This window comes from Methylobacterium sp. Leaf89 (assembly GCF_001422215.1).
In the GTDB taxonomy this organism is placed as follows: domain Bacteria; phylum Pseudomonadota; class Alphaproteobacteria; order Rhizobiales; family Beijerinckiaceae; genus Methylobacterium.
Map to the genome: position 1 here is coordinate 501,076 of NZ_LMML01000029.1, position 222,813 is coordinate 723,888.

Genomic DNA, 222,813 nt, shown 5'->3' on the forward strand with positions numbered 1-222,813 from the left:
ACGCGCCGCCCTCGACCTCTGGTACATCGAGCACCAGAGCTTGCGCCTCGACCTCCAGATCCTCCTGCGCACCGTCCTGGCCGAAATCACCCGCCGCACCAATGCCTTCTGAGGCTCACTTCCTCTGTCCGTAGTCTAGCAAGATAAATCCTCGTGCTCGCCCAATACCGATCCCTCGCATCATCCAACGAGCGTGCCGGCCCGTCCCGGGGGTAGGACAAAGCGAAGATCCACGGATTCGATCTGGCGACCTACGAGGTGAGCGGATTGAAGTGATGAAAGATGCGATGTCGGTGCATCTCTAGGATTCCATGATCCCGCCGGATCGACCAGACGATCAACCCTTGATTCAAGAATTCGCTCGCGACGCGTAAGGCCTCCTCTTCGCCTCGTATGGCGAGATAGACATGCGGCATAATATCCTCCTCGGATAAGCCTGCTTCGACCGGTTCGCTCCAATGGACGGTCCAGGACATCGCCTACTCCTAAAACAAGCCCAATTTTCCAGCTGAACGTTCAAGCGGGGGGATCGGCGAAATGTCGACGGTGGCGTTGCTTCAACAGCCATTCGGCATCACGCAGCACCGGCACGCGCGCAATGAAGGCACCAATCGCCGGTGGGTCCCGGACAGCGTTCTTTTCCATGAACCCGTCCGGATCTGCCGTCGAAGAGCAATGCATTGGAAGACTGCTCGCTGAGCTGCCCCGCACGCGGGCTTCCATCGTCTCTTTCATCCCAACAAATCTTCGGAAAGAATGGCATCTTCGAAGCCCACGAATGGGAACGGATTCACTTGGAAGGACTTGTTCGCTGGATGCGCAACGGGCGCGTCGACGGAAGATGGAACTCATGACGAAACTTGCGATCGCTCTGGCCGCCAGCACTCTGCTCGGCGCCATCGGACTGACGTCTGCGTCGGCCGCTCCCGTGATGCCAGCGCCTGCCCTTGCCGTCGCCGGTGATCAAGCGGTCGATCAGGTCGCTTATCGCCGTCACCACCGCGGCATGCGCCATCACCGTCATCACCGCCGCATGCACCGCATGCCGCGCTCTCGGATGATGAGCGATCCGAATTCCCGCAATCCGTCGCAGCCCGGCTATCAGCAGCAGAAGGGCAACACCTCAGGCGGCCCGCGCTACTGATCATCGGCGTCGGTCATAGCAGTCCGGTTGATCGTAGGGCCGACGTGCAGAGCACGTCGGCCTTTTTCAGATTCCCCAGCCCTGGCGCTTTTCTGCTTCTCCCCAGGCGAGACGCATCCTCGCGCTGATTCTACGACGGCCGCTCTGCTATGCTGAGCCCATGTCACAGCGCATCGCCCGCTCCGTTGCCAAGTCCGGTTCCGCTCCCTCGGATTACGCGACCAGTGCGGCCGTCCTCGAGACGGCTGGCGCCACCCCGATGATGGCGCAGTATATCGAGATCAAGGCCGCTAACACCGATTGCCTTCTGTTTTATCGGATGGGCGATTTCTACGAACTGTTCTTCGAGGATGCGGAGATCGCATCCCGCGCCTTGGGGATCGTGCTCACCAAACGGGGGAAGCACGGCGGGACCGACATCCCCATGTGCGGCGTGCCGGTGGATCGCGCCGACGACTACCTCAGCCGCCTCATCGCGCTCGGCCATCGTGTTGCGGTTTGTGCGCAGACGGAAGATCCCGCCGAAGCGAAGAAGCGGGGTCCAAAATCCGTCGTACGGCGCGAAGTGGTCCGACTTGTCACGCCCGGGACCATCACCGAGGATCGCCTCCTCGATCCGGCTCGTGCGAATATCCTGCTCGCGATCGCCCGTCGTAAGGCGGGGGAAACGGCCTCCGTCTATGGTCTTGCAGCCTTGGACATCTCGACGGGGCGCTTCTCCCTGAGCGAGGTGGCGTCCGGCGAACTCGATTCCGCGATCGCCCGGCACGATCCGCGCGAGATCGTGCTGTCGGAAACCATTCACGCCGATCCGGCGCTCGCCCGGTTGTGGCGCGAATGCTCGGCCCCCGTAACGCCGTTGGCCCAGGCTGAACTCGAACTCTCCGCGGCCGAGCGGCGGCTCAAGGCGCAATTCGGGGTTTCGACTCTGGAGGGTTTCGGCCAGTTCGGGCGGGCCGAGATCGCCGCCGCAGGGGCGGCACTGCTTTACATCGAGCGCACACAGGTCGGTGCGCGTCCGACCCTGTCACCGCCGACTCGAGAGAGCTCCGCCGCGACCCTCTCCATCGATGCATCCACCCGTGCCAATCTCGAACTGACCCGAACCCTATCCGGTGAGCGTAAGGGAAGCCTGCTGGACGCCATCGACCGGACTGTCTCCGCGGGTGGGGCCCGCCTCCTTGCGGAGCACCTCGCCGGCCCCCTGACTGATCTCGAGGCGATCCGGCACCGCCACGCAGCTGTGGAGTTCCTGGTCGATGATGCGCCTACCCGCGCCGCCTTCCGCGACGGCCTCGCAAGAGCGCCGGATCTCGCCCGAGCCCTCTCGCGTCTTGCCTTAGGACGGGGCGGCCCACGTGACCTCGCGGCTCTCCGTGATGGTCTCGACGCGGCGCAGGATCTCGCCGATCGATGTGGGAGCCTGGTGCGTCTGCCGGAGGATCTCTTGGCGGTCGCGACCTGCCTTGCTGCCGTGGACCGCGCCCTGGTGTCGGAACTTCGTGCGGCGCTGGCCGACGACCTCCCCCTGAAGCGTCAAGATGGGGGGTTCGTACGCCCCGGCTACGATTCGGAGATCGACGAAAGCCGACTGCTCGGCCAGGATTCACGAAAGGTCATCGCTGCCCTGCAGGCGCGTTACGCCGAGGAGACTGGCTGTCGTACCCTTCGGATCAAACACAACAACATGCTCGGCTACTACATCGAGGTGCCGCAGGGGGTGGGCGAGGCCTGCCTCAAAGGTGTGATGCGCGAGACCTTCATCCATCGCCAGACCATGGTCGATGCGATGCGCTTCACAAGTGTCGAACTCGGCCAGCTCGAAAGCCGTATCTCGGGTGCATCCGACCGGGCCCTGGCCTTGGAGAACGCCGTGTTCGATGCCCTCGCCGGACGAGTCCTGACGCAGGCAACCGCTATTGCTGAAGTGGCCGAGGCCCTCGCGCGGCTCGATGTGGCCGCGTCGCACGCCGAACTCGCGGTCGAGCGCGACTGGCGCCGCCCTCTGGTCGATGAAAGCTACGCCTTCGTGGTGGAAGGAGGACGCCATCCCGTGGTGGAGGCGGCGCTCCACCGCTCCGGCGCTCCCTTCATCGCCAACGACTGCGATCTGTCGGGGGAGGGGCGCGGGCGCATCCGCCTGGTGACGGGTCCCAATATGGGCGGCAAGTCGACTTTCCTGCGTCAGAACGCGCTGATTGCCGTCCTGGCGCAGATCGGCGCGTTCGTGCCGGCGGCGCGCGTTCGCCTCGGCGTCGTCGATCGGCTGTTCTCCCGCGTTGGTGCCGCTGACGACCTCGCCCGAGGGCAATCGACCTTCATGGTCGAGATGGTCGAGACCGCTGCGATCCTGAATCAGGCGACCCGTCGCTCCCTCGTGATCTTGGACGAGATCGGTCGCGGCACCGCGACCTTCGATGGCCTCTCCATCGCCTGGGCCTGCCTTGAGCACCTGCACGAGCAGAATGGCGGCCGCGCCCTGTTCGCGACCCACTTCCACGAGCTTACCGCCCTTGGACAGCGCCTTTCCCACCTCGACAACGCGACTCTCCGGGTGGCCGAGCACAAGGGCGAAGTCGTCTTCCTGCATGAAGTGGTGCCGGGCGTGGCCGAGCGCTCCTACGGGTTGCAGGTGGCACGGCTGGCAGGCCTTCCGGCCGGCGTGATCGCTCGTGCGGGTTCGATCCTGAAGCATCTCGAGAAAGCCGAGCGCGACCGACCCTCAAGGCCCCGCATCGACGACTTGCCGCTCTTTGCCAATCTGGCGCCGCCGCCGATGCCGGAGCCGGTCTCCGAAGCGCCCGACGACACCCTGCGCCTCGCCCTCGAAGCCATCGATCCGGACGCGCTAACGCCACGCGAGGCCCTGGAGGCCCTGTACAGGCTCAAAGCTGTGGTCAGCCAGGGCCATTGAGGACGTCTCGGATGGTCTCAGGTGCCGACGACTGGGCCCACGGGCGGGGCCTGATCGTTGACACCTTGGACCCGATGGGACGTCGACAGGGTCACCCCCGCAGGGTGAGGCGGCCTCCATTCATACTGAACTCGTTCAAGCGCTTCAGAAAGGACATGCCGAGGAGGCTGGTGGACAGGCGCCCGCGAGGCATGACCATGCCGTTGACCCCTTGAACGGTGATGGTGCCGATCCGTATTTCGGGAATACGCACCGGCGCCGCCAGGATGGTACCGTTGGCAGTCTGGACCGGTACGCGGAAATCGTGTTCGCCGACCCGCAAGCCCGCGCGCTCTGCATCCTCGTAAGTGAAGGCGCAGGCTGTTGCACCGGTATCGACCAACATGCGCAGACGCTTCCCGTCGATCACCGCATCGGTTGAGAAGTGTCCTTGCGCATCGGAGAAGAGCGTCAGGGTGCTCGGGCCGCCTCGCACCGATGCGCCCATGGCGCGCTCGCCCAGCGGCGTGGCAATGATGGCAGTCTCCGGGGTCGGCGGACGTTGAAATCGCTCTGCTAGCCCGACGGCCCAGATTGCGGCGGCTGCCGTCACTCCGAACGCCCATACGATCGGTCGCGTCATAGCACCCATTCCTTCCTCGATGCGGAAGAATAGATCCGCCAGGGTGAACGAGCCGTCGGTTTGGGGTGGGAATCTTCTCGTGATTCGCTGTGACCAAGGCTTATGGTTTCAGAGTCGCTGACGGGATCGATTGATGAGATCGCGCTGCGGCACCCCAATTGCTGACCCTGGAGGTCGGCGACCTCGGATAAAAAGGTGTCCTACCCAACGTTGGCAAGTTGCTCGGCGCAGGCCGCCTGCTGGGCCGCGAAGTTCAAACACGCCTACTCTACTGTCGCTGCGATGGCGGGGCTCAATTGGGGTGAACGCGTCGCTTGGGCTGATGCTGCCGAACTGCGCACCGATGAAGCCTGGAGCCACACCTTCGAAACGTGGAATCGGGGCGCGGCCGAGACCTTCCCCGCGACGGAGCGCGTCGCTGCCCGCACGACGGGTGCCCGGGTACTATCGTTCTCCCCGGGCGGGATTGTCACCGTGAGCAAGCCTGCTGGCTCCGTCTGCGGTCAAGCGAACCACACCTCTCAAAGGCTCGGGTGCACGGCTTGACGCCGGTGGCGCCGACTGAAGGGGACGCGGCCAGCCATACGCATTACCCTCCCATTGATTTCATCGATATCAATTATTGAAATCATCTGTTTGAATGATGGTGCGGTGCAAATACATTGCGATCACCGGACGAGGCATGGACCTCCGGTGAAAAGAAGGACACCTGTCATGACCAGCCGTATCTTGATTCTTGCGACCCTCGCAACGGCCAGCCTTGCCAATACTGCGATGGCGGACGATCGTACATTCCTTATGCCGCCGCTGTATCGGGAGCAGGCCCGCGCAACGGCCACCGTGCGTCCCGCTTCCGAATTGACGACGACGCCTTCCCTGACCCCACGCGTGCCTGCCACCCGGCGGGTCATTGCCGAGACCGTTGACGTGTCCGTTCGTTAAGACGACCGCCCCGTGCGTCAGGGCAGTATCTCTCCGATCCGCGCTCCAGTGGGACGTTTCCCATTGGAGCGTTTTCGTCAATGCCTCGTGGCCGAAAGCGAAATATCTCTCAAATTATCCGATCTAAATTATCCGATCTTTAGATTCGATCAGTAAGATAGCGCGCTCGTGTCTCGGGCCGGGCTCGCCTAGCTGCACGCCGAGATATCGTCAGCCTAGCTTCGGTCCACGATGCGGATCCGGGTCGGATGGATCGCCTTGGGGCGATCGGCTCGCGCCGAAATGACCGCGTCCAGACGACGCCTCGGTTGCGCCGCGCGCTACTTGCGGGTATAGGCCGCGCCAGCGCCCGCCAGACACCCTTGGAGGCACGGGCGCTTCGGGGATCGGGGCATGGCCGTCCGTTTCGGGCGGCCTTTCGCGTTTTCCCGAGATTTTCATTTTCAAAAGGATCACACCATGAGCGCAGTCAAGACGCTTGAGGCCGTGGCACGCGACCGGGTCGGCAAGGGGGCCGCCCGGGCCGTTCGTCGCCAGGGTCAAGTTCCCGCCGTCATCTATGGTGGCCGTCAGGCTCCGCAGTCCATCGCCGTCGACCTAGTCCGCGTCCGCACGCTGATCTACGCTGGTGGCTTCAAGACCACCCTGTTCGAGATCAATGCGGGCGGCAAGAAGACTCGCGCAATCCCGCGCGATTTCCACCTGGATCCGGTGTCCGGCGTGCCGATCCACGTCGATTTTTTGCGCGTCGTTGCCGGCCAGTCGATCACGGTTGAGGTCCCGGTCCACTTCCTGAACGAGGACGCGGCCCCCGGCATCAAGCAGAAGGGCGGCACGCTCAACGTCGTGCTTCACACGCTTGCGCTCGACGTTGCACCCGACGCGATCCCGGATGCCATCGAGATCGATCTAACCGGCCGTGATATCGGTGATGCCATCCACATCACCGACGTGAAGCTGCCGTCCGGCGCCACCTTCACCGGTGAGCCCGACGCCACCGTCGCCAACATCGTGCCGCCGACCGTGCTTGGCGCCGAGGTCGAGGCCGAAGAGGCCGCGATCGCTGAGGCGCAGTCCGCCGAGGCCGCCGAGGAGAAGGCCGAAGAAGAGGCCACCGAGGAGGCCGGCGAGGACGAGAAGAAGGAGGATTGAGCCTGGGGCGCAAGCCCTGTCTCACCCCATCTCTGCGGGTGCCCCGGCCATCAGGCCGGGGCATCTCCGTTTCCGGGGACGCCCGCGGCGTTCCGATGCGAAAACCTGTCTGGATCGATTCGCGCAATGCGCCTGATCGTCGGCCTCGGCAATCCCGGCCCACGCTACGCTAGGAACCGCCACAATATCGGCTTCCTCGCCGTGGACGAGATCGCGCGCGTGCACCGCGCCGGACCGTGGCGCCACAAGTTCCAGGGGGAGATCGCCGAAGTGGCCCTTGGGTCCGAGCGGGCGATCCTGCTGAAGCCGCAGACCTTCATGAACGAATCCGGGCGTGCCGTGCAGGAAGCGCAGCGCTTCTACAAGATCGCCCTCTCCGACGTCATCGTCTTGCACGACGAACTGGATCTCGCCCCGGCCAAGCTGCGGGTGAAGACGGGGGGGGGCAATGCCGGCCACAATGGGCTGCGCTCGATCACGGCGCAATGCGGCAACGATTACCGCCGGGTCCGCCTCGGTATCGGACATCCAGGGGACAAGGCCCTGGTGCACGCCTACGTGCTGAACAACTTCGGCAAGGCGGAGGAGGCTTGGGTCGACGACCTCTGCCGGGCCATCGCCGACCATGCGCCCCTGCTGGCCGGTGGCGAGGATGCGAGCTTTCAGAACAAGGTCCACCTCGCCATGGCGGGGCGCGGCTGGGACGACGTCAAACAGGTCAACGCGCGCGATTGACCGCAGCGGTGACATCGGATTTCACGCGGGCAGCTTTTCAGCGGACCCGCGAACGGACAGGTGACCCATGGGCTTCAAATGCGGCATCGTCGGCCTGCCGAACGTTGGCAAGTCGACCCTTTTCAATGCGCTGACGCAGACGGCGGCGGCGCAGGCGGCGAACTATCCCTTCTGCACCATCGAGCCGAATGTCGGCGAGGTGGCGGTGCCGGATCCGCGTCTCGACGATCTCGCCAGGATCGCAGCCTCGAAGGAAATCATTCCGACCCGGCTCACGTTCGTGGATATCGCCGGCCTCGTGCGCGGCGCCTCGAAGGGCGAAGGCCTGGGGAACCAGTTCCTCGCCAACATCCGCGAGGTCGATGCCATCGCGCATGTGGTCCGCTGCTTCACCGACGGTGACGTGACGCATGTCGAGGGCAAGGTCGACCCAGCGGCCGACATCGAGACGATCGAGACCGAGCTGATGCTCGCCGACCTCGACAGCCTCGAGAAGCGCATCATCGCCCTCGAGAAGAAGGCCAAGGGCGCCGACAAGGAGGCCAAGGAGACCCTCGATCTCGTCCAGCGTGCCCTGCCGCTGCTGCGCGAAGGCAAGCCCGCGCGCCTCGTGCAGCGTAAGCCCGAGGAGGAGCACCTGTTCCAGAGCCTCGGCTTAATGACGGCGAAACCGGTCCTCTACGTCTGCAACGTCGATGAAGGCGATGCCGACAAGGGCAACGCCTACTCGGATGCCGTGATGGCCCGCGCCAAGGCGGAAGACGCCAAGGCGGTCGTTGTCTCCGCCAAGATCGAGAGCGAGATCGCCGTGATGCCGCTCGGCGACCAGGGCGATTTCCTGGAGGCTGTCGGTCTCGCCGAGCCCGGCCTGAACCGTGTCATCCGCGCCGGCTACGAGCTTCTCGGCCTCATCACCTACTTCACGGTGGGGCCCAAGGAAGCGCGCGCCTGGACCATCGAAAAAGGCACCCGGGCTCCCGCCGCCGCCGGCGTGATCCATACGGACTTCGAGAAGGGGTTCATCCGCGCCGAGACCATCGCCTTCCACGATTATACGAGCCTGAAGGGTGAGGCCGGCGCCAAGGAGGCCGGCAAGTTCCGCCTCGAAGGCAAGGAATACGTGGTGCAGGACGGCGACGTGCTGCATTTCCGCTTCGCCAACTGATCTGACACGGGCGAGGGCGGCCTCGCTCCCGCATCGGCGGGCCGTCCCTCGGCCCGTCGAGTTCCAGCGCCTGAAAGGATCCGCATGACCGGCATCACCTTCGAGGACTTCACGCCCGGTACGGTGATCGAGGGTGGTCCGCTGACGGTGACGCAAGCCGAGATCATTGCCTTCGCTCAGGAATTCGACCCGCAACCGTTCCACCTCGACCCGGAGGCCGCCAAGGAAACCTTCGTCGGTCAGCTGATCGGCTCCGGCTGGCAGACCGCCGGCTTCGGGATGCGTCTCCTGCAGAAGCATGTCTTCCGCGGCGCTACCTCGATGGGCTCGCCCGGGATCAACGAGCTGCGCTGGCTCCGGCCGGTGCTGCCGGGCGATCGCCTAAGCATCTCGGTCCGGGTCGACACCTGCCGGGCCTCGAACTCGAAGCCGGACCGCGGCTTCGTCGGTTTCGCGATGACCGTCCTGAACGGGGATGGCGAGCGCGTGATGACACAGATCTTCACGGTGATGTTTCCGCGGCGCGGCGTGGCCTCCTTGCCGCCGCGGGCCGTATCGCCTGCGGACGCCGTGCCGTCCGCAGAGCCCGACGATGCCGAACAGCTCCACTTCCTCGAAGCGACACCCATCGGTGCCGTGCGGGATCTCGGCGGCCACCACTTCACGCCGGAGGCGGTCATGGCCTTCGCGCAAGCCTACGACCCGCAGGCGTTCCACCTCGACCCGGAGGCCGCCCAGCACACCCATTTCGGCGCGCTCTGCGCCTCCGGTTGGCATACCGCTGCCGCTTGGATGAAACGGCTCCACATCACCCGCGGCCGCGACATCATCCATACGGCGAAGACCGGTCCGGTCCCGCAACTCGGTCCCTCACCGGGCTTTCGCGACATGCGCTGGCTGGCGCCGGTCTATGCCGGTGACACGATCCGATACAGCTCTACCCTAATCGACAAGCGCGAGACCGCGTCGCGCCCCGGCTGGGGCCTCGCCTCCCACCAGAACACTGGCGTGAACCAGCGCGGCGAGAAAGTCTTCGCCTTCACTGGCTCTGTGTTCTGGCAATGGGCATCCGACGCCTGAGGCGTCAGGCGGCCTTGCGCCGTTCCGGGTAAAGGCCGAGAAGCCCCTCGGCATCGGCCGCGGCGACGCCGCGCTCCGTGATGAGACCGGTGACGAGGCGTGCCGGCGTCACGTCGAAGGCGGGGTTCGCCACAGGGCTTCCCGGCGAGACGACTTCGACGGTGGCGAAGCCGCCATCGGCCAGACGCCCGGTGAGATGCGTGACCTCGCGTCCGTCGCGCTCCTCGATGGGGATCTCGCGCACGCCGTCGTCCAGGGTCCAATCGATCGTCGAGAAGGGCAGGGCGGCGTAGAACGGCACCCGGTTGTCGCTGGCGGCCAGCGCCTTCAGGTAGGTGCCGATCTTGTTGCAGACGTCACCCGAGGCCGTGGTACGATCCGAGCCGACGATGCAGACGTCGACGGCACCGTGCTGCATGAGGTGACCGCCGGCATTGTCGGCGATGACGGTGTGCGGGACGCCGTGGGCGTTGAGTTCGAACGCCGTCAGGGCCGCGCCCTGGTTCCGAGGGCGAGTCTCGTCCACGAAAACGTGGATCGGCACGCCGGCATCGTGCGCCACGTAGATGGGTGCCAGGGCCGTTCCCCAATCCACCGTCGCGAGCCAGCCGGCGTTGCAGTGGGTCAGCACGTTGATGGTGCGATTCTTTTGACGGTGCAGGTCGCTCAGGATCTGTGCACCATGGACGCCGATGGCGTGGCAGCTCTCCACGTCCTCGTCGGCGATGCGGCCGGCCTCCGCGTAGGCGAAGGCTGCGCGCTCGGCCGCCGGCACCGTGCGAAGCTTGGCGGCGACACGGTCGAGGGCCCAGCGCAGGTTGATCGCGGTCGGCCGCGTGGCGGCGAGGATCGCCGCGGCCCGGTCGAGCCCGGCTTCGGAGGCATCCGCGCGCAGGCCGAGGGCGAGCCCATAGGCGGCCGTGACACCGATGAGCGGGGCGCCGCGCACGACCATGGTGCGGATCGCCACCGCGGCCTCGTCCAGGGTGGACAGCGTCTTCAGCTCGAAGGCGAAGGGCAGGCGGGTCTGGTCGATCACTGCCACGGAGGCGCCGTCCTCTGCGGGGAAGATGGTGCGGTAGGGCTTGCCGTCGATCTTCATGGGGGGATCCGGATGCTGGCGGTTTCGAGGCCGAGAAGCCTCGTCGTTGGACGGCGTTTACGTCAGAATGCGGTCGGGAGGCCAGCTTGCGGCCCGATCTGTCGAGACCGCAAAATTCTCAGAACCGCAGCGGCCGCACCCGCTTCACCTGTGGGATCGCGGCGATGCTAGCCAGAACGTCCTTCGAGACCGGCGCATCGACGGCGCAGAAACAGATGGCATTGCCGCCCATCCCATCGCGTCCGAGGGCGAACGTCGCCACGTTGACGCCGGCTGCGCCGAGCGCGCTGCCGAAGCGTCCGATGAAGCCCGGCTGGTCGTGATTGCGCACGTACAGCATGTGCTCCGCGAAGGCGGAATCGATCGGAATGGAGCGGATCTCGATCATGCGCGGCTTGCCGTCGTGGAAGACCGTGCCGGCGGCATCGCGGGGCATGTCCTCGGCCTCGACGGTGATGCGGATCACCGATCCGAAATCGGGTGCCCCGCCGGCGCGGGTGACCTCCTCGACCCGGATGCCGCGCTCGCGCGCCACCGCCGGGGCGGAGATCATGTTGATGCCCGACAGGACGGGGCGGAGCACGCCGGTGACGGCAGCCGCCGTGAGTGCGCGCGTGTTCATCGCCGCCACCGCGCCTTCATACGTCACCCGGATGCCGTGGATCGGCGCGTCGGTGAGCTGGCCCAGGAACGAGCCGAGGTTCTCGGCCAGCTCCACGAAGGGTCTCAGGCGCGGCGCCTCGTCGGCCGAGATCGACGGCGTGTTGACGGCGTTCACGACGGCGCCCTGCAGGAGGTAGTCCGCCATCTGCTCCGCGATCTGCAGGGCGACGTTCTCCTGCGCCTCCTTCGTCGCGGCGCCGAGATGGGGCGTGCAGACCACGTTCGGATGCCCGAAGAGCGGGTTCTCGTAAGCCGGCTCGGTCGCGAACACGTCGAAGGCGGCGCCCCCGACCCGGCCGGACTCGAGGGCAGCGCGCAGTGCGACTTCGTCGACCAGGCCACCGCGGGCACAGTTGATGATGCGGACGCCCGGCTTCGTCCGCGCCAGGGCGTCGGCCGAGAGGATGTTCCGGGTCCGCTCGGTCAGGGGGACGTGCAGGCTGATCAGGTCGGCCCGCGCGAGAAGCGCGTCGAGTTCGCGCTTCTCGACGCCGATCTCGGCGGCGCGCTCCGGCGTGAGGTAGGGATCGTAGGCGATCACCTTGAGCTTGAGACCGATCGCCCGGTCGGCGACGACGGCGCCGATGTTGCCGCAGCCGATGATCCCCAGGGTCTTGCCCGTCAGCTCCGTGCCCATGAAGCGGGCCTTCTCCCAGCGGCCGGCCTGGGTCGAGGCGTCGGCCTGCGGGATCTGCCGGGCGAGGGCGAACATCATCGCGATGGCGTGCTCGGCGGTGGTGATCGCGTTGCCGAAGGGGGTGTTCATCACGATGACGCCGCGGGCGGTGGCCGCCGCCACGTCGACGTTGTCGACCCCGATTCCGGCGCGCCCGACCACCTTCAGACGGTCAGCCCGCGCCAGCAGCTTGGCCGTGACCCTGGTGGTGGAGCGGATCGCGAGACCGTCATAGGCCCCGATCAGGGCGGCGCAGGCGTCGCGATCCCGGCCGAGCTCGGGCCGGAAGTCGACGTCGAGGCCGCGGTCGCGCAGGCGCTGCACGGCGGCTTCGGAGAGGGCGTCGGAGATGAGCACCTTGGGCGCGGGCATGGCGGTGTCCGGCTCGGGCGGGGGAGGACCGACGCGCAACGGGGCCGGACAGCGGCTCCGTCGCGCGCACGGTATACGACGCGGGTGACATCGAGGTCGCGCGGGCGTCAGGCGGCCCGGGCGAGCTTCGCCTTCTCGGACGCGAAGGCCCAGTCGAGCCACGGGGTCAGGGCCTCGAGGTCCGCGGACTCGACCGTGCCGCCGCACCAGATCCTGAGGCCGGCCGGAGCATCCCGGTAGGCGCCGATGTCGAAGGCGATGCCCTCGCGGTCCAGTGTGTCGGCGATGCCCTTGGCGACCGCACCGACGACGGCGTCGCCCATGGCGAGGATGTCCGGGTCGGTGAGGACGAGGCAGATCCCGGTGTTGCTGTAGGTGCCGGGATCGGCCGCGAGGTGGCCGATCCAGGGCGTCCGCGCCACCCAGTCGTGGATGACCCGGGCGTTGGCGTCGGCCCGGGCGTGCAGCGCCGGCAGGCCGCCGATGCGCGCGGCCCATTTCAGGGTGTCGAGGTAATCCTCGACCGCCAGCATCGAGGGCGTGTTGATGGTGTCGCCCTTGAAGATGCCCTCGATTAGCTTGCCGTCCTTGGCCAGGCGGAAGACCTTCGGGACCGGCCAGGCCGGGACGTTCGATTCGATGCGGGCGACGGCGCGGGGCGAGAGCACGATCATGCCGTGCGCGGCCTCGCCGCCCATGACCTTCTGCCAGGAGAAGGTGACGACATCGAGCTTGGCCCAGTCCAGCGGCATCGCGAAGGCCGCCGAGGTGGCGTCGCAGATGGTGACGCCCTCGCGGTCGGCGGCGATCCAGTCGCCGTTGGGCACGCGGACGCCGGCGGCGGTGCCGTTCCAGGTGAAGATGACGTCGTTGCGTCGGGTGTCGACGGCCGACAGGTCGGGCAGGACGCCGTAATCGCCGACATGCACCCGCGGCGCGATCTTCAGTTCCTTCAGGGCGTCGGTGACCCATTCGAGGCCGAAGGCCTCCCACGCGACGACCTCGACGGTCTTCGGGCCCAGCATCGACCACATCGCCATCTCGACGGCGCCGGTGTCGGAGGCCGGCACGATGCCGATCCGGTAATCGGCCGGCACCTGCAGGACGCTGCGGGTGAGGTCGATGGCCTCCTTGAGCTTGGCCTTGCCGATGGCCGAGCGGTGCGAGCGGCCCAGCGGCGCGTCGGCAAGGGCCTCGAGGCTCCAGCCCGGACGCTTGGTGCAAGGGCCGGAGGAGAAATTCGGCACGCGGGGGCGCGTGGCGGGTCGGTTGGTCACGTGCGTCATCCTTCCAGATGAGAGCTCCTCGTTGGGGAGGAGTGGCCCGCCGACGCCAATGGACCCGCGCCGCACGGGACGCAAGCGGTCGTCCGCCCGGCCGGGATCGGACCGCACACGAGCCGGGGCGAAACGGGTCTCCCGATGACGGCGCGGGTCACGTGTCGCGGAGATAGGCCCAGAGCGCGTCGGCGGCGTGGTTGCGGCACTCCGGCGATCGGAACAGCCGGATCTCGATGGGCACGTCGAAGGGGTCGGGCCCGGCGCGCCGGAGGCAGCCGCGGGCCTGGTCCTCGGCCGCCACCGTCTGCGGCAGCCAGGCGACGCCGTGGCCTTCGCGCGCCATGGTCGTCAGCGTCGCGGCGAGGTGCGAGGTGAAGCGGGTCGCGAGGTGGAGCGACGCGTCCGTCCGGCAGCTCGCGAGGATGCGCCCGAGGCCCGAGGCCTGACTGTAGGCCAGGTAGGGGATCGGGTCGTCGGGCGATCCGGGCAGCGACCAGGTGCCCGCGCCGCCCGGGGCCGGCGCGCAGAGCGGAACGAGGAGGTCGTGCCCGACCCGCACGCTCTCGAACCGGTCCGGATCGAAGCGCGTCGGCGCATCCGCGTGGAAGTGGCAGAGCAGGAAGTGCACCTCGCCCGACAGCATGATCTGCTCGCAGGCTTCCATGCTGTCCGAGACGAGGTTCAGGGTCCCGAGCATCCGGGACTGCATGACCTGCCGGACCCAGCCCGGGAAGAACGTGAAGGACAGGGCGTGCGTCGCCGCGATCGACAGCGTCGCGGTGTCCTGGGCGCCGACCCCCTGCGCCTCCCGCCGCGCCCGCTCGAGGCTCCGCAGCAGGTCCTGGGCCGCCGGCTGGAAGTGGAGTCCGGCCGGCGTCAGCGTCGCCCCCTGCGCCCCGCGCAGGAACAGGGACGTACCGACCCAGTCCTCCAGGGCCCGGATGCGGCGGCTGAAGGCCGGCTGCGTCACGCTCCGCGCCTCGGCCGCGCGCGAGAACGTCTTCTGCTCGGCCAGCGCGAGGAAGTCCTTCAGCCAGTCCAGGTCCATCCGCCCGTCCGATGCCGTCCCTGCATAGCGCGAACCGAACATGGCATTGGCCGAGCGCAGCTGTCCAGGCGTAAGCACAACGCCAAGCCCCACAAGAGGGATCACCGAGGAAACTGCCCAGAACGTGGCAGATGGGAGGAAACAGAGCATGAAGTCATGGCTCGGCAGGCTCTATGTTCAGGTCTTCATTGCGATTGTCTTGGGTGGTGTTGTCGGCGTCTTGCTGCCGGAGGTCGCCGTGACGCTCCAGCCCCTGGCCGACGGCTTCATCAAGCTGATCAAGATGCTGCTCGCGCCGGTCATCTTCGGCACCATCGTCGTCGGCATCGCCAAGATGGGCAACATGAAGGAGGTCGGGCGCATCGGCGTGCGGGCGCTCGTCTACTTCGAGGTCGTCTCGACGCTCGCCCTCGTCATCGGTCTCGTCGTGGTCAACCTGATGCAGCCGGGCGTGGGCATGAACATCGACGCCAGCCACATCGACGGCAGCGCCATCGCCGCCTACGCCAAGCGGGCCGAGGCGCAGCCGGGCTTCGTCGGCTTCCTGATGGACATCATCCCCACCACCATCGTGGATGCCTTCGCCAAGGGCGCCATGCTGCAGATCATCCTGATCTCGCTGCTGCTCGGCCTCGCCCTGGTCCAGGCCGGCGAGCGCGGCAAGCCGGTGGTCGCCGTCATCGACAGCCTGCTCGACGCGCTGTTCCGCGTCGTCGCCATGGTGATGCGGCTGGCCCCCATCGGGGCCGGGGCGGGAGTCGCCTTCACCATCGGCAAGTACGGGTTCGGCACCGTCTGGTCGCTCGCCTACCTGATGCTCGGCGTCTACGCCACGTCGATCCTGTTCGTCGTGCTGGTGCTCGGCTCGGTCTGCGCCTGGACCGGGTTCTCCCTCGCCAAGGTGCTGAGCTACTTCAAGGACGAGATCCTCATCACCTTCGGGACCTGCTCCACCGAGGCCGTCATGCCGCGCATGATGGCCAAGCTGGAACGGCTGGGCTGCGAGAAATCCGTCGTCGGCCTGGTGCTGCCCACGGGCTACACCTTCAACGCGGACGGCACCTGCATCTACCTGACCATGGCGGCGATCTTCGTGGCGCAGGCCACCAACACGCCGCTGGGCCTCGGCGACCAGCTCGTCGTCCTCGGGGTGCTGCTCCTGACCTCGAAAGGCTCCGCGGGCGTGGCCGGGGCCGGGTTCGTCACCCTCGCCGCCACCCTGTCGAGCCTCCACACCGTCCCGGTCGCCGGCCTCGTGCTCCTGCTCGGCGTCGACCGCTTCATGAACGAGGCGCGGGCGGTCACCAACCTCATCGGCAACGCGGTGGCCACCATCGCGATCGCCCAGTGGGAGGGCGCCTTCGATCGCGGCAGGGCCGAGGAGGCCTACCGCAACCGGGCCGCCATCGCCGCCGCCGACGTCGTTCCGGCCGAGACCCGGCCGGGAGCCGATCGGGCATTGCCCGCCGCGCTCGCCTCCTGAGGCCGCGCCCCCGTCACCCCACCCATTTCCCTCCGCCCAGTGAACCCAGGAGAGTTCCCATGCGCATCGTCGACGTCTGCGAGGTCACCAAGCCGATCGCCTCGCCCATCCGCAACGCCTACATCGACTTCTCGAAGATGACCGCCAGTCTCGTCGCCGTCGTCACCGACATCGAGCGCGACGGCCGCCGGGTGGTGGGCTACGGCTTTAACTCGAACGGCCGCTACGGCCAGGGCGGCCTCATCCGCGAGCGCTTCCGCAATCGCCTCCTGGAAGCCGACCCCAAGAGCGTGCTGAACGCGGCCGGCGACAACCTCGACCCGCACAAGCTCTGGGCGGCGATGATGACCAACGAGAAGCCCGGCGGCCACGGCGAGCGCTCGGTGGCGGTGGGCACCCTCGACATGGCGATCTGGGACGCGACCGCCAAGATCGCCGGCAAGCCGCTGTTCCGGATGCTCGCCGAGCAGAAGGGCATCGAGGCCGACCCGCGCGTCTTCGTCTACGCGGCGGGCGGCTACTACTATCCGGGCAAGGACGACACCCAGCTGCGCGCCGAGATGCGCAGCTACCTCGACCGCGGCTACACCGTGGTGAAGATGAAGATCGGCGGCGTTCCGATCGCGGAGGACCAGCGCCGCATCGAGGCGGTGCTCACGGAGATCGGCTCGGCCGCGCAGCTCGCCGTCGACGTGAACGGGCGCTTCGACCTCGAGACCGCCATCGCCTACGCCAAGATGCTCCGCGAGTACCCGCTGTTCTGGTACGAGGAGATCGGCGATCCCCTCGACTACGCCCTGCAGGCGGCGATGTCGGAGTTCTATCCGGGCCCGATGGCCACGGGCGAGAACCTGTTCTCGCATCAGGACGCCCGCAACCTTCTGCGCTACGGCGGCATGCGCCCGGACCGCGACTGGCTGCAGTTCGACTGCGCCCTGTCCTACGGCTTGGTGGAGTACCTGCGCACCCTCGACGTGCTGGAGCAGTTCGGCTGGTCGCCGAAGCGCTGCATCCCGCATGGTGGGCACCAGATGTCGCTCAACATCGCGGCGGGCCTCGGCCTCGGCGGAAACGAGAGCTATCCGGACCTGTTCCAGCCCTATGGCGGCTTCCCGGACGGGGTGCGGGTCGAGGCCGGGCACATCGTCATGCCCGAGCTTCCCGGCATCGGCTTCGAGGGCAAGTCGGACCTCATCGCGGTGATGCGCGACCTCGCCGCCTGAAACGGTCGCGTGGGCCGTGCGGGACGGCGGCATCCCGCGCGGTCCGCGCAGGCCTCATGCGCTCGCGCGGGGGCCGCCCGGCAGGGTTCGGCGGAACAGGGCAAGCAGCGCGTCCCATCCCTGCGCGGCGGCCTCGGCGTCGTAGACGGGGAAGTCCGGCATCATCCAGCCGTGGGCGGCCGGGTAGATCCGGGCAGTGTACCGGACGCCCGCCTGCGTCAGGGCCTCCTCCAGGCGCTCGGCCATCGCGGGCGGGTAGCTGCCATCGTTCTCGGCCGCCGCGATGGTGACCTCCGCCCGCAGCTTCGCGACGAACCGGTGCGGGCTCGTCGGTGCGTCGGTGGCGAGGTTGCCGCCGTGGAAGCTGGCCACCGCCGCGAAGCGATCCGGGTTCCGCCCCGCCGCGGCCAGCGCCATGCCGCCACCCATGCAGAAGCCCACGGCACCGACGGTCGCGCCCGCGACGTCGGCGCGCGTATCGAGATAGGCCAGGATCGCGTCCGTATCCCCCGCCGCCTTCTGGGGATCGGTCGTGGCCATCAGCGGGCCGAGGGTTGCGCGGAAGTCGCCGGCGAAGACCTCCCGCGGCACGAAGGGGCCGTAGGGCCCGTAGCGGTAGAAGAGATCCGGCAGGGCGACGACGTAGCCGGCCTCGGACAGGTGCCGGGCCATGTCTCGCATCGCCGGCCGGATTCCCCCGGCATCCATGTAGAGGATCACCGCCGGCCACGGCCCGTGGCCGGGGGGCACCAGGACGTCCATCGGGCAATCCCCGTCGGGCGTCCGGATCGTTACGCGCTCGTTCGGCATCGGCCTCTCCCGGTTCGAATCCCGGCGACTATGGCCGGTGCGGGTGGCGGGGCAACCCGGCCGGAGGCGACGCGTCAGTCCTCGCGGGAGCGCAGCAGGTCCGGCCGGCGCTCCCGGGTGAGGCGCAGGGCCTCGGCCCGGCGCCATCGCGCGATGGCGCCGTGGTTGCCGCCGGTGAGTACGTCAGGGATCGCCCGGCCCTCCCAGTCCCGGGGGCGGGTGTAGTGCGGGTATTCGAGATGGCCCGTCTCGAAGCTCTCCTCCTCGCCGGAGGCGAGCTTGCCCATCACGCCGGGCAGGAGGCGCACGCAGGCGTCGAGCACCACAAGGGCGGCGATCTCGCCGCCGGAGAGGATGTAGTCGCCGATGGAGACCTCCTCGAGGCCGCGCCCGGCGATCACGCGCTCGTCCACGCCCTCGAAGCGGCCGCAGACGACGAGTACGCCGGGCCCCGCGCTCAAGGACCGGACGCGCGCCTGCGTCAGGGGGCGGCCCCGTGGGCTCATCAGGAGCCGGGGCCGGGGATCGTCGGGCGCGCCCGCCGCATCGATGGCGGCGGCGAGGACGTCGCAGCGCAGCACCATGCCGGCGCCGCCCCCGGCGGGGGTGTCGTCCACCGCCCGGTGCCGGCCTAGGCCGTGCTCGCGGATGTCGCGGGCCTCCAGGCTCCAGGTGCCCCGCGCCAGCGCATCCCCAGACAGGGACACCCCGAGCGGCCCCGGAAACATCTCCGGATAGAGGGTGAGGACGGTGGCGTTCCAGGGACTGGCGGTCATGGTGCTTACTGGCGCGCGCAGGCGCGCCGGGTCAACGTGGCACCGATCCGGCGGCGGCGGGTTAAGCCTGCATGGCCGCTTCCCCCTCGCTCCGTCCCCGGCTCCTCGTTGCCCTCGTCCGGACCGTCACCCTGGCGCTGGCCCTGACGGGGTTCGGCCTGTTGCGGCCCGTCCGGGCGGCCGAGCCTCTGGCCCCGGCGAGTACGCCCGCCGCGGCCTTCCCGAAGCCCGACCGGCCGGTGGCCGAGATCGTCGCCCCGCTCTGGGCCTCGGAGGCGCAGCGCGATTCGGTCGACGAGGTCGGGCAGGTGATGCGGCTCATGGGCATCGCGGCCGGCCAGAGCATCGCCGATATCGGCGCGGGCAGCGGCTACTACACGGTGCGGATGGCCGAGCGGGTCGGTCCCCAGGGACACGTCTATGCCGAGGACGTGACGCCGCGCTACCTGGCAGGCCTGGAGGGGCGCATCGCCAAGAGCGCGCTCACCAACGTCACGGTGGTGCGTGGCGAGCCGCACGATCCACGCCTGCCCCCGGCCTCCCTCGACGCCGCCGTGCTGGTCCACATGTACCACGAGATCGCCCAGCCCTTCGGCCTGCTTCACAACCTCGCGCCGATGATGAAGCCGGGCGGCCGGATCGGGATCGTCGACGCCGACGACGTGCCCTCGCGGCACGGCACGCCGCCGGCGCTGCTCGCCTGCGAGCTGACGGCCGCCGGATACCGTCAGACCGGCTTCTCGGTGCTGGAGGGCGGCGTCGGCTACCTCGCGATCTTCGCGGCGCCCGCCGCCGCCGACCGGCCGAATCCGGATTCCATCCGCCCCTGCCGGGACGAGACCACCCGGGGCGCCAAGGATGGGGCGTCCAAGCGCGCGCGGTGAGCGGGTGAGCGACTCCGCCGTCAGGCGCTGGTGTCGAGGACCAGGGCCGAGGACGCGCTGCTGGTGCGGTTCGTTCCATTGGCGCCGTAGGCGGACCCGGTGACCTGAACGCTCTGCAGTTGCTTGATGAAGCTGCTCAGGAGGTCGCTGACCGATGCGCGCGTGGCGGAGCCGTTCGTCGTGCCGTCATCGGAACCGGACGCCGCGCCGTCCGGGGGCGGACCGGGGGGCGGGCCGCCCGCCTCGCGCGCACCGTCGGCTTGCGACGCGCGCGTGCTCTGCCCGCCGCTGGCGAACAGGGATAACGGGGCGGGAGCGTCACGCGGCTGCCCTCACTCGCGGCTTCACCTCGGTGCCCAGCAGGGCGATGGAGCGCTGCATGGCCTCCGGCTCCTGCATCGCCGAGCTCATCTGGAAGGTGAGGCGGGACAGGCCGCCGAGGGCGGCGTCGGCGGCCCGCACCTTCGCGGCGACCGTCTCCGGGGCGCCGATGAGGTAGGACCCGCCGGGCGCGCACATGGCGGCGAACTGCTCCTCGAGGCCGGAACTCGGCCAGCCGCGTTCGGCCCCGATCTTGCCGAACATCGCGGCCCAGCCCGGATAGAACGCCTCCCGGGCCGCGCGGTCGGTGTCGGCGACGAAGCCGATGGCGTGGACGCCGACCTTCAGGGTCTCGGGGGCGTGCCCGGCTCGGCGGCCGGCCTCGCGGTAGAGCTCCACCAGGGGCCGGAAGCGCTCGAAGCGGCCGCCGATGATCGCCACCATCAGGGGCAGGCCGAGGGTGCCGGCGCGGGCGAAGGAGGCCGGCGTCCCGCCTACGCCGACCCAGATCGGGAGGCGCTCCTGGTACGGGCGCGGGTAGACGCCCTGGCCGGTGAGCGGGGGGCGGAAGCGGCCCCGCCAGGTAACGTGGGTCTGAGCGCGCAGGGCGAGCAGCAACTCGAGCTTCTCCGCGAACAGGGCGTCGTAGTCCTCGGCCGCGAAGCCGAAGAGCGGGTAGGCCTCGCCGAAGGAGCCCCGTCCGACCACCATCTCGGCGCGGCCCCGGGCGATCAGGTCGAGGGTGGCGAAGTCCTGGAAGACCCGCACCGGATCGGCCGCGCTCAGCACGGTCACGGCGCTGGTCAGGCGGATGCGGCGGGTGCGGGCGGCCGCGGCCGCCAGGATGACGGCGGGGGCGGCGTCGAGGAACTCCGCCCGGTGATGCTCGCCGATGCCGAACACGTCGAGGCCGGAGCGGTCGGCGGCTTCGACCTCGTCGAGCAGGCGTTCCATGCGCTCGGCCGCCGAGAGGGTCCGGCCCGTCTTCGGATCGGGGAGGGTGACGGCGAAGCTGTCGATGCCGATGTCCATGGTGGGGTCTCTCGCGGGCGGGGGCGACGTGACGCGGGGGCGACGGGCAGCGAAGGGTTTCCGCCGATCAGCGCCGCAGGCCCAGGACCGAGCGGGTCTGGTCCCGGCGCAGCCAGGCCAGGGTCGCGGTCAGGACGAGGAGCACGGTGGCCGGGGCGGCGGGCGTGGGCAGGACGACCAGGTGGGCGATCACGGCGCCCACCATGGTGGCGGCGAGCCAGAGGGCGGCGAGGCCCGCGAAGCCGGGGATCAGCAGGGCGACGGCGCCGGCGACCTCCACGAGGCCGGTGACGATCCGGAACCACTGGCCGACGCCGATGAGGTCGTAGACCTGCACCATCATCGGCGCGCCGGCGAGCTTGGCGCCGCCCGCCGCGAGGAAGACGAGGGCGAGGAGACCCTGCAGCGCCCAGGCCGAGACGGTGCGGGCGCGCGTGGGAGCGGGAGAGGCGGTGAGGGCGAGGGACATGGGGGATCATCCGGGTCTGCGATCGCCGGGGCCGGAGCGGCTCGGCTGTGAGTCCCGATCTAGGTGGTGGCCCTCTCTCAGCGAAGCCTCTATCATTCGATGCGTCCCATCACCCAGGCAGATGGATGCTCGACCCGCTCACCCTCGATCAGCTCCGCACCTTCGTGGCCGCCGTGGACACCGGCAGCTTCTCGGCCGCCGGACGCAAGCTCGGACGCGCGCAGTCCCTGGTGAGCCAGTCCCTGGCCAACCTGGAAGCCCAGTCGGGGGTGAAGCTGTTCGACCGCACCAGCCGGTACCCGGTGCTGACGGAGGCCGGGCGCGTGCTCCTGGCCCATGCGCGCGCCACGGTGGCGGCTGCCGAGACCTTCAAGGCGCAGGCCCGCGACCTCGCCGGCGGCCTGGAGCCGGAGGTGAGCATCGTCCTCGACGTGCTGTTTCCGATCCAGGTGGTGACGCAGGCGGTCGCGGCCTTCCAGCCGGCCTTCCCCGAGACGCCCCTGCGCATTCAGGTCGAGACCCTGGGGGCGGTGATCGCGCCAGTCCTCGACGGACGCTGCGCCTTCGCGGTGGCGGGGGCGACGCCCCTGTTGCCTCCCGAACTTGCCCGCGAGCCCCTGCGGCAGATCGAACTCGTGATGGTCGCGGCGCCCGCTCATCCGCTCGCCCGCCGGACCGGCCCGATCGCCACCGCCGACCTCGCCGAACAGGTCCAGCTCGTTCTGACCGACCGCAGCGACCTGACCAAGGGGCGGGAATTCGGCGTGTTCTCGCCGCGCACTTGGCGGCTCGCCGACCTCGGATCGAAGCACGCCTTCCTGCGCTCCGGCCTCGGCTGGGGCGGCATGCCCCTGGACGTGGTGGCCGAGGATCTCGCCAATGGTCAGCTCGTGCGCCTCGACGTCGCCGCCCTGCCGAAGGGCGGTCTGTTCCTGCCGATGTGGGCCGTCTACCCGATGGAGCGTCCGCCGGGCCCGGCCGGCCGCTGGCTCATCGGCCAGCTCCGCGACGTCTCCCCGGGCGCCTGATCCGGGGCAGGCGAGTGGGCCTCGGCCGCGCTCGCACCGAGCTGGATCGGGGATGATCCGCGGCTTCGAGCGATCTCGGATCGATCCGTACCACCGGGCTTCTCGAAATGACGGGTTTCAGTTCATCTATAAGAAGAAATCCTCCGCAATCTCCATTAAACTTTAATCGGCGTGCTGGATCTTGGCCGGCAAATTCGGGGTGCTCCCATGTCGTTTTTATCCAGGGTCAAGATTTTACCGAAGCTGGGAGCCATCGTAGCGCTCATCGCAATAATGGTCGGCGTCTGTGTCTGGTTCGCTCAGGGGCGTATGACGGAGATCGACAATGCCTATAGTCTGTTCATCTCACGGGATGCCAAGGGTGCGGCGACCGCCCGCCGGGTGAACCGGCTCGTTTTCGAGATGAATTACTGGGTCTACCGGGTCATCGCGGAAACCGAGGACGCCCAGATGAAGGCGGCCAATGACGGATTCGAGGCCACGCTCGCGCCGATGCGCCAGGCCCTCGCCGACCTGCGTCTGCAGGCCCCGTCCTTTGACACCCGCGTCGAGGCGCAGACCGCGCGCGTCGAGCGGTTCGTGCAAGACGTGTCCGAGGTCCGCCGGCTAGGGACGGCGAACCGGAACGCGGAGGCCATCGTTCTGGTGCACCGCGCCATCGACCCGACCTTCGCTCTCATGGTCCAGGAAGGCAGCCAGCTCGGCGAGGACATCACCGCGTCGATGGAGAAGGGGTCGGCCGATTTGACCGCCCAGACCAATGCCACCCGCCACAGCCTGATCCTGTTCAGCACCCTCGGCATGCTCGCCGGCCTCCTGACCGCCGCCTTCGTGGGCATCCTGGGGATCACCCGGCCGCTGGCCAGCCTGGTCGGCGTTCTCGAGCGCATGGCGCAGGGCTCCTTCGAGGCGACGATCCCGGAGGCGCGCCGCGGTGACGAGGTCGGCGCGGTCGCCCGCGCGGTTGAGGGCATCAAGACGATGGTGGCGCAGAAGGCGGCCGAGCAGGCCGAGATCCGCCGCATCGCCGACGCGGCCGCGGTGACGGAACGCAGGCGCACGATGATCGAGCTTGCGGACGGCTTCGAGCGCGCCGTGGGCGGGATCGTCGGTCTCGTCTCGTCCTCGGCGACGGAGTTGCAGGCGACGGCCCAGCAGATGACTGCGACGGCCCAGGAGACGGCGGCCCAGTCCAGCCAGGTCGCGGCGGCGGCCGAGGAGGCCGCGTCGAACGTCGGCACCGTGGCGACCGCCGCCGAGGAACTCGGCTCCTCGGTCCAGGAGATCGGCCGACAGGTTCAGGGCTCGGCGGGGCTCGCGCAGGCGGCCGTCGGCGAGGCGGATCAGACGGGCCAGCTCGTCCAGGCCCTGCGGACCACCTCGGCCCGGATCGGCGACATGGTCGGGCTGATCTCGAACATCGCCGGGCAGACCAACCTGCTGGCGCTGAACGCCACCATCGAGGCGGCGCGGGCCGGCGAAGCGGGGCGGGGTTTCGCGGTGGTGGCCACGGAGGTCAAGGAGCTGGCCGGGCAGACCGCCCGGGCGACGGAGGAGATCGCGCGCCAGATCGGCGAGATCCAGGGCGTCACCGACCAGGCGGTCTCCGCGATCGGGGGCATCACCGGCCGGATCCGCGAGATCGACGGAATGGCGAGCGGCATCGCCGCGGCGGTCGAGCAGCAGGGGGCCGCCACCCAGGAGATCGTGCGCAACGTCGCCCAGGCGGCCCAGGGCACGAGCGAGGTCACAGGCAACATCTCGGGCGTGGCCAGGGCCTCGGAGGAGACCGGTGCGGCGGCCACGCAGGTGCTCGCCTCGGCCTCCGAGCTGTCGCGCCAGTCCGAGCACCTCAGCGCCGAGGTGAGCCGGTTCCTCTCGGGCGTCCGCGCCGCCTGAGACCCCGTCCGATGGATGGCCTCGGGTGGCTCGGTCGGATCAGGACCCCTCTTCCGTGCGGGCGAGGTCCGGGGTGAGGGGCATGCCCCATCCGACGCGGTTCCACACTCCACCCCGTCCCTCTCCGTCCTGGAGAGGGGACCCGCGCGTGACAGGTGCCGTCGGACTCGACCGGAGCGGGCATGCGGCAGCCCAGGCGGGGCCTGATTCGGCCGGGGCCATGCCCTTCCTCCGGGTCGGATTGCCGCGCCATGTGACCCGAAAAGGTGCCCCACCGGGCCCCCCAGGCCGCGGAACCGCCCAAGGGCTCCCGTCCTCGGCGTCCCGAAGTGGTTTGCTGAGACAAATGGGCTCCGGCGTCACCGCGTCGGTTTCCGGCTTCGGGACCGACAAGCTCCGCTTAGGACTTTCCATGGCATCTGAGTCCGGACTGCACAACCGGAGGTTTCAGAGTCGCCGATGCGGATGCTGCCGGATCTCACGGGCCGCCTGCGCGCGGCACGAGCCTGGATCGGACTCGGCGTCCTGGCGCCTCTCGGCCTCCTCGTGGTGTCCGGCCTGATGCTGGTCGACCTTCGCAACGATGCCTGGGACAAGGCCGCGCAGACCTCCCGCAACCTGCTCCAGGTCATCGAGCGCGACATCGCGCGCAACGTCGAGATCATCGACCTCTCCCTGCGCGGCGCCGTCGACAGCCTCTCGGCGCCGGGCTTCTCGGCCGTGAGCCCGGCCCTGCGCCAGCTCATCCTCTTCGACCGGGCCGTGACGGCGCGGGACATGGGGGTCTTCCTCGTGGTCGACGAGAACGGCGACACCGTCTACGACGCGAACGCGCTTCCCGCCCGGCCCCTGAACAACGCCGACCGGAGCTATTTCCGCGCCCATCGCGACCGGCCCGACCTCGGCCTGTTCATCAGCGAGCCCATGACCTCGCGGATGCTCGGCGTCTCCATCATCGTGCTCAGCCGCCGGATCAACAAGCCGGACGGCAGCTTCGGGGGCGTGGTCCAGGCCTCCCTGAAGCTCACCTATTTCAGCCGCCTGTTCGCCAATCTCGCCCTCGGCGCCAAGGGCGCGATCAACCTCTACGCCCGCGACGGGCGGCGCATCATGCGGCACCCCTTCTTCGAAGGCGCGATCGGGGATAGCGTCGCGGCCTCGCCGTCCTTCCAGCGCTTCGTGCGGGAGGGCAGCGGCAGCTTCCTCGGCAGCGCCGTCCGCAGCAGCGAGCCGCGCCACCACACCTTCACGCGGATCGGCGACCTCCCCCTGATCCTCGCCGTGACCCTGGCGCCCGACGAGATCGATGCCGAGTGGCGCGCCAAGGCGCTGGTGATCGGCAGCATCGTGTCGATCCTGTGCGGGCTCTGCGCCGGCCTTTCGCTGCTCTTCGGGCGCGAGCTCCGGCACAGGGGACGGATGCAGGTGGAACTGGCGCGCCTCTCCCTCACCGATCCGCTGACCGGCCTGCCGAACCGGCGCCGCTTCGAGGAGGCCCTGGCGGATGTCGAACGGTCGGGTCGCTCCGGCGGCGCGCCGTTCTCCCTGCTGGTCATCGACGCCGATCACTTCAAGGCCGTGAACGACCGCCACGGACACGCCGTCGGGGACGAGGTCCTGGAGGGATTGGCGCGCTGCCTCCTGGCGAGTGCGCGCCACCCGGGCGATCTCGTCTGCCGGGTGGGCGGCGAGGAGTTCGTGATGCTGCTCGCCGGAACGGACGGGGCGGGCGCCCAGCGGGTGGCCGACGCCGTCCATGCCGAAGTCCGCCGCCTCGGGCTTCCCGCCGCCGGCATCCCGGCGGGCGCCCTGACGGTGAGCATCGGCCTGGCCAGCACCGCGTCGGTCCGCGCGGGGGCGAGAGGGGCCAGAGAGCTCTACCGCGTCGCCGACGCGGCGCTCTACGCCGCGAAGGGGAGTGGTCGCAACCGGACCTGCATCGGTCCGCCGCGGAGCGCGCGCGCACCGGGCGAGGAGGCACCGGGCGCGCAGGCCGACGCCGCCTGAGGGCCGGGTGCGTCGCGCGGCCGGGTGCGGAGATCGCAGGCGGAGGACTCTTTCCCGTCCGGGGAAGAGGGATTTCGGGAATCGGCGGCGTCGGCGCGATCGCGCGGCCGCCTTCCCCTCAGGCGGGCTCGTCCGGGGGGCGCGGCTGGGCCGGGGCGAACAGGTCCTCCGGCGGATCGACCACGACGCGGCCGCCGGCGATGTCGAGCTCGGGCACGAAGATTTTGGTGAAGGGCAGGAGGGCGGTGGCGCCGCCCAGGGCCGGCTTGATCTCCAGGAGATCGCCGCCGCCGTAGTTCGGCACGTCCGCGACGGTGCCCAGGACCGTGCCCTGCGTGTCGACCACCGCGAGGCCGACGAGGTCGGCGGTGAAGAATTCGTCCGCGTCCGACACGGTGCCGAGACGCTCGCGCGGAAGGTACAGGGCGAGGCGGTTGAGGCCTTCCGCGCCGGTGCGGTCGCCGACGCCCTTCACCCGCACGATCAGCAGGTCGGGGGAGGCGCCGCCGGCCTGCCGGACGTCCGTGAGTTCGACGCGGCGGCCGTCGGCGCCGATCAGCGGCCCGTAGGACGCGATCGCCTGCGGGTCGCCGGTGTAGGATTTCAGCCGGACCTCGCCGTTGAGCCCGTGCGCCCGCCCGAACTCGCCCATCTGGACGAGGCTCGGGTCGGTGGGCGGCAGGGGCGCGTCGGCCTCGGGCCGCGGCCGGTGGGCCGAGGTGGCCGCCGCGCTGCCGATGCGGCCGGGCCGCGCACGGCGCCCGCCGTCACCGTGGGTCGATGTGCCTCCGGGACGACGGGCCATGCGGGGGACCTCAGGCCGCGGCGTCTTCGGCCGGGGCGGCGGCCTTCTCGGCACGCTTGGCGGCGCGCTCCTTGGCCTTCTCGCCCGGCTCGGCCTTCTGCGGGTTGTTGCGCGCGGGGCGCTTGGCGAGGCCGGCGGCGTCGAGGAAGCGCAGGACGCGGTCGGTGGGCTGGGCGCCCTTGGCGAGCCAGGCCTGGATCTTGTCGGCCTCGAGCACGATGCGGGCCGGATCGTCCTTGGCCTTCATCGGGTCGTAGACGCCGACCTTGTCGATGAAGCGGCCGTCGCGGGGGGCGCGGGCGTCGGCGACGACGATGCGGTAGTACGGGCGCTTCTTGGCGCCGCCACGGGTGAGACGGATCTTGAGGGACATGGTTCTACTCCAAAGGTCAGTGTGTCGTGTGAGGGCGAGGCGCGCGTAGCGAATGGCGAGTCCGTGGGCGCGAACCCGACTCGCTATGCGCTACGCCCCCGTCGCTACTTCTTCTTCCCGAAGGGGAATCCGCCGAGACCCGGCAGGCCGCCGGGGCCCTTGGGACCCCCGAGCCCGGGCAGGCCCGGCATCTTGCCCCCGAGGCCCGGAGGCATCGGGGGGAGCTTGCCGCCGAGCTGCTTCTGCATGTCGGCGATCATTTCCGGCGTCGGCTCCGGCATGCCGGGGGGCAGGCCGGGCATGCCGCCCGGCATTCCACCACCCCCCATGCCGAACATCGAGCCGAGGGCCTGGCCGATGCCGCGCTTGCCCGAGCCCATCGCCTTCATCATGTCGGCCATGGTCCGGTGCATCTTGAGGAGCTTGTTCAGCTCCTCCACCTTCGTCCCCGAGCCCGCCGCGATGCGCTTCTTGCGGGAATTCTTGAGGATGTCGGGATTCTTCCGCTCCTGGGCGGTCATCGACGAGATGATGGCCCGCTGGCGCTTGAACATCTTCTCGTCGAGGTTGGCGTTCTCGACCTGCTTCTTCATCTGGCCCATGCCGGGAAGCATGCCCATCAGGCCGCCGATGCCGCCCATCTTCTCCATCTGGGCGAGCTGCATCGACAGGTCGTCGAGGTCGAACTTGCCCTTGCGCATCTTCTCCGCGGTGCGGAGCGCCTGCTCGTGGTCGATGGTCTCGGCCGCCTTCTCGACGAGGGAGACGATGTCGCCCATGCCGAGGATGCGGTTGGCGACGCGGGAGGGGTGGAACTCCTCCAGGGCATCGACCTTCTCACCGGTGCCGACGAGCTTGATCGGCTTGCCGGTGACGGCGCGCATCGACAGGGCCGCGCCGCCGCGGGAATCGCCGTCCATGCGGGTCAGCACGATGCCGGTGACGCCGAGGCGCTCGTCGAAGGCGCGGGCGGTGTTGACCGCGTCCTGGCCGGTGAGGGCGTCGGCGACGAGGAGCACCTCGTGCGGGTTGGTGGCGGCCTTGACCTCGGCCGCCTCCGCCATCAGCGCCTCGTCGAGGGTGATGCGGCCGGCGGTGTCGAGCATGACCACGTCGAAGCCGCCGAGGCGGGCCGCGTCCATGGCGCGCCGGGCGATCTGAACCGCCGACTGGCCGGCGACGATCGGCAGGCTCTCGACTTCGACCTGCTTGGCCAGGATCGCGAGCTGCTCCATGGCGGCCGGGCGGCGGGTGTCGAGGGAGGCCAGCAGCACCCGGCGCTTGTCGCGGGCGACCAGCCGGCGGGCGATCTTGGCGGTGGTGGTGGTCTTGCCCGAGCCCTGCAGGCCGACCATCAGGATGGCGACGGGGGCGGGGGCGTTGAGATCGATGATGCCGGCTTCCGAGCCCAGCATCGCCACGAGTTCGTCGTTGACGATCTTGACGACCATCTGGCCGGGGGTGACCGACTTGAGGACGACGGCGCCGACGGCCTTCTCGCGCACCTTCTCGGTGAAGCCGCGCACCACCTCGAGGGCGACGTCGGCCTCCAGCAGGGCGCGCCGGACCTCGCGCAGGGCGGCGGTGACGTCGGCCTCGGTGAGGGCGCCGCGGCGCGTGAGGCCGGAGAGGATTGCGGAGAGGCGATCGGACAGGCCTTCGAACATGCGTCAGGCTCCCTGGACCGGCATCGTCGTCGGACCGGTCACTGGTTGACGCCCGCGCTCTCGGCCCGGCGCGCCTGGAGCGCGTCCTCGAAGCCGCGGATCGCCTGGGCGAACTTGTCCCGGCAGCCCGGGTCGCAGAAGCCCACCACCGCGCCGTTGTAGAGGGTGAGCGAATCGGCCGCGATCGGCTTGCCCGACCACGGGCAGGTGTCGTTCACCGCATCCTCGATGCGCAGGGTCGTGTTCGCGGCAGCGTTGGGCATCGGGACTCGCGACGACGGTGTGGCCGGGGCCGACGCCCTGTCCCCAACGCGAAACCCGCCCGAGGGCGCATCGCGCTGTCGGGCGTTGACCTCCGGCCTCGCAGGGCCGGTCGGCGTTCGTGGTGACGATCAGACCGTCGAATGAATAGGGAGGCGGTTAGTCCGACGGCGGGCCCAAGTCAAGTTTTGCGGGTGCCGCGCCATTCCTTCGTTGATCTCGGTCGGATCGAAGGAAGGGATCGCTTCCTTTCAGTCGCGTGCGAAAATGCGGCGAAGCGTTGATTCGCCAGGAGGCCTCGTGCGTTCCGTTCAGATCCGTGACGCCGCCCCGGACGACGCGTCGGCCATGGGGCATCTGCATGTCGCATCCTGGCACGAATCCTATGCCGGGCTGTTGCCCGAGACCCTGCTGGCGGACCTCTCCGTCGCGGCGCGGGTCGCACGATGGCAAACGATCCTCGACGCTCCTGCGGCGCGGGGGGGTGGTCGCCGTCCTTGTAGCCGAGGAGGGCGGCGGTCTCGTCGGCCTCGCGTCCTGTGGCAGCCAGCGGGACGCCACGCTGCGGACGGCCGGATTTGATGGCGAGATCAGCGCGCTCTATCTACGGCAGGATCATCAGCGCCGGGGATTGGGCCGTCGCCTGATGCGGTGGATGGGGACGACCCTGATGGATCGCGGCTTGTCCACCGCGAGCGTCTGGGTGCTGCGCGAGAACGTCGGCGCGCGCGCGTTCTACGAGCGGCTGGGTGGGGAGATCGTGGGGGAAGCGATCGACCCGAGCGGCGACGTGGCCCTGGCAGAGGTGGCGTATGGCTGGCGCGATCTGTCCAGGCTGGCAAAAGCCACGAGCTCGGTGTCGGCGGATCACTCCCTCACGACGCATGTCGCCAACCCGCGTATCGCGACGCCAACCTGAACTAACCTTGCTGAGACGCCATGGGCGAGCCGCACGATTCCAGGACGCAATTGATCGCAAATGAACGCGCGAAGCTGACGGCCACCTACGTGAATGGCGTGGCCATCGCCGTTCTCGCGGTTGGTGGTTTGGCACCACTCTTTTCCCAGCGCGGCGCAGGGGCGGCGGCACCGGACAGGCCCTGGCTGACGCCCGTGCTGTCGCTGCTTTGCATCTGCGTCAGCGGAGCCCTACATTGGGCGGCAAGAGGTTTTCTGCGGGAACTCCGGTAATGGACGCCCATACCCTGACGCTGCTGCTGTTCCCACTCGGCGCCCTGGCGCTGGGCCTCGGGACCCTGTGGTTCGCCCGCCGCGCCCACTGAGCCGACCTGTCCGATCAGCGCCCCGCCGGCGGAAGCCCCGGCAGCGCCGCGAGCGTCGCGTCCGAGAACGCCATCGCCTTGAACAGGCTGCCCATGCCGCGCCGGGACGGGTCGGTCAGGCGGTTCGCCGCCGCCGTGATGGCCTCGCGCTGCGCCTCGCTCGCGGTCCGGCCCAGCCCCTCGGCGCGCTCGCGCAGGCCCAGCGCCAGAAGGAAGTCGCGCTGGTCCACGGGGCCGTGCAGGATCGCCCCTTCGCCGGTGGCGGCCCGGCTGAGGGCGGTGAAATCCACGTGGGTGGTGAGGTCGGCCTCGCCGGGGGCGGCCAGGGGCGGAACGAAGGCGTGGCCGCGCACGGCCTGGAGCGAATCGCCGAAGCCCGGCCGGACATGACCGTAATCCACCAGGAGGACGGCGCCCCGGTGGGCGACCACGCGGCGGGCGAGGCCGCGCACGGCTTCCAGGGCGGCGCTTGGCAGGGTCATCAGGACGCCGGTGGGGCCGCTCGCGGCGATGCGCGTGTCGGGCTCCGCCGCCAGGCCGAAGGCGAGGGCGCTGCCGTCCGGCGAGAGGCCGACGAGGCGCTCGAACCAGCCGCGTTCGGCCCGCTGGAACTGGCGGATGGGGAGGGCGTCGAAGAACTCGTTGGCGACCACGAGGCTCGGGCCGTGCGGCAGGGTGTCGAGGGATTCGTGCCAGGTCGGGGCCGCCCTCGACAGGCGGGATTTCTGCTCGCCCCGGAGCACCGGGCTCGTCTCCACGAGGTGCAGGGCCGGGCGCAGGGCCGGCGCGGCGCGGGACAGCGCCCGCAGGGCGTCCTGCATCAGGGTGCCGCGACCGGGGCCGAGCTCCACCAGGGCGAGGTCGGGGGGAGCGCCCATCGCCTCCCAGGTCGCCGCGATCCAGATCCCGATCAGCTCGCCGAACATCTGGCTGATCTCGGGGGCAGTGACGAAATCGCCCCGCGCCCCGAGGGGGTCGCGGGTGCGGTAGTAGCCATGCACCGGATGTCCGAGGCAGAGGGTCATGTAGCGGTCGAGTCCGATCGGACCCGAGGCCAGGATCTCGTCGCGGATCGCGGCGAAGAGCGGGCTCGTCACGCCGGATCGACCTTTGCGGGCGACGCCGCCCCGTCCTCGATCGCCACGCGCGGGCGGGTGGTGCCGCGCAGGGCCAGGACGATGGCGGCGAGGCCGACGAGCGCCATCGGCACGCAGAGCACCATGCCCATGGTGATGCCGCCGGTGGACCAGGTCTCGGTGCCGAACAGGTAGCCGAGCTGGCGGTCGGGCTCGCGGAAGAACTCGCAGAACGTGCGCGCGACGGCGTAGCCGAGGACGAAGATGCCGCCCATGAGGCCGGGCCTGCGGAAGCCGCGGGCCCGCACCGCGATCATCATCACCACGAACAGGAGAGCACCCTCGGTGGCCGCCTCGTAGAGCTGGCTCGGGTGTCGGGGCAGGGGGCCGCCGGTGGGAAACACGATGGCGTAGGGAAAGTCCGGGGCGATGCGGCCCCAGAGCTCGCCGTTCACGAAGTTGGCGATCCGCCCGAAGAACAGCCCGATCGGCACCACGACGGCGGCGAGGTCGAGGAGGGTGAGGGCCTGGAGCTTCCGGGAGCGGGCGAACAGCACCATGGCCAGCACGGCGCCGAGGAAGCCGCCGTGGAACGACATGCCGCCGTTGCGGATGGCCAGGATCTCGATGGGGTCGGCGATGTAGAGCGGCAGGTTGTAGAACAGTACGTAGCCGATGCGGCCGCCCAGCACGACGCCCAGCGCCACCCAGACGATGAGGTCGTCGATGTCGTTCAGGCTCGGGCGCCGCACCACGCCCCAGTAGCGGTCCGCCGCCACCAGCCGGCGGGCATAGTACCAGCCGCCCAGCAGGCCGACGATGTAGGCGAGGGCGTACCACTTGATGGTGATCGGCCCGATCGCCACCGCCACCGGATCGATGGCGGGGAAGGGCAGGGCGAAGAGCGGCGGCATCGAGGCGGTGTCCCGGTTGAGCCGGGGCATTGGGCCCGAGCCCGCCCGGGGGTCAACCCCGCCACGGACATGGCCGGCCCCGCCGCCCGCCCTGTAACCAAGCCTCCCCGATCACCTCCCGGCGGTCCACCGCCGGCCGCCGCGATCAGGCGGCCCGGACGGTGGCGAGGAAGCTCGCCACTTCCGTGCGCAGCTGCTCGGACTGCCGCGAGAGGTCTGCGGAGGCGCGCTGAACCTGGTCCGCCGTCGCGCCGGCCTCGGCGGCCGAGCGGGCCACCGCCTCGATGTCCTGGCTCATGGCACCGGTGCCCGAGGAGGCCTGGCCCATGTTGCGCACGATCTCCTGGGTCGTCACGCCCTGCTCCTCCACCGCGGCGGCGATGCTGCTGGTGACGAAGCTCATGCCCTCGATCCGCGTGACGATGCTGCGGATCGCCCCGGTGGCGCCGGTGGTGGCCGAACGGATGGCATCGACCTGCTCGGCGATCTCCGTGGTGGCGCGGCTGGTCTGCTCGGCGAGGTTCTTCACCTCCGCGGCGACGACCGCGAAGCCGCGGCCCGCCTCGCCGGCCCGCGCCGCCTCGATGGTGGCGTTCAGGGCCAGCAGGTTGGTCTGGCTGGCGATCTGCGAGACGAGGCCGACCACGTCGCCGATCCGGGTCGCGGCTTCGGACAGGGTCTGCATGGTGGCGGCGGTGCGGCCAGCCTCGTCCACGGCCTGGGCCGACATGGTCGCGGCCTGTTCGACCTGGCGGCCGATCTCGCCGACCGTGGCGCCGAGCTCCTCGGCCGCCACCGCCACGGCGTTGACGTTGCCCGCGGTCTCCTGCGCGGTGGCCGCCACGGAAGTCGAGCGCCGGGCCGTGCCGGCCACCGCCTCGGTCATGCCGGTGGCGGCGCCCTGCAGGTCGCCGGAGGCCTGCGAAACCGTGCCGACGATGCCGCCCACGGAGCGCTCGAAGCGGTCCGCGAGGTCGCGGAGCAGGGTCCGCCGCTCCGTCTCCTCCCGCAGGCGCGCCGCCTCGGTGGTCTTCAGCTGCTGCGCGGCCTCCTCCAAAGAGATGTCGCGGATGGTGACGACGGCCCGGGCGATGTCGCCGATCTCGTCGGCACGCCGGCTGCCCGGCACCTCGGCCAGGGATTCGCGCCGGGCCAGCGCCTGCAGGGCCCGGGTCAGCGCGCCGAGGGGACCCACGATGGTGCGGGCGAAGAGGAGGCCGAGGATCGCCGTGGCGGCGAGGACGGCGAGGGCCGTGACCGCCAGGGCCCGGGTGAGGGTGCCCACCGCCGTGAGGGTCTCGTCCTCGGCCTGCTCGGCCAGGATCGTCCAGGGGGCGCCGAGCACCGAGACCTTGGCGGTCGCCACCATCCGACGGTCGCTCCCGTTGGCGTAGGTGAAGGGGTGCTCGCTGGCGAGCTCCGCTTTGTCGAGGCCGAGGTCGGTCGCGGGCTTGCCGGCCGTGACGGCCGGGGACAGGGGCGGGTTGGACCGCAGGGCGCCGTCGGCGCCCACCGCCAGGATCTGGCCGGTCTCGCCGAGGCCGGCGCGGTCCGCGAGGGTGCGATCGAACAGGGCGGGAGTCAGGCGCAGGAGGACGAACCCGATGCGCGCGGCCTCCTGGCCGGTGCCCATGGCGACGTTGGCGCGGCGGGCGATGGCCCGGCCGATGAAGGCCGACGGGACGGCCTCCGCCGGATAGGCGGCGTAGTCCTCGTACAGCGTCGCGTCGGAATCGGCGCTCTTCAGGCGCGCCACCAGGCGGGCGAGGCCGGTCGAGGCCAGCGCGGGCTCGGACAGGGCCTGGCCGAAATCGGCGCCCTTGGTGGTGGTGTAGACGACGCGCCCGTCCTCGGACACGAAGACGAGATCGGCGTAGCCCGGGCGCTCGAGAAGCTTGCGGGCGACCTCCTGCACCTTGGCGTGGCGGCGCCCGTACATCGTGCCCGAAGCCTCCGCCCCGAGGCGCGCCTCGAGGTTCGCGCCACCCGTATAGGTCCGGACGAGCCCGGCGAAGTCGGGCTTGGCGGGGTCGAGAGCTTCGGCCAGATCACCGAAGTTGCCGCCGACCTGCGGATTGCCCGCCACCGTGACGAGGTCGCCGCCGATCCGTTCGGCGATCAGCTCGATCCCCGCCTTCCGGGCCGAGGCGGCGAACTGGAGGCGTTCCCGGGCCGCGTCGACCAGGCCGGAGCGGGCGCTGTACCAGCTCAGCCCGCCCATCACCGTGGCGCTGACGAGGGCCAGACCGACGGTGATCGCGGGCAGACGAAAGTTGAGGCTGGTCAAACGTGCCATGGGATACGCCCGAAGAGGATGTGCGGACGTCGTTGCTACGGAGAAATGTTGAATTAAAACTTTCGTTCGGGACAATCTGGCAGCGTATCCAGAATTCCAGTCCGTGCGCGACAACCGCCCAGCGCTTGTCAAGTCTTGTGGCTGCGCGGACGAAGGGACGTGCGGGCGATCGACACCTCGTTCACCACTGCCCCTGATCCGGCGATGCCGCCGGCCTGCTTCAGGCCGCGACGCCGGCCATGCCCTGGCCGTCGTCCAGGAACATCCGGTAGGCCGGGTTGTCGGTCTCGTCGACGCACGGGTAGTGCAGGGCCTCGATCGCCGCATCGAAGCGGGCGCGCTCGGCCGGCGGTACGTCGATGCCGGCGAGGACCCGGCCGTAATCGGCGCCATGGTTGCGGTAGTGGAACAGCGTGATGGCGAAGCCGTCGCCCAGGGCGTCGAGGAACTTCATCAGCGCCCCCGGCCGCTCGGGAAACTGGAAGCGGTAGAGCCGCTCGTCGGCGAGGCCCGTGGCGCGTCCGCCCACCATGTAGCGGATGTGGACCTTGGCCATCTCGTTGTCGCTCATGTCGACGGTGCGGTAGCCGGCGGCCTTCAGCGAATCGATGAGGGCATGCTTCTCCCGCAGGCCGCCGGCGAGGTTGATGCCCACGAAGATCTGCGCGTCGGCGCCGGCGGCGTAGCGGTAGTTGAATTCGGTGATCGCCCGGGGGCCGAGGGTCTGGATGAAGGCGCGATAGGCGCCCGGCCGCTCGGGGATGGTGACGCCGAGCAGGACCTCGCGCTGCTCGCCGAGCTCGGCGCGCTCGGCGATGTGGCGCAGGCGGTCGAAGTTAAGGTTCGCCCCGCTGGAGATCGCCACCAGGGTGCCGGTGCCGCCCTCCTGCCGGGCGGCGTAGGCCTTGGCGCCGGCCAGGGCCAGGGCGCCGGAGGGCTCCGAGATGGCGCGGGTGTCGTCGAAGATGTCCTTCACCGCCGCGCACATGGCGTCGGTGTCGACGGTGATGACCTCGTCGAGGTACTCGCGGCAGAGCCGGAAGGTCTCGGCGCCGGCCTCGCGCACGGCGACGCCGTCCGCGAACAGGCCGACCGTGGGCAGCACCACGCGTTTCCCTGCCGCGAGCGCCGCGGCCATGCAGGCGGCATCGTCCGGCTCGACGCCGATGACCTTGGTTTCGGGCCGCAGGTATTTCACGAAGGTGGCGACGCCCGCCGCGAGGCCGCCGCCCCCGACGGGCACGAAGATCGCCTCGATCGGCCCGGAATGCTGGGTCAGGATCTCCATCCCGATGGTGCCCTGGCCGGCGATCACGTCGGGATCGTCGAAGGGATGCAGGAAGGTCAGGCCGTCGCGCGCCTCGAGCTCCCGCGCATGGCCCAGAGCCTCGTCGAAGGCATCGCCGAACAGGATGACCTCGGCCCCGCGCGCCCGGCAGGCGTCGACCTTGATCGCCGGGGTGGTGCGCGGCATCACGATCACGGCGCGGACATTCAGGCGGGCGGCCGCCAGGGCCACGCCCTGCGCATGGTTGCCGGCCGAGGCGCAGACGACGCCCTTGGCCAGCAGCTCGGGAGCCAGGCCCGACATCTTGTTGTAGGCGCCGCGCAGCTTGAACGAGAAGACCGGCTGCAGGTCCTCGCGCTTCAGGAGCACCGGGCGGGCGAGGCGCGCCGACATGCGCGGCATCGGGTCCAGCGGGCTCTCGATGGCGACGTCGTAGACGCGGGCGGTGAGGATCTTGCGGATGTAGTCGGTCAAGGAGACACGGGCTCCGGCAATGGTGCGGCGCGAGGGGACTCGCCCCGCACATAGGCGCTCGGCGCATGAGAAGCGAGCGAGGCGCTGTCGCGGGTGGCTGAGCGGGAACGCTCGCCGTCAGGCGAGCCGCTCGATCAGGGCCGCGATCCAGACCAGGGCGGCGATTCCCTGGGCGGAGAAGGTCCCGGCCGAGGCGAGATCCTTGACGATGCCGATCTTCGGGTGCCGGGCCGGGTGGAGGTGGTCGCAGAGCTTCTCCACCGCGGTGTTCAGGAACTCGGCGGCGAGCATCAGGAGCAGGCTCGCCACCAGGGCGACCCGGACCCAGAGCCCCGACCCGAGGAGGAGGGCCAGGGGAACCCCGAGGGCGAGGAGCGCGAGTTCGAGGCGCACCGCGCGCTCGGTCCGGGCGCCGTGCACGAGGCCGCGCCAGGAATTCAGGAAGGCACGGTAGAGGGCGTGCATCTCAGGGCGCCGCCGGGGCGCCGCGGGCGATCCACTTCGCCACGATGGGGCCGGTCACCAGCACCACGAACAGGCGCAGGGTCTGCACCGCCAGGACGAAGGAGACGTCGACCTTGGAGCCCACCGCGATGATCGCCACCGAATCGAGCCCGCCCGGGCTGGTGGCGAGATAGGCGGTCAGGAAGTCGATGGGCAGCAGGAAGGTCAGGCCGTAGGCCCAGCCGCCGCAGAGGGCGATGACCCCGAGGGTGGCGACGACGATGCCCGGCATGGCGCTCACCGTCTCGCGCAGGGTCTCGCGCCGGAACCGCAGGCCGACATACCAGCCGATGGTGGCATAGGCTAGGTCGAGGACCGGCATCGGCAGCGCCATCGAGACCAGGCCGGAGGCGTGCAGGGCGGCGCCGAGCAGCATCGGCCCGGTCAGGGCGAAGGCGGGCAGGCGCAGGAGCTTGGCGAGGCCGGCGCCGCAGGCGGCGACCGCCAGGGTCGCCAGGAGGGCGAGCGGGGCCACCGTGACGGGATCGGAGGCCGGGACCACGTCGGAGACGTTGGTGAGCAGGCGCGCCATGACGGAGGCCGAGAGCACCACGGCGACCACGCGCACGTACTGCATGAAGGCGACGAGGCGCGGATCGGCGCCGTATTCCTCCGACATCGCCACCATGGCGGCGGCGCCGCCGGGCGACGAGCCCCAGGCGGCGGTCGACCCCGGCAGGATGCGCAGGCGGGTCAGGGCCCAGCCGACCGCCCCGCCGACCAGGACGGTGACGAGCACCACCGCGAGGATGAGGAAGCCGTCATCCACCACGGTGCCGACGATCTCGCCCGTCACCGTGTGGGCGACGAGGCAGCCGATCATCGCCTGGGCGGCCTGGAAGCCGAACTTCGGCACCGACAGGTTCGCGCCCCCGACCCCGAAGGCGATCGCCGCCACCATCGGCCCGAGCAGGAGGGCCGCCGGGAAATGCGCGCGGTCGAGGCCGTAGGCCAGCAGGCCGGAGGCGCCGAGGAGGGCCGCCCAACGGCCGATGAAGCGCAGTGAGAGCACGGTGATGCCGGGAATGGGCCGGGCAGGGAACGCCCGTCGCGCCGGGCGCTACACCGGATCGCTGACGCTGTCACGGCGCCCGGCGCGCGGACGGGGCATGCCGTCGTCCCGGCAGGCCGTGGTGCCCGCCGGCGCGTGGGCCCGGAAGAACGCCGCCAGGTGCGCGAGGCCGTCGGCCCGCGGATCGCTGGTGCGCCAGGCCAGGGCGACGGTGCGCCCCGGCCCGTCCACGTCGAAGCTGCGCGTCACCGTGAGGCCGCTGGGATCGGGACCGGAAGGCACCGCCAGGGCCGGGAGCAGGGTGTAGCCGGCGCCCGCCGCCACCATCGAGCGCAGGGTCTCCAGGCTGGTGGCGTGGCGCCCGGCGGCCGAGCCGGCGCCGCAGGCGGCCACGGTCTGGTCGCGCAGGCAATTGCCCTCGTCGAGGAGGAGCAGGTCGGGGCCGGCGATGTCGGTGGCCCGCAGCGCCCCGCCCCGGGCGAGGGGGTGCTCGGCCGGGCAGGCGAGCTGGAACGGCTCGACGAAGAGCGGCGACACGGTCAGCCCCGAGGCCGGGACCGGCAGCGAGACCAGGGCCGCGTCGATCCGGCCGTTGCGCAGGCCCTCGAGGATCTCGGCCGTGCGCGCCTCGCTCAGCGCCAGGGCGAGGAGCGGGAAGTCCTGGCGCAGGGTGCGCAGGATCAGGGGGAACAGGTAGGGCCCAAGGGTCTGGATCGCCGCCAGGACGAGGCGGCCGGTGAGCGGCGCGCCGCGCCCCTCGCTCGCCAGCACGAGGAGGCGCTGGGCCTCCGCCATGACGATGCGGGCCTGCCGCACGATGGTCTGCCCGGCCGGCGTCAGCATCACCCGGCGGTTGCCGCGCTCGAACAGGGCGAGGCCGAGGAGGTCCTCCAGCTTGCGGACCTGGACGCTGAGGGTCGGCTGGCTGACGTTGCAGCGCTCGGCAGCCCGGCCGAAATGCATCTCCTCCGCCACGGCGACGACGTATTCGAGATCCCGCAGGGACAGGCCGGACATATTCATAGGCTGTGACTATCATCGCGTTCGCCACGATGCATTAGCCAAATCGCTCGCGGCGGGCCATAACGCTGTCTCAGAACCATTCCAGGTTTTCAGCCAAGGTCTGGATGCGGCCACCGCCGCGTCGATCTGTTCCGAACGAGAGAGCACCGCATGAGCGATCAGCGCCCGATTCTCACCACCCGCCAAGGCCACCCGGTTCGCGACAACCAGAGCACCCGGACGGTGGGCGAGCGCGGCCCGGCGACCCTCGAGAACTACCAGTTCATCGAGAAGATCACCCATTTCGACCGAGAGCGGATTCCGGAGCGCGTGGTCCACGCCCGCGGCGCCGGCGCCCACGGCTACTTCGAGGCGTATGGCAAGATCGGCAACGAGCCCGCCTCCAAGTACACCCGCGCCCGCGTCCTGAACGAGACCGGCGTGAAGACCCCGATGTTCGTTCGCTTCTCCACCGTCGCCGGCGCCAAGGAGTCGCCCGAGACCGAGCGCGACCCGCGCGGCTTCGCGGTGAAGTTCAAGACCGTCGACGGCAATTGGGACCTGGTGGGCAACAACCTCAAGGTCTTCTTCATCCGCGACGCGATCAAGTTCCCCGACATGATCCACGCGTTCAAGCCGGACCCGGTGACCAACCGCCAGGAGGCGTGGCGCTTCTTCGACTTCGTGGCGCAGCACCCCGAAGCCATCCACATGGTGACGCACCTGAAGTCGCCCTGGGGCATCCCCGCCAACTATCGCGAGATGGAGGGCTCGGGCGTCAACACCTACAAGCTGGTCAACGACCAGGGCGAAGCGGTGCTGTGCAAGTTCCACTGGGAGCCCAAGCAGGGCATCCGCAACCTAACCTCGGCCCAGGCGTCCGAGATCCAGGCCAAGGATGTCGGCCACGCCACCCGTGACCTCTACGACAACATCAAGGCCGGCAACTTCCCCGAGTGGGAGTTCTGCGTGCAGATCATGCCCGACGGCCCGAACGACCACCTGTCGTTCGATCCCCTCGACGACACCAAGCTCTGGCCGGTGGAGGACTTCCCCCTGTTGCCGGTGGGCCGCATGGTGCTGGATCGCGTGCCGGACAACTTCTTCGCGGAAGTCGAGCAATCGGCCTTCGGCACGGGCGTCCTCGTGGACGGCATCGACTTCTCGGACGACAAGATGCTCCAGGGGCGCACGCTGTCCTACTCGGACACGCAGCGCTACCGCGTCGGCGCCAACTACCTGCAGCTGCCGATCAACGCCCCGCAGCCGGGCGTGAAAGTCTATTCGAACCAGCGCGACGGCCAGATGACCTACGGCGTCGACGGCACGGGTCCGAACCGCCACATCAACTACGAGCCTTCGACCCTGGCCGAGGGTTTGCGGGAGGCTCCCAAGCCCGCCAAGGACTACCACCAGCCGGTACAGGGCAACCTCGGCCGCTACCAGACCTCGCGCACCGAGGACGACTACACCCAGGCCGGCGTGCGCTACCGCTCATTCCAGGATTGGGAGCGCGACGACCTGATCGCCAACCTCGTCGGCGACATGAAGCAGTGCCCGGAGCCGATCCAGCTGCGGATGGTCTGGCATTTCCTCCATGCCGATGAGGATTACGGCCGCCGCGTCGCCGAGGGTGCAGGCATCGACCTGGAGAAGGCCCGTGCTCTGCCGCCGCTGCCAGGCCGCGCGGCTCCGGGCCAGCGCCTCCAGGCCGAGACCTATACCGACGGCAGCCAGGCCCACAGCATCGCCGCCGAGTAAACCGACCGTTCCAGAACGAAGGCCGATCGAGTCCCGCAGGGTCAAGCGACCCTGCGGGATTTTTTCGTTGGTCGGTCCCCGGTGCACGGCAGGTCGAGGGTGGATCGGAAGGAGCCCTCAACGGAGGGGTCGACGCGACGACATCCATCGGGACGCGAGGCGAATACATCGCGCGACGGTCGCGAACCTCGGGATTCGTCTTCTGGGAACGCCGAGCACTGACGCTTGTCGGGCAGTCTATTCGGCAGCTGTTATTGTGATGAGCGAAGGTGTTTCCAGAACTGAGCACGATATGTTTACAGATCGGGTCGCTAAATGCCAGGCATGAGGAAGTTTCAGGCTATTGCGGCGCGGGACTAGAGATCGGCATTGATCGCGAACCAGAAAAACTCCGTCGAAACGATCATCGAGCGCGATCGGGCGCGCGCGGTTCTGCGGGGCATGCCTGCGACGTTGATCGCGAACGTTCTGGTCTCGGTGTCCCTCGGCGGAATGATGTGGGACCTCGTGCCGCGTGGGCTCATCCTCGCCTTCGTCGGCCTCAACGGTCTGCTCAATCTCGCCCGCGCTCTGATCGCCGCCCGATGGCTCAAGCGGGACCACGCCACCCGGCACCCGGGCCGGATCCTGGCCTTTGCGTGGATCGGGGCCCTGTTCTCGGGCCTGTGCTGGGCCGTGGCCCTGATCGGCCTCGCCTGGAACGGACAGACCCAGTCCGTCGCGATCGCCCTGGCCTTCTGGAGCCTGAACGTCGGGGTCATCCAGAGCAAGGTGTCCCGCGCGCCCGCCATCGCCTTCATGCTTCCGAGCCTCACGATCCTGACAGTCCTGTTCCTCGTCGAGGACGCGCCGAGCTCGCCGTTCATCGCCGCGAACCTGATCGTCCTCGCGGTGCTGATGATCCGCAACGCGACCGATCAGGAGATGCATTACCTGCGGTCGAGCCGCCTGAAGCTGGAAGCCACGGAGCTGGCCGCATCGCTGAAGGCCGCCAACATCGCCGCGGAACAGGCCCTACGCCGGGTGGAATACGCGGCGACCCACGATCACCTGACCGGCCTGCTCAACCGGGCCGCCTACCAGACAGCCTTCGAGGCGTGGTTGAGGGACGGGGCGGCGCATGGGAGGGGATTTTCGGTTCTGCTGATCGATCTCGACCGCTTCAAGGTCATCAACGACACCTTCGGGCATGCCGTGGGCGACGAGGTCCTGGTGGAGGCGGGCGCACGCCTGAGGCGGATTCTCGGAGAGGATGCCGTGGTGGCCCGCCTCGGCGGCGACGAGTTCGCAGCCCTGATTTCCAACCGGTCCGGCAAGGAGGACGGGCCGAGGCTGGCGGGGGAGATCGTGGCGCAGCTCGCCGTCCTCGTCACGGGATCCGGCCGCACCCTGCAGGCCGGGGCCAGCGTCGGCATCGCCCGGTATCCGGGTGACGCCCACACCCTTACCGACCTGCAGTGCCAGGCCGATCTTGCCCTCTATGCCGCCAAGACGGCGGGACGCGGCACTTGGCGCCCCTTCCACGCGAGCATGGGCGCGCAGCTGAAGGCCCGCCACGTCATCGAGCGGGATCTCCCCGAGGCGCTGGAGAGCGGCGCGGTCCAGGCCTGGTTCCAGCCGCAGCTCGACTGCGAAACCGGGCTCGTCATGGGCGTCGAGGCGCTCCTGCGCTGGAAGCATCCGGCGCTGGGCTGGATCTCTCCCCCGGACGCGATCGCCGCCGCCGCCGCCACCCGTCGATCGCAGGCCCTGACCCGGACCATCCTGCGGCAGGCCTGCCGCATGGCGCAGGTTCTCGACGCGAACGGGCACGAGTCCGTCGTGGTCTCGGTCAACGTCTCGCCCAACGAGTTCGGGGCCTATCCGATCGCCGACATGGTGGCGGCCGAACTGACCGGGCACGGCCTGTCCGCCGCCCGGATCGCCCTCGAGATCACCGAGGAGGCGGTCTACTCGAACGAGCGCGGCGGCAAGGACGTCGACGCCCTGATCGACATGGGGGTGGGCATCATCGTGGACGATTTCGGGGTGGCCTACTCGTCGGTCGGGTCGCTGCGCGACCTGCGCTTCGACGGCCTGAAGGTCGACCGGAGCTTTATCCAGGGGATCGTCGACAGTCCCCGGGACCGCGTGCTCCTGGAGGCCATCCTGGCCTTCGCCCGCACCCTCGGGGTGACGGTCCTGGCGGAGGGGGTGGAGACGAACGCGCAGTTCCAGCTGCTGCGCCAGCTCGGATGCCCGGCCGTACAGGGCTACCACTTCGCCCGGGCCATGCCGTCGACGCAGACCCTGGCCTGGATCACCGAGAACGATCTCACCGCGCGCATCGCCCGGCAGGGCTGGGCGGCCAGCGGTTGGACGATCGCGGCGCACCCCGCGGTCGCGCAGGCCTGATCGCCGAAACCGAAAAAAGGCCCGCTCGATCGCTCGAGCGGGCCTGATGGCGGGGGGCGGGGGCGCAATGCGCCGCCCGGGTCTCACCCCAAATCTTACTCGGCGGCGGTCTTCGCGGCGCTCTTGGCGGCCTTCTCGGCCTTGCGGGCGTCCTTGTTCGCCTTCGAGGCATCGGCCTTGGCGGCCTTCTCGGCGGGGCGGTCGGCGCGCTCGACGATGCGGGCGGACTTCCCGCGACGGTCGCGCAGGTAGTACAGCTTGGCGCGACGCACCTTACCGCGACGGACGACGGCAATCGAATCGATCAGCGGCGAGTAGAGCGGAAACACGCGCTCGACGCCCTCGCCGTAGGAGATCTTGCGGACGGTGAAGCTCTCGTTGAGGCCGCCGCCGGAGCGGCCGATGCACACGCCCTCGTAGGCCTGCACGCGGGTGCGCTCGCCTTCCTTCACCTTGACGTTCACGGTGACCGTGTCGCCGGGCTGGAAATCGGGGATGGTCTTGCCGAGCGAAGCGATCTGCTCCTGCTCCAGCTGCTGGATGATGTTCATGGTCAAGTTCCTGCCGGTGCGCGCCCGAGGCCCCCGGATGGGACCGCGTACGTCAGGATTTCGGCATCCTGTTTTGAGTTGAGGCGGGCCTTACACGAGGTGCGCCCCCTTGTCCAATGGCCGGTGGACGCCCCACCGCGCGGGCGGCGTGGCGCGGACGCGGTTGAGAAAATCCCGCGCGCGGTCCACATGGAGAGAGCGGCGGGGACGTCCGCCGCCATTCCCGGCCGGCCTTGAACCGGCGCAGCGGACGAGGATCCTGTCCACCATGTTCATCCAGACCGAAGCCACCCCGAACCCCGCCACCCTGAAGTTCCTGCCCGGCCGGGTCGTCTTGCCCGAGGGCACCTTCGAGGCGCGCGATTCCGAGGCCGCCGCCCGCTCGCCCCTCGCGAGCCGGCTCTTCGACGTGCCCGGCGTCTCGGGCGTCTATCTCGGTCACGACTTCATCTCGGTCACCAAGGCCGAGGACGACAACCTCTGGCCGCAGGTGAAGCCGGCGGTTCTCGGCGCCATCATGGAGCACTTCCAGTCCGGCGCCCCGCCCCTGGCCGAGGGCCACGTCGCCGGCAGCGACGACGCCGAGGAGTTCTTCGACCCGGCCGACCTTGAGACCGTCGAGACGATCAAGGACCTGCTCGAGACCCGCGTGCGCCCCGCCGTGGCCAGCGATGGCGGCGACATCACCTTCCGGGGCTACAAGGAAGGCGTGGTCTACCTGGAGATGAAGGGCGCCTGCTCGGGCTGCCCGTCTTCCACCGCGACCCTGCGCAACGGCGTGCAGAACCTGTTCCGCCACTTCCTGCCGGAGATCCGCGAAGTCCAGGCGATCTGAGGCCCGACATTCCGGCGGGCCGACGCAAAGCCGCAACAGGTTCGCCCGAATTTCTCCACGATGGCCGCTCCGCCCTGACGGAGCGGCCGTTTTTGTCTTAAAGTCGTGGCCCCGGACGCCTTCGCGCGGTCCGGGGGTGTGGCACGATCGGGAGTGAGTTTGCGTATCCTCGCCATCGACACGGCGCTCGACGCCTGTTCCGTCTGCATCGCCTCGGATTCGACCGACGATCTCCTCGCGCACGAGTCGATGGTCCTCGGCCGCGGCCATGCGGAGGCGCTGCTGCCGATGATCGAGCGGGTCGTCGCCCGGGCCGAGGGCGGCTTCGAGGCCCTGGACCGCGTCGCCGTGACGGTCGGGCCGGGCAGCTACACGGGCCTGCGGGTGGGGCTCTCGGCCGCCCGGGCCGTGGGGCTGGCCACCGGCATCCCCGTGGTCGGCGTCACGACGCTGTCGGCCCTGCTGGCGCCCCTGCTCGCCCAGAACGGCGAGGGCCTGATCGTGGCCGCGATCGATGCCCGGCACGGATCGGTCTACCTTCAGGCGATGAGCATGACGGACGGGATCGTCGTGCCGCCGAGCCACCTCCCGGTGACCGAGGCGGCGGCGATGCTCGACGGCGTCGTCACCCTCGTCGGCTCCGGCGCGCCCCTGGTCGCCCAGGCGGCGAAGGCCCGGGGCCTCGACGTGGCGGTCGCCGGCACCGGCGCGGCCGAGATCGCCTGGGTCTCCTCGCTCGGCATGCTGGCGGACCCCGCCCAGGCGCTGGCGCGTCCCCTCTACCTCCGCGGTCCCGACGCCCAGCCGCAAGACCACGCGAGGCTCGCCCGCCGATGACCCGTTCGCTGACGCCGTTCTGGCCCTTCGAGATCTGGTCCGCCTGGTGGGAAGCCTGGGGCACGGCGCCCTACGTCACGCTGCTGCGGGATTCCGGCCAGGCGCGGGCCCTGGCGCGCATCCACGCCACCGCCTTCGCGCGGTCCTGGGACGCGCACGAGTTCGAGCGCATGCTGTGCGAGCGCTCGACCGAGGCGCATGCCCTGTGGAAGAACGGCGCGATCCAGGGCTTCGTCCTGTCGCGCCGGGCGGCCGACGAGGCCGAGATCCTCACCGTCGTGCTGGCGCCCGCCGCCCGCGGCGGCGGCCTCTCGCACAAGCTCGTCGCCGCCCATCTCGAGCACCTCGTCCAGTCCGGCGTCCGGACGGTCCACCTCGAGGTCGACGAGGGCAACGCGCCGGCCCTGAAGCTCTACGCGCGCCACGGCTTCCGGCAGGTGGGCGAGCGGACGGGGTACTACACCCGGGCCGACGGAACCCGCGCGACGGCCCTGACCATGACGGCGGTGCTGGCGTGACGCCACCCGGCGCGTGCTAGCCAGCCGATGTCCCGCCTCGGCGCGTATTGCCGCCTGGCGCTCTGCGCCGTGGTCTTCCTCGCAATCGTGGGGCCTCACCTCCTCAGCCTGCGCTTCGGACGCGGCCGGATCGCGGCCTGGATGCCGGTGCTGTTCCACCAGGTGTTCGTCACCCTGTTCGGCCTGCGGGTGACCCAGAGCGGCTCGCCGCCGGCGGCGGATGAACCGGCGCTCGTGCTGGCGAACCACGTCTCCTGGCTCGACATCATCGTCCTGGGCTCCCTGCGGCCGCTGTCCTTCGTGGCGAAGTCCGAGATCGCCGGCTGGCCCGTCATCGGCACCCTGGCGCGGCTGCAGCGCACGGTGTTCATCGACCGGGCGCGCCGGGCCGACACCGCCGCCGTCAACGCCACGGTGGCGCAGCGCCTCGGCCGCGGCGACCTCATCGTGCTCTTCGCGGAGGGCACCACCGGGGACGGCACCCGGCTGCTGCCGTTCCGCTCCTCGCTGGTCGGCGCCGCCCGCGCGGCGGTCGCCGGGGAGGGGCCAGCCCGCATCCGGCTCCAGCCGCTCGCCATCACCTATCCCCGCCGTAACGGCCTGCCGCTCGTCCGCCATCAGCGCCCGGAGGTGGCCTGGTACGGGGACATGGAGCTGGCGCCCCATCTCGCCGCCTTCTTCGACGGCGGCCCCATCGACGTCCACGTGGTCTGGGGCGCGCCGATCACCGTCGAGGCCGGCACGGATCGCAAGCGCGCCACCGCCCTGGCGGAGGCCTCGGTGCGCGCCGCACTCCAGCGCGGCGTCACCGGCCGGCCACCCCTGGGGCCGGTCTGGTCGGGTCCGCGGATACGCCCCGGCATCAAGGATGGCGCATCGCCGGGGCGAGGGATCGCGACGCCGCAGACGAACCGTGCTATGCGCGGCGCGGAAGTGCTGTCACCGGAATCGGACCGTTGAAGAAAGCCTACGTCAAATCCTACGGCTGCCAGATGAACGCCTACGACGCCGCCCGGATGGTGGACGTGCTGGGTGCCGAGGGCTATGCGGCGACCGACGCGGTGGAGGAGGCGGACGTCGTCATCCTGAACACCTGCCACATCCGCGAAAAGGCCGCTGACAAGGTCTATTCCGAGCTCGGCCGGCTGCGGGTGCTCAAGGGTGAGCGGGCCGAGGCCGGGCACGAGACCCGGATCGTCGTCGCCGGCTGCATCGCCCAGGCGGAAGGGGCCGAGATCCTGGCCCGCGCCCCCACCGTCGACGTGGTGGTCGGCCCGCAGAACTATCACCGCCTGCCGGACCTGCTGGCGCGCTCGGCCACGAAGCGCGTGGTCGACACCGAGTTTCCGGTCGAGGACAAGTTCGACCACCTGCCGGCCCGCCGCACCCACGGGGTCACGGCCTTCCTCACCGTGCAGGAGGGCTGCGACAAGTTCTGCGCCTTCTGCGTCGTGCCCTATACCCGCGGCGCCGAGGTCTCGCGCTCCGTGGACGCGATCCTGGCCGAGGCCGAGAAGCTGGTGCGCGGCGGCGTCCGCGAGATCACCCTCATCGGTCAGAACGTGAACGCCTATCATGGCCTGGGCCAGGACGGCGGGAGCGCGACCCTGCCGGCGCTGATGCGCGCCCTGGAGCGCCTCCCGGGCCTCCTGCGCCTGCGCTACACCACCAGCCATCCCAACGACATGGACGACGACCTCATCGCCGCCCACGGCACCCTGCCGGCCCTGATGCCCTACCTGCACCTGCCGGTGCAGTCGGGCTCCGACCGGGTGCTCAAGGCGATGAATCGCAAGCATACCGGCGACGCCTATCGCCGAATCATCGAGCGCGTGCGCGCGGCCCGGCCCGACATCGCCCTGTCCTCCGACTTCATCGTCGGCTTCCCCGGTGAGACGGACGCCGAATTCGAGGACACGATGCGGCTGGTGCGCGAGATCGGCTTCGCCAGCGCCTTCTCCTTCAAGTACAGCCCGCGCCCCGGTACCCCGGCGGCCGACAGCGCCGATGCCGTGCCGGAAGCCGTGAAGTCCGAGCGCCTCGCCGCGCTCCAGGCCCTCCTCGACGCGCAGCGCCACGCCTTCAATGCGGCCGCGGTGGGGCACGTGGTCGAGGTGCTGGTGGAGAAGGCCGGACGCCATCCCGGCCAGGTCGCCGGCAAGACGCCTCATCTCTTGCCGGTCCAGTTCGACGCGCCGGCCTCCACCATCGGCACCGTCGTTCCGGTGCGGGTGATCCGCGCCGGCTCGAACAGCCTGTTCGGCGAGGCCCTCGGCGGCACGGCGGCGGCCGCTTGAGGGCGCGTTCCGGCCCCGTCGGTCGATACGCCGCGCCGATCCGCCCCTGTCCGGCGCGCCCCGGGCGACCATCTCGGAATCGTCTGCGATGCGATGCGGCCTCGGACGGTCGGCGCGGACTCCCTGTAATGAATGAAGGACGACGGCGTGCCGGGATCTGAAGGGTCGAGTGGACGCGGTGGCGCATTGCGCGGGCGCGGCCCGGCGGCGCGGATCGAGGGCCTGGTCGAGACCGAGGAGGTCTCCCTGACCTTCGACGACAATCGACTCGCGAGCCTGGTCTTCGGCCAGTACGACCAGAACGTCGCGCATATCGAACGGCGCCTAGCCGTGACCGCCACCGCGCTCGGCAACCACCTCGTGGTCAAGGGCGGCGTCGAGGCGGCCGAGAAGGCCCGCAAGGTGTTCGAGCGGCTTTATGCCCGGGTGAAGGCGAGCGGCCTGCCCCTAACCCTCGGCGACGTGGACGGGGCGATCCACGAGACGACGCAGCAGGGCAACCTGTTCCCGGCGGCGGAGGTCAGCGCCGAGCCCGACCGGGCCGTGTTCGACCAGCTCGCCACCCGCAAGCGCGGCGCGGTGCGTGCCCGCAACGCGGCGCAGGACGCCTACATCAAGGCCCTGCGCAGCCACGAGCTCGTCTTCGCCGAAGGGCCGGCCGGCACCGGCAAGACCTGGCTCGCCGTTGGCTACGCCGTGTCGCTGCTGGAACAGGGGCACGTGGAGCGCCTGATCCTGTCGCGCCCCGCCGTGGAGGCCGGCGAGCGTCTCGGCTTTCTCCCCGGCGACATGCGCGAGAAGGTCGACCCCTACCTGCGGCCGATCTACGACGCCCTTTACGACTTCATGGAGGCCCGCCACGTCGACCGCGGCCTGCAGACCGGCGTCATCGAGATCGCGCCCCTCGCCTTCATGCGCGGCCGCACCCTGACCAAAGCCGTGGTGCTCCTCGACGAGGCGCAGAACACCACGTCCATGCAGATGAAGATGTTCCTCACCCGCCTCGGTGAGAATTCCCGCATGATCATCACCGGCGATCCGAGCCAGATCGACCTGCCGCCGGGCCAGAAATCCGGCCTCGTCGAGGCGGTGCGCGTCCTCGACGGCGTCGAGGGCATCGGCCGCATCACCTTCCGGGACGTCGACGTGGTGCGCCACGACCTCGTGCGCCGCATCGTCACCGCCTACGAGGCCGCGGCCCACGGGGAGGGCGACGCCGACCGCCAGACGGTCTCGCGCCGGAGGCCGCTGTCGTGAGCGCCGGCCCCGCCGGCGAGGCGGAGATCGACGTCGCGATCGAGGACCCGCGCTGGGAGAGCGTCGCGCCCGACCTCGAAGCCTTCGTGATTCGGGCCGTCGAGGCCGGCCTCGCCGTGGCCCCCGCGCCGCCCGAGGGGCCGGTCGAGATCAGCATCCTGCTGGCCACCGACGCGGTGGTTCAGGACCTGAATCGAACCTGGCGCGGCAAGGACAAGCCCACCAACGTGCTGTCCTTCCCGGCGCCGGCGCAACCCGCCCATGCGGGCATGCCGGTGCCCCTGGGCGACGTGGTTCTTGCGTATGACACGATGCTGCGCGAAAGTGCGGAGCAGTCGAAGCCGCTCAGCGATCATCTGGCCCATCTCCTCGTCCATGGCACCCTTCACCTCCTTGGTCAGGACCACGAGACCGGCGAGGCGGATGCCGACGCGATGGAAGCCCTTGAGGTCGCGGCCCTCCGTACCCTCGGCGTGCCCGATCCCTATGCGCCCGACCCCTCTTCGACAGAACCGCCTGCCGAGCGAGCGGCCCCGTGAGCGGCGATCCCGCCTGACACTCCAGATCAGAGAGACATGACAAACGATCGAAGTCGCGGCGCGGCCCAGGCCGCGCCCAGTTCCGGCGACGGTGAGAGCCAGGCCCGCGAGCCCTGGTACGACCGCCTCCTGCACGTCTTCCACCTTCGTCCACGCGATTCGCTGCGCGACGACATCGAGGACGCGCTGGCCGAGCCCGACACCGGCGAGAACGCGTTCTCGCCCCTCGAACGCGCCATGCTCAAGAACGTCCTCGGCCTGCACAAGGTGCGGGTCGACGACGTGATGATCCCCCGGGCCGACATCGTCGCGGTGTCGATGGAGACCAGCCTCGGCGATCTCCTGAAGCTGTTCCGCACGGCCGGGCATTCGCGCCTGCCGGTCTACGGCGAGACCCTCGACGACCCCCGCGGCATGGTCCACATCCGCGACTTCGTCGACCACATCGCGGCCCGGGCCGAGGCCGGCAGCCGTCGCACGCCGCCCGCGGCCCCGGCGACGGAGGGCGAGGCCGCCCCCGTGCTGCCGCCCCGGGCGCGACGGGGCGCGCGGGCCCTGCGCACCCTCAACCTCGCCAATGTCGACCTCTCGGCCACCCTGGCCGCCACCCGCATCCAGCGCCCCGTGCTGTTCGTGCCGCCCTCGATGCCGGCCATCGACCTTCTGGTGCGGATGCAGGCGACCCGCACCCACATGGCCCTCGTCATCGACGAGTACGGCGGCACCGACGGCCTGATCTCGATCGAGGATCTGATCGAGGTGGTGGTGGGCGACATCGAGGACGAGCACGACGTCGCCGAGGGACACCTCGTCCAGCGCGTCGACGGGGAGGGCGACGTCTTCGTGGCCGATGCCCGGGCCGGCCTCGCCGAGGTCTCGGCCGCGAGCGGTGTCGACCTCGTAGCGGCCGTCGGGGAGATGGCCGAGGAGATCGACACCATCGGCGGTCTGATCGTGACCCTCGCCGGGCGGGTGCCCTCCCGGGGCGAGCTCATCAGCGGGCCGGGCGATCTCGAATTCGAGGTGCTCGACGCCGATCCGCGCCGGGTGAAGCGCCTGCGCCTGCAGCGCGGCGACGCCCGCATCACCGCGGTGGTGCCCCTGGCGCTGCCCGCCCCGAAGCCCGCGCCCGAATCGCCGGCCGCGTGACGGAGTCGGCATGACCTCGATCCTCGCGGACCGCGCCGGGCGCGGTCCGGCGACGGGACCGCTCGCCGCCTTGGCCCAGTGGGTCATGCTGACCGCCGGCTGGCGCCGCCTCGCCGTTGCGATGGCCTCCGGCGCGCTGGGCGCCCTCGCCATGCCGCCCTTCGGGCTGTTCCCCGCCCTCGTGGTCTCCCTGAGCGTCGCCGTCTGGCTCGTCGACGGAGCTGCCACGGGGCGCCGGGCCACCCGCGGCGCGGTTCTCGCGAGCGCGGTGATCGGCTGGGCCTGGGGCTTCGGCTACCTCACCGCCGGCCTGTGGTGGCTCGGCTCCGCTTTCCTGGTGGAGGCCGAGGAATTCCTCTGGGCCCTGCCCCTCGGCGTCGTCGGCCTGCCGGCGGTGCTCGCCCTGTTCTACGCCTTCGGCTTCGCGCTGGCCCGCCTGCTCTGGTCGCGGGGGGCGCTGCGCCTCGTCAGCCTCGCGCTCGGCCTCTCCGCCTGCGAGTGGCTGCGCGGGCATCTCTTCACCGGCTTCCCCTGGAACACCCTGGGCATGGCGCTCGGCCAGAACCTCTGGCTGATGCAGGGCGCGGCCGTGGTCGGCCTCTACGGCCTGACCGTCCTGGCGATCCTCGTCGCGGCCGCGCCCGCGACCCTGGCGGTCGCCGAGACGTGGCGCGGCCGCTTCGTTCCCCTCGGCCTCGCCGCTCTCGCCCTCGCGGGGCTCGCGGGCTTCGGCGCCCGACGGGTGCCGGCCATCGCGGATCCGGTGGTCCAGGGCGTGCGCCTGCGCCTCGTCCAGCCGAACCTGAACCAGGACGCCAAGTTCCGGCCCGAGAACCGCCAGGACATCCTCGACCGCTACCTCGAACTCAGTGACCGCGCCGCCGCGCCCGACCGCACCGGCATCGCCGACGTCACCCACGTGATCTGGCCGGAATCCGCCTTCCCGTTCCTGATCCAGCGCGACCCCGAGGCCCTGGCCCGGATCGCCGCCGCGTTCCCGCCGGGCAAGCAGCTCATCACCGGCGCGGCCCGGGCCGAGGTGCCGGTGGGCGACGAGCGGCCGCGCTTCTTCAACAGCATCCTGACGCTCTCCGCCGGACCGAAATTCGGCGACATCTACGACAAGGTTCATCTGGTCCCCTTCGGCGAGTACCTGCCGGGCCCCCTCGACGCGACCCTGCGCGCCCTGCACATCCGGCAGTTCGTCTCGATTCCGGGCGGCTTCACGGCGGGCGACCGGGCGACCCAGCGGATCATGACCGTGCCGGGCCTGCCGCCGGTGGCGGCGACGATCTGCTACGAGGCGATCTTTCCGGGGGCGATCGTGCCCGGCGCGACGCCGAACGGTCCGCCGCCGGTGCCGGGGCTGATCCTCAACCTCACCAACGACGCCTGGTTCGGCGACACGCCGGGGCCGCGCCAGCACCTCGCCCAGGCGCGCCTGCGCGCCGTGGAGGAAGGGCTCCCCCTGGTCCGCGACGCCAATACCGGCATCTCGGCCGTGATCGACGCCCATGGCCGGATCACCGCCAGCCTGCCGCTGGCCGTCGAGGGCGTCCTCGACGCCGATCTTCCGGCGCGCCTGCCGGGCCGGACCCTCTATGCCCGCCTCGGCGACCTGCCCTTCGGTCTGGTCTGGGTCGGATGCTTCCTGACCCTCATGGCGGCACGGCGGCGAAGCGCGTGAAGACCACCCTGCGGATCACGGCCCGCCCGATCCTGCTCGGTCTCGGTATCATGTTGGTCGCCTTCAACATGCGTCCGGCCCTGACGACCGTCGGCCCGCTCCTCGAGCGCATCCGGGCCGAAACGGCCCTGAGTGCGGCCGGGGCGGCGCTGCTCACCACGCTCCCGGTGCTCTGCATCGGCCTCGCCTGCACCCTCGGCCCCTGGGTGATGCGGCGCCTCGGCTCCGATCGCGGCGTGCTCCTCGCCGTGGCGGTGGTCGCCCTCGGCTCCGGCCTGCGCGGCCTCGGGGGGCTGGGACCGCTCTTCGTTGGCGCCTGCCTCGCCGCCCTTGGGATCGGTCTCTCGGGCGTGCTGCTGCCGGGCCTGGTCAAGCGCGACTTCCCGGGCCTGACGGGCGTCGTCACCGGCCTCTACACCATGGTGCTCTGCCTCGGCGCCGCGGCGGGCGCGGGCCTGTCGGTGCCCCTCGCCGACGGGCTCGGCAGCTGGCCCGCCGCGCTCGCCCTCTGGGCCGTGCCTGCCCTGGCGGCCACCCTCGCCTGGGCCCCCTTCGCCCGGGCACCCGAGACCGCCCCCGGCGCGGCGCGGCGGATCTCCCTATGGCGCGATCGCCTCGCGTGGCAGGTCACCGGCTTCATGGGCCTGCAATCGTCGCTGGCCTACATCATGTTCGGCTGGCTGCCCCTGGTGCTGCACGATCGGGGGCTCAGCGCGGTGGAAGCGGGCTTCGTGTCCTCGCTGATGAGCATCGGGCAGGCGCCGGCCGCGCTCCTGGTGCCGTCCTTCGCGGCCCGGGTCCGCGATCAGCGGGGCTTCGCGGCGGGCCTGCTTGCCCTCTGCGTGCTGGCCCTCGTCGCCCTGGTCTACGGCCCGCTCGCCTGGGCCCTGCCGATCGGGATGCTGCTCGGAGCCGGCCTCGGCGGCCTGTTCGGCCTCGGCCTCACCATCATCGTCCTGCGCGCCCGCGACCCGTCCACGGCCGGCAGCCTCGCGGCGATGTCCCAGAGCGTCGGCTATACGGTGGCGTCCCTCGGGCCCTTGAGCTTCGGGCTGGCGCACGATCTGACGGGCACCTGGGCCGCCTCGACGGCCCTGTTCTGCACCATCGCGGCCGGCGCCTTCCTGTGCAGCCTGGGCGCGGGGCGCGACCGCTACGTGGGCAAGGCCTGACGGGCGGAAGGCCGACCGCCGTCGCCCCGCGGCGCCGGGAGCGATCACGCTCCCGTCCGGGCGCGCCCGGAGCGCGGCGCCCTCTACGTCATGCAGGAGGGCGACGCATGAGCGTGGTTCGTCAAAACACCTTTTCAGACGTATCGCCGCGCGGAGTCGCGCCCGCGATGCCGGCCTTTGCGTCGGCCTGCTCGGCGGCGCGCTTGTCGAGGGCGCGCTCCACCACCTTGGCGATGCCCACCATGATGGTGTCGAGGACGTAGTCCTTCGGGGTGTAGACCGCCGTGACGCCCATGTTCTTGAGCACCAGTTCGTCGTCGGGCGAGATGATGCCGCCGACCACGAGCGGGATATGGTCGAGGCCGGCCTCGCGCATCTTGGCCCGGACGTCCCGCACCAGCGGCACGTGGCTGCCCGAGAGGATGGACAGGCCGACCACGTGGGCGCCGGTCGACTTGGCCTTGGCGACGATTTCGGCCGGGGTCTGGCGGATGCCGTCGTAGGTCACGTCGAAGCCGACGTCGCGGGCGCGCAACGCGATCTGCTCGGCGCCGTTGGAATGGCCGTCGAGGCCGGGCTTGCCGACCACCAGCTTCGGGGTCTCGCCGAGACGCTCGCCGAGATCGGCGATCAGGAGCTTGGCGTCCTGGGCCGCCCCCGAGGAGATGGTCTCCAGGGTGACGCCGGTGGGGGCGCGGTACTCGCCGAAGACCTGGCGCAGGCGCCCGCCCCACTCGCCGGTGGTGACGCCGGCCTTCGCCGCCGCGATCGAGACCGGCATGATGTTGGCGCCCGAGCGCGCCGCAGCCTCGAGCGCGTCGAGGGCGGTCTCCACCGCCTTGCCGTCGCGCTTGGACCGCCACTCGCGGATGCGCTGCTCGGCCTCCATCTCCACCGTCTCGGAGACGGTGAAGATCGCGCCCTCGCCGGCGGTGAGGGGCGAGGGTTCGCCGGCCTGGAACTTGTTCACGCCGACCACGACCTGATCGCCGGCCTCGATGGCCGAGATGCGCCGGGCGTTGGATTCCACCAGGGCGCGCTTGAGGGCGCCGGTCTCAACCGCCGCCACGGCGCCACCGATGCCGCCGATCTCTTCGAGAGCCTGACGGGTCTCGGCCTTCAGGGCCTCGACCTTGGCGTCGATGACCTTCGAGCCGTCGAAGATGTCGTCGTATTCCAGGAGGTCGGTCTCGAAGGCGAGGATCTGCTGCATGCGCATCGACCATTGCTGGTCCCAGGGGCGCGGCAGGCCGAGGGCCTCGTTCCAGGCCGGCAGCTGCACGGCGCGGGCGCGCGCCCGCTTCGACAGGGTCACGGCGAGCATCTCGATGAGGATGCGGTGGACGTTGTTCTCGGGCTGCTGCTCGGTCAGTCCGAGCGAGTTCACCTGAACGCCGTAGCGGAAGATCCGCTTCTTCGGATCGGTGATGCCGTAGCGCTCCTGGGCGATCTCATCCCAAAGCTCGGAGAACGCCCGCATCTTGCAGATCTCGGTGACGAACCGCATGCCCGCGTTCACGAAGAACGAGATCCGGCTGAACACGTCGGCGAAGCTGGCCTCGTCGAAATCGGGGTCGTCGCGCACGGTGTCGAGCACCGCGATGGCGATGGCGAGCGCGTAGGACAGCTCCTGCACCGGCGTCGCCCCGGCCTCCTGCAGGTGGTAGGAGCAGACGTTCATCGGGTTCCACTTCGGCACTTCCTTGGTCGTGAACAGGATCACGTCCTTGGTCAGCCGGAGGGACGGCGCGGGCGGGAACACGTAGGTGCCCCGCGAGAGGTATTCCTTGATGATGTCGTTCTGGGTGGTGCCCTGAAGCCCTGCGAACGGCGCGCCCTGCTCCTCGGCCACCGCGAGATAGAGCGACAGCAGCCACGGCGCCGTGGCGTTGATCGTCATCGAGGTGTTCATCTGCTGCAGCGGAATCTGGTCGAACAGGGTCCGCATGTCGCCGAGATGCGCGATCGACACGCCGACCTTGCCGACTTCCCCCCGGGCGAGCTCGTGGTCGGGGTCGTAGCCGGTCTGGGTCGGCAGATCGAAGGCCACCGAGAGGCCGGTCTGTCCCTTGGCCAGGTTGCCGCGATAGAGCGCGTTCGACTCCTTGGCATTGGAATGACCCGCATAGGTGCGGATGATCCACGGCTTGTCGCGCTTGGTCTCGGCGACCGCTGCCTGTCCGCTCATCCCGGAACACTCCCTCAAGACTGAATTTGATGTGATCTCAAATTGCATTTGACTGCTGTCGATCACTTGCGGCGCACCCTAGCGAAGCGCGTTCGCCACGTCATCAGCACCAAAGACCATCCGCGGCAGCCAAGGTCCGCGCGGTCTCGTCGACGCCCTCGAACTCACGGAAACGTGCCGCCCATTGGGGGGACCGTGCGGTCCGACCCTGGTGCCGCAGCCCGGCCTTCCGGGGACGGTCCCAGCGACCTGTGGACAACTTCCGCAAAGCTGGGTGGGGTAGCGCCATCGCACATCCGCGAATTGGACATTGGTACAAGCCGGCGTCGGGCCGTATCGCGGCGCTGCCGCGGGCGGCAGATCGTCGGGAGGTGGGCTACGGGCAGATAAGCCTGTGTACGAAGGGCGCTAAAGGCCCGGCGCACCACGAGAATATTGAATACAGGATGCCGTCGGCTCAAGAAGTGGTCTCTTCTTGTGGGCGTGAAGGTTTCTTGGCCTCAGCCGAAAAGATTCTTGGCGGTTCGGGCTCTTGGACGGCTCTCGGTTCGCCGATATAGCGAGCAGCACAAGAAGTGACGGGGAGAGCCAAGATGGCCGCGAGCGCTGCGTCGAGCACGACGGAACTGAAGGACCTGTACGAGATGGGCGAAGTGCCGCCCCTCGGGCACGTGCCGGCGAAGATGTACGCCTGGGCGATCCGGCGCGAGCGGCACGGGCCGCCCGAGCAGTCGCACCAGCTCGAGGTTCTGCCCGTATGGGAAATCGGCGACGACGAGGTGCTGGTCTACGTCATGGCCGCCGGCGTGAACTACAACGGCGTCTGGGCGGGCCTCGGCGAGCCGATCTCGCCCTTCGACGTGCACAAGGGCGAGTACCACATCGCCGGCTCGGACGCCTCCGGCATCGTCTGGAAGGTCGGCGCCAAGGTGAAGCGCTGGAAGGTCGGCGACGAGGTCATCGTCCACTGCAACCGCGACGACGGCGACGACGAGGAGTGCAACGGCGGCGACCCGATGTTCTCCCCATCCCAGCGCATCTGGGGTTACGAGACCGGCGACGGCTCCTTCGCCCAGTTCTGCCGGGTGCAGTCGCGCCAGCTCATGGTGCGCCCCAAGCACCTGACCTGGGAGGAGGCGGCCTGCTACACGCTGACCCTCGCCACCGCCTACCGGATGCTGTTCGGTCACGCCCCGCACACCGTGCGCCCGGGACAGAACGTCCTGGTCTGGGGCGCCTCGGGCGGTCTCGGCGTGTTCGCCGTGCAGCTCTGCGCCGCCTCGGGCGCCAACGCCATCGCGGTGATCTCCGACGATTCCAAGCGCGACTACGTCATGAGCCTGGGCGCCAAGGGCGTGATCAACCGCAAGGAATTCGACTGCTGGGGCCAGCTGCCGAAGGTGAACTCGCCTGAGTACAACACCTGGCTCAAGGAAGCCCGCAAGTTCGGCAAGGCGATCTGGGACATCACCGGCAAGGGCAACGACGTCGACATCGTGTTCGAGCATCCGGGCGAGTCGACCTTCCCGGTCTCGACCCTGGTGGCCAAGCGCGGCGGCATGATCGTGTTCTGTGCCGGCACCACGGGCTTCAACATCACCTTCGACGCCCGCTACGTCTGGATGCGCCAGAAGCGCATCCAGGGCTCGCACTTCGCCCACCTGAAGCAGGCCTCGGCCGCGAACCAGTTCGTCCTCGACCAGCGCATCGACCCGTGCATGAGCGAGGTCTTCCCCTGGGAGAAGATCCCCCAGGCCCACACCAAGATGTGGAAGAACCAGCACGCCCCGGGCAACATGGCCTGCCTCGTCAACGCGCCCCGCGCCGGCCTGCGCACGGTCGAGGACGTGATCGAGGCCGGAAAGCGCTAGGCGGCGGAAGCCGTCACGGCCCGCCCGTTTCGGCGGGCGGGTTCGGAGCGACCCTCACCTGCCCTTCTCGGAGGGCAGGTGTTTTGCGTATTCCTCACGCTCTTCCTTCTGCTTGATCAGGTCCGCGTAGGCTTGGCGCATCTCGGGCGACACTGTCACCGAACGCGCTTTCTCCTTCTTGCGCTTGGGCGCTTTCTTGAACTGGTTGGTGGTCTCGGTCATCGCCGCCCCTCGTGTCGTGCCGAACAGGGAGCATACGCGCGATGCGCGACGATCGCGAGACGCGCGGACCCCGTCTTTCAGGGGCGCCCCCTGGCTGTTAGATATCGCCCAAGCGCGACGCCCCGACCGTTCCTGGGAGAGGCCGCCGCGCATCGCGAGACCACGGCTACCGGCATCATGGAAAAATTCACCACCCTGGAGGGCGTCGCGGCGCCCATGCGGATCATCAACGTCGACACCGACCGGATCATTCCGAAGCAGTATCTCAAGACCATCAAGCGCACCGGCCTCGGCAAGGGCCTGTTCTCGGAAATGCGCTACCACGACGACGGCTCCGAGAACCCGGATTTCGTCCTGAACAAGCCGGCCTACCGCAACGCCAGGATCCTCGTGGTCGGCGACAATTTCGGCTGCGGCTCGTCGCGCGAGCACGCGCCCTGGGCCCTGACCGATTTCGGCATCCGCTGCGTCATCTCCACGAGCTTCGCCGACATCTTCTTCAACAACTGCGCCAAGAACGGCATCCTGGCGATCACGGTCTCGCCGGAAGACCTGGAGAAGCTGTTCGAGGATGCGGAGCGTGGCTCCAACGCGACCCTGTCGGTGGATCTCGAGGCCCAGACCATCAAGGGGCCCGACGGCGGCACCCTGCACTTCGACATCGATCCCGGCCGCAAGGAGAGCCTCCTGAACGGCCTCGACGAGATCGGCCTGACCCTGAAGCGGGCGCCCGCCATCGACGCCTACGAAGAGAAGCTCGCCGCGCGCGGCTTCGCCTGAATTCGGGCGAACCCGGCCCTCCGCTCGATCGCAGCGCGGTCGGGCTCGGGGTGGCCGGGTCCGGAGGGCGACCGCCCCGGAGCATTCCGCTGCGGCCTCAACCGTTCGTTAACCCTGGTATCGCCTGAATCGGTGATCACAGTTTCGACGAACGCATTGGCGGAGAACACGATGGCATTCGGCCGATCGGGTAAGACGGCGACCCTCTCCTGCGGAGCGGCCGCGGCCCTCCTGGCGATCTGCGCCCCGGCCCGGGCCGACTTCCAGGATTGCCTCGGCAGCCTGCAGGCGCAGGCCGCCGCGCAGGGCATCTCGGCCCAGACCTTCCGGGCGGCGACGGCCGGGATCACCTACGACGAGAAGGTGCTGGAACTCTCTCAGGCTCAGCCCGAGTTCAAGACGCCGATCTGGGACTACATGGCCGCCCTCGTGGACGAGGAGCGCGTCGACGACGGCAAGGCCGCCATGCGCCAGCACGCGCAGGCCCTGGCCAATGCGGAGGCTCGCTACGGCGTCGACCGGCACACCATCGCGGCGGTCTGGGGCGTCGAGTCGAACTTCGGGAAGAACCTCGGCAAGATGCCGCTGGTGCAGTCCTTCGCCACCCTGATCTGCGCCAATCATCGCCGGAAGGAGTTCTTCAAGGGCGAGCTGATGGCGACCCTGAAGATCATCGAGCGCGGCGATATCGATCCCTCCCGGTTGAACGGCTCCTGGGCCGGCGCCTTCGGGCAGACCCAGTTCATGCCCACAACCTATCAGCGCCTCGCCGTCGACGGGGACGGCGACGGGCGCCGCGACCTCGTCGATTCGGTGCCGGACGCGGTCGCCTCCACGGCGAACTTCCTGCGCGTGGCCAAGTGGAACAACGGCCAGCCCTGGGGCTACGAGGTGAAGGTGCCGCGCGGCTTCAATGCCGGCGCGGCGGGGCGCAAGAACAAGAAGGCGATCGCCCACTGGGCCTCCCTCGGCGTCACCCGAATCGACGGCCGTCCGCTCTCGGGCGAGGGGCCTGCCGGAATCCTGCTTCCGGCCGGCATCGACGGACCGGCCTTCCTGGTGACGAAGAACTTCGACGCGCTCTATTCCTACAACGCCGCCGAATCCTACGGTCTCGCCATCGCGGTGCTGTCCGACCGCCTCCGCGGTCGCGGCGGCATCCAGGCCGACTGGCCCACCGACGATCCGCCGCTGTCGCGGGCCGAGCGCCGCGACCTGCAGGCCCGCCTGACCAAGCGCGGCTTCGACGTCGGCGAGCCGGACGGCAAGGTCGGGTCCAAGACCCGCGACGCCATCAAGGAGGTCGAGCGCAGCCTCGGCATGCCGCCCACCGGCCGGCCCGGGGCCAAGGTTCTGGAGGCGCTGCGACGCGGATGAGCACACGGCGCCTGATCGACTCCGGCTCGCCCTTCGAGTCGGCCTACGGCTATTCCCGCGCCGTGGTGCAAGGCGGCTTCGTCTTCGTGGCCGGCACCACCGGCTACGACTATGCCACGATGACGATGCCGGTCTCGGCGGCCGACCAGGCCGAGGCCTGCTGGCGCACCATCGGCGACGTCCTGGGGCAGGCCGGGGCCGGGCTCGCGGACATCGTGCGGGCAACCTACTACGTGACGGATCGAACGGAGGCCGAGGCGGTACTCGGGATCTGCGGCCGGATCCTGACTGTAATCCGGCCCGCCGCCACGATCGTGATCGTCGCCGGCCTTTTGCGTCCCGAGATGAAGGTCGAGATCGAGGTCACGGCGCTGCTGCCGTAGGAGGGGTTCGTCCCATGGGTGGGCCGCTGATCGCACTCACCGGCGCTACGGGCTTCATCGGGCGGCACCTGCTGCGAAGCCTGTCGCAGCGCGGCTTTCGGGTGCGCGTCCTGCTCCGTCGGCCGGTCGAGGTCGCGGAGGGCGCGAGCAGCGCCGTCGTCGGCGACCTGACCCGGCCGATGAACATGGCCGCGGCCCTCGCAGGGGTCGACGCGGTGGTGCATTCCGCCGGATTGTCGCTGACCATGTCGGGCACGCCCGAGGACGATTTCCGGTCGTCCAATACCGAAGCGACCCTGCGGCTCGCCGAGGCCGCGGTTCGCGCCCGGGTCCAACGCTTCGTCTTCCTGTCCTCGATCCGGGCGCAGACCGGGATCTCGGCGGCCGGGATCGTGACGGAGTCCGATCTCGCCGCCCCGACCGACGCCTACGGGCGCTCGAAGCTCGCGGCCGAGGCGGCCCTGGCCGAGACGGGGCTCGACTGGGTCGCCCTGCGCCCCGTGCTGGTCTATGGCGCCGGCGTGAAGGGCAACGTCGCGACCCTTCTGCAACTGGCGCGCTCCGCCATGCCGCTGCCCCTCGCCAGCCTCAGGGGCCGCCGCTCCCTGGTCTCGGTGGAATCGCTGGCGCAGGCGGTTGCCGTGGCGCTCGAAGCGCCCGGTCCCTTGCGTCGCCCGCTCATCGTGGCCGAGCCCGACCCGCTGACGCCGGGCGAGATGGTCACGGCGTTGCGGGCCGGCTTCGGACGAAGCGCCGGCCTTCTGCCGACGCCGTCCGTGTTGCTGGGGCTCGCCTGTCGGATGGCCGGACAGGAGGCGGCCTATGCCCGCCTCTCGACCAGCCTCGTCGCGCGCGCGGATGGATTGGCATCGCTGGGATGGAGGCCGGAGGGCACGGCGCGGGACGGTCTGGAACGCTTCGCCCGCAGCCAGGCATGACGAAGGCCCGGCATCGCCTGCCGGGCCTCGACCGATGCGAAGTTTTTCACGGTCTGCCGGCTCAGCGGCGGACGTCGAGCACGTCGCCGGACCGGCTGTCGAGAACGACGGAGATGTCGTCGCCCCGGCGGTCCGAACCGCGGACGATCAGGCGCGGGCCGCGGCGGTCGACGCCGTCGACATCCACCAGACCCTCGCGGCGGGCGATGCGGGCAGCCTCACCGCGCGTCAGCTCGCTGCGCGGCGGGCCGCGATCGTCGTAGCCGCGGCGGTAGCCCGGATCGACCTGGACGCCGCCGGGACCGATGGAGATGCCCTGGGCGAAAGCGGGAGCGGCAGACAGGCCGAGGCCCAGGGCCACGAGGCTGCCAACCAGGCGTGTCGAACGGATTCGCATGATGTCTTCCCCCCTCTGACAGGCGCGCCGCCTCGACCCATCGCCGTCGCTGCGCATCCTTCAGTTTGGGGCCTCAATCGACGCAGGTCTGAATTTGTTCCTGAGCAGCGTCAGCGTACCGCGCGAATCGCTGCGGCCACGGCGTCGTCGGTCTGGTCGATGTCCGGCGCGTCGATGTGGCGGAAGCGCGCCTGGATGAGGCCGAAAGCGCCGAAGGCGAAGTGGCCCGCGGCCACGATGGCGAGCAGCACCCAGCCATAGGGTTGCGCGCGCAAAGCCGCGAAGGCGCCGGCCAGACCCTTGACCTCCGAAGAAGCCTGATACCAGGCCGCCGCGATGAAGAACCCGCCGATGATCAGGAAGGCGACGCCCCGGGCAGCGTACCCGAACTGGCCCACGGGCTTGGCCCAGCGGCAATGGTCGGCATCGAGCTTCAGGCGATCGGTGACGTCGCCCTTGAACGCCTTGACCAGGAAGGCGACACCGCCCCCCATCACCCCGAGGCCGATCAGACCCACGAGCCACAGGCCGAAGGGCTTGGCCAGAAGCCAGGCCGTCCAATCCTGGGCGGCGTCGCCGCCCCCGCGCCCGAGGCCAAGGGCGAGGCTCGCGGCGGTGATGGCGAGGCCGGTATAGATCGCGGCGCTCAGGAGATGGGCGAGCCGGACGGTCAGGCCCTTCAGCGAGGTCCCGCGCCGGTCGGCATCGGTGAGGCCCTCGATGAAGCGCCAGACGGCGAATCCCAGCAGCCCGGCCGCGATCAAACCGACGAGCACCACGCCGAACGGTCCGGCGAGGACCCAGCGGAGCGCACTCTCGCTGTCGCCGGCACGGCCGCCCTGGCCGATGGCGGCCAGCACCGCCAGCCCCCCGACGATGCAGTAGACGATGCCGCGGGCGCCGTAGCCGAATCGAGCGACGCGCTCGATGGTGTTGTGTCCGAGGGTGAGCAAGGCATTTCCCGGGGTCGCGCGACGTTATCCGTCGGAGGAACGCACAGCCTTGCCGGATAGTGCCACGTAGAACCCGAGGCCATCGCCGGCCGGGAGGGTCTGCAGGCGATCGACGAGGCCCTTGCGCTTCGCGTCGAGGAGCAGGCGCCCGATCGGCTGGAACAGGGTTTCGCCCCCGCCCTCCGGCGGTGGAGCCAGGCGGATCGCCACCGTCTTGCCCTTCCCGAAGCGACTGCGTTCCAGCATGTCCGCGAGGGAGGCCTCCGCGGTCGGACGATTGGTCTCGCGCAGGTCGAGGACCGATTCCGCATCGGTCACCCCGAGCGAACCGCGCAGCTTGTTGGCGTAGAAATCTTCGAAGTGGGGCACCGGGCGGCTCAGTCCTGGCTGGAGACGAAGATGGCGCGCATCGCAGCGCAACGCCATCGTAGCCGTCCGTCAGTCCCGGGCACAACGGGCTTCGATGCATCGCTCGCGTCCCCGGCGCGGAAGCCGTGCCGGGGACGCGACGACGGGGCGGCTCAGCCGTGCACGAGTACGTTGCGGAACTGCCAGGGATCGCTGGTGTCGATGTCCTCGGGGAACAGGCCCGGGCGACCGGTCAGCGGGGTCCAGTCGGTGTAGACCCCGACGACGGGGCCGAGATACGGCGTCTGCACCTCGAGGCAGCGCCGGAAGTCCATCTCGTCGGCCTCGACGATGCCGGCCTCCGGGTTCTCCAGGGCCCAGACCATGCCGGCGAGCACCGCCGAGGTGACCTGCAGGCCCGTGGCGTTCTGGTAGGGGGCGATGCGCCGGGTCTCCTCGATGGAAAGCTGCGAGCCGTACCAGTAGGCGTTCTTGGCGTGGCCGTAGAGGAGGACGCCGAGCTCGTCGATGCCGTCCACGATCTCGGTCTCGTCGAGGATGTGGTGCTGCTCCTGCACCTTGCCGCCGTTCCCGAACATCTCGTGAAGCGACAGGACCGCGTCGTTGGCCGGGTGATAGGCGTAGTGGCAGGTCGGGCGGTAGGCGGCGCGCTCGCCCTCCAGCACCGTGTAGTAGTCGGAGATCGAGACGGCCTCGTTGTGGGTCACGAGGAAGCCGAACTGCGACTGGGCGGTCGGCGTCCAGGAGCGCACGCGGGTGTCGGCGCCGGGCTGGAGCAGGTAGATCGCGCAGCGCGACCCCCTCTCCTGCTCACGGGCGTTCTCCGGCTTCCAGGTCTCGTGGGTGCCCCAACCGAGCTCGGCCGGCTGGTTGCCCTCGGAGACGAAGCCCTCCACCGACCAGGTGTTGACGAAGACGCCCATGGGCTTGGCCGACTTGGCGCGCTGGGTGTCGCGTTCGGCGATGTGGACGCCCTTGACGCCGACCTCGCGCATGAGCGCGGCCCAACCGGCGCGGTCCTTCGGCTCGGAGATCTTCAGCCCGAGATCGCCGGCGACGTTGAGGAGGGCCTGCTTCACGAACCACGACACCATGCCGGGATTGGCGCCGCAGCACGACACGGCGGTGATGCCGCCGGGGTTCGCGGTGCGGGCGTCCAGGATCTCCTGGCGCAGAGCGTAGTTGGTGCGGTCGCCCTGGCTCTTGGTCTTGTCGAAGTAGAAGCCCGGCCAGGGCTCCGCCACGGTGTCGATGTAGAAGGCGCCGAGTTCGCGGCACAGCTCCATGATCGCCCGCGACGAGGTGTCGACCGAGAGGTTCACACAGAAGCCCTGGCCGCCGCCCTCGGTGAGCAGGGGCGTCAGGATCTCGCGGTAGTTTTCCTTGGTCAGCGCGACCTGCTCGAAGCGCAGGCCGTGCTGATCGGCCAGGGCCTTGTGCGCGTCGGACGGCTCGATGACCGTGAAGCGGGCCTTGTCGTAGGCGAAGTGTCGCTCGATCAGCGGGAGCGTGCCGCGTCCGATGGAGCCGAAGCCGATCATCACGATGGGGCCGGTGATGCGGCCGTGGACGGGCCAGGTGGTGGCGGCTTCGGTCATGGGCGTGATGTCCTTCTCAGAGACGTGTCGTTTTCAGTCGTCGCACGGCGACCGCATGCCTTAGGCGGCGCAAATGACGAACAAGCGACGGGCTCAGTGACGTTTGCGGCTCCGGCGGTCAACCGCCAGGAAGCGACCGCGTCATGCGCCATGCACCAAGTCTTACGGAAGATTGAAGGGGCGCATGCCCTGAACGCAGGGCGACATCCCATCTCGGCGCATTGCGAGCGCGGTTCCACCAACCGATATTGCACTGCAACAGAACAAGAGCGACCCTAGACGAGGAAGCGTCCACCCCTTCGACGCCACGGACATCTGCCATGCTCGCACTCATCGCCTCGCGCCTCGCCGCTCCGGTCGACGAGCCCATCGACCGCGATCCCGGCATCATCACGCTCGCCGCCTCGCTGCTTCGCGCGGTGACGCGTCGCCACGAGGCCGCCTTTCAGCGCCGCTGCGACCTCGCTGCCAAGACCGACTATCACACTGCGATCTAACCGGCGGCTGCGCCGGAACGGCCGTCAGGCGACCCGTCGTCGGGACTCCGCGCCGATCTCGGTCACCGCCGGCCCCAGGGGGATGGGCGCCGCCTGATCCCAGGCGCCCGAAGCCCGCAGGATGCCCCGTGCGCCGGCCAGCGCGCCCGGACGCAGTTCCAGGCCGAGGAAGCGCTCGCGCGCGAACGGACCGGGCATGAACAGCCCCTCTGCACGCTCCGCCGAGAATCCGAAGCGCGCATAGTAGGGCGCGTCCCCCATCAGCAGCACCGCGCCGTGCCCGAGACGCTCCGCGCGACGCAGGGCCGCCCGCATGAGGATCGATCCGAGGCCGAGCCCCTGGATCGCCGGGTCGACCGCCAACGGCCCGAGCAGCAGGGCCGGACGCCGGGAACCCGCCTCGACATGCCAGAGACGGCAGGTGCCGACGACGCGACCGTCCTGCTCGGCGGCTAGGGCGAGGCCCTCCGCAGGAAGCCGCCCCTCGCGCAGGCGCTCGGACGTCTTCAGGCGGCGTGCCTCGCCGAAGCAGGCGTCGAGGAGGTGCTCGCGGGCGACGACGTCGCCTTCCACTTCATCACGGATCTGGACCAAGGCCGCACCCCTCCCGAACGTTGGTCAGGCGACAGGACGAATCCGTTCAGGCTGCGGCCGGGTCCGCCGGCCTGAACGGGACGGGCGTGGAGAGTTTCAACGCCGGGCGTCCCCATGGGGAATGCCCGGCATTCGCGTCATGACCGTGAAGGCGTTTAGATGACGTATTGCTGGAGGGGCGGGAAACCGTTGAAGGCGACCGCCGCGTAGGTCGTGGTGTAGGCGCCGGCCCCCTCGATCAGCACCTTGTCGCCGATGGAGAGCGACACCGGCAGCGGGTAGGGCACCTTCTCGTAAAGCACGTCCGCCGAGTCGCAGGTCGGGCCGGCGAGTACGCAGGGCGCCATGCGGTCCTCGTCATGCTCGGTGCGGATCGCGTAGCGGATCGACTCGTCCATGGTCTCGGCCAGGCCACCGAACTTGCCGATGTCGAGATAGACCCAGCGCACCTCGTCCTCGGCGTCGGACTTCTTCGAGACCAGCACCACCTCGGCTTCGATCACGCCGGCATTGCCGACCATGCCGCGACCCGGCTCGATGATGGTCTCCGGCATGTGGTTGCCGAAATGCTTGGTCAGGGCGCGGAAGATCGCGTCGCCGTACGATTCCACGCCCGGGACCGCCTTGAGGTACTTGGTCGGGAAGCCGCCACCGAGATTGACCATCGACAGGCTGATGCCGCGCAGGGCACACTCCTCGAAGATCGCGGCGGCGGAGGCGAGCGCGCCGTCCCAGGCACCGGTGTTGCCCTGCTGCGAGCCGACGTGAAACGAGACGCCATAGGCCGTGAGACCCTGGCGGTGGGCGTGCTCCAGCACGTCGACGGCCATCTCCGGCACGCAGCCGAACTTGCGCGACAGCGGCCATTCGGCCCCGGCCCCGTCGCAGAGGATGCGGCAGAACACCTGCACATCGGCAGCCGCGACGCCCGCGGCCTCGGCGGCCCGGGCGATCTTCTCGACCTCGGCCTGGCAATCGACGGCGAAGAGGCGCACGCCGAGCTTGAGCGCGCGGGTGATGCAGCGCTCCTTCTTGATGGTGTTGCCGAAGGAGACGCGGTCGGCGGTGGCGCCGGCAGCGAGCGCCATCTCCACCTCGACCACCGAGGCCGTGTCGAAGCAGGAGCCCATCTCGGCGAGGAGGCGCAGGACCTCGGGGGCCGGGTTCGCCTTCACGGCGTAGAATAACCGGGTGTCCGGCAGGGCACGGGCGAACGCGGTGTAGTTGTCGCGCACGACCTCGAGGTCGAGCACCATCACCGGGCCCTCGTCCTGGCCCATGTCGCGGCGTGCGCGGAGGAAATCGCGGATACGATCGGTCATGGTCGTTCCAACCCATAGGTTCGCGGCCGCCCTCAAGGGGCGCGCTGTCGAATGTCAGGACGACGTGAGCCGTCCGGCGTCTGGGGGCGCTGCGTCGCGACGCACCGCGTGCTTTGGAGACACGCGAAGCGCAGCGGGCGCGAGAGCACCCGGAAGCTGCCTTGGATTGGAAGGGAGGACCCCCACCGCACGCCGGGCAAAGAGAAACAAGCCTCTTCGGTGCCGGCCTTTGGAGGGCCGACGAGACCAAAAAAGCCCGTTCGTCGTTGCTTTAAGCTGCGTCCCCCGTGGAGAGCGGGGTTCGCCGGTTTCGCCTCCGGCTGCCGGTTGTTGTCGGGGTCCGGTGTTGCCACCTGGATGCCGGCCGGAGGGAATCCACCCTGTCGACCATCGATCCTTTAAGACCCCTGGCGGCTGTCCGGCAGTTGGCCGGATGCCCACCAACCGACACGCGGCCACAGGCACGTGCGAAATTGGGCAAGGCGCATATACGGTCAGGGTGTTCTCCCCACAAGGGAAAACCGCGATCTTTCACCCGAAACCGGGTTGTCTTCCTGGGCTGTTGCAGAAACGCCGCGGACACCGCCGTCCGGCCGACGATGGGCCCTTCCCAAGCCCGTGCGGACGGGCCATCAAGCGCACGGTTTTCCCACAGGCGCACCGGATCGCAGGACGATGTCAAAACCCAACCGGCGCAGAATCGTGCAGGGACTCGCGGCCACGACTCTCCTGGCAGCAACCGGGGAGGCGCGGGCCCAACGCCGCGAGGGGCGCCCGGAGACCCCGTTCGGCTTCGCCGACGTGGAGCGCCGGGCGCAGGACCTGGCCAAGGTCGCCCATGATCCGCGCGTCCCGGCCCTGCCGGCACCGATCGCCAAGCTCGACTACGACGCCTGGCGCGACATCCGCTTCAAGCCCGACAAGGCCTTCCTCGGGGAGGGGAGCCCGTTCCGGCTCCAGCTCTTCCATCTCGGCTTCCTCTACACCCGTCCGGTGACGGTGAACCTCGTGCGCGGTGGCGTGGCGACGCCGATCCCCTACCAGTCGAGCCTCTACGACATGGGGCGCACCAAGCTCGACAAGGCGTTGCCGGTCGATCTCGGCTTCGCCGGTCTGCGCATCCATGCGCCGCTGAACAAGCCGAACCTGCTCGACGAGCTCGTCGTCTTCCTCGGGGCCAGCTACTATCGCTTCCTCGGACGCGATCAGCTCTACGGGCTTTCGGCCCGGGGGCTGGCGGTCAACGTCGAGGGGCAGGGCGGTCCGGAGGAGTTTCCGGTGTTCCGCGAGTTCTGGGTGGGCGCGCCAGAGAAAGCCGACGATGCCCTGACGCTCTACGCGCTCCTCGACAGCCCGTCGCTCACCGGCGCCTACCAGTTCACCGTGACGCCGGGTGACGAGACCAGCGTGGCGGTGCGCGCCACCCTGATCCCGCGGGTCGACCTCGCGACGGTGGGCCTGGCACCGCTCACCTCGATGTTCTTCATCGGCGAGAACGACCGCTGCCACGCCGACGATTACCGGCCGGAACTTCACGACTCCGACGGGCTTCAGATCGCGGCGGGCAGCGGGGAATGGCTGTGGCGCCCGCTGCACAATCCGCGCGACCGGCGCATCTCCAGCTTCATCGACCGCGACCCGAAGGGCTTCGGGCTGATGCAGCGCGATCGGACCTTCGAGACCTACCAGGACCTCGAAGCCTCCTACGACCGCCGGCCCGGCTATTTCGTGGAACCGGACGGCCCCTGGGGGGAGGGCGCGGTGATGTTGATGGAGCTTCCCACCGACACCGAGACCAACGACAACGTCGTCGCGTGCTGGCGGCCGGCGAACCCCTATCCGGCGGGCACGCCGGTCCCACTGTCCTACCGGGTTCGCGCCGTCGGCGGCGCCCCCCTCCATCCGGGGGGGCGCGTGATCAACACGTTCAGCGTCGCCCCAATGGCCAGCGGCACCGCCAAGGCCGAGGAGACCAAGGGCGGCCTGACGCGGCGCTTCCTCGTGGATTTCGCCGGCGGCGACCTCGACTACTATCGCGCCGATCCGAGCCGGGTGGAGGTGGTGGCCAGCACCTCCACCGGCCACATCACGCACAGTTCGGTGACGCCGAACCCGCATATCCGCGGCCTGCGGGCCGCTTTCGACGTGACCCTGGAGGCGCCGGGCCAGGCGACGGACCTGCGCGTCTTCCTGCGGGCCTCCGGCCGTGCCCTGTCGGAAACCTGGGTCTATCCCTGGACGGCCCGGTGAGGGCGCCCTCGATCCAGCCCGATCCGGCGCCGGTGGTGGAGATCCGCCCCGCGACCCTGGCCGACCTCGACGCCCTGGTGGCCCTCGAACACGCCGCCTTCGCCAGCGACCGTGCCGAGCGGCGGGCGATCCGCCACGCGATTCGCTCGGCCAGCATGTCGCTTCTCGTCGCGCTCACCCACGACGCGGCGGGGCAGGCGACCCTGGTGGGCTCCGCCACCCTGGAGCGCCGACGCGGCAGCCGCAGCGCTCGCCTCTCCTCCATCGCCGTGTCCCCGGCGCGGGCCGGTCTCGGGCTCGGCAGCCTCGTCCTCGATGCCGCCGAAGCGGATGCGCGCTCTCATGGCTGCGCACGCCTGCGCCTCGAGGTCCGAGCCGACAACGGTGCCGGAATCCGGCTCTACGAACGGCGGGGCTACACGCGCTTCGCCGCCATCCCGGATTACTACGAGGATGGCATGGAAGCCTGGCGCTACGAAAAGATCCTCTGAAACGCGTAAGCCCACCCCGGTTGGACCGGAGCGGGCGTTGCAGCCATCCGAACTCGGACGCTGGGTTCAGTCGCAGCTCTCCTTGGTGACCGTCTTGCGGTCGCCGAGATCGTTCTCCTTGGTCACGGTCTTCGAGGAGCACCCGTCGCTGGATTCCCGGCGCTCGACCGTGCGGCTCTCGGTGGACGGACGGTCGACAACGACGGTGTCGGGTGCATCGCGGCGGATGACCGTGGTCTCCGCCTGCACGGCCGAAGCGCCGAACAGCGTTGCCAGGGTGAGGGCGGCGATGATGGGGTTGCGCATGAACATCTCCCTTGAGGAAAATCTGCAGCCCCAACGGCGTTCATCCAGAAACCGTTCCGCTTGTTGGGTGGCGGACCAGCCGAAATCTTCTGGATCTCGTCCCCTCGGTGAACGATGCCCTGCCGACTTCGTCCTAGACCTTACGCGAGGGCCCCGGCGACGACGCTGGCGTAGGGCGTCGTCGGCCGGCCGATCAGGTCGCGCAGGGCGTGGCCGTCGTCGAACAGGGCACCTTGGGCGGCGCCGGCATCGGAATCCGCGAGGAGGCGCGCAACCCCTTCCGGTAGGCCCGCCGCGAGGAGGGCCGCCGCGTAATCCGCGGACGGCAGATCCTGGTAGCGGAGCGGCCGGCCGGAGGCCCGCGCGGCTTCCGCCGCGAAGTCGGGCAGGGTGTAGGCCTCGTCTCCCGCCAATTCGTAGATGCGCCCGGCTGCTTGGTCACCGGTGAGCACCGCGGCGGCGGCCTCGGCGTAGTCGGCACGGGCGGCGCTGGAGATCCGTCCCGTCCCGGCGCTTCCGAGCAGGACGCCGTGCGCGAGGGCCGACGGCAGGGACGCCGTATAGTTCTCGGTGTACCAGCCATTGCGCAGGATGATGGCGGGCAGGCCGGACTCCGTGAGGATCGCCTCGGTGGCGCGATGCTCCTCGGCAAGTCCGAGCGGCGAGGTGTCTGCGTGCAGCAGGCTGGTATAGGCGATCAGACCAACGCGCGCCCGGGCGGCGGCCGCGATGACGTTCCGGTGCTGGGCCACGCGCTGACCGATCTCGCTGGAGGAAATCAGCAGCAGCCGTTCGATTCCCGCGAAAGCCTCCGCGAGGGTTTCCGGGAGGGCGTAGTCGGCCACGCGCACCGCGACGCCCTGTGCGCGAAGGTCCTGCGCCGCCGGGCCTTCGCCCTGCCGGACGCCGGCGACGATCCGGGCGGCGGGGACCCGCCGCAGGAGGGCCGCGATCACGAGCCGTCCGAGTTGGCCGGTGGCTCCAGTGACGAACAGTCTCGATGACGGAATCTGGGACATGTCGGGCTGCCTCGTGGTTCTGACTCTCCACAAGGTCTATAAAAGAGACCGACAGGCCCCGTAAGGCGGCAGGTTTTCGAACCCTGGTTACCCGGAGGGAACCGCCCATGACCGATGGCCCTGATCTCGCGGAGCGGTTCGCGGCTTGGCAGGATCTCGGCTTCGACCCGCATCACTGCCCGGTTCGCGACGTGCTGAGTCACCTCGGCGACAAGTGGACGACCCTCATCATCGCGTCCCTTGCCGGCGGCACCCGCCGGTTCGGCGCCATCCACCGGGTGATCCCCGACATCTCGAAGCGGATGCTGACGCAGACCCTGCGCGACCTGGAGCGCGACGGCCTCGTCACACGGCGCGTGTTTCCCACGAGCCCTCCCAGCGTCGAATACAGCCTGACGCCCCTGGGTGGTTCGTTGCTCCGGCCCCTCGCCGGGCTGGTGGATTGGGCGGAGCGGAATCACCCCGCCATCCGCGCGGCCCGGATACAGTTCCAAGCCGAGCCGTGAGGGGCTAAATCCGGCCGCTCAACCCTCGATGCGCGAGAAGTCCGCGACCTCGCGGGTCGCCGCCCGCAGAGCGTTGAGCAGGGCGAGGCGGTTCTCGCGCAGGGCCGGCTCATCGGCATTCACCGTGACCCGCTCGAAGAACGCATCCACCGGAGCGCGCAGCGTGGAGAGAGCCTGCATGGCCCCGGCGAAATCCTCCGCCGCAACGGCCGCCGACGCAGTCTCGCGCGCCGCCACCAGGGCTTCGGCGAGGGCCCGCTCCTCCGGCTCGCCACGGGCGGCCAGGGCCGTGTCGGGGGCAGCGTCGTAGGCGCGGCCGTCCTTCTTCTCCTCGATGCGCAGGATGTTGGCGGCGCGCTTGTAGCCGGCCAGCAGATTCCGGCCGTCGTCGGTCTCGAGGAAGCTGCCCAGGGCCTCGACACGACGGACCACCATCAGCAGATCGTCCTGGCCCGGCAGGGCGAAGACGGCGTCGATGAGGTCGTGGCGGGCGCCCTTGTCGCGCAGGTAGACCTTCAGGCGATCGGCGAAGAAGGCGAGGAGGCTCGCGGCATCCGCGTCAGCGGCGCTCGCAGGCGCGTCGTCCTTCGCCGGGTTGCCGTAGTTCGCATGGCCGTCGGCGGCGGCTTGATAGCCGTCGCCAAGCAGCGACAGCTTGACGGTGTTCTCGATGAGCAGCCGGATCACTCCGAGCGCCGCGCGGCGCAGGGCGTAGGGGTCCTTGCTGCCCGTCGGCTTCTCGTCGATGGACCAGAACCCCACGAGGGTGTCGAGCTTGTCGGCGAGCGCCACGGCCACGGCGACGGCATCGGTGGGGACCCGGTCGGAAGGACCGACCGGCTTGTAGTGGTCCTCGATCGCCGCTGCGACACTCGAAGGTTCGCCCTGCAGTGCCGCATACTTGCGCCCCATCAGACCCTGAAGCTCGGGAAACTCGCCGACCATCTCGGTGACGAGGTCCGCTTTGGCGAGCGTCGCGGCACGCTCGGCCTGGTCCGGGTCGGCGCCGACCAGGGGTGCCAGCTCGCGGGCCAGGGCCGCGATGCGCTGCACGCGCGCGCCCTGCGTGCCGAGCTTCTCGTGGAACACGATGCTGTCGAGCTTCGGCAGCCGGTCCTCGAGGCGGATCGCCTTGTCGGTCTCCCAGAAGAACTTGGCGTCCGACAGGCGTGCGCGCACCACCCGCTCGTTGCCGGCAGTGATGGCGAGGCCACCGTCACTGGCGACCAGATTCGAGGTCAGGACGAAGGCCGGCGCGAGGGTGTCGGTGCCGGCTTGGCGCAGGACGAAGCACTTCTGGTTGGCCCGGATGGTGGCGCGGATGGCCTCCGACGGGATGTCGAGGAAGGCCTCGTCGAAGGAGCCCATCAGCACCACGGGCCATTCGACGAGGCCGGCGACCTCCTCCAGCAACCCCTCGTCCTCCACCAGTTCGAGGCCCCGCGCGAAGGCGAGGTCGCGGGCGTCGTGCAGGATGATGTTTTTGCGCCGCTCCACGTCGAGCACGACCTTCGCGCGCTCCAGGGCCTGCACGTAATCGTCGAAGCGCCGGACCTCGATGGCCTCCGGCGCCAGGAATCGGTGGCCGTAGGTCGTGGTTCCGGCAACGATGCCGTCCACCGCGAACGGCACCACGTCCGGCGTCTCGGTCTCCGGTCCGAAGGTGGCCACGATGGACTGGAGCGGACGCACCCAACGGAGGGCGCCCGGTTGTGCCGAGGCCTTGCCCCAGCGCATCGATTTCGGCCACGGGAAGCCGCGGATGATCTGCGGCAGGATCTCGGCGAGGACGTCGAGGGTCTCGCGCCCGGGCCGCTCGATCACCGCGACGTAGAATTCGCCCTTCTTCGGGTCGTTGACGATGGTCGCCTGATCGAGGCTCGCCAGCCCAGCACTCTTCAGGAAGCCCTGGACCGCGCCCTCCGGTGCCCCGACCCGGGGCCCTTTGCGCTCCTCGCGCACGTCCTGGCCGCGCGGCGGCAGGCCGGCCACGTGCAGCGCCAGCCGACGCGGCGTTGCGAAGGCCTTGGCGCCCTCGTAGAGGAAGCCGCGCTCCACGAGGGCGTCGGTGACGAGCTTCTTCAGGTCGTCGGCCGCCCGCCGCTGCATGCGGGCGGGAATCTCTTCGGAGCGCAGTTCGAGGAGGAGGTCGGGCATGGGATCAGGCGGCGTCCAGGTGATGGTGTTCGGGGTGACGGGCGCGGTCGGCGTTGCGGATCACGCCGCGCCACCACCCGCCGTGCGCAGGTACGCCGCCCCGCAGGCCTTCGCGAGTTCGCGCACCCGCAGGATGTAGCTCTGGCGCTCGGTCACCGAGATGACGCCCCGGGCGTCGAGCAGGTTGAAGACGTGGCTCGCCTTGATGCACTGGTCGTAGGCCGGCTGCGCCATCCGGTGCCGGCCGGTCTCGTCCTCCGGCGCACCGGCGTCGAGATAGGTCCGGCAGGCCTTTTCCGCGTCGGTGAACTGGCGAAACAGCATGGCGGTGTCCGCCGCCTCGAAGTTGTGGCGGGAATATTCCTGCTCGGACTGGAGAAAGACGTCGCCGTACGACACCCGATCCTCGCCCGTCCCACCATTGAAATTCAGGTCGTAGACGTTCTCGACGCCCTGGACGTACATTGCCAGCCGCTCAAGCCCGTAGGTGAGTTCGCCCGCCACGGGGGCGCACTCGAAGCCGGCGACCTGCTGGAAATAGGTGAACTGGCTCACCTCCATGCCGTCGCACCAGCACTCCCAGCCGAGGCCCCAGGCCCCGAGGGTCGGGCTCTCCCAGTCGTCCTCGACGAAGCGGATGTCGTGCAGCTTCAAGTCGACCCCGATGGCGTCGAGGGAAGCGAGGTAGAGCTCCTGCAGGTTGGGCGGGTTCGGCTTCAGGATCACCTGGAACTGGTAATAGTGCTGCAGCCGGTTCGGGTTCTCGCCGTAGCGGCCATCCTTCGGCCGCCGCGAAGGCTGGACATAGGCGGCCTTCCAGGACTTCGGGCCGAGCGCCCGCAGGGTCGTCGCCGGATGGAAGGTACCTGCACCGACTTCCATGTCGTAGGGCTGCAGGATCACGCAGCCCTGCGCCGCCCAGAATCGCTGCAGGGTCAGGATCAGGCCCTGGAACGAGGTTTTGGGCGCGAGATCGACGGCGCTCGACATGGGTTTTCCGGTCCGTGGAGGGGCGGCCAGCGTTTAAGAGGCGGCCCGGTTGTGTCAAGCGACGGCACCGCACCATGGGCGTGCGTCGCCACACACAATTCGGCCACGATTCGCCTTAGCGGTGGAACGGTCTCGCTTGCTGCCAAGTTTATTGGGCAATCAAGGGGTTCTCACCGTCCTCAAGGGCGGTCGACAATTTGGAACATCGCGCCATGCGCTCGTCCTTCACAGTCTTCGCCGCCCTCGTCGCAGCATCCCTGGTGGCCACCCCGCTGGTGATCACGGCGTCGAACGCGCTCGCCACGGCGGAGTATTCGGATACGGTCACGATGCCCGCCGCCGTGACGCCGATCGAGGTCGCGGCCGTGCCGGCCCCCGCCGTTGCCGAGACCTGCGCCCGGAAGGTCCGGGTGGTCTATGCCGGTTACGGCACCGAGAGCTGCAAGCGCTGAAATCCGCAAACGCTGAGATCCTACAAGCCGTAGCGGGCGAAGGCCGCGCGATCCTCGATCGCTGCCAGAACTTCGCCCGCGACGCTGCTGCCGGGCACCGAGCGCCGCAACAGTCGAGCGACGAGCGAGCCCTTCTTCTCGGCGATAAAGACGAGGTCGACCTTGTCGCCGTAGCGTGCCCGCAGGGTCGAGCGGGCATCCCCCAGGCCGTCGACGAGACCCAGCGGTAGCGCCTGCTGGCCGGTCCAGACAGCCCCCGTGAACAGGTTTTCGCCATTAGGCGCGAGCCTCGGGCGGCGGGCGCCGACGAGGGCCGTGAACAGGGCCTGCACGTCCGTCTGGATAGCCCTGAGACGCGCCACGTCGGCCGGATCCTCCGGACGGAACGGGTCGAGCATTCCCTTGGCCTCACCCTGGGTGTGCACCCGGCGATCGATGCCGATGCGCTCGATCAGCCGGTCGAATCCAAACCCGGCCGAGACGACGCCGATCGATCCGACCAGCGACATCGGATCGGCGATGATCTCGTCGGCCGCGCAGGCGATCATGTAGCCGCCTGACGCCGCGACATCCTCCACGAAGGCCAGGACCGGAAGCTTCTTCTCGGCCGCCAGGGCGCGGATGCGCTGGTGAATCAGGTGCGATTGCGCCGGAGCGCCGCCGGGTGAGTTGATGACCAGCGCGACGGCGGCGATGCCGGGCGTCGCGAAGGCGCGATCGAGGCTGCTCGCGAGACTGCCGATCGACAGTCCGGCGCGGAACGGCGACACGGCGCCGATCGCCCCGCTGAGCCGCAGGACGGCGACGCGCGGCTCCGCACGGCGCCAGCGTCGGGGAAGCAGCGCGCGCAGGGGACCAGGCAGGGAAACGGGCATGCGGCCTCGACTCGGATCGGAGGAGCGGAAGGGTGTTGCGCGTCGGCCACGGAGGGCAGGGTCGCTCGAGCGGTGAGGTGGGGCGGGGCGAACCCTTTTGCCAGCGTCGCCGTTGTCGCCTCACGCCGCCGCATCGTGGCGGCCCGCGCGCCTCCCGGGGAGGCCCGCGCAGCAGCGAAGGAGACGCAACCATGCGCATGATGCGTTGGATGGCCCTGGCACTCGGCATGCTGGCCGGTGCGATGGGATTTGGAGCGACGACGACCGCCGCGCCGATGCCCGTGGCGGGTATCGAGGCCGGTGCGCAGGCCCCCCTGGTGGCGCAGGCCCGGTGGCACGGACATCGGCGTCATTGGCATCACCGCCGGCACTGGCACCATCGCCACCACGGGTATCGCCGCCACCATTGGCGCCGGCACCACGGCTGGGGCCACCGCCATCACGGCTGGCATCGGCCTTATCGGGTCCGGACGTTCTACTGAGCGCGCCCCTCAGGGGACCTCGACGCCGGCATCGACCCACCCGCGACCCTCGTGAAGGGCCGCGGCGTGCGGGGTGAAGCGGCCCTCGTCGTCATGAAGGACGACGGGCGGCAGGAGTCGCAGCGGAGCCCGGCTTCCCTTCACGCCGCTCACGAGGATGCGGATCGCCGGCTGATTCCGCCTGGCGTGGACCGGCCGGATCGCCAGCGCGCCGAAGCGGCCGCGGGCGGCGTCGAGGCAGGCGGGGAGGTGATCCGCCCGGTGGATCAGGCCGAGCCGACCTTGTGGGCGGAGCAGATCGACGCAGCTGCGCATCCAGGCCTCGATCCCGCCGTCCGAAAAGGTATGCGCGCTGGCTTTGCCGATCACGGGGGAGGGCCGGTGTCGTCCGGGCTCGAAGTAGGGCGGGTTCGTCAGGAGGAGGTCGGCGAGGCCGGGCGTCAGGCCATCGGCCTGCCGACGCAGTCCGGGCGCCAGCACGTCCGCCTCGATGACCGTCGTGCGGTTTACCAAGCCATTCGCCTCTGCGTTGCACCGGGCGTAAGCCGCCAGGTCCGGGTCGCGTTCCACCAGCACCACGCGGCAGTCGGGGCTCCGCAGGGCCACCGCGAGGCCCACCGCACCGCTCGCCGCCCCGACGTCGCAGACGACCGCACCGGGCTCGGGTGCCAGGAGCCCCGCCAGAAGGACCGCGTCCGTGCCGGCCCGATGCGCGCCGCGCGGCGGCTGGATCAGGCGAAGCCGTCCGCCGAGCCAGAGATCGGCCCCGGGCTCAGGCATCCCGCAACTCGTGGGCGAGGCCCGCATCCGTGAGGAGGCGGCGCGCCTGCATCGCCTGATCCCGCGGCACCAGGAGACGCCGCGCGAAGGCGCCGATGGAGCCTTCGAGAAAGCTCATGTGCTGGTCGGCGACGAGGGCCGGAATGGCTGCGGCCTCCAGGATCGACTGGGCGAACCCGATCAGGACCACGTCGTTGCTGCGAATGAGTTCGGTCATACACGCTCTCCCCGGCGCCATCCCGGGCACCGCCCCTGAATGTATAGCTTGCGGCATGGTGCGTGTTGCAGCGCCTCCGGGCGCATGCGATGGGGTGTCACGGACGCGGTCGATTGGATCGCGCCGCGTTGGCGTAGGGAAGCGGGAGGCCTCAAGGTCTTGGGCGTCGTAGTTCCGATCGATGAGAGAAGTCCCGATCCCGAGGCGAGCCTGGCCGACCTCGTCGCCCTGGTGTCCGGTGGGATGGAGCGCGTCAACGCGACGATCCTGTCGCGCACCGGATCCGACGTCCAGATGATTCCCGAAGTCGCCAACCACCTGATCTCCTCGGGCGGCAAGCGCCTTCGGCCGATCCTCACGCTCGCGACCGCCGATCTCTGCCACTATGTCGGCGACGGCGCGGTGAAGCTCGCCGCCAGCGTCGAGTTCATGCACACCGCGACCCTCCTGCACGACGATGTGGTCGACGGCAGCGACATGCGTCGCGGCAAGGTAGCGGCCCGCATCAAGTGGGGGAACGAGGCCAGCGTCCTGGTGGGCGATTTCCTCCTCGGCCAAGCCTTCCGCATGATGGTGGAGGTCGGATCGCTGAAGGCCCTCGACATCCTGTCGGCGGCGGCCACCATCATCGCCGAGGGCGAGGTGATGCAGCTCACCGCGGCGAAGAACACAGAAACGAGCGAGGCCGAGTATCTCGCGGTGATCAGCGCCAAGACGGCGGAGTTGTTCGCCGCTGCCTGCGAGGTCGGTCCGGTCCTGGCTGAGCGCGACGCCGCCGAGCAGGCAGCCTGCCGCGCCTACGGCATGAACCTCGGCATCGCCTTCCAGCTCATCGACGACGTCCTCGATTACGGCGGCACCAGCGATACCCTGGGCAAGAATGTCGGCGACGATTTTCGCGAGGGCAAGATCACGCTGCCCATCGTCCTGGCGGTGCGTCGTGCCACGGGTAGCGAGCGCGGCTTCTGGAAGCGGACGCTCGAACTCGGCGAGGTCACGGACAACGATCTCGAAACAGCGCGCGCCATCCTGCGGCGTCACGGCGCCCTAGAGGAAACGATGGCGCGCGCCCGCCTGTACGGCGACCGGGCCCGGGATGCCCTGAAGACGTTCCCGCCGAGCCCGATGAAGCACGCCCTGCTGCAGGTCGTCGACTTCTGCATCGCCCGGGCGCACTGAGCGTCCCGGAGCAGCGTCGGATCGTCAGGCTGCCGCCTGGCGCATGACCGGCGGCGGAGCGAGGGCCACGCGCTCGCAATCGGTGACCTCGGACGTTTCGGCCGAGGACGGCGCGATCACGATCCGGCCCGCGTCGTCGGACCATTGCGTGAGAAGACCGTCGGTGGTGGCCTTGTCCATGGGCCGCCCGAAGAGGTAGCCCTGGCCGTAGGTGCACCCCTGGCCGGCAAGCCAATCGACGCTGGTCCCGCTCTCGATGCCCTCGGCCGTTGTGAGAAGGCCGAGGCTGGAGCCCAGGGCGATGATCGCATCCACGAGCTTGGCGCGCTCGCTGCTCAGCCGCATCGATTCCACGTAGCTGCGGTCGATCTTCAGCTTGTCGAACTGCAGTTCGCGCAGATGGTAGAGGCTGGAATATCCGGTCCCGAAATCGTCGAGGGCGATGCGGACGCCAAAGCTCTGGAGCGACTTCAGGGCGGTCCGCGCTGCTTCGAGATCGTTGACCAGGGCCGTCTCGGTGATCTCGATCTCCAGGCGTCCCGGTGCGAACCCGGTCTCCGTCAGGATGCCGAGGATCTGCTCGGGCAGGTGCGGATCGCGCAGCTGCAGCGGTGAGATGTTGATCGCCAGCTGGAGATGGGCCGGCCAGAGCCGAGCGTCCCGGCAGGCCCTGCGCATCAGCGACCAGGTGAGTTCGGCGATCAGACCGGTCTCCTCGGCCAGGCTGATGAAATCGGCCGGGGTCAGGACGCCCAGCCGGGGATGATTCCAGCGGGCCAGCACCTCGAACCCGATGAGATCGCGGCCGGGCAGCGACACCACCGGCTGGTAGAACGGCTCGATCTCGCCCTGCTCGATGCCGACCCGCAATTCCCCTTCAAGCCGGGCGCGTGCCTTCAGGGCCTGACCCATGTCGAGATGGAAGAACCGGTAGGTCCCGCGCCCATCCCGCTTGCCCTGGTACATGGCGACATCGGCGGCGTGCAGCAGCGCCTCGGCGGTGCGACTCTCTTCCGTCGCCGTCGCGATTCCGATGGTGGCGCCGATCTCGAGACGGCTCTGGGTCCAGGCGATCGGCTGAGAAAGCGAGGCGATGATGCCCTGCGCGAGCCGCGCCAGAGCTTCCGGATCGCTGTCGGTGTCGAGAAGAAGAGCGAACTCATCGCCCCCGAGGCGCGCGACGAGGCTCTGGGGCGGCGCGAGGGCCCGCAGGCGATCGGCGATGACGCAGAGGACGGCGTCACCCGCGGCATGACCATGGACGTCGTTCACCGGCTTGAAGCGGTCGAGGTCGATCAGCATTACGGCGACCCGCGGGAGACCGGTGGCCACGCGGATGCGCGCCGCCAGAGTTTCGCCGAACAGCCGGCGATTGGCGAGACCCGTCATCGCATCGTGGCGTGCGACGGCCTCGGCATGCGCCTCGGCCCCGTCCCGATCCTGCATCGCCTTGCGCAGCTTGAACGACTTGCGGACGGCCGCCACGACCACGCCCAGGCTCATGCAGAGGGACAGCATCAGCAGATCCTGAAGCTGATGCGTCCGGGTCGCGTCGATGAGAACCGTGAAGAACCCCAGCTGGGTGCCGACGATCCAGATGCAGGAGCCGATCATCATCAGGCACAGGAGTTCTCGGAGCTCGCCCTCTCCCCACGAGTTGTTTTTTTGGTTGGGCATGCACCGCTCCTTGCGCGCGCCGATCCTGCAGCCTCAAACCTTGAGCGAGCGTAAAGCTGACGTCTGAAGTCGGCGCCGTTGCACGGAAAGTTGCTATCCCACCAAGAGGGCGAATGCTTAGCGCAGCATTGCTGCCGTGACCCACCAGCCTGGATGAACTGCCGCGATGCTGCGTGCGGCGCGGGCCGCCTCGGACCGATGCCCGAAAATGCCGAACACCGTCGCGCCGGACCCCGACATCCGCGCCAAGCGGCATCCGGGGGCGGCCCGCAGGGCCCCGAGCGCCACGTCGATCACCGGGGCGAGGCTCCGCGCCGGGGTTTCGAGGTCGTTGTGGGCAGGGGTGATCGCGCGCAGGAGGGCATCCGCCCCGAGACCGGGGGCGATGACGGGATGCGCGCCGGTGCCGTGGCGATCGCCGACCGCGAGCCCGAGCGCGCGGAACACCGGCGCAGTCTCGACCGGGACGCCCGGATTGATGAGGACCGCCGGCAGCGGGGTCATATCCAGGGCGGGTCCGACGGCTTCGCCGGCGCCCGCCATCATGCGGGCGCGTGGGACAAGACAGACCGGGACATCGGCGCCGGTGGCACGGGCGGCCGCGACCAGGTCCGGATCGTCGGGGGCGATGTCGTTCAGGCGGCCCAGAAGGCGCAGGGCCGCCGCGGCGTCGGAGGAGCCGCCGCCGATGCCTGCGGCGACGGGCAGGCGCTTCACAAGATGGAAGGTGCCCTGGCGGAGATCGGGACGAAGGCGGGCGAGGTGACGCGCCGCGCGGATGACGAGGTTGTCGTCGAGGGGGCCGGCCGGGCCGGCCGTCGGCCCCGAAACGGTCAGCGCCAGGTCGGGACCCGGCTCCAGGCTGAGCGTGTCGCCGGCGCCGGTGAAGACCACGAGACTTTCGAGCTCGTGATAGCCGTCGCCGTCCCGGCGGCCGAGGACGTGAAGGGTGAGGTTGATCTTCGCCGGAGCGCGGGTGACGAGGAGGGGCACGGACACTCGGGGCTCATGGGTCGGGCAATCGCGGGGCCGGTCTGGCCCCGCGACGCGCGTTCCGTCAAGCCTTCGGGCCGATCAACCACCGCTCTTCTTGTCGGCCGCGCCCGGGGGCTCGTTCGGGGCCGGGGCGCCCTTCGGCAGCTCGGGGTTCACCTTGCTCTCGGGCGGATTCTCGGCGGTGGCAGCGGGCTTCTCGAGTTCCGGCAAGCCGTCCTTGAGCTTGGCATTGATCTTCTCGAGGTCGTCCGGCTCAGGGTTCAGGTCCTTGGCGTGCTGCCATTGGAACTTGCCCTCCAGGCGACGCCCGGCGCGCCAGTAGGCGTCGCCCAGGTGGTCGTTGATGGTCGGATCGCCGGGCTTCAGCTCGATCGCCTTTTCCAGCTCGCGCACCGCGTCGTCCCAGCGGCCGAGGCGGAAATAGGCCCAACCCAGGCTGTCGATGATCATGCCGTCGCGCGGGGCCGCATCGACGGCCTGCTTCAGCATCGTGAAGGCCTCGTCGATGTTCATGTTCTGGTCGACCCAGGAATAGGCCAGGTAGTTCAGCACCTGGGCCCGGGCGCCGGGCTGGCTCGCGGGCACCAGCTCAAGGGCCTTCTTCAGGTCGGCCTCGGCCTTCGGCCACTGCTTGGCGCGCTCGTAGGCGGTCCCCCGGAAGTAGAACGTCGTCCAATAGTTCGCGGCCGGCTTGTCGCCGATCAGCCCGATGGCACGGCTGTAGGTCTCCGCCGCCTCCTCGTACTTCTTGCGCGAACGCTGGACGTTGCCGAGCGCCGTGACGACGTCGATGTCGTCCGGATGCGCCTTCATCGCGGCATCAAGATGGGCGATGGCCTCGTCGCCCTTGCCCATCTGCTCCAGGTTCAGTCCGACCTGGACGTCGGCATTGAGGCGCAGGGGCGAGGTGGTGGGGATCTGCGAATAGGCCTCGTTGGCCCGCTCGGTCTGCTTCATCCGGTCGAGGATGTCGGCAAGGGTGAGCCGCGCGAGGGCGTGGTCGGGGGCGAGGTAGAGGGCGAGGCGCAGGTAAACCACCGCCGGCAGTTCGTCGCCCTGGGTTGAGCCGGCCGAGCCGAGACCGTACAGCACCTCGCCCGCGCCCTCCTGCGCCGAGTTGACGAGGCGGCTGAGGGGTTTGCCCTCCTTCAGCTTGGTCAGGGCATCGCGCACGATGGGGTGGCGCGGCAGCAGCTTGTCGAACTCGGTATAGGCCTGGATCGCGAGGTCGGTGCGGCCGGCCTGGGCCTCGAAGCGCGCATAGGCGTCGACGATGCGCAGGGTGTTGCGGTCGGCGTCGTAGGCGGCCTTGAGGCGGCGCTCGGCTTCCGCCTGATCGCCGACGAGGCTGGCGATCAGCCCGGCATGGAAGTCGCGGAAGGTGTTGTAGTAGCGTTCGCCCTTGAGCTTGTTGATGGTCTCCAGCGCGCGCTTGCCGTCGTTGGCCCCGGCGAAGGCCCAGGCGGTGAGCAGCGTCCCGGTCAGGTCGGCGGCGGCCCCCCGGCCGCTGCGCGCGAAGTTCTGGCGGGCCTGGGCGAACTGTCCCGCCTTGATCTGGCGCACGCCGAGGGCGAGCTGGGCGAGGCCGTTCGAGCCGTCGCGGCTGGTCAGCCGTTCGGCGGCCCGGAAGGCGTCCGGGAGGGAGCCGTCGGCGAGCAGCGACACGAAGGCGCGCTCCAGCAGCTCGGCGTTGCGGGGATCGGCCTTCACGGCCTCGCGGTAGTAGCTCGCGGCGGCTGCGGTGTCCTTGGAGGCACCGGCGATGTAGGCCGAGAGGAAGTTGCCCTCCAGCGACTCCGCGGGCTCGTATTCGGAGATCGGAGCGGATTCCCGCGGCTGAGCCGCGTAGGCCGCCGGCGAGTTCGCGAGGCAGACGGCGAGGGCCGAGAGGACCCGGCGGCCGGTCCGGCTGGTTTTGGCTGTTCCGTTCATGGGCACCGATCACGGCTCCTGCGCACCGGCCATCTCGGTGGCCGGGCTCGTTCGGGGCGGGACACTGGACTCTTACCGCCATCCTCGCAAGGCATAAGGATGGCGGCCCCTGCGCCCGCCATCCCCCCTCATTCGACCGTGATCCGGGCGGCGGACCGGCCCCCTCACATGTTCGGGTAGTTCGGCCCGCCCGGTCCTTCCGGGGTCTCCCAGTTGATGTTCTGGTTCGGATCCTTGATGTCGCAGGTCTTGCAGTGGACGCAGTTCTGGGCGTTGATCTGGTAGCGTACGCCGTCGCTGGCGCCGGCATCCTCCACCCATTCGTAGACGCCCGCCGGACAGTAGCGGGCCGACGGGCCACCGTAGACGTCGTGCTCGGAGGCCTTCTGCAGCTCCATGTTTCGCACCTTGAGGTGGGCCGGCTGGTCCTCCTCGTGGTTGGTGTTCGACAGGTAGACCGAGGAGAGTCGGTCGAAGGTCAGCTTGCCGTCGGGCTTGGGATAGACGATCGGCTTCACCTCGCTCAGCGGCTTCAGCGTCGCGTGGTCCGGCTTCCCGTGGCGCAGCGTTCCGAAGGGCGAGGCGTCCAGGATGGTGTTCGACCACATGTCGAGCCCGCCGAGGCCGACGCCGACGAGCGTGCCGTACTTCGACCAGAGCGGCTTGACGTTGCGTACGCGCTTCAGGTCCTGGCCGATGGCGCTGTCGCGCCAGCCGTTCTCGTAGGTCTCGAGCTCGTCGCCCTGCCGGCCGGATTCGAGTGCCTGCGCCAGGGCCTCGGCCGCCTGCATGCCGGAGAGGACCGCATTGTGCGAGCCCTTGATGCGGGGCACGTTCACGAAGCCGGCGGAATCGCCCACGAGGCAGCCGCCCGGGAACACGAGCTTCGGCACCGACTGCCAGCCGCCCTCCATGATGGCGCGCGCGCCGTAGCCGATGCGCTTGGCCCCGTCGAAGGTCTCGGCGATCATCGGGTGGGTCTTGAAGCGCTGGAACTCCTCGAAGGGCGAAAGGGTCGGATTCTCGTAGTTCAGGTGCGTGACGAAGCCGACCGAGAGCAGGCCGTCGTCGAAATGGTAGAGCCAGGAGCCGCCGCCGGCCTTGTTCGGCAGGGGCCAGCCCATGGTGTGCTGCACGAGGCCGGCCTGGAACTTGTCAGGGGCGAGCTGCCAGAGTTCCTTGACGCCGAGGCCGTACTTCTGGTGGTCGCTGTAAGCGTTGAGCTTAAAGCGATCGATCACCGTCTTGGTCAGCGATCCGCGCGCGCCCTCACCGAAGACCGTGTACTTGGCCCGCAACTCCATGCCGCGGGTGTAGTCGTCGCGCGGCTCACCGGACTTGCCGATGCCGAGGTCGCCCGTGGCGACGCCCACGACGACGCCGGATTCGTCGTAAAGCACCTCGGATGCCGGGAAGCCCGGGTAGATCTCGACGCCGAGCTCCTCGGCCTTGGCGCCGAGATACTTCGTCACGTTCGAGAGCGAGCCGACGAAGTTGCCGTGGTTCGACATCAGCTTGGGGAAGAACAGGTTCGGCATGGTAAGGCCGCTGTTCTTGGTCAGGAACATGAACTCGTCGCGCGCGACCGCCGTCTTGAGCGGGCGCGCCTCGTCTTGGCGCCAGCCGGGCAGCAGGCTGTCGAGGCCCGAGGGATCGATCACCGCGCCCGACAGGATGTGGGCACCGACCTCTGAGCCCTTCTCCACCACGACGATGCTGGCATCGGCGGACAACTGCTTGAGGCGGATGGCGGTCGCGAGCCCGGCCGGCCCGGCCCCCACGATGACCACGTCGAATTCCATCGCCTCGCGTTCGGGCAGCGCCATCCGTCATCCTCCTGTGAGGCCCTGCTTTGCCGCGGGGCCCTCGTCATTCGTCCCGATCGTCCGTCTACGGACCGACGATCCCGTGTCCGGCGATCACTCTCAACCCATTCCAACCTGAGAACGCAAGCGGCGCCAAGGTCTCGGGGGCAGCGGGTGACGATGTCGCGCGGTTCAAAAGGCAGTGCGCAGCGTCGCACGCCCGGTTGTCCACAACTGCGTGAGGCGCCACATCGGGATTATGAGCCAGAGCGACGACCGACAGCGGGATCTCATCGCCAGCCTCGATTTTCACGTCGAGGCCGGACTCGACCTCTTCCTCGACGAGGCGCCCCACGACCGCTTCTCGGAGGCCGAGGCGCCCGAGCCGATGACGGCGCCCCCCGCACGGCCCACGCCTTTGCGCGACGCGCCGGCCCCGCCGCGGCCACCCTTGCCCGGCGCCGGCATGGTCCTGGCCGATTTGCCCCAGCGCGGCGCGGCCCCGCCGCCGGCCCGGACCTTCGGCCAGTCGGCCGCGTCCAAGCCTGGGGAGGCGGCCGGCGATGCGCGTGCGCGGGCCCGCGACGTGCAGAGCCTCGACGAGCTGGAGGCGCTGCTCGCCGGCTTCGATGGTTGCCCGCTGAAATTCACCGCTAAGAACCTCGTCTTCGCCGACGGCAATCCGGCGGCGAAGCTGATGTTCATCGGCGAGGCCCCGGGGGCCGACGAGGACCGCGTCGGCAAACCCTTCATGGGCCGTTCGGGCAAGCTACTCGACCGCATGATGGCGGCCATCGGCCTCGACCGGACGAACGCTTACGTCACCAACATCGTGCCGTGGCGGCCGCCGGGGAACCGCAACCCGACCCCGCAGGAGGTCTCGATCTGCAGGCCGTTCATCGAACGGCAGATCGAACTCGCCGATCCGGACCTCATCGTTTGCCTCGGCAGCCCGGCGACGCAGGCGGTCACCGGCACCAAGGACGGCATCTTGAAGGCGCGCGGTCGCTTCTACCCCTACCGCGTTGGGAGCCGCGAGATCCGTGCCCTGGCGACGCTGCATCCGGCCTATCTCCTGCGCCAGCCGCTGCAGAAGCGCCTCGCCTGGCGGGACTTCCGGACCTTGCGCGCCGCCCTCGACGGGAAGGCCTGAGCCCGCTTGGACCGGCGCCCAAGCGGAACCGTATCCCGTAGCTGCGACTTACTTCACGCGGCCGTGTGTGACGCCGCGTGGCCGGACAGGGTGTAACGAGATCATGCGCTGGGAAGATTTCCGCTCGTCGGACAATGTCGAGGATCGGCGCGGCGAAGGTGGCGGCGGTGGCGGGTTCGGCTTTCCCGGCGGCGGAGCCGGTGGCCTTGGCATCGGCACCATCGTGATCCTGTGCATCATCGGATGGGTCACGGGCATCAACCCGGCGGTCCTGATCGGCGGTGCCGAGCAGATGTCCGGCGGCGGACGCCCGCGCCAGGAACAGGTCGACCCCCAGACCCAGGCCCAGCGCAAGACCAAGCCGACGGACGAGAGCGGGCGCTTCGCCGCCGCGATCCTCGGCAACACCGAGGACGTGTGGAAGGAGGTCCTGCCGAACCAGACGGGCCGCCAGTACCGCCCGACCGCGATGGTGCTCTACACCGGCGGCACCCGCAGCGGCTGCGGCTCGGCCCAGGCTGCCATGGGGCCGTTCTACTGTCCGATCGACAAGAAGGTCTATCTCGACACTTCGTTCTTCAAGGAGATGGAGCAGAAGTTCGGCGTGAAGGGCGACTTTGCCTACGCCTACGTCATCGCCCACGAGGTCGGCCATCACGTGCAGGACGAACTCGGCATTCTTGGCAAGGTCCAGGGCCGCCAGCAGAACGCGTCGAGCAAGACCGAGGCGAACCAGCTGTCCGTGCGCACCGAGCTCATGGCCGACTGCCTCGCGGGCGTCTGGGCCAAGAATTCCAACGACAAGTATAACGCCCTGGAGCAGGGCGACATCGAAGAGGCGATGCAGGCGGCGAGCGCCATCGGCGACGACAAGCTTCAGAAGCAGTCGCAGGGGTATGCCGTGCCGGATTCCTTCACGCACGGCTCATCCGAGCAGCGGATGCGCTGGTTCATGACCGGCTATCGCAGCGGACAGACGAAATCCTGCGACACGTTCCGGGCCGCGCGGAACTGAGCTGCAGCCGGCGCGCTGTCGGGGGGCGGGACTTTCGCGTAGGATCGGTCCCGTCCCGCCCGCGTTCGGTTGAAGGCATTCCAAGATGGTCGCATCCGACAAGACCCGCAGCTTCATCCCGCTGGTCATCGCGGTCCTCACGGTATCGGACACCCGCAGCGAGGAGGACGACCGCTCCGGCGACACCCTCGTCGAGCGCCTCACGGCGGCGGGGCACACCCTGGCCGCCCGCGCCATCGTCCCCGACGAGGTCGAGGCGATCCGCGGACAGGTCGAGCGCTGGAGCCGTGACCCGGCCGTCGACGTGGTCATCACCACGGGCGGCACCGGTTTCACGGGCCGCGACGTGACGCCCGAGGCCATCGAGCCCCTGTTCGAGAAGCGCATGGATGGTTTCTCGGCCGTCTTCCACCGCATTTCCTACGACAAGATCGGAACCTCGACCTTGCAGTCGCGCGCCACGGCGGGCGTCGCGAACGCGACCTACATCTTCGTTCTGCCCGGCTCGCCCGGCGCCTGCCGCGACGCTTGGGACGGCATCCTAGCCGCGCAGCTCGACTACCGCCATCGGCCCTGCAACTTCGTCGAGATCATGCCCCGCCTGGACGAGCACCTGCGTCGCGGCGCTTCGATCTCGGTGTAGGCGGGACGGTCGACCCGCGATCCGCGGCGATTACGCCCGATCAAGGCGCGCCGCGAGCGGGCGGGCCTTCAAACGGCGGTTGAATTTCGGGCCCGCCAGCAGGCGTTCGCGGCGCACCAGATCGCCTGGGCGTGGAGCGTTCACGCCGATGACGCGCTCCCCTCCGGCGGCCAGGCGTGCCGGCAGGCCGGTATGGGGGCGGCGCAAGCGGGCCAAAGACACCTCCGGGCGGGCCGTCCCGATGAAGCGGTCCAGAAGACGGATCCAACCCTCGGCGGGAACATCGCCGGCCTCGAGACACAGGACCCAGTCCCGGCGCGCGATCTTCGCACCGGCCGACCAGGGCGACGACCCACGACCACGCAGAACGACCGTTGCGCCGGTCGCCTCGGCCACGGCCTCGATCATCGCATTCGCGACCGGCACGACGATCACCGCGTCACCGACGAGTCCTGCCGCAACTCCGGCGACCAGCGCGCCTAGCGTATCGGCGAGGTGATCGACGGAATCGGGATCGGCAGGCCGCGCCACGAAGATGAGAGCCGAAAGCATGCGCGCGCATACCGTATTTTCGCGTAGCGCCAAGCCACATCGCGGCGACGCAGACGACGCAAATGGGTAGAAACGCGACACGACACGCGTTCTGCCTGAAATTTTTGCAGCGACCCGAACATTTGTTCATGATACGTTCTCGTCCGATCCCAACGGATGAACACCGCCTATGCCAGCCGACGCCACTCGCCCATCGTCCGCCGGCCCCGCGGCTGCGCGACGCCTCGGCGAGACCACATTGCAGCCGATGGGGCGGCGGGGCCGGGGTGCCACGGCCAATCCGAGCGGACGGTACGAGGCGGCCCGACGGGAAACCTTCGACGACGGCTGGTCCGGGAATGAGGAGGCGGTCCCCGTCCGGACTGAGGTGCGGCCGGAGCGTGCCCGCACGCTGATCACCCGCAACACCTCGCCCGACATCTCGTTCGATCGCTCGATCAATCCCTACCGCGGCTGCGAGCACGGCTGCGTCTACTGCTTCGCCCGTCCGAACCATGCCTATGTCGGCCTGTCACCGGGCCTCGACTTCGAGACCAAGCTGTTCCGGAAGGTGGGTGCCGGCGCTCTGCTCGAAACGGAGTTGTCGGCACCGGGCTACCGTCCCGCCACCATCGCCCTGGGCACCGCCACCGATCCCTACCAGCCGATCGAACGGGAGCATCGCGTCACCCGCGCGGTGCTGGAGGTCCTGGCGCGGTTCCGCCACCCGGTCGGCATCGTGACGAAATCGAATCTCGTCGTGCGCGATCTTGACCTCCTCACCGACCTCGCGCGCGACGGTCTCGTGAAGGTCGCGATCTCGGTGACCACCCTCGATCCCGTCCTGGCACGCCGGCTGGAGCCCCGCGCGCCGCATCCGCAAAAGCGCCTGGACGCGATCGCCCGCCTGAGCGCCGCGGGCATTCCCGTGATGGTCATCGCCGCGCCGATCATCCCTTCTTTGAACGACCACGAGCTCGAGGCGATCCTCGCCCGGGCCCGGGGGCTCGGCGCCGTGGAGGCGAGCCACGTACTCCTGCGCCTGCCGCTCGAACTCGATGATCTGGTGAACGACTGGTTCGCCGAGCATTACCCAGGTCGCCAGCGCCACGTCATGTCGCTGGTCCGCGCCGCGCGGGGCGGAAAGGCCTATGACGCCGCTTTCGGCACGCGGATGACCGGCACCGGCGCCTATGCCGACCTGATCCGCCAGCGCATGCGGCTCGCCCGGCAGCGCCTCGGCTATCCCGAAGTCCGTCGTCGCCTGCGCGTCGACCTGTTCAGGGTTCCGCGCGACCAGTTGAGCCTGTTCTGAGGTCGTGGGCGCGCGTGAAGCTGAGCCGATGATGGGGCGAGCGGCCGCGGTGTGCAAGGCCGGCGAGATGGGTGCGCGTGCCGTAGCCGACGTTGCTCGCCCAGCCGTAGTCCGGGTAGCGCCCGGCCAGCCGACGCATCAATGCGTCGCGCAGGGTCTTGGCCACGATGGAGGCGGCGGCGATCTGCGGCACCAGCCGGTCGCCGCCCACCACGGCGCGGCCGGGGAGGGCGAGTCCCGGAATCGTGTCGCGGCCGTCGACCCAGACCGGTGCGTCGAGATGCAGGCCGAGGACCGCGCGCCGCATGGCGTCGAGGGTGGCGGCGCGGACGTTGATCCGGTCCACCAGCGCGCGCGATCCGGCCGCCACCGCGACGCGGGCCCACGCCCGGATGAGTGGAGTCAACGCCTCGCGCTCGGCCGCCTTCAGGCGCTTGCTGTCGTCGAGACGCGCCAGAAGCTCGGGCGGGAATGCAGCCGGCGCGAACCACACCGCCGCGACGATCACCGGGCCGCAGAGGGCCCCCCGCCCAACCTCGTCGCAGCCGATCACGGCCGGGTAGGTCTCCGCCAGGCGCGGGTCGAAGGGCGGCATCGGCAGGGTCCGGGCAGGGGGCTGATCCCTTCCCCTAGCGTGCGCGGTCAGTCGGGTCCACGCGTCAGCCGAGTTCGACGATGCCCCGCGATGGCGTGCCCGCGGCCCGTACCCGGACGGACGTGCTGCCATGGGCTTGAGCGATGTTGTCGTAGAACTGCCGCGCGCTCTCGGCCCAGGTGTACCGCAGGGCTTCGTTGCGGCAACTCTCCCGCGGAATTGCCAAGGCGGCCAGGGCGGCCGCACGCAAGTCGTGATCGAGGACGCCGGCACCGGTCCGGCCGATGACGTCGAGGGGCCCGGTGACGGGATAGGCGGCCACTGGGACGCCACAGGCGAGGGCTTCGAGAAGCACGATTCCGAAGGTGTCGGTCAGGCTCGGAAACACGAAGACGTCGGCAGCGGCGTAGAGGGCGGCGAGGGCGGCGCCGGTGCGGATGCCGAGAAAGCGGGCCGCCGGCGCAATCCCCGCGAGGCGCGCCCGATCCGGGCCGTCGCCGACGACGACCTTCGTTCCAGGCAGATCGAGGCGCAGGAACGCCTCGAGGTTCTTCTCCACCGCGAGCCGTCCCACCGAGAGGAAGATCGGCCGCGGCAGCCCGGCAAGGTCCGGCGCATCCGGCGGGCGAGGCCGGAACAACTCGGTGTCGACGCCGCGCGTCCAGCGCATCAGGTTGGTGAAGCCGCGCGCGTGGAGGTCGCGCTCCAGGGAGGGGGTCGAGACCATGGTGCCGTTGGCCGCGCCATGGAACCGGCGCAGCCAGGCATAGCTCCAGGTTTCGGGCACGGGGGCCCGGGCGGAGAGGTATTCCGGGAAGCGGGTGTGATAGCTCGTGGTGAACGGACGGCCATGGGCGAGGCAGTATCGCCGCGTGGCATAGCCCACGGTCCCTTCCGTGGAGATGTGGACGTGGGTGGGCTGCAGATCGTCCCAGAGGCGCGCCACGTGCCGCTTGGTGGCGCAGGCGACCCGAATCTCGGAATAGCCCGGCAGGGGCAGGGAGGCGAAGTCCTGGTGGGTCAGGAACACCGGGTCGAAGCCGTAGGTAGCCCCCGCCGCGGCCATGTTCTCCAGGGAGCGGACCACGCCGTTGACTTGCGGATGCCAGGCATCCGTCGCGATGAGGAGCCTCACGCGACCGCCCGGGCTCCGTCGGGCCGCGTGCGGCCGACGAGATCGGTCCGCCCGGCGCGAGCCCTCAGCAGGCTCGGATAGTGCAACACCTCCATGGTGCCGTCGTAGTGCTCGACGATGGCGGTGCAGGATTCCACCCAGTCGCCGGTGTTCAGGTAGGTGAGACCGTTGATCTGCCGGTTGGCCGCGTGGTGGATGTGGCCGCAGATCACCCCGTCGGCCCCGACGCGCTTGGCCTCGGCGCTGAGCAATTCCTCGAACTTGCCGATGAAGTTGACGGCGTTCTTGACCTTCAGCTTGGCCCAGGCGGAGAGCGACCAGTAGGCGAGGCCGAGGCGGCGGCGCACGGTGTTGACGTAGGTGTTCACGAAGAGGGCGAAGGTGTAGGCGCCGTCGCCCAGGAACGCGAGCCACCGGGCATGGCGGACCACCATGTCGAATTGGTCGCCGTGGATGACGAGGTAGCGCTTGCCGTCGGCGGCCTCATGCACCCGCTGATCGGCGATTTCGATGCCACCGAAGGTCATGCCGATATAGTCGCGCAGGAACTCGTCGTGGTTGCCCGGGACGTAGACTAGCGTCGAGCCCTTGCGAACCTTGCGCATGAGCTTCTGCACGACGTCGTTGTGGCTCTGCGGCCAGTACCAGCCGGACTTGAGTTGCCAGCCATCCACGATGTCGCCGACGAGGTAGATCTCGTCCGCATCGTAATCACGCAGGAATTCCAGCAGCAGATCGGCTTGGCAACCCTTGGTCCCCAGATGCATGTCGGACAGGAACAGGGTCCGGACGCGGGTCGTCTCGGTGTCTTCGCCCACGTTCGCCTCCGGGACAGCCTCCGATCCCTGGAGCCAAACCGGATTCCCGTATCAGTTTGATGACGTCGGCCTCGCCAGACCGGCCGCCTTCGGCGCCGCGACGTAAGCTCTTCTTCCACAAAAAAAATTTTGATTTGAGACCAAGTATTTCGGGTTTTCCTTTCGGCGGGAAGCCGGGCATAGTCCCGCTCAAGGTGCCCAACCGGGCGGCGTTCGAGAACGCATGACCGGAGCCCATCGAGGCGAACTAAGGGTGCCGTCCCCGGGGACGACGACGCTGAAACGGCCCAGCGGTCAGCGCGTGTCGCGCGACCCGGCCCATGGAGAAGAGGCTTGTGGTATTCGGTGGCGCGCGCGGCGACGGGCGTCGAAGGGCTTCCTTCGACGCGGGCGGACCTGGGTCCTGTATCCGTCCACAGGTCGCGCACGTACGAGTTCGTCCCGCGATTCATCTAACCAGCGGCCGCTACGAGCACTCGGGATCGTCCCGGGACGCCCCGTGCGATCCGCTTCAACCCTCGGCGCATCATTGTCGCCGCACGCCAGGGCGCGTGTGGTCACTAACGTGAGAAACGGAGAAAACATCATGGCGGCAACGCGACGTCCCGGCCGGAACCACCTGTTCGTCCCGGGCCCGACGAACATCCCGGATCGCGTGATGCGCGCGATGATGGTGCAGTCCGAGGATCACCGTTCGGTGGACTTCCCCACGCTGACCAAGCCGCTCTTCCAGGACACGAAGGCCGTCTACGGTTCGACCGAGGGCACCATCTTCCTGTTCCCGGCCTCCGGCACCGGCATCTGGGAATCCGCCCTGTCCAACACCCTGTCGCGCGGCGACAAGGTCCTGGCCGCCCGCTTCGGCCAGTTCAGCCACCTCTGGATCGACATGGCCCAGCGCCTCGGCCTGGAAGTCATCGTCCAGGACGAGGAGTGGGGCACGGGTGCGAACCCGGAGCGGATCGGCGAGGCCCTGCGCGCCGACAAGAACCACGAGATCAAGGCCGTCATGGTCGTCCATAACGAGACCGCCACCGGCGTCACCAGCGATGTCGGTGCCGTGCGCAAGGCGATCGACGCCGCCGGCCACCCGGCCCTGCTGTTCGTCGACGGCGTCTCCTCGATCGGCTCGCTCCCCTTCAAGATGGACGAGTGGAAGGTCGATTGCGCCATCGCCGGCTCGCAGAAGGGCCTGATGCTCCCCGCCGGCCTCGGCGTGATCTGCGTCAGCCAGAAGGCGCTCAAGGCCGCCGACACCTCGTCGGGCCAGAACGACCGCCTCGCACACGTGTACTTCGACTGGGCCGACCACCAGAAGCAGAACCCGGCCGGCTACTTCCCCTACACCCCGTCGCTGCCGCTGCTCTACGGCCTGCGCGAGGCCCTGGCCTGCCTTAACGAGGAAGGCCTCGAGAACGTCTACCACCGCCATCACGTCCTCGGCGAGGCGACCCGCCAGGCCGTGGCCGCCTGGGGCCTGAAGACCTGTGCCAAGGAGCCCAAGTGGAACTCCGACACGGTCACGGCCATCCTGGTGCCGGAGGGCGTCGACGCCGCCGCGATCATCAAGCACGCCTACGTGCGCTACAACCTGGCGCTCGGCGCCGGTCTGAGCCAGGTGGCCGGCAAGGTGTTCCGCATCGGTCACGTCGGTGACATGAACGAACTGTCGCTGCTGGGCGCCATCGCGGGTGCCGAGATGTCGATGCTCGATCACGGCGTGAAGGTCCAGCCCGGCTCCGGCGTCGCCGCCGCCTCGAGCTACCTGCGCGAGAACCCGCTCTCGAAGTCCTGAGCCTCCCCGGGTTCCGGATCTTTCGAAGCCAGACGTTCGGCCGGGATGGGTTCGCCCATCCCGGCCACGACCTCGACCCCACCCGTGACGTGCCCTATCCGAGACTTGGCCGGATCGGCCAGAGGATTCCATGACGAAGAAGATCGTGTTCCTCGACCGCGAGTCCCTGGACGCCAACGTCCGTGAGTTCAACTTTCCCCACGAGTACGTCGAGTACGAGTCGACCTGGACGCCGGAGGGGATCGTCGAGCGCCTGAAGGGTGCCGAGATCGCGCTGATCAACAAGGTCCCGATGCGGGCCGAAACCCTGAAGCAGCTCCCCGACCTCAAGCTGATCGCGGTGGCCGCCACCGGCACCGACGTGGTCGACAAGGAGGCCGCCAAGGCCCAGGGCATCACCGTCGTCAACATCCGCGGCTACGCCTTCAACACGGTGCCCGAGCACGTGATCGGCCTGATGTTCGCCCTGCGCCGGGCCATCGTGCCCTACGCCAACTCCGTGCGCCGGGGCGATTGGGCGAAGTCGACCCAATTCTGCTACTTCGACTACCCGATCCACGACATCGCCGGCTCGACGCTGGGCATCGTCGGCTACGGCGCGCTCGGCAAGTCCATCGCCAAGCGGGCGGAAGCCCTCGGCATGACGGTCATCGCCTACGACGTGTTCCCCCAGGAGGGCCTCGTCGATTTCGAGACGATCCTGCGCGAGTCCGACGTCATCACGCTGCACGCGCCGCTGACGCCCGAAACCCGCAACATGATCGGGCGCGAACAACTCGCGAAGATGAAGAAGCACGCGCTCCTCATCAACACCGCGCGCGGCGGCCTCGTCGACGAGGAGGCTCTGGCCGAAGCCCTGAAGGCGGGCACCATCGGCGGCGCCGGCTTCGACGTGGTGATGACCGAGCCGCCCAAGAACGGCAACATCCTGTGCGAGCTCGACCTGCCCAACCTCATCGTCACGCCGCACGTGGCCTGGGCCAGCAAGGAGGCCATGCAGATTCTCGCCGACCAGCTCGTCGACAATGTTGAGGCCTTCGTCGCCGGCAAGCCGCAGAACGTAGTGTGACGCGGGCCCGCGCTCCCCACTCGCGCGGGGGCGCATCGTGATCGCCGAAGCGATCGACCAAATCGAAACCAAACGCCAGCCGTGCCGAGCGCGGAACCGACAGGGATCCTGAAGACATGAAGAAGCTGCTGTTCCAATTCGACACCGACGCCGTCCCGAGCGTGTTCGACGTGGTCGTCGGTTACGATGGCGGCGCGGATCACATCACCGGCTACGGCAACGTCACTCCGGACAATGTCGGCGCACTGGTCGACGGCACGATCTACACCCGCGGCGGCTCCGAGAAGAAGTCGACGGCGATCTTCGTCGGCGGCGGCAGCATGGCGGCCGGCGAGGCCGTGTTCGAGGCGGTGAAGAAGCGCTTCTTCGGCCCGTTCCGCGTCTCGATCATGCTCGATTCCAACGGCTCCAACACCACCGCCGCCGCCGGCGTCGCGCTGGTGCAAAAGGCGGCCGGGTCGCTGCAGGGCAAGAAGGCCGTCGTGCTCGCGGGCACCGGCCCGGTCGGCATGCGCTCGGCCGCGCTCCTCGCGCAGGAAGGCGCCGACGTCATCCTGTGCGGTCGCTCGCTCGAGAAGGCCCAGGCCGCCGCCGACCAGATCAACACCCGCTTCAAGGTGAACATTAAGGCCGCCGAGACGCCCGACGCCGCCTCGCGCGCACAGATCGTCAAGGGCCAGAACCTCGTGTTCTCGGCCGGCGCCATCGGCCTCGAGCTCCTGCCCGAGGACGCCTGGAAGGACGAGGCCAGCATCGAGTTCGTGGCCGATTACAACGCTCAGCCGCCCCTCGGCTTCGGCGGCATCGAGGCCATGGACAAAGGCAAGGATCGGCACGGCAAGAAAGTGTTCGGCGCGCTCGGCATCGGCGGCCTGAAGCTCAAGCTGCACCGCGCCTGCGTCGGCCAGCTCTTCGACAACACCGAGCAGGTGCTCGACGCCGAGGCGATCTACGCGCTCGCCAAGAAGATGGCCTGATCGCCATGGCGGAGAAAGAGAATCCCGCGCACGAGACGATCCAGACCTTCCTGGATGGTCTGGCGAGTTCAGCGCCCACGCCCGGCGGCGGCGGAGCCGCCGCCATCTCGGGCGCCATGGGTGCCGCCCTCCTCAGCATGGTGTGCAACCTCACCATCGGGAAGAAGAAGTACGTTGAGGTCGAGGGCGAGCTCAAGGAGATCCTCGGACAGTCCGAGGCCCTGCGCGCCGAACTCACCGGCATGATCGCCGACGACGTCGAGGCCTTCGACGCGGTCATGGGCGCCTACGGGCTTCCCAAGACCACCGACGAGGAGAAGGCCGCGCGGGCGGACCGGATCCAGGCCGCCCTCAAGGTCGCCACCGACGTGCCGCTCGCCTGCTGCCGCGCCTGCCGCAAGGTCATCGACCTCGCCCAGACGGTCGCCGACAAGGGCAACCTGAACGTGATCTCGGATGCCGGTGTTGCGGTGCTCTCCGCGCATGCGGGCCTGCGCAGCGCGGCCCTGAACGTCTACGTCAACGCCAAGGGCCTCGACGACCGCGCTTTCGCCGACGAGCGCCTGCGCGAACTCGAAACCCTCCTGGGCTCGGCCGGGCCGCTGAACGAGTCCATCTATGAGGTCGTCAAGGCCAAGGTGAACTAAGGCGCGATCCGACCCGGGACCCGAGGTGAATCGGCCTCGGGAACGTCCGGGCGGTTCCGCGAGGCATCGGCTCAAGACAAACCGGACGATCAGAGGTAACAAGAGCTGCTCCCGACGCCATCGGGGCAGCTCTTGTGCAAATTGAATACAGTTCACCGTCCCTCAAGGCAGAGTGAACGGTAATTTAAAAAAATATAAATGGCGAAGCACTTTCCGTGAAGTGAAATTTACGAGACAGTCGCCCCAAGAAAGAAACGCCGAGGAGAACGCTGATGGACGTGCACGAGTACCAGGCCAAGGAACTGCTTGCCGGCTTCGGTGTCGCCGTTCCCAAGGGAGCCGTGGCCTTCAGCGCCGACCAGGCGGTCTACGCCGCGACCGAGCTCGGAGGATCGTTCTGGGCCGTGAAGGCGCAGATCCACGCCGGCGCCCGCGGCAAGGCCGGCGGGATCAAGCTGTGCCGGACCTACAACGAGGTGCGCGACGCCGCCAAGGACCTCCTCGGCAAGCGCCTCGTGACCCTCCAGACGGGGCCCGAGGGCAAGCCGGTCCAGCGCGTCTACGTCGAGACCGCGGATCCGTTCGAGCGCGAACTCTACCTCGGCTACGTCCTCGACCGGAAGGCCGAGCGCGTCCGGGTCATCGCCTCCCAGCGCGGCGGCATGGACATCGAGGAGATCGCCGCCAATGAGCCGGAGGCGTTGATCCAGGTGGTCGTCGAACCCGCCGTCGGCCTGCAGCAGTTCCAGGCCCGCGAGATCGCGTTCCAGCTCGGCCTCAACATCAAGCAGGTGTCGGCCGCCGTGAAGACGATCATGAACGCCTACCGGGCGTTCCGCGATTGCGACGGCACCATGCTGGAGATCAACCCCCTGGTCGTCACCAAGGACGACCGGGTCCTGGCGCTCGACGCCAAGATGTCCTTCGACGACAACGCCATGTTCCGCCGGCGCAACATCGCCGACATGCACGACCCCTCGCAGGGCGACCCGCGCGAGGCCCAGGCCGCTGAGCACAACCTCTCGTATATCGGCCTCGAGGGTGAGATCGGCTGCATCGTGAACGGCGCCGGCCTCGCCATGGCCACCATGGACATGATCAAGCATGCCGGCGGCGAGCCCGCGAACTTCCTCGATGTCGGTGGCGGCGCCTCGCCGGACCGGGTCGCCACGGCCTTCCGCCTCGTCCTGTCGGATCGCAACGTGAAGGCGATCCTCGTCAACATCTTCGCTGGCATCAACCGCTGCGACTGGGTCGCGCAGGGCGTCATTCAGGCGGCGCGCGAGGTGAAGATCGACGTGCCGCTGATCGTGCGGCTCGCCGGCACGAACGTCGAGGCGGGCCAGAAGATCCTGGCCGAGAGCGGCCTCGACCTCATCACCGCCAACAGCCTGTCCGACGCCGCCGCCAAGGCCGTCGAGGCCTGCGCCGCGACCAAGCGCGCCAACTAAGAACGGGGAGGATACGTCATGAGCATTCTGATCGACGAGAAGACCCCGATCATCATCCAGGGCATCACGGGCGACAAGGGCACTTTCCACGCCAAGGAGATGATGGAGTACGGCTCCAACGTCGTCGGCGGCGTCACCCCCGGCAAGGGCGGCAAGACTCATCTCGGCGTGCCGGTGTTCAACACCGTCAGGGAGGCCGTGGAAGCCACCGGCGCCACCACCTCCATCACCTTCGTGGCGCCTCCCTTCGCGGCCGACGCCATCATGGAAGGCGCCGATGCCGGCCTCGCGCTGATCTGCTCGATCACCGACGGCATCCCGGCCCAGGACATGATGCGGGTGAAGCGCTATCTGCGCCGCTACCCCAAGGACAAGCGCACCATGGTGGTGGGCCCGAACTGCGCCGGCATCATCTCGCCCGGCAAGTCGATGCTCGGCATCATGCCCGGTCACATCTACCTGAAGGGCAATGTCGGCGTGATCTCGCGCTCCGGCACCCTCGGGTACGAGGCCGCCGCGCAGATGAAGGACGAGGGTATCGGCATCACCACCTCTGTGGGCATCGGCGGCGACCCGATCAACGGATCGTCGTTCCTCGATCATCTTGCTCTGTTCGAGCAGGACCCGGAGACCAAGGCCGTCCTGATGATCGGCGAGATCGGCGGTCCGCAGGAGGCCGAGGCCTCCGCCTGGATCAAGGAGAACATGACGAAGCCGGTCATCGGCTTCGTGGCCGGCCTCACCGCCCCGAAGGGCCGCCGCATGGGCCATGCCGGTGCGATCATCTCGGCGACCGGCGATTCCGCCGCCGAGAAGGCCGAGATCATGCGCTCCTACGGTCTTACGGTCGCTCCGAGCCCCGGTGAGTTCGGCACGACGGTGGCGCAGGTGATGCGCAAGCTGGCGGCGTGAGCCGACGCCGATCCGTCCTGCGGATCGGCCACGCGCCGACATTCGAACCTCGACTCACCGCTCCCCCCCGGCGGATCGCCGGCCTAGCCGAGATCGATCGCGCTTGTGGGGAGGGGCGACGCGACTGAAAACCCGACGGCTGGCGCCGATCCCATGCCGGCGGGGCGCAACAGACCAATCCATTGGCTGCCTCCGTCGCGGTCAATCGGCTGATACTTCCCTCGAGGTGGCCTTCGATGACGGATACCCTTCACGCCCCGGTCGGAGCCGTCGACCACGCCTTCGCGCCGCCCGTCATCACGGGCACCTCGTCGAAGGAAGCGCTCGACATCCTGTTCCATGCCCTCCTGGACGTTGCCCGCCGGCACGAGCCCGAGCTCGAGGACGTGCTGCACGGCCGCGCCAACATCTCGGAATTCTCGCCCGAGCTGCTGGCCCGCGCGCTGCAGGTGCAGGGCATCTGGTTCCAGCTCCTCTCGATCGCCGAGCAGAACGCCGCCATGCGCCGGCGCCGTCAGGTCGAGCGCACCAAGGGCCGCGAGGCGCTGAGCGGCAGCTTCAGCGCCGTGCTGGCCGATGCGGCGGCGAGCGGCATCAAGGCGCCGGAAATCCACGCGCTGCTCAAGGATCTCCGGATCCGCCCGACAATCACCGCGCATCCCACCGAGGGCAAGCGCGTCACCGTGCTGGAGAAGTTCCGCCGCATCTACCTCGTGCTGCGCGAGCTGGAACTGCCGCGCTGGACCGAGCGCGAGCGCAACGGCCTGATGAACGAGCTGCGCGACCAGATCGAGCTCGTCTGGATGACGGGCGAACTTCACCTGGAGAAGGCCACCGTCGAGCGCGAGGTCGCCTGGGGCCTGCACTTCTTCGACGAGACGCTGTTCGAAATGCTGCCCGAGGTGCTCTATTCCCTGGAGGAGAGCCTGGCGCAGTACTATCCGGACGAGAAGTTCGAGGTGCCGGCGTTCTTCCAGTTCGGCTCCTGGATCGGCGGCGACCGCGACGGCAACCCCTACGTCACCTCGTCCGTCACCCGCACCACCCTGCAGCGCAACGCGCTCGCCTCCCTGCGGCGCTACCGCGACGGCGTGACGTCCCTCGGGCGCACGCTCTCCCTCACCGAACGCTCGCTGCCGGTGCCGGCGACCTTCAAGGCCGAATTGGCGCAGATGCTGGCCGAGAGCGGCGACGGCCGCGCCATCGCCAACCGCAACCCGGGCGAGGCCTATCGGCAGTTCCTCACCTGCATCCTGCGCAAGCTCGAGGCGACGATCCTGCGTAACAAGGGTCAGCGCTCGACCGGACCCGACTACCCGAGTGCCGACGGCCTCATCAACGACCTGCGGACCCTGGAACAGGGGCTCGCCGACGCGAAATGCGCCTCGCTGGCGATCGACTTAGTACGCCCGGTGCGGCGCATGGTGGAGATCTTCCGCTTCTCCACTGTCCGCCTCGACCTGCGCGAGAACACCACCCGCACCACCAAGACCCTGCAGGCCCTGTGGATCCAGTCCCATGGGCAGAACCGCACCCCGCCCGACGTCGATTCACCCGAGTGGAAGAAGTGGCTGATCGAGGAACTGGCCAAACCCCGGACCGGGGAGCGCAGCTTCGACGACCTGCCGGACGACGCCCGCGAGACCCTGGAGACCTTCGCGCTGGTGGGCGAGATGCGTGAGCAGCTCGACCGCGAAGCCTTCGGCGCCTTCATCCTGTCGATGACCCGCTCGGTGCAGGACATCCTCGGCGCCTACCTGCTGGCCAAGGAGGCCGGCAACTTCCTCGACGCCACCGGCACCGAAATTTGCTGTCTGCCGATCGTGCCGCTGTTCGAGACCATCGACGATCTCCGCGCCGCGCCTGCGATCATGAAGGAGCTGTTCTCGATCCCGGTGGTGCGCCGCTCGACCCGCTGGCAGGGCGGCGTCCAGGAGGTGATGATCGGGTACTCGGACTCGAACAAGGACGGCGGCTTCGTCGCCTCGAACTGGGAACTCTACAAGGCGCAGGACAAGCTGACCCAGCTCGGCAAGGCCTCCGGCGTGCCGATCGCGTTCTTCCACGGCCGCGGCGGTTCGGTCAGCCGCGGCGGCGCTCCGACCGCCCGGGCCATCGCGGCCCAGCCACCGGGCTCGATCAACGGACGCTTCCGCACCACCGAGCAGGGCGAAGTCGTCTCGTTCAAGTATGCCAACCGGGGTACCGCCGCCTACCAGATGGAGCTTCTGGCCTCCTCGGTCTTCGAGCACGCCCTGAAGTCGGAGCGCGAGGCCGCCAAGATCCCCCGTAACGAGTTCGACGATTGCCTGGAGGCGCTGTCGGGCGCCTCGCGCGCGGCCTACGTCAACCTGATCCAGCACCCCGATCTGGTGACGTATTTCGGCGCCGCGAGCCCCCTCGACGAGATCGCGCTCCTCAACATCGGCTCCCGCCCGGCCCGTCGCTTCGGGGCCCGCTCGCTCTCCGACCTGCGCGCCATCCCGTGGGTGTTCGCCTGGTCGCAGAACCGCCACGTCATCACGGGCTGGTATGGTGTCGGTTCGGGCCTCAAGAGCTTCCTCGACGTGCGCGGTCAGCAGGGCGAGGCCCAGCTGCGGCGGCTGTTCGCTGAATCGAAGCCGTTCCGGCTCATCCTCGACGAGGTCGAGAAGACGCTGCTGATGGTCGATCTGGAGATCGCGCGCGACTACGCGAGCCTCGTCCCCGACGAGAACGCGCGCAACAGCATCTTCCCGATGATCGAGGCCGAGTACGCCCTGACCCGCGAGATGGCCCTGCGGGTCAGCGGCGGCCGCGAGCTCGCCGAGCGCTTCCCCCTGTTCCGCGACCGCCTCAACGGGCGCCTGCCGACCATCAACCAGGTCAGCCGCGAGCAGGTCGAGCTCCTGCGCCGCTTCCGCTCGGAGGAGGACGAGGATCGACGCGAGGCGGTGAAGTCCGCCCTGCTGCTCTCGATCAATTGCATCGCCGTCGGCTTCGGCGCGACGGGGTGATCCATTTGTCCCAAGACCGAAGACCGCCACCGGCCCTCGGTCTTGCGCGCAGCCGCACCCGGACGGGTATGGTGGCCCGACCGTCGGGTCTCCTGAACGACCCAATCATTCGCAACAGGAAGGAATCCCCATGAGCTTTACCCTGATCCAACAGGCCACGCCGCGCCTCCACCGCTCGGAACTCGCCGTCCCGGGCTCCAACCCGACCTTCATGGAGAAGTCGGCCACCTCGAAGGCCGACGTGATCTTCCTCGATCTCGAAGACGCAGTCGCTCCCGACGACAAGGAGCAGGCCCGCAAGAACATCATCCAGGCGCTCAACGAGATCGACTGGGGCAACAAGACCATGATGATCCGCATCAACGGTCTCGACACCCACTACATGTACCGCGACGTGGTCGACATCGTTGAAGCGTGTCCGCGCCTCGACATGATCCTGATCCCCAAAGTCGGCGTGCCGGCCGACGTCTACGCCATCGACGTGATGGTGACGCAGATCGAGCAGGCCAAAAAGCGCGAGAAGAAGATCGGCTTCGAGGTCCTGATCGAAACCGCTCTCGGCATGGCCAACGTCGAGGCGATCGCCACCTCGTCGAAGCGCCTGGAGGCCATGTCCTTCGGCGTCGCCGACTACGCCGCTTCGACCCGCGCCCGCTCCACCGTCATCGGCGGCGTGAACAAGGACTATTCGGTCCTGACCGACAAGGACGAGGCCGGCAACCGCGAGACCCATTGGCAGGACCCGTGGCTGTTCGCCCAGGCCCGCATGATGGTCGCCTGCCGCGCCTATGGCCTGCGCCCGATCGACGGTCCCTTCGGCGACTTCTCCGATCCGGACGGCTACACCTCCGCCGCCCGCCGCTGCGCCGCGCTCGGCTTCGAAGGCAAGTGGGCGATCCACCCCTCGCAGATCGACCTCGCCAACGAGGTGTTCACCCCGTCCGCTGCCGAGGTCGACAAGGCTCGCCGCATCCTGGCGGCCATGGAAGATGCCGCCAAGGCCGGCAAGGGCGCCGTGTCCCTCGACGGCCGCCTCATCGACATCGCCTCCATCCGCATGGCCGAGGCGCTGATCGAGAAGGCCAACGCGATGTCGGCGAGCTGAAGGCTCGGCCCGACGCCTGACGAAACCCGCAACTCGGCCGCCCCTCTGGGGGCGGCCCTTTTGTTTGGTGACCGGTCCGCAGCCTGGCCGGCACCAAGACCGCCCGTCATTCGTTAATCCACGCCCGCCATGGCCAAGCGTTGCGGCAAACCTGCAAGAGCGAGCCGACTGACGGGCGCATGACATAAGACCCTCACCAGGTATTCAGGGAGATCCCATCATGCACGTGACCATCGAAGACGCGCACAAGGCCATCGAGGCCGCCCGCGCGAAGGCCGTGGAGCTCGGCACACAGATGTGCATCGCCGTCGTGGATTCCGGCGGAAACCTGAAGGCCTTCTACCGGATGGACGGCGCCTGGGTCGGCTCCATCGACATTTCGCAGAAGAAGGCGAAGACCTCTGTCTTCTTCGGCATGATGACCGGGCAGATCGGTCAGCTCTCGCAACCCGGCGGACCGCTCTACGGGATCGAGCATTCGAACGACGGCCTGATCACTTTCCCGGGCGGCATCCCGATCGTCGACAAAGACGGCGAGATGTCCGGCGCCATCGGCGTCAGCGGATCAACAGTCGAGAACGACCATGCGGTGGCGCTGGCCGGCGCAAGCTGCATAGGGTCGACGGAGCTGCCCGCGCACCCCTGGCGGACCTGATCTGCGCGCGACCCCCCTTCGAACAGCGAAAAGCCCCGCTCGCGAGAGCGGGGCTTTTCCTTGCGGGCCACGAACGCGACGGCCCCGCGGGGCCGCCGGATCGAAGCTTACATTGAGCCGAACTTGTAGTTGAAGCCAGCCTTGATCAGGTTGCCCTCGGTGTTGAAGCGCGAGGTGTACGAGCCGGTCGCCGGAGCGCCGAGACCGGTGTTGTTCACCAGAACGTTGCGGCTGCCGAGGTCGTAGCGGAGATACTCGGCCTTCAGCGTGATGGCGCTGGCGCCGAGGAGGCCGCCGATGAAGTTGAAGCGGTTCAGGAAGCTGTCGGTGGGGATCGCGTACTCGATTCCGCCGCCGTAGACGTAGCCCGTCTCCATGCCCTTGTAGCGACCGAAATAGGCGAGCTGGTTGGCGGTGTTGAAGAAGTCGGCCTGGTACTTGACCTCGCCGTAGGCGAAACCACCGGTTCCGTACACGAGGAACCGATCGAAAGCGTAGCCCAGGCGACCCTGGACGGTGCCGAGATAGTTCAGACGGTTCCGGTAGCTGCTCGGATCCGGGATGAAGTTGTTTTGAGCGATGGCCGGGCCGAAATAGTCGCGGCGCTTGCCGATGTCGGTCCAGGTGACGTCGGCCTCGGCGCCGACGACGAAGCCGGAGCCCGGGGTGAACTGGTAGTTATAGCCGATGCCGCCACCGATGTTGCCGATGCCATCTTGCTCGGCCTTGAAGCTGGGAGCGCGGCGGCCGAGAGCGACGTTCGTGGCGGTGTTGGCGTTGTTGCCGACCGTGCGAATGGTCTGGCTGTCGCTGAAGGTGTAGGAGCTGTGCGTTCCCACGTAGAAACCGGTCCAGGTGAAGACCGGCACCGGCACGAAGACCGGCGGGGGCGCCTGACGGCGCGGAAGGTCGGCGGCATTTGCTGCGCCGATGGCGGCGAGCGAAGCGAGGCCAGCCAGGAAAGTCTTTGCAATCATCGGGGTGTCTGTCCCAGGGTCGGAGAGTTGCCGTCAAGCTACTCGCGGTTGTCCAAGCCGACTATGCCCCGCAAGCCACACCCCCCTCGGAAGCGTCAGACGGCGTACGAAATTCCGGCGTACGGCCCCCGTCGGCATGCGAGCCGCGATGCACTGCGGGGGCCGACAACGGCCGGTTAAGCACGTCGCGCTATCCCGGTCCGGCACCCCTCCAGCCGTGACAGGAGCGACGATGACACGGGACCAGCTCGCCGCCGAACTGAAGCGCATCGCCACCGACCAGGTCAGTGACATCGAGCGCGCGGTCAAGGACGGCCACAAGACGATCGCGCTGAATGAGATCGCTGATCTCAACCGTAACCTGAAGGCCCTCGCGGCTGCCGTGAAAGGCAAGGGCCTGGTCCGAGCCTGACGTCGGCGCCGGCACATCTGCGTGTGCCGGCTCCCGAGATGTCGGGAGGGCGAGGAAAAGCTCGACAGACCTGTTGACCATTCCTGAACTTCGGCCAAATGTTCCTGATATGTTCTTAATCAGGATCGCTTATGCAGCCCCGGTCCACCTCCACGCCTGCCTGGACCGCGCCTGCGGAGGCGATCGTGGCCGCCTACCTGGAAGAGGCCGGCGGCGATGCGGTTCTCGCGCTCCGTCGCGCGGTGGCCGATGCCCTCACGGACCTGTGCGAGGCCGAGCGCCGGACCCTGCGCCGGGATCGCCTGATCTCGCACGGCTACGTCCGGGGTCGGCCCGACCAGAACGATTAGGGAGGGCTCACACCGCACCGTCGGAGGCTCTTTGCGCCTCGACCTCCGGCGCGACCCGACCGAAGTTCAGAACCGCCACCAGGGCGGTGTCACTGAAGATGTTTCCGATCAGGGCCGGCGGGAAGAGGCGCCCGGCATCGTCGCTTATCGAGCCGAGCCAGACGAAGAGGGCGATCACGATGGGAGCGGGCCGGTTCTGGGATTCTTCAGGCGGGCGTGCCGCTGCGCAATCTCGCGAGGAGCGCGTCCACCTCGGCCCGGGCGGCGTCTAGCGCCGTGGCTTCCCGGCCGCGCACCACGATGCGATTGGCAAAACCGTTCGGCGTCATCGACGGATAGGAGCCGATCGAGACCGTGGGATGAGCCTTGGCGATGGCCGCGAGACCGCCGGCATAATTGCCTTCGGGTAGATTGCCGGCCTCGATCGTTTCCGACAGGACCTTGGCGCCGGTCACCAGCGTCGGCCCGACATTGTCGAGCATGGCCTGCATGATCCCCGGCACACCCGCCATGACGATGACGTTGTCGATGCGGAAGCCCGGCGCCTTGGAGATCGGGTTGGCGATGAGGTCGGCCCCGGCCGGGATGCGTGCCATGCGAAGGCGGGCCTCGTTGAGGTCTTCGGGCTTGTGGCGCTCCAGCAGCATCGCCTTCGCCCGCGGATCGACGTCAATCGCGACGCCGAAGGCGGCAGCCACGCAGTCGGCGGTGATGTCGTCGTGGGTCGGGCCGATGCCCCCGGTGGTGAACAGGTAGGTGTAGGAAACGCGCAGGGCATTGATGGCAGGGACGATGCGATCGGCCTCGTCGGGAACGATCCGCACTTCCTTCAGGTCGATGCCGATGGCGGTGCAATAGTCCGCGATCGTACCGATGTTCTTGTCCTTGGTGCGCCCGGACAGGATTTCGTCACCGATGACCAGGACGGCGGCGGTGACGGCGGCATTTTCTGTGGGTTCGGGCACGGCGGATCCGGGGCAAGCGGGGGAGACCCTGCCAAGTAGCGCGGCCGGACCCGCCTGACCACGCGACCTTCAGCGCGCCCCGCGCTGAAGGTCGCCGTCGATGAGCAGGGCGCTCTTGCCGTCCAGGCGATTGCGGTAGACCTGCAGGTTCTCCATCACCCGCTGGACGTAGTTGCGCGTCTCGGTGAACGGGATGCGCTCGACCCAGTCGATGGGGTCGACACCGCCCTTGCGGGGATCGCCGTAGGCGTCGATCCACTTCTTCACGTTCCCGCCGCCGGCATTGTAGGAAGCGAAGGCGAGGATGTAGGAGCCGCGCCAATCCTCCATCAGTTCGCCGAGATGGGCCTGACCGAGGCGGGCATTGTAGGCGGGGTCGCTGGTCAGGCGGTCCGGGTCGAAGCTGGCGCTGACCCGGCGCGCCGTGCGCTGGGCGGTGGCCGGCATCATCTGCATCAAGCCGCGGGCGCCCACGCTGGATTGCGCCTGCGGGTCGAATTGACTTTCCTGCCGAGCGATGGCGAAGACCATCGCCCTCTCCACCAGGGGAACGGCGGCCGAAGCCTCGTAGTTCGGGATGCCGATGGTCGGGTAGGCGTGGGCGTCGAGCGGTAGCCCGCGCTGCACCGCGATCTTGCCGATGGCGACGAGGGCGCGGGAGTTGCGCTGCTCTGCGGCGACGTTGCCGAGCGCTTCGAGTTCGGCCGCATCCGTGAGGCGGTTCGCCGTATCGATGTAGAGCGGTAGCGCGAGGTCGCGGATCGCGGCAGCCTCCAGCATCTTCAGGGCACGGACGTAGAGGCGCTGGTCGAAGGCGGCCTGCTGGGTCGCGTCGAGGCTGGGGATGCTGCGCAGGGACAGGCTGGAACGTCCGAGTTTGGTCCGCGCCAGTTGTCCGTAATACGCGATGGGCTGGAGAGCGGCGCGCTCGTAGAAGGTCTTGGCGGACCCGGCCTGGCCCATCGCCTCGGCGGCCCGGCCCTGCCAGTACGCGGTGCGGGCGAGCGAGATCGGCGTCTCGGCGATCCGGGCGGCCTCGTCGAAGTGCTGCGCCGCCTTCGCGGCATCGTCCTGGAAGCGAAGGGCGATCCAGCCGGCGTGAAACTCGGCCTCGATGCGCTTCTCCACCGTGCGGGCGCAGGGGGCGCGGGCCACCGCATAGGCGGCGGCGGGGTCGTTGGCGTCGATGAGCTTGCGGGCGACAATCCGGCGCTCGACCCACCATTCGTCGCCGTCGACCAAAACGTCCGCGTTGGTCGGCGCGGTGGCCAGGATCGCGGCCGCCTCCACGACCTTGTCGTGGCGGCGCAAGTACTGCGCTCGGGACAGGATGTAGGAGGAATCGCTTCGCAGCGACGGCGGGACCGCGTTGAGGGCGGCAGGCGCGGCCGAACTCTTGTCCTCCACGGCTCGGCGGGCACGGACCAGGGTCGCGTAGCTGCCGCCGGCCAGGGTCGCGGCGCGACCGGCCGTGTCGTAATCCTCCTTCAGAAGGGCCCGCTCCATGCGGTAGCGGTGATCGATCCGGGTCAAAACCGTCGGAAAGGCATCCAGCACCTTCGTCTCAAGATTCCGGCCGAAGGTTTCCGAGCGCCACAGGTCGCGCACCAGAGCGGCGGCGTCCCCGTCGAGGCCGTCGGCCTTGAAGGCCAGCGCCAGGGCGAATTTGCCCGGCGCACTCGCCGGCCGCGAGGCGGCGAAGAAGGCCCGCACCGTGGCAGAATTCCTGCGCTCCGTCAGCAAGGCCTCCTCGGCGCGGCGGCGCAGGAGGGGGCCGGCCGGCCAGTCGGGATTGCTGCGCGTGAAGGCGACGGTGCGTTCGAAGCCGATGCCGGCACCGGCCCGGATCGCCACCCATTCGAGGAGCGCGCGCGCGGCCGGGTCCTTGACCCCGTCGCGCAGACGGTCGCCCTCGGAGACGCGCCCCTTGCGATAGGCGTCGATGGCTTGGCGCAGGGCCGGCAGGTCCACGTCAGGCGCCACCTGTGCCGCCCGGGCCGGGTCCGGCACATCGGGAATCGGAGCTGCGGGCGAAACCGCCGCGTCGGGAAGCGGAAACGCGATGCCGGCCTCGGGGTCGGCGGAGGCATAGGCCTTGGCGGCGGCGGGAAGAACCTGGCTCGGGGCGGCCTCCGGTGCTTTCGCGTCGATCTTGAGCGCGTCCGCCGCGACCGGGTCGGGGATCTTGGCTTCGGGCAGTGCCGCGGAGGGCGCCACCGCGTCGCTCGCCGGCCGCAGGCTCGGCTCCCCGTCCGGGCCCGCCGAGGCCGCGAGAGCGCCGGCCGAAGCCAGGCTGAGGGCCAGTATCAGGGCCGCGCGTTGCGTCGAGAACACCATGGTTCTTCCAGTCCCATCACCGTGGACAGACCTTCAAGCTCACCCGAAGGGCATTAAGAAGGCATTAACCCCATGAAAGCAGCGTTTGCGCCGGTGCGGGCGAGGGCCTATGTCTCCCCGTCCGCGCGAAGCGGTGCCGCTGCCGGACAACCGGCGCATGACGAGACCGACGTCTGGGAACGCCAGGATGACCGAGACCTCTACACGACGCCTCAGGGGCGCGATGTCCGCCCTCGTGACTCCGTTCAGGGACGGCGCCTTCGACGAGGCGGCCTTTCGCAAATTCGTGAATTGGCAGATCGCCGAGGGCATCCACGGGCTCGTTCCCACCGGTACCACAGGCGAGAGCCCGACCCTGAGCCATGCCGAGCACGACCGGGTGGTGGAGATCTGCATCGAGGAGGCCGCCGGCCGCGTGCCCGTGATCGCTGGCGCCGGCTCCAATTCCACTGCCGAGGCGGTGGAGCGCGCCCGCCACGCCGAGAAGGCGGGAGCGGATGCCGTACTCGTGGTCACGCCGTACTACAACAAGCCGACCCAGGCCGGCCTCTACGCGCATTTCAAGGCCGTGAACGACGCCATCGGCATTCCGATCATCCTCTACAACATTCCCGGGCGCTCCATCGTCGATATGAGCGTCGAGACGATGGCGCGCCTGTACGAACTGAAGAACATCGCCGGCGTGAAGGACGCAACGGCCAAGCTCGACCGGGTCAGCCTGCAGCGCCAAGCCATGGGCGAAGACTTCATCCAGCTTTCGGGCGAAGATGCGACGGCGCTCGGCTTCAACGCTCATGGCGGCCACGGCTGCATCTCGGTGGTCTCGAATGTCGCGCCACGGCTCTGTGCCGATCTCCAGGAGGCGAGCCTCGGTGGCGACTATGCCAAAGCGCTGCAGATCCAGGACCGGCTGATGCCGCTGCACGCCAGCATGTTCGTGGAGCCGAACCCGTCACCGGCGAAGTACGCGCTTGCGCGGCTCGGTCTGATGACCGACGAGGTCCGGCTGCCGCTCCTCACCGTCAGTGCAGAGACGAAAACCTTGGTCGACGCAGCCCTGCGTCACGCGGGCCTGCTCGACGCCTGAGCCCGACTGGCAAAGCGGTCCGCGCAGAACCATATCCCTCGGCCCGGTCGCGATGGCGCGACCGGCCTGACCCGACGTTGTGATGGCTCCCAAACCCGAATCGAACCGCCGCGTCGTCGCTGATAACCGCGCCGCCCGCTACCACTACGAGATCACCGATACGCTGGAGGCCGGACTCGCCCTGACGGGGACCGAGGTCAAATCCCTGCGCAAGGGCAAGGCGACGATCGGGGAGGCCTATGCCGGCCCGTCCGGCACCGACCTGATGCTGTTCAACGCCTACATCCCGGAATACGTCGAGGCGAACCGCTTCAACCACGAGACCAAGCGGCCCCGCCGGCTCCTGCTCCATCGTAAGCAGATCAACAAGCTGATCGGCGCCACCCAGCGTGAGGGCTTCACCGTGGTGCCGCTGAAGATCTACTTCAACGAGCAGGGACGCGCCAAGATCGAGCTCGGCCTCGGTCGGGGCAAGAAGCTGCACGACAAGCGCGAGGCCTCGAAGGAGCGGGATTGGCAGCGCGACCGCGCCCGCATCATGCGTGACAAGGGCTGAGGCCACGAGTGGTTCGCGGGCCCGGGCAATGCCGCGGCCACCAAGATCGGGGTCAGACGACATGCGGCAGCGCGTCCGCTGTCCAGGCGCCTACGGGTCGTCAGACGTTGCGCGCTCGCCCTGTTTTCCGAAGGCGGCCGAGAACCCATAACGCCATCCGCGTCCGCCGGCGGGCCACACCGAGCATCGTCACTGGGTCCCCGCCGGCCAGCGGCAGGAACGGGTCGTGCCGGACATCGGCCCAGACGGCGCATCGGTCACGCGGGACAGGATCGTCTGCACCGCGATCGCCGCCTCCAATTTGAGCTGGAGACGTCACGGAGAAGGTTGCGCCATTCCGGCATCGCCGTCACGCGCCGCTACAAACGCTGGAACGAAGCTTATGCGACGGGATAGGCTGTCGCCCAAACGTTGCTCTTGTGCCTCGACCGAGGTGCCGATGACTTCTGCCAGGACGGCTCGATACCCGTCGGCCGGCATGACGTTCGACCGGGCGACGGGATCGCCCGGCCTCATCCTTCAGTCTCTGCGGCAAGCGCCAGTCTTCCGACGTTTCAGGGCTCGACCGCCTCATCGCTCTGGCGAATGCCGTAACGGCTTTCCAGAGCGGGGCTCGGCCGCGCCGAGCGCTCCGGCGTCTCGCCGCGGAAGCGGGTTCCCGTATCGCCGGAATTTCGGCTGTCCGGGGCGCGCGGGCTTCGCTCGCCGGGATCGCGGCCGATCCGTGCGATCAGTTGCGCGAGATCCACGAACTCGTCGGCCTGCCGGCGCAGATCGTCCGCGATCATCGCGGGCTGCGTCTGGATCGTGCTGACGACCGTGACCCGAACACCGCGGCGCTGCATCGCCTCGACCAGGGACCGAAAATCCCCATCGCCGGAGAAGAGCACCATGTGGTCGATATGGGGGGCCAGTTCGAGCGCGTCAATCGCCAGCTCGATATCCATATTGCCCTTCACCTTCCGCCGACCCATCGAATCGACGAATTCCTTCGCAGGCTTGGTGACGACACGAAAGCCATTGTAATCGAGCCAATCGATCAGCGGACGAATGGACGAATATTCTTGGTCTTCAACAATTGCCGTATAATAAAAGGCGCGAAGAAGCGAATCTCTTGACTGGAACTCTCGGAGAAGACGTCGGTAATCGATGTCGAACCCGAGTGCCTTTGTCGCTGCGTAAAGATTCGCGCCATCAATAAATATGGCGCTGCGCTGTTGTGCGCTCATGGGTTGACCCGCTTAAGAGGAAGACAAAAAACGAATATCTTTGTAAAAAATGGTGGGCGACCCCGAACCTTATGCTTGCTCCTCAGCCCTGGTTGCAGATGCTCAGAATGCACTCGAAGCAAAAAAGAACGGATTGATCACGCAACGAAGCTTTGTCGACTGAAATACCTTCTGATTGTTTAAAGCCGTATCACGTCAGAAGTCAAATTTCGTCGGATATGAATTCGGGCAGACAGCAATCTGCAGAGGTTCACGCCAGAAATACAACCGTCGCTGCGTGCCGCATCGGGTCCTTCGCGTTCTCGTCCTCACGCGATCGGATGGGCGAAAGGGGAGCGGCAGGCGGCCAAACAGACGCTTCGGGTTTTTTAAGCGCGCCTTCGCCTCAGCCGTTGACGCGTTCGACCTTGTTCACGGTCCGCTTTCCGCGAAGCTCAGAGATGATGGCGTTCAGGTGCTTCAGGTCCCAGACCGAGAGATCGATGACGATTTGGGTGAAATCCTGCGTCTTCCGCTTCATCGAAACATTGTCGATATTGCCGTCATGATCGGCGATCACCTGAGCGATCTGTGCGAGGACGCCGGGCTCGTTGATCGATTGCAGGGCGAGACGTGCCGGAAAGCGCTCGCTCGTCCCGGCCTCGACGTCCCAGCGCACGTCAAGCCAGCGATCGGGCTCGTTGTCGAAATCGGCGAGGGCAGCCGACTGGATCGGGTAGATCGTGACGCCGACGCCCGACGTCAGGATACCGACGATGCGGTCGCCCGGAACAGCACCACCGTTGGGCGCAAAGCTGACCGGCAGGTCGCTGTCGAGACCGCGGATCGGAATCCCGTCCGAGCGGCCATGCTCCGCGCTTCGCCCCTCCGGGAAGGTCAGCCGCATGGTCTGATCCTTGGACAGACTGAGGCGCCCGGCTCCGTCGGTCGAGGTCGGCTGCGGCAGGGGTGCCGGGGCACCGCGGCGCTCGTCCTTGTAGTCCGGATAGACCGCCCGCACGACATCGCCCGAGAACATCTCGCCCCGTCCGACGGCAGCAAAGACATCTTCGGTGCTCTGACGAGCGAGACGGGGCAGCGCCCCGCGGAGCTTATCCTCCGAGAAGCTCTTGGCCGCCCGCTCGAAGGCACGATCGAGGATCTGGCGCCCGAGGCCCGCATATTGGCGCCGGACGGCCGAGCGGGTCGCGCGCCGGATTGCCGAACGCGCCTTGCCGGTCACCACCAGGGATTCCCACGCAGCAGGCGGCGAGGCGCCATCCGACCGGGCGATCTCGACCTCGTCGCCGTTGACGAGTTCGTGCAGCAGCGGTGCCATGCGGCCGTTGATCTTGGCACCCACCGCCGAGTTCCCAACGTCCGTATGGACGGCGTAGGCGAAATCGATCGGGGTCGCCCCGCGGGGGAGGGCGATCAGGCGACCCTTCGGTGTGAAACAGAACACCTGGTCCTGGAAGAGTTCGAGCTTGGTGTGCTCCAGGAATTCTTCGGGGCTGTCGCCCTCAGCCAGGAGTTCGATGGTTCGACGCAGCCATTGGTAGGCGCCGCTCTCGGTTGCGAGACGCGGGTGGCCACCGCCGATCTCGTCCTTGCCGCCGCTCTCCTTATAGTGAGCGTGCGCCGCGATGCCGTACTCGGCGATCTCGTCCATGGCCGCCGTGCGGATCTGCAGCTCGACGCGCTGGCTCTTCGGGCCGATCACCGTGGTGTGAATCGAACGGTAGTCGTTCTGCTTCGGCGTCGAGATGTAGTCCTTGTACCGGCCTGGGACCATCGGCCAGCTCGTGTGCACGACACCGAGAGCGCCGTAGCAATCGGCCAGGGTCTCGACCACGACACGGAAGCCGAAAATGTCGGACAACTGCTCAAAGGCGACCGACTTGCGCTCCATCTTGGCCGAGATGGAGTAGGGCCGCTTCTGCCGCCCCGTGACGACGGCCTTTATATCCTGGGCCGCGAGCTTGGCGGTCAGGTCATGCTCGATGCTCTCGACGAGGCGTTCCGACTTGGCGGAGAGGTCGGACAGCCGCTGGGCGATGGTGGCGTAGATCTCCGGCTTGAGGTTGCGGAGCGCGAGATCCTCGAGTTCCTCGCGCAACTCCTGCATGCCCATCCGCCCGGCGAGCGGCGCATAGATGTCGAGGGTCTCCTGTGCGATCCGCTCGCGCTTGTCCGCCCGCATGTGGTGGAGTGTGCGCATGTTGTGCAAGCGGTCGGCGAGCTTGACGAGCAGCACCCGGACATCGGCCGCCACCGCCAGGAGCAGCTTGCGGAAATTCTCCCCCTGCGCCGCCCGCTTGGACACGAGGTCGAGGCGCTTCAGCTTGGTCAGGCCGTCCACCAGGGCGCCGATCTCCGGGCTGAAAAGCTCGCGGATCTCGTCCAGGGTCGCCGCCGTATCCTCCACGGTGTCGTGCAGAACGGCTGCCACGATCGTGGCATCGTCGAGCCGGAGGTCGGTGAGGATCGCGGCGACTTCGAGGGGGTGGGCGAAGAAAGGGTCCCCGGAGGCCCGTTTCTGCGTGCCGTGGGCGCGCATGGCGTAGACGTAGGCGCGGTTCAGCAGGGCCTCGTTCGCGGCGGGATTGTAGCGCTTCACCCGCTCGACAAGTTCGTATTGGCGCATCATCCGCCGGAAGACCCTTTCACGCGCGACGGCCCCGGTACCGGATCCGTTCCCACGATGTGTCCCGCATCGCACGCGGGCACGCCAGCCCCACGGCGTCGCATCGGCCGCGATTCCGGGGTCCCGAGACGAAAAAACCCGGCGCAGCGGCCGGGTCCTTCATCGGATCTGGGGGATCGACGATGGCCTACTCGGCCTCGTCGTCCGTCTCGGTGGGCGGCGCCAGGTTCTCGAGGCCGCGTAGCAAGTCTTCCTCGCTCATGCGATCGAACTGGACGGCGCTGTCGTCGCTGGAGGAGGGGGGGGCGACGGCGGCAGCGGCCGGCGAGCTCGACAGCAGCGGCACGGTCTCGGCCTCCGGCTCGTCGACCTCGACGTACTTCTGCATCGAGTGGATGAGCTGCTCCTTCAGGTCGTCCGCGGTGATCGTCTCATCGCCGATCTCGCGCAGGGCGCAGACGGGGTTCTTGTCGCGGTCGCGATCGATCGTCAGCGGCGCGCCGGCGGCGAGCAGGCGAGCACGGTGGCTGGCCAGCAGAACCAGCTCGAAGCGGTTCTCGACCTTGTCGATGCAGTCTTCAACGGTGACGCGAGCCATGGCGGACGGCTCCTTCCTCGGACGGAATTTCTGGGCTGAGCCCGCCTCATACACCCCTTGACGCCGGGCAACAAGCGCTGCGGCGGGTCTATCCCGTTGCCCACGTTCGGCGATCCTCCGGCAATCCCCTTCTGTGGTCCCGCATAACGCCTCAGCGACGCGGTGCTGCGGCACGGTTTAGAAGATCCGGGCGCGGCGGTGCATCGGCCGGGCGAGGGGGATATTCCATCATGACCACGATACTCAGTCGTCGCAGCCTGCTCGGCTGTGGATGCCGGCTCGGGGCCGGATGCTTCGCGGCGAGCGCGTTGCAGACCCGCGCCTTCGCCGCGGCGCCATCGACCAAGAAGACGACCCTGACCGCCGACCAGGCGCTGGAGGCTTTGAAGGAAGGCAACCGCCTCTACCAGACCGACAGCCCCGTCCGCGCGGTCCAGGGTCGCGAGCGCCGGATCGAGATCGCGCTGGGCCAGACCCCGTTCGTGGTGCTGGTGAGCTGCTCCGATTCGCGCGTGTCGCCGGAGATCCTGTTCGGGCGCGGCCTCGGCGAGCTGTTCATCGTGCGCAACGCCGGCAATTGCGTCGACACCGCCGCTCTGGGCTCCATCGAGTACGGCGTCTCGCAGCTCGGCGTGCCCCTGGTGCTGGTGATGGGCCACAGCCGCTGCGGCGCGGTGGAAGCGGCGATCGACGTCGTCCAGAACAACACCGTCTTTCCGGGTTCGATCGGCCGGATGATCGAGCCGATCGTGCCCGCGGTGCTGTCGCAGCGCGACAAGCCCGGCGACTTCACCGAGAACTGCGTGCGCGCCAACGTCAACCGGGTGGTGGAGCGCCTGCGCAGCGCTTCGGAGCCGTCGCTCCTCGATCCCCTGAAGGCCGGCAAGCTGCGGATCGTCGGAGCCTCCTACAGCCTCGATTCCGGCACGGTCGACTTCTTCAACGAGGGGTAGGGCGCCCGGCCTCGCTGCGGTGCCATGTTGACACAGGTGGCGGGCGGTGCGACTGCGCCGCCCTTCCTGTCCCGGGCCGAGCCTCTCGGGGCGACCCGGCACGACGAGGACTTCACCATGGCGCGCGCTTGCATCTTCCCCGGCCAGGGCAGTCAGGCCGTCGGCATGGGACGGGCGCTGGCCGAACACTTCCATCAGGCCCGCGACGTGTTCGCGGAGGTCGACGAGGCCCTGGGCCAGCCGCTCTCCCGCCTGATGTTCGAGGGCCCGGTGGAGGAGCTGACCCTCACCGCCAACGCCCAGCCCGCCCTGATGGCCGCGAGCCTCGCGACCCTGCGGGTGCTGGAGGCCGAGCGCGGCCTCGACCTGAAGCGGGACGTCGCCTGCGTGGCCGGCCATTCCCTGGGCGAGTACACGGCCTTGTGCGCCGCCGGCACCTTCTCCATCGCGGACGCCGCCCGGTTGCTGCGCATCCGCGGCACCGCCATGCAGGACGCGGTGGCCCCCGGGGCCGGCGCCATGGCGGCCCTGATCGGGGCCGATGCCGAGACCGCGCAGGCGATCGCCGCGGAGGCCGCCGAGGGCGCGGTCTGCGAGGTGGCCAACGACAACGGCGGCGGCCAGGTGGTGCTTTCCGGCGACAAGGACGCGGTCGAGCGAGCCGTGGCTCTGGCCCCGGGGCGGGGGATCAAGCGCGCGGTCCTGCTCAACGTCTCGGCCCCGTTTCACTGCTCGCTGATGGCGCCGGCCGCCGCTCGTATGCAGAGAGCACTTGTCGAGGTCGCGATGCACAGCCCCGTGGTGCCGGTCTACGCCAACGTGCTGGCCGCGCCCCTCACCGATCCCGCCGCGATTCGCGAGGCCTTGGTCGCCCAGGTCACCGGAACCGTGCGCTGGCGCGACTGCGTCGCCGCCATGGCGGCCGCCGGAATCGACCAGTTCACCGAGATCGGTACCGGCAAGGTGCTCACCGGACTCGTCAAGCGGATCGCCGCCGGCGCGTCGGCGAGCGCGGTCGGCACCCCCGACGACATCGCCGCGTTCCCAGCTTTCGGCTGAACCTCGAGGAAAGCCCATGTTCGACCTGACCGGCCGCAAGGCCCTCGTCACCGGCGCCACCGGCGGCCTCGGCGGCGCCATCGCCCGGGGGCTGCACGCGCAGGGCGCGACCCTCGCCATCTCGGGCACGCGGCAGGCGGCCCTGGAGGCCTTCGCGGCCGAGCTCGGGGGCGAGCGTATCCACGTCGTGCCGGGCGACCTCTCCGACAAGGCCTCGGTGGAGGCCCTCGTGCCGGCGGCGGAGGCGGCGCTGGGCGGCCTCGACATCCTGGTCAACAACGCCGGCATCACCCGCGACAACCTCGTGCTGCGCATGAAGGACGAGGAGTGGGACGCGGTGATCGCCGTCAACCTCTCGGCGGCGTTCCGGCTGTCGCGGGCGGCCGTGAAGGGCATGATGAAGCGCCGCCACGGCCGCATCGTGAACATCGGCTCGGTGGTGGGCGCCACCGGCAATCCGGGCCAGGTCAACTACGCCGCCGCCAAGGCGGGCCTGGTGGGCATGACCAAGGCCCTGGCGGCCGAGGTCGCCACCCGCAACCTCACGGTCAACTGCATCGCGCCGGGCTTCATCACCTCGCCGATGACCGACGCGCTGAACGAGAAGCAGCGCGAGGGCATCCTCGGCCGCGTTCCCATGGGGCGGCTGGGCACCGGCGCCGACATCGCCGCCGCCGCGATCTACCTCGCCTCCGACGAGGCCGCCTACGTCACCGGCCAGACCCTGCACGTGAACGGCGGCATGGCCATGTATTGAGGGGTTCTGAGCCCCGGTTTCGCTGCGGCGCACAGACCAAAAAACAGGCGATTGGCTCGAAAAGGCCACACCGATGAACGGGTTGTGAACAGCCTCTCGCCAGCGTCGGAACCCTGTGTTAACACCCCGGCTGCCGTGCGAGGGGGGTGCCGATTCAGCGTGTTGCGGAGGTTTGAAAAACGTGGGTCACTGACTGGACAAGTCCGGTGACTTGCCCGAAACGCGCGATCGAACACACCGGCCGCTCCATCCGAACAGGTCGTCCCGGGACGGGACGGCGGCCACGGCACCTTCACCGACCTTCCACCAGCAAGTCTCTTCACCCACAAGATCCTTGCACCATCACGACCTTGAAGAGCTAAGGACCAAGACCGATGAGCGATATCGCTGAGCGCGTGAAGAAGATCGTTGTCGAGCACCTCGGCGTGGAGCCGGAGAAGGTGGTCGAGGGCGCGAACTTCATCGATGATCTCGGCGCCGACAGCCTCGACACCGTCGAGCTCGTGATGGCGTTCGAGGAAGAGTTCAACGTCGAGATCCCCGACGACGCCGCCGAGACCATCCAGACGGTCGGCGATGCGGTGAAGTTCCTCGAGAAGAACTCCGCTTAAGGCCACGGGTCGTGCGTCCGCGGGGTCCCCTGAAACGGACCCCGCGCGCCATTCGTTGTGATGACAGGACCGGTTCGGGATAGCGCGATGCGTCGGGTAGTGGTGACGGGCTTGGGGATGGTGACGCCGCTGGCCAGCGGGGTCGAAGCCACCTGGAGCCGGTTGATCGCCGGCGAATCGGCGGCCAAGGTCGTGACGGCGTTCCCCGTCGACGATCTCGCCTGCCGCATCGCCTGTTCCGTGCCCTTCGGCGACGGCAGCGACGGCAGCTTCAATCCCGACGCCTTCATGGAGGTGAAGGAGCAGCGCAAGGTCGATCCGTTCATCGTCTACGCGATGGCGGCCGCCGGCGAGGCCCTGAACGACGCCGACTGGCACCCGACCTCCTACGAGGACCAGTGCGCCACCGGCGTCATGGTCGGCTCGGGCATCGGCGGCATCGGCGGCATCTACGACGCCTCGGTGACCCTGCACGACAAGGGCCCGCGCCGGATCTCCCCCTTCTTCATTCCCGGCCGCATCATCAATCTGGCTTCGGGCCAGATCTCGATCGCGCACGGCCTGAAGGGCCCGAACCACGCGGTGGTGACGGCCTGCTCCACCGGCGCCCACGCCATCGGCGACGCGGCCCGGCTGATCCAGTTCGGCGATGCCGACGTCATGGTGGCGGGCGGTGCCGAATCGCCGGTGAACCGCCTCGCGCTCGCCGGCTTCGCCGCCTGCCGCGCCCTCTCCACCGGCTTCAACGACGCCCCCACCAAGGCCTCGCGCCCCTACGACCGCGACCGCGACGGCTTCGTCATGGGCGAGGGCGCCGGCGTCGTCGTGCTCGAGGAGTACGAGCACGCCAAGGCCCGCGGCGCCAAGATCTATGCCGAAGTCATCGGCTACGGCCTTACGGGCGACGCCTACCACATCACCTCGCCGGCCCCGGACGGCGACGGCGCCTTCCGCTGCATGAGCGCCGCCGTGAAGCGCGCCGGCATCCAGGCCAGCGACCTCGACTACATCAACGCCCACGGTACCTCGACGCCCATGGGCGATGAGCTGGAGCTGAAGGCCGTGGAGCGCCTGCTCGGCGACCACGCGGCCCAGGCCTCGATGTCCTCCACCAAGTCCTCCATCGGCCACCTCCTCGGCGCCGCCGGCTCCGTGGAAGCGATCTTCTCGATCCTGGCCATCCGCGACGGCATCCTGCCCCCGACCCTCAACCTCGACACCCCCTCCGTCGAGACCGCGATCGACCTCGTGCCGCACGAGGCCAAGCGCAAGCGGGTGGATACGGTGCTGTCGAACTCGTTCGGGTTTGGCGGGACGAATGCGTCGCTGGTGATGCGACGGGTGGGTTCTTAAATCCTTAGAAATACTTTTGCATAGCATCCATTATATAGAAGAGTAGTTCCACCCGAGGGAGCGACTTTATGGCATTTGGCTATCAGCCCCCTAACACAATCAATATTACTGAGCAAAATCTGCAGCCGCGATTATTAGAGCGCATTTTCAGTAGATCAAGCTCACTAAAACTTGCTTACATCGGCGGGTTTTTCCTAGTATCATCTGTTCTGCTATATATACTAAGTGTCGCCTTGGATGCGAGGCGTGAGCCTGGCTTCGAGTTTCCGGCAATATACGTATCATCGATTTCGTTTTTTATAGCTTTGACGTTTCTAGCGTTGGCAATTTTTGTTTTTTCAGGAGCTTATTTAGAAGTATTTGGAGATGACGTCTGGAAACAGAAGGCTGAACTCACAACTTCTTTGAATCAGCTGAGCGAAGATCTGAACGAAATCAGGAGGAAAGTAGAATCAATTCCTCAATCGAAGACAGACGAACAAATAGATCGATTTGTATTAAAGAGTTTTGAGACCAATATTAAAGATCATATTGATGCAAAGTTTAGAGGTAGTGTGAGGGATATTGCAAAATCAGAGCTGTTGATTGAGTTCGCACCAAATATTTTTAAAGAGAAGTCCTATGCATTGATAAAAGCAGAATTTAGTTCCTACATAGATGGGCTTCACAAGCAAATTGAAAGACAGCAACGCAACTCTAATTTTAACGTTTTGTGCGGGATGGCTTTCGCTGTGGTAGGTCTCATAGCGATGGGATACTTTATTTATCAGAATTACGGAAGAAGCGTCGAAAACCAGAGCTGGCAAGATTTCCTTATGACTTTTTTGCCGAGGCTCACATTTGTAATTCTTTTCGAAAGTGTCGCGTTTTTCTTCTTCCAGGCCTATAAGGAAGATCGCGGAATGGTGAGGTTTCTTCGAAATGAAGCAACTAATACGGAGTCGAAGATCGTAGGTTTAATTTCATCTGTATTATTTGGAAAAGACAAATCGGTTGACGGTGCAATATCTGCCTTGATGGCTACAGAAAGGAATTTTACCGTTAAAAAAGGTGATAAAGTAATATTAGAGACCTTGCAAGTAAATCAAAAGCCGATGATAGAGACTCTTATTGAGAGCCTCGTTCCAAACATCTATTCGCAGATAAAGAAAGCAGAGTCTCGGAAAGAAGGTAGTTTCAATTAATTAATCTAAATTTTCAAATCTATAATCGGAGCTAAATATAGTAGCCTTAAACATCACTTGCATATGGATTGATATGAGATCGCATTCCACTTATAAGAAGGAGATATCTTATTCTTTTTTGTGGTGCCTAGAGGTTAGTCTTGATCTAAAATATGATTGGTTTAATTTAAATATTTTGTACAAGAAAATATTCGATCGATTCTGTAAAGGCATCATCACTTAACTCGATAAATTTTCTCTATATCCGCCTCCGCTTACCTGTCGGCCTCAGTGAGCCGAATCTCATTTGAAGCAGAGTGCAACCTAATCAGGTATGCCATTATATTACGGACAGGGTCTTTGTCTCGCAGCGTCCGCCCGTCAAAACATTGAATCTCTCCTTCGCCACAAAACCCACCAAGTTCGCGCGCCACACTGCGCGTCCCGTGCGCCCCTCTCGACTCGGGCGTACGGACTCCCCTAAAAAATCCGGCGGCGGCCGGGGCGGGGACCTGAGGCCCGAACAGGATGTCCATGTTCTTCCGCAAACGCCCAGATCCGGCGCAGACGCCGGTGCCCTCCGACGAGCCGGCCCTGCCCAACCGGCTCTCGCCGCGAAGCCCCAGCGAGGCGATCAAGCCCACGGCCGCACCCCCGCCGCCCGACCGTCCGGTCCGTGAGCGCGGCGGCCTGCTGGCCCGCATCTCCGGCCTGCTCACCGCCTCCGTGGTGCTGGCCATCGCGGTGATGATCGGCGTGACCCTGTTCGAGCGCCAGACCAAGGAGCCGGGTCCGCTGCCCGCCGACAAGGTCGTGGTCATCCCGCCCCGCAGCGGCACCACCGAGATCGCCGAGGCGCTCAGCCGCGAGGGCGTCATCACCCACACCGCCCTGTTCGAGTGGGCCGCCCGCTTCTCGGGCAAGGCCCTCAAGGCCGGCGAGTACACCTTCAAGGCCCATGCGAGCATCGGGGAGGCCATCGAGACCCTGTCCTCCGGCCGGCAGGTGCAGCACGCCATCACCTTCCCAGAGGGGCTGACCTCCGAGCAGATCGTGATGCGCCTCAACGACAACGACGTGCTCACCGGCGACGTCAACGAGATCCCGCCCGAGGGCTCGCTCCTGCCCGACACCTACAAGTTCGAGCGCGGCGCCACCCGGCAGCAGATCGTCAACCTGATGCGCGCCAAGCAGCGCGAGGTCCTGAACCAGATCTGGCTGCGCCGCTCGGCCGAGATCCCGGTGAAGACGCCGGCCGAGATGGTGACCCTGGCCTCCATCGTGGAGAAGGAGACCGGCCGGGCCGACGAGCGGCCCCGCGTCGCCGGGGTGTTCGTCAACCGCCTGAACAAGCGCATGAAGCTGCAGTCGGACCCCACCATCGTGTACGGGCTGGTGGGCGGGCGCGGCACCCTCGGGCGCGGCATCCAGCGCGCCGAGATCGAGCGCGCCACGCCCTACAACACCTACGTGATCGAGGGCCTGCCCCCGGGCCCCATCGCCAATCCGGGCCGCGCCGCCCTGGAGGCCGTGGCCAACCCCTCGCGCACCAAGGACCTGTTCTTCGTGGCCGACGGCACCGGGGGACACGCCTTCGCCGAGACCCTGGAAGGCCATTCCCGCAACGTCGCCCGCTGGCGCCAGGTCGAGCGCGCCCGCCAGACGCCGACGCCGGACGCGGTGGTCGACAAGGCCGATCCGCCGGGTGCGCCCACCGTCCCCGGCACCGCCTCGGCCTACGCCCCCGACGGCACCAACATGGCCGCCAGCCCCGACGGCGCCGGCAACCGCGCGAAGGCCTTCGACGCCTCCGAGGGCACGCGCCTCGACCCCCTGCGCAACAAGACCTTCGACCTGAACTCGCCCAAGACCGTGCCGGTGCTCAAGCAGCCGTAGCGTCCGCCCACGCAGCCGGATGATCCACCCCGTCATCCCGGGGCCGCGCAGCGGAGCCTGGGATGACGGGGTGTCATGCCCTGCAACCGACCCGCCTCCGCAACCGGCAGGGTCCCCCGACCACCCCCAGCCTCTCCCCACAGGGGCCGGGACGAACGCGAAGACAGCCATGATCCTCTCCAGCATGACGGGCTTCGCCCGCGCCGCCGGCTCCACCGGGCCGGTCCAATGGGCCTGGGAGGTCCGCAGCGTGAACGGGCGCGGGCTCGACGTGCGCCTGCGCGTTCCCAACGGCTACGACGCCGTGGGCGAGGTCGCCCGCACCGCCCTGCAGAAGAGCGTGGCGCGGGGCCAGTGCCAGCTCTCCCTCACCCTCACCCGGCCGGAGGCGGCGCCCCGCGTCCGGATCAACGAGGCGCTGCTCGGCCAGCTCGCCGCCGCCATCGCGCGGGTGCCCCGGCCCGAGGGCGTGGCGCCCGCCACCCTCGACGGGCTGCTCGGCATTCGGGGCGTCGTCGAGGCCGACGAGGAGCCCGGCGCCGACGCGGAGGCCCTGGCCCGCGACCTCGCCGAGGGCGTGGTCCGCCTCGTCGCCGACCTCGTGGAGGCGCGCCGGGCCGAGGGGCGGGCCCTGCGCGGGGTCATCGAGGGCCAGCTCGCCGCGATGGCCCGGCTCACCGCCGCCGCCGAGGCCTGCCCGGCCCGCAAGCCCGAGGCCGTGAGGGCGCGCCTCGCCGCCACCGTCGCGACGCTGCTGGAGGCAGGCCACCTCGATCCCGACCGCCTGCACCAGGAGGCCGTGCTGCTCGCCGCCAAGGCCGACGTCCGCGAGGAGCTCGACCGCCTCCAGGCCCACCTCGCCAGCGCGGCCGAGCTCCTGGCCGCCGGGGGCGCCATCGGGCGCAAGCTCGACTTCCTGGCCCAGGAGCTCGGGCGCGAGGCCAATACCCTGTGCGCCAAGGCGAATGACATCGCGCTGTCGCGGATCGGACTCGACTTGAAGGCCGTGGTGGAGCAATTCCGGGAGCAGGTTCAGAACGTCGAGTAGGTTTTTTCAGCGATGCGGGACGCTTTGACGATGGAGGCCGGGGTGATCGCGCGGCGCGGGTTCATCCTCATCCTGTCCTCCCCCTCGGGCGCGGGCAAGACGACCCTGACCCGGGCCGTCGCCGCCGACCCGAAATGGGGCCTCGACCTCTCGATCTCGGTGACGACCCGGCAGCGCCGCCCGTCCGAGATCGACGGCAAGCACTACACCTTCATCGACCGCGAGGCCTTCGACGCCCTGCGCAGCGCCGACAACCTGCTCGAATGGGCCGAGGTGCACGGCAATTTCTACGGCACCCCGCGCCGCCCGGTGGAGAAGGTGCTGGGCGCCGGCCGGGACATGATCTTCGACATCGACTACCAGGGCACCCGGCAGGTGCGCGCCAAGCTCGCCGACGACGTCGTCACGGTGTTCATCCTGCCGCCCTCGCTGGCCGAGCTGCGCCACCGCCTGGAGCGCCGGGCCGAGGATTCGCCCGACACCATCGAGAAGCGCCTCGCCAACGCCCGGATGGAGATCCAGCGCTGGACCGAGTACGACTACGTCATCGTCAACGACGACCTCGACGACGCCTTCCGCTCCCTGGAGGGCATCCTCATCGCCGAGCGCCTGAAGCGCGCCCGCCGCACCGGCCTGACCAGCTTCGTGGAGGGCCTGCTCGCCGAGCCCGACTGACGGGCGGGTTGCCGCAGACAGGAACGTTCGTCGGGCGACGGGGGTTGGCCCGCGATTCCGACGGTCGGGGTCGAGAGGCGCGAACCCGAGAGCCGTCGCGATGCGCGAGAGATCCTGTGACATCGCCGTGATCGGCGCCGGCACCGCCGGCCTCGCCGCTCTCCGCGCCGCCCGCGATCGCGGCGCCGATGCCGTCCTGATCGAAGCCGGGCCGGGCGGCACCACCTGCGCCCGCGTGGGCTGCATGCCCTCGAAGCTGCTGATCACCGCCGCCAACGCCGCCCATGCGGCCCGCCACGCCGACGTGTTCGGCATCGATGCCGGCTCCGTACGGGTGGATGGCCCCCGCGTGATGGCGCGCGTCCGGCGCGAGCGCGACCGCTTCGTGGCCGGCGTCCGCGCGGGCGTCGACGAACTGCCCGCCGAAATCCGCATCGCCGGCCGCGCCCGCTTCACCGGGCCCGACACCCTGGCGGTGGACGACCACACCGCCTTGCGCTTCCGCGCCGCGATCGTCGCCACCGGCTCCAGCCCGGCCATCCCCGAGCCCCTGCGCGACCTCGGCGACCGGCTCCTCACCAGCGACACGGTGTTCGAGATCCCCGACCTGCCCGAGTCCCTGGCGGTGCTCGGCGGCGGCGCCGTCGGCCTCGAGCTGGCGCAGGCCATGGCCCGCCTCGGCGTCGCCGTGACCCTGTTCGACCCCGGCACGCATCTCGCGTCGCTACGCGACGACGGCCTCGCCGAGACGGCCCGCCGGCTCTTCGGGGCCGAGATGACGCTATGCCTCGGCTGCAGGGTCACGGAGGGCGACCGCGCGCCTGAGGGCGTGCGCCTGACCTGGACCGAAGCGGCCGGGGCGACCGGGACCGGCACCTTCGCGCGGGTCCTGGCGGCGGCCGGGCGGCCCCCCAACCTCCGGCATCTCGGGTTGGAGGCCGCCGGCCTCTCCCTCGACGAACACGGGATGCCGGCGTTCGACGCCCGCAGCCTGCTCTGCGCCGGCGGCCCGGTCTTCCTCGCGGGCGACGCCAACGCCGACAGGCCGGTGCTGCACGAGGCCGCCCGCCAGGGCCGGATCGCCGGCGCCAACGCGGCCCGTCTCGTCGCCTCCGGCCGCCACGCCGTCGAAGCGCCCCGGCGCTGGACCAACCTCGCCATGGTGTTCACCGAGCCGCAGGCGGCGAGCGTCGGCGCGCCCTACGATCCCGCGGACGCGACCCTCGTCCGCGGCAGCGTCGATTTCGGCGACCAGGGCCGGGCCCGGATCATGGCCGAGAATGCCGGGGCGCTGCACCTCCACGCCGACCGCAGCGGCACCCTCCGGGGGGCCGAGATGCTTGGACCGGCCTGCGAGCACCTCGCCCAGTTTCTCGCCCTTGCCATCGCGGACGGGCTGACCGCCGAGGCTCTCCTCGACCGGCCGTTCTATCACCCAACGGTGGAGGAGGGGCTGAAGACCGCCCTGGAGGCGATCGTCGCCGCCCTGGACCGCTGAGCCGGATCCGTCGCGCGACCGTCAGACCGGCGTCAGCGCGGCCGCGGCGGCCACCCGGCCGCGATGGCTCGTCACCGTGTTGCCCAGCGAGGCCACCACGATGCAGGCGATGGCCAGCCACTCGGTGGGGGTGAGGTGCTCGCCCAGGATCGCGAGGCCGGCCAGCGAGCCCACGGCCGGCTCAAGGCTGAGCAGAACGCCGAAGCTCTGCTTCGACAAACGCTTCAGGGCGACCATCTCCAGCGTGTAGGGCAGGGCGCTCGAAAGGGCCGCCACCGCCAGGCCGATTCCGAGCATGGCCGGCTGCAGCAGCAGCGTCCCCGCCTTCGCGATGCCGAACGGCAGCACCACCAGGGCCGCCACCGACATGCCAATGGCCACCGCCCGTCCGCCGTGCAGATGACCGACGCGCTGGCCGAAGACGATGTAGAGCGCCCAGCACAGGGCGGCGCCGAGCGCGCAGGCGACGCCGACGGGATCGAGCCCGGTGGACAGGTCGCCGAGGGGCAGCAGCAGCGACAGGCCGAGGATCGCGCAGCCGATCCAGGCGAAATCGATCCCCCGGCGGGAGACCGCGAGGGCGAGCGCCAGGGGCCCGGAGAATTCGATCGCGATGGCGAGGCCGAGGGGGATCGTGCGCAGGGACAGGTAGAACAGCAGGTTCATGGCGCCCAGCACGGCCCCGTAGCGCAGCAGGGCCCGCCGGTCGGCGCGGCCGGGACGCAGGCGCCAGGGCCGCCAGATCGCGACGAGCATCAGCGCCGAGAGGCCGACCCGCAGCGCGGTCGTGCCCTCCGCGCCCAGGATCGGGAACAGCTGCTTGGCGTAGGAGGTGCCGACGCTGAGGGAGACGATGCTGCCCAGGAGGGCCGCGACGGGCAGCAGCGTGGCGGCCAGGCCGCCGGGGGCCGAAGATCCGTGCGAAGCGGGAGCCATGGCGCGGGCGTCAGGCCGCCGGCGGCAGGATCAGCGCGCGCAGGGCTTCCAGGGCCTGCCAGAGCAGCAGGGCCGGAAGGCCGAGGACGACGTCGGGCACGCGCTTGATCAGCGACAGGGCGAGGGCGGTGCCCGCATCGATGCCGAAGAGGCTGCCGAGCAGGACGAAGCCGCCCTCCTGGACGCCGAGGCCGCTCGGCACCGGGAAGGCCGCCGACTTGATGGCCTGGCTCAGGGCCTCGATCACAACGACCTCGGTAAAGCTCACCGAATCGACGCCGATGCAGGTGAGCGCGATCCAGATCTCCAGGGCGCCCAGTCCCCAGGCGGCGAGGTGCAGCAGGACGGACGCCGCGAGCCGTCCGCGCCGACCCGGTGCCCAGACGGCATCGAGGGCGTCGTAGACGCTGCCGCCCGACGGCGACGGAGCGACGGGGTCACCCCGAAAGACGCGGCGCACGCCGTCGACGGCCCTGCGCCCGATCGCGCGCGCCGCGGCGCTGCGCTGGACGGCCAGGAAAGCCCCCAGCAGCAGGGCGGTGACCGCCAGGGCGCGCAGGACCCAGGTGGCCAGCGCCTGCGCCGCCTCGCCGCCGACCTGAAGCAGGAGGCCCACCCCCGCCAGGGCGAAGACGGCCTGTGTTCCAGCCTGGAACAGCATGTCCACGAGGATCGAGGCGGCCGCCAGGGTTCCGGTGGTGCCCCAGAAGGTCAGCAGGCGACCGCCCACCACGTCGCCGCCGACGGAGGCCACCGGAAGCAGCACGTTGATGCCCTCACGGACGAGGCGCAGCAGGACAAAGGCTCCGGTGCGGGCCTGACCCAGCCCCGCGAGCCCCTGGATGACGCAGCCCCAGGCGAGGCCGCACAGAAGGATCACCGACAGCCGCACCAGCACGATGGCCGCGAGGCCGCCGGCGCCGACCCGGCCGAAGGCGTCGGTGACGGCGGCCAGATCGTTGGTGGCGATGAGCCAGACAGCGAGGCCGAGGCCCAGGAGGGTTCCGACCAGGGGAAGCCGGCGCAGGACGAGGCGCCCGAGACGACCGGACCCGGTCCGCTCGCCCGCTGGACGTTCGGCGACCCGGGTCGTCGCGAAGCGCGGCTCGTCAGGCATCGGACCCGTCCCGAATCGTCCGTTTCAAGGATTCCCCGCTCCCGCATCCGTCGCGCCGGGACGACGATCCCGGCTTCCCGTTCCGGCGCGCGGCTCCGCCCTAGCGGTGCGGCGATTCCGCAGCGTCCGGCAGGTCTAGGCGGCCTTTGGGGCCGAAATCGGGGAACAGCGCCTCCACGGATTGGGCCGGCGTGGCCTGCGGGTCAAGCAGGTGGATGCGCTGCTTGGCGAGGCTGTCCGCCGTGATCACCGCGAGGGCACGCTTGGGACAGGGGCCAAGGCACCCGACCTCGACCACGCGCGGCTTGCGCGCCGTGAGGCGCCGCTTGAGTTCGCTCTTGAGCTGCCGCCGCACCGAGCCCTTCTTCAAGCCCTGGCGCTTGACGCAATTGCTGCAGACCAGCACGAGTTCCGTGAACCCGGCCCGCGCCATGCGGATCCGCGCCGGGCGGGCCGCCTCCCTGTCCGTGTCATCCATGCCGTCCCCGATGTCCCCTGCGGCCCCATGCGCCGAAAGCCCGATGCGCCGACCCCCCCGCACCCAGGCCCCGCCACCAGGGCGACGCGCCTTAAAAAGGGCCGAAAAATGAAGGATTCGTCGGGTTCAACACGAGGACGGCGAGAGGGCTCCCCAGGCGTGACCATATGCATCGTCATCAGGCTCGGGCAGACTCGCCGCTTATGATGCTGCGTCCGCCATCAGCCCTGATCGCGCCGAGCCTCGGGAACCGGAAATCATGAAGGCCGACGAGGTCAAGCAGACCGACCGCGTGCGGGGGGTGATCGATATCGCCCTGCGTTCCCTGCCGGATCTGCGCCGCAACGCCGAAACGGTCGATCCCGTTTCGCGGAGCCGCGTCCCGGCCCTCCTGCGCCGGGCGCAGGAGCGGCTGGACTGGCGCCAGCTCCCGGGCCTGCGGCCGCCGCCGAGCAAGCCGAAGAATCTGGTCGGCAGTCTTTTGCGCCAGTTCGGCGTCTTCGTCCTGCTGCCGACGGTCCTGGCGGGGATCTATTTCTACGCCTTCGCGGCCGATCAGTACGTGGCCGTGTCGCAATTCGCCGTGCGCGGCAACGTCGAGCCGATGGAAGAAAGCTCGGGCGGGCAGTTCTCCGACCTGATCATGAAGCACAACAGCCAGGACAGCTTCATCATCCGGGACTTCGTCGAGAGCCGCGCGATCGTCGCCAAGATGGAAGAGAGCCTCCACATCTCGCAGATGTTCTCGCGGCCGGAAGCGGATTTCTGGACGCGCTACCGGGTCGATCAGTCCATGGAGGAACTGGTCAAGTACTGGAATAAGCATGTCGGGACGCGGATCGAGGTGCTCTCCGGCATCATCACGCTGAGCGTGCGCGCCTTCACGCCGGAGGATGCCCTGGCGATCAATCGCGGGGTCGTGGCGCGAAGCGAAGCGCTCATCAACGACATTTCCCGCCGAGCCCAGGCCGACATGGTCAAGCATGCGGAGGCCGAGGCGACGAAGGCGCAGGAGCGCCTGCGCAACGCCCACATGGCGCTCCAGGTCTTCCGGAATCGCTGGGGCATCATCGATCCGGCCAAGGCCGCCGAGTCCACCCTGACGACGATCGGCACGTTGCGGAAGGACCGGCTCAAGGCCGAGTCCGACCTCGCGGTCCTGCGCGGCTCCAATCTCGACGAGAAGTCCCGCAGCATCCAGAACCTGGCGTCCACCGTTGCGGCCCTCGATCAGCAGATCCAGAAGCTGACCGACCAGCTCACCAGCGACGGCCTGTCGGGCTCGAACGCCGCGAACAACATGACCCGCGCACTCCTCGAATACGAGGGCCTGCAGGTCGAGCGCGTCATCGCCACCAAGCTCAACGAATCCGCGAACCTGATGGTGGACCGGGCCCGCATCGCCGCCAACAAGCAGCAGATCTACCTGGCGACGTTCGTCGAACCGGCCCTGCCCGACGATTCGATCTTCCCGCAGCGCGGCTACAGCATCATGGTCGTCTTCTTCGGGTGCCTGGTGGTCTGGAGCTCGATCGCCCTCATCCTCGCGGGCGTCAACGACCAGCGCCTCTAGAGTTTGTCAGGGATCGGTGGAAACCTGCTATCCCGAGAAGACAAACGACAGAAGAGACATCGAGCGTCTGCCGGGTTCAGGATGAACCCGACGGACTCCAGCCCGTCCCACGCCCCGGTCGTTCCCGCCAGCACGCATGTCCGAATTCACCGATCTCATCGCCCGCGCGGTCAATCCCGCCATGTCCCGCACGGAGCGGGAAGCGGTCTACAGCGTCGTCAAGCAGGCGGTCGAGCGCTTGCAGGCCCGCGACGGCCTGGAGGCGAACGATCCGCGCAGCGCGCTGCAGCAGCATCTCGTCGAGGAGACGATCCGCGACGTCGAAGCCGACATCGCCCGGTTCCATTCGATGGAGAAGCTCGAGCGCGCCCACGAGGCCCAGATGGCCGCCGAGCGCGCCAACAACGGGCGCTAAGGTCGGCCCGTCGGGGCGACCCGGGTTTTTCAGCTCCCGCGATCAGCCATAGGCGGCCACGGCCCGGACGCTGCCGGGCTCGGCCACCGACAGGCCGGCCTCGACGTACTCGTTGAGCTTGTTGCGCAGGGTGCGGATCGAGATGCCGAGGATCCTGGCGGCATGCGTCCGGTTGCCGAGGCAATGGTCCAGGGTGTCGAGGATGAGGTCGCACTCGACCTGCGCCACCGTCTGCCCCACGAGGCCGCGCGTGGCGGCCTCCGCCACCCGGGCGGCGCGCTCGGCCGGCCCGGCCGAGACCGGTGCGATGCTGTCGCCCTCCGGGGTCAGGATCGCGTCGGGTCCGATCTCGGGGCCCGCGGCCAGGAGCACCGCGCGGTGCAGGGTGTTCTCGAGTTCGCGGACGTTGCCGCGCCAGGGATTGGCGCGCATCAGGCCCTGGGCCTCGGCGCTGAGGGGCCGCACCGGCACGCCGTTCACCTCGGCGTACTTCCGGGCGAAATGCGCCGCCAGTTCGAGGATGTCGGCGGGGCGCTCGCGCAGGGGCGGCAGGCGCAGGTGTACGACGTTCAGCCGGTAGTAGAGATCCTCGCGGAAGGTGCCCTTGCGGACCTCTTCCACCAGGTTGCGGTTGGAGGTGGCGAGCACGCGGATGTCGACCTTGACCGGCGCGGTCCCGCCGACCCGGTCGATCACCCGCTCCTGCAGGGCGCGCAGTAGCTTCGACTGCAGCCGCACGTCCATCTCGGAAATCTCGTCGAGGAGGAGCGTGCCGCCATGGGCCTCCTCGAAGCGGCCGATGCGGCGCGCCACGGCGCCCGTGAAGGCGCCCTTCTCGTGGCCGAACAGCTCGGATTCCAGCAGCGCCTCGGGAATCGCCGCACAGTTCACCGAGACGAAGGGCCGGTTGGCCCGGTTCGACTTGCCGTGGAGATGGCGGGCCAGGACCTCCTTGCCCGTGCCGCTCTCGCCGGTGATGAGCACGGACGCCTCCGAGCGGGCCACCTGCTCAGCGAGCTTGACCACCTTCTCCATGGAGGCGTCGCGCCAGACGAAGGCGCGCCCGTCCTCGGAGACCGCCTGCAGCACCGCCGCGATCAGCTCGGGATCGGGGGGCAGGGGGATGTATTCCCGCGCGCCGGCCTGGATCGCGGCCACCGCCGCCTTGGCGTCCGTGGCGACGCCGCAGGCGATGACGGGGGTGCGGATGCGCTCCTCGGCCAGGGCCGTGACCAGATCGCGGATCGCCAGGGCCACGTCGATCATGATGAGGTCGGCGCCCTTGGCCCGCAGCACCGCGAGGCCCTGGGCGAGGCTCTCGGCATTGGTGACGGCCGCCCCCCGGTTCATGGCGATCTTGGAGGCGGTGATCAGCTCGCCGTTGAGCCGTCCGATGATGAGAAGCCGCATGGCTCAGGGTCTCCGTCAGGGTCGGCTTCGCGCGGGGGGCGCGGCAGCCGGGAAGGCGAGGGGGATCAGTGGTCGCTCTTGATGATCTCGGTCATCGTGACGCCGAGGCGATCCTCGACGAGCACCACCTCGCCGCGCGCCACGAGGCGGTTGTTCACGAAGATGTCGATGGCCTCGCCGACCTTGCGGTCGAGCTCGAGCACGGCGCCGGGCTGAAGCCGGAGCAGGTCGCCGATCGGCATGCGCGAGGAGCCGAGCACCGCCGAGACCACCACCGGCACGTCGAAGACCTGCTCCAGGTCGGCGGCGCTCTTGGGCGTGGTGGGCGTCTCGCGGATCGACTCGGTGCCGAGGCCGTCGAAGGAGGCATCCAAGCCGTTGAGCTGGGGCAGGCTGAAATCGTCGGACATGCGGAGGTTTCTCGGGCTGAGTTCGGGTCGGGCGGGCGGTTCAGGCTGGAAGTCCGAGGGCGGAGAGCACCGCGGCTTCGATCTGGGCCCGGTCCCGGACGACGCCGCCATCGGCCCATTCCATGCGGGCATCGCCCGGCGCGAGATCGGGCTCGCCGAGCACCACGAGGCGGCCCTCGAAGCCGCGCTCGCGGGCGAGCCGCTTCACCAGGGCCTCGGAGTCGTCGACCAGGCTCTCGTGCACCCGGACGACGAGGTGGGGGACGCCGCGCAGGTGCTGGAGCGCGGCGCGGGCCGCGTCGCCGATCGCCGCCAGGGGCTGCGCGTCCAGGGCCTCGCCGGCGATCTTGCGGGCGAGCAGGATGGCGAAGTCGAGGGCCTCGTCCTCGCGCGCCTGGTCCCGGGCGTCCGATTGCCCGATCAGGCCCGCCGCCGCGAGGCCCACCCGGGTGAGGGCGTCGGACAGGCGCGCCTGGATCTGCTGCTCGGCCAGGGCCTGGCCCTCGCGCAGGCCGCGCGCGTAGCCCTCGGCCTCGGCGCGCGCCACGGTCTCCGCCAGGGCGGCCGCCTCCTTGGCGGCGACCGGGTTGTCGGGCCGGGGCCGGAAGTCGGTGTCGAAGAGGAAGCGGCGCGCGTTCAATAGACCAGCTCCTCCTCGCCGCTCGACTTGGCGATCATGATCTCGCCCTTCTCGGCGAGTTCCTTGGCCAGCTCGGTCATCTTGGCCTGCGCCTCGTCGACGTCCTTCAGGCGGATCGGGCCGAGGGAGCCCATCTCGTCGGTAATGTTCTTGGCCGCGCGGGTGGACATGTTCTTCAGGAAGAAGTTGCGCACCCGGTCGTCGGCGCCCTTCAGGGCCCGGCACAGGGTCTCGTTGTCGACCTTGCGCAGGAGGGTCTGGACGCTGCCGGCATCGAGCTTCAGCAGATCCTCGAAGGTGAACATCAGCTGGCGGATCTTCTTGGCCGAGCCGCGATTGGCCTGGTCGAGGGCGGTGAGGAAGCGGCCTTCCGTCTGCCGGTCGAAGGCGTTGAAGACGTCGGCCATCAGCTCGTGGGCGTCGCGCCGCGTGGTCTGCGCGATGGTCGACACGAACTCGACCCGCAGGGTCTCCTCGATGTGGCGCAGGGCCTCCTTCTGCACGGTCTCCATCCGCAGCATCCGGTTCAGGACGTCGATGGCGAAGTCCTCGGGGAGGATGGTGAGCACCCGGGCCGCGTAGTCCGAGCGCACCTTGGAGAGCACCACCGCGACGGTCTGCGGGTACTCGTTGCGCAGGAAGGAGGCGAGGATCTCGGGATCGATCTGGGTCAGGCTCGCCCAGACGCGCTTGCCCGAGGCGCCCTTGATCTCCGCCATGATCGAGGAGACCTGCTCGGACGGGAAGATCTTGAGGAGCAGGGATTCCGTCCGCTCGAAGTTCGAGGTGATACCGCCGCCGGAGGACAGGCGGGACACGAAGTCGACGATGAGCTTCTCGACCGTCTCGGCCTCGAGGGAGCCCAGCTGCACCATGGCGTGCGAGACGAGCTTCACCTCGTCCTCGTCGAGCATCTGCCAGATCGGCGCGCCCTCGCTCTCCCCGAGGAGGAGCAGGAGCGCGGCGGCGCGCTGGGCCCCGGTCATGGCGCCGAAGGCGCCGTTGCCGCCCTTGGCGAGTTCCGCCTGGAGGTTCAATCCCGAGGACATGGTCTCAACGCCTCACGGTGGGGAGGGGGGACAGGACGCGCATCAGCTCTCGTGAATCCAGTTGCGGAGCACTTCCACGGTCTCGCTCGGGCTGGCGCGGACCATGTCGACCACGCGCTGGACGGTCTCGGCTTGGACCTTGCCGTTGAGCTGCGCGAAATCCACGAGGCGGGCGGTCGGGTTGTCGGGCGCCACCATCAGCGCCTCGCCGCCCGCCACCGCTCCGGCCGCTCCGGCGCCCGAGACCAGGGCGATCTGGATCGGCTCCGAGGCCAGCACTTTCTTCAGGAGCGGGCGCACCACCGCCATCAGGACGATCAGGGTCAGCATCGTCAGCACGCCGAGTTCGACGATCCGCATGATCTCCTCCTTGGAGGGAGAGAGCAGCGACTGGACCAGGGACGGCTCGGCGAATTCGGCCGGGACCGGCGTCTCGGCGAAGCGGAGGTTCACCACCTCGACCTGATCGCCGCGCGCCTTGTCGAAGCCGATGGCCGAGCGCACCAGGGCGGCGATGCGGTCGACCTCGGCGGCCGGGCGGGCCTGGTAGACGGGCTTGCCGTCCGGGCCGGGCACGTAGGCGCCGTCCACCACCACCGCCACGGAGAGGCGCTTGATCCGGCCGCCTTCGGCGACCTCGGTCTTGGTCACCCGGGAGATCTCGTAATTCGTGGTCTCCTCGTTCTTGTTCGTGGAATCCTTCTGGGTCGGCGTCTGGCCGGGCTGATTGGCGCCCGGGAGTTCGTTGCCGACGCTGACCGCGCCCTCGGCACCGCCCGTCAGCGAATTCTCGGTTCGGGTCTGGGTCGAGCGCACCACCCGGCTCTCGGGGTCGAAGCTCTCGGACCGGCTCTCGATGCGGTTCAGGTCGAGCTCGGCGCTGACCTGGATGCGGGCGCGCCCGGCGCCGACGATGCCGGCGACGATCTCCTCGATCTGCGCGCGCAGGCGGCGCTCGATGCCGACCTGCTTCTCCTCCATGCCGGCGCCGGTCTCGGCCTCGGCCCCGCGGGCGCCGTCCGCGAGCAGGCGCCCGCGCTCGTCGACGATGGAGACCCGCTCCGGCTTCAGGCCCTCGACGGCGGAGGCCGCGAGGTGGCGGATGGCGCGCACCTGGGAGGGGTCGAGGTCGCCCATCAGCTTGAGCACGATGGCGGCGCTCGGCATCTCCCGGTCGCGCTCGAACAGCCGTCGCTCGGGGATCACGAGGTGGACGCGCGCCGCCTGGACCCGCCCGATGGCGCGGATGGAGCGGGACAGCTCGCCCTCCAGGGCGCGCAGGTGGTTCACGTTCTGGACGAAGTTGGTGGACGAGAAGGCGTCGCCCTTGTCGAAGATTTCGTAGCCGACGCCGGCGGCGCTCGGCAGGCCCTTGCCGGCGAGGTCCATGCGCAGGCGGGGCAGGTCGGCCCGGGGGGCGAGGATGGTCTGGCCCGCGTCGCCCTTGGTCTCGTACTTGATGCCGCGCGCGTCAAGGTCACGGATCACGGCCGAGGAATCCGACATCGACAGGTCGGCGAAGAGCACGCCCATGTCGGGCTTCGAGACACGCAGGATCACGAAGGCGAAGAAGCCGATCAGCGTCATCGTGACGGCGGCCATGGCGGCCAGGCGCGCCGGGCCCAACTTGGTCACGAGGTCGAGGACCGGTTTCACGACGCGACGCACCCACCCGAGACGCGGCGCCGGACTGCCGGCACCCGCTCGGCAAAATTTGCCTGGGTCGTGGTTAGCGTCGAGTTAACGATCCTGAACGAAGGAGTGCCGGCGCCACCCGGGAAGACCGCAAAACGCGAAAGCCGCGCCCGGGTGAGGGGACGCGGCTTCCGGGTTCGGGAGGGGCGGCGACGGGGTCCGACGGAGACCCCGGCCATCGCCCGGCTCAGTGGCGGTAGTGCTGGATGCGGGTGGTGCGCAGGCCGGCCAGACCGTGCTGATCGATGGAGAACTGCCAGCTCAGGAACTCCTCGGTGGTGAGGGTGTAGCGCTGGCAGGCCTCTTCGAGGCTGAGCAATCCGCCTCTGACGGCGGCGACCACTTCGGCCTTGCGACGGATCACCCATCGCCGGGTCGTGGTCGGCGGAAGGTCCGCGATGGTTAACGGACTTCCATCAGGCCCGATGACGTACTTAACTCTCGGGCGGCTTGGTTCGGTCATGATACGCTCTACAACTCGACTGACCTGTCGAGATTGGAAGCTACTTGTGCCCACTTAAGATATCTTGAAGCGGATCGTTCGCATTGGATTCGCCCTGTTCGTCATGTGGACAACCCGGCGCCGATGTCCTGAACGGTGGAGACCGGAACCCGTGATTTGCCGACCATCAGCACCGGCTCCGAGCCGCTGAGATCGACGCTGTCGACGGTCCCGCTCACCTTGGTGTCGACCGTGACCTTCGACCCCGTGGCGTCCACGGCATCGACCTTGATCGCGTAGGTCCCGTTGGGCGCGGTGAAGCCGCTGGACGAGCGGCCGTCCCAGGTGAAAGCCTGTTCGCCCGCGGTGAGGGCCTTGGTCTGCGTCGCCACCACGTTGCCCTTGGCGTCGCTGATCGTCATCGTCGCCTGCTTGGCCGCCCGCGCCGGCGTCAGGGTCCAGCTCGCGGCGCCGTCCTTGAGAGCCGTGGACTTGCCGTCCGCCGTGATCGTCTGGCCGATGAAGCCCGTGGCCGAGGCGGCGCTCGACGACTTCGCATTGCTCAGGATCGAGTCCAGGCGGTCGTTGGACTTCAGCTGCTGCTCCACGCCGGCATACTGCACCAGTTGCTGGGTGAACTGGTTGGTGTCCATCGGGTCGAGGGGATTCTGGTTCTTCAGCTGCGTGGTCAGCAGCGTCAGAAACTGGGTGAAATTCCCGGCGAGCTCCTGCTGCGAGGTCTTGGTCGTTCCGCTCGACGCGGTGGTACTCGAAGCGCCGGTGATGCCTGAAGCCATGATCGGGTTCCTCAGATGCGGATGTCGATGCCGAGGAGGGCGCCGTAGCGGCGCATCGGAACGGCGGCGAGGGAAGTCGGATCGGGTGTGTCGGCATGGGCGCTCCGGCCCGTCTCGGACCGCTGCCCATCGGAACCGGCGCCGCTCTGTCGGTCGTCGGACGGACCGTCTCCGCGGAGCGAGAGGTTGATGCTGCCGTCGCCGGGATTCAGGCCGGCCTGGGCCAGGGCCTGCTGCAGGTTGCCGGCGTCGCGCTGCAGCAGCGCCAGGGTCTCGGGGCGGTCGACGACCAGACGCGCCTGGACCGCGCCGGTCTCCTTGTCGATGTCGAGGTTGACGTCGATGCGGCCGAGATCCTTCGGATCGAGGCGGATCTCGAACTGGTTGCTGCCCGCGAGGGAGCGCAGGCCGATCGTCATCGGCACGGCGCCGAGGGGCACCGGCGCCGGTGCGGGCGCGCCCGGCGCGCCGGGGGCGGCCGCCTCCGCCGCCTTCGCGTGCGCCGGCGCGGGCGCCGCCGGGGCGGCGGGCGTCAGGTCGGTGCGGGCGGCGGCGTCCGAGGCCGGGGCGAGGGCGGCGGCGAGATCGCCCTGCGGCTTGCCGTTGCCCGGCTCACCGCTCTCGGACCCGTCGCCACGGCCGGCGGGCGCCTGGACCTGCAGGCCGGGCAGCCCCCGGGCCGCGCTCCCGTCGTGGTTCGTGCCCACGGCCACGACCGGCGCAGCGGTCCCGGACGCATCGGCGGGAACCGCGCCGCCGGGGCCGGGCGCCGCGGCGCCCTGCGCGGCGGAAGCCAGGGCGGTGGGCGGTGGGGCAGTCGGCAGGAGCAGAATCGGCGTCGCGGTTCCGGCCTGCGCGGTGGCCTTGGTCTTCTCCGACGGGTCGGCGGAGGCGGCTTCCCCGGCCGTCGTGGCGCCGGTGGCTGCGTCGCTCTCGGCCGGCGCGGTCGTGTCCTGGCGCGCGCTCGCCCCGGGTGATGCGTTCGTCGCGTCGCGCGGGCCCCGCGCCGCGTCCGATGCTCCGGGACGGGCGGGATCGCGTCCGCCGCGGGCCTCGGCGCCGGCCGCGCCCGTCCTGTTGCTGCCCGCCTTGGCCCCGTCCGCCTTCACCCCCTCCGCCTTGGCCCCGTCCGCCTTGAGCGCGCGCGCTTCGACCTGACGCGCCTCGGCCGCGGCCTTCGCGGTGTCGCGGGCCTGCGCCGCCTCGCGGTTCGCTGCCGCGTCGTTGGCCCGTTGGGAGGCGATCCGGTCGCTGCGGGCATCGGCCGCCGCACGGTCGTCCCGGGCATGGGCCTCCGCGGCCCGCGGACGAGGGTCGGGCGCGGGCGGGTCGAGCCGGAAGGTGGTGGCGGCCGATCCCCGCGACGGAACCGCGCCCGGCGAAGCCGTGCGCCGGGATAGTGCGTTCCAATCGATCGATGAGACGGCCATGGGCGACAATCCTCTCCGCCGCATCCCTCCGCAAGGTGCGGGCCAGCGCGCGCGGAACGCAAGCCACTGTACAGAAAAGTCTTTTTCTCTGAGACCCCGTCCCGCGCCGGTGCAAGGGGGCAAATCCTGCCGGGCGCCCGGCAGCTTTGGCCCGACCGCCGCCGCCATGCGCGGGGACACACCCGGCGCATCGGCCTCCCTGGAACTCGCGCCCGAGGATGGCTATAGACTCACGCGCGGGGCCGGACCGGTCCCTCCCGGCACAGTCTGGCGCGATGAATTCCCTCGATCTTCCCAAGGCTCCCCACGAGACGCGCGTCGTCGTCGCCATGTCGGGCGGCGTCGATTCCTCCGTCGTGGCCGGGCTCCTGAAGCGGCAGGGCTACGACGTCGTCGGCATCACGCTCCAGCTCTACGATCACGGCGCCGCCACCCATCGCAAGGGGGCCTGCTGCGCCGGCCAGGACATCCACGACGCGCGCCGGGTGGCCGAGACCCTCGGCATTCCCCATTACGTCCTCGATTACGAGGACCGCTTCCGGGAATCGGTGATCGACCGCTTCGCCGAGAGCTACCTCGCCGGCGAGACGCCGATCCCCTGCGTCGAGTGCAACCGCTCGATCAAGTTCCGCGACCTGCTGCGCACCGCCCGGGACCTGGAGGCCGATTGCCTCGCCACCGGGCACTACGTGGCGAGCCGGCCCGAGGCCTCCGGCGGACGCGGGCTCTACCGCGCCCTCGATCCGGCCCGGGACCAGAGCTACTTCCTCTATGCCACCACGGCGGAACAGCTCGACTTCCTGCGCTTCCCCCTGGGCGAGCTCCCGAAGGACGAGACCCGGCGCCTCGCCCGCGACCTCGGCCTCGCCGTGGCCGAGAAGGCCGACAGCCAGGACATCTGCTTCGTGCCCCAGGGGCGCTACGCCGACGTGATCGCGCGGCTGCGGCCGGACGCGGCCCGGGCCGGGGAGATCGTCGATCTCGGCGGCCAAGTGCTCGGGCAGCACGAGGGCATCATCCACTACACCGTCGGCCAGCGCCGGGGCCTGCGCCTCGCGGTGGGCGAGCCCCTCTACGTCATCCGCCTCGAGCCCGACACCGCCCGGGTCGTGGTCGGGCCGCGCGCGGCGCTCGCCACCAGCCGCATCCGCATCACCGACCTGAACTGGCTCGGCGATGCGGGACCGGTGGAGAACCTGCCGGTGGCGGTGCGCGTGCGCTCGACCCGGGAGCCGCGACCGGCCCTCCTGAGCCGCGATGCGTCGGGCGACGGCGCCGAGATCGTCCTCGCCACCCCGGAGGACGGCGTCTCGCCCGGACAGGCCTGCGTGCTCTACGCCGATGACGGCCCACGCGCCCGGGTCCTCGGCGGTGGCACCATCCGGCGCATCGACGCGTTGGCGACCGGCGCGGCCGAAGCGGCCTGACCGGATCACGGCCCGAACGAACCCCATCCCCCAACAGGACGACGAGATCGACATGCTGAGCGAGCCGCGGGAGGCCGGTCCGAGCACCGCCCTGATGCGCAAGGCCTATGCGCGCTGGGCGCCGGTCTACGACGTGGTCTACGACAAGCTGACGGAGCCGGCCGCCCGCGACGCGGTGAACGCCGCCGTCGCCTGCGGCCCGCGCATCCTCGAGGCCGGCGTCGGCACCGGCCTGTCGCTGGGCTACTACCCCCCGACGAGCTTCGTCTGCGGCGTCGACCTCTCCGAGGACATGCTGAAGCGCGCGCGCGCCAAGGTTCTGCGCCGCGGCCTGCGCCACGTGCGCGGCCTCCAGGTGATGGACGTCTGCCGCCTCGGCTACGCCGATGCGAGCTTCGACGCCGTGGTGGCGCAGTTCCTCATCACCCTGGTGCCGGATCCCGAGGCCGCCCTCTCCGAGTTCCTCCGCGTGATCCGGCCGGGCGGCGAGATCGTGCTGGCCAATCATTTCGGCCAGGACACCGGGCCCGTGGCCAAAGTCGAGGAGATCGTGGCGCCGCTCTGCACGAAGATCGGCTGGTCCTCCGACTTCAAGGCGAGCCGGATCGAGGCCTGGGCCCGTGCCCATGGGGTCGAGTTCATCGGCGTCGCGCCGACCTTCCCGGGCGGGTTCTTCAAGATCCTGCGGATGCGCAAGCGCGGGTGAGCGCGCCGACGCCTCCGCCCGCCGGACCCGCCGGAGCGCCGAGCCGGCTGAAGCGCCTCCTTCGCTGGGGACCGCTCCTGCTCCTCGTCTGCGCCTCCCTGGCCGTGCTGGCCTCCGGCGCCTCGCATCTCCTCAGCCTCGACCGGCTGCTCGCCTCCCGGGCCTGGCTCAACGCCTGGGTGGCCGAGGATCGCTTCCGCGCGATGGTGGTCGCCTACCTCGTCTATGTCGGGGCCGTGGTGGTGTCGGTGCCGGCCTCGCTCTTCCTGACGATGCTGTGCGGATTCCTGTTCGGGATCGTGCCCGGCGCCCTCGTCGCCGTCGCCTCGGCCACCACGGGGGCCGCCATCGTCTTCACCATCGGGCGCGGGGCTGCCTCCGACCTGCTCCTGCGTCGGGCCGGTCCCCGCCTGGCGGGCCTCGCGGCGGGCTTTCGCGAGGACGCCTTCGGCTACATCGCCTTCCTGCGCCTGCTGCCGATCTTTCCATTCTGGATGACCAACCTCGCCCCGGCCGCCTTCGGGGTGCGGCGCAGCACCTTCGTGCTGGCGACCCTGGTCGGCCTCCTGCCGGGGGCCTTCGTGTACGCCGCCACCGGCGCGGCGATCGAGGACGTGGTGCTGGCGCACGAGACCGCCAAGGCGGCCTGCCTCGCCGCCGACGGCCTCGATTGCGAGAACGCCCTGACTTTGCGCGCTCTCATCACCCCCAAGATGGTGCTCGGCCTGGGCGCCCTGGCCGCCCTGGCCCTGATCTCGGTATTCCTACGACGTCGCCTCCAGGCGCGGCGCCGGCTAGAATCCTGATCGAATTTGGCCAGACACCTGATCTAAAAAGTTGTATCTCCGGACGCAGCCTAATGCGGTGCGGAGCGTTGGTGGGCAATCGCGCTCCGAGCCGTCGCCCTGAAAACGCCACTGGATCACGCTCCAGATCGGGTTCACGCCGTCACCCGCCGCGCCGTTGGGACACCGGAAACGCCAAGTACCGAGATGGGTGTGACGTCGCGCGTCGAAATTCAGCAGGAGGCGACCGCCACGAACCCCGTGGCCGCCCGCGGTCTCGGCCGGCATCTCGGCCTGTCCGGTCGGCTCTTCCTGCTCACCGTGGCGTTCGTGGCGCTGATCGAGGTGCTGATCTACGTCCCGACGGTGGCGAATTACCGCCGGATGTGGCTGTCGGACCGGATCGCCGCCGCCCAGGTGGCCGCCCTCGTCCTCGACGCGGCCCCCGACCAGCAGGTCTCGGAAGGGCTGTCCCAGCGCCTGCTCGCGGGTGCGGGCGCGCGCGCCATCGCGGTGCGCGGCAACGGGACCCGCCGGCTCCTCGCCAACGAGCCGGTCCCGGACACGGTCTCGGACACCATCGACCTGCGGTCGGAGCATTGGATCCGGTCGATCAACGGCGTCGCCCGGACGCTCCTGACCGAATCGGGCGATCCGATCCGCGTGATCGGGCACGGCCGCGACGGCTTCGACCTCGTGGAGATCCTGATGGATCCCCACCCCCTGCGGGAGGCCGTGGCGGATTTCTCGATCCGGCTGGCTCTGTCCTCCCTGGCCCTCGCGGCGACCGTCGCGGGCCTGATCTTCCTCGTCCTGCAGCGGGTGATCGTGCGGCCGGTCCGGCGCCTCGTCCAGAACATCACGGGGTTCGCCGACGATCCGGAAGCGATCGACGGCGTGATCGTGCCCTCGCGGCGCACGGACGAGATCGGCCATGCCGAGATCGCGCTCGCCCGCATGGAGACGGCGCTCGCGAGCGAGCTGCGCGAGAAGCGGCGGCTGGCCGGCCTCGGGTTGTCGGTGAGCAAGATCAACCACGAACTGCGCAACCTGCTGACGACGGCGCAGCTCCTCAGCGACCGCCTCGACGGCGTCGCCGATCCCGTCGCCCAGCGGGTGGCCCCCCGCCTCGTCGCGACGCTGGATCGGGCGATCCGGTTCTGCGAGGAAACCCTGGCCTACGGGCGGGCGACGGAGCGCAACCCGAACCGCCGCCTCGTCCCCATCGCCCAGATCGTCGCCGAGCAGGCTGACCTGGCCGGGCGCGGGCGCGATTCGAAGATCGTCATCCGCGAACTCTGTCCGACCGAGCTCCGGATCTTCGTCGACCCGGACCAATTCTCGCGCGCGCTCGCCAACATCGTCCGGAACGCCGTGCAGGCCCTGAGCCCGCAGGGGGCCGGCTACGAGGCGCCGTCCCAGGAGAACCCCGAGATCACCATCCGGGCCCGCCGCCAGGGCCAGCCCGGCGCCGGCGAGACGACGATCCTCGTGGCCGATAACGGCCCCGGCCTGCCGCCCCGGGCCCGCGAGCACCTGTTCTCCCCGTTCAAGGGCTCGTCGCGCTCCGGCGGCACCGGCCTCGGCCTCGCCATCGCGTCGGAGCTGATCGAGCTGAACGGCGGACGCCTCAGCCTCGACGACACCGCGATCGGCACCTGCTTCCGCATCACCATCCCGGACGCCGCCGTCGCCTGAGCCGACGTCGCCGGATGGCGGACCGAAGGGGCGGGCGCTACTCCGCTGCCGCCGCCAGGGTCAGGCCCGGCACTGTGATGCCGATGTCGCGCAGGAGCTCGGCATCCGAATCGGTCTCGTTGTTCGCCGTGGTCAGCAGCCGCTCGCCGTAGAAGATCGAGTTGGCCCCGGCGAGGAAGCAGAGGATCTGCGCCTCGCGGGTAAGGCCCTTGCGGCCGGCGCTGAGGCGCACGCGGGCACGGGGCATCACGATGCGGGCGGTGGCGCACATCCGCACGAGGTCGAGGGGGTCGACGGCGGGGCGGTCCTCCAGGGGCGTGCCCTCCACCGCCACGAGCGCGTTGATCGGCACGCTCTCGGGGTGCGGCGCGTGGTTGGCCAGCACCTGCAGCATACTCGCCCGGTCCTTCACCCCTTCGCCCATGCCGACGATGCCACCGCAGCAGACGCCGATACCGGCATCGCGCACGTTCTGGAGCGTGGTGAGGCGGTCCTCGTAGGTGCGGGTCGAGATGATGTCGCCGTAGAAGTCGGGGCCGGTGTCGAGGTTGTGGTTGTAGGAGGTCAGCCCGGCCTCCGCGAGGCGCTCGGCCTGCGCAGGCGAGAGCATGCCGAGGGTGACGCAGGCCTCCATGCCGAGGCCGCGCACGCCGCGCACCATCGCCAGCACGGCGTCGAATTCCGGCCCGTCCTTGGGCTGGCGCCAGGCCGCCCCCATGCAGAAGCGGTGGGCGCCCGCCGCCTTGGCCTCGGCCGCCTCCCGCAGCACGGCATCGACCGGCATCAGGCGCTCGCGGGCCATGCCGGTGCCCTTGTGGTGGGCGGATTGCGGGCAGTAGGCGCAATCCTCGGGGCAGCCGCCGGTCTTGATCGACAGCAGGCTGGCCCGCTGGATGTCGGCCGGATCGTTGTGGGCGCGATGGACCTCCGCCGCCCGGAACACCAGGTCGAGGAGCGGGAGGTCGTGGATCGCCTGGATCTCGGCCACGGTCCAGTCGTGACGGATGGCGGCTGAGGCGGGAGCCGCGCGGGCGGCGAGGGGGGCCAGGGTGTCGGTCATAGCCCCCATGAGGCGAATCTCGGCCGGAAAATCAAGCCGGCCGCACGCCCTCAATGCGTCGGTTCGCCCGCCGCGACCTTGGCGGTCCAGTCGTCGAAGGCGATGATCTCCTGGCGCTGCTCGCCGAGCCCGGCGATGCCGAGGGTCATCACGTCGCCGCTGCGCAGGAAGCGGGGCGGCTTGCGCGCCATTCCGACGCCGGGGGGCGTGCCCGTGGTGATGATGTCCCCGGGCTCCAGCATCATGAAATGCGAGACGTAGGCGACGAGTTGCGCCGCGTCGAAGATCATCGTGGCCGTCGAACCCGTCTGCATCCGGGCGCCGTTGACGTCGAGCCACATGCCAAGATTCTTCAGGTCGGGAATCTCGTCGAGGGTGACGAGCCAGGGACCGAGGGGTCCGAAGGTCGGGCAGCCCTTGCCCTTCGTCCAGGTGCCCCCGCGCTCCATCTGGTACGCGCGCTCGGACACGTCGTTGCAGATGCAGGCGCCCGCCACGTAGGACAGGGCCTCGTTGGCGTGCACGTAGGAGGCGCGCGCGCCGATCACCAAAGCGAGTTCCACCTCCCAGTCGGTCTTGGCCGAGCCCTTGGGCAGGATGACCCGGTCGTTCGCCCCGGCGAGGCACGAGGGCGCCTTGTTGAAGAGGATCGGCTCCGGCGGAATGTCGGCGCCGATCTCGGCGGCATGGTCGCTGAAGTTCAGCCCGATGGCGACGAAGTTGCGGGTGCCGCCGACGCAGGGGCCGAGGCGGGTGTCCGCCGGCAGGGCCGGCAGGCTCGCCGGATCGAGCCGGCGCAGACGCTCCAGGGTCTCGCGGGACAGGGCAGGCCCGGCGATGTCGCGCACATGGGCCGAGAGGTCGCGCAGGACACCCTGCGCATCGATGAGACCCGGCTTCTCGTCTCCGCTCGCGCCGTGGCGTACCAGTTTCATCGCTCGTGCCTCCGCATGGCTGTCCCCTGCCTGACATCGATCGGAGCGGGACGGGCGGCAAGGGGCAATCGGCGACGGATGGCCTGCCGTCTCACCGGCCGATCGTGCCGGGACGCCGGGCCCATGACCGGCCTGTCGCCGAAAGGTCACACCCCCGTCCGGAGATGCGCCGGGCGCATTTTTTCGCCCGCGCGGCTTACTCACGTCGACGAGAGTTTAGATGTGAACCATTCTGCCGGCATGCTCGCCAGAGCGCGGCCAGGCCTGCATTATCGCGCCAATTACAGTATTGCTTTCGAACTATCCGATAGTTTGACTTTTCAATCCGTGATTTGCGAAGTCGCGCCACTCGCGTCATTGTCGCCCCCAAGGTGCGAGGCCGTCCCGAACGGGACAGGACAAGCGAGCACCAACAATAGGGATGGGTCTGACGTCATGATGGGCACGATTCGGCGCTGTTCTCTGCGCGGCCTCGCGCGATCGGGAGTTTCCACGGCCATCCTCTGCGCCGGCGTGGCCGGCGCCTCGGCCGGCGCCTTCGGCATCCGCGAGCAGAGCACCGAGGCCCAGGGCCTCGCCTTCGCGGGCGCTGCCTCGGGATCCGGCGGCGTCTCCTCGATGTTCTGGAACCCCGCCACCGTGACCATGCGGCCGGGTTGGGTCACCGAGCAGAACCTGTCCTTCATCAACCTGTCGGCGAAGATCACGCCCGACGTGGGTACGAACCCGGCCTTCGGCCGCCTGGGCGACAGCGGTGAGCTCGGCCAGGGTGCGATCGTTCCGGCCGGGGCGACCTCCTACCAGCTCAACGACCGCCTCTGGGTCGGCATCACCTCCGGCGCGCCCTTCGGCCTCGTGACCAAGCCGCGGCAGACCTGGTCGGGCGAGCTCTACGGCCGGTCGAGCCGCATCTTCTCCCTGGCCTTCAACCCGGTCATCGGCTTCAAGGTCAACGAGTGGCTCTCCGTCGCCGCCGGCCCGAACATCGAGTATTTCAAGCTCGTCCTGCGCCAGGCCTTCATCCCGTCCCCGGTCTTCAACCCGGCGGCCCTGCCGAGCTCCGGCCTGAAGGGCGACTCCTGGGGCGTCGGGTTCACTGCGGGCGCCCTGATCACGCCGTTCGAGGGCACCGCGATCGGCGTCGGCTACCGCTCGTCGGTCCATCACGACATCGGCGGCCAGCTCATCCTGCCCGGGGCCCTGGCGGCGCTGGGCGGCGACATCAAGGCCAAGCTGAACACCCCCGAGAAGCTCAGTGTCGGCCTCACCCAGGCGATCACCCCGGTGGCCCGCGTCAATCTCGGCTTCGAGTGGGACAACTGGAGCCGCCTCGGGCTGGTCAACATCGTCTCGGCCGGCGCCCGCGCCGCGGCCCCGCCGCTGACCCTGAACTACAAGGACGGCTACACCTACTCCATCGGCGGCGAGTACGACTGGTCCCCGGCCCTGACGGTCCGGGCCGGCGTCGCCTACGAATCCTCCCCCATCGACTTCTCGAACCGGTCGGTGCGCCTGCCCGACGGCGACCGGGTGAACGTGTCGGTCGGCGGAAGCTACCGCTGGAGCGAGAAGCTGACCCTCAACGTCGCCTACTCGCACTTCTTCGTGGACAAGGGGCAGATCCTGGCCGGCCCCGGCCGCGACTACAACGTCCAGAACGTCGTCTTCGCGGGCGTGGCCGACAGCAGCGCCGACATCGTCTCGGTGGGCTTCCGCTACGTCTTCGGGGAGCCCGTCGCCGCCGCGCCGGCCCCGCTGGTGCGCAAGTTCTGAGGGCGTCGGGTATTCAGGGCGGCGGAACCGCTGCGGTCCCGCCGCCGTCGAAGCGCTTCACGTAGAAGATCCGGTCATGGCCGGGCGGATAATCGGTGATCCGCCCGCACTCGGTGAAGCCGAGGCGCGCGTAGAAGCCGGGGGCCTGGAACGTCCAGGTGTCGAGCCAGATCCCGGACAGGCCGCGCCGGCGCGCCTCGGCCTCGGCCTGCCGCATCAGGCGCCGTCCCAGGCCCTGCCCGCGCGCCGGCCCCAGGGCCAGCAACTCCACGAAGAGCATGCCGTAGCCGTGCCGGCCCCAGAGGCCGCCGACGATGGCGCCGTCCGCATCCCGCACCGTGAGGGCGAGGAGGCCCCAGTCGCCGCCCGGCACCTGCGCCTCGTTATAGGCGACGAGGGGCGCCAGGATCGCGGTCCGCATCCCCGGGTCGGGCTCCGCCTCCAGGCGGATCGTCCAATCGGACCCCGTTGCGGCGACGCTCATGCCTTCATGCGAACATAGGTGCCCGGCGCCGGGCCCAGCGAAGCGAGGCCGCCTTCGCCCGGCAACCGTGCCGGGACGCGGGCGGGGGCCTGGTGCTCCAGCCACGCGAACCAGTAGGGCCACCAGGAGCCCTTGGTCTCGGTGGCCGCCGCCATCCAGTCCTCGAACCGGCCCTTGGCCGGCCCTCCGGTCCAGAAGCCGTATTTCGGCTTGGCCGGCGGGGTCACCACCCCGGCGATATGGCCCNNNNATGGCCCGAGCCGGCGAGCACGTAGTCGACCGGTCCGCCGAACTTCGCGGAGCCCTCGAACACCGACAGGGCGGGCGCGATGTGGTCCTCCTTGGTGGCGAGGTTGAAGATCGGGATCTTCACCTTCTTCAGGTCGAGCCGGACGTTGCCGAGGATCATCTTCCCCTGCGCGAGCGTGTTGTTCAGGTAGCAGTTGCGCAGGTAGAACGAGTGGTTGGCCGCCGGCATCCGGGTGGAATCGGCGTTCCAGTACAGCAGGTCGAAGGGCATCGGCGTCTGGCCCTTGACGTAGTTGTTGACCACGTAGGACCAGATCAGGTCGTTGGGGCGCAGCATGTTGAAGGCGGTCGCCATGCCGGTGCCTTCGAGGTAGCCGCGCTTCTGCATCCGCGACTCGATCAGGCGGATCTGATCCTCGTCGGCGAACACCTTCAGGTCGCCCGCATGGGTGAAGTCCACCTGCGTGGTCAGGAAGGTGGCGCTCTTGATGCGCTTGTTGCCGGTGGCGGCCTGCATCGCCAGGGTCACGGCCAGGAGGGTGCCGCCGACGCAGTAGCCCGCCGCCGCGACCTCGTTCTCGCCGGTGGCGACCCCGATGGCATCGATCGCGGTCTCGATGCCCTCCCGCATGTAGCTCTCGAAATCCTTGTCGGCGTGGCGCGCATCCGGGTTGACCCAGGAGATGCAGAACACCGTCAGGCCCTGGCCGACCATCCAGGCGATCAGGCTCTTCGAGGGGTTCAAGTCGAGGATGTAGAACTTGTTGATCCAGGGCGGCACGATCAGGAACGGCCGCTTGAGCACCGTCTCCGTGGTCGGCGCGTACTGGATCAGCTCCATCAGGTCGTTGCGGAAGACGACCTCGCCCGGCGTCACCGCGACGTTGACGCCGACCTCGAAGCCCGCCGCCGGATCGGTCTGGCGCACCCGGAGCTGCCCCTTGCCGGCCTCGATGTCCTCGGCGAGCATCTTCATGCCGCGCACCAGGTTGGCGCCGTTCTCTTGGAGGGTGTGGCGGATCAGCTCCGGGTTGGTCATCACGAAGTTCGAGGGCGACAGAGCCCCGGTGATCTGGCGCAGGTAGAACTGCGCCTTGTGCCGGGTGTGCTCGTCGATGCCCTCGGCCTCGTCCACGAGGCCCTCGGCCCAGCGGGAGGTGATGAGGTAGCTCTGCTTGATGAAGTCGAAGATCGGGTTGGTGGACCATTCCGCATGGGCGAAGCGGTTGTCCTTCGGCTCGGGCTCGGCCACAGGCGGAGCGCTCTCGCCCTGCAGGCGCTGCCAGGTCGAGCCCCAGAGGGTGATGAAGGCCTCGCTCAGCTTCGTCTGTGCCTCGACGGTCTTCTTCGGGTCGGCGAGCCAGGTCTCGGCGACGCTGCCGAGGGTGCGGACCACGTCCTTGACCTCCTCGGGCGGCTCGACCGCCTCGACCGGCAGGGCGTCCGGCGTGCCCACGGGCTTCATGTAGCGCGACGCGGCCCGGCCGAATTCCTCGACCAGCAGGCTCGCGTTGCGGGACAGGGCCTCGATGTCGGGCAGCGGTGTCGTCCGTTCGGTCGTCACGCGTGCATCTCTCCCCGAGTGTGGCCGAACCTTTGGCCGCACGACGCCTGCCGCACGGTCGAGGGGGCCTCGTTTCCGACAAATTAACGCGCCATCGCGGAGTTCCGCCAGAGCGCACGCCTCCAAAACGGCCGACTTCTCCCATGTCCGGGCTTCACAACTCTCAGTTTGTCGCGGTCCTCGCCGTGGCCCTCCTGCTCGCGGGATGTTCCGGCGACCTGAATCCCATGCGGATCGCCTACGGCACCGGCGAGGCCGGGCCGCCCGCCAAGGCGCCGGACTTCGTGGCCCAGTCCCGCCGCGGCGGCGACGACTTCATGCCGGTGGGCGTCTCCGCCCCGGCCCGGCCGATCCGGGCCAAGACGCCCGAGGGCACCAAGGCCCTGGAGGCGGAGCTCGTCGCGGCGCGCGGGCGCAACGAAGCGCGCGGCCGGTCCGCCGAGGGCGCGGCCCAGGCCGCCAAGCCGTAGGCCCCCCAGATATCGTTCGGCGTCGGGGCACAAAACTGCTAGACGGGAAGCGAGCGTGCGGATTCTGCGACGGCCCTGCGCCAGGCGAGGCCGTCAAAAGACGTCCGGATTCCACCCGAGGGACATCCGGAGAAGACCACGCCGCCATCTCGGGATGATGACAGCTTCGCGCCGGGTGACGCTCGCCGCCCCGCGCCCCCATTCGTATCTCTCGCTCGTTTTCTCGGACATCGTGAAGGCCATGACCGACTTCCACCGCATCAAGCGCCTGCCCCCCTACGTGTTCGAGCAGGTGAACCGGATCAAGGCCCAGGCCCGCGCCAACGGCGCCGACATCATCGACCTCGGCATGGGCAACCCGGACCTCGACGCCCCGAAGCACGTCATCGCCAAGCTGGTGGAAACCGCCGGCCGTCCGCGCACCGACCGCTACTCCGCCTCGAAGGGCATCGCCGGCCTGCGCCGCGCCCAGGCGAACTATTACAAGCGCCGCTTCGGCGTGAGCCTGAACCCCGACACCCAGGTGGTGGCGACGCTGGGTTCGAAGGAGGGCTTCGCCAACATGGCGCAGGCGATCACGGCGCCGGGCGACGTGGTGCTGGTGCCGAACCCGAGCTACCCGATCCACGCCTTCGGCTTCCTCATGGCCGGCGGCGTCATCCGGTCCGTGCCGGCCGAGCCGACGCCCGCCTTCTTCCCCGCGGTGGAGAAGGCGATGCAGCACTCGATCCCGAAGCCGGTGGCGATCGTGGTCTGCTATCCCTCGAACCCCACCGCCTACGTGGCGAGCCTCGACTTCTACCGGGACCTCGTCGCCTTCGCGAAGCGCCACGAGATCATCATCCTGTCGGACCTCGCCTATGCGGAGGTCTACTTCGACGGTGATCCGCCGCCCTCCGTGCTGGAGATCCCGGGCGCCATCGACTGCACGGTGGAGTTCTCGTCCCTGTCGAAGACGTTCTCCATGGCCGGCTGGCGCATGGGCTTCGCGGTGGGCAACGAGCGCCTGCTCGCCGCGCTCACCCGCGTGAAGTCCTACCTCGATTACGGCGCCTTCACGCCGATCCAGGTCGCCGCCACCGCCGCCCTGAACGGGCCGGAGGACTGCATCGTCGAGATGCGCGGGATCTACAAGAAGCGCCGCGACGCGCTGGTCGAGTCCTTCGGCAAGACCGGCTGGAAGATCCCGACCCCGTCGGCCTCGATGTTCGCCTGGGTGCCGATCCCCGAGAAGTACCAGGCGCTGGGCAGCCTCGAATTCTCGAAGCTCCTCCTCGAGAAGTCCGACGTGGCGGTGGCCCCCGGCATCGGCTTCGGCGAGCACGGCGACAACTACGTCCGCATCGCGCTCGTGGAGAACGAGCAGCGCATCCGGCAGGCGGCGCGCAACGTCCGGCGCTTCTTCGAGACCTCGGACAAGACGCTGCACAACGTGGTGCCGATGCCCGAGGCGTCCCTATCGAAGGCCGGCTGAGGCTCCCTCGTCTGGATCTCGGGCCCGGATCCAGGGACGGGATCTAGAGCCCGGATGTTGCGGCCGGGAGACAGCCGGCCGCAAAGCTTGTCGAAACGCACCGATGCGCTTGTCACGGCGCGGCGCGCTCCGCAGGGTCCCAGCGATGCCGCGCCGCGTTTCCTGCCTGCGCGCGGTGCGTTCGCCGAGGCCCGAGGATCGTATGCGTCGCCTGACCCTTCGTCGCCTGCCCCTTGCCGTCGCCCTGGTGCTGAGCGCCTCCGCGGGCGCCTGCGCGCCGAAGCCGATCGTCGCCCGCGACCCGGTTCCGGCACCCGAGCCGACGCTCGGCTACGAGTGCAGTTCGCGGCCGACCGTGCTGAACGGCTTCTATTCCATCTGCGAACCGGCGCTCCAGGAGCGTTCGGTGGTGGTCCGCGCCAAGGGCTGAGCCCCCCGGAACGCGTCGCAGGGCCGGGCCGATGTCCGGCCGTCGACGTCTCGAGGCCGCGCGTTGCGGCTGCTTTCCCACAGGACAGCGACGAATGTCGCGCTCCCGCGACCGAACGGACACGGACAGGAACGCGGGATTGGGGCAGGATGCCCCCGGGCGCGTCCCTCCGGGTCTTCAGGTTGCCCGCCGGAGTTTGATCGTGGTGCTGATGATGCGGACCCTCCTCGCTGCTGGCCTGATCGGTCTCGGGTTCACCCTTGGTGCCTCCGCGCAGACCCTCTATCTCGGCGCGAACGGCCCCGTGGTGCTGCCGACGAGCCCGAGCTCCGGCCGGCCGATCCCGGACGTTCCCGAGGCGGTGCCGGTGCCGAGCGTGATGAATGGCGGCGGATTCGGCCTGACCGGAACCGAGTATTTCAGCGACGGCCTCAGCGAGGGCCCGCTCAACCAGCGCCACCGCCCGCGCGAATTCGTCCTGGCGCCGGCCCGCATCGGCCCGCCGGACTACGTCCGCCCCGCCCTCCGCTAGCGCCGGTCGGCCCGGCGGCACTGCCTGGGGTCATCGCGTCCCAGGGGACCGATCCGCCTTCCGTCACGACCGATGCCGGGGAGCAGGCGGAGCCACGTGCGGGCTCGCCCCCCTTGCGCCGGCGCGCCGACCGGAGGCGCGTCGCAGCCTCGGTTTCGCTCCCCGGCGTTTACACCATCCGGCCGGCCCGGTATCACCCGGTCCCACACCCCGAACACACGAGCCCGAAACACCAGATGCGCGCCGAGATCGAACAACTCTCGGATGCCGCCAAGCAGTCGATCGGACTGCTGAGGAGGCATCTTTGACTGGGATACCGTCGAGAAACGCCTCGCGGAGCTGAACGCGGCTTCCGAGAATCCCGAGCTCTGGAACGACGCCGAGGCCGCCCAGAAGGTCATGCGCGAGCGCACCCAGCTCGATGACGCGGTCAACGCGATCAAGAAGCTGAGCCAGGACCTCGAGGACGCCCACACGCTGATCGAACTCGGCGAGATGGAGGGCGACGAGGCCACCATCCAGGAGGGCGAGGCGGGCGTGCGCGCCGTCGAGAAGGAGGCCGCGCGGCGCCAGATCGAGACGCTGCTCTCCGGCGAGGCCGACGGCTTCGACACCTACCTAGAGGTCCATTCCGGCGCCGGCGGCACCGAGAGCCAGGACTGGGCCAACATGCTTCAGCGCATGTATGGCCGCTGGGCCGAGCGCCGGAAGTACAAGGTCGAGATCGTCGAGTGGTCGGATGGCGACGAGGCCGGGATCAAGGGCGCCACGCTCCTGATCAAGGGCCACAACGCCTATGGCTGGCTCAAGACCGAGTCCGGCGTGCACCGGTTGGTGCGGATCTCGCCCTACGATTCGAGCGCGCGCCGCCACACCAGCTTCGCCAGCGTCTGGGTCTATCCGGTCATCGACGACCGGATCGAGATCGAGATCAAGGAATCGGACTGCCGCATCGACACCTACCGGTCGTCGGGCGCGGGCGGCCAGCACGTCAACACCACCGATTCGGCGGTGCGCATCACGCACATTCCGACGGGCATCGTGGTGGCGTGCCAGCAGGAGCGTTCGCAGCACAAGAACCGGGCCACCGCCTGGAACATGCTGCGCGCCCGCATGTACGAGGCCGAGCTGAAGAAGCGGGAGGAGAAGGCCAGTGCCGAGGCCGCCGCGAAGACCGACATCGGCTGGGGTCACCAGATCCGCAGCTACGTGCTGCAGCCCTACCAGCTCGTGAAGGACCTGCGCACCGGCACCCAGTCCACCGATCCTGATGCGGTGCTGGACGGCTCCCTCGATCCGTTCATGGAAGCGTCCCTCGCCCAGCGCGTCTATGGCGGGGCGGATGTGGTCGAGGACATCGAGTAGCGCGCGCGCCCGCTCCCGGGTGGTCGAACGGCGTTTCCCGGCTTCGGGAAAACGCCGCGCCGGCTCCCTCGTCGGGGAATCCCGACGCGAAGCGGGGCCGGCGGAGGATCGGTCAGAGCGCGTCGGCGGCCCTGAGGAAGCGCACCGGGTCGACCGGCTCGCCGTCGATGCGGGTCTCGTAATGCAGGTGGCTGCCGGTGGAGCGGCCGGTGGAGCCCACGCGTCCGACGATCGTGCCCGGCTCGACCCATTGGCCCGGCGATACGTCGAAGGCCGAGAGATGGGCGTAGCGCGTCACGAGGCCGTGGCCGTGATCGACCTCGACCATGTTGCCGTAGCCGCCATTGTACTCGGCCACCGTGATGCGCCCCGCCGCCGTGGCGCGGGCCGGCTCTCCGGTCTCCGCCCGCATGTCCATGCCGGTATGCATGGCGTAGCCGCGGGTGAACGGATCGAGGCGGGGGCCGAAATTGCTGGACAGGCTGAGGTCCCCGGAGAGCGGACGGCGCACGGGGAGGGCCGCCGTGATCCGGCGCAGATGCGCCTCCTCGGCCAGGGAGCGCTGAACCTCCGACAGGGACAGGGCGAACGCGTCGCCGCTCAGGGGCACCAGCGGCCCACCGATCCCGGCCGGACGCTCGTGCTCGTAGCGGGCGGGATCGAGACCGAGGCGGGCGACGAGGCCGCGCAGGCGCTGGGCGCCTTTGCCGGCCCGCGCGCCGATTGTGGCGAGCACGCGGGACTGCGCCTCGGCAAGGCCGTCCAGGCGCTGCTCCAGGGCCGCGACCCTTCCCTCGACCGCGCGGGCGGATTGTCGCCCGGAGGCGGGGTCGGCGGCGGTCCTGAGCTGGAGCGCATCGGGGGTCGGGAAGGGCTTGGCGCCTGACAGGGTGCCCGGCAGGGAAGTGGACGGGCCCTTGATCGCGGGCTCGGGCGCCTCGCTCACGGGGGCGGCCAGCGTCGCGGCGCCGGGATCGCCCGCGAGGGTGGCGATGGCGGCCTGGCGGGCCTCAAGCGCGGCCTGCCGGCGCGCGAGCTCGGCCATGCGCTGGGCGAGGCCGTCGCGCGACGCCGCCTGCTCCATAGTCACCCGGTCAAGCTGCAGGCGCAGGGTGCCGATCCGCTCCTCGTAGCCGTACTGGAGGGCGCTCTGCTGCGAGACGAAGCGGGCCAGCACCTCGTCGTGGAAGACGAGGTAGTACGTCGCCCCGCCGGCCCAGGCGACGGCGACGGCCAGCGCTCCGGCGAGGAGGCGGGACCGCAGCGCCGAAGCCGGGCCGGCGGGGACGACGCGGTTCGCCGTCGAGGAGGATTTCCGGGAAGACGATGGCATGGGACGCGTGACCTGATCCACCGCGTCACCCTGCCCGGATCAGGGTTAACGAACCGCCAAGGCGCAGCCCCGACGATTCATCATACGGAATCCAGTCCTCAGGCCAGATCGCGGGCGGCGGCCAGCACCGCCTCGGCATGGCCCGGCACCTTCACCTTCGGCCAGATCCGGGCGATGCGACCCGCGCGGTCCAGGAGCATCGTCGTGCGCTCCACGCCCATGTATTTCCGGCCGTACATGCTCTTCTCGACCCACACGCCATAGGCCTCGAGCATGGCCTTGCCCTCGTCGGAGGCCAGCGGAAAGGTGAGGGCGTACTTCGCGCGGAACTTGTCGTGGCTCTTCACCGAGTCCGGCGACACCCCGATCACGATGGTGTCAGCCGCGGCAAAGTCGGGGCCGAGGGCGTTGAAGCCCTGCGCCTCCAGGGTACAACCGCTCGTGTCGTCCTTGGGGTAGAAGTACAGGACCGCCTTGCGGCCCGACAGGTCCCCGAGGCTGATCGTCTCGTCGCCGGCGCCCGGCAGGGTGAAGTCGGGCGCCTGATCTCCGGTATCGAGGGGCATCATGCCTTCCTTTCGGCCGATTGATGGTGTGCCTCTGGCGTTGCACCGCGACGGGAGTTCCACGCCCCGGCGCACCAGGACCGACGAACGCCAAAGACCCGCGCAAGCAGAAACCCGTAGGACTGCCGCTCGATAGCCCGAGGGGACGTTCCGATCCAGCGGCACAAGGATTGATGGACCAGGAAACGGCCAAAGGTTCGCGGCCCGCGCGGCCCGCCGCACGGCGGCGGCCGCTGCTTTGGATTGCGGCCGCCCTGGTGGTCGGCCTGACGGTCGCCGTCGGCGGAGTCATCGGCCGCCTCTCGATGGGTCCCCTGCGCATCGACGGCATGTCGGAGCGCGTGGCCTCGGCCATCGCCGGCAGCATCGGTCCCGGCTGGCGCGTCGCTCTCAGCGACAGCGCCCTGGAGCTCGATGCGGAGCAGTCCCTGGCCCTGCGCGTCGCCGGTCTCGACATCCACAATCCCGAGGGCGCCCTCGTGGTCCGGGCGCCCCTGGCCGTAGTCAGCCTCGACACCTGGAGCCTCCTGCGCCTCGCGGTACAGCCGCGGGCCATCGAGTTCCGGGACCTGCAGATGACGGCCCTGGTCCACCGCAACGGCAGCATCGCCTTCGCGGCCTCCGACAGCAGCCCGGGCAGCGCGGTGGTGCCCCACACGCTGCCGAGCGTCGATGCCGCGGCGGGCCACGTCTCGCCGATCTCCGCCAGCGTCGCCTCGATCTTCGGGGTGGTGCTCGATTCCGCCGGCGTCATCGGCGCCCTCGACCGGGCGCGGATCACCAACGGACGCCTCACGCTCATCGACGACGATGCCCGCCAGCGCGCCGTGTTCGAGCACGTCAACGGCCTGTTCCGCCGCGATGCCGTGCGCGACGCCCGGGTCTTCGAACTGCGCATCGACGGGCCGCACGGGGAATGGCGCTTCGGCGGCGACCTGCACGAGGCCGGGGGCACCAAGCGCACCGGCATCATCACCCTCGACGACCTGCCGATCAGCGACCTCCTCCTCCTGTCCGGCCAGTCGAAGCTGCCGGTAGACACCGACCTCAAGCTCTCGGCCAGGGCCGACGTGGCGATCGATGCCGGGCGCATCGAGACGATGACGGCCGAGATCCGCACCGGCGGCGGCAACGTCCTGATCGAGGAGAAGGACTTCAACCCGGTCACCATCGACAGCCTCGCGGCCGCGGTGAGCTGGGACGAGGCCGGCCGGGCGATGAAGCTCGACGCCATCGATTATCGCGGGGCCGGCAACGCGGTGCACCTCACCGGCGCCTGGACCGCGGCGCCCGCGGGCGCGGATTCCGCCTGGACCCTGGAACTGGCGGGCAAGGATGCGGTACTGCGCGGGGCCAATGCGGCCGACAAACCCGTCGGCCTCGACAAGGTCTCGGCCCATCTCACCGGCAAGGCCGGCGGGATCGTCATCGACGACTTCTCGGTCCGGGCCGGTGCCGCCAACGGCCGGATCACCGGGACCATCGGGACCTCGGCCGACGATGACGGGCTGACCCTGCACATCGTCGCCGTCGACACCGACGGGCGCATGGCGCTGCGCCTCTGGCCCGAGCACGTGGCGCCGCCCGCCCGCAACTACCTCGTGGACAACCTGCGCGGCGGAAAGGTCAACGCGGTCGACATCACCGTGGACATGAGCGGCTCGGAACTCGCCGCCGCCACCCGCGGCGAGCCGATGCCCGACAACGCGGTCCATATCGATTTCGCGGTCTCCGATGCCACCCTGATCGTGGTGCCCGACTCGCCGCCGCTCACGCGGGGGCGAGTGACCGGCACGATCACCGGACAAACGACCAAGATCCGCAACGTCACCGCCGATGTCCGCATGGCGGACAACCGGACCCTGTCGATCTCGGATGGATCCTTCGTGATCCCCAAGATCACCCCCGACACGGTGACGGCGCAGATCGGGCTGCGCCTCAGCGGCGGCGCCGACGCCCTGGTCTCGCTGCTGCAGACCAACATGTTCAAGACCCTCACGGGCCTCGATCTCGATCCCGGGACGGTGAAGGGCGCCGCGGACCTGCGCATCGACTTCCCCCTCAACCTGAAGCACATCCCCGACCTGCCGGACCTGCCGGTGAGCATCACCGGGACCCTGTCGGACATCGCGGTCGACAAGGTGTTCGGGAAGGAGCGGCTCGAGGGCGGACGCTTCACTGTCCTATGCGAGCGGGGCGCCTTCTCGCTCAAGGGCGACGGCCGCGTCATGGGTACGCCGATCACGGTGGACCTGCGCCAGCCCAAGGCCGGCGCGCCCGGCGAGGTGAATATCGGCCTGGCCATCGACGACGCCCTGCGGGCCCGCAAGGGCCTGCCGGTGGCGCCCCAGATCACCGGCACCATCCCGGTCCGCCTGACCTTGCCGATCGGCCGGACCGGACCGGGCAAGCCCCCGATCCGCGTGGAGGCCGACCTCACCCGGATGGGGAGCGACGGGCTCCTGCCGGGCGTGACGAAGGCCGTCGGCAAGGCCGGACGCGCGAGCTTCACCGTGAGCGAGGGGGCGAACGGCAACCAGGACCTGCGCGATCTCGTCGTCGACGCGGGACCGCTGATGGCGCGCGGCAGCGCCAGCCTCAACGGCGACGGGGGGTTGGAGCGCGCGGATCTGACGGCGCTGAAGCTCTCGCCCGGGGACGACATGCGCGTCCAGGTCGACCGCACCGGCGGCAATGCCTATCGGGTCGCCGTCCGGGGCGCCGTGGCCGATGCGCGCCCGTTCTTGCGCGGACTCGGCGGGCCCGACGTCAAGGGGCCCCGGGATGCGAACCCGAAGGATGTCGAGGCCGATCTCAGCCTCGGCATCGTCAGCGGCTTCAACGGGGAATCCCTGACCAATGCCAGCGCCAAGCTCTCCTTGCGCGGCCGCGACCTGCGAAGCGGGCGCGTCCAGGGCAAGTTCAGCAGCGCGCCCTTCTCGGCGCAGGTGACCCACACCGATCGCGGCGCCTCGAGCGTCACCATCGAGACGCTGGATGCCGGCTCGACCCTGCGCTTCGCCGACATCTACAAGCGGATGTACGGCGGCAAGCTGATCATGACGAGCGCCCTGAACGACGGGCCGCAGCCGGGCTCCGTCCAGATCCGCAACTTCATCTTGCGCAACGAGCCGGCCCTGTCCAGCATCATGGCGCAGGGGCCGGCCACCAGCGAGGTCGTGGATTCCCGCGGCCGGAAATACGTCGTGCAGAATGCCGGCAACGACGTGGAGTTCGACCGCCTGCGGGCGATCTTCACCCGCACGGGCAGCCGGATCGACATCAGCGACGCGGCGATCTCGAACCCCGCCATGGGCTTCACCATGACGGGCTTCCTCGACACCGCCAAGGAGCGCACCGACATCAACGGCACCTTCGTGCCGCTCTACGGCCTGAACAACGTCGTCTCCCAGCTGCCGATCCTCGGCCAGCTCCTCGGTGGCGGCCGGAACGAGGGCCTGTTCGCCCTGAACTTCCGGGTGTCCGGCCGCCTCGCCAAGCCGGACGTGAGCGTGAACCCGCTCTCGGCCCTCGCCCCCGGCATCCTGCGCAAGCTGTTCAGCGCGGGCGGCGGCAATGACGGCCTCGCTGCGGGCGCGCCGATGAGCGAGACCGAGCGCTGAGGGGCTCGCCGTCCTGCGCGCGACCCCGCTCCGGGATCCCCATGGTCAGCCCGCGCCCGCGATCCCGTCGAGCTCCGCCAGCGCGTCCGCCGGCAGGGACAGACCGGCGGCCGCCATGTTCTCGCGCAGGTGCTCCGGCGACGACGTGCCGGGGATCAGCAGGATGTTGGGCGCCCGGGCGAGGAGCCAGGCGAGGGCGACCTGCATCGGGGTCGCGCCGAGGCGCGCGGCGACGGCCGACAGCGTCGTCGACTGGAGCGGGCTGAAGCCGCCCAGCGGAAAGAAGGGCACGTAGGCGATGCCAGCGGCGGAAAGGTCGTCGACCAGCGCGTCGTCCGCCCGCTGCGCGAGGTTGTAGGCGTTCTGCACGCAGACGATGGGCGTGATCGCGCGCCCCTCGGCCACCTGGCGCGGCGTCACGTTGCTGAGCCCGATCCGGCGCACGAGTCCCTGGCGCTGCAGGTCGACCAGGACGCCCAGGGGCTCCGCGATGGAGCCCTCGGCGGGACCGTGCGCGTCGAACATGATCCGCAGGTTCACCACATCCAGCGCCTCGACGCCGAGGTTCCTCAGGTTGTCGTGGACGGCGCGCGTCAGGTCCTCGGCCGAGGCGGCCGGGTTCCAGGAGGCGTCCGGTCCCCGCCGCGCCCCGACCTTGGTGACGAGGACGAGATCGTCCGGGTAGGGACGCAGCGCTTCGCGGATGATCTGGTTCGTGACGTGGGGGCCATAGAAATCGCTCGTGTCGATGTGATCCACACCGGAGGCCACCGCCTCCCGCAGCACGGCCACAGCACGAGCCCGGTCCCTCGGGGGGCCGAACACCTGCGGTCCGGCGAGCTGCATGGCACCGTAGCCCATCCGCTTCACCGTCCGGTCGCCGAGCCGGTAGGTGCCGGCCCCGTCGAGATCCTTCGCCCTGTCGCGATCGTTCATGGAAAACTCCTCTGCGCTGAGCTCCACCTAGCCCCTGCCGCCCCGCTCGATAATCCGGCACAATGCGCACGGGCCGTGCGGGGAAACGAACGATGCGCACCGATCTCGGGGAACTCGCGGCCTTCGTGGCCGTGGCGGAAGCCGGCGGCTTTCGCGACGGTGCCCGCACGAGCGGGCTCAGCGCCTCCGGACTGAGCGAGGCGGTGCGGCGCCTGGAGACGCGCCTCGGAGTCCGGCTCCTGAACCGGACCACCCGCAGCGTCGTCCCGACGGAGGCCGGCCTGCGTCTTCTGGAGCGCCTGAAACCGGCCCTCGGCGAGGTCGCGGCGGCGGTGGACGTGGTCAACGGCTTTCGCGATCGGCCGGCCGGCACGCTGAAGCTCAACGTGCCGGTGAGCGCGGCCCGGCTGGTGCTGCCCCGGATCGTCCCGCCCTTCCTGGCGGCCTATCCCGACATCCGCCTGGAGGTGATCGCCGACGACAGCTTCGTCGACGTGCTGGCCGCCGGCTGCGATGCCGGCATCCGCTACGACGAGCGCCTGGAGCAGGACATGGTGGCGGTCCCGATCGGCCCGCGGGAGCAGCGCTTCGCCACGGCGGCGACGCCGGCCTATCTCGACCGGCACGGCCGGCCGGAGCACCCGCGCGACCTCCTCGACCATGCCTGCATCGGCGGCCGCTTCGCCAGCGGCGCCATGCCGGCCTGGGAATTCGAGCGCGCCGGCGAGATCGTCCGGGTCGAGCCGACGGGGCCGCTGGTCGTGCGCGTCGGGGCGGCGACCGAACTCGCCATCGACGCGGCGGTCGCCGGCGTCGGACTGTTGAACCTTTTCGAGGACTGGCTCCAGCCGCATTTCGACAGCGGCGCCCTGGAGCCCGTGCTGGAGCCCTGGTGGCAGCGGTTCTCCGGGCCGTTCCTGTACTATCCCGGGCGCCGCTACCTGCCGGCGCCGTTGCGCGCCTTCGTGGACTTCATCGCCCCCCGCCCTGGACGCAGGGGAGATCTCGCGGCGAACCATCCTCCGGCGTCGCCTGGCACCCCGCTTCGGGATGATTCGTGACGGACGGGGGATCGCGGTGCGCGGGCTCGGTGCCCCAGCGTCTCGGGGATCGACCGGACCCTACGGGAGAGCGGGATACCGGTAGACGATCGCCTGCGAGATGCCATCGCGGATCTCGGCGGATGTGGGTCGAACGCCCGTACCCGGCTTGTCGATCAGGGCCTTCACATGAGACTTCGCCGAGTCCAGGTCGTCGGTCCAAGCCTTCGAGCCAAGCGCCGACGTCTCGTGACGGAGAATAATTCGGAACATGTTTCGCCCTTTTCAAGATTTAGGCGAACATACACGAGTTTCCGAAAGCTCCTACGCGTTAAAATAGAAATAAGTTTGCTTTCCATGATTGCCAGAGACCGACCCCGAGCGCATCTTTCACGTGGGATCTCGCGCGTCAGCGACCGCCGATAGGGCTGACGGTGCTCTCAGGTCAGTGTTTTAAGGGACCGCCGATGGATGTCGTCCTCACGCCGATGAAATCGGACGTCGATGTCTGGTCCCTGAAGGATCGGCTGGGTCGCGATCTGGGAACGATCCGGAGAAGCGCGACGGGGGATACCGTCAGCATCGAACCGGAGCCGGGCACGATCCTGCAGACCATCAAGCTCCGGCACCCGAGCCTCGATGAGGCCATGTCGGCCATTGCCAAGCTGACGAACGGCGCTTGCAACCTCGACAGCCAGCAATGGGATTAGGGCACCTTGGATGAAGGAATTCCTCGAAGTGGCCCTCGACGTGGCGGTCGCCCTGGTCGCTCTGGCGATCGGCGCAACGATGGTCCGTGCTCAGGCCGGAAATTCCGAGCCAACGCTCTCCCGGACACCGTCTCCCGCGCTGCACTTCTGTGCCGCGGCGCTCATCTTCATCATCGGAACCTGCATCGGCGCCACCTCGCTCAGACACTGATACCGGTTTGAGATCCGAATCCCCGCCACGCCTCGGTCCTGCGCTCAGCGACAGGCGCGCTCTGGGGCCGACCTTCGGTGCGAACGACGCCGACGGACCGATCGGAGGGCGCGGACGCATGCGGTCCGGGGGATCGCCTGCGTTTTGGCTGTGATCTGTTGAAGTTGCGCGAAGACGCCTGGCGAGCGGCCGTCGCACCGCCCCGGTGGCCAATCGCGTCCGACCCGGCGACGTCCGTCGCGATCAGACTTCCCTCATTCAGGCCGCCTCGACGGCGACCACGCGCTCTGCCACGGCGTCCAACGCGACGAGGGCGGCCAGGGCCCGACCGATACGATTGAGCCCCGCTTCGTTCTCGATGATGGGAAACGCCATCTCCAAAGCACGCGTCACACCGACGACGGCCGCCTGTCCTGCCGAAGATCGACGCCGACGCACGAGTTCTTTGATTGTCATAGAAATTCCTACCCAGCGGGCAGTATGCGCCTCGATCGATCGATCACCTACACTTATTGTAGATTGGGTCGGATCCCGCCGCCCGGACGCTGCCGGGCGCGAACGCGCGCCTAGAGCCAGCTCCCGTCGTTGATCCGGGCGCGGATCGGATGCTGCTCGGCCAAAACGTGCGCGTGCGAGATCCCCGCCGCGAGCGCGAGGGCCGCGGACGGGTAGGAGCTCGGGGACCGGTATGGGTGATAGCCGGTCGTGCAGACCGACCAGCGAAAGCGACCTTTCTCGCTCCGGCAGGCCGAGACGGCCACGCTATGGTCTGGCAGCGAAGGAATGCGCATCGGCCCGTCATGCCACGTCCCCCGGTCCTGACCAAGGCAGGGGACCTCCGGGGTTTCCAGGATCGGGGCACGGTCTCGGGCCGATACGGCGGATCAGCTCTCAGGCGACGCGGACGAGCACGTGCTTCTTGCGACCGAACGAGAGCTTGATGACGCCGTCCGCGGTGAGGTCCGCCGTGCGCAGGACGGCCCGCTCGTCCGTCACCGGCACGTCGTTGACGCGCAGGCCCCCGCTCTTGATCTGGCGGCGGCCCTCACTGGTGGAGGGCAGGAGCTTGGCGTAGTCCGGGCCGAAGGCCGAGAGGACGCCGAGGCCGGCGTCCAGGAGCTCGGGCGAGACGGTGATGCTCGGGAGGTCCTGCGCCACCGTGCCCTCGACGAAGGTCTTGCGGGCCGTCTCGGCGGCGGCGTCCGCCGCCTCGCGGCCGTGCATCAGGGCCGTCGCCTCCGTCGCCAGCACCTTCTTGGCCTCGTTGATGCCCGCGCCGGGCAAGGCTTCCAGGCGCGCGATCTCGTCCATGGGCAGGAGGGTGAACAGCTTGAGGAAGCGGCCGACATCGGCGTCCTCGGTGTTGCGCCAGAACTGCCAGTAATCGTAGGGGCTGAGCATCCCGGCATCGAGCCAGACCGCCCCGGCGGCGGTCTTGCCCATCTTGGCGCCCGAGGCGGTGGTCAGCAGCGGGCAGGTGAGCCCGTAGAGCTGCGGCGTGCCCATGCGGCGACCGAGATCGATGCCGTTGACGATGTTGCCCCACTGGTCCGAGCCGCCCATCTGCAGCACGCAGCCGTAGCGACGGTTGAGCTCGACGAAGTCGTAGGACTGCAGGATCATGTAGTTGAACTCCAGGAACGAGAGTTCCTGGTCGCGCTCCAGGCGCATGCGCACGCTGTCCATCGACATCATGCGGTTGACCGAGAAGTGGCGCCCGATGTCGCGCAGCATCTCGATGTAGTTCAGCTTGGTCAGCCACTCGGCATTGTCGACCATCGTCGCAGCCTGGCCGCCGTCACCGAACGTGAGAAACCGTGAAAAGGTCTTCTGGATGCCGGCCTTGTTCTCCTCGATCTGCTCGAGGGTGAGAATCTTTCGCGATTCGTCCCGGCCCGAGGGGTCGCCCACCCGCGTCGTGCCGCCGCCCATCAGGGTGATGGGCGTGCCGCCGGTGGCCTGGAGCCAGTGCAGCATCATGATCGAGAGGAGGTGGCCCACATGCAGGGAGGCGGCAGTGCAGTCGTACCCGACATAGGCCGTCAGCCGGCCCTCGCGGGCGGCCGCATCGATGCCGGCGAGGTCCGACCCCTGGTGGATGTAGCCGCGCTCGGTCAGGACCTTCAGAAAATCGGATTGCGGCTGGAAGGGTGCGTTTGCGGCGGCAGCCTGGGGGGCGTCGGAGGACATGCGAGGTTCCGGTTTCGAGAATCGCGGCACGGGACAGCGTTGAAGGCCGCGTGATAGCACCGCACGGGATGTGGGGCGGCTCTTAGCAGGGCTGCGGACGGAAGGCACGGGCATCAAGGCCCGGGGAGGGCACCATGACGATGATGCGCGCGATCGGGTTGATGAGCGGCACGTCCCTCGACGGCGTCGACGTCGCCCTGATCGAGACCGACGGCGAGACCGTGCGGGTGGTCCAGAGCCACAACGGCTACCTCGAGCCCCTCGGGCCGACGGGCTATCGCGGCTACTCGGACGAGGACCGGGCCCTGCTGCGCCAGGCGCTGATCGATTCGGAAGGGGTCACCGCCCGCGAGGACCGGCCGGGCTGCCTGGCGGAGGCCGAGGCCTTCGTCACCGCCGCCCATGCCGAGGCGGTGGAGAGCTTCCTGGCGGACAACCATCTCACCCCGGCCGACATCGACGTGATCGGCTTCCATGGCCAGACCGTGGTGCACCGGCCGGACCAGCGCATGAGCGTGCAGATCGGCGACGGCGCGGCCCTGAGCCGGCGGCTGGGCATCGCCGTGGTGTCGGACCTGCGCCACGCCGACGTGGTGGCGGGCGGGCAGGGCGCCCCCCTGGTCCCGGTATTCCACCAGGCCCTTGCCCGCGCCTCCGGCTTCGAGGGGGCCCTCGGCATCCTGAACATCGGCGGGGTCGCCAACGCCACCATCCTGTCGGCGAACGGCGACGTCATCGCGTTCGACACGGGGCCCGGCAACGCGCTGATCGACGACTGGATGCGGGAGCGCACCGGCCGCCCCCTCGACGACGGCGGCCGCACCGCCGCCCGCGGACGCCCCGACGAGCCGCTGCTGGCCTGGCTGCTGATCCACCCGTTCTTCGCCCGGCGGCCGCCGAAATCCCTCGACCGCAACTGGTTCTCGCACAAGCTCGCGGGCCAGCTCTCGACGGAGGACGGCGCCGCGACCCTCACGGCCTTCACCGCCCGCGCGGTGGCCCGCGCCCTCGACCACGCCCCCGAGATCCCGGCCCGCTGGATCGTGGCCGGCGGCGGCGCCCGCAACGGCGAGCTCGTGCGCCTGCTGAACTACCACCTGCGCGCCGAGATCACGACGGCGGACGCCATCGGCTGGTCCTCGGCCTATCTCGAGGCACAGGCCTTCGCGCATCTCGCGGTGCGCTCGCTCAAGGGCCTGCCGATCACCTTCCCGTCCACCACCGGCGTGCGCGAGCCGACCACCGGCGGCGTGCTCGCGCGGCCGGATGCCTGAGGCGCAGCGCGTGTCCTGGCGCAGGGTCGCCCCCGGACCGGCGCATGGCCCCGCGCTGGCCCTCGGGCCAAACCCGCGCTAGAGCGGGAGCGCCATGTCGCACAATACGTTCGGACACCTGTTTCGCGTCACCACCTTCGGCGAGAGCCACGGGGTCGCCCTCGGCTGCGTGGTCGATGGCTGTCCGCCCGGGCTCGCCCTGTCGGCGGAGGACATCCAGGCGGAACTCGACCGGCGCAAGCCCGGCCAGTCGCGCTTCACCACCCAGCGGCGCGAGCCCGACCAGGTCCGCATCCTCTCGGGCGTCTTCGCCGACGACCGCACCGGCGGCGTCCAGCTCACCACCGGCACGCCGATCGCCCTGGAGATCGAGAACACCGATCAGCGCTCGAAGGATTACTCCGAGATCCGGGACAGCTACCGGCCCGGCCATGCCGACTACGCCTACGAGGCCAAGTACGGCATCCGTGACTATCGCGGCGGCGGGCGCTCCTCGGCGCGCGAGACCGCCGCGCGGGTCGCGGCGGGCGCCGTCGCCCGCAAGGTCCTGCCCGCCGGCGTCACGATCCGGGCCGCCCTCGTGCAGATGGGCCCCCACGCCGTCGACCGGTCGCGCTGGGACTGGGAGGCGGTGAACGCCAACCCGTTCTTCTGTCCGGACCCCGAGACCGCGACCTTCTATGCCGATTACCTCGACGGCATCCGCAAGGACGGCTCGTCCGTCGGCGCGGTGATCGAGGTGGTGGCCGAGGGCGTACCCCCCGGTCTCGGCGCGCCGATCTACGGCAAGCTCGACGCGGATCTCGCCGCCGCCATGATGTCGATCAATGCCGTGAAGGGCGTCGAGATTGGCGACGGCTTCGCCGCCGCGTCCCTGCGGGGCGAAGAGAACGCCGACGAGATGCGCTCGGGCAATGCCGGCGCCCCGACCTTCCTCGCCAACCATGCGGGCGGGGTTCTGGGCGGCATCTCCACCGGCCAGCCCATCGTCTGCCGCTTCGCCGTGAAGCCGACCTCCTCGATCCTGACGCCGCGCATGAGCGTCTCCCGGGACAACCGCGACGTCGACCTCGTCACCAAGGGGCGCCACGACCCTTGCGTCGGCATTCGCGCCGTACCGGTGGCCGAGGCCATGATGGCGTGCGTCCTCGCCGATCACTATCTGCGTCATCGGGGGCAGGTCGGCGCGCGGGACTGATCCTGCCCGCGCCCGCCGTCGTCCGATCCGCGAAACGCCAAGAGACAGCCCGTGCCCCACACCCACGTCACCGAGGCCATCGAGGCCTATGCTCGCGGCGAGATCGTCGTCGTCACCGACGACGACGACCGCGAGAACGAGGGCGACCTCGTCGTCGCCGCCGCGCTCTGCACGCCGGAGAAGATGGCCTTCATCATCCGCAACACCTGCGGCATCGTCTGCGCGCCCCTGACCCGGGCCGAGGCCCGGCGCCTGCGCCTCGACCCGATGGTGGCCTCGAACGACGCGCCGCTCGGTACCGCCTTCACGGTGACGGTGGACACCAAGCACGGGCTGACCACCGGGATCTCGGCCGAGCAGCGCTGCAACACGGTGCGGGCGCTGGCCAACGGCAACATGGGCGAGGACGATTTCGTCCGTCCCGGCCATGTCTTCCCGCTGATCGCCAAGGATGGCGGCGTGCTCATGCGCTCCGGCCACACCGAGGCGGCGGTGGACCTGTGCAAGCTCGCGAACCTACCCCCAGTGGGCGTGATCTGCGAACTCGCCAACGACGACGGCACGGTGATGAAGGGTCCGCAGATCACGGCCTTCGCCGAGCTGCACAACCTCAAGCGCGTCTCGGTGGCCGACCTGATCGCCTACCGGCAGGCCCGCGAGACCCTGGTGGAGCGGGTCGGCACCTTCCCGGTGAAGACCGAGTTCGGCGAGATGACGGGCTACGCCTACACGACGCCGTTCGAGACCGTGCAGCAATTCGCCTTCGTCCACGGCCGCATCGGCGACGGCGAGGACGTGCTGGTGCGCCTGCACCGGTCGAACGTGGTGGCCGACGTCATCGAGGGCGGGCGCCAGATCGAGGCGGTGATGCGCCGCTTCGCCGAGGAAGGCCGCGGCATCCTCGTCTACCTCCGCGACGGCACGGCCGGCGTGCCCCTGAAGCCCTTCGTCGAGGAGGGTTCGGAGGCGCAGCGCGTGGCGCAGTGGCGCGAAGTCGGGCTCGGCGCCCAGATCCTGCGCGATCTCGGCGTCTCGTCGATCCGCAACCTCGCGACCTCGTCGCGCGCCTATGTCGGACTCTCGGGATTCGGGATCGAGTTCCTGGGCGACGAGCGCCTGGAGAGCTGAGCCGACGCGGGGGGCGAGAGCATCCAATTGCTGCTCGACCCCACCGAGGATCGGGTCGGCCGGCTCTCAGGGCTTGGGGCCGCTCGACCAGGACAGCCGGCGCGGGTGGGATCCCGCATGCGGTCCTGGGTAGGACGGGGCCCCGCCTCGGTGGTGCTCGGTGTCGCGGCGCGTCAGGATCTCGCGAACGGCGAGGATGGTGAAGCGATACCAGATGTAGGCACCGCGCAGGAGCCGTCGCCCCCCTCTCGCATCCACGTCCTCGATCAACCGCATTCCGCTTCCCTCTGCGCTCGGCGAGCGTCTCCGTCAAACCTACGTAGTTTCGGTCGCGATGGCACCCATTTTCCGTCATCGCCGCGGGCCGGCGGCGAGAACCGCCAGCAAGGAGCGTCGTCGCCGACACCCGCGTTCGACCTGCTGCGATTCGCTTGCAAGCGCCGGGCCGCGCGTATCGGTCTCGCACATGCCCGACCCGGACAAGGCGGTCTGGCACAGGGCAGACCTGCGCGGGAACCCGCCGCACAGGGCGAACCCATACCGGGAAGGTCCGGCGCGGCAGGCGGTTCTCGCGCGCACGTATCCTTGCCACAGTGGCGCGCGTGCAGAGTGCGCAGCGCCGGTCGGGACGCGAACGGAGAGGCTTCATGATCGATGATGCGCGCGGGCGCGTCCTCGTCGCCGGCGGCGGCATCGCGGGACTGGCGGCGGCGCGGGCCCTGCACCGGCGCGGGGTGCCCGTCCTCGCCCTGGAGCGGCGCACGGCGCCGGAGGATGGCGGGCTCGCCATCAACCTCCCGGGCAACGCGGTGCAGGCCCTCGGGCAACTCGGGCTGGGCGACGCCCTGGAGCGCGTCGGGTCGCCCGTCCGGCGCCGCGAATATCGCACCCATCGCGGCCAGCTCCTGTTCGCCGTGGACGAGGCGGCGTTCTGGGGGGAGGCGGCCTGCCCGCGCTGCCTGCGCCGCTCTGACCTTCAGCGCCTCCTGGGGCAGGACCTCCCGCCGGAGGCGATCCGGCGTGGCGGCACGATCCGCGCGGTCCGGGCGACCGCGTCGGGCGTGAGTGTCGATCTTGGCGAAGGAGGGGTGGAGCAGGGCGGCCTGCTCGTCGGCGCGGATGGGGTCCACTCGACGGTCCGGCGTTCCATGTTCGGCGAACAGGCGACCCGCGCGGCCGTGCTCGGACAGGCCAGCTGGCGCTTCATGGCCCCAAACCCCGGCATCAATGCGTGGACCCTCTGGGCGGGGGCGGGGGGCCTGTTCCTGCTCATCCCGGTCGACACCGGTACGGTCTATGGCTGGGTTTCGATCAGCCGAACCGGGGCGGGCGAACGGGATCTGGCGAAAGTCCGCCGGGTGTTCGCCCCCTTCCCGCGCCTGGTGCAGGACACCCTGGATCGAGTGCTGGTCCATCCCGACGCGATCCATCATTCCCCACTCGAGGAGGTGCGGATCGCGCGCTGGACCCAAGGCCGGGTTCTCCTGGCCGGCGATGCCGCCCATGCCACCGCGCCGGTCTGGGCACAGGGCGCCGCCCTCGCCCTGGAGGATGCCCTGGTGCTCGCGGACCTCCTGGCGCGCGAAGCGGATTGGAACACGGTCGGCCTCGCCTACGAGGCGCGGCGTCGCCCCCGCGTGGCCCATGTCCAGGCCATGACCGATCGCCTGTCGCGCACCGCCGCGCTGCCGGACTGGGCGCGAAACCGGCTGCTGCCCGTCATCGGCCCACGCAGCTACCGCGCCGCCTATGCGCCCCTCCGCGAGCCGGTCTCGGTGTGGGAGCGGACGGGCGATGGAAGAGGCACGCCGGTACAAGGCGCCTGATCGAACGAATTGTCGGAGGGAGAAGGGGAGGCCTGGTAGCGACCTCGTCAGTTCGGGAAGGGACACCAACTCTGTTGAGTTGGTGCGGCCAAGAGGACTCGAACCTCCACCCCTTGCAGGACTAGCACCTCAAGCTAGCGCGTCTACCAATTCCGCCATGGCCGCATCGTCAACACACCGTTCGCGTCGGCCACCGGGCCCGGAGATCCTGTCTCACTCGGCTGCGGCGGCCGATCTCTCGGGGCGCGGCGCAGCCAATAACAGAGGGATTTCCGTCCGACAAGCGCCGCGAGGGCGGGATCAGAGAAAATCGACACCGCCTTCGAGGACCGGGACCGCGCCCTCGCCGATGGTCACCCCGGCCAGGCGCACCACCTCGGCCTTGCGGATCAGCTCGGTGATTTCCACGGAGATGCGGTTGCCCGTCACGACGATCTGGCCCCGCGCGATCGGGTGGTCGTTGGCGAGGATCTCGACCATATCGGACTCGGTGGATTCGAGTTCGATCACGGCGCCCCGGCCCATGCGCAGCAGCATGTGCAGCGGCATGTGACTGCGGCCGAGCACCACCTTAAGATCGACCTTCAGGTCTTCCAGAACCGCCACGCGCCCCGTCCCCCGCTCCGGGGCGGCGCGCGATGCGGCGTCCGCCCCTCCGTCCACCTTCCACGCGCGATGGTGAAGTCTTGGTAAACGAAACCCTAAACGCCACCCGGCTGGCGCTCCCGCCGAGGGACTTTCGGGCCATGGCCGGCGCGGCGCCGGTGGACTGGCGGGTCAGCGACGCGCTCGTGCCCTACGGGGAGGCCGTAGCCGCCATGGAGGCGCGCGCCGAGGCGATCGCGGCGGGGCAGGCGCCGGAACTGGTCTGGCTGCTGGAGCACCCGCCGCTCTACACGGCCGGCACCTCGGCGCAGGACGCCGACCTCGTCGCCCCCGGGCGCTTCCCCGTGCACCGGACGGGCCGGGGCGGGCAGTACACCTATCACGGGCCCGGCCAGCGGGTGGCCTACGTGATGCTCGACCTCAACCGGCGCCGCCGGGATCTGCGGGCCTACGTGGCCGCCCTGGAGGCCTGGATCATCGCGACCCTGGAGGCCTTCAACGTGCGCGGCGAGCGACGGGAGGACCGGGTCGGGGTCTGGGTCCGCCGACCGGAGCGCGGGGCGGCGGTCGAGGACAAGATCGCCGCCATCGGCATCCGGGTCCGACGCTGGGTCAGCTTCCACGGCATCAGCCTCAACGTGGAGCCAGATCTGTCGCACTTCTCCGGCATCGTCCCCTGCGGCATCGCCGGCCACGGCGTCACCAGCCTCGTCGATCTCGGCCACCTCGTCTCGATGCCCGAGGTCGACATGCAACTGCGCGCCGCCTTCGAGGCGATCTTCGGCGAGACGGTGTCCCTCGGCTAGAGTTTGCCCGGGATGAGGGGAAACCGGTTCTTCCGAGAAAACAAATCCACGAGACAGACCCTAGATCACCGGCACGCCGCGTCCCTTGGCGTGCTCGCCCGGCTCGACGTGAATGACCACCACGGAGCCCTCGATGGCGTTCTCGATGGCGGCCTCCAGCCGGTCGCAGATTGCGTGCGAATCCTGCACCGTCATCGTGCCCGGCACCACGAGGTGGAAGTCGATGAAGGTGGCCTGTCCCGCGTGGCGGGTGCGGACGTCGTGCGCCTCCAGGGCGCCGGTGCTGTGGAGGGAGATGAGCGCGCGGATCTGCGCGACCATCTCGCCGGGGGCCGCCTTGTCCATGAGGCCGCTGACCGAATCGCGGATCATGCCCCAGCCCGACCACAGGATGTTGAGGGCGACGAGCCCGGCGATGAGCGGATCGAGGATCGCGTAGCCCGTGACCGCCACCAGGGCGACGCCGACGAGCACGCCGCCCGAGGTGACGACGTCGGCCATGACGTGCCGGGCATCCGCCACCAGGGCGGGGGAGCGCCATTCCCGGCCGCGGCGCAGCAGGATCACGGCCCAGGCGCCGTTGATCGCGGTGGCCACGAGGTTGACGAGAAGGCCGGTCAGCGGCGCGTCGAGGGGCTTCGGGTCGAGAAGCCCGTGGAAGGATTCGCGCAGGATCAGGATCGCCGCCACGACGATGAGCGCGCCCTCGATCACGGCGGAGAAGTACTCGGCCTTGTGGTGGCCGTAGGGGTGGTCGTCGTCGGCCGGACGGGCGGCGACCCGCAGGGCGACAAGGGCGAACACCGCCGCCACCACGTTGATGATGCTCTCCAGGGCATCCGAGTACAGCGCGAGGCTGCCGGTGACCCAGTAGGCGGCGAACTTGAGGCCCATCACCAGGGCGCCGAGGCCGGCGCTCAGGAGGGCAGCTTTCTGGGTACGGTCCATGGCGACGTCCGGTCTCGGCCCGGGCGCAGCAGCGACGCCCGGTCGCGCGGCCATAGCGCCCGTCCCGGCGCCAAGGCCACGGCAAAGGTTGAACCCGCCGCTGAACGATTGAGCCGGGGCTATGCCGACTCGGAGGTCTCCGGCGTGTCCGGCGCCACGGGCTTGCGCGCCCGCTCGCGGGCGGCGAAGCGCGCGCCTTCGGCCCGGGCGCGCTCGGCCTTGCGCCGGAAGCTGCGGGCGCTCCAGTTCCAGCGCGCGGCATCGGCCAGCGTCTCGAGGCGCTGCGCCTCCCGCTCCCAGTACGTCACCAGCTGCCCGTCCAGGGTCACGCGGCCCGGCCGCACCGGCCGGGGGGTCCCGTCGCTCATGCCTCGAACTCCTGACTCGATCTCACCGTGAGGGGGTCGGACTATCGCAACCGGAAGTACGAGAATCCAGGTGCGCCGGGTGGTGGCCCGGCCCCTCAGCGAACCGGCAGGACCGTCCCGGGTTCCGGGCACGCGCGCCGGACCATTGATCCGCGCGGGCAAACCGGGCAGGTGGCGCGGCATGCGCGTCGATCTCTTCGATTTCGAGCTGCCCGAAGACAGCATCGCCCTCAGGCCGCCGGTGCCCCGCGATGCCGGGCGCCTCCTCGTGGTCCGGCCCGACGACGGCCTGGAGGATCGGCGGGTGCGCGACCTCGCGCAACTCCTGCGCCGGGGCGACGCCCTGGTTTTCAACGACACCCGGGTGATCCCGGCGCGGCTCGTCGGCGTCCGCCATCGCCCGGGCTCGCCGGGCCTGCGGATGGAGGCGATGCTCCACCTGCGCGAGGCGGCGGACACTTGGCGCGCCTTCGCCCGGCCGGGCAAGCGCCTCGCCGCCGGCGACCGGGTCAGCTTCGGCCGCCACGGTGCCAGCGCGCCCTGCGCCCTCGGCGGCCTCGACGCCACCATCGCGACGAAGGGGGAGGGCGGCGAGATCACCCTGCGCTTCGATCTCGCCGGACCGGCCCTGGACGAGGCCATCGCCGCCATCGGGGACCTGCCGCTGCCGCCCTACATCGCCGGCAAGCGCCCCACCGACGCGCAGGACGCCACCGACTACCAGACCGTCTATGCCCGCGAGCCCGGCGCGGTGGCGGCCCCCACCGCCGGCCTGCACTTCTCCGAGGCGATGCTGGCCGAACTCGATGCCGCCGGCATCGCCCGCCACACCGTGACCCTGCACGTGGGCGCCGGCACCTTCCTGCCGGTGAAGGCCGACGACACCGCCGACCATCGCATGCATGCCGAGATCGGTCGCCTCGACGCCGACACCGCCGAGGCCCTCAACGGCGTGCGGGCGCGGGGCGGGCGTATCGTCGCCGTGGGCACCACGGCCCTGCGCCTCCTCGAGAGCGCGGCCGACGGGGAGGGCCGCCTCCACCCCTTCGCCGGCCAGACCGAGATCTTCATCACCCCGGGCACGCGCATCCGCGCGGTGGACGCCCTGATGACCAACTTCCACCTGCCGCGCTCGACCCTGTTCATGCTGGTCTCGGCCTTCTCGGGCCTGGAGACCATGCGGGCGGCCTACGCGCACGCCATCGCGGGGGGCTATCGCTTCTATTCCTACGGCGATTCCAGCCTGCTGTTTCCGGCGCGCGGCTGAGGGGCCGGCCCGCGCGGGGTTTGCCTCGAAAGCGCCGGAGGCTCTAAGACGGCGCCCATGTCCGAGCCCGCCTCTCCCGCCGCATCCGCCGGCCTGCCCGCCGAATTCACCTTCCGCGTCGACGCCACCGACGGGGCCGCGCGCACCGGCGCGATCACGATGCCGCGCGGCACCATCCGGACGCCGGCCTTCATGCCGGTGGGCACGGCCGCCACCGTGAAGGCGATGTATCCGGGCCAGGTCCGCGAACTCGGGGCCGACGTGGTCCTGGGCAACACCTACCACCTGATGCTGCGCCCCGGTCCCGAGCGCATGGCCCGCCTCGGGGGCCTGCATCGCTTCATGAACTGGCCGCACCCGATCCTCACCGATTCCGGCGGCTTCCAGGTCATGTCGCTCTCGGCCCTGCGCAAGCTGGACGAGCAGGGCGTGACCTTCCGCTCCCATGTGGACGGCTCGACCCACCACATGAGCCCGGAGCGCTCCATCGAGATCCAGGGCCTGCTCGGCTCCGACATCCAGATGCAGCTCGACGAGTGCGTCCGCCTGCCGGCCGAGCACGCGGCCATCGAGAAGGCGATGCACCTGTCCCTGCGCTGGGCCGAGCGCTGCCGCGTGGCCTTCGGCACCCAGCCCGGCAAGGCGATGTTCGGGATCGTCCAGGGCGGCGACGTGCCGGCCCTGCGGGTGGAGAGCGCCCGCGCCCTCGTGGACCTCGACCTCAAGGGCTACGCCATCGGAGGCCTCGCGGTGGGCGAGCCCCAGGCCGTGATGCTGGCGATGATCGAGACCGTGGAGCCGCACCTGCCCGCGGGCAAGCCGCGCTACCTCATGGGCGTCGGCACTCCGGACGACCTGATGCGCTCGGTGGCCCGGGGCATCGACATGTTCGACTGCGTGATGCCGACCCGCGCCGGCCGCCACGGCCTCGCCTATACCCGACACGGCCGGATCAACCTGCGCAACGCCCGCCACGCCGAGGACACCCGCCCCCTGGACGAGGCCTCGTCCTGCCCGGCGGCCCGCGACTATTCCCGGGCCTACCTCCACCACCTGGTGCGCAGCGACGAGATCCTGGGAATGATGCTGCTCACCTGGAACAACCTGTCCTACTACCAGGACCTGATGGCAGGCCTGCGCACCGCCATCGCGCAGGGCCGCCTCGCCGATTTCAGCGACGAGACCCGCTCGGCCTGGACCCGGGCCGAGGCCGAGCGCGCCGCGGCCTGACGCACCATCCCCGGGGGACGACCGCGAAGCCGGTTGACCCCATACCGCCGACCCCCTATTGCGAGCCACGCTGTTCGACACGGCGCGGCGCCGAGCGCCGCAACGCCCCGTCGCACACGAGCGCGTAGCTCAGTTGGTAGAGCAACGGACTTTTAATCTGTAGGTCCTGGGTTCGAGCCCCAGCGCGCTCACCATCTCTTTCCAGATCTCGAAATGTGATCCGCTGCGCGGCGCCGCTTCTCGTGGCTCCGCAGGAATGGTGACGCCCCGTCGCCGCGCATGAGCGAGCCGATAAACTGCGTGGCCGCGATCGTACGGGACCCCTCGCCGGGGGGAATCGTTAGAGAAGCGGAACCGGTGGTCCGATATGCCCGAAGAGGCGTTCGAGCATCGTTGCAGGCGGGCAAGATCGAGCGGATCGGGGGCGATCGGAGATCGACCGCGAAAACATCGCTGGCGCGCCCTACGGGAATCGAACCCGTGTTTTCGCCGTGAAAGGGCGACGTCCTGGACCGCTAGACGAAGGGCGCCGCTGCGGTGAGCGGTTCTATATGCGGCTTCGGGCGCGGGGGCAACGGGGGAATCGCCGCGGGTTTGCGGCTTGACGAATGCAGCCCCGGCCGGTTTGTCGGGCGGACACGCGGACCGCTCCTTCCGGCGGCCGGAGAGCGGACCTGACTGCATGACCACGCGACGCGACGGCCCGCCGGGGCCGAGGACGAACAAGCCCGGCTTTTCGCGCAGTCCCTTCCGGCGCGGGCCGCCGCAGAACCAGCGGGGCGCGGCGAGCGTCGCGGCGGCTTCCGGCGACCACGTCGTCCTCTACGGCTGGCACCCGGTGGCGCAGGCCCTGGCCAACGAAGGGCGCAAGCTGCACCGGCTGCTCGCCACCGAGAACGCCATGATCCGGCTCACCGAGGAGATCGGGACGCTGCGGATCGATCCCGAGCTGGTGCGCCCGAGCGCGATCAACGCGCTGCTCGGACCCGACGCCGTGCACCAGGGCCTCTACCTGGAGGCCGCCCCCCTGCCGGGGCCGGATCTCGACGAGCTGGGCGACGACCTGCTGCTCCTCGCCCTCGACCAGATCACCGATCCGCACAATGTCGGCGCCATCGTGCGCACCGCCGCCGCCTTCGGGGTGGCGGGCATCATCACCACCGCGCGGCACTCGCCCAACGCCACGGGCGTGCTGGCCAAATCCGCCTCGGGCGGCCTGGAGCACGTGCCCCTGATCGTGGTCCGCAACCTGTCGGACGCCCTGGTCGACCTCGGCAAGCGCGGCTTCACCCGGATCGGCCTCGATTCCGACGCCGAGACCGTACTGGACACCATCGGCCCGAAGCGCCCGGCCGTGATCGTGCTCGGGGCCGAGGGCAAGGGCCTGCGCCAGCGCACCCGCGAGAACTGCGACGTGCTGGCCCGCATCCCCTTCAGCGGCGAAATCCGCAGCATCAACGTCTCGAACGCCGCCGCGATCACGCTCTACGCCCTCAGCCCCCGCGGCTGAGTCACACCTCGGCGTTGGCGCCTCAGCGTTGGCGCCTCAGCGTTGGCGCCTCAGCGTTGGCGCCTCAGCGCCAGAACGGCTTGACCGCCACGAGGTCCCCGTGGGCCTCGGCGGCCGCTTTCAGCAGCTTCCGGCCGTCGGCCTCGTTGTCGCCGGCCGCAAGGCCCGCGGCGAAGGCCGTTTCGCCGGGGATCTCCTGCGGATCGGGCACCGCCACGAGGCTGGCCAGCACCGTGTGGGCGGTGGCCTGGTCGTTGAGGCTGCCGAGATGGTCCTGCAGGTCGGACAGGGCCGAGACGAAGGCCTTGTGGCGCTTGCGCAGCTTCTTCTCGGTGTAGAGGCTGGCGAAGAACTCCGCGCCGTAGCGAAGCTTCTTCGCCTCGATCCGGACGCGGTGCCGCTCCTCGGCCTCCTGGCGGTCGAGGTGGCGGCCGCGCTTCCGGATGCGGCGCAGGGCCTTGTCGAGCACCTCGGCGGCGAAGTCGCGCGCCGGCAAGTCGCGCGCCGGCACTCCGCGGTCCGGCACTTCGCGGTCCGGGGCGGCCGGTCCGGTCCGCCAGGCGCCGGTCTCCAGCCAGGCGGCGACGTCGAGGACGAGGCCGCGCCATTCCTGCGATTCCAGGGTGGCGAGGACGCCGTCATGGGCGCGGTCCCGCTCCGCCTCGAGGCGCCGGCGCAGGTCGTCGAGACCGGCCTCGTCCGGGCGCCTGGCCATCTCGGCCGGCAGGGTCTCGGCCAGGAACACGTCGAGGTTCCGGGCGTGGCCGAAGGGTTCGGTGATGCGCTTGATCTCGTCGCGCAGGGTCGCGGCCGTCGCGTCCTGCGCCAGGACCGGCTTGAACAGGGTGAGGGCCGAACGTAGGCGGCGCAGGGCGACCCGCAGCTGGTGCAGCGCCTCCACGTCCCGGTTGTGCAGGAAGACGTCCTCGTTGAGGCGCAGGTGGGACAGGCAGGCGAAGGCGATGGCGCGGAAGGCCTCGCCGGCCGTGGCGTCCGGCGCCAGCGAAACCGGCCGCGCCTTGCTCGGGCGCCGCAGGGTGCCGTCGCGGAGGCTGAAGCCGCGGGCCGACTTGCTCAGTGCCCCGAGGCGGAGCGGCACGGTCTCGGCCAGGGCCTGGGCCAGGGTGAACAGGTCCTCCGACCGGCCCTCCTTAAGTTCGAGTTCGAGCTCCCACAGGGGCGCGTCGCCGTTCGGGGTCTCGATCCGACCCTCGTCGAAGGCGACCTCGATCTGCGAGGCTCCGTAGCGCACCAGGCGGCTGCGCCGCTCCACCAGGGTGGCGAAGGTGGGGGACAGCTCCGGCACCTCGGCGCCCGCCAGCACCTCCGGCACCGGCGTCTCGGAGACCTGCGCCAGGTCGGGCGCGTTCCCCGCGACGGGTGCCTCCCATTCCGAGCGGTCGAACAGGCCGGGGGCGGTGGCGGCGGCCTTCACGGTCTGGACGAACGTCTCGCCGTCGCGGCGGACCCGCAGGGTCAGCCCGGCCGCACGCAGGTCGCCGGCGGCCGTGTCGAAGTAGGTGGAGGTGAGGAAGCGGGAGTCCTCCGAGCCTTCCGCCTGCAGGAAGGGATGGCGGCTCAGCTCCGCGAGGTCGCTGCCCTCGCATTCCAGCTTCAACTCGATCTCACGCGGCGCGACCATGATGTGTCCCAAGTTTCGGCCCCGATCCGTCGTCCCCGACGGGGCGGCGGGCCCCCAGCGATCGGGACAAGCCCGGCCCGCGGCAACCGTTCCGTGCGGAATCACCAGCCACCGTCGTCGGTTATGGAGCAGGGCGACCCGGACGCGCGACTGAATTCGTGACGATTTTCATTCGCCCCCGGCGCCGAGTGGTGTAGCGGGAGGAACCGGCCCGGGGCCGGCGGGAACGAGACTCGTTGGGCGTGGTGATGAATCGGGAGCGGCTGAGGGCCGACCGCCTGCTGGTGGAACGGGGCCTCTTCGAGAGCCGCGCCCGGGCCCAGGCCGCCATCGCGGCGGGTCTCGTCCGGGCGGACGACCAGCCGGTGACGCGAGCCTCCGACCTCCTCGCCCGGGACGCGCGCCTCGTCGCGTCCGCCCCCCATCCGTTCGTGTCCCGCGGCGGGCTGAAGCTCGATGCCGCCCTCGACGCCTTCGGCTTCGACCCGGCGGGCCGCGTCTGCCTCGATGTCGGGGCCTCGACCGGCGGCTTCACCGACGCGCTGCTGGCGCGGGGCGCCGCCCACGTCTACGCCGTCGACGTGGGACGCGACCAGCTCCACGCCTCCCTCCGGGACGACGCCCGCGTCACCAGCCTGGAGGGCACCGATGCCCGCAGCCTCGACCGCGCCGCGATCCCGCGCCCCCCGGACCTCTGCGCCATCGATGTCAGTTTCATCTCCCTCCGGCTGATCCTGCCGGCCCTCCTGCCGCTGCTGGCCCCCGGCGCCGACCTCGCGGCGCTGATCAAGCCGCAATTCGAGGCCGGGCGCGACCGGGTCGGGCGAGGCGGGATCGTCCGCGATCCCGCCATCCACGACGCCGTCTGCGCCGAGATCCGCGCCGCCCTCGAGGCTCTGGGGCTTCAGATCCTCGGCCTCATCCCGTCACCCGTCGCCGGCGGCGACGGCAACCGCGAGTTCCTGATCGGGGCGCGCCTGGACCCACGACCATGACCGAGCCGGACACCCAGCCGACCCCCGAGACCCTGGAGATCCGCCGACTCGGCGCCCGCGGCGACGGGCTGGCCGAGGACGGCACCGCCGTCGCCCTGGCGCTGCCGGGGGAACGCGTCACGGTGCTGCGGGCGGGCACGCGCGGGACGCTCGTCGATGTTCTGCACGCCTCGCCGGATCGCATCGCGCCGTTCTGCCCGTATTTCGGCACCTGCGGCGGCTGCACCGTGCAGCACCTCGCGCCCGGGCCCTACGCCGCCTGGAAGCGGGACCACCTCGTCCAGGCGCTGTCCCATGCGGGGCTCGCCGTCGCGCCGGAGCCGCTGGTCGATGCCCGCGGGGCCGGGCGGCGGCGCCTCACCCTGCACGTGCGGGCCATCGAGGGCCGGGCGCAGGCCGGGCTGATGGCGGCGCGCAGCCACGACCTCGTCGCCATCGACCATTGCCCGATCACCGTGGCGGCCCTGCACCGGGCGCCCCAGGTGGCGACGGCCCTGAGCGCGCCGCTCGGGCACGGCCGCAAGCCCCTCGACGTCGCCGTCAGCGCCACCGAGGCCGGCCTCGACGTCGACATCCGCGGGCACGGACCCGCGGCCGAGGGAGTCCGCGCGGCGCTGGTACGCCTCGCCGGAGACCTCGACCTCGCGCGCCTCTCGCTGCACGGAGAGGTGCTGGTGGAGCGCCGGGCTCCGGCGGTCACCAGCGCGGGCCTGCGGCTGGTGCCGCCAGCCGGCGGTTTCCTCCAGGCCACGGAGGAGGGCGAGCGGGTGCTGACCGAGGCCGTGGTGGCGGCCCTCGACAAGAAGACGAAGCGGGTCGTCGACCTGTTCTCCGGCAGCGGACCGTTCAGCCTCGCCATGGCGCGCAGCCGGGACGTCCATGCCGTCGAGGGCGAGGCGGCGGCCCTGGCCAGCCTCGACCGGGCCGTGCGCGCGGTGCCGGGCCTGCGCCGGGTCACCACCGAGCGCCGCGACCTGTTCCGCCGGCCGCTGCTGGCCCTCGAACTCGACGCCTACGACGCCGTGGTGTTCGATCCGCCCCGGGCGGGCGCGGGCGCGCAGGCGGCCCGGATCGCCGAATCGAAGGTGCCGCTGGCGATCGGGGTCGCCTGCGACGCCGGCACCTTCGCGCGGGATGCCGCGACCCTGGTGTCGGGCGGCTACACCCTGGAGCGGGTGATTCCGGTCGATCAGTTCGCCTATTCGGGCCATCTCGAGATGGTCGGGGTGTTCCGCCGCCCGCCCCCGCCCCGCAAGCGCCTGTAGCCGCAGCGCTCGACAACCGCCGGGCCGCTCTTAGGTAGAAGGGCATGCGCGTGATTTGTCCCACCCTGGCCGCGACCCTCGGCCTTTTCGCCCTCGCCGGACCCGCCGCGGCGGATTCCTGCGGAGACCTCATCGACCGGGTGGTGGCCGAGACCCAGGCCACCCTGGTCAAGCGGACGGCGGACTTCGCGGAATTCAGCGCCCCCGACGGGATCGGGATGACGCTGGCCTGCGGCGAGCTCTCGGCCACCGGCGTCCAGTTCCGGGGCACGCCGCTCCCCGCTGGCTACTTCGATCTGTTCGGACGGGCCGGCCACGCCGTCACGGGCCTCGCGTCCGAGGACTTGGCGCAGGCGGCCCGGACGGCCCGCACCGCCGCCGCCACGACGCGGCACAGCAACGTCGATGCCGGGAAGGTCCTCGTGACCTGCTCCCTCTCCGGATCGCGCGAAGCGCCCGTCACCGCCTGCGCGGTGATCGAGCGCGACGAGCGCCGCTGAGCCTCGTTCAGGACCTCATGGCGAGGACCATGTAGCCGGAATACAGGAGGGCTGCGGCCAGCAGAAGGTAGACGTTCGGTTCCATGGCGTCCTGTTAGGCCGCCCAGGCGCCGTGGGTCGAGCGGACGCGCTGCCGCTGCGGCATCCGGTTCGCTTCACACATCGTTAATCCTGTTCAGCCGAACGATGGCGGCCGGCATGGCCGATCCCCACGCCGTCGAATCGCACCGAGGAGCCGATGCCCCGTTCCCGTTCCGCAGCCCTGGCGATCGCGGGTAGCCTGACCGCCCTCGCGCCTGCTATCGGGGTCCTGACGGTGAGCCCGGCCCTCGCTGAGGAACCGCTGTTCATCCGCATCCGCCCCGGCGGCGAGGCGAGCGTCGGCTCCGGTGGGTCCGGCGCCTTCGACGACGCCGCGGCCCAGGCGGCGCGGGCCCGCAGCGAAGCGGTCTGGCAGCGGGCCGAAGCCCGGTCCCGCATCGCCATCGCCTCGGTCTGCACCGGCTGCCTCGCGGCCGTACCGCCCCCCTCGGTGCCGGTCGCCGCACCGCCCGCCCGCGCCGATGCGGGCGGCCTCACGCCCCTCGCGGCCGATTCGCCGGCCGTTCCCCCTCCGCCCCTCGCACAGGCAGATGCCCCATGACGCAGGCTCACCCGACCAGCGGCGCCGTTCCCGATCCGGATTGCCCGGTCTCCCTCGAACTCCTCGGCCAGGTCTACCGGGCGGACGAGGAGGACCTGCCGGAGATCCTGGAGGCGATGTCCACGACGACGCGCGCGCGCCTCGCCGTCTACCTCTACGGCAAGAGCCACATGCACCAGCTCGGCCTGCGGGTCGCGCGGGCCTGCGAGCGCGAGGATCTCGTGCGCGTCGCCGACGAGATCGGTTCGGTGGTCTACGGCCAGTCCCGCCTGAAGCCGGCGCGTCCGGCGACGCCGAGCCCGGCCGCCGCCCCGCCGAAGAAGATCAGCCTCGGCGGATCGGGCACCAAGAAGATCAGCCTCGGCGGCTCCGGCGCGAAGAACCGCCTGTTCGACTGAGCGAACGGGTCCCCAGCCCGGATACCGGGCGCGGGACCGTCTCGGTAAGGCCGAGCCGCCAGGCCGGCTCGGCGCGACCTATCTTGAGAGTGGATGCTGATGTTCGGTTCGTGGTGGAAGCTCGGCATGGACGCGACCCTGCTCGCGATGGAATCGCAGCAGGTCATCGCCCTGCGCCTCGCCAAGCTGGCGACGGGCGGTGCCGCGGCCCAGGCCGAGGCCCAGCACATGGTCACCGAGAAGATCATGGCCGCCCAGGAGGCCGCCCTGCTGATCGCCACCGGCGGCTCCACCGCCGGGGTCGTGGCCGGCTACCGGCGGAAGGTCCGCGCCAACGCCCGGCGCCTGTCCCAGGGCTGAGCACCCGCCGCCATGCCGGGGCGGTTAACGCCCGCTTAACCATCCGGTTTCATCCTCGCCCGGGACGTCGGACCGATCGGACGAGGATACAGCATGAACCCCTTCGAGCAGCAGGTGCGCGAACGCGCCTATTACATCTGGGAAGACGAGGGCCGCGTGTTCGGCCAGGCGGAGGCGCACTGGCTGCGCGCCGAGATCGAGCTCCTGACCCCGTCGCGGATGGGCATCGAGGTGATCCAGGCCGCCACCGCGGACGTCACCCTCTCGGCCAGCCCGGCCGCCGTCCTCGCCGAGACCCTCAAGGGCAAGCCGAGCCGCAGCCGCAGCGCCGGCGCGAAGGTCGAGACGAAAGCGAAGGCCGCCGCCGACACGAAGGCCACCAACCCGGTGGCGGCGAAGGCGCCCGCTGCCAAGACGGCCACTGCCAAGACGGCCACTGCCAAGACGGCCACTGCCAAGACTGTCGCTGCCAAGACTGCCGCTGCCAAGACCGCCGCTGCCAAGACGCCCGCCGCCGAGAAGGCCGCCGTGGCCAAGGCTGCGGTGACCAAGGCTGCGGTGACCAAGACGCCCCGGGCTCCCGCCCGCGGCCGCGTGGTCGAGAGCGTCGCCACCGTTCACTGAGACGCGCGGGCCGGAGCCTTCCGGCCCCGTCCCCGGACGAATCGGAGCCCGCTTCACCGGACCGGTGGGGCGGGCTTTTCGCTGGCCGCGGAGGCAGCCTCCACGCGAGGGACGCCGGAACGAAGGAAAACCTTGACCGTTGTCACGCCAGATCCAGAGACGTGGCCGCGGCCCTGAGGGCCGTGCGCCTTCCCAGGCGAGGCTTCCATGAAGACGACGATCGCGACCCTTCTGGCCCTCGGGGTGGCCGGCCTGCCGCTCGCCGCCCTGGCGGGACCCGGCGGCCTGCGCGGCGGCCCCGCGCTCCTCGACGTCGACACCACCGGCGGCGTCGGCGGGCGGGCGCCCTGGAGCAAGCCCTACGAGTATGATTCCGGCGGCGACAACGATCGCCGTCCGGAGCTGCCCTATTACCAGCAGGGCCGCGGCCAGCAGACCGGCGGTCCGGCCCGCAACCTCCTGCCCGACGACGGCCTGCACATCTTTCCCCGCTAAGCCCGCCGAACGAATCCGGCCATTCCGGCGGAACGGCCGGGAGAGCCATCCGTTCGCCCAGGGAGCCCCGGCCTGTCCGCCGGCGTGCAACCGGTTCGGGATGACGCGATGACCAAGACCGTACGGGCGGTGATCTTCGATATCGACGGAACCCTGCTCGACAGCGTCGACCTCCATGCCCAGGCCTGGGTGGACGCCTTCGCGCATTTCGGCGTCACCGTCAGCCACGACCAGGCCCGCAGCCAGATCGGTAAGGGCGGCGACCAGTTGCTTCCGGTCTTCCTCGACCCGGAGCGGGTGGAGCGCGAGGGCAAGACGATCGAGGCCTACCGCTCCGCCCTGTTCAAGCGCGACTATCTCTCGAAGGTGAAGCCCTTCCCCGGCGTCCGGGCCCTGTTCGAGCACCTGAAGGCCCAGGACCTGACCCTCGCCCTGGCCTCCTCCGGCAAGGCGAAGGAGGTGGAGCACTACCAAACCCTGATGGGGGTCGAGGACCTCACCGACGTGGTGGTCAGTTCCGACGACGTCGAACGCTCGAAGCCCTTCCCCGACATCTTCGAGGCCGCCCTGACTAAGCTTGCCCCGATCACGGCGGCGCAGGCCGTGGTGATCGGCGACACGCCCTACGACGCCGAGGCGGCGGGGAAGGCCGGCCTTCCGACCATCGGAGTTCTCTGCGGCGGTTTTCCGGAAGCCGACCTGAGCGCGTCCGGCTGCATCGCCCTCTACAAGGATCCGCAGGACCTTCTCGACGGCTACGCCGCCTCGCCGCTGGCTCGGTGATCCGGCGAGCGGGATCCCGGCGCAGGGGTTTCGGTCCGGGCCTGTCGATTCGGACGGGCCCGGTGGCAAACCGGCCACGCGGCGCGTGGGAACTGCACCGATCCACACATTTCCCGCGTAATCCCGCTTTGTTCCGTGGCGCAGGGCAGGATTGCGTGCCGGCTATGGATAGATGGCAAAAAACCCTGGCGCCGGGTCCTTCGATGGCGTAGCGAGCCGCCCGTGATCGCGCCTGATCACGCCACGGATCCGCGGACCATGCCCCAGCCGGCCCAGACGAACCTGAAAATGCACCCGGCCAGCGAGCCTGTTCCCCTTCGGGCGCTCATCGACGCGGCGGTCGAGGACCGCACCACGCCGATCAGCCGGCTGCTTCGCCTGATGGCCGCCCTCGACGCGGACACCAACGACAACGAGAACCTTCGGCACGTCCTCCGGGCCCGGATCGGCGCGCCCCTGAGCGTCTGATCGCACCGCCTTCGCGTTTGTCGGGGATCAGCGGAAACCGGTGATCCCAAAGAGACGAACGACCTGACCGGAATCGGGAGTCTGCCAGGTTCAGGATGAACCCGCCGGATTCTACGAGGCGCGCGCCCGCTCCCGGCGGCGAGGCCCAGGCTGGGCGCGCTTCATGCAGGCGAAGTAGAGCTGACGGCCGATCGCGTAGAGGCCGAGCCCCTTCGGGTCGGGCGTCGAGAACACCCGGTCGCGGGCCTCCGTGCGGCAGGCCGCGTCCTGCGGACTCTGGATCGGCGTGGATTCCCCCTGCGCCGAAGCCGCGTGAGCCATGGCCACCGAGGCGATGGCCGAGAGCGTCAATGCGAGCGCCGGCCCACGCCACATCCCTGTTGTCCGCATCCTGTTCCCCCTGCTGTCGTGGTGGTGACGTCGTTTCGGCGTGCCCGTCAGGGCATCACCCAGGCGCAATCGGCCTCGTTCGCTACGGTAAGGCACTCGAACGGGGCCCCGCCGACCATGGCGCGGTGCTCCGCGGCGCCGATGCGCGCACGCGCGATCCGTCGGCAATCCGGATGCTGCGGCAGGACCGCCTCTGCGGAAGCCCGGTCGCCGCTGGCCATCAGGACCCGCAACCCGACCAGGGTCTTGCAGGCGATGACGTCGGTGGGTTCGACCGGCTGGGCGCGGGCGGCGGTGCCGGCGGCGAGGCCGAGGAGGAGGGCCAGGGGGAGGGCGCGCAACGGTCGGGTCATCGGCGGCTCTTCTCCGGTGCGGCGGGTTTGTCGGACGTCCTGTCAGTGGCCTTGTCGGACGTCTTGTCGGCCGCCTTGGATTTCTCGCCCGCGCGAGGCTTCGCCACGGCCTCGGTGGGCTTGACCGTGCCGGCGACGACCCAATGGCAGACGCTCGTGGTGCGCAGGGTCAGGCAATCGTAGGCGCTGCCGTTCAGGGTCAGGTGCTCGGCGATGCCCGCCACCGCATCGCGCGCAACGACCTGGCAGCCGAGGTGGTCGGCCTTGTCGTCGGTGAGGCGCGCGACGGCGGTGGCCACCACGTCCTTGCTCTCGCGCAGGAGCAGCCGCAGGTTCGCCAGGGACGCGCATCCGATCGCCGGTACCGGTGCGGGGGCCGGCGCAGCCAGGGCCTCCCGGATGGTCGCCTGCGCCGTGCCGGCGACCGCCAGGGCGAGCAGGAGAGGTCGGATCGAACGCATCGGGAAATTCTCGGCAGAAACGAACGTGATCGGCGGCCGGCCTCTCCGGAGGAGGGCGGGCCGCCAAGCCATAACGCGCTCGCGGCCATTCCGCCGCATGGCGGCCGCGCTTTCAGGGGCCTGACCGGCGCAGCTTGGCGAAGCGCCTGATCGCCCGGTCCCGTCGCAGGCGGGAGAGGCGCTCGATCCAGAAGATCCCGTCGAGCTGGTCGATCTCGTGCTGGAGGCAAGCCGCCCGGAATCCCTCGGCGTCCTCTTCGTGCTCGGCGCCCTCGAGGTCGCGGTAGCGAACCCGGATCCGTACGGCCCGGTCGACCACGTCCATCACCCCCGGCATCGAGACGCTGCCCTCCTGCTGCGGTCCGCGCTCGGGGGAGGCCCAGACGATCTCCGGGTTCACGTAGGCGGTCACCGGCTCGCCGGGCTCCATCCGCAACAGCACCAGGCGCTGGCCCTGCCCGATATGCGGCAGGGTGAGCCCGAGGGCGGAGACCGCCAGCATCACCGCCTCGAGGTCACGGGCGGATTCGTGCAGGGCGTCATCGAACCGGGCGACCGAAGCCGCCACGAGCCTGAGGCGGGGATCGGGATAGATGAGCAGGGAGGAGGCGGACACGAGGGTCATTCCGGAGCGGGATGGGGGACGTCACGGTTGCGCGAGGGCGACCCGGACGCGGGTTCCTGGCCCGCGGCTTGCGGCGTTCGATGGATGACAAGCTCGACCCGGAGACGGAATGGCACGGCAACGCACCGAGACCCTATCGCCCAAGGGGGCCCACCGATTCCTGAGGCTGCGCGAGTCCGGCGAGGTCATCCTCGTCGCCCTCACCACGATCCTCGGCCTGCTCTGGGCGATCGTCCTGGTCACGCATTTCCACGAACCGCTCAGCGGCATCGGCCAGTCCCTCTGGCTGACGCGCTGAGCGTCAGTATTCCCACTCGGCCCCGACGCCCACCGCGGTGCGGCCATCGCTGCCGGCCTCGCCCTGGATCTTGATGCGCCGGGTCACGTCGTAATCCACCGTCGCCGCCGTGTCGGCGGGCTTGGCGCCCGCCTTCACGCCGACGCTGAGGCGGTCGCTGAGATAGCGCGAGGCGCCCAGCGCCGGTCCGCCGCTGGCGCCGGTGGAGACGTCGAGGCTGTCGAGCCCGAGGCCCTTGCGGGCCTGCTCGAAGACGTCGACGCCGCCGGCCCCGCCGGAGAACTGGGCCACAGCCTGCGCGAGCTGCAGGGCCTGGAACGGCGACAGGCCCCCCGAGGCCTTCTTGAACAGCAGGCGCGAGAGCACCTCGTCCTGCGGCAGGCTCGGGTCCGAGGTGAGGAGGAAGCTCGGCTGGTTGGCCGGACCCGTCACGGCGATGCGCGCCGTGACCTCGGCGGCCTTGGTCTCGGCGACGAAGTCGAGATCCGGCGTGGCGATCTCGCCGCCGAAGGTCAGGCGCCCGCGGGTGAAGTCGAGGCGCTGGCCGACCACGCTGAGGCGGCCGCGGCGCATCTCGAAATCGCCGGTGGCGACGGGATCCCGCGAGGAGCCGGTGATCCGGAGGGCGCCGCCCAGTTCGGCATCGATGCCGCGACCGCGCACGAAGATGCGGTTGGGGGCGTTCACGGCGACGTCGAGGGTGGCGTCGAAGGGCGGGGCGACCTTGCCCCGCTTGCCCAGGGCCGCGACCTTGGCGCGGCGGTCGGCCCGGGCGGCGAGGCGGGCGCGCACCTCCGGGGGCGTGTTCACGCGACGGATCTCGGGCAGGGGCTGCACCGTGGCGGGCAGGCGGTCCGGCACCGAGACGTCGACGGAGACGAGGTCGATCCGGCCCGCCACCTTCGGGGTTCGGGTCAGTGGCCCCGTGAGCGCGAGGTTGAGGCTCGCCACGGCCGTCATCAGCGGGCTGGAGACGAGCTCCGCCCGCTCGGCCGAGACCCGGAGCGAGCCCGGGAAGCCGGCGGCGGGATCGAGCGCCACCCGGCCGTCGCCGCGCAGGCTTCCGCCGTTGCGGGTCAGCGCCGTCAGGCGCTCCACCACCAGGGTGTCGCCCCGGCCGGTGACCCGTCCCTCGATGTTGGTCAGGCGAATGCCCTGGAGCGGATCGGTGAAGGAACCGCCCGTCAGGGTGGCGCTGCCCTCGGCGCGGGGGGCCGCGAGGGTGCCGGTCACGCCGGCGTCGAGGGCGATGCGCCCGGCGACGCGCTGGCCGCCGACGCTGAGGAGGCTGTTGGCGAGCGCCGCGTCGAGGGTGCCGCGCAGCTTCACCGCCAGCGCCTCGCCGGGGGCCACCGGCAGGGAGCCGGTCACCGTCAGCTCGGCGCCGCGCCCGGCGGAGACCCGTCCGTCGATCCCGGCGCGTCCGTCGCTCACCGTGCCACTCGCCCGGGCGTCGATGGGCGGCAGGCCGGCCTTGCGGGTCTCGGGCGTAACGAGGCGGGCGACCGTCAGGGCGTAGCGGCCCTCGGGCCGATTGGCGGAGCCGCGCAGGTCCGCCTCGCCGTCGAGGGTTCCGGAGAGGGCGAGGTTGGGCGCGGCGATCCGCGCCAGGGCGAGGGGCAGACTGCGGATGCCGAGCTTGAGGTCGAGGGCCTCGCCGACCCGGCCCGACAGGCTGAGGCGGCCGCTACCGGCGGACACCACGAGGTTGTCGATCACGGCCGAGCCTCCGTCGAGGGTCACGCTCGCGGGGCCGGCCAGGGCGAAGCGGTCCCCACCCCGCGCGGCGGAAAAGCGCGACAGGTCGATGCGGGTGCGCTCGCCCGGCACGAGACGGGCGGCGCCGTCGAGGTCGAAGCCCCGGGCCTTGGCCGTCAGGGTGATGTCGCTGGCGCTCGGCGAGCCCACGGCGACGAGACGCACGGTGTCGAGGCTCTGCCCGGAGGCGAGGAGGCGGTCGGCGTTCACCCGCCCGTCGACGATGGGCCGGCCGAGCAGGTCCCGCCCGGTGAGGTCGGCGTCCAGGCGCGACAGGGCGAATTCGCCGAAGCGCAGGGACGCCCCGTTCGCCCGGATGCCGGCGTCCTGGCGCCCGCCCGCACGGGACAGGGTGACGGCGGCCTCGACGTTGCCCGCCATCGGTGTCAGCGCGAGGGGCGCGAGGTCGTCGAGATTCCCGGCCTTGAGGGCCAGCGCCCCCTCGGTGAGGAAGGTGCGGGCATCGAGGGCGGCGTGCCCGTCGAGGGTGACCGAGCCGAGGCCGAAGGCGAGGCGGTCGAGGACCCAGGCGTCGGGGGCGGGCCGGGCGACGTGGGCGTCCCCGCGCAGGGCCTTTCCGCCCACCGCGCCGGACAGGCGCAGGGTGCCGTCGAGGGCGCCGGTGACGTCCGTCAGCGCCGTCTCGACCCGGAGGTCACGCAAGGGGCGACCGAGGGCGCGGGCGTCGTCGGCGGTGAGCGTGGCGGTGAGGTCGGGCTTCTCCAGGGTGCCGGTGAGGCGACCGTCGAGGAGCGCGCGGCCGGACAGCTTCGGGTCGAGGGTCGACAGGTCCTTCAGGTCGACCAGCAGCTTGGCGTCGGCCAGGCGCGCGGTGGCGCGGCCCTCCAGGCGCCCGACGATCTCGGCGCCCTCGAGGCGGGCGTTCTCAAAGGCGTAGCCGTCATAGACCTGCGACAGGCGGCCGCTGAAGCGCGGCGACGGGCCGAGGGTCCGGTCGAGGGCCGGCAGGGACAGGACGAGGCCCGCGGTGCGCAGGTCCAGATCGGCGTTCACCGCCTTGCGGGCCGGGTCGCCGCTCAGCGCCGCCCGCGCCGTCAGGGTGCCGGCGAGCGGCCGCCCGGCCACCTCCGAGAAGGCCGCGAGGTCGGACAGCGCCGCATCGAGCGTGCCCGCGAGGGTATTCTGCCCGATCCGGCCCACATAGGCGGCCCGGGCCGTCGGGCCGTCGAGCTTGAATTCGGCGACGTCGACGACGCCGTCGGGCTGCAGCGTGCCCCGGAAGGTCAGCCCGGCCCGCGATCCGATGGCCCGGCGCAGGGCCGGATCGGCGAGGCGCAGGCCGTCCACCTTGGCGTCGGCGGCCAGCACGAAGCGGGCGGCGGCGGGATCGGCGCCGGCCGGCGCCATCGACAGGGTGGCGTCGACCCGCTCCAGGGCCGAGCCGCCGGCGCGCAGGCCCGCGGCCTTCAGCGTGCCGTTGACGACGGGCCGCGCGATCGGCCCCTTCAGGCTGCCATCGAAGACCAGGGTGTCGAGTTCCGCATCCGCCGCCTTGGTGACGCCGCCCTCGGTGGGCACGGCGCGGGCGGAGACGAGGAAGTCGGCGATCCGGTCGGCGGTGAGGGTACCCCGGGCCTCGAGCCGGGCCGTGCGCGAGGTCAGCTCCAGCCGGTCGATGCCGAAGGCCCCGCTGTCGGAAAAGCGCAGGCCGCCGTCGAGCTTGGTCGTGCCCGAGAAGATCGCCGCCGCCGGGCCGGGCAGCAGGCCCTCGATCCGCGAGGCGAGGTCGAGGGCGAGCCGGCGCTCGGCCCCGATGCGGGAGATGCGGGCGGTGCCGCGGGCCCCGAGGTCCGGCCCGGCATCGAAGTCGAGGCGGGCGTTCCAGGCGTCGAGCGTGCCGCGCCCGTCGAGGTCGAGGTTGATCGGCGGTGCGCCGGGGAGGTTGGCGGCCTTGGAGAGAAGCCCGCCGGCGGGCTCCACCAGGGTGGTCTTGAGCTCCAGGGTCTCGCCCTTCGGTACGAAGAGCAGGCGGGCGCCGAAGCGCCCCTCGGCGTCGAGGCGGCGCACCGCCACATCGAGGTCGAGCCCCTCGGCCGGCGCGCCGAGCTTGGCCCGGCCCTCGGCCGTCAGGCGGGCCGGCTGCCCGGCGAGGGCCTCGCCGAGAACGAGTTCGGCGAGCTTAAAGGTCTTCACCTCGACCTTCACCGGCAGGTCGGGCAGCAGCGATCCGTCGGGCTCCGGCGTCGCCGAGACCGGGGCGGGGAGGGGGCGGCGCAGCACTTCGAGGCGCCCGACCTCCAGGCTGTCCACCTCCAGGCGGCCGGAGAGCAGGGCGAGGCGGCGCCAGACCAGGCGCGCCCGGTCGAGCTTCAGCCAGACGCCGTTGGCGTCGCTGATGGCCACGTCGCGGATGGTGGCGTCCGACGAGAGGGCGCCGTCCACGGCCCCGATGGCGACCCGCGAGCCCGGCGTCGACAGGGCCTTCGAGAGGAGGCCGCCGAGCACGGTCTTCTCGCCCTCGTCGGCGTAGGTCAGGGTGGCCGGCGTCGCGGCGAACACGGAGAGGCACAGGGTGGCGGCGGCGACCTGCGCCCGCGGACGCTTCCAGAATCCCATCAGAAGGACTGCCCCAGGCTGATGTACAGGGCCACCGGGCGCTCGTGGTTGCCCTTGATGCGGTCCATCGGGAAGGCCAGGTCGACCCGGATCGGGCCGATGCCGGTGTAGTAGCGCAGGCCGAGGCCGACCGCGTAGCGGATGCGCTCGTCGAAATCGGGCAGGCTGCCGGCGAAGGCGGTGCCGGCGTCGATGAAGGGCACGACGCCGATGGTGTCGGTCACCTTGATGCGCGCCTCCACCGAGGCCTCGAGCAGGCTGCGTCCGCCGATGGGCAGGTTGAAGGGTCCGCGCGGGCCGAGCGTCCGGTAGGGGAAGCCGCGCACGGAACCGCCGCCGCCGGCGAAGAACCGGATGTTGGCCGGGATGTCCTCGAGGTTCGCCCCCGAGATCGAGCCGAAGCCGATGCGGCCGGCCAGGATGTAGCGGCCCTCGTCGTCGAAGGCGTAGTAGGTCGAGCCCTGCGCCTTGGCGACGAAGATCGACGGATCGGAGCCGAGGAAGCCCGCATAGGGCGTCGCCGAGGCGGTGAGGCGCACGCCCTCGGTCGGATCCAGCAGGTTGTCTGTGGAATCGTAGCTCACGGAGAGCGGCACGCCGACGAGGCGGTAATCGACCTTGCCGAGGGCGTCCTGCGAGCGCCCGGCCTGTCCGTCGAGGCCGACCTGGGCGAAGAAGGTGTCTGAGAAGCGGTGGCGCAGGGCGACGGTGCCGCCCGCCGCGTCGCTGACGTAGGATTGCTGCGCCTCGCGGCCCACGAAGACGTTGGCGATGAAGTCGTTCCGGGTGCCCCAGAGAGCCGGCTTGACGAAGGTGGCCGAGAGCCGCCCGCCGAGGCCGTTCGAGTCGATGCCGGCGGCCTTGCGCTGCTTGGCGTAGAGGTCGTTGCCGAGATAGTAGATGTCGGCATCGACCCGGAAGGTCTCGCCGCCGCCGAACAGGTTGCGGTTGGCGTAGTAGGCCCGGATGCCCGGCCCATCGACGGTGGAGTAGCGGGCCGCGACGCCGATCAGGTTCTTCTCGCGCTCGGTGACGTCGACGAAGATCGGCAGGTTGCCGGACGGATCGAGGGTCTCGCCCTCGCGCACCCGGATCGAGCCCAACCCCTCGACCTTGGCGACCGAGCGTCGGATGTCCGACACGGCCTTGGGCGAGTAGGGATCGCCCGGCTCGGCGTAGATGAACGAGCGCACCACCGCCGGGTCGATGTTCTGCGTGCCGCGCACCGCGACCTCGCCGAGGCCGGCGATCGGCCCGGGATCGACGGTGTAGGTCACGTCCATGACGTGGGCGGCGTCGTCCACCACGGGGTCGCGGGCGACCGCCTTGGCGAAGGGATGGCCCAGGGCCCGGAAGCGATCGACGATCTTGGCCTCGCGGGCCAGCACGGTGGCCGAGCGGGCCGGCACGTCGTCCCCGACGCGGGTGAAGCGCTCCGGCAGGACCTCCTCGGGAAACGGGTTGCCCCGGGGGTCGCGGGCCCGGATCGACCGCAGGGTGTAGAGGGGACCGGGATCGACCACGACCTTGACCGGCACGAGGGCGCGGGAGCGCGACGCTTCGGCCGCGCGGGCGGCCGCCACCACGGTGGACTCGCCGGCCAGCGCGACGCCGTCGACGCGGATCGCGACGGTGCCCTGGTAGTAGCCGTAGCCCGACAGCACGTCGGCGAGGCGGCGCTGGTCGGCCTCCGCCCGGCGCACCAGGCCCTCGCCGTCCGGCGGCGCCTCCTGGCGCAAGCGATAGAGCGTCGAGGTGTCCTGCAGCGCGCGCAGGACGTCGTCGTCATCGATGCCCGAGATCTTCACCGTGTAGGGCAGGGCGCCCGCGCTCGGGACCGGCGGTTCCTCCTCGGAGCCGAACAGGCCGAACAGGTCGAAAGCCCGGGCCGGCCCCACGGCGAGCCCGGCCCCGGCCGAACCGAGGACGAGCGGCCAGGCGAAGCAGGCGAGCCTCCAGACCGACGCGCGACGCATCCGCCCCCGAATCCGCGTCACGAATGGCCGTTCCGGCGAGCCCGGTGCGCCTGCGCTCCCGGCTTTCGTCGCTGCGTCGCAGGCCTCGCCATCCCATCCCCTTCCGGGCCGCGGCCCCGCTGCCGGTCCCGTATCCCGGTCCTGTCCCAGGGCCTTTCGGACCCACATATGTTGACCGCCAGCCTACCGGTCCGGCGGCGGTGCAGCAACCGCGGTGCACCGCTCTACCCCCAGCCGCGGGGGTGGTTGCGCGGTTCGCCGCAGGCCCGGCTCCGCCCCGGCTTTCCGCCATCGGCCAGGGAACCCGGCTTTGGCTGGCGCCTTGTCCCTGCGTCGCAGGCTTCCTACTTTTGTCCCCATCGCTCCATGGCCGGCTCATTCCGGGTAGCTCACCCGCCCTTTTCCCAGGACTGCTCGCCAGTCCTGCACGCGGGTGCCGCTGCGATCGCACATCCCATCCGACGACCCTGCGCCTCGGGTGCCCGCGCGATTGCGACGCGGGCACCGGGCAGCCGATGGCAGGCAAGACAACGCTTCAGGAGAACAGCACCATGAGCACGGGCACCGTGAAATGGTTCAACGAGACCAAGGGTTACGGCTTTATCCAGCCGGATGACGGCGGCAAGGACGTGTTCGTTCACATTTCCGCCGTGGAGCGCGCCGGCATGCGCAACCTGATCGAGGGTCAGAAGGTCTCCTACGAGATCGAGAACGACCGCCGCACCGGCAAGCAGTCGGCCGGCAACCTCCAGGCGGCCTGATCGCCGCCGGCCGGTTCGGGTCGCCCGATGCGGGCGGCCCGAGACCCGCTCGAATGCTGCGGCATCGTTTCAACAACCTGTCAGAAGCCGCTTTTCGATGAGCGGCTTCTGTTGATTCCCGACAGGCGGTCGGGCATGGGACTGTTGCGGTGCAAGATCAGCGTATACCCCAGTTTTTCCACGGCCCCATGCCGCGCGTGCTCCACGCCGGATGCGGGCGACACACCACATGAGAAAGGTCAGATGGGCGCCTTCGACTACAGGAACTTCGACGATCGCCGTAAGAACTCCGTCAGCGCCAAGCAGATGCTGCTGGAAAAATTTAAGGCCCGTCCTCCGGCCGATGATCCGGAGATGATCGCCAAGGCGCAGGCCCGCGCCGAGGTCGCCCGCGCCCGCGAAGAGCGCGCCCGCGAGCGCGAGGCGGCCCGGATCGCCGCCGAGAAGGCCGCGGCGGAAGCCAAGCGGGCCCGCGAGGAAGCGGAACTCGCCGCGCAGATCGCCCGCGAAGAAGCCGAGGCTCTGGCCGCCGCCGAGGCGAAGGCCGCCGAGCTCGTCGCCAAGAAGGCGGCCCGCGATGCCCGCTACGCGGCGCGCAAGGCCAAGGCCCGCCGCTGAGCTAAGGCCTGCCGCGAGGCGTCAAGACCCGCTGCGAGGCGTATGAGCGCGCCGCCGAACTACTCCTGAGCGCACCTCTTCGGCGGCGCCCGGAGCGGGGATGGACGCGAACCGGACAGCGAAAAGGGCCGACGCGGCGCGTCGGCCCTTTTCGTGTTGGACGATCGGGCGAACCGCGTTCGTCCTCAGCTCTCGGAGCGCGTCTCGGACTCGGCGTCCTCGCCCTCGGCGGTCTCCTGGCCCTCGGTCTGGGCCTCGGCCGGCTCCGCCGTCTCCTCTTCGGGACGCGGGCCTGCCTTGAAGGTGCGGCGCGGCGCGTTCCCGCGCTTCATCTGGACCGGCTTCTCGATCGCGCCCAGGCGCTCGGACAGGAGCTTCGCGCGCTCGTTGAAATCATTGGTCGATCGCGACTGCGACGCACCGCTCTTGAACGCATTTGCCACTTGGGCCTCATGGGGTTGCCCAGGGCACGGGGTCGTGCGGGGTTGGCTCCGTGTAGCACGGTTGGGCCCCCGCGTCGGCTTTTATTGTCACGGCGCGACGCGGAAGCGCCGCGGCTCAGAAACGTGCCGTCAGGAAGAGGCGGACGTTGCGGCCCGGCAGCAGGATCTCGTCCTTCTTGAACGAGGCCGAGTTGCGGATGTCGTCGTCGAGGAGGTTGCGCCCCTGCAGCCCGAGGGTGACTTCGCTCGCGCCGTAGAGCGCCGGATCGACGGCCTTGGTGTAGCTCACCTCGGCGCGCAGGTCGTTCCAGCCGGGCGTGACCGTTTCGAACGGCGCGATCTCCACGTGGTCGAAGGCGTGCAGCAGGTTCACCCGGGCGAACCAGCCCTCGGTCGCCAGGAACACGCCGCCGCCCAGGCGATGGGGTGGAATGCGTGGCACGTAGGAGCCGTCGTCGAATTGCGCCCGGACGAAGTCGTACTGCGCCTCGAGGCCGGCCCAGCCGTTGCCCACCGGGATCAAGTCGAGCTGCGCGGCGATCTCCGCACCGTAGAAGGTGGCGTTCTGCTGTGCGTAGACGATCTGCCGAAGTTCGTCCCCGCTGCCGCAGGAGGCGAAGTCGTCGCCGCAGCGGTTGCCCGTGTCGCGCTTGTAGATGAAGCCGGTGTAGCGGGTGTAGTAGCCCGTCGCGTCGAGGCGCAGCGGCCCCTGCGCCCGGCGGAGACTCATCTCCACCGTGCGGGCACGCTCGAGCTTCAGGCGGGGATCGCCGATCTCGAAGGTCTCGGTCGCGTCGTGCGGTCCCTGCGAGAACAGCTCGTAGGCCGTGGGCGCCCGCTCCACGTAGGAGCCGTTCACGCTGGCCACGAAGCCGTAGGGCAGGTCTTGCAGGGCGCCGAAGCTGGCGCTCTTGGGCGCGAAGCGGCGCTTGAGGCCGAACGCCAGGGGATCCTGCCCCTCGACCGGCAGGTAGTCGCTCGGGAACTGCACCGCCGTGCTCGCCGAGCGCGTGCCCTCGATGCGCCCGGCCGCCTGGAAACGCAGGCCGTGGCCCACGTCGAGCTGCTCGAAGAGGTAGACCGCGTTCGAGCGCGACTCCGTCGGCGGCAGGAAGCTCTCCCCCTGCGTGTTGAGCACCCGGCGCCCGCTCTGCACGCCGAGGGCGCCCGTCAGCGTCCCCAGGGCGGTGAAGACCGGCACGTGCTGGGCCTCGATGCGCCCCTCGGCCTCCCGGCTCTTGAAGGTGGCCTGGATGCCGTCGATCCCGGTCTCGCCGATGCCCCGCTCGTCGTGCCGGTAGACCGAGCCGCCGGCCCAGAACCGGATCACCTCCAGGGGGCCGTCCAGCGGGCGGTACTCGCCCCGGGCGACGACCCGATCCTGGCGCGGGTCGAGGCGGGTCCGGCTCTCGGCCGCCTCCCCGCCGGGGATCTGGTAGAGCGCGTCGTAGTGGCTGAAGGAGATGCCCACGAAGCCGCGGTCGCCGATGGCCGAGATGCCGACGGAGCCGCCCTGGGATTCGGTGGCCGAGTTGCGCTGGATCCCGCCCGGAATGGCGTAGCTGTCCGTGGCGCTGCGGAAGCCGTCGGCATGGACCGCGATACCGTCCTTGCCGGCATCCACCGTCGCGGCGCCGAGCCGCCCGTTGTCGACGCTGGAGAATCCGGTCGTGACCTGACCGGACACCCCGTTCGCCGGGATGAAGGTCGGGACCCGGTTGTTCTCGGCCGAGACGACGCCGCCGATCGCCCCGGAGCCGTAGCGGAGGGTCGCCGGCCCGCGGATCACCTCGATCCGGTCGCTGACGAGAGGGTTCACCGGAACGGTGTGGTCCTCGCCGAGGTCCGACACGCCGTTGTTGATGACGCCGTTTTCCTGGATGCGCACCCGGGCGTTGTCGAGGCCACGGATGATGGGCCGGCTGGCGGCGCCGGGCGCATAGGTCGAGGAGGAGATGCCGGGGCGGTCGAACAGGGCGTCCCCGAGGGTGCGCGGCTGCTCGCGGGCGATCTGCTGCTGCGTCACCACGGTGACGGGCGAGTAGGTGCTGGTCACCACCGGGAGCACGCCCACCGGGAACGACGCGCCGGCGTCGCCCGCGGCGCCGCCCGCCCCGCGGACGGGCTGGATCGGGCTCGGCGAGGTGACGCTGAGTTCGTCCAGGGTCGCCTGGGCCTGCTGCGCCGCGCCGGCATTCGCCCCGAGGCCGGCTCCCGCCAGGGCCGCGCCGGCCCACACCATCCGCGATCGACGCACCCGCTCACCCCATCACTCAACGTTATAATGTTTCATGATGGGGATGTTATTGTATGACAAGTGCCTGACGGGGCGCGGACCCTCTTCCCGCTCCCCTGTGGCCGGGGCGCATCACCGGCGGCCGGTCCCGGGGCGGCGTCCGTCCGCGCGCCGGGCCGCGTCCCCGTGGCACGTGGTGCGTCGCGGAACCGTGAGCGGGTCGGGTAGATTGCGCAAGCATGTCCGACTTGAACCACCACGACCGGCCGAGCGCCGACGGGCGCCGGGCCGCCGGGGGCCTGCGGGTCACCGTCGACCTGAACCTCTGCCAGGCCTACGCCCAGTGCTGCTACGCGGCCCCCCACCACTTCGTCCTGAAGGGCCGCGAGGCCCTCCACTACGACCCGGCCCCCTCGGCCGCCGCCCGCGACGACATCGAGCGCGCGCGGATCGCCTGTCCGGTGCAGGCCATCCGCGTCGAGGATGCCGGGGCCGACCCGCGATGAGCGACGTCGAGACGCGGATCGTGGTGGTCGGGGCCTCCCTGGCCGGCCTGCGCGGCGCCGAGAGCCTGCGGCAGGCGGGCTTCTGCGGCCCCCTGACCATCATCGGGGCCGAGCCGCACCGCCCCTACGACCGGCCGCCGCTCTCGAAGGCGGTGCTCACCGGGGAGGTCGCGGCCGACGCCACGACGCTGCCGAACCTCGTGGCGCTCGAGGCCGACTGGCGCTTCGGAGACCCGGCCACCGGCCTCGACCGCACCCGGCGGACCGTGACGCTGGCGAGCGGCGAGGTGGTGCCCTACGACCGGCTGCTCATCGCCACCGGGGCCTCCGCGCGTGGCTGGCCGAACGCCGCGGAAGCAGGGCTCGCGGGCGTGCATACCCTGCGGGGCCGCGACGAGGCCGAGGCCCTGCGGCGCGACCTCGCCGCCGGCCCGGCCCACGTGGTCATCATCGGCGGCGGCTTCATCGGCTGCGAGGTGGCGGCCTCGTGCCGGGCCCTCGGTCTGACCGTCACCCTGGTGGAGACCGGGCCGACTCTCCTCGCCAAGGTGCTCGGGCAGCATCTCGGCTCCGTGGTGGAGGCCCTGCATGCCAGCCTCGGCACCACCATCCGCAGCAACGTCAAGGTGGCGGCCCTGGAGGATGACGGGGCCGGCCGCGTGGCGCGGGTCCGCCTCGCCGACGGCACGATCCTCCCGGCCGACGTGGTGGTGGTGGCCCTCGGCGCCGTGCGTAACACGGGCTGGCTCGCCGGCTCGGGCCTCGCCTGCGACGACGGCGGGATCGACTGCGACGCGCAGGGCTACGTCCTCGACGAATCCGAACGGCCCGACACCCGGATCGCGGCGGCCGGCGACGTCGCGCGGTTTCCCCATCCGCTCTATCCGGGCCACCGCATCGCCCTGGAGCACTGGGGCCACGCCGTCGCGCAGGGCCGGCATGCCGGCCGGCTCCTGGCCGGCCTCGCGCCGGAGCCCTACGCCGAGGTGCCCGCCTTCTGGTCGAGCCAGGGCGGTATCACCCTCAAGTCGGTGGGCCTGACCACGGGCGCCGACGGCTTCGTCGTGGCCCGGGGCAGCCTCAAGGAGGGCCGGTTCGTGGCGGTCTACGGCCGGGAGGGCCGCTGCATCGCCGCCGTGGCCTTCGACTGCGCCCGCTGGCTCCCAACCTATGCCGAGCACATCGCCGCGGGGGCGCCGTTCCCGCCCGAGACCGGCGGCGTCGATGCCGGCCCGTTCGCGGTGCTGCCGCCGGCCTTCCCCGAACCCGCCGAGCCCACATCTTCCGAGAAGGACGCGGCATGAGCGACCACACCCTGTTCGCACAGATCAAGGACGAGGCCGCCCGGCCGGACCCGTACCCGCTCTTCGCCCGCCTGCGGGAATGCCCGGTCTCGCGCCAGGCGGACGGCACCTACGTGGCCGCCTCCCACGCGGCGATCGCGAGCCTGCTGCACGACCCGCGGGTGAGCTCCGAGACCCTGCCGCCGGCCGACCGGCCCAAGACCGGCAACCCGCTCAAGGACTGGCTGGTGAAGCCGGTGCGCGACCACATCACCGACACCCACCGGCCCTTCATCTTCCGCGATCCGCCGGACCACGACGCCCTGCGCGCCGCCGTGATGCAGCAGTTCACGCCGCAGCGGGTCCAGGCCCTGCGGGCGCGCTCCCACGTCCTCGTGGACGAGATCCTCGACAGGCTCGGGGACGCGACGGCCATCGATATCGTCGACGACCTCGCCTATCCGCTCCCCGTGACGGTGATCTGCGAACTCCTGGGCATCCCGCCGGCGGACGAGGCGCAGTTCCACGGCTGGGCGACGCAGCTCGCCACCGCCCTCGAACCCGACACCCTGCAGGACGACGACCTGCGCGCCGAGAACAGCCGCACCTTCGATGCCATCTCCGAATACATGCAGGGCCTGATCGCGCAGAAGCGCAAGGACCCGCAGGACGACATGCTGTCGGGCCTGGCCACCGCGCGCGCCGACGGCCACGGGCGCATGAGCGACTTCGACCTCATCGCCACCGCGATCCTGATGCTGGTGGCCGGCCACGAGACCACGGTGAACCTCATCACCAACGGCATGCTGACCCTGCTCCGCCACCCGGAGGAGCTGCGGCGCCTGCGCGAGGACCCGTCCCGCGCCCCCCGCGTCGTGGAGGAGCTGCTGCGCTACGAGCCCCCGGTCCAGTTCCGCACCCGCAAGACCCTGTGCCCGATCACGCAGAACGGCATCACCATCCCGGAGGGGGCCCCCCTCGTCCTGCTGCTCGCCTCCGGCAACCGGGACCCCGAGGTCTATGCCGAGCCCGACCGCTTCGATCCCGACCGGGCCGACAACCGCCATCTCGGCTTCGGGGGCAGCCTGCACTACTGCGTCGGCGCGCCGCTCGCCCGCTTCGAGGTCGAGGCCGCCCTGGTGGCCCTCGCCCGCCGCCTGAAGAACCCGCGCCTGACCGTCGACCCCCCGCCCTACCGGCCGGGCTCGGCCCTGCGCGGCCCGAAGCACCTGCGCCTCGCCATCGACGGCATCGCTCCGTAGGGTCCGGCCGCGCGGAACCATCCTGAAGGTCAGGCGGACCCCGCAAGCAATGCACCTTGCTCAGACAGACTTCTATACTGCTATTTTAACGTAATATTGTTGAATTTAGCCTATTAAAGGTCTCGCGACGTAATCCTACTCAGCGAGACACTGCAATGAAGTTCGGTATTCGGACCCGCCTGTATGCCGGCTTCGGCACGCTGATGCTCCTCATCGCCGGCCTGGGCATCGCATCGCATTACCAGTTCGCCGAACTGTCCGGCCAGTACAAGAACCGCAACCGGATCGAGACGAACACCCGCGACATCTACACGATCACGGGCCTGACCGACCGGCTCATCGCCCAATCCTTCGCATACAGCGCCACGGCCAAGCCGGAGACCCTGGTCGACCTCGATCAGACCCGCCGGAGCATCGTCGAGATCGGCGACCGGGTGACGCGGAACACGGCCTCGGACGAGCGTCGGAAGGTCTACGCCCAATTGCCCGACGGGGGCCGGGACCTGGAGCAGGACGTCGTCCGCCTGGGAGCCAGCGGCGCCGCCCTGGCCGAGGCCCGCACCCGCCTGTTCGACGAGGGCAACGGCCTGACCCGCCTGAACCAAGCCATCCTCCAGGAGATCCGGGCCAACGGCAGCGTGGCGCACCTCATCCAGGCCCAGACCTACGACAGCGCGGTCCTGCTGACGCGGATGTCCGCCTGGCGTTTCCTGACGACCCTGGACCCCAAGGGTCCGACGATCTTCGCGGACTACGCCCAGACGGCCGTGGCCGCCGGCAAGGCGCTGCGGGCCCTCGATCCCGACCCGGCGTCCGCCGCGGCGATCACCCGCGGCGAGGCTGCGTTCGCCAGCTATATCGGCGCCTTCCAGGAGGCCGCCAAGGCCATGGAGGACAGCCGCCGCGATTTCGACGGCATCAAGACGAAGGTCGCCGCCATCGCGGCCGCCGGGGTCCAATCCCGCGCCGTCACCGAGGGGCGGATGAAGGCCGTCGCCGCGACCACCGAGGCGACCGTCGCCTTCGGCGAGCGCCTGCAGCAGGGCCTGATCGCCCTGGCGCTGATCCTGGGCGGCGGCATGGCCGTCCTGATCGCCCGCAGCCTGATCCGCCCGATCGCCGGGATGACCGAGGCCATGACCCGCCTGGCCGCCGGGGAAACGGCGGTCGTCGTGCCGTCGCAGGACGCCACGGACGAGATGGGCGCGATGGCCAAGGCCGTCGACGTCTTCCGCCGGAACGCCATCGCCCGCATCGAACTCGAGGCCCAGCAGGTCTCGGAGCGCTCCGCCCGTCAGCGCCGCGCCGACCGCGTCGACGAGTTGGTCAAGGGGTTCGAACGGACGATCGGCGCCGCCGTGGGGGTCGTCACCGCGGCCTCCACCGAACTCGACGCCACCGCTCGCTCCATGACGGGCGTGGCCGACGCGACGAGTCATCAGGCCCAGGCCTCCAGTGCGGCCGCCGAGCAGACCTCCGCGAACGTGCAGACGGTCGCCTCGGCGGCGGAGGAGATGGTGGCCTCCCTGCGCGAGATCGAGCGTCAGGTGAAGCAGTCGAACACGGTCGCGGCCGCAGCGACGCGGGAGGCCCAGGCGACCGACGTGGCCATGGCCAGCCTGTCGGCCGCCGCCGAGCAGATCGGCGAAGCCGTGACGATGATCTCCAGTATCGCGGGCCAGACCAACCTGCTGGCCCTGAACGCCACTATCGAGGCGGCGCGGGCCGGGGAGGCCGGACGCGGCTTCGCCGTCGTCGCCACGGAGGTCAAGGAACTGGCCGGCCAGACGGCGCGCGCCACGAACGAGATCGGCGGACACATCGCGGCGATCCAGCAGGCCACCGCCCAGGCCGTCACCGCGATCCGCCAGATTGGCCAGACCATCGGGTCGGTCAACAGCATCACGGAAACGATCGCCGCGACCGTGATCGAGCAGACGGCGGCAACCGGAGAAATCTCGCGCAACGCCATCGAGGCCGCCCACGGGACGGAGGACGTCTCGGCGAACGTGGCCCGGGTGCTGGCCTCGGCCGGCGAGACCGGCAGCGCCGCCCAGCAGGTGATGATGGCGGCCGGGGAACTCTCGACCCAGGCCGTGGCCGTCCAGCGCGAGGTCGAGACCTTCCTCGACGCCATCCGGGCCGCCTGACCTCGGCCCGGCGCCGGCTGCGCGACGGTCAGTCCCGCAGCCGCGCCGGCATCCGGCCCGGCTCAGGCCCGGACGTCGAGCGTTCCCATCATGCCGAGATCCTCGTGTTCGAGGATGTGGCAGTGGTACATGCGCGGCCCCGCCATGTCCTGGCGCAGGCGGATGCGGACCGTCTCGCCGGCCGCCACGTTGACGGTGTCCTTCCAGGACCGGAATTCCGGCGTCCGGACCGCGCCGCCCTTCGCGATGTCCACGATCTGGAACTGGGTCCCGTGGACGTGGAACGGATGGTCCATGTCCGACTCGTTGACGATGCTCCAGAATTCGACCTGGCCGACCTTCGAGACCTCGTCGATGCGGCCCATCTCGAAGCTCCGGCCGTTGATCAGGAATCGCATCGCCATGCCGCCGGACGGCGCGGCCGATGCGGGTCCGGGCGGCGCCGTCGCGCCCCGGTCCATACCCGCCATGCCTCCCATGCCCGCCATGCCTCCCTTGCCCGCCATGCCTCCCATGCCCGCCATGCCCTCCGAGCCATCCCGGCCGCTGCCCTGCGTCATGGCTTCCGTGAAGACGAAGCGCCGGGAGACGACCGGCTCGCCGAGCGGTGCGATCCGGTTCAGGACCGGCGGCAGGGGCGGGGAGGCGGCGGCCGGCTGGCCCGACACCCGGGCCGTCAGCAGGACGAGGCCGGCCTCCTTCGGCTCACCCGGCCCCATCCAGCCCCGCGCATAGGGGCGCGTCGTCAGCCGGGCCTCCCCGGGCCGGTCGAAGGTGACGATGAGTTCCACGCGCTCGCCCGGCGTGATCAGCACGGCGTCGACCGGAACCGGCGTCTCCACCAAGCCGCCATCGGTGCCGACGAGGAGCATGCGCGCGCCCTCGAAACCGAGGCGCAGGAACCGGGCATTCGTCGCGTTGACGAGGCGGATGCGGCGCTTCTCCCCCGGCGCTACGGACAGGACCGGGTTCTTCTGCCCGTTGACCAGCACATGGTCGCCGACGCGTCCGTTCATGGCGTCGGCCATGGTGCTCCGGGGCATCGTTCCATCGGCGGCGATCCGCAGATCGGTGAGCATCAGGACGGTGTCGCCGTAGGCGGCCGGAATGGGATCGACCTTCGGCTTGACGAGGAACAGGCCCGCCAGGCCGCGATAGACCTGCTCGGCAGTGAAGCCGTGCGGGTGCGGGTGAAACCAGTAGGTCGCCGCGCTGCCCTCGGGGAGATCGAAGGCGTAGACGCGCTCGTCCCCCGGCGCGACCGGGTTCATCGGGTTGCCGTCCTGATCGGACGGGACCGGCATCCCGTGCCAGTGAATCGTGGAGGGCTGTCCCGGAACGCCGTTCCGGAACCGGATCGCGATCCGGTCGCCCTCCGTCGCCTCGATCACGGGCTGGACGCCGTTATAGAGCAGCACCGGCGTTTCGAGACCCTCCGCGTAGCGCACGACGCCCGGGCCGGCCGTGATCGTCGCGCTGAAGCGGCCGGGAACGGTGGACTGGTTCGGCAGGCGCGGCAGGTCGCGCAGCGGTTGCCCCTGGGGCAGGACGGGCGCCGCCGGCGTTGGGGCGGCAAGTGCACCCTGGCCCGCCATCGTGCCCATGTCGTGCCGCATCTGCGCCGACGCGGGCCGGGACCCGATGAACCCGGCGAGACCCGCCACGAATGTACGCCGCCGCATCCTCAGCCTCTCCCCGGTTCATTCAACCAATCCATGAATCGCCTTATCAGGAATTTATTGGCCAACACCATCCCGAAAGCAGCATTTGTTGTACATTTTACAGTATTGATGCGAAAGTATTGCGCAAGTCTTCGTCATGGTGTCGTTGCGCGCACGGCGACGCCCCTTCGCAGGCGGGACGCCGCGGCGACGCGCAGACGTCCCGCCGAGCGTCGTCGGCGTGTCGTACCAATCCCGAACACCGACGAGACCCTGGACCCCATCGGGGGCGGGCGCGCCTGCCGACGCGCGAAGACACGCGAACAGCACGCGAAACGCGCCGAATGCGGATAAGTCCTGGGACAGATCTTTCCACGCGGTCTCAGCCGGGACCGCGACGCACGGCCTCCGCGAAGGGATCTCGACGGCGCCGATGCGCCCGACAAGATCCCGGACCGCGGCCCCGTGACGAGTGGCCGTGAGGCCCCTAGCCGCCCGCGACCACGACGAGGCGCTGGACCTCGCCGCGCAGGTACGCCTGCAGGAACTTGTCGTAGTCGCGGAACGAGACGCAGCCGTTCGAAGCGCCGCTCGCACCCAGCATGTAGGTGTGGGCGAGGAGGCCGACCCGGCCGTGGATGGCCTCGGGGCCTCCGACGGGGGTGAGACGCAGGGCGCGGACGCCGTGGAACGGCTGCTCGCGCTCGCGGATGTCGTAGGTGCCGAGGGGGGTCGGCCCCCTCATCCGCACATGCGTGTGGCCGGGATTGTCCATGCTCTCGCCCAGCCCCGAATGCGCCTCGAGCTTCTCCCCGTTCGGGAGGGTCACGACCTTGGCGCGAATATCGTAGACCGCGACGCCGCCGGTCGGGCTGGTCGGCACGGCGCTGAGGGCGCGCCGGAAGACGTCGTCGACGGGTTTGGTCTCCAGGGCCGCGTAGGCGAGCCGCGGCGGCTCGGAACTCTCGACGCCGAAGAGCTTCTCGATGAAGGAGCGGGTGTCCTCCGGGGGCGGCGCCGCGCTGGCGGTCCGGGCGGGCGCCGCGCGGGTCGACCGTGCGGAGGGGCGCCCGGCGCGAAATTCCGGGGGCCGCGGCACCGGCAGCGGCACCCACCGCGCCACGAGGGGCGGCTGGGCCGTGGCCGGCTCCGCCATAGCCGTGGGCGCGGTCTCGGGCGCGGCCTCGGGGGTTGCTGTCGTGGCTTCGGCGACGCTCGCGGGCGCCGGGACTTCGGGTGCCACGGGCGCCGGGTCGGCGGACGTCGCGGCGGCGGAGTCGGCAGACCCGTCGGCACCGACCGGGGCCGCTGCCGGCGGGTCCACCGGCGTGACGGCGGCGAGGGTCGGGATCGCGGCCGGCGGACGGGACCAGGCGACGAAACCCGCGATACCGCCGCCGAGGAGGAGGGCCGCGAGGCCCAGGCCTCGGGCGGCGCGACCGGGTCGGGTCGACATGGAACGCTCGGCAGCTTCCGCCATGGTCGGCTCCATCTCCTGCATGGGCCGGCGCGCGTGCCGGGCCTTCGGTCCGGCCCCAGGGCGCGGATGACGGGCGCGCGACTTGCGTCGTCCGTCACGGGGCTATCCGACCCGGTCGACTCGGCGTTTCTGAGGCGGGATTGTGCCGAAACTGGACACATGCTTGTATCCGGCGCGCCTTTATTCGCGGAATCTGCTGAACCTCCGTCGCAAGACTGCCGATCCTGTGTCGCCACACTTTCGTCCGGAATGCGATACCGAGCGCGATTCGTCGATCCTCGCGCCGAGGTCGGATCCCGCTCGGCCCCTCGTCCTGGCGGAACGGCGGCGGATGCCCGCGCGGCAGGCCGGCGCGACGGAGCCGGGGGTCGGCCCCATCCCCTGAGGCACGAACGCCACACCCGCCGCGAAAGATCGAGCGGTCCCGGCAAATCCCTTACCGCCCGCGCCCGGCGCCTTGCCGCCAGCGCAATTGCCGGTGACGCAGGCCGAAACGAGGAGCCCCCGGGCTCCCCACCCGCACCTGCTCGGAACATGACATCGATGCCGCGTTCGCTCCTGTCGACAGCCGCCGTCCTCGCGCTCGCCGCCAGCCTCGGCGCCTGTGCCTCCCAGCGCCTCGAGGGTCCCACGCGCGGCCGGATCGCCCCCGGCCCCCAGGCGGCCCTGGAGCCGGTCGTCCCCGCCATGCCGTCCGGCCCGGTCACCTCGGAGCCGCTGGCCCCGCCGCCGGGCGCCACCGCCGCCCCGGCGGACCTGCCGCCCCCGGTGGGCGCCACCGTGGCCGTCGCCCCCTCGACCCCGGTGATCGCCCCGGAGGCGCCCCCCGTCGCCCCGGCTCCGCCGCCGGTCGTGGCGGGCGGCCGCTCGTCCGTCGTCGGCACCTGGAATGCCAAGGACGCCACCGGCGCGAGCTGCAAGGTCTCCCTGTCGAGCGCTCCGGCCCTGGACCTCTACAAGGCCAGCGCCTCCGGCTGCCCGAACAAGGACCTCTCCAAGGTCACCGCCTGGGATTACCGCGACGGCGAGGTCTACCTCTACCAGCCCGGCGGCACCGTCGCGGCCCGGCTGCGTCAGGGTGGCGGGGCCCTCGACGGCGCGCTGTCGAAATCCGGCGCGTCGCTGGCGATGGTGCGCTGAAACCCGCGCGACCTCGACACGACCCTCTTGGTATACCGCGACGAAAAAGCGGGTCCGCGCGTCACGGATTGACGCGCAGGCCGAGCAGGAACGTGTTCGCGTGGAAGCTCGAACCGGACGAGGTGCTGTCGAGGCGCTGGTAGATGTAGCTCCCGCGCATCGCCAGCCAGCGGTTGAAGCGATAGTCGATCCGCGCCGTCGCCGAGAATCCGCGCTCGGTGATGTTCACCCGGTCATAGTCGTTCGACAGGTAGCTGATGCCGCCGGTCAGCGAGAGATTGCGCAGGAGATCGTGCTGGACTTCCAGCGTCGCGGTTTGTGTCAGGACACCGCTCGAACCGGGCACCGACGTCTCGACGATGCCCGTCGCTCCATTCAGGCGGACCGTGGTGAGCGGACTCGCGCTCCAGATCAGCGCCGCGGTGATGACGGGCGCCGTCAGATCGCGCAGGGCCGGGTCGACATAGCTGCGGTGCTGAAGTCCCGCCGAGATTTCCCCGGTGACGAAGCGGGTCAGGGCAAAGGACGCGCCGCCCGAGAGCGTGATGCCATCGGAATCGCGCCGTATTCCCGATGAGTCGACGCGTAGATCGTAGACGCGCGTGTCGGCCAGGACATCGACGAAGGGCGTGATGACGGGCGAGATCTCGTATCCGGCCCGAAGTTGCAGGCCATACTGGTTCAGGTTGCGATCGCTCTGGCGCAGGATGGTGCCATCCGAGAGCTGCGCATCCTCGAACTCCGAGCGGTCGAGCAACCCCCGCAGCGAAACCTGGACCCGGTTGAAGCGCTCGGAGACGCCGACCGTCGTGCCATAGCTCGCGATCAGCGGCCGGGTCGCCGTCGCGGCCGCCAGGTCCGGCGTGCCAGTGCGTTGTGTTTCCAGGAGAAATCGGCCTTCGACCTCGATCCGCGTGTCGCGGTTCGCGTCGATCCGCAGCCGCGTCACGCCGGCTCCGTTCGGCCGGCTGGCTCCCTGATTGTCCGGATAATCGACGTAGCCCCCCCGCAGGTCGCCGGTGAGCTCGCTCGACGACCAGTCGCTCCGGAAGCTCAATTCGCCATCGGTCCGCAGCGCCAGCGACGGCTTGGCCAGCCGATTCGTGATCTGGTCGGGGTTGGTGTCATAGCCGATGCTCTGCTGGATCGCAGGCAGGATCGTGAAGGTGCCGACCTTGATCCCGAGCGGCGCGTAGGCCTCGTCGATGGTGATCGGCCGCCGAAGGGCCGTCGAGAGAAAGAAGCCCGGCGTCTGGACACCCGCGAGCGGCAGCACCGTCGGCAACGGAACGCCGCTCACGGCACTGCGCACCACCGGCGTGAGACGCAGATCGTAAGGCGGCACTTGCGTGATCGATCGGACCGGCCGGACCGTCGCGCTCCCGAAGCGGCGCGGCGGGATCGCCCTGAGCCGCAGGAGATTCGTCAGTCCGCGATTGTTGGGCCCATTCGTCCCGCCGGAGGCGAGAACGCTGCCGGATCGGCTTCCGGCCAGCGCACGGGTGGCCAGTCCTCCGCTGCCTGACGTCTCTCCGCCGGTCGCAGAGCCGTTGCTGTTCAGAACCCCGCTGCCCGAGACGGCACTGCCCCGCAGGCCCGCGCCCAGCGGCAGGACGTCGCCCACGGCCGGCGCTCCGAAGGTACTATCGGGCGCACCGGAGGGAAGCGCCTGAGCCCGGGCAAGGGACGGAAGCGTGAGGGCAGCGATCAGGGCAAAGCCACGAAGACCTTGGCTCTGCCATCCTGCGATCGGCCCTGCGCATGTCACGGATTGACGTCTTTCCGCTGACCTTGACGCCGAAGACGGCGCTTCGAGACCTGGACCGCCTGCGGATGCGCGAGACGGACGACGCCAGACCGTCTTTCAAGGGAAGACGCCCCGACCTCATGGTTAACAGGCCTACAAACAGTGCGCTTGCAATTACCGCTAAACTCAGAGTTGAGCCGCTGCAACCTTGGCGTTCCGTTCGTATTCCCTAACCTCCGTTCACTTTAGTAAAGCGATAGGGTTAGCGGTGCGTTAACGGCGGGATGGAGTGAACAAGAGCGAACTCAAAAGAATGCAGGCACAGAGCAGATTTCTTTCCTAAGCGGCTCGCTCTGGAAGGAGAAAGACAGTCTACTGATCTTGCGGCAACGCAATGGAGTAGACAATGTGCAACGTTAATGCAGTTGAATTGGTAGGACGCAGCCGCAAGGGCGTCTTTAAGCCGGTACAGAATACTAGCGCGGATGCTCTGACTGTGTGGGGTGAGATCGACGTGCACGCTTTTCGCAGAGTGTTTCCCAGTGCCAGGGCCTGGAGGGCATGGCGGGCAATGCAGCGCAGCAACATCGAGGTGCTGGGCATGCAGAGCGGGGAGGCGCTGTGATGCAGTTGATCGATGACGCCTCGCGCGAACTACTGCTGGCCAATGGCCGCAACCGGGATCAGGACCACGCCCCGGTGATCAAGGTGTTCAACCCCACGGGTGGCCAAACCTGGCTGCTCTCGGAGTTGGACCCCACGGACAACGACACCCTGTTCGGGCTGTGTGACCTCGGCATGGGTTCGCCTGAACTCGGATATGTCAGCCTCTCAGAATTAGTGGACCTCAGCACCATGCTGCTGATCCCACTTGAGCGCGATCTGCGCTTCCGAAGCGCAGCACCGATGAGCGTGTACGCGCGCTTTGCCAGCGTGGCGGGACGCATCATCGAGATTGGCCGAACACCCAACATGTACCCCGAAGGCTAGCACCCAGGGCATGTGAGAAAGGCGCTGCTTGAGGGCAGCGCCTTTCCTACCTGCTCGCGCCAGCAACCCTTCACTAATAGTGAAGCAAGGGTAAACGCTACAGCCTGCAAAACACCGCTTGACCCGCGCGATGACTGTTGGCAAAACATTTCTCGTCTGAAGCAGGAGTGTCTGCGACCGAATTGAGAGAGCGCCAAGCAAGTGCTGCGGCACCTGTGAGGAAGATCGACGTGTTGGACTGTCAACACAGCGCCCGTGGCTGCCGGGTTACGCAGCAAGTTCTCTCAAAGGTGTAGGTCAATGACGAATACGAATGTTTCGGAAAGTGCTCCGCTGTTCGCAGGGGAGGGCTCGCCTCTAAATTTGGAGGCCGAGGTTGCTCGGATCAATGGTCTGGCAGCGGAGGTCCAAGAAGCAGAGGAGGAAGGTCATCGTCGCACTTATCGGCGAATTGCCGCCATGCTGGGGTTCGTGGAGCGGGTTCACAACAACACGCTGTACGCCGAGGCATGGAGCAAGATGCTGGTGGAGCGTAAGATCCCCAAGCCGGGCAAGGGCACGAACGAATTCAACCAGTACGTGACGATGCTGGGAGGTTCTTTCGCTGACGTGCCCAGCAAGAAAAAGGGTGAAGAAGGAAAGTTAGTCACTCGGTGGGTGCGCGACCGGTCATGCGAGAAATACTCGAAGGTCATTCGCTGGTGCTTTGAGAATGACGTCAAGAGCGATGTGGCCGCAGACCGCATCGAAAACTTCGTCGATCCCGACGCTCCGGGTAAAAACGCGATGCGCGGCATCGAACTAGCCGACGCGCGGAAATACCCTAGCACGCCACGGGTGAGCAAGTTGAAGACGGCAGAAGAAGAGGCTGTTCGGGAAGCCGAGGGTCTTGGTGAACTGCCGGTGGAATTGGGTGCCCATGTGAAGTCCCACAGGGGTTACTCGGTCCTCATCGTTCGCCACGACGAAGACCGCCTCGTTGTTCTTGGTGACGCGGGTCTTTCCGCTAATCAGGTCATTGATGCGGTCAAGCGTGGAAAGAAGGGTGGTTTCACGACGAAAGCGGCACGATGAGTGCCGACAACGTCAGGCTTGCTTGAAGGCGCAGCGGGCGGATCGCTGAAAAGGCGAACACCGCCGCTGCTGACTGACTACCATGATGACCATAGACAAGGGCTGTGCTGGGGAACCGGCACAGCCCTTCTGGTTTGCGTGTCCCCACGGCCAGCGCTCGGTATTAGTGGAAGCCCTCAGGGCTTGGGCACAGCCACATGCTCGATGGGGCCTTCGCCTAGCAGGGCGTTCACCTCGTCGATGATTTTGTTGAGCGCGCGAAGTTGCTTGAGGGTGAAATCTGCGCCCTTGCGCTGCGGGATCACCGGGTGCTGCTGCGCCAGTTTTTCGCGAAGGCCTTCAATAACTTCGCCCTGCGTTTGGCGGGCCTGATTGCGCCGGCCATACAACCCGCTGGCCTTGTCCATGACTGCTCGCAGCGGTGAGCGGAAGTCCCAAAGGGTCTGGATCACTGAGCGCACATAGGCGTGGTCGGCATCGCTGAGCCGGGCGTACTCGACATCTTTGCCGTACGCGCTGGGCTTGGTGACCACGTGGCTGCTGATGCGTGCCACGATCATCGCCTTGGTGTGGGGCTGATTGGCTGGCGGCTGATCGGCTGGTGGGAACTCGAATAGATCGGTCATCTCGTTTCTCCGTTTTTTTCTTATTGATTGGCAGTCACTTAGCGGCGCGCTTGGCGGCCCAATAGGCTTGCATTGCCTGCGAACGCTTGGCGTTGCTCTCGGCGCTTTGAGGGCGGTTGCGTAGGGCAGCAGCAATGGCAGCGCTGTGCTCGGGCGAGCGCGTGCGCCCCCTGCGGGTGGCGCTCATCTTGGCCCTGGTTTCGTCGGTGTGCTTGGTTCCGCGTCGCATTGCTTGTCTCCTGCAAATTTGTTCCTCAAATGTATTTATTAAAGTGGACACAAATCAGCGCGATTTGGCATAGTAGAGCCATAAGACGCGCTCTTTGACATAGTAGACATAAATATAATGACACGCAGGGCTGCCAGTCAGCATTGTGTGTGCGGAGCAATGCACGACAATCATATTGCTCACGGATACAGGGAAGTGTATGAATAAGAGTGCAACGGCAACGTTGCCTTACTTCCTTGTTGTCCGAGAGAATGGTCGTGCGTTCTCTCGGACTTTCTATTTCAAACAAGGAAGAACAAGAAAATGACAAGCACGACAGACAACACCGTTTCAACCGTTCCAACGATGTATGACTTCAAACAGGAGGTCATGCGCGACCGGGCTACGGCACAGCCCAAGAGGGCAATTCACTGGCTGCAAAGCGCCGTGGACCTCGATTTCAGCGAAGATGATGTCGAGGAGTTGGCCGACTTCCTCAAAGGCCTTGGCCTCAAAGTGAACAGCCGAGTGATCCCCACGCTGTTCAAGAACAAGCAAATCCGTGACGAACTGGGTTCTCTGCCGGAAACCTACGAGGAATTGGCCGCCACGTTCGCCAGTCGTCAGGAGTGGGAATGCGAGTTGTTCAAAATCCGGGTGCGCGTGGCGCATGCGGGCGAAGCGTGGTTCACCGACACTGGCAGCAGCATCGCCAATCCCAGCACCATCAGCAACAAGGACGCTTTCACTCAGTTGTACCTGTGGAGCAGCAACAACCGCTTCATGGACAACCACAAAAGCCTTGCCATGGCTTTTGATCAGTGGCGTCAGAAGCAGCGCCAGTTGCGCCTACAGAAGTTGTACAACGACATCAAGTTCATCCGCAGGCAGGATGATCTCTGGCATCAGTTTGCCAGCATGATCACCGCTGATCCCTCGCGAGTGCATCTCACCGTGGCGGTGTTGCAGAGTTTCATCTGGCAGACCAAGCGCAAGATGAACAGCCAGAGCATCACCAATCACATGCTGCCCATCGTGGGCGGCAAAACGGGCAACGGCAAGAGCGTGACAGTTCGCAAACTGCTGAACGTGCTGGGCGAGGATGCATGGACCAACGGCAACTTCAGCGAAATCGAAGATGCCAACAACGTGGACAAGTTCACATGGACCCCGGTGGTGTTCATGGACGAGATGGAAAAGAGCAACAAGGCTGACCAGAACGCCATCAAGCGCTTCCTCACGCAGGACAGCATCTCGTATCGCGTGTTCCACACGCAGAGCCACGATGAAGCCCGCATCATCAGCACCTTCATCGGCACCAGCAACGAGCAGATGCAGGACATCATCCCGGACACCACCAGCAGCCGACGCTTCTGGTACATCCGCACCCCGGATGACATGAAGAAGAATTGGCAGGCGCTGGGCAGCATCGACTACATGGCCCTGTGGACCAGCGTGAACGAAGCCAAAGAGAACCCCATCACGCAGTTCCTCGATGAGATTGAGGCCATCCAGCACAACGAACAGCGCCGCAAGACCAGCATCGAACTGTGGCTTGAGAACCAGAAAGAGCAGCCGGAAAAGAACCTCACGCCTTCGGCTTGGTATCTCGAATACGTGGAGTGGGAGCGTACCTACAACCCCACCACGGCTGGCAAGATCACTGCTGCCAAGTTCAGCCGTGACATGCAGGCGCTGGCCGACAGTGGCGCCTACGAGCGCATCAAGGAGCCCGGCAATACGAGGGCATTCCGGTTGGGTGTGCCGGGTATGGCCAACAACGTGGTAAGCCTACGTGAGAAGTTGGCCAGACGCTGATTGCCGTATTGGCGTATAATTGCCGTATAGCCCCGAGCACGCAAAATCGTCGTTTTGGCCCCCAGAACGCACGTTTTGCGTGCTTTTTCTTTCTTTTCTCTCTCTTCTATACACCTATACAGCAAATACATTAAAATTTGGGTATGTATGGAAGTGAGATTATAATTGGCTTCTTTTCTAATATCTCTACGCCAATTCGTGTATAGCGTATAGCCACTCGTTTCTGGCTGCGCCCACCTCTTGTACGGCAACAAGCAGGCCGAGTGACATCGCGTTATTTTTATATACTTGTCTCGGCCATCAAGAATGTAAGGTTGCGGCAAGGCGCAACGCACCACCAAGGAGCACACATGTACTACAAGGACTACCTGAACGCCATGGATGACTACGACGCCATCGCACTTGAAGTTGCGCTGGAGCGCCTGGACAAGCGCAAACTCACCCCATTTGAGCGAGAGTTCGTGGAGGACATTCGGGCAAATGCGCTGCCAGCGCGAGCCACGTCCGACAAGCAAGACGCTGTGCTCAACCAAATCCTCTACAGCCAGCGCATCTCACCCAACGACCCATGGGCCCGGCGAGACGTAGAGCGTCGCTACCAGCAGTGGGAGCAAACACCACCCCGGCCACGCCCAGTTCCAAGGTTTCGCGGCAGTCTCGGCATCAGCCGATAGGCTAGCACCAGCACAGGCATAATGATCATGCCGGGTAAATACCGGCATGAAGACAAACATTGCCGGACTTTCACTCATTAAGAGTTTCGAGGGCTGCGAACTGGCAGCCTACAAGTGCCCCGCTGGGGTACTCACTATCGGCTACGGCCACACTGGCACGGACGTTAAGCCCGGTCAGGTAATCACGGCTCATCGCGCGGAAGAACTGCTGCAAGGGGACCTCGCCCGGTTCGAGCGGGCTGTTGAGGCTTCACTAAAAGTGAGCGTAACGCCCAACCAGTTCGCCGCGCTGGTTAGCCTCGCCTACAACATCGGCGGTGCAGCGCTGGCCCGGAGCACGCTCATCAAGCGGCTCAACGCAGGCAAGACCCAAGAGGCAGCGGATCAGTTCCTGGCCTGGAACAAGGCAGGCGGCAAGGTTCTCAAGGGCTTGGCTCGTCGCAGGGAAGCAGAGCGCGCTCTGTTCCTGCATCCGTAATGGCTGGCTACCGCAATCGGCTAGAGGCTCGGGTAGGTGCATCGCTGCCACCCGAGTACGCCTACGAGAGCACCTACCTCCGCTACACGCTGGCCCATCGCTATTTGCCGGACTTCATCGACACTGAGGCTCGTCGCATCGTGGAAGTGAAGGGCAGGTTCCCTGCCAGCGACCGAGCCAAGATGAAGGCCATCCGGCTGCAACACCCGGACTACAGCATCGAGATACGTTTCCAGAACCCACAAACGAAAATCGCAAAGAACAGCCGCACCACGTATGCAGACTGGTGTGAGAAGAACGGGATTGCGTGGAGCAAGGCTTAGTGACTACCAGCAACACCAGAGAAAAGATGATTGCCAGCAACTACCAGAACCGCAAGACCCACTGCAAACAGCATGGCGTGCCGTTCTCGATCACCAAGGATGAGTGGCTGGCCGCTTGGAGTAGCCACCCCCAGCGAGAGGGCAGCGGCTATGTGGTCAAGCGGGACGAGGCAGGGGAATGGGTTGCCAGCAACATCTGCTTCAAGCCCATGAAGGCCAAAGCCCCCAACACTCCAAGGCCCACAACTGTGCGCACGCTAACTGTGCGGCAATGGGCGCGTGAGATGAGGGCTCAAAGATAAATAGAATGCAACGAGTTGTGCCGTTGCAGACATTGGTAAATCTCCGTAGGTCGGTGGAAAAGCCCTGGTTAACTTCAGGGCTTTTTCCTATTTCCGCCCCGCACGCCGCTATCTTGCGCCCTCGTGCGCAACCGCACTCTGCCTGCGGCAGAGGCAAATGATTATGGATTGAGCAGCGAGAGATGGCCGTCTGCCTTGATGTACGTCGAAGTTTGCATCAAGGATAATCATGTTGGTTGGAAAACTTGCAATTTGTTCCATGATCATGGGGGTTCTTATGGTCGGTCCGGCGATGGCTCAAAAGGCAGGTGTTAAGAAGAATAAGCGGTACGCACCACGGATCGAGGCGGTTCAGCCCAAGGCCTTGCGCAGTGATGCTGATCGTCAGCGCGACCCCCTGGGCATCATCCAGCGACAGGGCATCAGCAGCCTGTATGGGGGCATGGGCAACATGGGCGGTGGCTCCGGTCGGAGCGCCAACACTGGGGTTGGCTTGGGAGCCCACGGCAATAGCCAAGGGCCTCGCTTTTAAGGCCGATCAAGAGCATCCTCGCTGCACCCAACGAAGTGGTGGTCCTAATGATTTGGGCAACGAGAATAATTGATGCTGGCGAGGATGCCTACGTGCGGGAGTTGTTCTGCATGCAACGTGCCGTCATGGGCAATCCCCAGTACATGATGCTGGTGCGAGTGCGCATGGCAGATACCAAGCAGCAATTATATGTTCGCATGTATGACTACGATTTGATGCCGTCGTACTATGGATTTACGAGGATTAGCCATTCGCAGTTACCTCCCGCGCCTGAACTTCTTGAGGGCGATGCTGGGGCATTTGAAGAGATGTTTCACTCCTGGGGTGGAGCCCAACGATATAAATAGACTGCGCGGGTTGTGCCGAAAAAAAAGGCCCTGGGACTAACCAGGGCCTTCTCTACGACTGACGTAAATATCCGACAACAAGAGGTCGGATATGAACATTCAACTCATCGTCGCTGCCGTGATATTCACTGTCATCGCTGGATTATCCACGATGGTGTACGTGCAGTACCAGGAAAACCAAGCGAAAACTGCAAAAATTAGTCAGCAGGCGCAAGCACTTACAGTGCAAGAACGCACCATCAGCAGCCTCACTGCCCAAGCGGCAGAAATCGAGCGCAAGCATTTGGTTCTCAGCGAGGCCTACGCGGATGCTGAGACCCGTCTGCGCGCTCGCACGCGCAGGGCAGAGCCCACCGTGGGCGACACTGACGAGGACATCAAAACGCTGGGTAGGGCAATCGAGGGGGCAGCACGATGAAGGCGCTTACCCTCATGGCCGTACTCGGCCTCACAGCGGCCCTAGCAGGCTGCCAAACCACATCCGTGGCGGTGACCACTCCCACGATTAGTGTGGCCCCTCAGCGGCCTCGTGGCGTGACGTGGAAGCCCGTGGATATCCGGCGGGAGACCAAGGACCGCTACGTCATGGACGGTGGCAGCCGCAACAACCTGCGGGACAACCTCGCGGACATTGCGCGCAATCAGGAGCAATGGAACTCCTACGGCGACTACTTCGCCCACGGTTATTAGAGTTACGAATTTACCTAGGGTCGGTGCCAAATTGCATCGCTCCTGTGAACTTGACGTGATGCAAAAACATTTAGATTATATAATCATATTGCCTGTAAGTAGTATCTATCTCAACGAGCGATTCGAATTGGTCTTGAAATGAAGCGTCTTGCCACATTGACATTATCGACCTTTATTGCTGCTTCTTCAGCGAGTAATACTTCGGCTCTGGATTGGGCCGGACATGGTGGAGATAGGCAGCAAAAAATCAGCGATGTATTGGAGGCCATGCCAGAGTTAGGGAAACTTGCTGCACGGTCGTACCAGATTGGAATGATGTGTAAGTCTCGCGGTCATAATTCGATGCAAAAATTCGAAGACGATGCGTTCGGTAATGTCGATCCAACTGAATCGATTGACATCATGCAGTGTTGCACCGTCTTTCATCATACAGCCTTTGCGTATGGAATGGGTCGTCTTACTAAGTTTGTAGACTTTTTTACTCCGCCGAGCCGTAAATTGAATAAATCAGCCGAGCAATATGCAAAAATGGCTGAAAAAATCGCAACGAAGGCAGTTGACAAGAGCGCAGGAGATTTGGTTGACAATATTATTGCCCAAACGAGACATGATTGGGAAAATACGTGGTCTTTATGCCAGCGTCCGCTGAAATCTTTTACTCCACGATGATCTTCATCGCTGGTAAATTTCAGCCATGCGATGCTAAAACATGTTGAGTTGCATTTGTTATTTTGCTCAGGAATCAGCCGCCTGAATTCCTAGGATTCTGGAAAATCAGGCGGTATGGTGCTTCCCAAATCGCTCAGCCAAACGTGACAGCCTGGCGACATCTGCGTTCCTCTGTTGCGATGCCGAGGGCAGTCCTTGCTGATCTGCCCCCGCACATGATCCAGGCTGGCCTCAGCGCCAAAGCGCTCTGCTAATCGTGCCAGCCGGTAAACGCCCTTGCGCCAAGGGCAGAACGCACACTCAAACCGCACCACCACGTAAGGGTACTGGCTCAGCCGCTCTGGAACTTTCATCGCTCCGTGCGAGCACCTTCACGAACGTAGCCAGCACCCATGCTGCGCATCTTGATCAACTCGCGCGCATGAGCCGCACGGCGCTTGTGGATGTCATCCGCGATGGCAGCCTGGAGAGCGCGAACCGTGTTGCCGCCGTTGGGCACGAGGAACGGCGCAGCCATGCTGGTGATGTCTCGGGTGGTGCGCCGGATGGGGATGGTTTTCATGGCCTGGCCTCCTGAGAACGGAACGTGAACAACACCATCCCGTTCCCATGGTCAAGCCAGCACCAGTTTTTTTTGGCTTTTTATGCCTCGCCGTCTACGCGGGGTGTCGCTGCCGTACTGTGATAGTAGGCAATTTTGGGAGGGCCGACTAAGTAACCTGCTTCAATTTCATTGCGGTCGTTAAGCGATGCATCTATTAAACGCCCCCGATTCGCTTCTATGATCTTATCCTTATAGTGAGTGTAGCGCTTCCGATTTCCTGCATCGAAACCTTGGATGTCCGGCTTAGGTTCGTAGCCGAAAGAAGCAGTATCTTCCAAATAAAGTGGTACCTTTATACCGCGTACATCCACCCAGTAGTCGTTCATGGTGCAAAAATCCTCTGCTGGAAACTCTGAAATTCGAGACCGATACGTCCGGTTTGGTGGGCCGCATCGACCTGCGGAGAAGGCCTTACTGCTGATTTATCAAATGGACGCCCAATCTTCTCGATTTGGCCAGGGCCCATTGTGATAAGAAGTTGGTCCATTCTGTCCCGATTTGACGTTGCGAAAGTTCCGCCTGGATTAACTGTAACATTAGTAAATGTAATTGTGGGGGTTGCACTCGCTCCAATATCGGTCGAAAAAGAAATAGTGTTCTGGATTGTATCCAGAGGGCCAGCGCTGTCCTTGAATTTATTAAAAAAGGAACCGTCATTTCCTGCCGGATATACTCCAGCAAGAAGGGTTTCTCTTATCCTAAGATCGCCCTCTAGCGCGACATTTTGGCTGTCTTTACGGCAACTTGCAAATCTCTCGGAATATGCAAGATCGTTGAAGGCCTCAAACCAAGTTATCTCTATCTTTCTTGTCGACGAACGATTGTATATTCCACCAACGTTTAAACTGATGCCGGTTAGTATAGAGCCAACAAACGTATCTGCAGCCGCGATTCCCGGCGATAAATTCGTTTTTTCTTCGGCTGAGACCGTCATCGTAATCTTAGCGGACCATCGCTTTAGGAACTCAGCCTCACGATTTTCTATCGCAAACAAAACAGCATCTCGAATTTCACAGCGTACGCCAAGTGCGATCCGGTTCACAAATTGACCGAGATCATAGCTACTATAGGGATTCTGTATAATGCTCGGCGTTCGAGTGCCGCAGGCAGAAACAGACATCGCTGTAAACACGATGAGCGCCAAGTTGTGAAAATTGGGCATTGCTTCGACTTCTCAGAACAGAAAATCATCGAAGCCGAAATCTGCAAATCCCGCAATCCAGAAAAGTTGTCTTATGTTCTCGGATACTTCTTAGTTGCAAAGATGCAACATAACCACCCCCGCTGACTATCATTATTTTCGCGTTTCGGCGGCTCGTGAATGGTTCGCTGAGCCAGGGGTTTGCTGAGGGCTCCGGCTTTCACGCGCATCTCCTTCGCATGCGGAAGCAGCCTTGGCGGCTTTAGGCAAACCAGCACGGGCGATCTCACATTCACCCGCTCACTATTCGTGGAGTTCGATCACGCCAAGGACGCGCTGTTGTTCAAACTCACCTGGGGCAGCGCGAGCAACGAGGCATGAACCGAGCATCTATACTCGCTGCGGGAGCACTTTTAGCCCTTCGCGGTTAAACAACATGTAAAAGAGCGCTCGCACAACGAATAGAACGGCGCTATACAAAAGCATCCAAGGAGATGACCACATGAATACCTCACCCGCATTCCTCACCTATGGCGCTTTCAACGAGTGGCTGGCAGAGCAGCCCAGGCATCTAACGTTTAGTGACATCACCAATTGGCTGCCCGATGACTTCCTGGACAACATGACCGGCAAGGGCACGCCCAGCGTCCAGGGCTCCATCATGGGCGCTAAGGTTCAAATGAAACTGAGCAACTTGGTGAAGTTCAAGCAGAGCAAGCCCAGCCAAATCAGCCCCAAGGAGTACAAGACGTTCCTGTTCCACATCGAGCATGCCAAGTTCACACTCACGCTCAACTTCAAGGCCAAGGCCGGCGACATGAGGCCGTGGCTGTGCTCGGGCACGGGATGCACTTATGACTTCACGGGCACCGACAGTGACTTCCTCAACTGGCTCTCCCAAGTGAAGTTGCAGGGACAGGAGATGTTCAGCAAGGTCAACCAGGGCATGCTTGCTGGTGCCGCTGTGTACGCGAGCAAGAACCCCTGACATGACCCGCAGCATCACCGCCAGTCACCTGCTCAGTGGCGTTCGCCTGCACACTCCGTGGCAGCCCACGGAGCCCACGCGGAGCACTCTGGAACTCATGCAGTGCGAGGCAATACCTCGAGAGCCCACGCACTCGCCCACCGCAACGAATAGGGCGAACGATCCGCACCGACGCCGCAACGCACGGCACTCGTGAACCACTGATCCTCTGAGCATGTGGCCCGGTGAACCCCACTGGGCCACAGCCGCGACCGAACACCCTCCGCAACTAGTGAACCCCTCAACCCTCCACTCAGGGAACGCCGACCCATGACCACATCGGATTATGAAGCCCACATCGCAATGACGCCGGAGCAGAAGCAGGAGTGGTGGCGCGAACAAAAGCGGGACACGCAGCGGCTGGGCCAGGAGATCACGGATTTCCTCCAGTGGCTTTGCGAGCACAACACCCCGCACGAGCATCGCAATCACAACGGCATGTGGAACTGCCAATCCTGGCTGCTGCCCGCGCTGGACCGCAATGGCATCGCTTACCGGCACACGTCGGCCCAGCGTCATCTGGCTGAGACTATCTCGTTCACGCTGCACGACGCCACCCTAACCATGGCGGAGTACGATGTCTCCGTGAACACCACGCATGGCAACGCGGATGATGAGGACGACAACGATCCGCACTTCCTAGGTACTGTGCTGGAACTCAACCTCACCGGCAGCACACCCAAGACGAACTTCCGCATGGGCGTGCGCTGGTTTGCCTATGACAATGAAGCGGCTGGCAACGGCATGACCGTGGATGACTGGTACCAACGGCGATGGGCCTTTCCCGCTCCCGTGTGGTGCCACATGCTGGGCAACAACGATCACGCGAGGTCATGGCTCATGCTGGCCAAACTAAGCATGAAGGTGTGAAGCACTGGCCCGGCTAACCACCGGGCCAACTCAGTGACCGCACTATGAACTGGCTGAGGCCGAGGGTGGCGCTGCCTCTTCGGTGGGATGCATCATCCGAGTGGCCAGCATCTGTGCGCCAGCAAAACCCTTGCGACGATCCTCCATGTCCTGCGCATACTGGCGGATGCGAGCCAACTGCTCCGCGAACTCGGGGTCACTGGCCAGCGCCCGGTTGGCCTCCAGTTCCTCCACGTGAGCCACGGGACTAGTGTGCGCGATGATCATCTCGCCGATATCCTCCAGCACGGTCCTGATCATGTTCAGGAGCACACCGCAGCAGATGCCCATGAAGATGATGAAGTATGATCCTTTATCGTCTTTGGTGATAACCATGATGGCGTAGAACACCATGGTGGCAATGAAGCCAAATAGGAACGCAGTGCATCGAACCAGCAAGTGAGTGTGAGCCAGCGACACCATGGCAGAGAAGCCACCGGCAAGGTCACTTAGCACGATCCTAAGAGCGCGCTTGATTTGTGCCTGATACTTTTTGCGAGCAGCCTTGCTTTTCGTTGAGCGCAGCAAACGGCCTGAGCGGCTGTAAACATAACTGCAAAAGAACGATAGCAGGATAGGAAGCGCTAGGTCCTTGACCCAGTTGAACTCACCCACGAATGGCAGCACGGCGCACCCAACGATTTCAGCACAGGATCAATCGTACAACTCTCAGATATGCACGATTTCCGCAATCCTATTGCTGGCATCGTATTACGGCCCGGCCTGGCTCTGGTTCACTCATAGGTTCACGGTCTCCTACACCCAACAAGTGCAGAAAACTGCGAAAAGACATCAATGTTCTGAATGACCTAGGATGACACTTTGTGGGCTGCGCTACCAAGTAGCCCTGCGACGTTGTTCGTCGTCTTCATGCACTCATAAGAGCGCCGTTCAGCATCGCAATCAACCGAAGATTTCACATTATCTGCGGGATTCTTCGCTCGCATCCACACGAGCGCGAATGTACACGAACAAACGTCCGTTGGAGTGTGTGCAGACTATGCGTTACGTGGCCTACTACAGGGTCAGCACTGCCAAGCAAGGA

General features: G+C 68.9%; 215 protein-coding genes, 3 tRNA genes and 2 pseudogenes (1 of these 220 only partly in view). 123 read left to right on the forward strand and 97 right to left on the reverse strand.

Features of this window, described 5'->3' with window-relative positions:
- Window positions 1-251 precede the first annotated feature (251 nt).
- A complete protein-coding gene (locus ASF18_RS23825) occupies window positions 252-476 on the reverse strand; it encodes a hypothetical protein (protein ID WP_156649916.1) in 225 nt (74 codons plus the stop codon).
- Window positions 477-516: 40 nt separating this feature from the next.
- Complete coding sequence (locus tag ASF18_RS23830; protein ID WP_156649919.1) at window positions 517-735, reverse strand: hypothetical protein; 219 nt, start codon at window positions 733-735, stop codon at window positions 517-519.
- A gap of 115 nt (window positions 736-850) precedes the next feature.
- On the opposite strand from ASF18_RS23830, the gene ASF18_RS17745 reads away from it, so the two are divergent.
- Together ASF18_RS17745 and mutS are read left to right on the forward strand one after the other, a co-directional pair.
- Entirely contained in the window at window positions 851-1,144 is a 294-nt protein-coding gene (locus ASF18_RS17745) for a hypothetical protein (RefSeq protein WP_056273737.1), read from the forward strand.
- A gap of 259 nt (window positions 1,145-1,403) precedes the next feature.
- Window positions 1,404-4,058 carry a DNA mismatch repair protein MutS gene (gene mutS, locus ASF18_RS17750; protein ID WP_244472775.1) on the forward strand — a complete coding sequence of 885 codons (2,655 nt, stop codon included), beginning with the start codon at window positions 1,404-1,406 and terminating at the stop codon, window positions 4,056-4,058.
- Between the two features lie 91 nt (window positions 4,059-4,149).
- Here the strand turns inward: mutS and ASF18_RS17755 are convergent, their stop codons facing one another.
- Window positions 4,150-4,680, reverse strand: a complete 531-nt coding sequence (locus ASF18_RS17755; protein ID WP_056353545.1) for a TIGR02281 family clan AA aspartic protease — start codon at window positions 4,678-4,680, stop codon at window positions 4,150-4,152.
- Between the two features lie 714 nt (window positions 4,681-5,394).
- On the opposite strand from ASF18_RS17755, the gene ASF18_RS23195 reads away from it, so the two are divergent.
- From ASF18_RS23195 to ASF18_RS17775, 5 genes are all read left to right on the forward strand, one after another.
- The gene (locus ASF18_RS23195) at window positions 5,395-5,622 is read left to right on the forward strand and encodes a hypothetical protein (RefSeq protein WP_082487688.1); all 228 of its coding nucleotides are present in this window, start codon (window positions 5,395-5,397) and stop codon (window positions 5,620-5,622) included.
- A gap of 459 nt (window positions 5,623-6,081) precedes the next feature.
- Window positions 6,082-6,774, forward strand: a complete 693-nt coding sequence (locus tag ASF18_RS17760; RefSeq protein ID WP_056353548.1) for a 50S ribosomal protein L25/general stress protein Ctc — start codon at window positions 6,082-6,084, stop codon at window positions 6,772-6,774.
- 126 nt (window positions 6,775-6,900) lie between these two features.
- Window positions 6,901-7,509 carry an aminoacyl-tRNA hydrolase gene (gene pth / locus ASF18_RS17765; RefSeq protein ID WP_056353551.1) on the forward strand — a complete coding sequence of 203 codons (609 nt, stop codon included), beginning with the start codon at window positions 6,901-6,903 and terminating at the stop codon, window positions 7,507-7,509.
- Between the two features lie 67 nt (window positions 7,510-7,576).
- Window positions 7,577-8,674, forward strand: a complete 1,098-nt coding sequence (gene ychF, locus ASF18_RS17770; RefSeq protein ID WP_056353554.1) for a redox-regulated ATPase YchF — start codon at window positions 7,577-7,579, stop codon at window positions 8,672-8,674.
- A gap of 84 nt (window positions 8,675-8,758) precedes the next feature.
- Window positions 8,759-9,754, forward strand: a complete 996-nt coding sequence (locus ASF18_RS17775; RefSeq protein WP_056353557.1) for a MaoC family dehydratase — start codon at window positions 8,759-8,761, stop codon at window positions 9,752-9,754.
- A gap of 4 nt (window positions 9,755-9,758) precedes the next feature.
- Here ASF18_RS17775 and mtnA read toward each other — a convergent pair whose 3' ends face one another.
- The 4 genes from mtnA to ASF18_RS17795 form a co-directional block, all read right to left on the reverse strand.
- Entirely contained in the window at window positions 9,759-10,856 is a 1,098-nt protein-coding gene (gene mtnA / locus ASF18_RS17780; protein WP_056353560.1) for an S-methyl-5-thioribose-1-phosphate isomerase, read from the reverse strand.
- 118 nt (window positions 10,857-10,974) lie between these two features.
- On the reverse strand, window positions 10,975-12,567 hold the full coding sequence (gene serA / locus ASF18_RS17785) for a phosphoglycerate dehydrogenase (RefSeq protein WP_056353563.1): 1,593 nt from the start codon (window positions 12,565-12,567) through the stop codon (window positions 10,975-10,977).
- A gap of 107 nt (window positions 12,568-12,674) precedes the next feature.
- On the reverse strand, window positions 12,675-13,844 hold the full coding sequence (locus ASF18_RS17790) for a phosphoserine transaminase (RefSeq protein ID WP_244472745.1): 1,170 nt from the start codon (window positions 13,842-13,844) through the stop codon (window positions 12,675-12,677).
- A gap of 157 nt (window positions 13,845-14,001) precedes the next feature.
- The gene (locus ASF18_RS17795; RefSeq protein WP_056353566.1) at window positions 14,002-14,895 is read right to left on the reverse strand and encodes a LysR family transcriptional regulator; all 894 of its coding nucleotides are present in this window, start codon (window positions 14,893-14,895) and stop codon (window positions 14,002-14,004) included.
- A gap of 148 nt (window positions 14,896-15,043) precedes the next feature.
- Here ASF18_RS17795 and dctA point away from each other — a divergent pair, with 148 nt between their 5' ends.
- Both dctA and ASF18_RS17805 read left to right on the forward strand, forming a co-directional pair.
- Window positions 15,044-16,378 carry a C4-dicarboxylate transporter DctA gene (gene dctA, locus ASF18_RS17800; protein ID WP_056353569.1) on the forward strand — a complete coding sequence of 445 codons (1,335 nt, stop codon included), beginning with the start codon at window positions 15,044-15,046 and terminating at the stop codon, window positions 16,376-16,378.
- Window positions 16,379-16,437: 59 nt separating this feature from the next.
- Window positions 16,438-17,601 (forward strand): mandelate racemase/muconate lactonizing enzyme family protein, encoded by a 1,164-nt coding sequence (locus tag ASF18_RS17805; protein ID WP_056353571.1) that lies wholly within the window; start codon window positions 16,438-16,440, stop codon window positions 17,599-17,601.
- Between the two features lie 54 nt (window positions 17,602-17,655).
- Here ASF18_RS17805 and ASF18_RS17810 read toward each other — a convergent pair whose 3' ends face one another.
- Window positions 17,656-18,411 carry a dienelactone hydrolase family protein gene (locus tag ASF18_RS17810; RefSeq protein ID WP_056353574.1) on the reverse strand — a complete coding sequence of 252 codons (756 nt, stop codon included), beginning with the start codon at window positions 18,409-18,411 and terminating at the stop codon, window positions 17,656-17,658.
- Window positions 18,412-18,485: 74 nt separating this feature from the next.
- Entirely contained in the window at window positions 18,486-19,187 is a 702-nt protein-coding gene (gene trmD / locus ASF18_RS17815) for a tRNA (guanosine(37)-N1)-methyltransferase TrmD (protein ID WP_056353577.1), read from the reverse strand.
- A 71-nt stretch (window positions 19,188-19,258) separates the two neighbouring features.
- Here trmD and ASF18_RS17820 point away from each other — a divergent pair, with 71 nt between their 5' ends.
- The gene (locus tag ASF18_RS17820) at window positions 19,259-20,071 is read left to right on the forward strand and encodes a methyltransferase domain-containing protein (RefSeq protein ID WP_082487690.1); all 813 of its coding nucleotides are present in this window, start codon (window positions 19,259-19,261) and stop codon (window positions 20,069-20,071) included.
- A gap of 318 nt (window positions 20,072-20,389) precedes the next feature.
- On the opposite strand, the gene ASF18_RS17825 is transcribed toward ASF18_RS17820, so the two are convergent.
- Together ASF18_RS17825 and ASF18_RS17830 are read right to left on the reverse strand one after the other, a co-directional pair.
- Window positions 20,390-21,424, reverse strand: coding sequence for an Atu2307/SP_0267 family LLM class monooxygenase (locus ASF18_RS17825; RefSeq protein ID WP_056353579.1), 1,035 nt, complete (start codon window positions 21,422-21,424; stop codon window positions 20,390-20,392).
- A gap of 67 nt (window positions 21,425-21,491) precedes the next feature.
- Window positions 21,492-21,893, reverse strand: a complete 402-nt coding sequence (locus ASF18_RS17830; protein WP_056353582.1) for a DoxX family protein — start codon at window positions 21,891-21,893, stop codon at window positions 21,492-21,494.
- 125 nt (window positions 21,894-22,018) lie between these two features.
- Between ASF18_RS17830 and ASF18_RS17835 the strand changes: the two genes are divergently transcribed.
- The 3 genes from ASF18_RS17835 to ASF18_RS17845 all read left to right on the forward strand — a co-directional run bounded on the left by ASF18_RS17835 (window position 22,019) and on the right by ASF18_RS17845 (window position 26,827).
- Window positions 22,019-22,921 carry a LysR family transcriptional regulator gene (locus tag ASF18_RS17835; RefSeq protein WP_056353587.1) on the forward strand — a complete coding sequence of 301 codons (903 nt, stop codon included), beginning with the start codon at window positions 22,019-22,021 and terminating at the stop codon, window positions 22,919-22,921.
- Window positions 22,922-23,128: 207 nt separating this feature from the next.
- Window positions 23,129-24,820, forward strand: a complete 1,692-nt coding sequence (locus tag ASF18_RS17840; protein ID WP_056353592.1) for a methyl-accepting chemotaxis protein — start codon at window positions 23,129-23,131, stop codon at window positions 24,818-24,820.
- A gap of 459 nt (window positions 24,821-25,279) precedes the next feature.
- A complete protein-coding gene (locus ASF18_RS17845) occupies window positions 25,280-26,827 on the forward strand; it encodes a sensor domain-containing diguanylate cyclase (RefSeq protein WP_056353595.1) in 1,548 nt (515 codons plus the stop codon).
- A 118-nt stretch (window positions 26,828-26,945) separates the two neighbouring features.
- Here the strand turns inward: ASF18_RS17845 and rimM are convergent, their stop codons facing one another.
- From rimM to ASF18_RS17865, 4 genes are all read right to left on the reverse strand, one after another.
- A complete protein-coding gene (rimM, locus tag ASF18_RS17850) occupies window positions 26,946-27,632 on the reverse strand; it encodes a ribosome maturation factor RimM (RefSeq protein ID WP_056353598.1) in 687 nt (228 codons plus the stop codon).
- Between the two features lie 10 nt (window positions 27,633-27,642).
- Window positions 27,643-28,005 (reverse strand): 30S ribosomal protein S16, encoded by a 363-nt coding sequence (rpsP, locus tag ASF18_RS17855; protein WP_055957770.1) that lies wholly within the window; start codon window positions 28,003-28,005, stop codon window positions 27,643-27,645.
- Window positions 28,006-28,109: 104 nt separating this feature from the next.
- On the reverse strand, window positions 28,110-29,672 hold the full coding sequence (gene ffh, locus ASF18_RS17860) for a signal recognition particle protein (RefSeq protein WP_056353602.1): 1,563 nt from the start codon (window positions 29,670-29,672) through the stop codon (window positions 28,110-28,112).
- A 38-nt stretch (window positions 29,673-29,710) separates the two neighbouring features.
- On the reverse strand, window positions 29,711-29,935 hold the full coding sequence (locus ASF18_RS17865; RefSeq protein WP_056210880.1) for a hypothetical protein: 225 nt from the start codon (window positions 29,933-29,935) through the stop codon (window positions 29,711-29,713).
- A 482-nt stretch (window positions 29,936-30,417) separates the two neighbouring features.
- On the opposite strand from ASF18_RS17865, the gene ASF18_RS17870 reads away from it, so the two are divergent.
- Window positions 30,418-30,852 (forward strand): GNAT family N-acetyltransferase, encoded by a 435-nt coding sequence (locus tag ASF18_RS17870; RefSeq protein WP_056353606.1) that lies wholly within the window; start codon window positions 30,418-30,420, stop codon window positions 30,850-30,852.
- 20 nt (window positions 30,853-30,872) lie between these two features.
- Window positions 30,873-31,124, forward strand: coding sequence for a hypothetical protein (locus ASF18_RS23200; protein ID WP_082487694.1), 252 nt, complete (start codon window positions 30,873-30,875; stop codon window positions 31,122-31,124).
- A 106-nt stretch (window positions 31,125-31,230) separates the two neighbouring features.
- Here ASF18_RS23200 and ASF18_RS17875 read toward each other — a convergent pair whose 3' ends face one another.
- The 7 genes from ASF18_RS17875 to ASF18_RS17905 all read right to left on the reverse strand — a co-directional run bounded on the left by ASF18_RS17875 (window position 31,231) and on the right by ASF18_RS17905 (window position 39,803).
- Window positions 31,231-32,313, reverse strand: coding sequence for an SAM-dependent methyltransferase (locus ASF18_RS17875; RefSeq protein ID WP_056353609.1), 1,083 nt, complete (start codon window positions 32,311-32,313; stop codon window positions 31,231-31,233).
- Window positions 32,310-33,206, reverse strand: coding sequence for a prolipoprotein diacylglyceryl transferase (lgt, locus tag ASF18_RS17880; RefSeq protein ID WP_056211418.1), 897 nt, complete (start codon window positions 33,204-33,206; stop codon window positions 32,310-32,312). The genes ASF18_RS17875 and lgt overlap by 4 nt, the downstream gene beginning before the upstream one ends.
- A gap of 145 nt (window positions 33,207-33,351) precedes the next feature.
- A complete protein-coding gene (locus ASF18_RS17885) occupies window positions 33,352-35,502 on the reverse strand; it encodes a methyl-accepting chemotaxis protein (RefSeq protein ID WP_056272941.1) in 2,151 nt (716 codons plus the stop codon).
- Window positions 35,503-35,722: 220 nt separating this feature from the next.
- Entirely contained in the window at window positions 35,723-37,285 is a 1,563-nt protein-coding gene (gene ilvA, locus ASF18_RS17890) for a threonine ammonia-lyase, biosynthetic (protein ID WP_082487696.1), read from the reverse strand.
- Window positions 37,286-37,381: 96 nt separating this feature from the next.
- The gene (locus ASF18_RS17895; protein ID WP_056353616.1) at window positions 37,382-37,729 is read right to left on the reverse strand and encodes a diacylglycerol kinase; all 348 of its coding nucleotides are present in this window, start codon (window positions 37,727-37,729) and stop codon (window positions 37,382-37,384) included.
- Window position 37,730: 1 nt separating this feature from the next.
- Window positions 37,731-38,780 (reverse strand): AbrB family transcriptional regulator, encoded by a 1,050-nt coding sequence (locus tag ASF18_RS17900; RefSeq protein ID WP_056353619.1) that lies wholly within the window; start codon window positions 38,778-38,780, stop codon window positions 37,731-37,733.
- Between the two features lie 48 nt (window positions 38,781-38,828).
- On the reverse strand, window positions 38,829-39,803 hold the full coding sequence (locus tag ASF18_RS17905; RefSeq protein WP_056353622.1) for a LysR substrate-binding domain-containing protein: 975 nt from the start codon (window positions 39,801-39,803) through the stop codon (window positions 38,829-38,831).
- Between the two features lie 150 nt (window positions 39,804-39,953).
- Here ASF18_RS17905 and ASF18_RS17910 point away from each other — a divergent pair, with 150 nt between their 5' ends.
- The gene (locus ASF18_RS17910; RefSeq protein ID WP_056272931.1) at window positions 39,954-41,543 is read left to right on the forward strand and encodes a catalase; all 1,590 of its coding nucleotides are present in this window, start codon (window positions 39,954-39,956) and stop codon (window positions 41,541-41,543) included.
- A gap of 441 nt (window positions 41,544-41,984) precedes the next feature.
- On the forward strand, window positions 41,985-43,937 hold the full coding sequence (locus tag ASF18_RS17915; RefSeq protein WP_156649923.1) for an EAL domain-containing protein: 1,953 nt from the start codon (window positions 41,985-41,987) through the stop codon (window positions 43,935-43,937).
- Between the two features lie 95 nt (window positions 43,938-44,032).
- On the opposite strand, the gene rplS is transcribed toward ASF18_RS17915, so the two are convergent.
- Window positions 44,033-44,488 (reverse strand): 50S ribosomal protein L19, encoded by a 456-nt coding sequence (rplS, locus tag ASF18_RS17920; protein WP_056210896.1) that lies wholly within the window; start codon window positions 44,486-44,488, stop codon window positions 44,033-44,035.
- 268 nt (window positions 44,489-44,756) lie between these two features.
- On the opposite strand from rplS, the gene ASF18_RS17925 reads away from it, so the two are divergent.
- The 10 genes from ASF18_RS17925 to ASF18_RS17970 all read left to right on the forward strand — a co-directional run bounded on the left by ASF18_RS17925 (window position 44,757) and on the right by ASF18_RS17970 (window position 54,779).
- Window positions 44,757-45,323, forward strand: coding sequence for a NifU family protein (locus ASF18_RS17925; protein ID WP_056353627.1), 567 nt, complete (start codon window positions 44,757-44,759; stop codon window positions 45,321-45,323).
- 159 nt (window positions 45,324-45,482) lie between these two features.
- Window positions 45,483-46,160, forward strand: coding sequence for a tRNA (adenosine(37)-N6)-threonylcarbamoyltransferase complex dimerization subunit type 1 TsaB (gene tsaB / locus ASF18_RS17930; RefSeq protein ID WP_056353629.1), 678 nt, complete (start codon window positions 45,483-45,485; stop codon window positions 46,158-46,160).
- On the forward strand, window positions 46,157-46,678 hold the full coding sequence (locus ASF18_RS17935) for a GNAT family N-acetyltransferase (protein ID WP_056210902.1): 522 nt from the start codon (window positions 46,157-46,159) through the stop codon (window positions 46,676-46,678). Before tsaB ends, ASF18_RS17935 begins: the two co-directional genes overlap by 4 nt.
- 27 nt (window positions 46,679-46,705) lie before the next feature.
- A complete protein-coding gene (locus ASF18_RS17940) occupies window positions 46,706-47,638 on the forward strand; it encodes a lysophospholipid acyltransferase family protein (RefSeq protein WP_082487698.1) in 933 nt (310 codons plus the stop codon).
- Window positions 47,635-48,975, forward strand: coding sequence for a tRNA (N6-isopentenyl adenosine(37)-C2)-methylthiotransferase MiaB (gene miaB, locus ASF18_RS17945; RefSeq protein WP_056353632.1), 1,341 nt, complete (start codon window positions 47,635-47,637; stop codon window positions 48,973-48,975). The genes ASF18_RS17940 and miaB overlap by 4 nt, the downstream gene beginning before the upstream one ends.
- A 147-nt stretch (window positions 48,976-49,122) precedes the next feature.
- Window positions 49,123-50,232, forward strand: coding sequence for a PhoH family protein (locus tag ASF18_RS17950; RefSeq protein ID WP_156649926.1), 1,110 nt, complete (start codon window positions 49,123-49,125; stop codon window positions 50,230-50,232).
- Window positions 50,229-50,771, forward strand: a complete 543-nt coding sequence (ybeY, locus tag ASF18_RS17955) for an rRNA maturation RNase YbeY (RefSeq protein WP_056353638.1) — start codon at window positions 50,229-50,231, stop codon at window positions 50,769-50,771. Before ASF18_RS17950 ends, ybeY begins: the two co-directional genes overlap by 4 nt.
- Before the next feature lie 36 nt (window positions 50,772-50,807).
- Complete coding sequence (locus tag ASF18_RS17960; RefSeq protein ID WP_056353641.1) at window positions 50,808-51,920, forward strand: hemolysin family protein; 1,113 nt, start codon at window positions 50,808-50,810, stop codon at window positions 51,918-51,920.
- A 10-nt stretch (window positions 51,921-51,930) separates the two neighbouring features.
- Window positions 51,931-53,607: an apolipoprotein N-acyltransferase gene (gene lnt / locus ASF18_RS17965; protein ID WP_056353646.1), complete on the forward strand. Its 1,677-nt coding sequence runs from the start codon at window positions 51,931-51,933 to the stop codon at window positions 53,605-53,607.
- Window positions 53,565-54,779, forward strand: a complete 1,215-nt coding sequence (locus ASF18_RS17970) for an MFS transporter (RefSeq protein WP_082487788.1) — start codon at window positions 53,565-53,567, stop codon at window positions 54,777-54,779. Before lnt ends, ASF18_RS17970 begins: the two co-directional genes overlap by 43 nt.
- A 121-nt stretch (window positions 54,780-54,900) precedes the next feature.
- On the opposite strand, the gene ASF18_RS17975 is transcribed toward ASF18_RS17970, so the two are convergent.
- Window positions 54,901-56,967, reverse strand: coding sequence for a protein meaA (locus ASF18_RS17975; RefSeq protein ID WP_056353648.1), 2,067 nt, complete (start codon window positions 56,965-56,967; stop codon window positions 54,901-54,903).
- Window positions 56,968-57,560: 593 nt separating this feature from the next.
- Here ASF18_RS17975 and ccrA point away from each other — a divergent pair.
- Window positions 57,561-58,838, forward strand: coding sequence for a crotonyl-CoA carboxylase/reductase (ccrA, locus tag ASF18_RS17980; protein ID WP_056210916.1), 1,278 nt, complete (start codon window positions 57,561-57,563; stop codon window positions 58,836-58,838).
- Window positions 58,839-58,892: 54 nt separating this feature from the next.
- Here the strand turns inward: ccrA and ASF18_RS24330 are convergent, their stop codons facing one another.
- Window positions 58,893-59,060, reverse strand: coding sequence for a hypothetical protein (locus tag ASF18_RS24330; protein WP_200917632.1), 168 nt, complete (start codon window positions 59,058-59,060; stop codon window positions 58,893-58,895).
- A 177-nt stretch (window positions 59,061-59,237) separates the two neighbouring features.
- On the opposite strand from ASF18_RS24330, the gene leuD reads away from it, so the two are divergent.
- The 4 genes from leuD to ASF18_RS18000 all read left to right on the forward strand — a co-directional run bounded on the left by leuD (window position 59,238) and on the right by ASF18_RS18000 (window position 62,538).
- Window positions 59,238-59,840: a 3-isopropylmalate dehydratase small subunit gene (gene leuD / locus ASF18_RS17985; protein WP_056272904.1), complete on the forward strand. Its 603-nt coding sequence runs from the start codon at window positions 59,238-59,240 to the stop codon at window positions 59,838-59,840.
- A gap of 171 nt (window positions 59,841-60,011) precedes the next feature.
- On the forward strand, window positions 60,012-61,217 hold the full coding sequence (locus tag ASF18_RS17990) for a lytic murein transglycosylase (protein ID WP_082487790.1): 1,206 nt from the start codon (window positions 60,012-60,014) through the stop codon (window positions 61,215-61,217).
- Window positions 61,214-61,600 carry a RidA family protein gene (locus ASF18_RS17995; protein ID WP_056353651.1) on the forward strand — a complete coding sequence of 129 codons (387 nt, stop codon included), beginning with the start codon at window positions 61,214-61,216 and terminating at the stop codon, window positions 61,598-61,600. The genes ASF18_RS17990 and ASF18_RS17995 overlap by 4 nt, the downstream gene beginning before the upstream one ends.
- Window positions 61,601-61,614: 14 nt before the next feature.
- Window positions 61,615-62,538 carry an NAD-dependent epimerase/dehydratase family protein gene (locus ASF18_RS18000; RefSeq protein ID WP_056353654.1) on the forward strand — a complete coding sequence of 308 codons (924 nt, stop codon included), beginning with the start codon at window positions 61,615-61,617 and terminating at the stop codon, window positions 62,536-62,538.
- A gap of 61 nt (window positions 62,539-62,599) precedes the next feature.
- Here the strand turns inward: ASF18_RS18000 and ASF18_RS18005 are convergent, their stop codons facing one another.
- The 4 genes from ASF18_RS18005 to ASF18_RS18020 form a co-directional block, all read right to left on the reverse strand.
- Window positions 62,600-62,935 (reverse strand): hypothetical protein, encoded by a 336-nt coding sequence (locus ASF18_RS18005; RefSeq protein WP_056353656.1) that lies wholly within the window; start codon window positions 62,933-62,935, stop codon window positions 62,600-62,602.
- A 110-nt stretch (window positions 62,936-63,045) separates the two neighbouring features.
- Window positions 63,046-63,888 (reverse strand): DUF1206 domain-containing protein, encoded by an 843-nt coding sequence (locus ASF18_RS18010; protein ID WP_056210927.1) that lies wholly within the window; start codon window positions 63,886-63,888, stop codon window positions 63,046-63,048.
- Between the two features lie 24 nt (window positions 63,889-63,912).
- The gene (locus ASF18_RS18015; RefSeq protein WP_056210929.1) at window positions 63,913-64,257 is read right to left on the reverse strand and encodes a hypothetical protein; all 345 of its coding nucleotides are present in this window, start codon (window positions 64,255-64,257) and stop codon (window positions 63,913-63,915) included.
- Window positions 64,258-64,409: 152 nt separating this feature from the next.
- Window positions 64,410-65,855, reverse strand: coding sequence for a homospermidine synthase (locus ASF18_RS18020; protein WP_056353658.1), 1,446 nt, complete (start codon window positions 65,853-65,855; stop codon window positions 64,410-64,412).
- A gap of 320 nt (window positions 65,856-66,175) precedes the next feature.
- On the opposite strand from ASF18_RS18020, the gene ASF18_RS24335 reads away from it, so the two are divergent.
- Complete coding sequence (locus ASF18_RS24335; protein ID WP_200917634.1) at window positions 66,176-66,352, forward strand: hypothetical protein; 177 nt, start codon at window positions 66,176-66,178, stop codon at window positions 66,350-66,352.
- 24 nt (window positions 66,353-66,376) lie between these two features.
- Here the strand turns inward: ASF18_RS24335 and ASF18_RS18025 are convergent, their stop codons facing one another.
- Both ASF18_RS18025 and ASF18_RS18030 read right to left on the reverse strand, forming a co-directional pair.
- Complete coding sequence (locus tag ASF18_RS18025; RefSeq protein WP_056353661.1) at window positions 66,377-66,946, reverse strand: N-acetyltransferase; 570 nt, start codon at window positions 66,944-66,946, stop codon at window positions 66,377-66,379.
- A 155-nt stretch (window positions 66,947-67,101) separates the two neighbouring features.
- Entirely contained in the window at window positions 67,102-68,268 is a 1,167-nt protein-coding gene (locus tag ASF18_RS18030; RefSeq protein ID WP_056353664.1) for a type III PLP-dependent enzyme, read from the reverse strand.
- Window positions 68,269-68,943: 675 nt separating this feature from the next.
- Here ASF18_RS18030 and ASF18_RS24870 point away from each other — a divergent pair.
- Together ASF18_RS24870 and ASF18_RS24875 are read left to right on the forward strand one after the other, a co-directional pair.
- Entirely contained in the window at window positions 68,944-70,518 is a 1,575-nt protein-coding gene (locus ASF18_RS24870; RefSeq protein WP_056353669.1) for a glucan biosynthesis protein G, read from the forward strand.
- Complete coding sequence (locus tag ASF18_RS24875; RefSeq protein WP_056272881.1) at window positions 70,515-71,009, forward strand: N-acetyltransferase; 495 nt, start codon at window positions 70,515-70,517, stop codon at window positions 71,007-71,009. The genes ASF18_RS24870 and ASF18_RS24875 overlap by 4 nt, the downstream gene beginning before the upstream one ends.
- A 66-nt stretch (window positions 71,010-71,075) precedes the next feature.
- Here the strand turns inward: ASF18_RS24875 and ASF18_RS18045 are convergent, their stop codons facing one another.
- Together ASF18_RS18045 and ASF18_RS18050 are read right to left on the reverse strand one after the other, a co-directional pair.
- On the reverse strand, window positions 71,076-71,315 hold the full coding sequence (locus tag ASF18_RS18045) for a hypothetical protein (protein WP_056211425.1): 240 nt from the start codon (window positions 71,313-71,315) through the stop codon (window positions 71,076-71,078).
- Window positions 71,316-71,455: 140 nt separating this feature from the next.
- Window positions 71,456-72,334, reverse strand: a complete 879-nt coding sequence (locus ASF18_RS18050) for an SDR family oxidoreductase (RefSeq protein ID WP_056353672.1) — start codon at window positions 72,332-72,334, stop codon at window positions 71,456-71,458.
- A gap of 107 nt (window positions 72,335-72,441) precedes the next feature.
- On the opposite strand from ASF18_RS18050, the gene ASF18_RS18055 reads away from it, so the two are divergent.
- Window positions 72,442-72,840, forward strand: coding sequence for a helix-turn-helix domain-containing protein (locus ASF18_RS18055; protein ID WP_056353675.1), 399 nt, complete (start codon window positions 72,442-72,444; stop codon window positions 72,838-72,840).
- 18 nt (window positions 72,841-72,858) lie between these two features.
- On the opposite strand, the gene glyS is transcribed toward ASF18_RS18055, so the two are convergent.
- Together glyS and ASF18_RS18065 are read right to left on the reverse strand one after the other, a co-directional pair.
- Window positions 72,859-74,997: a glycine--tRNA ligase subunit beta gene (gene glyS / locus ASF18_RS18060; protein WP_056353679.1), complete on the reverse strand. Its 2,139-nt coding sequence runs from the start codon at window positions 74,995-74,997 to the stop codon at window positions 72,859-72,861.
- Window positions 74,998-75,057: 60 nt separating this feature from the next.
- A complete protein-coding gene (locus ASF18_RS18065) occupies window positions 75,058-75,987 on the reverse strand; it encodes a glycine--tRNA ligase subunit alpha (RefSeq protein WP_056353681.1) in 930 nt (309 codons plus the stop codon).
- A gap of 212 nt (window positions 75,988-76,199) precedes the next feature.
- On the opposite strand from ASF18_RS18065, the gene ASF18_RS18070 reads away from it, so the two are divergent.
- Window positions 76,200-76,439 carry a hypothetical protein gene (locus ASF18_RS18070; RefSeq protein WP_056353684.1) on the forward strand — a complete coding sequence of 80 codons (240 nt, stop codon included), beginning with the start codon at window positions 76,200-76,202 and terminating at the stop codon, window positions 76,437-76,439.
- A gap of 20 nt (window positions 76,440-76,459) precedes the next feature.
- Here the strand turns inward: ASF18_RS18070 and ASF18_RS18075 are convergent, their stop codons facing one another.
- Complete coding sequence (locus ASF18_RS18075; protein ID WP_056353688.1) at window positions 76,460-77,314, reverse strand: S49 family peptidase; 855 nt, start codon at window positions 77,312-77,314, stop codon at window positions 76,460-76,462.
- A 191-nt stretch (window positions 77,315-77,505) separates the two neighbouring features.
- Here ASF18_RS18075 and ASF18_RS23205 point away from each other — a divergent pair, with 191 nt between their 5' ends.
- Window positions 77,506-77,796: a hypothetical protein gene (locus tag ASF18_RS23205; RefSeq protein WP_156649928.1), complete on the forward strand. Its 291-nt coding sequence runs from the start codon at window positions 77,506-77,508 to the stop codon at window positions 77,794-77,796.
- A gap of 9 nt (window positions 77,797-77,805) precedes the next feature.
- Here ASF18_RS23205 and ASF18_RS18080 read toward each other — a convergent pair whose 3' ends face one another.
- Window positions 77,806-78,576: a methyltransferase gene (locus ASF18_RS18080; protein ID WP_056353690.1), complete on the reverse strand. Its 771-nt coding sequence runs from the start codon at window positions 78,574-78,576 to the stop codon at window positions 77,806-77,808.
- A complete protein-coding gene (locus ASF18_RS18085; RefSeq protein ID WP_056272859.1) occupies window positions 78,569-78,793 on the reverse strand; it encodes a DUF2007 domain-containing protein in 225 nt (74 codons plus the stop codon). The genes ASF18_RS18080 and ASF18_RS18085 overlap by 8 nt, the downstream gene beginning before the upstream one ends.
- A gap of 159 nt (window positions 78,794-78,952) precedes the next feature.
- On the opposite strand from ASF18_RS18085, the gene ASF18_RS18090 reads away from it, so the two are divergent.
- Window positions 78,953-79,972, forward strand: a complete 1,020-nt coding sequence (locus ASF18_RS18090; RefSeq protein WP_056210957.1) for a polyprenyl synthetase family protein — start codon at window positions 78,953-78,955, stop codon at window positions 79,970-79,972.
- Window positions 79,973-79,996: 24 nt separating this feature from the next.
- On the opposite strand, the gene ASF18_RS18095 is transcribed toward ASF18_RS18090, so the two are convergent.
- From ASF18_RS18095 to ASF18_RS18110, 4 genes are all read right to left on the reverse strand, one after another.
- A complete protein-coding gene (locus ASF18_RS18095) occupies window positions 79,997-81,649 on the reverse strand; it encodes an EAL domain-containing protein (RefSeq protein ID WP_082487700.1) in 1,653 nt (550 codons plus the stop codon).
- Window positions 81,650-81,766: 117 nt separating this feature from the next.
- Window positions 81,767-82,642, reverse strand: coding sequence for a 4-(cytidine 5'-diphospho)-2-C-methyl-D-erythritol kinase (locus ASF18_RS18100; RefSeq protein WP_056354537.1), 876 nt, complete (start codon window positions 82,640-82,642; stop codon window positions 81,767-81,769).
- An 81-nt stretch (window positions 82,643-82,723) separates the two neighbouring features.
- Window positions 82,724-84,577, reverse strand: a complete 1,854-nt coding sequence (locus tag ASF18_RS18105; protein WP_056353694.1) for a tetratricopeptide repeat protein — start codon at window positions 84,575-84,577, stop codon at window positions 82,724-82,726.
- A 164-nt stretch (window positions 84,578-84,741) separates the two neighbouring features.
- The gene (locus ASF18_RS18110) at window positions 84,742-86,403 is read right to left on the reverse strand and encodes an electron transfer flavoprotein-ubiquinone oxidoreductase (protein WP_056353698.1); all 1,662 of its coding nucleotides are present in this window, start codon (window positions 86,401-86,403) and stop codon (window positions 84,742-84,744) included.
- 238 nt (window positions 86,404-86,641) lie between these two features.
- On the opposite strand from ASF18_RS18110, the gene ASF18_RS18115 reads away from it, so the two are divergent.
- From ASF18_RS18115 to moaB, 3 genes are all read left to right on the forward strand, one after another.
- Window positions 86,642-87,535 carry a uracil-DNA glycosylase gene (locus ASF18_RS18115; protein WP_056353700.1) on the forward strand — a complete coding sequence of 298 codons (894 nt, stop codon included), beginning with the start codon at window positions 86,642-86,644 and terminating at the stop codon, window positions 87,533-87,535.
- A 103-nt stretch (window positions 87,536-87,638) separates the two neighbouring features.
- Window positions 87,639-88,550, forward strand: coding sequence for a neutral zinc metallopeptidase (locus tag ASF18_RS18120; protein ID WP_056272852.1), 912 nt, complete (start codon window positions 87,639-87,641; stop codon window positions 88,548-88,550).
- 85 nt (window positions 88,551-88,635) lie between these two features.
- On the forward strand, window positions 88,636-89,193 hold the full coding sequence (gene moaB, locus ASF18_RS18125) for a molybdenum cofactor biosynthesis protein B (protein WP_056353703.1): 558 nt from the start codon (window positions 88,636-88,638) through the stop codon (window positions 89,191-89,193).
- Window positions 89,194-89,223: 30 nt separating this feature from the next.
- On the opposite strand, the gene ASF18_RS18130 is transcribed toward moaB, so the two are convergent.
- Entirely contained in the window at window positions 89,224-89,745 is a 522-nt protein-coding gene (locus ASF18_RS18130; protein ID WP_056353706.1) for a hypothetical protein, read from the reverse strand.
- A gap of 169 nt (window positions 89,746-89,914) precedes the next feature.
- Here ASF18_RS18130 and ASF18_RS18135 point away from each other — a divergent pair, with 169 nt between their 5' ends.
- The gene (locus ASF18_RS18135; RefSeq protein ID WP_056353709.1) at window positions 89,915-91,039 is read left to right on the forward strand and encodes a PA0069 family radical SAM protein; all 1,125 of its coding nucleotides are present in this window, start codon (window positions 89,915-89,917) and stop codon (window positions 91,037-91,039) included.
- Here the strand turns inward: ASF18_RS18135 and ASF18_RS18140 are convergent.
- The 3 genes from ASF18_RS18140 to ASF18_RS18150 all read right to left on the reverse strand — a co-directional run bounded on the left by ASF18_RS18140 (window position 91,005) and on the right by ASF18_RS18150 (window position 93,587).
- Window positions 91,005-91,634, reverse strand: coding sequence for a ribonuclease HII (locus ASF18_RS18140; protein ID WP_056353711.1), 630 nt, complete (start codon window positions 91,632-91,634; stop codon window positions 91,005-91,007). The genes ASF18_RS18135 and ASF18_RS18140 overlap by 35 nt on opposite strands.
- A gap of 64 nt (window positions 91,635-91,698) precedes the next feature.
- Entirely contained in the window at window positions 91,699-92,769 is a 1,071-nt protein-coding gene (locus tag ASF18_RS18145; protein ID WP_056353714.1) for a glycosyltransferase family 1 protein, read from the reverse strand.
- Window positions 92,766-93,587 carry a UDP-2,3-diacylglucosamine diphosphatase gene (locus ASF18_RS18150; RefSeq protein ID WP_056353717.1) on the reverse strand — a complete coding sequence of 274 codons (822 nt, stop codon included), beginning with the start codon at window positions 93,585-93,587 and terminating at the stop codon, window positions 92,766-92,768. The genes ASF18_RS18145 and ASF18_RS18150 overlap by 4 nt, the downstream gene beginning before the upstream one ends.
- Before the next feature lie 586 nt (window positions 93,588-94,173).
- Here ASF18_RS18150 and ASF18_RS18155 point away from each other — a divergent pair.
- The 9 genes from ASF18_RS18155 to ASF18_RS18195 all read left to right on the forward strand — a co-directional run bounded on the left by ASF18_RS18155 (window position 94,174) and on the right by ASF18_RS18195 (window position 105,194).
- On the forward strand, window positions 94,174-95,382 hold the full coding sequence (locus ASF18_RS18155) for an aminotransferase class V-fold PLP-dependent enzyme (protein WP_056210979.1): 1,209 nt from the start codon (window positions 94,174-94,176) through the stop codon (window positions 95,380-95,382).
- 130 nt (window positions 95,383-95,512) lie between these two features.
- Entirely contained in the window at window positions 95,513-96,451 is a 939-nt protein-coding gene (locus ASF18_RS18160) for a D-2-hydroxyacid dehydrogenase (protein WP_056353720.1), read from the forward strand.
- Window positions 96,452-96,567: 116 nt separating this feature from the next.
- The gene (locus ASF18_RS18165; RefSeq protein WP_056353723.1) at window positions 96,568-97,428 is read left to right on the forward strand and encodes an NADP-dependent methylenetetrahydromethanopterin/methylenetetrahydrofolate dehydrogenase; all 861 of its coding nucleotides are present in this window, start codon (window positions 96,568-96,570) and stop codon (window positions 97,426-97,428) included.
- Window positions 97,429-97,433: 5 nt separating this feature from the next.
- Window positions 97,434-98,075, forward strand: coding sequence for a methenyltetrahydrofolate cyclohydrolase (fchA, locus tag ASF18_RS18170; RefSeq protein ID WP_056353726.1), 642 nt, complete (start codon window positions 97,434-97,436; stop codon window positions 98,073-98,075).
- Window positions 98,076-98,347: 272 nt separating this feature from the next.
- Window positions 98,348-99,526, forward strand: coding sequence for a malate--CoA ligase subunit beta (locus ASF18_RS18175; protein WP_056210987.1), 1,179 nt, complete (start codon window positions 98,348-98,350; stop codon window positions 99,524-99,526).
- 18 nt (window positions 99,527-99,544) lie between these two features.
- Window positions 99,545-100,438: a succinate--CoA ligase subunit alpha gene (gene sucD / locus ASF18_RS18180; RefSeq protein ID WP_056353730.1), complete on the forward strand. Its 894-nt coding sequence runs from the start codon at window positions 99,545-99,547 to the stop codon at window positions 100,436-100,438.
- 236 nt (window positions 100,439-100,674) lie between these two features.
- Window positions 100,675-103,434, forward strand: coding sequence for a phosphoenolpyruvate carboxylase (locus ASF18_RS18185; protein WP_056353739.1), 2,760 nt, complete (start codon window positions 100,675-100,677; stop codon window positions 103,432-103,434).
- Window positions 103,435-103,564: 130 nt separating this feature from the next.
- Window positions 103,565-104,539, forward strand: a complete 975-nt coding sequence (locus ASF18_RS18190; protein ID WP_056210994.1) for a CoA ester lyase — start codon at window positions 103,565-103,567, stop codon at window positions 104,537-104,539.
- 220 nt (window positions 104,540-104,759) lie between these two features.
- On the forward strand, window positions 104,760-105,194 hold the full coding sequence (locus ASF18_RS18195) for a heme-binding protein (RefSeq protein ID WP_056272827.1): 435 nt from the start codon (window positions 104,760-104,762) through the stop codon (window positions 105,192-105,194).
- Between the two features lie 107 nt (window positions 105,195-105,301).
- Here the strand turns inward: ASF18_RS18195 and ASF18_RS18200 are convergent, their stop codons facing one another.
- The gene (locus ASF18_RS18200) at window positions 105,302-106,171 is read right to left on the reverse strand and encodes a hypothetical protein (RefSeq protein ID WP_056272825.1); all 870 of its coding nucleotides are present in this window, start codon (window positions 106,169-106,171) and stop codon (window positions 105,302-105,304) included.
- A 232-nt stretch (window positions 106,172-106,403) separates the two neighbouring features.
- On the opposite strand from ASF18_RS18200, the gene ASF18_RS18205 reads away from it, so the two are divergent.
- Both ASF18_RS18205 and ASF18_RS18210 read left to right on the forward strand, forming a co-directional pair.
- Entirely contained in the window at window positions 106,404-106,583 is a 180-nt protein-coding gene (locus ASF18_RS18205) for a hypothetical protein (protein ID WP_056189372.1), read from the forward strand.
- A 131-nt stretch (window positions 106,584-106,714) separates the two neighbouring features.
- Window positions 106,715-106,933 (forward strand): hypothetical protein, encoded by a 219-nt coding sequence (locus tag ASF18_RS18210; RefSeq protein WP_056353742.1) that lies wholly within the window; start codon window positions 106,715-106,717, stop codon window positions 106,931-106,933.
- A 7-nt stretch (window positions 106,934-106,940) separates the two neighbouring features.
- Here ASF18_RS18210 and ASF18_RS23840 read toward each other — a convergent pair whose 3' ends face one another.
- The 3 genes from ASF18_RS23840 to ASF18_RS18220 form a co-directional block, all read right to left on the reverse strand.
- Window positions 106,941-107,111 carry a hypothetical protein gene (locus ASF18_RS23840; protein WP_200917636.1) on the reverse strand — a complete coding sequence of 57 codons (171 nt, stop codon included), beginning with the start codon at window positions 107,109-107,111 and terminating at the stop codon, window positions 106,941-106,943.
- Window positions 107,112-107,139: 28 nt separating this feature from the next.
- The gene (locus ASF18_RS18215; protein ID WP_056353745.1) at window positions 107,140-107,898 is read right to left on the reverse strand and encodes a molybdopterin-binding protein; all 759 of its coding nucleotides are present in this window, start codon (window positions 107,896-107,898) and stop codon (window positions 107,140-107,142) included.
- A 69-nt stretch (window positions 107,899-107,967) separates the two neighbouring features.
- The gene (locus ASF18_RS18220; RefSeq protein ID WP_056353747.1) at window positions 107,968-110,235 is read right to left on the reverse strand and encodes a transglycosylase SLT domain-containing protein; all 2,268 of its coding nucleotides are present in this window, start codon (window positions 110,233-110,235) and stop codon (window positions 107,968-107,970) included.
- 187 nt (window positions 110,236-110,422) lie between these two features.
- Here ASF18_RS18220 and dapA point away from each other — a divergent pair, with 187 nt between their 5' ends.
- A complete protein-coding gene (dapA, locus tag ASF18_RS18225) occupies window positions 110,423-111,322 on the forward strand; it encodes a 4-hydroxy-tetrahydrodipicolinate synthase (protein WP_056353751.1) in 900 nt (299 codons plus the stop codon).
- An 82-nt stretch (window positions 111,323-111,404) separates the two neighbouring features.
- Window positions 111,405-111,878 (forward strand): SsrA-binding protein SmpB, encoded by a 474-nt coding sequence (gene smpB, locus ASF18_RS18230; protein ID WP_056189358.1) that lies wholly within the window; start codon window positions 111,405-111,407, stop codon window positions 111,876-111,878.
- A gap of 554 nt (window positions 111,879-112,432) precedes the next feature.
- On the opposite strand, the gene ASF18_RS18235 is transcribed toward smpB, so the two are convergent.
- The 3 genes from ASF18_RS18235 to rpoZ form a co-directional block, all read right to left on the reverse strand.
- The gene (locus ASF18_RS18235; protein ID WP_056211007.1) at window positions 112,433-113,107 is read right to left on the reverse strand and encodes an NYN domain-containing protein; all 675 of its coding nucleotides are present in this window, start codon (window positions 113,105-113,107) and stop codon (window positions 112,433-112,435) included.
- Window positions 113,108-113,492: 385 nt separating this feature from the next.
- Entirely contained in the window at window positions 113,493-115,736 is a 2,244-nt protein-coding gene (locus tag ASF18_RS18240) for a bifunctional (p)ppGpp synthetase/guanosine-3',5'-bis(diphosphate) 3'-pyrophosphohydrolase (RefSeq protein ID WP_056272811.1), read from the reverse strand.
- A 184-nt stretch (window positions 115,737-115,920) separates the two neighbouring features.
- Entirely contained in the window at window positions 115,921-116,331 is a 411-nt protein-coding gene (rpoZ, locus tag ASF18_RS18245) for a DNA-directed RNA polymerase subunit omega (protein WP_056211011.1), read from the reverse strand.
- Between the two features lie 230 nt (window positions 116,332-116,561).
- Here rpoZ and ASF18_RS18250 point away from each other — a divergent pair, with 230 nt between their 5' ends.
- The 10 genes from ASF18_RS18250 to ASF18_RS18290 all read left to right on the forward strand — a co-directional run bounded on the left by ASF18_RS18250 (window position 116,562) and on the right by ASF18_RS18290 (window position 127,344).
- On the forward strand, window positions 116,562-117,284 hold the full coding sequence (locus ASF18_RS18250; RefSeq protein WP_056353754.1) for a carbonic anhydrase: 723 nt from the start codon (window positions 116,562-116,564) through the stop codon (window positions 117,282-117,284).
- Window positions 117,285-117,401: 117 nt separating this feature from the next.
- Window positions 117,402-118,343 carry an ACP S-malonyltransferase gene (gene fabD, locus ASF18_RS18255; RefSeq protein ID WP_056354540.1) on the forward strand — a complete coding sequence of 314 codons (942 nt, stop codon included), beginning with the start codon at window positions 117,402-117,404 and terminating at the stop codon, window positions 118,341-118,343.
- 16 nt (window positions 118,344-118,359) lie between these two features.
- Window positions 118,360-119,100, forward strand: coding sequence for a 3-oxoacyl-[acyl-carrier-protein] reductase (fabG, locus tag ASF18_RS18260; protein WP_056353757.1), 741 nt, complete (start codon window positions 118,360-118,362; stop codon window positions 119,098-119,100).
- A gap of 374 nt (window positions 119,101-119,474) precedes the next feature.
- Entirely contained in the window at window positions 119,475-119,711 is a 237-nt protein-coding gene (locus ASF18_RS18265; RefSeq protein ID WP_018044468.1) for an acyl carrier protein, read from the forward strand.
- Window positions 119,712-119,798: 87 nt separating this feature from the next.
- Window positions 119,799-121,064 carry a beta-ketoacyl-ACP synthase II gene (fabF, locus tag ASF18_RS18270; protein ID WP_056353760.1) on the forward strand — a complete coding sequence of 422 codons (1,266 nt, stop codon included), beginning with the start codon at window positions 119,799-119,801 and terminating at the stop codon, window positions 121,062-121,064.
- Window positions 121,065-121,132: 68 nt separating this feature from the next.
- On the forward strand, window positions 121,133-122,248 hold the full coding sequence (locus ASF18_RS23845; protein WP_156649931.1) for a hypothetical protein: 1,116 nt from the start codon (window positions 121,133-121,135) through the stop codon (window positions 122,246-122,248).
- A gap of 513 nt (window positions 122,249-122,761) precedes the next feature.
- Window positions 122,762-124,123, forward strand: a complete 1,362-nt coding sequence (mltG, locus tag ASF18_RS18275) for an endolytic transglycosylase MltG (protein WP_056211020.1) — start codon at window positions 122,762-122,764, stop codon at window positions 124,121-124,123.
- A 169-nt stretch (window positions 124,124-124,292) separates the two neighbouring features.
- Complete coding sequence (locus tag ASF18_RS18280; RefSeq protein WP_056353763.1) at window positions 124,293-125,171, forward strand: YicC/YloC family endoribonuclease; 879 nt, start codon at window positions 124,293-124,295, stop codon at window positions 125,169-125,171.
- 12 nt (window positions 125,172-125,183) lie between these two features.
- Entirely contained in the window at window positions 125,184-125,846 is a 663-nt protein-coding gene (gene gmk / locus ASF18_RS18285) for a guanylate kinase (protein WP_056211024.1), read from the forward strand.
- A gap of 100 nt (window positions 125,847-125,946) precedes the next feature.
- Window positions 125,947-127,344: a dihydrolipoyl dehydrogenase gene (locus ASF18_RS18290; protein WP_056353766.1), complete on the forward strand. Its 1,398-nt coding sequence runs from the start codon at window positions 125,947-125,949 to the stop codon at window positions 127,342-127,344.
- A gap of 21 nt (window positions 127,345-127,365) precedes the next feature.
- Here ASF18_RS18290 and ASF18_RS18295 read toward each other — a convergent pair whose 3' ends face one another.
- The 3 genes from ASF18_RS18295 to ASF18_RS18305 all read right to left on the reverse strand — a co-directional run bounded on the left by ASF18_RS18295 (window position 127,366) and on the right by ASF18_RS18305 (window position 129,875).
- Window positions 127,366-128,280: an EamA family transporter gene (locus ASF18_RS18295; protein WP_056353770.1), complete on the reverse strand. Its 915-nt coding sequence runs from the start codon at window positions 128,278-128,280 to the stop codon at window positions 127,366-127,368.
- A gap of 10 nt (window positions 128,281-128,290) precedes the next feature.
- Window positions 128,291-129,397, reverse strand: a complete 1,107-nt coding sequence (locus tag ASF18_RS18300) for a lysylphosphatidylglycerol synthase domain-containing protein (RefSeq protein WP_056353773.1) — start codon at window positions 129,395-129,397, stop codon at window positions 128,291-128,293.
- A 100-nt stretch (window positions 129,398-129,497) separates the two neighbouring features.
- On the reverse strand, window positions 129,498-129,875 hold the full coding sequence (locus ASF18_RS18305; protein WP_200917638.1) for a (2Fe-2S) ferredoxin domain-containing protein: 378 nt from the start codon (window positions 129,873-129,875) through the stop codon (window positions 129,498-129,500).
- Window positions 129,876-130,134: 259 nt separating this feature from the next.
- Between ASF18_RS18305 and ASF18_RS18310 the strand changes: the two genes are divergently transcribed.
- Both ASF18_RS18310 and ASF18_RS18315 read left to right on the forward strand, forming a co-directional pair.
- Window positions 130,135-131,448: a hypothetical protein gene (locus tag ASF18_RS18310; protein ID WP_056211034.1), complete on the forward strand. Its 1,314-nt coding sequence runs from the start codon at window positions 130,135-130,137 to the stop codon at window positions 131,446-131,448.
- A 136-nt stretch (window positions 131,449-131,584) separates the two neighbouring features.
- On the forward strand, window positions 131,585-131,863 hold the full coding sequence (locus tag ASF18_RS18315) for a hypothetical protein (RefSeq protein ID WP_056211036.1): 279 nt from the start codon (window positions 131,585-131,587) through the stop codon (window positions 131,861-131,863).
- 42 nt (window positions 131,864-131,905) lie between these two features.
- Here the strand turns inward: ASF18_RS18315 and ASF18_RS18320 are convergent, their stop codons facing one another.
- The 8 genes from ASF18_RS18320 to ASF18_RS18355 form a co-directional block, all read right to left on the reverse strand.
- Window positions 131,906-133,273, reverse strand: a complete 1,368-nt coding sequence (locus tag ASF18_RS18320; RefSeq protein WP_056211038.1) for a sigma-54 dependent transcriptional regulator — start codon at window positions 133,271-133,273, stop codon at window positions 131,906-131,908.
- Between the two features lie 65 nt (window positions 133,274-133,338).
- Window positions 133,339-133,683: a flagellar motor switch protein FliN gene (gene fliN / locus ASF18_RS18325; RefSeq protein ID WP_056211040.1), complete on the reverse strand. Its 345-nt coding sequence runs from the start codon at window positions 133,681-133,683 to the stop codon at window positions 133,339-133,341.
- 40 nt (window positions 133,684-133,723) lie between these two features.
- Window positions 133,724-134,323: a FliH/SctL family protein gene (locus ASF18_RS18330; RefSeq protein ID WP_056272775.1), complete on the reverse strand. Its 600-nt coding sequence runs from the start codon at window positions 134,321-134,323 to the stop codon at window positions 133,724-133,726.
- Complete coding sequence (gene fliG, locus ASF18_RS18335) at window positions 134,320-135,372, reverse strand: flagellar motor switch protein FliG (RefSeq protein ID WP_056211044.1); 1,053 nt, start codon at window positions 135,370-135,372, stop codon at window positions 134,320-134,322. The genes ASF18_RS18330 and fliG overlap by 4 nt, the downstream gene beginning before the upstream one ends.
- A gap of 42 nt (window positions 135,373-135,414) precedes the next feature.
- Window positions 135,415-137,028: a flagellar basal-body MS-ring/collar protein FliF gene (gene fliF / locus ASF18_RS18340; RefSeq protein WP_056211431.1), complete on the reverse strand. Its 1,614-nt coding sequence runs from the start codon at window positions 137,026-137,028 to the stop codon at window positions 135,415-135,417.
- Between the two features lie 226 nt (window positions 137,029-137,254).
- Window positions 137,255-137,530: a DUF1153 domain-containing protein gene (locus tag ASF18_RS18345; RefSeq protein WP_018044452.1), complete on the reverse strand. Its 276-nt coding sequence runs from the start codon at window positions 137,528-137,530 to the stop codon at window positions 137,255-137,257.
- A 101-nt stretch (window positions 137,531-137,631) separates the two neighbouring features.
- Window positions 137,632-138,306, reverse strand: a complete 675-nt coding sequence (locus tag ASF18_RS18350) for a flagellar hook capping FlgD N-terminal domain-containing protein (protein WP_056353776.1) — start codon at window positions 138,304-138,306, stop codon at window positions 137,632-137,634.
- A gap of 11 nt (window positions 138,307-138,317) precedes the next feature.
- A complete protein-coding gene (locus tag ASF18_RS18355) occupies window positions 138,318-139,736 on the reverse strand; it encodes a flagellar hook-length control protein FliK (protein WP_056353779.1) in 1,419 nt (472 codons plus the stop codon).
- 275 nt (window positions 139,737-140,011) lie between these two features.
- On the opposite strand from ASF18_RS18355, the gene mnmA reads away from it, so the two are divergent.
- The 4 genes from mnmA (at window position 140,012) to ASF18_RS18375 (ending at window position 144,352) form a co-directional block, all read left to right on the forward strand.
- Complete coding sequence (mnmA, locus tag ASF18_RS18360) at window positions 140,012-141,163, forward strand: tRNA 2-thiouridine(34) synthase MnmA (protein WP_056353783.1); 1,152 nt, start codon at window positions 140,012-140,014, stop codon at window positions 141,161-141,163.
- A 52-nt stretch (window positions 141,164-141,215) separates the two neighbouring features.
- The gene (locus ASF18_RS18365) at window positions 141,216-141,869 is read left to right on the forward strand and encodes a class I SAM-dependent methyltransferase (RefSeq protein WP_056353787.1); all 654 of its coding nucleotides are present in this window, start codon (window positions 141,216-141,218) and stop codon (window positions 141,867-141,869) included.
- Window positions 141,866-142,675 carry a VTT domain-containing protein gene (locus ASF18_RS18370; RefSeq protein WP_056353791.1) on the forward strand — a complete coding sequence of 270 codons (810 nt, stop codon included), beginning with the start codon at window positions 141,866-141,868 and terminating at the stop codon, window positions 142,673-142,675. Before ASF18_RS18365 ends, ASF18_RS18370 begins: the two co-directional genes overlap by 4 nt.
- A 192-nt stretch (window positions 142,676-142,867) precedes the next feature.
- Window positions 142,868-144,352 (forward strand): HAMP domain-containing sensor histidine kinase, encoded by a 1,485-nt coding sequence (locus ASF18_RS18375; RefSeq protein ID WP_244472746.1) that lies wholly within the window; start codon window positions 142,868-142,870, stop codon window positions 144,350-144,352.
- A 37-nt stretch (window positions 144,353-144,389) separates the two neighbouring features.
- Here the strand turns inward: ASF18_RS18375 and bioB are convergent, their stop codons facing one another.
- Together bioB and ASF18_RS18385 are read right to left on the reverse strand one after the other, a co-directional pair.
- Window positions 144,390-145,412 (reverse strand): biotin synthase BioB, encoded by a 1,023-nt coding sequence (gene bioB / locus ASF18_RS18380; protein WP_056211057.1) that lies wholly within the window; start codon window positions 145,410-145,412, stop codon window positions 144,390-144,392.
- 50 nt (window positions 145,413-145,462) lie between these two features.
- Window positions 145,463-146,347: a fumarylacetoacetate hydrolase family protein gene (locus tag ASF18_RS18385; protein WP_056353795.1), complete on the reverse strand. Its 885-nt coding sequence runs from the start codon at window positions 146,345-146,347 to the stop codon at window positions 145,463-145,465.
- A gap of 438 nt (window positions 146,348-146,785) precedes the next feature.
- Between ASF18_RS18385 and ASF18_RS18390 the strand changes: the two genes are divergently transcribed.
- On the forward strand, window positions 146,786-148,120 hold the full coding sequence (locus ASF18_RS18390) for an outer membrane protein transport protein (RefSeq protein WP_056354542.1): 1,335 nt from the start codon (window positions 146,786-146,788) through the stop codon (window positions 148,118-148,120).
- Window positions 148,121-148,133: 13 nt separating this feature from the next.
- Here ASF18_RS18390 and ASF18_RS18395 read toward each other — a convergent pair whose 3' ends face one another.
- From ASF18_RS18395 to phaC, 3 genes and pseudogenes are all read right to left on the reverse strand, one after another.
- On the reverse strand, window positions 148,134-148,604 hold the full coding sequence (locus ASF18_RS18395; protein WP_056353798.1) for a GNAT family N-acetyltransferase: 471 nt from the start codon (window positions 148,602-148,604) through the stop codon (window positions 148,134-148,136).
- Window positions 148,601-148,850: pseudogene (locus ASF18_RS24880) on the reverse strand (class I poly(R)-hydroxyalkanoic acid synthase); the annotation flags it as partial. The gene ASF18_RS18395 and the pseudogene ASF18_RS24880, both read right to left, overlap by 4 nt.
- A gap of 4 nt (window positions 148,851-148,854) precedes the next feature.
- A pseudogene (phaC, locus tag ASF18_RS18400) lies at window positions 148,855-150,417 on the reverse strand (class I poly(R)-hydroxyalkanoic acid synthase); the annotation flags it as partial.
- 143 nt (window positions 150,418-150,560) lie between these two features.
- Here phaC and ASF18_RS18405 point away from each other — a divergent pair.
- The 5 genes from ASF18_RS18405 (at window position 150,561) to prfB (ending at window position 154,688) form a co-directional block, all read left to right on the forward strand.
- A complete protein-coding gene (locus ASF18_RS18405) occupies window positions 150,561-150,887 on the forward strand; it encodes a hypothetical protein (RefSeq protein WP_056211063.1) in 327 nt (108 codons plus the stop codon).
- A 241-nt stretch (window positions 150,888-151,128) separates the two neighbouring features.
- Complete coding sequence (locus ASF18_RS18410) at window positions 151,129-152,361, forward strand: LL-diaminopimelate aminotransferase (RefSeq protein WP_056211437.1); 1,233 nt, start codon at window positions 151,129-151,131, stop codon at window positions 152,359-152,361.
- 202 nt (window positions 152,362-152,563) lie between these two features.
- Window positions 152,564-152,791 (forward strand): hypothetical protein, encoded by a 228-nt coding sequence (locus tag ASF18_RS18415; protein WP_056353801.1) that lies wholly within the window; start codon window positions 152,564-152,566, stop codon window positions 152,789-152,791.
- Window positions 152,792-153,002: 211 nt separating this feature from the next.
- A complete protein-coding gene (locus ASF18_RS18420; protein WP_082487798.1) occupies window positions 153,003-153,323 on the forward strand; it encodes a hypothetical protein in 321 nt (106 codons plus the stop codon).
- A gap of 236 nt (window positions 153,324-153,559) precedes the next feature.
- Window positions 153,560-154,688 (forward strand): peptide chain release factor 2 gene (prfB, locus tag ASF18_RS18425; protein ID WP_156375915.1). Its coding sequence is split into 2 segments (ribosomal slippage): window positions 153,560-153,628 and window positions 153,630-154,688, totalling 1,128 coding nucleotides; the frame shifts between segments, so codons are not numbered across the junction.
- A 112-nt stretch (window positions 154,689-154,800) separates the two neighbouring features.
- On the opposite strand, the gene ASF18_RS18430 is transcribed toward prfB, so the two are convergent.
- Both ASF18_RS18430 and ASF18_RS18435 read right to left on the reverse strand, forming a co-directional pair.
- Window positions 154,801-156,021, reverse strand: coding sequence for a M23 family metallopeptidase (locus tag ASF18_RS18430; protein WP_056353804.1), 1,221 nt, complete (start codon window positions 156,019-156,021; stop codon window positions 154,801-154,803).
- Window positions 156,022-156,119: 98 nt separating this feature from the next.
- Window positions 156,120-156,587: a peroxiredoxin gene (locus tag ASF18_RS18435; RefSeq protein WP_056211439.1), complete on the reverse strand. Its 468-nt coding sequence runs from the start codon at window positions 156,585-156,587 to the stop codon at window positions 156,120-156,122.
- A 173-nt stretch (window positions 156,588-156,760) separates the two neighbouring features.
- Between ASF18_RS18435 and ASF18_RS18440 the strand changes: the two genes are divergently transcribed.
- Window positions 156,761-160,210, forward strand: a complete 3,450-nt coding sequence (locus ASF18_RS18440; protein ID WP_056353807.1) for a DUF3971 domain-containing protein — start codon at window positions 156,761-156,763, stop codon at window positions 160,208-160,210.
- A 45-nt stretch (window positions 160,211-160,255) separates the two neighbouring features.
- Here the strand turns inward: ASF18_RS18440 and ASF18_RS18445 are convergent, their stop codons facing one another.
- Window positions 160,256-161,146: an aldo/keto reductase family oxidoreductase gene (locus tag ASF18_RS18445; RefSeq protein ID WP_056353809.1), complete on the reverse strand. Its 891-nt coding sequence runs from the start codon at window positions 161,144-161,146 to the stop codon at window positions 160,256-160,258.
- A 92-nt stretch (window positions 161,147-161,238) separates the two neighbouring features.
- Here ASF18_RS18445 and ASF18_RS18450 point away from each other — a divergent pair, with 92 nt between their 5' ends.
- The 3 genes from ASF18_RS18450 (at window position 161,239) to ASF18_RS18465 (ending at window position 163,107) form a co-directional block, all read left to right on the forward strand.
- Entirely contained in the window at window positions 161,239-162,207 is a 969-nt protein-coding gene (locus tag ASF18_RS18450) for a LysR family transcriptional regulator (protein ID WP_082487710.1), read from the forward strand.
- 446 nt (window positions 162,208-162,653) lie between these two features.
- Window positions 162,654-162,896 carry a hypothetical protein gene (locus tag ASF18_RS18460; protein ID WP_056211076.1) on the forward strand — a complete coding sequence of 81 codons (243 nt, stop codon included), beginning with the start codon at window positions 162,654-162,656 and terminating at the stop codon, window positions 162,894-162,896.
- 10 nt (window positions 162,897-162,906) lie between these two features.
- Window positions 162,907-163,107 (forward strand): hypothetical protein, encoded by a 201-nt coding sequence (locus tag ASF18_RS18465; protein ID WP_056272727.1) that lies wholly within the window; start codon window positions 162,907-162,909, stop codon window positions 163,105-163,107.
- Between the two features lie 891 nt (window positions 163,108-163,998).
- Here ASF18_RS18465 and tyrS read toward each other — a convergent pair.
- Window positions 163,999-165,297 (reverse strand): tyrosine--tRNA ligase, encoded by a 1,299-nt coding sequence (gene tyrS, locus ASF18_RS18475; RefSeq protein ID WP_056353815.1) that lies wholly within the window; start codon window positions 165,295-165,297, stop codon window positions 163,999-164,001.
- A 134-nt stretch (window positions 165,298-165,431) separates the two neighbouring features.
- Here tyrS and ASF18_RS18480 point away from each other — a divergent pair, with 134 nt between their 5' ends.
- The 3 genes from ASF18_RS18480 (at window position 165,432) to ribB (ending at window position 168,897) form a co-directional block, all read left to right on the forward strand.
- Complete coding sequence (locus ASF18_RS18480) at window positions 165,432-166,571, forward strand: anhydro-N-acetylmuramic acid kinase (RefSeq protein ID WP_200917640.1); 1,140 nt, start codon at window positions 165,432-165,434, stop codon at window positions 166,569-166,571.
- Between the two features lie 94 nt (window positions 166,572-166,665).
- The gene (aroC, locus tag ASF18_RS18485) at window positions 166,666-167,769 is read left to right on the forward strand and encodes a chorismate synthase (RefSeq protein ID WP_056211085.1); all 1,104 of its coding nucleotides are present in this window, start codon (window positions 166,666-166,668) and stop codon (window positions 167,767-167,769) included.
- A gap of 51 nt (window positions 167,770-167,820) precedes the next feature.
- Entirely contained in the window at window positions 167,821-168,897 is a 1,077-nt protein-coding gene (ribB, locus tag ASF18_RS18490; RefSeq protein WP_056211087.1) for a 3,4-dihydroxy-2-butanone-4-phosphate synthase, read from the forward strand.
- Window positions 168,898-168,963: 66 nt separating this feature from the next.
- Here ribB and ASF18_RS23850 read toward each other — a convergent pair whose 3' ends face one another.
- Entirely contained in the window at window positions 168,964-169,173 is a 210-nt protein-coding gene (locus tag ASF18_RS23850) for a hypothetical protein (RefSeq protein ID WP_156649934.1), read from the reverse strand.
- A 371-nt stretch (window positions 169,174-169,544) separates the two neighbouring features.
- Between ASF18_RS23850 and ASF18_RS18495 the strand changes: the two genes are divergently transcribed.
- Window positions 169,545-170,723 carry an FAD-dependent monooxygenase gene (locus tag ASF18_RS18495; protein WP_056353819.1) on the forward strand — a complete coding sequence of 393 codons (1,179 nt, stop codon included), beginning with the start codon at window positions 169,545-169,547 and terminating at the stop codon, window positions 170,721-170,723.
- Window positions 170,724-170,803: 80 nt separating this feature from the next.
- Here the strand turns inward: ASF18_RS18495 and ASF18_RS18500 are convergent.
- Window positions 170,804-170,888: transfer RNA gene (locus tag ASF18_RS18500), tRNA-Leu, on the reverse strand.
- Window positions 170,889-171,023: 135 nt separating this feature from the next.
- Window positions 171,024-171,329 carry a FliM/FliN family flagellar motor switch protein gene (locus ASF18_RS18505; protein ID WP_056211093.1) on the reverse strand — a complete coding sequence of 102 codons (306 nt, stop codon included), beginning with the start codon at window positions 171,327-171,329 and terminating at the stop codon, window positions 171,024-171,026.
- Between the two features lie 140 nt (window positions 171,330-171,469).
- Between ASF18_RS18505 and lipB the strand changes: the two genes are divergently transcribed.
- Entirely contained in the window at window positions 171,470-172,135 is a 666-nt protein-coding gene (gene lipB / locus ASF18_RS18510) for a lipoyl(octanoyl) transferase LipB (protein WP_156649937.1), read from the forward strand.
- 60 nt (window positions 172,136-172,195) lie between these two features.
- On the opposite strand, the gene ASF18_RS18515 is transcribed toward lipB, so the two are convergent.
- Both ASF18_RS18515 and ASF18_RS18520 read right to left on the reverse strand, forming a co-directional pair.
- The gene (locus ASF18_RS18515) at window positions 172,196-173,083 is read right to left on the reverse strand and encodes a cation diffusion facilitator family transporter (RefSeq protein ID WP_056211096.1); all 888 of its coding nucleotides are present in this window, start codon (window positions 173,081-173,083) and stop codon (window positions 172,196-172,198) included.
- A 119-nt stretch (window positions 173,084-173,202) separates the two neighbouring features.
- The gene (locus tag ASF18_RS18520; RefSeq protein WP_056353827.1) at window positions 173,203-173,451 is read right to left on the reverse strand and encodes a hypothetical protein; all 249 of its coding nucleotides are present in this window, start codon (window positions 173,449-173,451) and stop codon (window positions 173,203-173,205) included.
- Window positions 173,452-173,632: 181 nt separating this feature from the next.
- Between ASF18_RS18520 and queA the strand changes: the two genes are divergently transcribed.
- From queA to ASF18_RS18535, 3 genes are all read left to right on the forward strand, one after another.
- Window positions 173,633-174,718 carry a tRNA preQ1(34) S-adenosylmethionine ribosyltransferase-isomerase QueA gene (gene queA, locus ASF18_RS18525; RefSeq protein WP_056353830.1) on the forward strand — a complete coding sequence of 362 codons (1,086 nt, stop codon included), beginning with the start codon at window positions 173,633-173,635 and terminating at the stop codon, window positions 174,716-174,718.
- Window positions 174,719-174,775: 57 nt separating this feature from the next.
- On the forward strand, window positions 174,776-175,948 hold the full coding sequence (gene tgt / locus ASF18_RS18530) for a tRNA guanosine(34) transglycosylase Tgt (protein WP_056353833.1): 1,173 nt from the start codon (window positions 174,776-174,778) through the stop codon (window positions 175,946-175,948).
- A gap of 118 nt (window positions 175,949-176,066) precedes the next feature.
- Window positions 176,067-176,142 (forward strand) — tRNA-Lys (locus tag ASF18_RS18535).
- Between the two features lie 260 nt (window positions 176,143-176,402).
- Here ASF18_RS18535 and ASF18_RS18540 read toward each other — a convergent pair.
- Window positions 176,403-176,478, reverse strand: a tRNA-Glu gene (locus tag ASF18_RS18540).
- A 152-nt stretch (window positions 176,479-176,630) separates the two neighbouring features.
- On the opposite strand from ASF18_RS18540, the gene rlmB reads away from it, so the two are divergent.
- Window positions 176,631-177,458 carry a 23S rRNA (guanosine(2251)-2'-O)-methyltransferase RlmB gene (gene rlmB, locus ASF18_RS18545; RefSeq protein WP_082487712.1) on the forward strand — a complete coding sequence of 276 codons (828 nt, stop codon included), beginning with the start codon at window positions 176,631-176,633 and terminating at the stop codon, window positions 177,456-177,458.
- A 64-nt stretch (window positions 177,459-177,522) separates the two neighbouring features.
- Here the strand turns inward: rlmB and ASF18_RS18550 are convergent, their stop codons facing one another.
- Entirely contained in the window at window positions 177,523-179,100 is a 1,578-nt protein-coding gene (locus ASF18_RS18550) for a CHAD domain-containing protein (protein WP_056353837.1), read from the reverse strand.
- A gap of 248 nt (window positions 179,101-179,348) precedes the next feature.
- Here ASF18_RS18550 and ASF18_RS18555 point away from each other — a divergent pair, with 248 nt between their 5' ends.
- The 10 genes from ASF18_RS18555 (at window position 179,349) to ASF18_RS18600 (ending at window position 185,631) form a co-directional block, all read left to right on the forward strand.
- On the forward strand, window positions 179,349-180,095 hold the full coding sequence (locus ASF18_RS18555; RefSeq protein ID WP_056353840.1) for a TlyA family RNA methyltransferase: 747 nt from the start codon (window positions 179,349-179,351) through the stop codon (window positions 180,093-180,095).
- A complete protein-coding gene (locus ASF18_RS18560) occupies window positions 180,092-181,360 on the forward strand; it encodes a methyltransferase (protein WP_056353843.1) in 1,269 nt (422 codons plus the stop codon). Before ASF18_RS18555 ends, ASF18_RS18560 begins: the two co-directional genes overlap by 4 nt.
- Before the next feature lie 44 nt (window positions 181,361-181,404).
- Window positions 181,405-181,860 carry a hypothetical protein gene (locus ASF18_RS18565; protein ID WP_056353847.1) on the forward strand — a complete coding sequence of 152 codons (456 nt, stop codon included), beginning with the start codon at window positions 181,405-181,407 and terminating at the stop codon, window positions 181,858-181,860.
- Window positions 181,861-182,098: 238 nt separating this feature from the next.
- Window positions 182,099-182,503: a hypothetical protein gene (locus ASF18_RS18570; protein WP_056353850.1), complete on the forward strand. Its 405-nt coding sequence runs from the start codon at window positions 182,099-182,101 to the stop codon at window positions 182,501-182,503.
- Window positions 182,500-182,901 carry a hypothetical protein gene (locus ASF18_RS18575; protein ID WP_056211116.1) on the forward strand — a complete coding sequence of 134 codons (402 nt, stop codon included), beginning with the start codon at window positions 182,500-182,502 and terminating at the stop codon, window positions 182,899-182,901. The genes ASF18_RS18570 and ASF18_RS18575 overlap by 4 nt, the downstream gene beginning before the upstream one ends.
- A gap of 99 nt (window positions 182,902-183,000) precedes the next feature.
- A complete protein-coding gene (locus tag ASF18_RS18580) occupies window positions 183,001-183,261 on the forward strand; it encodes a hypothetical protein (protein ID WP_056211118.1) in 261 nt (86 codons plus the stop codon).
- Window positions 183,262-183,354: 93 nt separating this feature from the next.
- Entirely contained in the window at window positions 183,355-183,885 is a 531-nt protein-coding gene (locus ASF18_RS18585) for a DUF2934 domain-containing protein (RefSeq protein WP_056353853.1), read from the forward strand.
- A gap of 207 nt (window positions 183,886-184,092) precedes the next feature.
- Entirely contained in the window at window positions 184,093-184,380 is a 288-nt protein-coding gene (locus ASF18_RS18590; protein ID WP_056272673.1) for a hypothetical protein, read from the forward strand.
- Between the two features lie 108 nt (window positions 184,381-184,488).
- Window positions 184,489-185,163 carry an HAD family hydrolase gene (locus tag ASF18_RS18595; protein ID WP_056353857.1) on the forward strand — a complete coding sequence of 225 codons (675 nt, stop codon included), beginning with the start codon at window positions 184,489-184,491 and terminating at the stop codon, window positions 185,161-185,163.
- 288 nt (window positions 185,164-185,451) lie between these two features.
- Window positions 185,452-185,631 carry a hypothetical protein gene (locus ASF18_RS18600; RefSeq protein WP_244472776.1) on the forward strand — a complete coding sequence of 60 codons (180 nt, stop codon included), beginning with the start codon at window positions 185,452-185,454 and terminating at the stop codon, window positions 185,629-185,631.
- 111 nt (window positions 185,632-185,742) lie between these two features.
- Here ASF18_RS18600 and ASF18_RS18605 read toward each other — a convergent pair whose 3' ends face one another.
- From ASF18_RS18605 to ASF18_RS18620, 4 genes are all read right to left on the reverse strand, one after another.
- Window positions 185,743-186,006, reverse strand: coding sequence for a hypothetical protein (locus ASF18_RS18605; RefSeq protein WP_244472747.1), 264 nt, complete (start codon window positions 186,004-186,006; stop codon window positions 185,743-185,745).
- A 62-nt stretch (window positions 186,007-186,068) separates the two neighbouring features.
- On the reverse strand, window positions 186,069-186,374 hold the full coding sequence (locus ASF18_RS18610; protein ID WP_056353860.1) for a hypothetical protein: 306 nt from the start codon (window positions 186,372-186,374) through the stop codon (window positions 186,069-186,071).
- Entirely contained in the window at window positions 186,371-186,835 is a 465-nt protein-coding gene (locus ASF18_RS18615; RefSeq protein WP_200917642.1) for a hypothetical protein, read from the reverse strand. Before ASF18_RS18615 ends, ASF18_RS18610 begins: the two co-directional genes overlap by 4 nt.
- A gap of 112 nt (window positions 186,836-186,947) precedes the next feature.
- Entirely contained in the window at window positions 186,948-187,451 is a 504-nt protein-coding gene (locus ASF18_RS18620; RefSeq protein ID WP_244472748.1) for a peptide deformylase, read from the reverse strand.
- A 118-nt stretch (window positions 187,452-187,569) separates the two neighbouring features.
- On the opposite strand from ASF18_RS18620, the gene ASF18_RS18625 reads away from it, so the two are divergent.
- Window positions 187,570-187,758, forward strand: a complete 189-nt coding sequence (locus ASF18_RS18625) for a hypothetical protein (protein WP_056353865.1) — start codon at window positions 187,570-187,572, stop codon at window positions 187,756-187,758.
- Between the two features lie 3 nt (window positions 187,759-187,761).
- On the opposite strand, the gene ASF18_RS18630 is transcribed toward ASF18_RS18625, so the two are convergent.
- A complete protein-coding gene (locus tag ASF18_RS18630) occupies window positions 187,762-192,093 on the reverse strand; it encodes a translocation/assembly module TamB domain-containing protein (protein ID WP_056353869.1) in 4,332 nt (1,443 codons plus the stop codon).
- On the reverse strand, window positions 192,093-194,069 hold the full coding sequence (locus tag ASF18_RS18635) for an autotransporter assembly complex family protein (RefSeq protein WP_056353872.1): 1,977 nt from the start codon (window positions 194,067-194,069) through the stop codon (window positions 192,093-192,095). Before ASF18_RS18635 ends, ASF18_RS18630 begins: the two co-directional genes overlap by 1 nt.
- A gap of 551 nt (window positions 194,070-194,620) precedes the next feature.
- On the opposite strand from ASF18_RS18635, the gene ASF18_RS18640 reads away from it, so the two are divergent.
- Window positions 194,621-194,830, forward strand: coding sequence for a cold-shock protein (locus ASF18_RS18640; RefSeq protein ID WP_055952791.1), 210 nt, complete (start codon window positions 194,621-194,623; stop codon window positions 194,828-194,830).
- A gap of 243 nt (window positions 194,831-195,073) precedes the next feature.
- Window positions 195,074-195,448, forward strand: a complete 375-nt coding sequence (locus ASF18_RS18645; protein ID WP_056211138.1) for a DUF6481 family protein — start codon at window positions 195,074-195,076, stop codon at window positions 195,446-195,448.
- Window positions 195,449-195,633: 185 nt separating this feature from the next.
- Here the strand turns inward: ASF18_RS18645 and ASF18_RS18650 are convergent, their stop codons facing one another.
- Window positions 195,634-195,891: a hypothetical protein gene (locus tag ASF18_RS18650; protein WP_056211140.1), complete on the reverse strand. Its 258-nt coding sequence runs from the start codon at window positions 195,889-195,891 to the stop codon at window positions 195,634-195,636.
- Window positions 195,892-196,006: 115 nt separating this feature from the next.
- A complete protein-coding gene (locus ASF18_RS18655; RefSeq protein ID WP_056272657.1) occupies window positions 196,007-198,133 on the reverse strand; it encodes a TonB-dependent receptor in 2,127 nt (708 codons plus the stop codon).
- A gap of 233 nt (window positions 198,134-198,366) precedes the next feature.
- Here ASF18_RS18655 and ASF18_RS18660 point away from each other — a divergent pair, with 233 nt between their 5' ends.
- The 4 genes from ASF18_RS18660 to ASF18_RS18675 all read left to right on the forward strand — a co-directional run bounded on the left by ASF18_RS18660 (window position 198,367) and on the right by ASF18_RS18675 (window position 203,328).
- On the forward strand, window positions 198,367-198,633 hold the full coding sequence (locus ASF18_RS18660; RefSeq protein WP_056211143.1) for a ferredoxin: 267 nt from the start codon (window positions 198,367-198,369) through the stop codon (window positions 198,631-198,633).
- A complete protein-coding gene (locus tag ASF18_RS18665) occupies window positions 198,630-199,937 on the forward strand; it encodes an FAD-dependent oxidoreductase (RefSeq protein WP_056353876.1) in 1,308 nt (435 codons plus the stop codon). The genes ASF18_RS18660 and ASF18_RS18665 overlap by 4 nt, the downstream gene beginning before the upstream one ends.
- Entirely contained in the window at window positions 199,934-201,178 is a 1,245-nt protein-coding gene (locus tag ASF18_RS18670; protein ID WP_056353879.1) for a cytochrome P450, read from the forward strand. The genes ASF18_RS18665 and ASF18_RS18670 overlap by 4 nt, the downstream gene beginning before the upstream one ends.
- 155 nt (window positions 201,179-201,333) lie before the next feature.
- Complete coding sequence (locus tag ASF18_RS18675; RefSeq protein WP_056353882.1) at window positions 201,334-203,328, forward strand: methyl-accepting chemotaxis protein; 1,995 nt, start codon at window positions 201,334-201,336, stop codon at window positions 203,326-203,328.
- A 62-nt stretch (window positions 203,329-203,390) separates the two neighbouring features.
- Here the strand turns inward: ASF18_RS18675 and ASF18_RS18680 are convergent, their stop codons facing one another.
- Window positions 203,391-205,010 carry a multicopper oxidase family protein gene (locus tag ASF18_RS18680; RefSeq protein WP_056353884.1) on the reverse strand — a complete coding sequence of 540 codons (1,620 nt, stop codon included), beginning with the start codon at window positions 205,008-205,010 and terminating at the stop codon, window positions 203,391-203,393.
- A 466-nt stretch (window positions 205,011-205,476) separates the two neighbouring features.
- Window positions 205,477-206,445, reverse strand: coding sequence for a DUF2778 domain-containing protein (locus ASF18_RS18685; RefSeq protein ID WP_056354548.1), 969 nt, complete (start codon window positions 206,443-206,445; stop codon window positions 205,477-205,479).
- A 567-nt stretch (window positions 206,446-207,012) separates the two neighbouring features.
- On the opposite strand from ASF18_RS18685, the gene ASF18_RS18690 reads away from it, so the two are divergent.
- A complete protein-coding gene (locus ASF18_RS18690) occupies window positions 207,013-207,609 on the forward strand; it encodes an AprI/Inh family metalloprotease inhibitor (protein WP_056211151.1) in 597 nt (198 codons plus the stop codon).
- 61 nt (window positions 207,610-207,670) lie between these two features.
- On the opposite strand, the gene ASF18_RS18695 is transcribed toward ASF18_RS18690, so the two are convergent.
- A complete protein-coding gene (locus tag ASF18_RS18695) occupies window positions 207,671-209,377 on the reverse strand; it encodes an outer membrane beta-barrel protein (RefSeq protein WP_082487714.1) in 1,707 nt (568 codons plus the stop codon).
- Between the two features lie 603 nt (window positions 209,378-209,980).
- Between ASF18_RS18695 and ASF18_RS18700 the strand changes: the two genes are divergently transcribed.
- Window positions 209,981-210,346 carry a DUF2958 domain-containing protein gene (locus ASF18_RS18700; protein WP_056353887.1) on the forward strand — a complete coding sequence of 122 codons (366 nt, stop codon included), beginning with the start codon at window positions 209,981-209,983 and terminating at the stop codon, window positions 210,344-210,346.
- A gap of 300 nt (window positions 210,347-210,646) precedes the next feature.
- Window positions 210,647-211,420: a hypothetical protein gene (locus tag ASF18_RS23855; RefSeq protein ID WP_156649940.1), complete on the forward strand. Its 774-nt coding sequence runs from the start codon at window positions 210,647-210,649 to the stop codon at window positions 211,418-211,420.
- Between the two features lie 176 nt (window positions 211,421-211,596).
- Here the strand turns inward: ASF18_RS23855 and ASF18_RS18710 are convergent, their stop codons facing one another.
- Entirely contained in the window at window positions 211,597-212,046 is a 450-nt protein-coding gene (locus ASF18_RS18710) for a hypothetical protein (protein ID WP_056353892.1), read from the reverse strand.
- A gap of 532 nt (window positions 212,047-212,578) precedes the next feature.
- Here ASF18_RS18710 and ASF18_RS18715 point away from each other — a divergent pair.
- The 5 genes from ASF18_RS18715 to ASF18_RS23865 all read left to right on the forward strand — a co-directional run bounded on the left by ASF18_RS18715 (window position 212,579) and on the right by ASF18_RS23865 (window position 215,849).
- Window positions 212,579-214,072 carry a VapE domain-containing protein gene (locus tag ASF18_RS18715; RefSeq protein ID WP_082487718.1) on the forward strand — a complete coding sequence of 498 codons (1,494 nt, stop codon included), beginning with the start codon at window positions 212,579-212,581 and terminating at the stop codon, window positions 214,070-214,072.
- A 350-nt stretch (window positions 214,073-214,422) separates the two neighbouring features.
- Window positions 214,423-214,746 carry a hypothetical protein gene (locus ASF18_RS23860; protein WP_156649944.1) on the forward strand — a complete coding sequence of 108 codons (324 nt, stop codon included), beginning with the start codon at window positions 214,423-214,425 and terminating at the stop codon, window positions 214,744-214,746.
- A gap of 46 nt (window positions 214,747-214,792) precedes the next feature.
- Window positions 214,793-215,224, forward strand: a complete 432-nt coding sequence (locus ASF18_RS18720) for a lysozyme (protein WP_056353898.1) — start codon at window positions 214,793-214,795, stop codon at window positions 215,222-215,224.
- On the forward strand, window positions 215,224-215,547 hold the full coding sequence (locus ASF18_RS18725) for an endodeoxyribonuclease (RefSeq protein WP_056353902.1): 324 nt from the start codon (window positions 215,224-215,226) through the stop codon (window positions 215,545-215,547). Before ASF18_RS18720 ends, ASF18_RS18725 begins: the two co-directional genes overlap by 1 nt.
- Complete coding sequence (locus tag ASF18_RS23865) at window positions 215,547-215,849, forward strand: hypothetical protein (RefSeq protein WP_156649946.1); 303 nt, start codon at window positions 215,547-215,549, stop codon at window positions 215,847-215,849. Before ASF18_RS18725 ends, ASF18_RS23865 begins: the two co-directional genes overlap by 1 nt.
- 217 nt (window positions 215,850-216,066) lie before the next feature.
- Here the strand turns inward: ASF18_RS23865 and ASF18_RS23870 are convergent, their stop codons facing one another.
- The gene (locus ASF18_RS23870) at window positions 216,067-216,366 is read right to left on the reverse strand and encodes a hypothetical protein (protein ID WP_156649950.1); all 300 of its coding nucleotides are present in this window, start codon (window positions 216,364-216,366) and stop codon (window positions 216,067-216,069) included.
- A 107-nt stretch (window positions 216,367-216,473) separates the two neighbouring features.
- Here ASF18_RS23870 and ASF18_RS23875 point away from each other — a divergent pair, with 107 nt between their 5' ends.
- The 4 genes from ASF18_RS23875 to ASF18_RS23885 all read left to right on the forward strand — a co-directional run bounded on the left by ASF18_RS23875 (window position 216,474) and on the right by ASF18_RS23885 (window position 218,087).
- Window positions 216,474-216,728, forward strand: coding sequence for a hypothetical protein (locus ASF18_RS23875; RefSeq protein WP_156649952.1), 255 nt, complete (start codon window positions 216,474-216,476; stop codon window positions 216,726-216,728).
- Window positions 216,729-216,819: 91 nt separating this feature from the next.
- Window positions 216,820-217,146, forward strand: coding sequence for a hypothetical protein (locus ASF18_RS18730; RefSeq protein ID WP_056353905.1), 327 nt, complete (start codon window positions 216,820-216,822; stop codon window positions 217,144-217,146).
- 116 nt (window positions 217,147-217,262) lie between these two features.
- The gene (locus ASF18_RS23880; RefSeq protein ID WP_156649955.1) at window positions 217,263-217,418 is read left to right on the forward strand and encodes a hypothetical protein; all 156 of its coding nucleotides are present in this window, start codon (window positions 217,263-217,265) and stop codon (window positions 217,416-217,418) included.
- A 138-nt stretch (window positions 217,419-217,556) separates the two neighbouring features.
- Window positions 217,557-218,087 (forward strand): hypothetical protein, encoded by a 531-nt coding sequence (locus ASF18_RS23885; protein WP_156649957.1) that lies wholly within the window; start codon window positions 217,557-217,559, stop codon window positions 218,085-218,087.
- A 349-nt stretch (window positions 218,088-218,436) separates the two neighbouring features.
- Here the strand turns inward: ASF18_RS23885 and ASF18_RS18735 are convergent, their stop codons facing one another.
- The 3 genes from ASF18_RS18735 to ASF18_RS23895 all read right to left on the reverse strand — a co-directional run bounded on the left by ASF18_RS18735 (window position 218,437) and on the right by ASF18_RS23895 (window position 219,853).
- A complete protein-coding gene (locus ASF18_RS18735) occupies window positions 218,437-218,649 on the reverse strand; it encodes a hypothetical protein (protein ID WP_056353908.1) in 213 nt (70 codons plus the stop codon).
- Between the two features lie 80 nt (window positions 218,650-218,729).
- On the reverse strand, window positions 218,730-219,017 hold the full coding sequence (locus ASF18_RS23890; protein WP_156649959.1) for a hypothetical protein: 288 nt from the start codon (window positions 219,015-219,017) through the stop codon (window positions 218,730-218,732).
- Window positions 219,014-219,853 carry a hypothetical protein gene (locus tag ASF18_RS23895; protein ID WP_156649962.1) on the reverse strand — a complete coding sequence of 280 codons (840 nt, stop codon included), beginning with the start codon at window positions 219,851-219,853 and terminating at the stop codon, window positions 219,014-219,016. The genes ASF18_RS23890 and ASF18_RS23895 overlap by 4 nt, the downstream gene beginning before the upstream one ends.
- A gap of 481 nt (window positions 219,854-220,334) precedes the next feature.
- On the opposite strand from ASF18_RS23895, the gene ASF18_RS18740 reads away from it, so the two are divergent.
- Window positions 220,335-220,820: a hypothetical protein gene (locus ASF18_RS18740; RefSeq protein ID WP_056353912.1), complete on the forward strand. Its 486-nt coding sequence runs from the start codon at window positions 220,335-220,337 to the stop codon at window positions 220,818-220,820.
- Between the two features lie 309 nt (window positions 220,821-221,129).
- Window positions 221,130-221,729 carry a hypothetical protein gene (locus tag ASF18_RS18745; RefSeq protein WP_056353915.1) on the forward strand — a complete coding sequence of 200 codons (600 nt, stop codon included), beginning with the start codon at window positions 221,130-221,132 and terminating at the stop codon, window positions 221,727-221,729.
- A gap of 42 nt (window positions 221,730-221,771) precedes the next feature.
- Here the strand turns inward: ASF18_RS18745 and ASF18_RS18750 are convergent, their stop codons facing one another.
- Entirely contained in the window at window positions 221,772-222,383 is a 612-nt protein-coding gene (locus ASF18_RS18750) for a hypothetical protein (RefSeq protein ID WP_156649964.1), read from the reverse strand.
- Between the two features lie 385 nt (window positions 222,384-222,768).
- Between ASF18_RS18750 and ASF18_RS23215 the strand changes: the two genes are divergently transcribed.
- Window positions 222,769-222,813, forward strand: the 5' portion of a protein-coding gene (locus tag ASF18_RS23215) for a recombinase family protein (protein ID WP_082487800.1). Its footprint extends 645 nt past the window's final position; the window shows 45 of its 690 coding nt (coding positions 1-45); its start codon is at window positions 222,769-222,771; the stop codon falls past the right edge of the window.

Bases quoted from the DNA above. Each gene is read 5' to 3' on its own strand.
- ASF18_RS18220 (WP_056353747.1), bottom strand. From the start codon at position 110,235: ATGGTGTTCTCGACGCAACGCGCGGCCCTGATACTGGCCCTCAGCCTG.
- ASF18_RS24330 (WP_200917632.1), bottom strand. From the start codon at position 59,060: ATGACCGAGACCACCAACCAGTTCAAGAAAGCGCCCAAGCGCAAGAAG.
- ASF18_RS17820 (WP_082487690.1), top strand. From the start codon at position 19,259: ATGGCCGCTTCCCCCTCGCTCCGTCCCCGGCTCCTCGTTGCCCTCGTC.
- rpsP (WP_055957770.1), bottom strand. From the start codon at position 28,005: ATGTCCCTCAAGATCCGTCTCACCCGTGGCGGCGCCAAGAAGCGCCCG.
- ASF18_RS18725 (WP_056353902.1), top strand. From the start codon at position 215,224: ATGGCTGGCTACCGCAATCGGCTAGAGGCTCGGGTAGGTGCATCGCTG.
- ASF18_RS18665 (WP_056353876.1), top strand. From the start codon at position 198,630: ATGAGCGACGTCGAGACGCGGATCGTGGTGGTCGGGGCCTCCCTGGCC.
- lipB (WP_156649937.1), top strand. From the start codon at position 171,470: ATGGCCGGCGCGGCGCCGGTGGACTGGCGGGTCAGCGACGCGCTCGTG.
- ASF18_RS18020 (WP_056353658.1), bottom strand. From the start codon at position 65,855: ATGACCGAAGCCGCCACCACCTGGCCCGTCCACGGCCGCATCACCGGC.
- ASF18_RS18080 (WP_056353690.1), bottom strand. From the start codon at position 78,576: ATGCCTGAGCCCGGGGCCGATCTCTGGCTCGGCGGACGGCTTCGCCTG.
- ASF18_RS18095 (WP_082487700.1), bottom strand. From the start codon at position 81,649: ATGCCCAACCAAAAAAACAACTCGTGGGGAGAGGGCGAGCTCCGAGAA.
- ASF18_RS18055 (WP_056353675.1), top strand. From the start codon at position 72,442: ATGACCGATGGCCCTGATCTCGCGGAGCGGTTCGCGGCTTGGCAGGAT.
- ychF (WP_056353554.1), top strand. From the start codon at position 7,577: ATGGGCTTCAAATGCGGCATCGTCGGCCTGCCGAACGTTGGCAAGTCG.
- ASF18_RS18065 (WP_056353681.1), bottom strand. From the start codon at position 75,987: ATGTCGAGCGCCGTCGATCTCGCGCCCAAAACCTCGTTCCAGGGCCTG.
- ASF18_RS18660 (WP_056211143.1), top strand. From the start codon at position 198,367: ATGTCCGACTTGAACCACCACGACCGGCCGAGCGCCGACGGGCGCCGG.
- ASF18_RS18105 (WP_056353694.1), bottom strand. From the start codon at position 84,577: ATGAACGGAACAGCCAAAACCAGCCGGACCGGCCGCCGGGTCCTCTCG.
- ASF18_RS18450 (WP_082487710.1), top strand. From the start codon at position 161,239: ATGCGCACCGATCTCGGGGAACTCGCGGCCTTCGTGGCCGTGGCGGAA.
- aroC (WP_056211085.1), top strand. From the start codon at position 166,666: ATGTCGCACAATACGTTCGGACACCTGTTTCGCGTCACCACCTTCGGC.
- ASF18_RS18610 (WP_056353860.1), bottom strand. From the start codon at position 186,374: ATGACCCGACCGTTGCGCGCCCTCCCCCTGGCCCTCCTCCTCGGCCTC.
- ASF18_RS18580 (WP_056211118.1), top strand. From the start codon at position 183,001: ATGTTCGGTTCGTGGTGGAAGCTCGGCATGGACGCGACCCTGCTCGCG.
- trmD (WP_056353577.1), bottom strand. From the start codon at position 19,187: ATGACCGCCAGTCCCTGGAACGCCACCGTCCTCACCCTCTATCCGGAG.
- fabD (WP_056354540.1), top strand. From the start codon at position 117,402: ATGGCGCGCGCTTGCATCTTCCCCGGCCAGGGCAGTCAGGCCGTCGGC.
- ASF18_RS18165 (WP_056353723.1), top strand. From the start codon at position 96,568: ATGAAGAAGCTGCTGTTCCAATTCGACACCGACGCCGTCCCGAGCGTG.
- ASF18_RS18405 (WP_056211063.1), top strand. From the start codon at position 150,561: ATGTCCGGGCTTCACAACTCTCAGTTTGTCGCGGTCCTCGCCGTGGCC.
- fchA (WP_056353726.1), top strand. From the start codon at position 97,434: ATGGCGGAGAAAGAGAATCCCGCGCACGAGACGATCCAGACCTTCCTG.
- ASF18_RS18570 (WP_056353850.1), top strand. From the start codon at position 182,099: ATGCCCCGTTCCCGTTCCGCAGCCCTGGCGATCGCGGGTAGCCTGACC.
- ASF18_RS17840 (WP_056353592.1), top strand. From the start codon at position 23,129: ATGTCGTTTTTATCCAGGGTCAAGATTTTACCGAAGCTGGGAGCCATC.
- fabF (WP_056353760.1), top strand. From the start codon at position 119,799: ATGCGTCGGGTAGTGGTGACGGGCTTGGGGATGGTGACGCCGCTGGCC.
- ASF18_RS18700 (WP_056353887.1), top strand. From the start codon at position 209,981: ATGCAGTTGATCGATGACGCCTCGCGCGAACTACTGCTGGCCAATGGC.
- ASF18_RS18550 (WP_056353837.1), bottom strand. From the start codon at position 179,100: ATGGTCGCGCCGCGTGAGATCGAGTTGAAGCTGGAATGCGAGGGCAGC.
- ASF18_RS17975 (WP_056353648.1), bottom strand. From the start codon at position 56,967: ATGAGCGGACAGGCAGCGGTCGCCGAGACCAAGCGCGACAAGCCGTGG.
- ASF18_RS23825 (WP_156649916.1), bottom strand. From the start codon at position 476: ATGTCCTGGACCGTCCATTGGAGCGAACCGGTCGAAGCAGGCTTATCC.
- ASF18_RS18085 (WP_056272859.1), bottom strand. From the start codon at position 78,793: ATGACCGAACTCATTCGCAGCAACGACGTGGTCCTGATCGGGTTCGCC.
- ASF18_RS18350 (WP_056353776.1), bottom strand. From the start codon at position 138,306: ATGGCTTCAGGCATCACCGGCGCTTCGAGTACCACCGCGTCGAGCGGA.
- rpoZ (WP_056211011.1), bottom strand. From the start codon at position 116,331: ATGGCTCGCGTCACCGTTGAAGACTGCATCGACAAGGTCGAGAACCGC.
- ASF18_RS23205 (WP_156649928.1), top strand. From the start codon at position 77,506: ATGCGCATGATGCGTTGGATGGCCCTGGCACTCGGCATGCTGGCCGGT.
- ASF18_RS18110 (WP_056353698.1), bottom strand. From the start codon at position 86,403: ATGGCGCTGCCCGAACGCGAGGCGATGGAATTCGACGTGGTCATCGTG.
- ASF18_RS18385 (WP_056353795.1), bottom strand. From the start codon at position 146,347: ATGAAACTGGTACGCCACGGCGCGAGCGGAGACGAGAAGCCGGGTCTC.
- ASF18_RS18295 (WP_056353770.1), bottom strand. From the start codon at position 128,280: ATGGCTCCCGCTTCGCACGGATCTTCGGCCCCCGGCGGCCTGGCCGCC.
- ASF18_RS18120 (WP_056272852.1), top strand. From the start codon at position 87,639: ATGCGCTGGGAAGATTTCCGCTCGTCGGACAATGTCGAGGATCGGCGC.
- ASF18_RS18480 (WP_200917640.1), top strand. From the start codon at position 165,432: ATGACGATGATGCGCGCGATCGGGTTGATGAGCGGCACGTCCCTCGAC.
- ASF18_RS18735 (WP_056353908.1), bottom strand. From the start codon at position 218,649: ATGAAAACCATCCCCATCCGGCGCACCACCCGAGACATCACCAGCATG.
- ASF18_RS23830 (WP_156649919.1), bottom strand. From the start codon at position 735: ATGAAAGAGACGATGGAAGCCCGCGTGCGGGGCAGCTCAGCGAGCAGT.
- glyS (WP_056353679.1), bottom strand. From the start codon at position 74,997: ATGCCCGACCTCCTCCTCGAACTGCGCTCCGAAGAGATTCCCGCCCGC.
- ASF18_RS18030 (WP_056353664.1), bottom strand. From the start codon at position 68,268: ATGACCGATCGTATCCGCGATTTCCTCCGCGCACGCCGCGACATGGGC.
- ASF18_RS24335 (WP_200917634.1), top strand. From the start codon at position 66,176: ATGCTCGCACTCATCGCCTCGCGCCTCGCCGCTCCGGTCGACGAGCCC.
- ASF18_RS18495 (WP_056353819.1), top strand. From the start codon at position 169,545: ATGATCGATGATGCGCGCGGGCGCGTCCTCGTCGCCGGCGGCGGCATC.
- ASF18_RS18265 (WP_018044468.1), top strand. From the start codon at position 119,475: ATGAGCGATATCGCTGAGCGCGTGAAGAAGATCGTTGTCGAGCACCTC.
- mtnA (WP_056353560.1), bottom strand. From the start codon at position 10,856: ATGAAGATCGACGGCAAGCCCTACCGCACCATCTTCCCCGCAGAGGAC.
- ASF18_RS18575 (WP_056211116.1), top strand. From the start codon at position 182,500: ATGACGCAGGCTCACCCGACCAGCGGCGCCGTTCCCGATCCGGATTGC.
- ASF18_RS18585 (WP_056353853.1), top strand. From the start codon at position 183,355: ATGAACCCCTTCGAGCAGCAGGTGCGCGAACGCGCCTATTACATCTGG.
- fabG (WP_056353757.1), top strand. From the start codon at position 118,360: ATGTTCGACCTGACCGGCCGCAAGGCCCTCGTCACCGGCGCCACCGGC.
- ASF18_RS17810 (WP_056353574.1), bottom strand. From the start codon at position 18,411: ATGCCGAACGAGCGCGTAACGATCCGGACGCCCGACGGGGATTGCCCG.
- ASF18_RS17755 (WP_056353545.1), bottom strand. From the start codon at position 4,680: ATGACGCGACCGATCGTATGGGCGTTCGGAGTGACGGCAGCCGCCGCA.
- ASF18_RS17830 (WP_056353582.1), bottom strand. From the start codon at position 21,893: ATGTCCCTCGCCCTCACCGCCTCTCCCGCTCCCACGCGCGCCCGCACC.
- ASF18_RS18645 (WP_056211138.1), top strand. From the start codon at position 195,074: ATGGGCGCCTTCGACTACAGGAACTTCGACGATCGCCGTAAGAACTCC.
- ASF18_RS18235 (WP_056211007.1), bottom strand. From the start codon at position 113,107: ATGAGCGCACAACAGCGCAGCGCCATATTTATTGATGGCGCGAATCTT.
- ASF18_RS18690 (WP_056211151.1), top strand. From the start codon at position 207,013: ATGCCGCGTTCGCTCCTGTCGACAGCCGCCGTCCTCGCGCTCGCCGCC.
- ASF18_RS23850 (WP_156649934.1), bottom strand. From the start codon at position 169,173: ATGCGGTTGATCGAGGACGTGGATGCGAGAGGGGGGCGACGGCTCCTG.
- ASF18_RS18175 (WP_056210987.1), top strand. From the start codon at position 98,348: ATGGACGTGCACGAGTACCAGGCCAAGGAACTGCTTGCCGGCTTCGGT.
- ASF18_RS18720 (WP_056353898.1), top strand. From the start codon at position 214,793: ATGAAGACAAACATTGCCGGACTTTCACTCATTAAGAGTTTCGAGGGC.
- ASF18_RS18710 (WP_056353892.1), bottom strand. From the start codon at position 212,046: ATGACCGATCTATTCGAGTTCCCACCAGCCGATCAGCCGCCAGCCAAT.
- ASF18_RS18130 (WP_056353706.1), bottom strand. From the start codon at position 89,745: ATGCTTTCGGCTCTCATCTTCGTGGCGCGGCCTGCCGATCCCGATTCC.
- ASF18_RS18190 (WP_056210994.1), top strand. From the start codon at position 103,565: ATGAGCTTTACCCTGATCCAACAGGCCACGCCGCGCCTCCACCGCTCG.
- dctA (WP_056353569.1), top strand. From the start codon at position 15,044: ATGAAGTCATGGCTCGGCAGGCTCTATGTTCAGGTCTTCATTGCGATT.
- ASF18_RS18680 (WP_056353884.1), bottom strand. From the start codon at position 205,010: ATGCGGCGGCGTACATTCGTGGCGGGTCTCGCCGGGTTCATCGGGTCC.
- lgt (WP_056211418.1), bottom strand. From the start codon at position 33,206: ATGCCGCCGCTCTTCGCCCTGCCCTTCCCCGCCATCGATCCGGTGGCG.
- ASF18_RS18520 (WP_056353827.1), bottom strand. From the start codon at position 173,451: ATGAGCGACGGGACCCCCCGGCCGGTGCGGCCGGGCCGCGTGACCCTG.
- ASF18_RS18420 (WP_082487798.1), top strand. From the start codon at position 153,003: ATGATGCGGACCCTCCTCGCTGCTGGCCTGATCGGTCTCGGGTTCACC.
- ASF18_RS23855 (WP_156649940.1), top strand. From the start codon at position 210,647: ATGACGAATACGAATGTTTCGGAAAGTGCTCCGCTGTTCGCAGGGGAG.
- ASF18_RS18300 (WP_056353773.1), bottom strand. From the start codon at position 129,397: ATGCCTGACGAGCCGCGCTTCGCGACGACCCGGGTCGCCGAACGTCCA.
- ASF18_RS18390 (WP_056354542.1), top strand. From the start codon at position 146,786: ATGGGCACGATTCGGCGCTGTTCTCTGCGCGGCCTCGCGCGATCGGGA.
- ASF18_RS18050 (WP_056353672.1), bottom strand. From the start codon at position 72,334: ATGTCCCAGATTCCGTCATCGAGACTGTTCGTCACTGGAGCCACCGGC.
- ASF18_RS17775 (WP_056353557.1), top strand. From the start codon at position 8,759: ATGACCGGCATCACCTTCGAGGACTTCACGCCCGGTACGGTGATCGAG.
- queA (WP_056353830.1), top strand. From the start codon at position 173,633: ATGCGCGTCGATCTCTTCGATTTCGAGCTGCCCGAAGACAGCATCGCC.
- ffh (WP_056353602.1), bottom strand. From the start codon at position 29,672: ATGTTCGAAGGCCTGTCCGATCGCCTCTCCGCAATCCTCTCCGGCCTC.
- ccrA (WP_056210916.1), top strand. From the start codon at position 57,561: ATGGCCGCGAGCGCTGCGTCGAGCACGACGGAACTGAAGGACCTGTAC.
- ASF18_RS23885 (WP_156649957.1), top strand. From the start codon at position 217,557: ATGAAGCGTCTTGCCACATTGACATTATCGACCTTTATTGCTGCTTCT.
- ASF18_RS18195 (WP_056272827.1), top strand. From the start codon at position 104,760: ATGCACGTGACCATCGAAGACGCGCACAAGGCCATCGAGGCCGCCCGC.
- ASF18_RS18140 (WP_056353711.1), bottom strand. From the start codon at position 91,634: ATGCCGCCCTTCGACCCGCGCCTGGCGGAGACCTACCCGGCCGTGATC.
- serA (WP_056353563.1), bottom strand. From the start codon at position 12,567: ATGCCCGCGCCCAAGGTGCTCATCTCCGACGCCCTCTCCGAAGCCGCC.
- ASF18_RS23845 (WP_156649931.1), top strand. From the start codon at position 121,133: ATGGCATTTGGCTATCAGCCCCCTAACACAATCAATATTACTGAGCAA.
- lnt (WP_056353646.1), top strand. From the start codon at position 51,931: ATGACCTCGATCCTCGCGGACCGCGCCGGGCGCGGTCCGGCGACGGGA.
- ASF18_RS17825 (WP_056353579.1), bottom strand. From the start codon at position 21,424: ATGGACATCGGCATCGACAGCTTCGCCGTCACCCTCCCCGATCCGAAG.
- ASF18_RS18635 (WP_056353872.1), bottom strand. From the start codon at position 194,069: ATGCGTCGCGCGTCGGTCTGGAGGCTCGCCTGCTTCGCCTGGCCGCTC.
- ASF18_RS18075 (WP_056353688.1), bottom strand. From the start codon at position 77,314: ATGCCCGTTTCCCTGCCTGGTCCCCTGCGCGCGCTGCTTCCCCGACGC.
- ASF18_RS18715 (WP_082487718.1), top strand. From the start codon at position 212,579: ATGACAAGCACGACAGACAACACCGTTTCAACCGTTCCAACGATGTAT.
- ASF18_RS17960 (WP_056353641.1), top strand. From the start codon at position 50,808: ATGACAAACGATCGAAGTCGCGGCGCGGCCCAGGCCGCGCCCAGTTCC.
- ASF18_RS18395 (WP_056353798.1), bottom strand. From the start codon at position 148,604: ATGAGCGTCGCCGCAACGGGGTCCGATTGGACGATCCGCCTGGAGGCG.
- ASF18_RS18355 (WP_056353779.1), bottom strand. From the start codon at position 139,736: ATGGCCGTCTCATCGATCGATTGGAACGCACTATCCCGGCGCACGGCT.
- ASF18_RS23195 (WP_082487688.1), top strand. From the start codon at position 5,395: ATGACCAGCCGTATCTTGATTCTTGCGACCCTCGCAACGGCCAGCCTT.
- pth (WP_056353551.1), top strand. From the start codon at position 6,901: ATGCGCCTGATCGTCGGCCTCGGCAATCCCGGCCCACGCTACGCTAGG.
- dapA (WP_056353751.1), top strand. From the start codon at position 110,423: ATGACCGAGACCTCTACACGACGCCTCAGGGGCGCGATGTCCGCCCTC.
- ASF18_RS18045 (WP_056211425.1), bottom strand. From the start codon at position 71,315: ATGCGCAACCCCATCATCGCCGCCCTCACCCTGGCAACGCTGTTCGGC.
- ASF18_RS17895 (WP_056353616.1), bottom strand. From the start codon at position 37,729: ATGCACGCCCTCTACCGTGCCTTCCTGAATTCCTGGCGCGGCCTCGTG.
- mltG (WP_056211020.1), top strand. From the start codon at position 122,762: ATGTTCTTCCGCAAACGCCCAGATCCGGCGCAGACGCCGGTGCCCTCC.
- bioB (WP_056211057.1), bottom strand. From the start codon at position 145,412: ATGACCGACACCCTGGCCCCCCTCGCCGCCCGCGCGGCTCCCGCCTCA.
- mutS (WP_244472775.1), top strand. From the start codon at position 1,404: ATGATGGCGCAGTATATCGAGATCAAGGCCGCTAACACCGATTGCCTT.
- ASF18_RS18595 (WP_056353857.1), top strand. From the start codon at position 184,489: ATGACCAAGACCGTACGGGCGGTGATCTTCGATATCGACGGAACCCTG.
- ASF18_RS17940 (WP_082487698.1), top strand. From the start codon at position 46,706: ATGTCCCGCCTCGGCGCGTATTGCCGCCTGGCGCTCTGCGCCGTGGTC.
- ASF18_RS18205 (WP_056189372.1), top strand. From the start codon at position 106,404: ATGACACGGGACCAGCTCGCCGCCGAACTGAAGCGCATCGCCACCGAC.
- smpB (WP_056189358.1), top strand. From the start codon at position 111,405: ATGGCTCCCAAACCCGAATCGAACCGCCGCGTCGTCGCTGATAACCGC.
- ASF18_RS18000 (WP_056353654.1), top strand. From the start codon at position 61,615: ATGGGTGGGCCGCTGATCGCACTCACCGGCGCTACGGGCTTCATCGGG.
- ASF18_RS17865 (WP_056210880.1), bottom strand. From the start codon at position 29,935: ATGCCCAACGCTGCCGCGAACACGACCCTGCGCATCGAGGATGCGGTG.
- gmk (WP_056211024.1), top strand. From the start codon at position 125,184: ATGCGGGACGCTTTGACGATGGAGGCCGGGGTGATCGCGCGGCGCGGG.
- ASF18_RS18315 (WP_056211036.1), top strand. From the start codon at position 131,585: ATGTCCGAATTCACCGATCTCATCGCCCGCGCGGTCAATCCCGCCATG.
- ASF18_RS18345 (WP_018044452.1), bottom strand. From the start codon at position 137,530: ATGACCGAACCAAGCCGCCCGAGAGTTAAGTACGTCATCGGGCCTGAT.
- ASF18_RS23895 (WP_156649962.1), bottom strand. From the start codon at position 219,853: ATGCCCAATTTTCACAACTTGGCGCTCATCGTGTTTACAGCGATGTCT.
- sucD (WP_056353730.1), top strand. From the start codon at position 99,545: ATGAGCATTCTGATCGACGAGAAGACCCCGATCATCATCCAGGGCATC.
- ASF18_RS18655 (WP_056272657.1), bottom strand. From the start codon at position 198,133: ATGGTGTGGGCCGGCGCGGCCCTGGCGGGAGCCGGCCTCGGGGCGAAT.
- ASF18_RS18745 (WP_056353915.1), top strand. From the start codon at position 221,130: ATGACCACATCGGATTATGAAGCCCACATCGCAATGACGCCGGAGCAG.
- ASF18_RS18435 (WP_056211439.1), bottom strand. From the start codon at position 156,587: ATGCCCCTCGATACCGGAGATCAGGCGCCCGACTTCACCCTGCCGGGC.
- ASF18_RS18555 (WP_056353840.1), top strand. From the start codon at position 179,349: ATGAATCGGGAGCGGCTGAGGGCCGACCGCCTGCTGGTGGAACGGGGC.
- ASF18_RS17990 (WP_082487790.1), top strand. From the start codon at position 60,012: ATGGCATTCGGCCGATCGGGTAAGACGGCGACCCTCTCCTGCGGAGCG.
- ASF18_RS18210 (WP_056353742.1), top strand. From the start codon at position 106,715: ATGCAGCCCCGGTCCACCTCCACGCCTGCCTGGACCGCGCCTGCGGAG.
- ASF18_RS18365 (WP_056353787.1), top strand. From the start codon at position 141,216: ATGCTGAGCGAGCCGCGGGAGGCCGGTCCGAGCACCGCCCTGATGCGC.
- ASF18_RS17935 (WP_056210902.1), top strand. From the start codon at position 46,157: ATGACCCGTTCGCTGACGCCGTTCTGGCCCTTCGAGATCTGGTCCGCC.
- ASF18_RS18640 (WP_055952791.1), top strand. From the start codon at position 194,621: ATGAGCACGGGCACCGTGAAATGGTTCAACGAGACCAAGGGTTACGGC.
- ASF18_RS18600 (WP_244472776.1), top strand. From the start codon at position 185,452: ATGCACCCGGCCAGCGAGCCTGTTCCCCTTCGGGCGCTCATCGACGCG.
- ASF18_RS18160 (WP_056353720.1), top strand. From the start codon at position 95,513: ATGACGAAGAAGATCGTGTTCCTCGACCGCGAGTCCCTGGACGCCAAC.
- ASF18_RS18560 (WP_056353843.1), top strand. From the start codon at position 180,092: ATGACCGAGCCGGACACCCAGCCGACCCCCGAGACCCTGGAGATCCGC.
- ASF18_RS17970 (WP_082487788.1), top strand. From the start codon at position 53,565: ATGCTTCCTGACCCTCATGGCGGCACGGCGGCGAAGCGCGTGAAGACC.
- ASF18_RS18070 (WP_056353684.1), top strand. From the start codon at position 76,200: ATGCGCTCGTCCTTCACAGTCTTCGCCGCCCTCGTCGCAGCATCCCTG.
- ASF18_RS18310 (WP_056211034.1), top strand. From the start codon at position 130,135: ATGAAGGCCGACGAGGTCAAGCAGACCGACCGCGTGCGGGGGGTGATC.
- ASF18_RS17910 (WP_056272931.1), top strand. From the start codon at position 39,954: ATGAGCGATCAGCGCCCGATTCTCACCACCCGCCAAGGCCACCCGGTT.
- ASF18_RS18135 (WP_056353709.1), top strand. From the start codon at position 89,915: ATGCCAGCCGACGCCACTCGCCCATCGTCCGCCGGCCCCGCGGCTGCG.
- rimM (WP_056353598.1), bottom strand. From the start codon at position 27,632: ATGGCCCGTCGTCCCGGAGGCACATCGACCCACGGTGACGGCGGGCGC.
- ASF18_RS18625 (WP_056353865.1), top strand. From the start codon at position 187,570: ATGGCACGGCAACGCACCGAGACCCTATCGCCCAAGGGGGCCCACCGA.
- ASF18_RS17905 (WP_056353622.1), bottom strand. From the start codon at position 39,803: ATGAATATGTCCGGCCTGTCCCTGCGGGATCTCGAATACGTCGTCGCC.
- tyrS (WP_056353815.1), bottom strand. From the start codon at position 165,297: ATGTCCTCCGACGCCCCCCAGGCTGCCGCCGCAAACGCACCCTTCCAG.
- ASF18_RS17795 (WP_056353566.1), bottom strand. From the start codon at position 14,895: ATGGACCTGGACTGGCTGAAGGACTTCCTCGCGCTGGCCGAGCAGAAG.
- ASF18_RS18675 (WP_056353882.1), top strand. From the start codon at position 201,334: ATGAAGTTCGGTATTCGGACCCGCCTGTATGCCGGCTTCGGCACGCTG.
- ASF18_RS17915 (WP_156649923.1), top strand. From the start codon at position 41,985: ATGCCTGCGACGTTGATCGCGAACGTTCTGGTCTCGGTGTCCCTCGGC.
- leuD (WP_056272904.1), top strand. From the start codon at position 59,238: ATGGAAAAATTCACCACCCTGGAGGGCGTCGCGGCGCCCATGCGGATC.
- ASF18_RS18415 (WP_056353801.1), top strand. From the start codon at position 152,564: ATGCGTCGCCTGACCCTTCGTCGCCTGCCCCTTGCCGTCGCCCTGGTG.
- ASF18_RS18005 (WP_056353656.1), bottom strand. From the start codon at position 62,935: ATGCGAATCCGTTCGACACGCCTGGTTGGCAGCCTCGTGGCCCTGGGC.
- ASF18_RS18730 (WP_056353905.1), top strand. From the start codon at position 216,820: ATGAACATTCAACTCATCGTCGCTGCCGTGATATTCACTGTCATCGCT.
- ASF18_RS17745 (WP_056273737.1), top strand. From the start codon at position 851: ATGACGAAACTTGCGATCGCTCTGGCCGCCAGCACTCTGCTCGGCGCC.
- ASF18_RS18465 (WP_056272727.1), top strand. From the start codon at position 162,907: ATGAAGGAATTCCTCGAAGTGGCCCTCGACGTGGCGGTCGCCCTGGTC.
- ASF18_RS17885 (WP_056272941.1), bottom strand. From the start codon at position 35,502: ATGGCACGTTTGACCAGCCTCAACTTTCGTCTGCCCGCGATCACCGTC.
- ASF18_RS18740 (WP_056353912.1), top strand. From the start codon at position 220,335: ATGAATACCTCACCCGCATTCCTCACCTATGGCGCTTTCAACGAGTGG.
- ASF18_RS23860 (WP_156649944.1), top strand. From the start codon at position 214,423: ATGTACTACAAGGACTACCTGAACGCCATGGATGACTACGACGCCATC.
- rplS (WP_056210896.1), bottom strand. From the start codon at position 44,488: ATGAACATCATCCAGCAGCTGGAGCAGGAGCAGATCGCTTCGCTCGGC.
- ASF18_RS18240 (WP_056272811.1), bottom strand. From the start codon at position 115,736: ATGATGCGCCAATACGAACTTGTCGAGCGGGTGAAGCGCTACAATCCC.
- ASF18_RS18115 (WP_056353700.1), top strand. From the start codon at position 86,642: ATGAGCCAGAGCGACGACCGACAGCGGGATCTCATCGCCAGCCTCGAT.
- ASF18_RS18630 (WP_056353869.1), bottom strand. From the start codon at position 192,093: ATGGGATTCTGGAAGCGTCCGCGGGCGCAGGTCGCCGCCGCCACCCTG.
- ASF18_RS18590 (WP_056272673.1), top strand. From the start codon at position 184,093: ATGAAGACGACGATCGCGACCCTTCTGGCCCTCGGGGTGGCCGGCCTG.
- ASF18_RS24870 (WP_056353669.1), top strand. From the start codon at position 68,944: ATGTCAAAACCCAACCGGCGCAGAATCGTGCAGGGACTCGCGGCCACG.
- fliN (WP_056211040.1), bottom strand. From the start codon at position 133,683: ATGTCCGACGATTTCAGCCTGCCCCAGCTCAACGGCTTGGATGCCTCC.
- ASF18_RS17760 (WP_056353548.1), top strand. From the start codon at position 6,082: ATGAGCGCAGTCAAGACGCTTGAGGCCGTGGCACGCGACCGGGTCGGC.
- ASF18_RS18670 (WP_056353879.1), top strand. From the start codon at position 199,934: ATGAGCGACCACACCCTGTTCGCACAGATCAAGGACGAGGCCGCCCGG.
- ASF18_RS23890 (WP_156649959.1), bottom strand. From the start codon at position 219,017: ATGAACGACTACTGGGTGGATGTACGCGGTATAAAGGTACCACTTTAT.
- ASF18_RS18430 (WP_056353804.1), bottom strand. From the start codon at position 156,021: ATGCCATCGTCTTCCCGGAAATCCTCCTCGACGGCGAACCGCGTCGTC.
- mnmA (WP_056353783.1), top strand. From the start codon at position 140,012: ATGAATTCCCTCGATCTTCCCAAGGCTCCCCACGAGACGCGCGTCGTC.
- ASF18_RS18440 (WP_056353807.1), top strand. From the start codon at position 156,761: ATGGACCAGGAAACGGCCAAAGGTTCGCGGCCCGCGCGGCCCGCCGCA.
- ASF18_RS18200 (WP_056272825.1), bottom strand. From the start codon at position 106,171: ATGATTGCAAAGACTTTCCTGGCTGGCCTCGCTTCGCTCGCCGCCATC.
- ASF18_RS18615 (WP_200917642.1), bottom strand. From the start codon at position 186,835: ATGCGTTCGATCCGACCTCTCCTGCTCGCCCTGGCGGTCGCCGGCACG.
- ASF18_RS18515 (WP_056211096.1), bottom strand. From the start codon at position 173,083: ATGGACCGTACCCAGAAAGCTGCCCTCCTGAGCGCCGGCCTCGGCGCC.
- ASF18_RS17835 (WP_056353587.1), top strand. From the start codon at position 22,019: ATGCTCGACCCGCTCACCCTCGATCAGCTCCGCACCTTCGTGGCCGCC.
- fliG (WP_056211044.1), bottom strand. From the start codon at position 135,372: ATGTCCTCGGGATTGAACCTCCAGGCGGAACTCGCCAAGGGCGGCAAC.
- tgt (WP_056353833.1), top strand. From the start codon at position 174,776: ATGTCCGAGCCCGCCTCTCCCGCCGCATCCGCCGGCCTGCCCGCCGAA.
- ASF18_RS17845 (WP_056353595.1), top strand. From the start codon at position 25,280: ATGCGGATGCTGCCGGATCTCACGGGCCGCCTGCGCGCGGCACGAGCC.
- ASF18_RS18250 (WP_056353754.1), top strand. From the start codon at position 116,562: ATGACCACGATACTCAGTCGTCGCAGCCTGCTCGGCTGTGGATGCCGG.
- ASF18_RS18685 (WP_056354548.1), bottom strand. From the start codon at position 206,445: ATGTCGACCCGACCCGGTCGCGCCGCCCGAGGCCTGGGCCTCGCGGCC.
- ASF18_RS18320 (WP_056211038.1), bottom strand. From the start codon at position 133,273: ATGCGGCTTCTCATCATCGGACGGCTCAACGGCGAGCTGATCACCGCC.
- ASF18_RS18565 (WP_056353847.1), top strand. From the start codon at position 181,405: ATGCGCGTGATTTGTCCCACCCTGGCCGCGACCCTCGGCCTTTTCGCC.
- rlmB (WP_082487712.1), top strand. From the start codon at position 176,631: ATGACCACGCGACGCGACGGCCCGCCGGGGCCGAGGACGAACAAGCCC.
- ASF18_RS18605 (WP_244472747.1), bottom strand. From the start codon at position 186,006: ATGTGGCGTGGGCCGGCGCTCGCATTGACGCTCTCGGCCATCGCCTCG.
- ASF18_RS18155 (WP_056210979.1), top strand. From the start codon at position 94,174: ATGGCGGCAACGCGACGTCCCGGCCGGAACCACCTGTTCGTCCCGGGC.
- ASF18_RS17925 (WP_056353627.1), top strand. From the start codon at position 44,757: ATGTTCATCCAGACCGAAGCCACCCCGAACCCCGCCACCCTGAAGTTC.
- ASF18_RS18445 (WP_056353809.1), bottom strand. From the start codon at position 161,146: ATGAACGATCGCGACAGGGCGAAGGATCTCGACGGGGCCGGCACCTAC.
- ASF18_RS18280 (WP_056353763.1), top strand. From the start codon at position 124,293: ATGATCCTCTCCAGCATGACGGGCTTCGCCCGCGCCGCCGGCTCCACC.
- ASF18_RS18460 (WP_056211076.1), top strand. From the start codon at position 162,654: ATGGATGTCGTCCTCACGCCGATGAAATCGGACGTCGATGTCTGGTCC.
- moaB (WP_056353703.1), top strand. From the start codon at position 88,636: ATGGTCGCATCCGACAAGACCCGCAGCTTCATCCCGCTGGTCATCGCG.
- ASF18_RS18305 (WP_200917638.1), bottom strand. From the start codon at position 129,875: ATGGATGACACGGACAGGGAGGCGGCCCGCCCGGCGCGGATCCGCATG.
- ASF18_RS17995 (WP_056353651.1), top strand. From the start codon at position 61,214: ATGAGCACACGGCGCCTGATCGACTCCGGCTCGCCCTTCGAGTCGGCC.
- ASF18_RS23200 (WP_082487694.1), top strand. From the start codon at position 30,873: ATGGGCGAGCCGCACGATTCCAGGACGCAATTGATCGCAAATGAACGC.
- ASF18_RS17805 (WP_056353571.1), top strand. From the start codon at position 16,438: ATGCGCATCGTCGACGTCTGCGAGGTCACCAAGCCGATCGCCTCGCCC.
- ASF18_RS18410 (WP_056211437.1), top strand. From the start codon at position 151,129: ATGACCGACTTCCACCGCATCAAGCGCCTGCCCCCCTACGTGTTCGAG.
- ASF18_RS18290 (WP_056353766.1), top strand. From the start codon at position 125,947: ATGCGCGAGAGATCCTGTGACATCGCCGTGATCGGCGCCGGCACCGCC.
- ASF18_RS18185 (WP_056353739.1), top strand. From the start codon at position 100,675: ATGACGGATACCCTTCACGCCCCGGTCGGAGCCGTCGACCACGCCTTC.